The sequence below is a fragment of the Pseudoalteromonas maris genome (genome assembly GCF_049257235.1).
In the GTDB taxonomy this organism is placed as follows: domain Bacteria; phylum Pseudomonadota; class Gammaproteobacteria; order Enterobacterales; family Alteromonadaceae; genus Pseudoalteromonas.
The window spans coordinates 173,015-403,700 of record NZ_JBMMUF010000003.1 but is presented as its reverse complement, the minus strand read 5'-3'; the positions used below and the strand labels follow the sequence as shown (position 1 = coordinate 403,700).

Below are 230,686 nucleotides of genomic sequence, written 5' to 3'. Positions count from 1 at the left end.
ACTGCAATCCCATTTTTAATTCTCATTGGTATGGCGGTGCCTGCTACCAAAACCTTGATTGCGATGGAAGATACCTCCAAAGCGGATCTCACTATTAAGGTGACAGGGTCGCAATGGAAGTGGCATTACGAATACATGGGCCACGACGTAGGCTTTTATTCATTGCTCTCAACCACGCAAGACCAAATTCAAAACGCACAAGACAAGGGTGAAAACTACCTTCTTGAGGTAGACAAGCCTTTGGTGATCCCAACAGACAAAAAAGTGCGTTTCTTAATGACTTCAGACGATGTTATCCACTCATGGTGGGTTCCTGATTTTGCGGTGAAAAAGGACGCAAACCCAGGCTTTATCAATGAAGCATGGACACGCGTTAATGAGGAAGGCGTGTACCGCGGTCAATGTGCTGAGCTGTGTGGTAAAGATCATGGCTTTATGCCTGTTGTGGTAGAGGCTAAGTCACCAGAAGCATTTGATGTTTGGCTAGCCGAGCAAAAACAAGCAGTACAAGCACAAGCGCAAGCAGACGCAGCATTGCTTGACCAAACGCTTTCCCAAGAAGAGCTTATGACTACCGGTGAGCAAGTTTACATGGCTCGCTGTGCAGCATGTCACCAACCTACTGGCCTTGGTTTACCTGGGGTATTCCCAGCAATTAAAGGCAGCCCAATCGCCACTGGCGAAGTAAAAGACCATATCGACATTATCGTCAATGGTAAGCCAGGCACAGCGATGCAGGCATTCGTAAGCCAGCTCACGCTTAAAGAACTGGCAGCGGTTGTCACTTATCAACGTAACGCCTTTGGTAACGAGACTGGCGACGTTGTGCAACCAAGTGCGATTCAGGCCTTTATTGATGGGGAGGAAAAATGAGTACAGCAGCTGCAACACATGAACATCACGGGCCTGCTACGGGAATTAAACGCTGGCTCTTCACCACTAACCACAAAGACATAGGTACGCTATACCTGTTGTTCTCACTGCTTATGTTCTTAACCGGCGGTGCGATGGCGATGGTGATCCGTGCGGAATTATTTGAACCCGGCTTACAGCTGGTTGATCCGCATTTCTTTAACCAAATGACCACAGTTCACGGTTTAATCATGGTATTCGGTGCCGTTATGCCTGCCTTTACAGGCCTAGCAAACTGGATGATTCCGATGATGATTGGCGCGCCAGACATGGCTTTGCCACGCATGAATAACTGGAGCTTCTGGATCTTGCCATTTGCCTTTGCAATCTTGCTGCTTTCATTATTCATGGAAGGTGGTGGTCCGGCATTTGGTTGGACGTTCTACGCACCATTGTCAACGACTTACAGTAACGACAATACGGCACTGTTCGTTTTCGCTGTGCACATCATGGGTATTAGCTCGATTATGGGTGCGATAAACGTGATTGTAACCATAGTGAATTTACGTGCACCGGGTATGACGTGGATGAAGCTACCGTTATTTGTTTGGACATGGCTTATCACCGCGTTCTTACTGATTGCGGTAATGCCAGTACTGGCTGGTGCGGTCACCATGGTACTGACCGATAAATACTTTGGTACTGATTTCTTTAATGCCGCTGGGGGCGGTGATCCTGTCATGTTCCAGCATATCTTCTGGTTCTTTGGTCACCCAGAGGTATACATCATGATTCTACCTGCGTTTGGTATTATCTCGACGATAGTCCCGACCTTCTCGCGTAAGAAATTATTCGGTTATGCATCTATGGTGTACGCAACAGCATCCATTGCCCTGTTGTCATTTGTAGTGTGGGCGCACCACATGTTCACCACAGGCATGCCGCTGGCCGGGGAGTTGTTCTTTATGTACTCCACCATGCTGATATCTGTGCCCACAGGGGTGAAGGTGTTCAACTGGGTAGCGACCATGTGGCGAGGATCCATTAGTTTCGAAATACCCATGATGTTCTCCATTGCCTTTATTGTGCTGTTCACGCTGGGGGGCTTCTCAGGGTTGATGCTGGCAATTACGCCTGTGGATTTCCAATACCATGATACTTACTTCGTAGTAGCTCACTTCCACTACGTATTGGTAACTGGTGCGGTGTTCTCCATCATGGCAGCGGCTTATTACTGGTTACCTAAGTGGACAGGGCACATGTACAACACCACATTGGCAAAGTGGCACTTCTGGATGTCGCTTATCAGTGTAAATGTGTTGTTCTTCCCTATGCACTTTGTTGGTTTGGCGGGGATGCCACGCCGTATTCCAGATTATGCGCTGCAATTTGCCGACTTCAACGCCATTATCAGTATTGGTGGCTTTGCCTTTGGCTTATCGCAATTGTTGTTTGTTGCAGTGGTCTACAAGTGCATCAAAGCCGGCGAGAAAGCGCCTGCGAAAGTATGGGAAGGTGCCGAAGGACTTGAGTGGGAAGTTGCATCACCTGCACCGTACCACACCTTTGAAACACCGCCTAAGGTGCAGTAATGAATCACGCGCCGTTATTAAAAAAACTCGTACTCAGTGTGATAGCAATGTTCGCCTTTGCTTTCGCACTGGTACCGCTGTACGACGTGTTTTGTGATGTTACTGGCCTAAATGGCAAGCCATCAATGGAACAAGCACAGCAGAGCGAGGTGGTGGATGAAGCCCGTGAAGTAACGGTCAGCTTTACCACCCATGCCCAAAGCGGTGCGCCTTTCATTGTTGATGCACAAATACAAGAAGTTGTGGTTAAGCCAGGGGAAATGAGTGTTGTCACTTTCTCTGCGGCGAACACCGCAAACGAAGCGCGGGTGATGCAGGCTATTCCGTCTGTATCTCCGGGCCTTGCAGCGAAGTACTTACACAAGCTGGCTTGCTTTTGCTTTGATCAGCAAACAATGCAAGCCAATGAAAAACAAGAATATCAATTAAGGTTTTATGTCGATCCAGCGTTACCTCCTGAATATGAGGAGCTGACGTTGTCATACACGCTTTTTGATATCAGCGCTAAACACCCCGAAGCACTGGTGGCGTCGGCGCGATAACCCAAATGAGGCATAAATATGAGTGAACAGTATGAAAAATACTATGTGCCGGCCCAGAGTCCATGGCCAATAGTCGGTGCAGTGGCGATGTTCTTTATCGCCGCAGGAGCTGGGTTAACGGTAATGCAGCTCGAACAAGAAGGCAGTTCAGGAACCTATATGCTGTTAGCAGGTATAGCAGTGTTGCTATATATGCTGGTGGGTTGGTTTAAGAATGTGATCAGTGAATCTCATGATGGGCTTTATTCACCGCAAATGGATCGCTCTTTCAAACAGGGCATGAGTTGGTTCATCTTCTCAGAGGTCATGTTCTTCGCCGCCTTCTTTGGCGCACTCTTCTACGCTCGCATGTTGGCCGTGCCATGGTTAGGTGGTGACGGTAATAACGTGATGACAGGTGAAGTGCTGTGGCCTGAATTTACGTCAACGTGGCCGCTAGAAAGCACACCTGGAGGTACCACGACTCAAGCCATGGGCTGGCAAGGCTTACCACTGATTAACACCATTATTCTTCTGGTGTCGTCGGTGACGCTCCATTATGCCCATGTCGCGATGGAAAAAGATAATCGCGGACCGCTTAAGCTGTTTCTCTTTTTGACCATTGCCTTAGGTGCGGTGTTCTTGGTGTTACAAGGCTACGAATACGCACATGCTTATAATGACTTGGGCTTAAAGCTTGATTCGGGCATTTACGGCAATACCTTCTTCTTGCTCACCGGATTCCACGGTATGCACGTGACCCTAGGGGCCATCATGCTCACCGTGATGTTCATCCGTGTATTGAAGGGGCACTTTAGCAGTGAAAAGCACTTCGCATTTCAGGCGGCAGCGTGGTACTGGCACTTTGTTGATGTAGTGTGGCTGTGTCTGTTCGTGTTTGTGTATGTGTTGTAATAGGTGATGGGTTAAAGCGCAGCAGCCCAAATTGCTGCGCAACTAAAATAACAATAAGGACGAGCGCACACAGTGCGACTCGCTTCCCTAAAAAATGAGACATTGGCACTTTGTTATCGGATTTTACCATGGCTAATAGCGCCCTAAAGAGGGTGTAAATGACGTATAGCAACAGCGCGATAATTATAATTTTAATAAGCACAGTTTGGATGCTCCGAGGTTGGTGGTTGAGTGTTTACAGGTAAGCTTAGCGCAATTTTATGGTCAGGTCTGGTTATCCTTGCGGTAACCGTCTGTACTAGCTTGGGTTTTTGGCAGCTAGAACGTGCCGACCAAAAGCAACAGCGTCAACAAATGCTCGATGCATGGTCTGAGCGTGGGGTGTTATCGTTTGCCGACGCGATGCGTTTTGTGCAACAAGGTGATGCAACAGGCCTGCAAGTGAGACTAAGTGGCGAGGTGCATCCTCAATACTGGCTGCTTGATAATCAAGTGTACGAAGGCAAGGTGGGATATGATGTAATCGCGCTTATTTTACCTCAAGGCTCTAGCCATTGGTTAGTAACTAATCTTGGTTTTGTGCGTGCTCCCACACTGCGTACCGAGCTACCCAATGTAACACTTCCATCTACAATCACGTTACCGCAAGCACTTATAAAACAAGGCGAATTAGGCTCAATCACGCTTGATAATGACATTATCGACCCACTGGCAGCGTCCGGTTGGCCTAAACGTATTCAGCAAATCGATATTACCGCTATGGTTGAGCAAACCCGAAAGCCAATCCACGCGTTTATGGCCTATGCGCAAAAGCCCAATGACGTTGTAGCGGCTATTCCCCATTACCAACCTGTGACCATGACAGCACAAAAGCATCATGCCTATGCCTTGCAATGGTTTTTGATTGCCTTTGCCGCCGTGGTTATTGCATTGAGTGCTTATTGGCGTGCGAGGAGAACACATGAAGAATAATAAACCTCTCTATCTTTTCATTGGCTGCTTTTTAATTCCTCTGGTGGCTGCTGTACTGGTGTTAAAAAGTGGCTGGCTGCCCGATACCCAGAGCAACAATGGCCGCTTTTTGGGTGAACAAGTAGAAGTGCCAACGTGGCAAGATTACCCCTTATCACCATGGACCATTGCGATGGTGAATGCGCCACAATGTGATGCATGCGAGGCCCAGTGGCAAGATGTACAGTCGTTGTACGTTGCCTTGGGGAAAAACCAAGGCAAGGTGCGTTTAGCTGTATTGGGAGAAGAACCTGAAGCGGTGCAATCTGAGCACCCAACCTTGCACATATCGAGTGCACCACAGCAGTTAAAAGCAGGGAATTTATACCTTATAGATCACCATGGTTTGGTGGTTTTGGAGTATGACTATGCACCGGTAGAAGAAGAAAACCGTATGGTGCACAAAGGGTTATTAAAAGACCTTAAAAAACTATTAAATTATTCGCGCAGTAGCTAAAGAGGCCAGTATGACTAAAAATTATAAACGTCTGGTGATGGTAACGGCTTTATTAGCCGTGATGGTGGTCGCTTTGGGGGCATATACCCGTTTAAGCGATGCAGGGTTAGGTTGTCCAGATTGGCCGGGATGTTATGGCTTTTTGACCGTACCTGATCAAGCCCATGAAATTGCCAAGGCAGAGCAGAGCTTCCCAGGTTTGGAAGTGCACCAAGGCAAAGCAATGAAAGAGATGGTGCATCGCTATTTTGCGGGCACGTTGGGCGTACTGATTCTGTTTATCGCCATTTATGCGCTGCGCAATGCAAGACTGCCGCAAGTGCCACTGCGACTACCTATTGTGCTGCTCTTGCTGGTGGTCTTTCAAGCCATGCTGGGGATGTGGACTGTGACTATGAACTTGCAGCCACTGGTGGTGATGGGGCATCTGTTAGGAGGCTTTTCAATTGCTAGCTTGTTGTGGCTACTTTATTTGCGCGCCTATACCCAACCGGTATTCGGTGGCGATGCTGGAGCTAAAGCGCTCAGCGGTTGGACCATGACCGCCTTGGTGATGGTTGTGGTGCAAATAGGTCTCGGTGGGTGGTTGGCCGCTAATTACGCCGCCGCGCATTGTGTGGGTTTCCCTATGTGTGAGGGGAGCGAAGCATTCTCATTGTCTAAAGTGTTCCATTTACCAATGGAGCATGCAAATTATGAATATGGTGTGCTGTCTTACGATTCTCGTATGTCGATTCATTTGTTGCATCGCTTTGGCGCACTCATGACGTTACTTGTGGTGTGCACGGCAATGTGGCAGGTGTTTAAAGGTGCTTACTCTCGCACCATTAAAAGTGCAGTGTTGGCAGTCATTGCTGCTTTGTGTGCACAGCTGTGTTTAGGTGTGGTGTTGGTTTATATGCAAATTCCACTGTTCGTCGCACTGGCCCACAACCTTATGGCATTGGTGTTACTGCTGACCTTAGTGCGATTGTGTTATTTACAAAAAGCCAAGTGCTAGTTGGAAAAGGAGATTCATTATGAGTAAAGCAATATCTATGACGGCGGCATCGCCGCACACAACCAACTGGCGCGACTACCTCGCTATGTGTAAAGGCAAAGTGGTATTGATGCTGGTACTAACAGCATGGGTGGGAGTCGCACTTGCACCCGACATGGGGCGTTCTTGGGTGTTACAAGCAATCAGTTTGTTTGCCATCGGCCTGCTTTCTGCAGCAGCAGCGGTAATAAATCACATCGTCGACAGAGAAATCGATATTAAAATGGCACGAACTCGCCATCGTCCTGTGGCTCTAGGTAAGGTGAGTGAAGGAAAAGGGTTTGCATTCGCCGCTGTGATAGGGGCGGTGGGTTTTGTTGCCTTGGTTGCATCATCTAACTGGTTAGCGGCTGTGCTTACGTTGTTTGCCTTGGTGGGCTATGCCGTGATTTACACCATGTTTTTGAAACGCGCTACACCGCAGAACATTGTCATTGGCGGGCTTGCTGGCGCCATGCCTCCATTGCTTGGCTGGGTCAGCGAAACAGGCCAACTTGCTGCGGAACCTTGGTTATTAGTGATGATTATTTTCACGTGGACGCCACCGCACTTTTGGGCGTTGGCGATTGCGCGAGAAGCTGATTATCGTCGCGCTAATGTGCCTATGTTACCCGTTACCCATGGTATCGATTTTTGCAAAACATGCGTACTCGGTTATACCGTTATCCTCGCCTTGGTGTGTGTATTACCATATTTAATTGGCATGTCGGGACTGTTTTATCTATGCGCAAGCACCCTATTAAACGGGGTTTTTATTGCCTATGCATGGGCCCTAAAATTTGACCCTGAACACCGCAGCGCGATGACCGTTTTTAAGTTTTCTATCCTGCATTTAATGTTACTCTTTGTGGCATTATTCATTGATAAATGGGTCTTTTATGTTGCGTAAATGGGCATGGACGGCACTGTGTGCCGTATTGCTAGTTGGCTGCTCTAAAGAGGAATTGCAGGTTGATGCCTTAGTGTATGAGCCTGCAAAAGAAATAAAGCCATTTTTGTTGTATGACCAACACCAACAAGAGGTCGGGGTAAACGATCTCAACGGGCAATGGGACTTGGTGTTTTTGGGTTACACCAGTTGCCCTGATGTCTGCCCTATGACCCTTGCCAAGCTTCGTCAGGTCGAAAAGGCGATGCAAGGTAACGATGTGAATGTGTGGTTTGTCTCGGTGGATCCAAACAGAGACACTGCGCAACAGCGTCTACAGTACATCAATTATTTCAATCCTAAGTACAAAGCAGTGTCTGCGCCGCACAAACAACTTTATCCTTTTGTACAAAGTTTAGGGCTAATTTATGCAATTACTGAGGAGCAAACGGGTGATTATCTCGTTGATCACAGTGCCTCAGTCGTTTTGGTTGACCCCTTAGGAAGGATCCGGGCAATATTTAAACCAGAATATACAATAGGTTCCGTACCTACAATAAATACAAACTCGTTGATTAAAGATCTAAACGCAATCATTGACTACTACCCCAGCTAACTCAATAACCACGTGAGTTACACCTTTCCAATACGGGCTTAGATCAGCTAAGCCCCTCTTTAGTTGAAGAAAATTTAGATTATTCACTGGCATTCTAATTAACTAGGTCTAAGCTTTTTATTAGAAGAACGCAATTACAAAGCATAATTTATGTTAAAGCTGCCCAGTGAAATGACTATTTCTCAGGTCGATGCTTTGCACACTGAACTCCAGTCACAGGTACACAATGATGACAACGTATGTCTCGATATGAGCGACGTCATCAAGGCCGATAGTGCGTGTATCCAACTGCTGTGTGCACTGCAAAAGAGCCTGCAATTAGTGGACTACTCCATCGTTTGGGAAGGTTCTAGTGACGCCTTGACACAGGCGTGTAAAACGTTGGGCGTAGCAGAATATCTAGGGTTAAACGGAAATTGATAATTGTTAGAGGGTGTCTATGAAAAAGATTTTAGCTGTGGATGACTCTGCATCTATGCGCCAAATGGTCAGTTTTACACTGAAAAAGGCGGGATTTGATGTAACCGAAGCTAAGGACGGAAGCGAAGCTCTAGCTATAGCTAAACAGAACACGTTCGATGCGGTGATATCCGACGTTAATATGCCGATAATGGATGGCATAACGTTAATACGCGAGCTGCGTGGTTTAGCCGAGTATAAGTTTACTCCCCTTTTGATGCTGACCACCGAGTCAGGCCTGGATAAGAAAACAGAAGGTAAAGCCGCGGGAGCAACGGGATGGATAGTGAAACCATTCAACCCTGAGCAGCTACTTGCCGTCCTTAAAAAAGTTATTCGTTAAGAGTGTGAGCTTATGAGCATCGATCTCAGTCAGTTTTTTGAAGTGTTCTTCGAGGAAAGCTTTGAGGGTTTGGATGCTATGGAGACAGAGCTTCTTAACTTGACTCCAGGTGATACCGACAGTGAAACACTCAATACCATTTTTCGCGCTGCACACTCTATTAAAGGCGGCAGTGGTACATTTGGTTTTACTTCCGTATCTGATTTTACCCACGTATTAGAAACGCTTCTCGACCAAATTCGTCAGGGACAAAGAGAGTTAGCGGCAGATCACGTCAATCTGTTATTACAGTCTGTGGATTGTTTGCGAGAAATGCTAAGAGCACTACAAAGCGAGCAAGAACCAGATTTAACGGTAGCGTATGAATTAAAGCAAAAATTTGAAGTTATTCTGGGGCTTGAATCCAGCACCCCAGAGCCGCAAAACACCACTGATTCAACCGATCAGGGTAAAGAAACACAAACTTTTCAAATTAACTTCAAACCGCATCATCATCTATTCAAAACGGGTAATGAACCCCTATACATGATCAGCGATCTTGCTGATTTGGGACACTTAGAAGTGCATGTTGACCTCAATAGTGTTCCATCTATCGATGACATTCAAAGCGATGAATGCTTTATGTCGTGGCAGATGTTCTTACAAACCGACGCGAAAAAAGAACAGATCCACGAAGTGTTTGAATGGGTGGAAGATGACGCTGACATAGAAATTACTTTGTGTGGCGGCGTATTTTCCAAAGCCGACCAACAACAAGCACAAGAAAACATTGCTAGTGCCAATGAAGCCGTTTCTGCAGCTGCGGCCGCTGCTGCACCTGTTGCCGCTAAAGCTGTGAACAAGCCAGCGAAGAAAGCATCGAGCAGTGAATCAACGTCCATCCGAGTGGGAATCGATAAAATAGACTCCTTAATTAACATGGTCGGTGAATTGGTGATCACCCAATCAATGTTAAGCCAGTTGGGTGAGCAAGAAGTGACAGACAACACCCTTGCTGCATTGCAAGAAGGTTTAGCGCAACTTGCGCACAACACCCGAGATTTACAAGAAAATGTCATGCGTATTCGCATGTTGCCAATTAGCTTCGTATTTAGTCGTTTCCCACGTCTAGTGCGTGACATTTCGCAAAAACTGAACAAAGAAGTAGAGCTCAAAATTCTCGGTGAACATACGGAACTTGATAAAACCGTCATGGAGAAAATCTCCGATCCCATGGTGCACTTAGTGCGAAACTCACTTGATCACGGTTTGGAAACACCCGCAGAGCGAGAAGCCGCCGGCAAAGAGCCTATTGGTGTGGTCACACTCAATGCATTTCACCAAGGCGGCAATATTGTTATCGAGATTATGGATGATGGTAAGGGCCTCAATACTGAAAAAATTAAATCTAAAGCCATCGCCGCGGGTTTAGTGAACCCAGAAGATGAACTCAGTGAAGAGAAAATTCATGAGCTTATTTTTGAACCTGGCTTTTCTACTGCCGATGAAGTCAGTGATATCTCTGGCCGCGGTGTCGGCATGGATGTGGTGCGCCAGAACATTGCTGATTTGAATGGCTCAATTGAAGTTGCTTCCAGTGCGGGCGTAGGCTCTACCTTTACCATTCGTTTGCCGCTGACATTAGCAATTTTGGATGGTCAGTTAGTAAGAGTTGATAAACACACCTACATTGTGCCACTGATTTCTATTGTCGAATCATTGCAAATCGACACCTCCAAAGTGAGTACCGTGGGCAGCGGTTTGGAAGTGCTGCGCTTGCGTGATGAATACATTCCTATTTTGCGGCTATATAAAATTTTCAGCCACCCAGATGCCATTACCGAGCTCAGCAAAGCGCTGCTCGTGGTTGTCGAAAATGACAATCAAAAAGTGGGTTTGCTGGTAGATGACCTGTTGGCTCAGCAGCAAGTGGTTATCAAGAGCTTAGAGGCAAACTATCAGCGTGTTGATGGTATCTCTGGGGCCACTATTTTAGGTGACGGTCGCGTCTCGCTGATTATAGACATTGCAGGATTAATCAAACTGGTAGGTTTGAAAAAGCCAGGCTCTGCAGAGAGCGTGATTGATGCAGCGCTGCTACAAGAGGAGCAGGCATGATGGCGGAAGGAATCGATGAATATGTTGTACTGCAAAACCATCAGGGTGAGGTTCAGCAATACCTTACTTTCATGATGGCAGATGAAGAGTACGGCGTCGATATTCTTAAAGTACAAGAAATTAGAGGGTGGGAAGAAATTACAGAAATTCCCAACGCACCTGATTATATCAAGGGTGTGATTAATCTTCGCGGCACCATAGTGCCGATTATCGACTTGCGTTTACGGTTCGCGATTGAAGCGGTGGAGTATGGTCCGCTAACGGTTGTGATCATCGTCAAAGAGCACGTTGGTGATAAAGAAAAGGTCATCGGTTTAGTAGTCGATGCCGTGTCCGATGTGTACACCATAAATAATGATGAGGCACGCTCGGCACCTGAATTCCAGGACTCCAAGGATAATGAATTCATAGATAGGTTGGTAAACGTAGGAGAGAAGATGGTTATTCTGCTCGATTTACCGAAGATTTTAGACTGTTGATAAAGCATAAGCACGAATAGGGTGGGACTGAATATGGTCTGGTTTAGTAAGGAATCGAAAGATACAAGCGATGATGCAAGGGTGTTAGATGCATTGAAGCGCTCCCAAGCGGTGATTGAGTTCGAACCTTCGGGTACGATTATTACCGCCAATGATAATTTCCTTAATGTGATGGGTTATCGCCTCGATGAAATTCGCGGCCAGCACCACCGTATGTTTGTTGCCGCTAATGAAGCATCAAGCCCGGAATATGCACAGTTTTGGCAACGTTTAGGGCGAGGTGAATTCGCATCGGATGAATTCATGCGCATTACCAAAAGCGGCCAAGAAGTGTGGATTCAAGCATCTTACAACCCTGTGCTTGATGACCAAGGGCGCGTTGTCAAAGTTGTGAAGTTTGCCACTGACATAACGCAGAGCAAGCTGAGATCTGCCGACCTTGAAGGCCAAGCTAATGCCATTGGCCGCTCGCAAGCGGTTATAGAATTTGACCTTGATGGTAACATCCTCACTGCGAACGATAACTTCTTAGGTGCCATGGGCTACCAGCTTAATGAAATCAAAGGTCAGCATCACCGTATATTTGTGACTCCTGAATATGCCAACAGCAATGAATATCGCGAATTCTGGCAGCGTCTAGGACGAGGTGAATACGACAGTGGCCAATATCAGCGCGTGGGTAAAGGCGGTAAGGAAATTTGGATTCAGGCGTCTTACAACCCCATTGTAGATATGAATGGCAAGCCGTTTAAAGTGATTAAGTACGCGACCGACATTACGGAGCAAATTAACGAACAACGCAAAGCGCGTGAATCAGCGAAATTAGTCAGCGCACTTAAGGTTTGCCAAGCGAGCGTGATGATGGCCGACAACGATTTGAACATCGTTTATGTCAATGACCAAGTGGTTGAAATGTTGCGTAATCGCGAGTCGCAGATTCAAACGAAGCTACCTAATTTTAAAGTGAGCACGTTAATTGGCACATGTGTTGATGACTTCCACGCCAACCCAGCGCATCAGCGAGGTATGTTGGCTAACCTTCGCGAACCATATAAAACGCATTTGAAGCTAGCAGGGTTAACGTTCAGCTTGATTGCAACACCCTGGTTTGACATCGATGGCGAACGTCTCGGTACGATTGTAGAGTGGCAAGATATTACTGAAGAACTTGCTCGCTCTGAGAAAGAGAAACAGATTGCCAAAGAGAACCTGCGCATACGCCATGCACTCGATAACGTCGCAACCAATACTATGATGGCCGACGCTGAGCACAACATCATTTACCTTAACAAAGCGGTAATGAATATGTTGCGCACCGCAGAGCAAGACTTGCGTAAAGACTTACCTCACTTCGATAGCAATAATTTACTTGGGCAAAATATTGATATCTTCCACAAAAACCCAGCGCATCAGCGCGGCATGTTAGCAAAACTAACATCGACCTATCGCACGCAAATTGTTGTCGGTGGCCGTACCTTTGCTTTGATTGCTAACCCAATCATGACCGAAGAAGGTGAGCGTGCTGGCACGGTTGTAGAGTGGTCAGATAGAACCGCTGAGGTGGCAATTGAAGGTGAAATCAATACCTTGGTTAATGCCGCACGTGGTGGCGAACTCGATGCCCGTGTTGAAGTCACTGGGAAAGAGGGCTTCTTCTTACGCCTCACCGAAGGCCTTAATGAATTAGTCAGTGTGGTTGATGACGCCGTAGCAGAAACAGCGACCATGCTTGATGCGTTAGCTCACGGTGACTTGACCAAACGTATTGAACGTAACTTCCAAGGCGCCTTTGATAAACTCAAACGCGATGCTAACAGCACCGCAGACAAGCTTACCGAAGTGATTGACAAGGTGAGCGGTTCAGCCAACTTGGTAGCAACAGGTGCAGAAGAAATCTCCCAAGGTAATACCGACTTGAGTCAGCGTACTGAAGAGCAAGCATCATCGCTCGAAGAAACGGCATCAAGTATGGAAGAGATGACCAGTACGGTGCGTCAAAACGCCGATAATGCCAAAGTGGCCAGTGAGCTTGCATCACAAACGTGTGACAAAGCCAAACATGGTGGTGATGTGGTGAATCGCGCGGTCACAGGTATGGCTGAGATTAATGAATCGAGCAAGAAAATTGCAGACATCATTGGTGTTATTGACGAAATCGCCTTCCAGACTAACTTGTTAGCACTCAATGCTGCGGTAGAGGCTGCACGTGCGGGCGAACAAGGTCGCGGCTTTGCGGTTGTTGCCGGTGAGGTTCGTAATCTTGCGCAGCGCTCAGCAGGCGCCGCCAAAGAGATTAAAGAGCTGATCCGCGACAGTGTGAGTAAGGTGGAAGACGGCTCAACCTTGGTGAATGAGTCAGGTGCAACCTTACAAGACATCGTTGAGTCGGTGCAGAAGGTATCACAAATGATTGCCGACATTTCCGAGGCATCAGCAGAGCAAAGCTCAGGCATTGAGCAGGTGAATAAAGCGGTGGCACAGATGGATGAAATGACGCAGCAAAACGCGGCGCTTGTTGAGCAAGCATCTGCGGCCAGTGAATCTATGGCTGAGCAAGCAAATAGCATGCGTCAAATGCTGAGCTTCTTCTCTGTGAATATGTCGTCAGGGTTGCCTGATCATCGCCCCGCGGCACAGCCAGTGAAACGCTTAAGCAATAGTCCTTCTCCTTCAGGAGCAAAGCCACCATCAGGTAATAACTTTGTTGATGACGGCGATGAATGGGAAGATTTCTAACAAATAAGTTAGTCAATCAAATGTGCAGGCTTTGATACATTAGTAGAGATAGTTAAATGCCAGAATTTAGCTTTACGGATAAAGACTTTAAGAATATTTCTGAGCGTGTGTATCAAGCCTGTGGCATTGTTCTTGGCCCACATAAACGGGAAATGGTGTACTCCCGTTTAGCTAAGCGTTTACGTTTTTATGGCTTTACCCAATTCAACCAATATCTTGATTATCTTGATGGCAACAATGATGAGGAATTTAGCAATTTCATCAATGCCATCACGACCAACCTAACGGCATTTTATCGTGAGAAACACCATTTCGATTTTCTCGAAAAAGTGCTGCTACCAAAATTATTGAAAGACAATGCGTCGACACGAAAGATTCGTATTTGGTCGGCGGGTTGTTCTACCGGAGAGGAGCCTTATTCCATTGCTATGTCAGTGGCTAAAATATGTCCCCGCTCAGGATGGGATATAAAAATCCTTGCCACCGACTTAGACTCGAATGTGCTAGCAACAGCACAACAAGGCGTTTATAACCAGCGGCAGATTGACGGTATTCCAGACAACCTAGTACAGCAATGGTTTTTAAAAAGTAAGCATGGTGACCAACTTAAAGTGAAGCCAGGGCTACAAAAATACATCACTTTCAAACGTTTAAATTTGCTTGAACCTTGGCCTATGAAGGGCAAGTTTGATGTGATTTTTTGCCGCAATGTAGTGATCTACTTTGATAAAACCACCAAGGAATATTTATACGATCAGTTTGCAAATAGGCTTGCAAATCATGGGCATCTCTTTTTGGGTCACTCAGAGAGTATGGGCAAAGATCAGCACCAATTTCATAACCTCGGAAAGACCATGTATGCCAAGGCACATCATTCATGAACAAGTTTCAACCCACTTTGCGAGGGTTTGAGCACATCAAACGCTTTTGGGATAGCAGTCGTAACACGGTGATGGCTAAGGTATTACCCGGAGAGTTCTATGTGACAAAGCATGATGAGGTTATCTCTACAGTCTTGGGCTCATGCATCTCTGCATGTATTTACGACCCTGTGATGGGAATTGGTGGAATGAATCACTTTATGCTGCCGACATCACTTAAGTTAGATGATATAGACCCAGATAATACAGATTGCCGCTATGGTAACTGGGCGATGGAAATTTTACTTAATGAAATTATAAAAAATGGTGGAAACCGTCAGAACTTAAAAGTAAAACTGTTTGGCGGAGGGAAAATAATCCGCTCTATGACGGATGTCGGAATGGGGAATATTCGTTTTGCTAATGCCTATGTCCAAGAGGAAGGACTCAACTTGGTTGCACATGATGTCGGTGGACCGTGGCCAAGAAAAATTGTCTTTCATCCAGAAACAGGAAGTGTGAAGATGAAGAAGCTGCGCAACATGCACAATGACACGATACAAAAACGCGAGCTTAAATATCTGCACGACATTGAAACGCAAGATTCAGGCACTGATATTGAGTTGTTCTAGAGGTTTATAGCACATGATAAAGATACTGATAGTTGATGACTCACCGCTAATTCAATCCTTGCTTAAAGAGATTTTAAGCCAAGCGCCGGATATGCAAGTAGTCGGCTGCGCTAGCGATCCTTATCAAGCCCGCGAGATGATCAAACAACTGAATCCAGACGTGCTGACGTTAGATGTAGAAATGCCCAAAATGGACGGCATTAGTTTTTTGAAGAACCTAATGCGTTTGCGCCCCATGCCTGTGGTAATGATTTCCACACTCACCCAACAAGGTGCGCCTATTACTCTTGAAGCACTTGAAATAGGGGCGGTTGATTTTGTTGCTAAGCCCACCACCAATGTTGCTAACGAGCTGCATGCCTATACTGAACTGCTGCAGCAGAAAGTGCGCACAGCGGCGAGTGCAAATATTCGTCGTCGCCCTGTTGCAGCAAGTGCCCCCGCAAAACCACAGCAAGAAATCGAATTTCGGTTGAGTCATTTGGTAGCAATTGGCGCATCAACTGGCGGAACAGAGGCTATTAGAGAAGTGATCACGCGGTTACCGAAGAACTTTCCGCCGGTGGTGATCACACAACACATTCCTCCTGTGTTCAGTAACTCGTTTGCACAGCGTATGAATAGCCTATGTGCTATGCAGGTGCACGAGGCTGAAGATGGGCAAGTGATCAAAATAGGTAATATCTATATTGCCCCAGGCGGTGAGCATTTATTAATAAAGCGTGATGGCGGCAAGCTCGTGTGCAAGCTGTCACAAACACCCCCTGTAAACCGTCACCGCCCAGCAGTGGATGTGATGTTCGATTCAATTGTCGATCAAGGTTTAGCAAAGCGCACGTGTGCACTGTTACTTACCGGTATGGGAGCTGATGGAGCAAAAGGCCTGCTTAATCTCAGAGAAGCGGGCTCGGTCACAGCGGCACAAGACCAAGCTAGCTCTGTGGTATGGGGGATGCCTAAAGCTGCGATTGACTTAGGGGCAGCTCAGGCAACGTTGGCATTGAATGATTGTGCAGCGTGGCTCGTTAATCAGGCGAAGAAGTGATCACCCAGGGCTGAGAGAACCACAAATAGCGTCCAGGATTACGTTTATCTGGTGCAGTACAGTTGTAGCGTGAACGGCCCTTATTAAGCGCCTGCTTTGCACTCACAGTAACCTTATTTTTTCCTTCCCATGTCAGATTAGCCTGCCCTTGGCCTGATACATAGCAGGCAAATTGTCCTTGATTGAACGGGGTGTGGGCAAATTCAATGGTGATTTTTGGCTGCGTTTGCGACGTTACTGTGTCGCTGTAATCTAAAGAGGTAATGTCAAAAGGCAATGACTCTAACTTCGTACTAAGGGTCTGCAAATCAGCATAAAAGCCCGAGGCGGGGAAGCGAGGTAAGCGAGTGACATCATTGTGTGGGCCGAGCGCACCGGAGTGCTGGCCAATCCCCACATAACCTAACTCAGCAACAAGGTCTTGCAGTGCGCGGTTAAACTCGCCATAGGGATAGGCCAAGTATTTTAGGCTATAGCCTATCTCTTCTTCGATTCGTTTCTCAGCTGACACTATGTCTTGTTTGATGCGCTCACGCCATTGCGTTTGAGTCTCGCCATCTAATTTGTGATGTAAGTATTCATGGCGGCTACTGTGGTTTGCAATCAATGCCCCTTGTTTATCCAGTGTGCGCAATTGCTCCCACGTCATGACATAACCACGCTGTTCATCAATTAATGCTGGGTTTACAAAAATAGTGTAGGGGTAACCAAATTCAGCAAGAATAGGCGCTGCCTCTTCTATGTTGTTGTCGTAGCCATCATCGAACGTGATAGCGACGGTCTTATCAGGGAAGTCGGCATGCTCCCTTAGTCCTTCAAGTAAGGTGTCGAGCGCTATAACGTTATACTCATTTTGCTTTAAGTAAGTCAGGTGAGCGCGAAATGTATTGGCTTCTACGCTGGTAACCTTAGGTAAGCTTTCACTTACATGATGATACTGTAGAATAACCGCGGCATGCGCAGAAAAACCACACAGGGCTAGCACAGAGAAAAATACATGGGACCATTTTTTAAACATAAGAAAACTCACCATAAAAGCTTGTTGTTGCTTGCTGGGCCCATGATTCTATCGAACATTACCGTCCCTTTACTAGGTTTAGTCGATACAGCGGTTATTGGGCATCTTGGCAGTGCTCATTATTTGGCGGGGATTGCGCTTGGTGCAACAGTCATTTCGATGTTGTTTTGGTTAGCTGGATTTTTGCGCATGAGCACAACCGGGCTCATCGCCTCTGCATTTGGCGCACAAGATCATACCGAGCTGGTCACGGCGCTACAGAAAAGCGTGTTTTTAGCCTTGCTGGTGGCCTCGTTATTGATTGCTCTGCAAAGCCCTATCGCCATATTAATCGCCAAATTATCCAATGCGTCGCAGCAGACGTTAGAGCAGGCTTATGCCTATTTCCACATTCGTATTTACAGCGCCCCTGCGGCATTAACTAATCTTGTTCTGCTTGGGTGGATGCTCGGCGTGCAGTACGGACGAGGACCATTTCTGCTGGTGCTGTTGACCAATGTCGTTAACATCGTTCTTGATATCTTCTTTGTAGTTGGCCTCAACATGGAAGTAAAAGGTGCAGCGCTTGCCTCAGTCATAGCGGATTACACTGCCCTAGTTTTTGCTGTGTGGTTGGTATCGCGCTTGTTTGGCAAATTAAACTTAACGTGGCGCTGGTCGATGCCCGCACATTTACTGCAAATTGGTGCGTTGCTGCGTCTCAACGGTGATATCTTCCTACGCTCGCTCATGTTGCAGTTGTGTTTTAGTTTTATGACCTTTTATGGCGCGCGCATTGGTGATGTGGTGCTTGCTGCTAATGCTGTGCTGATGAACTTTCTATTATTAATTAGCTTTGCAATGGACGGCATTGCCTATGCGGCAGAAGCCAAAGTAGGCGGCGCCCGCGGCGCTAAAAAAGAAGCGGATGTGCGCATGTGGGTTGATATTAGTGTGCGCTGGGGAGTTATTTTTGCCTGTGTTTATGCCTTGGTGTTTATGCTGGGGGGAGCACAGGTTATTCGTCTACTCACAGATGTGCCTTCAGTGAATAATATGGCTGTGCAGTACTTGCCTTGGCTGATAGTCATGCCCCTGTTGGCAATGGCCTGTTTTATCTTTGATGGTGTGTTTGTTGGCTTAATGCGCGCGAAAGATATGCGCAATACCATGATTATATCTGCCTTGGGTGGTTTCTTTGGCGTATTTATATTGACCCAAAGTTGGGGGAATCATGGCCTATGGGCTGCGATGAGTACCTTTATGGCAATGCGTGGAATTACTTTGGTAGTTCGTTATCGTCAGCTGGTAAAGGCCCATCAGTTACTGAGATAACTTGGGCAAAGCGATTGGCAAAAATACCGATATAACCCCAAATAGCAAAAAACAGTGCGGGCGCGAGGACGACTAGACCAGGGATTTGCCACAAGGGCTCGTAGCGATAGCCAATATATATGAGTGCAACCGCGACTGCGAATAAGCCAATGCCTATAAAAAAGCGCTTTAGGCTCAGCTTGGGCTGGGAGCCCAAGCGATAAACCAAAGCTTTGAACTTAGTAGTATGAGTGTTCGCCACGGCTATGCTCAGTGATATCACGAACGCCGGTAATTTCCTCAAACTTGGCAATCATTTCTTTTTCAATGCCATCTTTGAGCGTCACATCAATCATTGAACACCCGTTACAACCACCACCAAATTGCAGCACAGCAATACCTTCAGCAGTAATTTCCACAAGTTGAACCTGACCGCCATGGTTGGCAAGCTGTGGGTTCACTTCGGTTACTAGCATGTGCTCAACGCGCTCTTCAAGTGACGCATTATCAGATAGCTTTCGAGCCTTAGCATTGGGTGCTTTAAGTGTTAACTGCGTGCCCATTTTGTCGGTAACAAAATCGATTTCTGCTTCTTCTAAGAAAGGCGCGCTTTCTTTGTCTACTACAGCGTCGAAACCGTTAAAGTTAAGGCGAATATCATCTTCCTCAACCGCATCAGCTGGGCAGTAAGACACGCCGCACTCAGCTTGAGATGTACCTGGGTTAACAACGAAAACGCGGATGTTTGTTCCATCTGCTTGTTCTGAAAGTAGTTTCGCAAAGTGACTTTGCGCAGTTTCTGAAATTGTGATCATAGTAACAACACTATACTTGACTATTTTACTCGGTTAATCGCTATGATACTCCGCTCGTCGCTTTGTCGCTAGTGTTGAACGTAAAAAGTTGGCTTAATTTTCAACCAATGGTAGCGTTGTCGCATGGTTTTTAAAGAGTAATTTATGCTAATGCGCTCAATATTTGTTTTTCTTTTTTTATCCCTATCTTCTTTCGTCAGTGCTAAGCCACTGAGTTATTATTTTGACGACACGATTACGTTTGACCCAAGTGTGCCAACACCGCAATCAGTATTGGGCTACAACGTGGGGGAGTGGCATGTACGTCACGACCAACTGGTGTACTACATGCGTGCATTGGCTGATAGCAGTGAACGTATCAATATCCAAACCATTGGTTATACCCATGAGCAACGCCCATTGGTAATGCTCACCATCGCTGCCCCTGAGCGACTTGCTAATATTGAACAGGTACGCAAAGCGCACTTGGCACAAGTGAATGGCGAGCAGCCAGTTGATACTAATGCACCAGCGATTATGTACATGGGTTACAGCGTGCATGGTAATGAACCTTCAGGTAGTAACGCTGCGTTGCTAGTTGCTTATTATCTGGCAGCAGCGCAAGATGAGCGAGTGCAAAAGTTATTGGCAGATACGGTAATACTGCTCGACCCTTCTTTGAATCCAGACGGTTTAGCGCGCTTTGCAAGCTGGGCTAACTCTAACCGAGCAATGGTGCCAAGCTCTGATCCCAGCACTCGAGAGCACAATGAGAATTGGCCAAGCAGCCGAACTAACCATTATTGGTTCGACTTAAATCGTGATTGGTTGTTGCTGCAACACCCCGAATCTCGTGCGCGCATCGCTCAATTTCAAGCGTGGCAACCGAATGTGTTGACTGACTTTCATGAGATGGGCCCAAATAGCACTTACTTTTTCCAGCCCGGCATTCCCTCGCGCAAAAACCCGCATACACCACAACAAAATGTGGATTTAACTAAGGCGATTGCACAGCATCATGCCCGCATTTTAGATAGCCACGAGCGCCTCTATTTTACCGAGGAAGCATTTGATGATTTTTATGTAGGCAAAGGGTCAACTTATCCTGACGTGAACGGCAGTGTGGGCATTCTATTTGAACAAGCAAGTAGCCGAGGTCATGTACAAGACACCATAAATGGCCGTTTGGAGTTTCCATTTACCATTAAAAATCAGTTATTAACTAACTTTTCTACTTTTGATGCGGTACTCGAAAATCGCCAAAAATTACTGGCTTATCAGCAAGACTTTTTCAAACAAGCCACTAAACTCGCTGAAAAAGACAAGATCAAAGGGTATCTGGTAAGCGCTCCAAAAGATGCAACTAGATTGAGATACTTTTTATCACTGCTTGAGCAGCATCAGGTGGATGCCTATGCCCTTACTGACAGTGTTACAGTAGACAAGCAGAAGTTTGCAGCGCAAAACACGTATTTTGTGCCGCTCGAGCAGCGTCAATATCGCTTAATTAAAGCGATGTTTAGTGAGCAGCAAAGCTTTATAGATAATACGTTTTATGACGTATCAGGCTGGACACTCGCGCACGCATTTAACCTCGAATTTAAACCGCTCGACAGTGTGTGGGGAGTGAGTGTTGCACAGCAAGCGTGGTCTTCAGAAGTGCAGCAACAGCAAGCCCAGCCATTGGCACGTCATTATGCTTATGCATTCGAATGGTTTGATTATGATGCCCCGAAATTACTCACCAAATTGTTACAAAACGGTATAGAAGCGCGTGTTGCTCTGGCTGAATTCACAGTAGATACAGCGGGCAAAAACAAAGCATTCGCAGCGGGTTCTATTGTCATTCCTGCGGGTGTACAAAAGCGAGATGACTGGTTAAAAGTGGTTGAGGACGTCAGTGCTCAGTTCCCTATCGCTATGCATGGCATTGAATCTGGCTTAACGAGACAGGGTATTGATTTGGGTTCTCGCCAGCTGGCTCCAGTGACCTTACCTAAAGTATTGTTGGTTGGCGGTCAGCCTGCGAGTCAGTACGAGGTGGGTGAGCTATGGTATTATCTCGACAGGCATGTTGGTTTAGCGCCGAGTATTATCGAAGCGGACAATCTCAACCGCGTGGATTTAGACAAGTACACACATATTGTATTTGCACATGGGCGTTACGCGGACTTGTCGAAAGGTTTCAAATCTAAGCTACAAAGCTGGGTAAATGAAGGCGGTGTTGTTTGGGGTCAAAAAGGGGGAGCGCAGTTTTTGGCTGATGAGCAAATCCTCAAGGCTACTTATCTTACACGCAAAGACATGGCTGCGTCGTTTTCCACTGAGGGCATGAATTACGGTGACAGAGATAAGTTGGCCGGTCAGCAACGTATCGCGGGAGCCATCTTTGCGAGCTCTGTCGACCTGACGCATCCGTTAAGCTACTCATTAACACGCGAACAGTTGCCTGTATTCAAAAACAGCACCTTCTTGCTCGAGCAGTCAGACTCGCCTTTTGTGAATGTGGCAACGTACACACAAAAGCCACTGCTTGCGGGCTTCACGCATGATAACAATGTCTCACAAATAGCCAATGGCGGTGCAGTGCTGGCGCACCGTGTTGGTCGCGGTGCGGTTGTAGCAATGAGCGATAACCCAGTATTTCGTGGCTTTTGGTATGGTACAAGTCGTATCTTCAGTAATGCCTTATTCTTTGGTGAACACATAGAAGCGGATGCGCCTTAGCATTCGCATATATGAGTGGATGTATTAAAAGCCGACCTTTAAAGTCGGCTTTTTCATGCATGCTACTCTTTGGGAGTGAGGCATACCACCCACACAGCAACGCTTGCGGCGTTAGCATCTTTGAGCAGTTTTGCTACCGTATTGGCGGTGGAGCCTGTTGTTAAAATGTCATCTACCAAAACAACGTGCTTATTCGAGACATCGCCATGTAGTTTAAAAACATGCTTCAGATTTTTGCGTCGCTGCGCTGCATTAAGTGAAGCTTGCGGATGAAATGAGTGCGAGCGAGATAGTAAGTTGGTCATGAATAACTCGTTGGGAAGCGCGTGCTGCCACAATGAGGCTACCTGATTAAAACCTCGCCAGAGTAGTTTTGCAGGAGCGCAAGGGACAGGACTGATGATATCTGGCCATTGCCAGTTAGGGGTTGTAGAGGCGTGTGCTAAGTGTTGGACAATTAGTTGGGTTATTGCCTTTTGATAATACATGCGCTGTTGATATTTGAGCCGTTTTAGCCAAATCGACAGCGGTGGCTTATACCAGTCTACTGCAAAGAGTTTATCAATATTGGGTAGTGTAAACTGACGCTGAATATCAGCTCGAGTCAGAAGATTGCATGAGTTGTTTGCATCAATGCCTGTGAAAGACATGCAGCAAGAGCTGCAGAGCTGTTGTCCATTATTTACTCCCTGATGGCAAAGCAGGCAGTATTGAGGAAAGAGCCATGCGGCGAATTTCCTGTATGCGTCCATTGCATAACCTCATATTCCCGTTAATAATGCCTGTGTTTAGTCACAGGTTAGTCATTCAAGCATAGTTGATTGGGATAGGTAAATGCAGAAACAGTTGGTATTACTCCATGGTTGGGGAATGAACCGCGAAGTGTGGGATCTTATTGAGCCAGAGTTGAGTTTCATTTTCGACGGGGAAGTGAAAGCCCTAGATTTGCCTGGATATGGATATCATCAGATCGATAAAGCCGCGAATTACACCTGCGATTTAGCTGGAATGGCGAAAAAGCTTGCTGAACAAATACAGGATGGCAGCGTTATTGCTGGCTGGTCACTTGGCGGCTTGGTGGCACTTTATCTAGCCCATTTTTATCCTAAAAAAGTAAGCAAAGTCATACTGATAGCATCTAGCCCGTTTTTTGCTCACAGTGATGACTGGCCAGGCATCAAGCTAGATGTATTGGAGTTGTTTAACAAACAGCTGACCGAGAACAGTGCTAAAACGATAGAACGCTTCCTAGCTATTCAAGCGATGGGCAGTCAGTCTGCACGACAAGACATCAAAGAGCTAAGAGCGCTCATAGGGCAAGCACCGGCTACAGATAGCGAGGTTTTAAAGCAAGGGTTAGACATACTTGAACATCATGACTTGCGCGGTGAATTTGCCAGCCTGAGTCAGCCAATTGGTGCTATTTTTGGCCGTTTAGATGCGTTGGTTCCTTACAAAGCGATTGGAAAAATGCAGCAGCTGCGCCCGCAACTAAATATCGCAGTGATTGATAAGGCCTCGCATGCGCCTTTTATTTCTCACAAAGAAGAATTTATAGCCGCTTTTAAATCAATGCTTTGAAGCCAGTCCCCTTTATAGAGAGCGCTTTCGCTTTATTTAGTATGATTTTTGCGCAATAATGATAAAAAGTGTATCAGTTTGAGTGTGAGGATAGCGTATGCCTATTGGATCTGTTTTCAATAATGGTGTTGAAGGCTTTAGCCGCGCTCAACAGGACGTTGAACGTGCAACGGTTAATATCAACCGTGCCACCACCGAGCAACAAGACCAGCAAGAATTGCAAAATGCTCGCCAGCTTCAAGGCGCAGGCAGTAATGAAGCCATCACAGCACCCGTTGCTCAAACCCCTCGTATTGAAGAAGAAGTGGTGAACCTCAAAGTGGCAGAGTTCAGTGCCAAAGCAAATGCGCGCAGCATTCAAACCGCCGATGAGGTGCTAGGCACCATCATTGATATTCGTGCTTAGTTACCATGAACATCGTCACGCCATACCCCGCTATCAATCTAAACACCGCGAATGTTTATACCGAAAGTGCGCGTCGCGATAATCAACTTCGTGAGGTGATTCCCGCGCCTCAAGCACTCAATAAAAGTGCGACTGAGAACAAATCTGCCAGTGATGCAGATAAAGCCAAAGCCCCCGGACAAACAAAAGAATCCCAAGACTCGTTAAAGCCGCAAAACGAAGAGCAGCGTGCTGTTGGAGAGCGTGACGACGAATCGTCACAGCAAGACTCATCTCGCCAAGACGAGCAGCAACAAAAAGAGCAACAGCAAATCGAGGAGCTCAGTTCGCGCGACTCTGAAGTGCGCTTACACGAGCAAGCACATGCAACCGTGGGTGGGCGCTATGCCGGATCACCCAGCTATGAATTCCAGCGTGGCCCTGATGGCAAAAACTATGCGGTGGGTGGTGAAGTGCAAATCGATGTTGCGGCGGTACCAGGCGATCCTCGTGCCACCATTGAGAAAATGCAGCAAGTACGGGCAGCCGCTTTAGCCCCTGCAGAGCCCTCAGCAGCCGATCGAGCGATTGCACGTGACGCCACACAAAAATTGGTGCAAGCGCAAACAGAGTTAGCGAGCCAAACCAAAGAAGAAGCGCAAAGTGGCGATGACGACAAACCGGCATACTCAGTGAGTGAGCCGCCAAAGCGTTTTACCCGTGAAGACGCGGTTGAATCACGAGCGCTGCGTATCGCAGACTTTTATCAGCAAGTGAGTAAGCCTTCGGAGTTGTCGGCGGTATCGACGCAGGTTTAGACCTTCAAAGCCAAAACAAAAAAACGCAGCCTAAGCTGCGTTTTTTAATATGTTTACAAGCCACTGCTTACTTCTTCAACTTTGCAAAGGCTTCAGCAAACGCATTGCCCATTGCCGCGTTGCCTTGATCTTGGCGGTTGCGACTTGGTCCTTTGGCTTTGGGCGTTGAGCCTTTTTTGGCAGCAGGTTTGTGCTCTGGTTTAGCTGAGCTGGCAGGCACTTCATCGTTTAATCGCATCGTGAAACTAATGCGTTTACGCCCAGTATCTACTTCTAGCACCTTCACTTTGACAATGTCTCCAGCTTTGACCACTTCGCGAGGGTCGCTGATGAATTTGTCAGTCAGCGCTGAGATATGTACTAGACCATCTTGGTGTACGCCTACATCTACAAAAGCGCCAAAGTTGGCTACGTTTGACACCACTCCTTCGAGTACCATACCCGGTTTGAGGTCGTTGATTGTTTCAACACCGGCTTTGAATTCTGCAGTTTTAAACTCAGGGCGTGGATCTCGACCTGGCTTATGGAGCTCACTGATGATGTCGGTAACCGTAGGTAAACCGAATTGCTCATCGGTATAATCTTGAGGGTTAAGAGATTTTAATACCTGACCATTGCCGATGAGTGCAGATATATCTTGATCATTTGCAGCACAAATATTCTTCACCACTGGATATGCTTCAGGGTGAACCGCAGACGCATCAAGTGGATCTGAGCCATTTACTATGCGCAAGAAACCGGCACTTTGCTCAAACGCCTTAGGGCCTAAGCGCTCTACTTTCTTCAGCTGGCTGCGATTGGCAAAGGCGCCATTGCTATCACGGTAATTGACAATGTTCTGCGCCAAAGTTTTATTCAAGCCTGAAACACGAGTAAGTAGCGGAACTGACGCTGTATTTACGTCAACACCGACTGCGTTTACACAGTCCTCAACAACTGAAGTCAGTGTTTGTCCTAGTTGGCTTTGCGATACGTCATGCTGGTATTGACCCACACCAATAGATTTAGGCTCAATTTTTACTAGCTCTGCAAGAGGGTCTTGTAAACGACGAGCGATCGATACAGCACCACGTAGCGATACGTCAAGATCTGGGAATTCTTGGGCCGCGAACTCAGAGGCAGAATACACAGACGCGCCTGCTTCGCTGACCATGATCTTATTCATTTTCAATTCCGGCACGCTTTTCACCAACTCGCCAACGAGTTTGTCACTTTCACGGCTAGCTGTACCGTTGCCGATGGCAATAAGCTCCACCTTATGCTGACGACATAGCTGCTCTAATGTGCGCAGTGATTTTTCCCACTGGTTTTGAGGAGCATGCGGGAAGATGGTGTTGGTCGCTAATAGCTTACCTGTTGCGTCTACAACGGCAATTTTACACCCAGTGCGCAGACCAGGGTCGAGCCCTAGTGTTACTTTGGCACCCGCAGGAGCAGCCATTAGTAAATCTTTTAAGTTCTTTGCAAACACATCAATTGCGCCGGTTTCAGCCAGCTCACGCATTGAGGCTAAAAACTCGTTTTCTAAGTGCAAAGATAACTTCACCTTCCACGTCCACTGTGCAACTTGGGCCAGCCACTTGCTTGCAGCTTTACCTTCAATCGATAAGTCAAAGTGTTGGGCAATCATGTTTATACACAAGGCGTGGCCGTCTTCACTTTGGGCATCAGGGTTGATGTTGAGGTTTAACACACCTTCATTGCGAGCGCGCAGCATTGCAAGCGCGCGGTGTGATGGGATTGAGCCAATCGCTTCACTGTGTTCGAAATAATCTTGGTACTTAACACCTGCTTTCTCTTGGCCCGCGATAACGGAGCTAGTGATATGCCCGTGTTGTTTAATTTGTTGGCGCAACTTCGCTAGTAACTTGGCATCTTCAGCAAATCGCTCCATCAAAATGTAGCGCGCACCATCTAGAGCTGCCTTGGTATCAGCAATGCCTTTATCGTTGTTAATGTATTGGGCTGCTTGGATTTCTGGGTCAAGATCCGGGTCTGCGAGTAAAGATTCAGCAAGAGGTTCAAGCCCCGCTTCTATCGCTATTTGCCCTTTGGTACGACGTTTGGGTTTATACGGAAGGTATAAATCTTCTAATTCTGTTTTTGTTGTCGCTGCATTGATCTCAGCCTGTAACTGAGGCGTGAGTTTCTCTTGGTCATCAATAGTTTTGATAATGAACTGGCGGCGTTCTTCTAGTTCGCGAAGGTAACCTAAGCGCTGCTCTAGAGTGCGTAATTGTGTGTCATCCAAACCACCTGTTACTTCTTTACGATAGCGCGCAATGAAGGGGACGGTGGCACCTTCATCGAGAAGCTTGGTTGCTGCTAGCACTTGTTGCTCTTGTGCCTGCAACTCTTGTGCAAGCATCATGGTGATATTACCCATTAAAAACCTTTTATTGTCATGCTCATCATCAGAGCGAGTAACCAGTAAATTAACAGGATAATATCACAGCTACTTATGAACAGAAGGGCAAATTTCGCCATCCTTGGCGACTCGTAATAGGAATGTAACTAACTCTTAATGAGGATGTTCAACACTTGCCACTACATCATGGAAAGATTGAGCGACAGGAGTGATATCTAAGGCGATCCCTAACTCTTTGGCAATCTTACGCGCGCAGAAAACGCCGCGAATATGGGCATTTTCACTGACTAGAAGGTAAAAACTGCCAGTATGCTCCATGGTTGTCAGTACCGTACCTAGATTGGTGTTAGCAACACTTTTCATCGCAACGCAAGGTAAGGTATGAACAGAACGCATTACATCATGAACCAGTAATTCACTGGGCTTTAAGCCCATCTGTAGTGCTTGAGTCGTGACGCGAACACTTTGCAGCTCGACACTCGATGTAACACCGATGAGCTTGTTTTGCTCATCAACAACAAGTAATGCATCGGTAGGCGTTGCGCTGGCGAGCTTTCTAGCTGCGAGAATCGGAGTATCAGCTTGAATGCACACCGGAGTCTGCATAGTGAAGTCTTGTAATAAAGTGTTTGCTGGACTGCTCAATTCAAGAGCGTGTTCATTTTCAGTCAATTGGGCGATTGGTGCGCCATCAACAACATGATGAGTGCGCAAAAATGTGTAATTAGTCATGATAATTCTCCAAAAAAATGTAATAAAAACAGATTTTAAGAGAAGTACGGTGGTGCTCTTTGATGGGCTACGCGGATGGCCTGAGCAACAGGCACATCTGATGGCTCAGTAGATGGTTGCTGATAACCATGACTTTGGCGTAATGTTGAGTTACTTATGGGGTGTTCAGGATCGTTATCATCATCCGCTTCTTGGTTTGCATATTGTGATGAGTCGACCTCAATAGTCAGTGTATACTGATCAGCAGCAACAGGTGCGTTTGCAAAAAGGTGAGTACTGGCAACTAAACCAGTGAACGCAAACAAACTGAATAAAAATAGTAGGGTGTATTTCATGTTGCACTTGCGCATATCAACACCTACCTCTTAGTTACTACCTGCTGTAACTATGGTCCTGTTAAAATGAACAAAAACTGAACCGAAGAATGAAAACAAAATTAATTACCCGCAAAGGTTACCAACAGCTGCAAAGTGAATTAGATCATTTATGGCGAACTGAGCGCCCTGAAGTGACCAAAAAAGTCGCGTGGGCTGCAAGTTTGGGCGATCGTTCTGAGAATGCCGACTATCAATATAATAAGAAAAGATTACGAGAAATTGACCGCCGTGTACGTTATCTGCAAAAGCGTTTAGATGAATTGCGAATCGTTGATTACAGCCCTGAGCAAGAGGGGAAGGTATTCTTTGGTGCATTTGTTGAAGTCGAAGATGAAAACGGTGAAACGCTGAACTTCCAAATAGTTGGCCCAGATGAAATATATGACAACAAAGGTGTTGTATCGATTGATGCCCCTATGGCACGCGCGTTGTTAAAAAAGGAAGTAGATGATGAAGCATGGGTCAGTACACCCAGCGGTCGTAAGGTCTGGTATATCAATCGGATAAGCTATAACGTTGGCGAATAACCAATTTGACAACAAATGTAACAATCTTATTGAGACTCAACATTTCCCAAGTCCATGAATTCGCTTATAGTTAAGGTCACAACAAGAAAAATTAAGCAATTATCATGGGACAAGAAACAACAAAAATTCTCGTAGTGGATGACGATATGCGTCTGCGCGCGTTGCTTGAGCGCTACTTGGTAGAGCAAGGCTTTATTGTGCGCAGTGCGGCAAATTCAGAGCAAATGGATAAACTGCTAGAGCGCGAAAACTTCCATTTAATGGTTCTTGATCTCATGTTGCCAGGTGAAGATGGTTTATCTATTTGCCGTCGTTTACGTCAAAAAGAGAATGAAATCCCGATTGTAATGCTCACCGCCAAAGGTGATGAAGTTGATCGTATCATTGGATTAGAGTTAGGTGCGGATGACTATATTCCCAAACCATTTAACCCACGAGAGCTTTTAGCGCGCGTTAAAGCAATTTTAAGACGCCGAGCCAAAGAAGTGCCCGGGGCACCTGCAGCTGAAGAAAACCAAGTCAAGTTTGGTGATTTTGCGTTGAACTTAGCGACGCGCGAAATGACCCGTGGCGATGAAGTGATTTCCCTCACAAGCGGTGAGTTCGCCGTACTAAAAGCATTGGTTTCACATCCTCGTGAACCGCTAAGTCGCGATAAGCTTATGAACCTTGCGCGAGGACGCGACTACAGTGCGCTAGAGCGTAGTATCGATGTTCAAGTATCGCGTTTACGTCGAATGATCGAAGCCGACGCTGCAAACCCTCGTTATATACAAACTGTGTGGGGGCTAGGCTACGTTTTCGTACCTGATGGCAATAACTAAATGGGTATATTTCCAAGGAGCGCATTCGGGCAAACCGTATTTTTGGTGGGTGCGCTCTTACTTATCAACCAAATCGTTTCATATGTCGCTGTAAGCTTCTATGTGGTCAAGCCCACCATAGAGCAAGTAAACATTATGCTTGCGAAGCAAGTGAAAACAGTCTTTATTGGCCGTGATGATGGCATTGAAGTTAGCGAAGAGGTGTCCAAGAAGTTTTTCGAAGTCACTGGTATAGAAATACTGACGCAGCGTGAAGCCTACATCAATGGTCTTGGTCAAGCACGTGAATATTCAATGTTGTCTAACATCATGTCAGAGCAGCTTAAAGGCTCTGCACGTGTGCGTATTAGCCAAACTAACCCACTGGTTTATTGGATTGAGCCACCACAAGCACCAGGCTATTGGGTTAAGGTGCCACTTTCTGGTTTTACAGAAGCAAACATAGAGTTCCTCACATTTTATCTCACCAGTATCGGCTTTTTGAGTGTGCTTGGCGGATGGCTGTTTGCACGGCATTTGAACCGTCCGCTTAAGGCGTTACAAGAAGCAGCAACGAAAGTGAGTAAAGGAGACTTTAGTACCGTCGTAAACGAAGAGGGGGCGACGGAGATGGTGGAGGTAACCAAAGCCTTTAACCAGATGTCGCGCAGTATTGCAGCTCTAGAGCAAGACCGGCGATTGCTTATGGCCGGTGTGTCTCACGATTTGCGTACACCTCTTACTCGTATTCGTCTGGCAACGGAAATGATGTCTGACGATGAAGACTACTTACGTGAAGGTATCATTCATGACATTGAGGACATGAATGCCATTATCGACCAATTTATCGAGTATCTGCGCCATCATGATAAAGGCGATTATCAACCTGAAGATCTCAATGCCTTGGTATCTGAAGTAGTGCATGCTGAGCAGCAGCATGGTCGCCAGCAAGAGGGAAGAGAAATTACCTGTGAACTTAATCCGAGTTTGCCAAATGTGCCTATGAGCAACGTTGCGATTAAGCGAGTGCTCACTAATATGATTGAGAATGCACTGCGTTACTCCGATGACGCCATTGCAGTATCAACTCATTATTGTCTTCGTAAAACGCATGTATGTGTGAGCGTGAAAGACCGCGGTCCTGGCATTCCAGAGTCTGAGCTGGAAAAAGTGTTTGCACCATTTACACAAGGCGATCAGGCGCGCGGAAGTGAGGGGAGCGGCTTAGGTTTGGCTATCATTAAACGCATTGTCACTATGCATAATGGTCGTGTAGAGCTTAAAAATCGCGAACACGGCGGCTTATGTGCCACCATCTTCTTGCCAATTAAGCACCCACAATAACACCCTTACCATGTGATATATGTGCGATGCCGTTTGTCTCTAAGTTCAGATACTTTTTGCTTCGCCATGAAAAACGCCAGCATATGCTGGCGTTGGTGTTGAATTCTCAGCGCAATGGCTAAGTTAAATAAGCTTTCCCTTAGCTTTTAGGGCCAGCTTGTTTAATTGCGTCAGACACATCGTACTTAGCAAAGTTTTCACTGAAATCAGATGCTAGTTTCTGTGCGTATTCTGCGTACTTTTCTTTGTCAGCCCATGTGTTGATTGGGTTAAGTACTTGGCTATCTACACCCGGTACTGCAACTGGAACATCAAGGTTTAACACGTCAATATGTTGTGTTTCAACATCTGCTAATGCGCCAGATACGATTGCATCAACAACAGCGCGAGTTGTAGGGATGTCAAAGCGTTTACCAACACCGTAAGGACCACCAGTCCAACCCGTGTTTACAAGGTACACTTTAGCGCCAAACTCACGTACACGTTTCATTAGTAGCTCAGCATAAACACCTGCTGGGCGAGGGAAGAAAGGTGCGCCGAAACAGGTAGAGAATGTTGACTCGATATCAGATGTTGAGCCGATTTCCGTTGAACCTACTTTTGCAGTGTAGCCACTTAGGAAGTGATAAGCCGCAGCTTCTTCGCTTAGCACTGATACTGGAGGTAGTACGCCACTTACGTCACAAGTAAGGAACACTACTGCTTTTGGCTCACCTGCACGGTTCTCAACTTTACGCTTGGCTACGTGCTCTAGCGGGTATGCTGCACGCGTGTTCTGCGTCAGTGATGAATCTGTGTAGTCTGGTGTACGAGTATCGTCTAGTACCACGTTTTCAAGGATTGTACCGAAACGAATTGCGTCCCAAATAACTGGCTCGTTTTTCTGAGATAGGTCGATACATTTTGCGTAACAACCGCCTTCGATGTTGAATACGCTGCCAGGTGCCCAACCGTGCTCGTCATCACCAATTAGGAAACGGCTCGGATCAGCTGAAAGTGTTGTTTTACCCGTGCCTGATAGGCCGAAGAATAATGCTGTATCACCTGCTTCACCCACGTTTGCAGAGCAGTGCATTGGCAATACACCTTTTGCAGGAAGTAGGAAGTTCTGAACAGAGAACATTGATTTTTTCATCTCACCTGCGTAGTGCATGCCTGCTAGCAATACTTTACGCTCAGCGAAGTTGATGATTACCGTTCCGTCACTGTTAGTGCCATCACGCTCAGGCTCACAAACGAATGATGGTACGTTCAAGATTTGCCATTGAGGCATGTTCGCATGATTGAAACGCTCTGGCTCGATGAACATGTTTTTTGCAAACACGTGGTGCCAAGCTGTTTCAGTGGTTACAACGATTGGTAAATAGTGCTCTGGATCTGCACCTACTTCTAAGTGAGATACAAAGTGGTCGTTTTGCTTAACGTGGTTTTCAACACGTTCCCAAAGAGCATTGAACTTGTCAGCGTCGAAAGGACGGTTAACGTTACCCCATTGGATGTCGTTTTCAGTGCTAGGCTCTTTTACGATAAAACGATCGTTAGGAGAGCGGCCAGTACGACGACCAGTCTTAGCTACGAAAGCTCCATTAGCAGCAAGTGAGCCTTCACCACGGCGAATTGCCTGCTCGATTAGTTCTGCAGTTGTAAGATCAACAAAACGAGTAGCGCTTGAAGTCATTTTTTTACCTAAAAGTTGTGAGAGATTGAACGGGTTAATCTAAAGCTGTGTGAGAGTGCTTTATGCGAATTATAGTAACAGATGGTTTATGCTTATACGAGCTTTGAAGTGCCTAAAAATGGCAGTTTTAGATGAAAAAACATGAATAATTTCAGTGATACCGGTGTCATGAAAAATACATGTTTCGTTGATACCGGTGTCATAAATTTGTACAAAAAAACTCGGGTTTTAAAGGCCCGAGTTTTTTATTAATACGAAAGGCGTAAATTGATCAGTTTACTGCCTATGCTTTACCTTTATTGGGTAAATGTATGAATGATTAATTAAAAATTGCTTTGACCTGCTCTTCGTCAAATCGGTAATCGGTCATGCAATAATGACAGCTAATCACAATCTCACCATTTTGCTGAACATCTGCAAGCAATTCGTCTTTGCCAATGTTCACAAGTGCATCAATTGTTTTATCGCGGCTGCAGGTACACTTAAATTGTACCGGCTGTGGTTCAAACAGTTGAGGATTGTCTTCATGGTACAAACGCGTGAGCACGGTCTGGGCATCTAGATTCAGCAATTCATCTTCTGTCACGGTATCGCTCAGGGCTTCAAGATGGCTAAAATCGGCTTCTGATTTCTCTTTATCAACTGGAAGAACTTGCAAGAACAGGCCTGTTGCCTTTTCCGCACCTTCAGTTACATCTGTTGCAAACCACATCCGAGTTTGCAGTTGCTCTGATTGCACGAAATATTGCTCTACGCATTTAGCTAAGGTGTCGTGTTCGAGCGGCACGATACCCTGATAGCGCTCACCTTTAACAGGTGTGATGGTAATGATCATGTGGCCTTTACCCATCAACTCTAGCAGGTTGTCGCTGTTTACTTCACCTTGAAGGCGCGCAACACCGCGCATGTTTTGTTCATGATCGCCATTAATAGCGGCAAACTTTACTGGGCCATCACCTTGGATTTGTACATTGATGTGGCCTTGGAATTTTAAGGTGGCGGTGAGTAATGAAGTGGTAACGAACAATTCACCTAATAGCTTTTTAACTGGGTCTGGGTAATTGCGACCTTCAACCATTTTGCTGAAGGCTTCACTCACTTGCACTAGCTCGCCACGGACGTCGAGCTTATCGAAAATATAGCGGTGTAATAAATCTTGCTGCATGTGTTTCTCTATTTAGCTTTTAACTTCATCAGTTCACGGCGCTGCTTTTTGTCAGGCTTGTGATCTGGATGCGGTGCAAAGAAGGCGTTATTTTTCCGAGCTAGCGCATTTTCTTCGCGTTTTTGCTTACTTTGCTCTGTTTCCTCATAGCAAGTCACAGCAATGGGGGCGGCGACCCGTTTTTCAAGCAATTTTAGCACAGTAATGTGTTTCTCATCGAAGCCTTGTGCGAGGCGAATTTGGGCGCCGACATCAACCTGCCTGCTAGGTTTGCAGCGTTGGCCGTTGTAATGCACTTTACCGCCTTGCACCATTTCTCTGGCAATAGAGCGAGTTTTGTATAGACGAACCGCCCATAGCCACTTGTCTAATCGTATACCTTGCGTTTGCGGAGCAGGATTCTTTGCCACGATATTTGCTCTAAACTTTACAAAAATGCGAGGGGCGAAATTTACCATAGATGCAGATGCAAAAAAAGTTGGCAACTTTGACATACACTTGTTGTAGATATGGTTTACGCATTGCTCCATAAATTACAGTTTGCTACAGAGCACGCTTGTTGAACGCAAATGATGAATGTACTATGTGGCGTTAGTTAACAAATTGATAATAGTGAATGGTTTTGGATTTAGCCCCAGTACAACAAAGGCTTAAACAGCTACCGCAACGGAAAATTGTGACGCTATTAGTGCTGGCCGCAACGGTTTATTGTGGCAACTTGGCGGCGTCTCTATTGTGGTTGTTGTGGCCACAAGAGCAAGCTGCGCCCGTTACTCCACCTGTAACGTCATCATCGTCAAAAGCGAATAAGGTCAATGTTGCCGCGATAGAAGCGGTGAACTTATTTGGTGATGCTGCGGCAGTGCCCAAAGAGCAGCCGAAGCAAGAGGTCATCAGTGATGCACCTGAAACACGATTGAGCATCAACCTTACGGGTGTTGTGGCAGCAACAGATGACAAAAATGCTGGCTTGGCGATTATAGAGTCACAAGGTAAGCAAGAGACTTATGGTATCGATGATGTTATCCAAGGTACGCGAGCTAAACTTGCCAAAGTCATGCCTGATAGAGCCATTCTTGATGTTAATGGTCGCTTTGAAACTCTGATGCTAGACGGCTTAACATTCACCAAAACAGTGAGTATGCCAGTACCTGCGAGCAAGCCTGTGCCAGCAAGCGGCCCAGCCCCAAGCTCAGGTCCAAGCGCTGCAATCGAGCCAACGAAAAACCCACAACTCAGAGCCGCACTTCAACAAAAGCGTAAAGAGTTATTGGCAGACCCAGGTAAGCTCTCGGACTACATACGTGTTAGTCCAGTGCGTAACCAAGGTAAGCTGCAAGGTTACAAATTAAGCCCAGGAAAAGATCCTATGTTGTTTAAGCAAATGGGCCTTGAGAATAATGATATCGCTGTTGCTATTAATGGTTATCAATTAACCGATATGAAACAAGCAATGGCTGCACTGCAGGAACTTCGTTCAAGTACCGATGCCGCGATTACCGTGAACCGTCAGGGCCAGTTGATCGATGTGCAATTTAGCCTGCAATAATTAAGAGCGTGGAGAGAAGAATAATGGGCGGAAAACTTCGCACAAAAATTACCAGCGGGCTGGCCAAATATGGCGCGCTCTTTTTAGCCGCTGGTATCAGCCTTAACCTGTATGCTGTTGAATATGCAGCAAACTTCAAAGGCACTGATATTAATGAGTTCATTAATATCGTGGGCAAAAATCTCAATAAGACAGTCATCATCGACCCGGATGTTCGCGGCAAAATCAATGTCCGCAGCTATGAGTTGATGGATGAAGAGCTGTACTATCAGTTTTTCTTGAACGTATTAGAAGTGCACGGATACGCTGCGGTTGAGATGCCAAATGGCGTGCTAAAAGTAGAGAAAAGCTCTGACGCCAAGAAATCAAACGTTCCTGTAATTGGTGAGGAAAGTGGTTACGGCGGCGATATGTTGGTTACTCGTATTGTTCGTGTAAAAAACGTGACAGTACAAGAGCTTGGTCCGCTTATTCGCCAATTTAGTGACCAAAAAGACGGTGGCCACGTAACCAACTTCAACCCATCAAACGTGATGATGCTGACCGGTCATGCCGAGTCAGTAAACCGTTTGGTTGAAATCATTCGCCTTGTGGACCAAGCGGGTGATAAGAGTGTTGATATTGTTCGCCTCAAGCATGCAACAGCGGCAGATGTCGTGTCGGTTGTTGATAATATCTTTAAAGACAACGGTAAAGGCAGTGTCCCTGACTTCCTTATTCCGCGTATCGTCGCCGATGAGCGTACGAACAGTGTGATTGTCAGTGGTGAAGGACAAGCGCGTACGCGCGCTATTGAATTGGTTAAGCGCCTTGATGATGAGCTAGAAACGACCGGCAACACTAAGGTTTTCTACCTTAATTATGCTAAAGCCGATGAGCTTGTTAAAGTACTTCAAGGTGTCAGTAAGTCGTTAACTGAAGAACAGCAGGGTAACACCGCCGGACAACGTTCTTCGCGTAGCAGTCGCGCAGACATCAGTATTGAGGCTCATGCTGACTCAAACTCACTGGTTATCACTGCACAACCCGATATGATGCGCTCGCTTGAGTCTGTTATTGAACGCCTCGATATTCGTCGTGCGCAAGTTCTGGTAGAGGCAATTATCGTCGAGGTATCAGAAGGTGATGGCATCAACTTTGGCCTGCAGTGGATCACTGAAGAAGGCGGGATGTTGCAATTCAACAACGGTACTACAGTACCTGTTGGTTCATTGGCGGTTGCCGCAGAGCGTGCTCGTGATAGAACGATCACTGACAACGTAGTTGGATCAGAAACAGGTAATGCAACTCAGTTAGAGCGTACGGTGGAAGGTGATTTAGGTCCTCTAGGCGCACTACTTGGTGGGATTAACGGTCTTGCCGCAGGTATTGTGAAGAATGACTGGGGGGCGATTGTCCAAGCTGTGGCCAATGACACCAATTCAAACATTCTTGCCACACCGTCGATTACGACAATGGATAATGAAGAAGCATCCATGATCGTTGGTCAGGAAGTGCCGATCATCACGGGTTCTTCTACAGGCAGCAACAACGATAACCCATTCCAAACGGTTGACCGTCAAGAAGTGGGTATCAAGCTCAAAGTAACACCACAAATCAATGATGGTAGCGCTGTTCAGCTGACTATTGAGCAAGAAGTGTCGAATGTTGCTGGCTCTACAGCGGTAGATATTTCAATCAACAAGCGTGCTATTACTACCACAGTGCTTGCCGATGATGGTGGCATGGTCGTGCTTGGTGGCTTAATTGATGAAGACGTACAAGAGAGTGTGTCTAAAGTACCTTTGTTAGGTGACATTCCAGTATTGGGTCATTTGTTCAAGTCAACGAGTACAGCGAAGCGTAAGCGTAACTTGATTGTATTCATTCGCCCTACGATTTTACGTGACAGCGAGAGTATGAACCGTCTAAGTCACAGCAAGTACAACTTCATCCGCGGTGAACAATTGAAGCAAGATGATGATGGTATCGACTTGATGCCTTTCGAAGATGTGCCAATGTTGCCAGAGTGGAACGATGCATTAGTGCTTCCGCCTACGTACGAAGAATACTTAAAAGAACAAAACAAGGCAGAGCGCAACAATGACTGAGCAAGTAGTCAATGATATGGCCAGCGACGTGCCTGTCAGCGACGAAGAGCTGATGGAAGTGTCGGAAGTGGTAGCGCAAGCGCCGCTGCGCTTGCCATTTGCATTTGCCCGACGTTTTAACGTGCTGTTGGTTGAAAATGATGAGCGTCTTGTGCTGTATCACGCTAACGCCCTCGTTGCAGAGGTGTTACTTGAAGTGCGTCGTTTTGCTGGACGTGGCTTTCACATCGAGCAACTTCCAGAAGATAAGTTTGAACTGCTACTTGAAGCTGCTTATCAACGCGATAGCTCAGAAACGCAGCAAATTATGGAAGATATAGGCAACGAAGCTGATTTATTCTCTCTTGCTGAAGAGCTGCCACAAACCGAAGATTTGTTAGCTGCCGATGATGATGCGCCTATCATCAAGTTAATCAATGCCATGTTAGGTGAAGCGATTAAAGAAGGTGCGTCGGACATCCACATTGAAACGTTCGAGCAAGCGCTCGTGATCCGTTTCCGTGTTGATGGCGTGCTAAAAGAGGTGTTAAAGCCAAATCGTAAGCTTTCATCCTTGCTCGTATCGCGTATCAAAGTTATGGCCAAACTCGATATCGCTGAAAAGCGCGTACCACAAGATGGTCGAATCAGTTTGCGTATTGCTGGTCGCGCTGTCGATGTGCGTGTATCAACCATGCCATCGAGTTTCGGCGAGCGTGTGGTGCTGCGTCTTCTCGATAAAAATAACGCGCGCTTGAACCTTCAAGATTTGGGCATGACCGCCCATAACCAAGAATTATTCGCAGAACTCATACGCAAACCTCATGGCATCATTTTGGTTACTGGACCAACAGGTTCGGGTAAAAGTACCACCTTGTATGCAGGTATGAGCGCTATCAACAGTAAAGATAGAAACATTCTTACTGTTGAAGACCCAATCGAATATGAGATCCCAGGCATTGGTCAGACGCAGGTTAACCCTAAAGTAGATATGACCTTTGCCCGAGGACTGCGAGCCATCTTACGACAAGACCCTGATGTGGTGATGGTCGGTGAGATCCGTGACTTAGAAACTGCGCAAATTGCCGTGCAAGCGTCATTGACGGGTCACTTGGTGATGTCAACGTTGCACACGAATACTGCCGCTGGTGCGATCACGCGAATGGAAGACATGGGCGTTGAGTCCTTCTTGCTTTCATCGTCGTTACTGGGTGTATTATCACAGCGTTTAGTGCGCACCTTATGTAACAGTTGTAAACAACCTCATCAAGCGGATGCCAGTGAATGCGAACTGCTCGGAGTGAGCGCTGAGCAAGCTCCAGTGATATACCGCGCAGTGGGTTGTGAAGAATGTAACTTTAACGGTTATAAAGGCCGTACAGGTATTCATGAACTACTCATTGTTGACGACCATATTCGTGAGCTTATTCACAATGGTAAAGGTGAACAGGCGGTAGAAAAGTATATTCGCCAACACAGCCCGAGTATTCGTGGTGATGGGTGTACTCGAGTTCTTGCAGGCAAAACCACGTTGGAAGAAGTGTTACGGGTTACCCGTGAGGAGCAATAGTGGCGGCGTTTGAATATCGAGCTTTGGATGGCAAAGGCAAAGAGAAAAAAGGGCTATTAGAAGCCGATACGGCAAAACAAGTGCGTCAACTTTTACGTGATAAAGGGATGATGCCACTTGCTGTTGAGCTTGCCGCGTCTCAAGAGAAAGCCAGTGCCGCCAAAACCGGCGTGTTTAGCGGTCTATTCAAGGCAAAAATTTCGACTTCTGACTTAGCCTTAATTACTCGCCAATTGGCTACGCTCATTCAGTCAGCCTTACCTGTTGAAGCTGCGGTGATGGCTGTTGCTGAGCAGTGCGAAAAGCCGCGTTTGAAAAAGATGCTCATGGCGGTGCGCTCAAAAGTAGTGGAAGGTTATACCCTTGCGGACGGTCTAGCTGAATTCCCGCATGTATTCGATAACTTGTATCGCTCTATGGTTGCGGCGGGTGAAAAGTCAGGCCATCTTGACCAAGTGTTGAATCGCTTGGCTGATTATACTGAGCAGCGTCAATACATGCGCTCTCAAATTACCCAAGCCATGGTATATCCAACCATACTGGTGATTTTTGCTATTGCTATCGTTTCGATTTTGCTTGGCACTGTAGTACCCAAAATTTTGGCCACCTTTGAAAAGTCAAAACAAGCGCTACCTTGGACTACAGAATGGGTCATGGCGGCAAGTAACTTTGTGCAAAATCATTGGTTGAGCAGTATTGCCGTGATTGTGCTTGTTACTTATGCCCTAAAGCAGGCGCTAAAAAGGCCGAATATCCGTTTTTGGTATCACACACGACTGTTGTCGCTACCAGGTCTTGGTAAAGTCAGTCGGGGTATTAACACCGCGCGTTTTGCTCGTACTCTCAGCATTTTGTCATCTAGCTCAGTCCCTTTACTTGAGGGGATGAAAATCTCTGGGCAAGTCTTGGAAAATGAGAAAATTAAGAAGGCAGTAGCAGAAGCTGCAACGCGAGTGAGTGAAGGTGCTAGCTTGCGCGCGGCGCTTGAGCAAACAAAGCTTTTTCCACCTATGATGCTGCACATGATAGCCAGCGGTGAGAAATCCGGTGAGCTTGAGCAAATGCTTGAGCGTGCAGCAGATAACCAAGATCGTGAATTTGAAAGCATGGTCAACGTATCGCTCAAACTTTTAGAGCCGGCAATGATAGCCACTATGGCCCTAATCGTGTTATTTATCGTGATGGCAATTTTGCAACCAATCATGGCAATGAACAAAGCAATAGGCTTATAACAAGCCACAGAACTAACAGATTTCAGTAAATTAGAGGTAAGAACAATGAGAAAGCAATCTGGTTTTTCATTACTAGAGGTAATGGTGGTGCTGGTAATTATTGGCATGATCATGGCTATCGTAGCGCCGAATATTATGGGACAACAAGAAGAAGCTGCGCTTGATAAAGCGCGCATCGATATTCAGCAAATTGAAGATGCGTTGAACATGTATAAGCTGCGCAATAAAACCTATCCGACAACGGAGCAGGGCCTAGAAGCGCTAGTGACAAAAACAAGCATTGAACCCATTCCAAAGCGTTTCCCTGATGGCGGTTTCATCTCAAAGTTACCAGACGATCCTTGGGGTAACCCTTACCAACTTATCTATCCAGGTGAAATTGGTAAAATCGATGTATTTTCAATGGGCCCAGATGGCGAAGTAGGTACCGAAGACGACATCGGTAACTGGGACGAAGAAGAGCAATAAAACCAATGTGTGTGAATCATCAGCGTGGCTTTACGATTATTGAGATCCTGTTCGTGATGGTGATTATTGCGCTGACGGCTAATCTCGTGGTTTACAGCATTGATGATTCACAAGAAGAAGAGTTGGAGCAAGCTGCGCTTGCTTTGCAAACGAGTATTAACTTCGCTTCTGAATACGCCATTTTGAATCAAAAACAACTCGGTTTATATGTCGACGATAACAAGTATGAGTTTTTGACGTATGCGGATCAAAAATGGCAGCCACTGGATGAAGCCGAAGGTATTTTAAAAGCAAAAGAATTCGCCCCACCATTTTTACTTACGTTAAATCAAGAAGACTTGCCATGGGCGCAAGATAGCTTGCTTAGTGAAGTAGACTGGAAGCAATTGCTGGGTGTTGACGATGATGACTTCTTGGAACTACAAAAGATGACCATTCCTCAGGTGATGATTCTATCTTCTGGCGAAGTCAGCCCATTCCAGCTGCGAATAGAAGTGCAGAGCGATGAAGAAGACCTATTGCCTTATATCGTTGAAGGTGAGTTTATGGCACCCGTTAGCTTGTATCGAGATGAGTTAAGATAATGGTGAGCTTTGCACGTCAATCAATGTCTAAAAAAGCAGGCTTTACTCTTATCGAAGTGCTTGTTGCCTTGGGTATTTGTGCCATGGCGGGCATTGCTATTATGCAAATCAGTGGCGAGCACATTAATCACCTCAGTGCTATTGAAGAGCAAACTTATGCCTCGTGGGTAGCAGAGAATCAGTTAGTAGAAATTCGCGCTCAAGGTGATAAGTGGCCTGCAAAAAATGGCCATAAGGGTAAAACAGATATGGCTGGGCGCACTTGGTATTGGCAAGAAGACGTAGTGCGCACTGCAGACAGCAGTTTCGTTAAAGTGGTGGTAAGCGTTTTTACTGACGAGCAGCGTGAACAATTTGCTTATGAGTTGGCGACCTACATTGATAAAGAGGCGAGCAAATAATGCTTTGTATCGCCCATAAACAATGTCAAAACCACAAAAGCCAAGGTTTCACTTTAATCGAAGTGCTGGTTGCCCTAGCCGTGATGGCCTTTATTGTCGGCGCTACGCACCAAATATTTGACTCAACAAATAGAACAAAAGAGTTGTCAGAGCAGACGCTAGGCGAACTATCGCGCATGCAAACCGTGTTTCGCATGTTTGAACAAGATTTTAGCCAAATCAGCAAACGTAAAGTACGCAATGAAGCGGGAGATACTCAAGAGCAATACCTGCTGCATGAACGATACTTATTTGGCAGCGAGCTTGATGGCATCGCCTTTATTCGCGATGGCTGGACCAATCCCGGATATTTGCTCCCACGCAGTGAATTGCAGGCTGTTGCCTATCGCGTTCAAGAGGGCCGCTTAGAGCGGCTGTATCGCTTGTATGTGGATCAACTCGATGGCAGTGAGCCTAGAGTGCAGGTGTTAGTCGAAGGCGTTGAAGAGTTCAGCTTTGAATTTTTCGATGGCGAATCACAAAAATGGCAACCGAACTGGGAAAAAGAAATGCTCCCTAAGGCGGTTGCAGTTAACCTCAGCTTAGAAAACGCCGAGCCAATTCGTCGTGCGTTTTTACTCTCTGGTCAGGGGGCAACTCCACAACCGCCTCAGACAGGCAATTCAGGTAATAACCAAGGCGGTAATAATCAAGGTGGTTCAGGTGGCCAAGGTGGTAATAACACTGGTCAGGGCTCAAATACCGGTGGTGGAACCGGCGGTGGCTCGCGCGGAGGTGCCTATGGCACCTAGAAACACACACCAAGGTGCGGCGCTTATTATTGTGCTCTTTATTGTGGCACTCGGGGCAACGATTGCTGCGCAAATGAGTATTAACCTCATGGTACAAGTCCAAAAGTCATCAAACTATGATGATTTTCGTCAGGCTAAATGGTACGCCTATGCCGCTGAAGCGTTGGCGCAAAAAGTATTGCGTGAAAGTATTGACGATGAACCAGATAAAACGCATTTAAAGCAAAGTTGGGCGTTGGCGGCGAATACGCCATTCCCGGTAGATAATGGCACTATAAGTGGTGAAATTATCGATTTACAGGCATGTTTGAATCTTAATGCCTTGCGCGCTGAAGCGAGCAGTAGTCAAGGCGGGTATGTGCGCACCAATCCTGCGCACAAGACATTGTTAGAATTACTTAAAGAAGTGGACGACTTGCCAACGCAAGAATCCGAAGAAGCGATGGCGGATAGTGTTTTCGACTGGCTTGATGAAGACAGTATTACCATGCGCTCTGGTGCAGAAGAAGACGAATATCTATCACGAGATGTGCCTTATCTTACGGCGAATAACTATTTTGCAGATGTGTCTGAACTGCGTTTAGTTAAAGGTTTTAATCCTTTAGCAATGCAAAAATTAGCACCTTTGGTGTGTGTGTTGCCTGAAAACGAACTCTTTGCAGTGAATGTAAATACCATCAAAGAAGAACAGGCGTTATTGCTGGCGGCGATGATTGATGGCCTCAGCGAGTCTGGCGCGCAATCGGTAATAAGTGCTCGCCCAGAAGAAGGTTTTGACTCTGTTGCAGACTTTGTCAATGAAGTGACGCAGCAAGGTGGCCGTGACGTGAAAGCGGATGACGGCCGATTTGTAGTGAAGAGCCAGTATTTTCAGCTCAACACCACTGCAAAATTTCTAGAATTTGAATTTACTATGACGTCGCTACTGTACGTTGATGACAAAAATATAACCGTAGTAGCGCGAAAATTTGGAGGCGTGCAGTGAGAGAATCCTTACTGATCCACGTGGGTGAAAGCCCAAACCAGCCAATAAATTGGTTGGTATACAACGCAGCTGAAGATGAGATTATTGGCAGCGGTCAAATTAAGGACGCTGAACATTTAAACGAGCTGTCTGAAAAAGCGCAAAGCCGCGAATGCACGCTAGTACTGCCTAGTGCTCAAGTGCAATTGCATACGGTAACCCTTCCTACCAAGTGGAACCGTAAATTGGCTCAGGCGTTACCCTTTATGATTGAAGAGCAAGTTGCCGTGGATATCGACAGCTTGTTCATTGCCCATGGCGATGCGTTCAGTGAAGAAGATAAGCACTTCATGAATATCGCCTTGGTGGATAAACAGTGGTTACAAGCATGGCTCGATGTGTGTGATCAAGTCGATATTATGCCAACACAGGTGCATGTGGATGCCTTGTTGTTGCCTGAGCCGCAAACGCAAAGTGCCAGTGCTATTGCACTCAGTGATGACAGCTTTTTAGTGCGATACGGAAATTGGCGAGCAGCTCAGCTTGAACCCAATTGGGCAGGACAGTTCTTACACGCTGCCAATATTGGCGCTCTGGACTTATACAGTCCACTTCCTGTGGACCTTGAGGATGTCGAGTTACGCAGCCATGAAGACAAATTTGAGTTACCTTTAGCGATGTTCGCCAAGGCTGCTTCAGCGTTGAATTTGCGCCAAGGACCTTTTGTCTACAAAAAGAAAAGCAGTGGTTGGATAAAAATATGGCGTCCCGCTATTACTGCAGCAGTGATCACCTTGGTATTCATGTTCTCAGTCAAAGGTGCGCAGTGGTACTACTACACGCAACAAGCACAGTCTTTGCAAACTCAGGTTGTCTCTACTTACGAACGAGCGTTTCCTGGCACCAAGGTAAGGCCGCATTTGTTGCGTAGCCAAATCAATAAAGCATTAGGCGACACTGGGCAAAGTGACAGTGTTAACTTTCTTGGGATGTTGCAAGATTTCTCGGATATCGTGCAACAAAGTGAGGAGTTCGTAACGCAAACGCTGCGTTTTGACCAGCGTCGTAACGAACTAAGAGTAGGAGCCAGAGCAAAAGACTTTCAAAGTTTCGCACAGGTGAAATCTCGCTTGGAGCAACGCGGTTTTGAAGTGGAACAAGGCTCACTGAATAACGATGGTGAAAGCGTTGTGGGTGAACTTAGAATTAAGGGGGCACAATGAACGCGTTGACGAACTATTGGCAATCTTTAAAACCCCAAGAGCAGCGCTTGCTTGCGATTGCTGGCGGTGTATTTGTGATCTTTTTCTTTGTTATGGTTGTCTACCGCCCGTTAAACGCGGCGGTCAATGATGCCAAACAACAAGTTATTAAACAGCAAGAACTATTACAGTTTGTGCAGCAAAGTATTGTGCAAATAAAGGCCAGTGGCGGCAATGTAAAAGCTGCGTCTTCAACGAATGTAACGCAGGTAGTAAACCGTACTCGCAGTCGTTATCAAATTGAAATTAGCCGCATGCAGCCAAGTGGCGATGGTTTGCGCTTGAATATCGACAGTGTAGCGTTTAACCAATTGCTGGCGTGGCTTGATGAGCTTGTACACAACCATGGCGTAAACATCACTAACATCGAGCTGTCTTTAGATCCTAAGCCGGGCCATGTCCGCGTTAGTCGTATTGTATTGGAGTAAGCATGTCAGTAAAAAAAGTAATATCAGTTGTTTTGGTATTTGTTGTGTGCTTTTTGATGTTTGCAATTGCCTTGCTTCCAGCTTCAGTTGCAGTGCAGCTAGGCAAAGACTACTTGCCTAAAGGGCTGCAAATGGGCCCTGTTAGCGGCAGTATTTGGCAAGGTCAGGTCAATGGCTTACGTTATCAAGGCCAATATGTGAGTAAGTTACAGTGGGATGTGCATGCTAATGCGCTGTTGAAAATGCAGCTCAAAGCAGACTTTGTTCTAGGTAACAAACGTAACAGTGAAGAGCTCTCTGCAAATGGACTGGTTACTTATGGCATAACTAACAAGCACGTTCAGCTCGATGACACGCGAGCTCGAATTTCTTTGCAGCAGGTGTTGCAAGAAGTTACCTTGCCAGTACCAACAGAGGCCAAAGGAAGAATCTTTGTTGAGCTCGATAATTATCAGTTAGGGCAGCCTCACTGCCAAGAACTTGCTGGTACTATTAGCTCTGCTGATATCAACGTGAAAGGGCGCAACGGCTGGTTTAGTATCGGCGAACTTGAGGGCGACTTGTCGTGTGTTAACGGCGGTGTCAATGTCAAAGTGAGTGAGGAGAATTTACTTGGGCTACAAGTAGATGCGGGCTTTGATGACCGCGGGCAGCTTGCGGTGAATGGTTTTATTAAGCCAGATGCTTCTTTGCCCAAAGATGTGCATGATGCGGTGCAGTTTATTGGTAACCAAACGGCAGATGGCCGCTATCGGATTAATTTCTAATGAGCACTCCGTTTGCGCAGTTTGATGCGCTTGCACAGTATTTGCAATCAACCAAGGGCGCTATGGAGCTTGGCAAAGTGAAAGGTTATCTGTTTGCCCTTGTCTGCGCGCCGGATCCCGTTGAACCTGAACAGTGGTTGCAAGATGTGCTCGGTGAAGCTGCTGCAGCAACTGACGAAAGCATTTTGTTTGCACTGATGAATGTGCATCACGTTATTGCTGAGCAGGTGTACGAAACGGGGTTCAATTTAGCGCAGAACATCCACTTTCACCGCCATTGGCATGAAAACCTAACGACGGGTAGTGATGCACAACTATGGGCCAGCGGTTTCAATCAGGGGGTGAGCTATTACCTTGAAGGATTGATGACCGCCCCTGCGATTGAAGAGCAAACCAAAGACATGCTCGCACATGCGGTATCTGTGCTGGGGATGTTTAGCGCACAAGAACAATTTATTCAGCAAGCACAAAATAACCAGCAATCACAGCAAGCGTTTCATGATGCCATCATTGATTTGATGGGCGATTTTAGCCTTGGTTTTGCAGAGCTAGTGGAACTTGCGGCAGTGCAAAGTGGCTTGTTTGATGAAGAGGGTGATTGGCAAGGCTAATACCATTGGTACAAGCTTTTTTATCACACAAAAAATGGCGGGTTTAATGCTCGCCATTTTTGTCTTTATCCCAGTTGCAGCAGCACGTCAGTACAGCCCTTTTGACATTGGGCGCGCGCATAACCAGGCTCACTCAGTACCAGCTTGATTTCCTTATTGCACGTAGGGCATACAACGGTTTTGCCCTTGGAAAGTTGCTGTAACAGGCGTTTTTGCTGTGCAAATGAATCTGCCTGTTTTTTATTTAACGCTGAAAAATCCATCGCTTATTTAGGCACCGCGGCAATGATTTGGCATATTTGCAGTAAGTCATCACCGTAGAAGAATTCGTTTAACTCTTTGTTGATACAATATTGTTTTTCCCAGCGAAACATGTTGGCGTTGGTACGCAAATTTTGCGTGATATGGATGTCTTGTTCTGAGTTAAGTGAAATCGCATCGCGGATGCTCGCCAACGCCTTTTTTGCTTTCACTTCGTGTTTAACCTGACTTGATTCACTTAAGTCGGTCATGACTGTACCAAGCAGCTTGTCTCTTGGTTCCTTGATCACAGGGTGGTCAATACTCATCAGTGCAAATAACACAATTACGAACAGTAATAGCTTTTTCATGGAAAAACCTTGATCTAGTTGGCCTTCTTGTCGCGCTTAGTTTAGTAAACTCTAGGTTTTAAAAGCAAGCAACATCATGCGCAGTGACTAAAATTAAAACGCGATGCGTACATCATTTTTAGGTGTGAGTTGGTATAATCGCCACAGCATGTGCGGCTTGCGTCACTTATGGCTGTACCTGAAATATTTTTTAAGGTTAGTGGGGAAGTAAGGATTTAAAATGGATAAAGAGCAGCAAATTAAGGTTAAAAACATTCCCAGCGATGTGAAAATTGAAAAACCAGCTGGGGCTCAATACGACAGATTTAATCCACGAAACCGAATTTACGTCCGAGCAGTTACCGGATTGCACCAAATCCTCAGACATCGCATTGGTCTAGTCGGCATGTTGGCGTTTATGTTGTTGCCTTGGATTAATTACAACGGTCAGCAGGCGGTGTTATTCGATCTGTTCAATCAGCAGTTCACTATCTTCGGCCTCACTTTTTGGCCTCAAGACCTTACCATTCTCGCGTTTATCTTCATGATCGCTGCTTTTGCTCTGTTTCTCGTGACGACGTTTTACGGGCGTGTATGGTGCGGATACACCTGTCCGCAAACGGTGTGGACCTTTATCTTTATTTGGTTTGAAGAAAAACTCGAAGGCACAGCAAATCAACGTAAAAAGCTCGACCAGCGGCCAATGGACTTTGATAAATTCTGGCGCAAATCAGCTAAACACGGTAGCTGGATTTTATTCTCTTTGTACACTTCCATTACTTTTGTTGGCTACTTCACGCCGATACGTGAACTGGTTGTCGACTTTGTTACTTTTTCGGTGGGTGGCTATGCGCTGTTGAGCATCATTGTATTCACTTTTTGTACGTATGGTAATGCGGGCTGGATGCGCGAAATAATGTGCTTACACATCTGCCCTTATTCGCGTTTCCAATCAGCGATGTTTGATAAAGATACGTTTACGGTCAGTTATGACGCTAAACGAGGCGAGAGTCGAGGTCCCCGTGGGCGCAAACAAGACCCTAAAGAGTTGGGTTTAGGTGATTGTATCGACTGTAATCTGTGTGTGCAGGTCTGCCCTACAGGAATCGATATCCGTAATGGCTTGCAGTATGAGTGTATTAACTGCGGTGCATGTATTGATGCCTGTGACGGGGTGATGGATAAAATGAATTACCCTCGAGGTCTTATTTCTTACACCACAGAGCGCAACTTAGAGGCATCGGCTGAAAAAACCAAGCCAGTACGCGGCAAGCTCATCGGTTACTCAATTATACTGTTGGTGTTAATTGGTGCACTGGGCACAAACATTGCCATGCGTGTTCCTATGGACTTAGACATTATTCGCGATAGAAATCAGTTGTACCGTACTAACTTCGACGGTCTGGTGGAAAACACCTACACCCTCAAGGTGTTGAACAAAGCACAAGTGGAGCAAAACTTCCGAGTGGCAATTAACGGTTTGGAAAACTATCAAGTAATCGGTCAACTTGAGTTTTCAGTGGCGCCAGGACGCTCTCATGATGTTCCGTTGTCGGTCATTATCGACCCCTATGATTTGAAAAAGCCAGTGACCGAGTTTGAGTTTGTGTTATCTACCCTTGGCGACCCTGATACGCAAATCAAGCAAAGCAGTAACTTCTTTAAGGCGCGCTAATGTGAGTGAGTTTAGTTTTGCCTCGTTAACGCCAGATACGATTCTAGATGCCCTCGACAGCGTGGGCATTTATGCCGAATCTGGGTTACTCGCTCTCAACAGTTATGAAAATCGAGTTTATCAATTTATGGCTGAGGATAAGCGCCGCTATGTAGTGAAGTTCTATCGCCCAGAGCGTTGGAGCAATGAGCAAATCCTTGAAGAGCATAACTTTAGTGCTGAATTGATGGCTGCTGAAGTGCCGGTTGTCGCGCCTCTTAAACTTAACGAAAGCACCTTGTTTGCACACCAAGGATACCGCTTCACCTTGTTTCCTAGCGTGGGTGGCCGTCAATTCGAGATGGATAACTTGGATCAGCTAGAACAGCTTGGACGTTTAATCGGACGTATGCACAGTGTTGCCAAAGCAAGGGCGTTTACAACCCGACCGACCTTCAGTTGCGACGAATACCTACATCAAGCGCGTGTTCATTTGCAGCAAAGTAACTTGGTGAGTGACGCGATGTCAGTGCCTTTTTACACTGTGCTCGATCAAGTTATCGACAAAGCTGGCAAATTATACGAAGGAGTTGATAGTATTCGACTCCATGGAGATTGCCATGCTGGCAACATTTTATGGTCAGCCGATGGTACGCTGACGTTTGTTGATTTAGATGACAGTCGCCAAGGACCTGCCATTCAAGACTTGTGGATGATGCTCAGTGGCGATAGACAGAATCAATTGCTACAGCTTGATACCCTAGTGTGTGGGTACGAAGAGTTTGCAGATTTTGACCATAGTCAATTACGCCTGATTGAACCGCTGCGGGCAATGCGCATGGTGCATTACATGGGCTGGATTGCTAAACGATGGAGCGATCCGGCATTTGAACGGAACTTTTCGTGGTTCGCACAAGACAAATACTGGGAGCAACAAACCTTGGCCTTAAAAGAGCAGCTTGCTGCACTCGATGAAGCGCCCTTAAAGTTATTGCCCTAGTTAAGATGTAATACTGGATTTGTATAGAGACGATTATGATAAAAACACTAACGCGTTCGTTGATTTTACTTTGTTTACCATTAGCCGCATTTGCTGCTGAATTTAAAGCGGGTGAACATTACCAAGTGCTAGAGAGCGAAGCATCAAAAACGGATAAAGTAACTGAGTTTTTCTCTTTTTACTGCCCTCACTGTTTTAAATTAGAACCCATTGTTGGTGCTCTTGAGTCATCTCTTCCTGAGGGAGTGCCGCTAGAGAAAAGTCACGTAAACTTTTTGCGCATTGATAAAGCCGCGCAAAACCGTTTGACCTCAGCGTACTTAATTGCACAACAAGAGGGCAAAGGCGAAGAGGTTGCGGCGGCTATCTTTAATAGCATTCACATGCAACGTGAACCACTGCAAACGCAAGAGTCAGTAGAGCAGTTGCTAGCCAATGTAGGGATCAGTGCTGAAAAATATGCGATGTTGTCATCAAGCATGCCTGTTATTTCAGGTGAGCAGGCAGCCATTGCCGCACAAGAAAAGTTTACCAAGCTAGGAGCGTTAACGGGTGTGCCGACCATTATCGTCAATGATAAGTACAAAGTGCAGGTGCATACCTTGCGCTCTCAGCAAGAACTGAACGAACTTGTTAAACATTTATTAGAAAAATAACCCGGAGAATAAGGTATGAAGAAGTTTATTGCCCTAGCCATGATGGCACTGGCACTACCTTTGACCGCAATGGCGGCACAGTTTGAAGAAGGCACACATTATGAAGTGGTGTCAGAGCGCGCAAGTCGCAAACCTGAAGTAAAAGAGTTCTTTTCATTTTACTGCCCGGCGTGTAATGCGTATGAAGGTCTGCTGTTAGATGTTAAGCCTAAACTCGACAGTGAGGTTAAATTTAAGCGTAGCCACGTAAACTTTATGGGCGGGCGTTCAGCAGAGAACCAAGATATGCTTTCACAAGCACTTGCGACCGCTGATGTGTTGCCACAAAAAGAGCAGCTTGTTGGTGCTATTTTTAGCCATATTCACACCAAGCGCGCTAAGTTTAATGAAGTTGCTGATGTAAAAGATATTTTCGTAGCAAATGGCGTAGACGCTGACAAGTTCGACAAGCTGTTCTCTGGTTTTGCTGTGCGCACTAAAGCCTCTAAGATGCAGCGCGATCAAGAGTACTTTAAGAGCAAAGGTGCGCTTTCAGCCGTACCAACGTTTATCGTCAACGGAAAGTACCGTTTGATTCTTGGTCGTGAATCAGGTGTGACTGAGCCAGACGATATTGCAGCGTTAATTAACTTCTTATCGAAAAAGTAATTGCCGTTGAGATTAAAAAAAACCGCATCACTGATGCGGTTTTTTTATGTTTATTTTCGCGTGAGATAAACACCCGATTCCACATGATGGGTATACGGGAATTGATCAAAAATAGCGAAACGAGCAATTGTGTGAGTTTGACTGAGTAGCTCTAAATCTCGCTCCAGAGTGTCTGGGTTACAAGAGATGTAGATAATGTTGTCGTACTCGCTGGTCAATTTGCACGTTAGCTCATCCATGCCAGCACGGGGCGGATCTACCAAAATTGTTTGACAGTTGTAACTGTGCAAATCAATGTCACCTAGACGCGAGAAGGTCCTCTCCTTGCGCATGGCTTGGGTGAATTCTTCAGAGCTCATGCGAATAATATCTAAATTATCCACCTTGTTAGCCGCGATGTTGTATTGCGCCGACTTTACCGATGATTTAGAAATTTCAGTGGCCAGCACTCTCTCAAACGACCCCGCAAGAGCAATAGAGAAGTTGCCATTGCCGCAATACAATTCGAGTAGGTCATTACTCAGTGGCGCGCAAATATCTTGTGCCCACGCCAACATCTTTTCGTTCACCTTGGCATTAGGTTGCGTAAAACTGTTTTCAACTTGCTGATAGGTATACTGCTGGCCGTTTACGTCGAGTTGTTCAATGACATAATCATTGCCCAGCACATGCTTTTGCTTTCGAGCACGGCCGATAAGCTCTACGTTAAACGTTTTTTGGAGACGGTTTTGCAGCGCATTTGCTTCTGCTAGCCATTGCTCGTCCAACTGCTTGTGATAGAGCAAGCTTACTAAAGCATTGCCACTTAGCGTGGTAAGGTAATCGATTTGAAACAGCTTGCGACGCAAGATTTCATTGTCTTTGAGTTGCTCAATCATAGCTGTCATTAACTCATTAATGAGCTCTGCGCCTGGATCAAACGTATCTACTCTTACTTTCTCTTTCGTTTGCTGATCAAACATGATGTGGAAAAGATCATCACCTTCATGCCAAACGCGAAACTCAGCCCGTTGACGATAGTGCTTCGGTGCAGAAGCATACACTTCCACTTGTGACACTCCAAAACGTGCAAACTGCCCTTGAATGCGTTGCTCTTTTTGGGCTAATTGCTGATCGTACTCGGACGTATTGATTGCGATAACTGGCATGAACACCTCTACTAAATTAACTGCGCCGCTATTGTAGGAGGCTAACGGTAATTGTCCAGCGTCAAACACGAATAATTTGTGTGTTTTTTCTACAGTTTTACTCAAAACAGCCGATATACTGATTATATAGTCCGTTACAGGAGCGTGCGTCAGTGCTTTGAAAGCACTGGCTTGGCGAAGACGTTATGAAAGTAAATGATATAAATCAACTGTTTAACCCTGCTGGCAAGGGGGTTAAACAAAGCACAGGCAAGATGAGCCCTGTGGCACTCGAGCAGTTGTCTCGTTTAGACAGTTATTCGGGTAATCGTCAGCAATTAGGTGCTAAGGTGCTTGAAGACAAGCTTGCGCAGGCCCTTGGTATGGAGCCAAAGCAGCAAAAAGAGCAAAAGCCACTTTTTGACTTTGAAGCGATTGTTAAAAACGTTCTTAAGTTTGTCACCAGTGCTGTGAATAAAGCGAAAGCTGAGGGTGCGTCAGATGAAAAACTTACGAGCATGTTGGAGCAGGCCCGCAAAGGGGTGCAAATGGGCGTGGATGACGCAACCTCGGAGTTGGATGAATCTGGGGTGCTCAATGACGAGATAAAAGAAGGCATTGCCAAATCGCAAAAAGGCATTAATGAGGGCATTGATGAATTTGAAAAGTCTCTCTTTGGTGAGCAAGAAAAGACTAAAGGCGTATTGGTAAGTCAGGCGCGCTATATGAGCATGATGAATAACGCCGAGTATCGTTTTACAACCGCTGAGGGTGACGAAGTGACTATTAGCTTGTCACAAGATTATGAAGCGGGTGCGGCTGCAGCTCAAGCTAATGGGAACAACGGGAAATCGGGCTATGCACAAGGTCAGTATGAGCAAAAGCAGCTGTCGTTTAATTTGTCGGTTAATGGCGAGTTGAACGAAGCGGAGCAGCAAGCTGTGAATGACATGATGAGTGAGCTCCAAGGAGTGAGCGAAGCGTTTTTCAGTGGCCAGTACGATAGTGCGTTCGCACAGGCGCAAGAGTTGAAGCTCAGTTCAGAGCAGTTGGTCGGATTTGCGATGGACCTGACCCAGACAAAGACCCGTGCGGCGATCCGCGAATATGAACGTGCGGCACCTGCAAAAGAAGTAGCAAAAGAACTGCAGCCATTTAATGACAAACTTAAAGATGCGTATGATCAAGCGGGTACGTTAGGGTTAGAGAATGAGCTGTCGGGCTTATTGCTGTGGTTAAACCAAGATAAAGAGCAAGAGCAAGTACAGGCGTTTATTGATTACACCCGAGCTATGTTTGATAAGCTGGGCTCATTACTTGAACAGTAAGCCTTTATAATTGTTTAAAAAAGCACTCTTTGGAGTGCTTTTTTGTTATTTGTCGCGTTCTTTTCCAAAAATCGTACTTTAATACTAAAATCAGCTTATATTCAGACAGATAATGTTTTACTATTTGTACCCAATTGAGTTAACGGTTTGTTTGCTCAATTAGACTACACTCTAGTGTACTAGCCTGTTAGACGGATTTAAGCCAGGTGGATAGCAGTCCGCTTAAGACAAAAGCAAAAAGAGCCGACTAATAGATATTAAGAACAGGATAACTTTAAGTAAGTGGCTATATTAACTTACTTCAGGTATCGCAACACCGTATTGGGTTGGTGAATACTTGATTGATAATCATAAAATGGGATGGAAACAATGAAAATCAAATCACTTTCTGCTGCTATCGTTGTCGCATTGGCTTCTCAAGTTGCCATTGCTGAAGAGCAAAAACACCCAGAGCAAGGCCTGCACATTGGTGTGTTTGGCGACTATTTCTTTGCTGATTGGGACAATATTCAAGGTGCGCCAGCTGCTGTTGAGCTAGGCGAGTCTCTTGGTTATGGTGCTGAAGTGGGCTATCGCTTTAACGAATACTGGACTGCACGTCTAGAATTCACAGCACTTGAGCTAGATAAAGAAAATACAGCAAACCACAAAACAGGTGAGCGTTGGGGTGGTGACTTCCTTTATCACTTTAATGACATGTTCTATGGTGTGATCGGTGCGAAAAAATTTGATGTATACGACGATTTCAACGCGGCTAACTTAGGCTTTGGTTTCCGTAACCACCTAAATTACAACTGGGCATTATTTGGTGAAGCAAACTATTACGAAGGCTTAAACCAGAATCACTCTGACTTTGGTTTGAAGCTAGGTCTGAGCTATCACTTCGGTGATGAGCCGGCAGAACCAGCACCTGCTCCAGCGCCTGTTCCAGTTCCAGTTGAGCCAGAGCCAACTCCAGAGCCTGTAGACTCAGACAAAGACGGGGTAATGGATGCAGACGATAAGTGTGCCGATACTCCAATGGCTGATGCGGTAGATGAGTCTGGTTGTACTCGCTACATGGAAAAAGGTGAAACAGTGAGCCTAATGGTACGTTTTGCTCACGATGGTTCATCTGTGAACCAACGTTATGCTGACGATATCCAAAAAGTTGCTGACTTCATGACTAAGTACCCTGAAACTGAAGTAAAACTAGAAGGTCACGCTTCAGCAGTGGGCGATGCGGGTTACAACAAAGTACTTTCTAAGAAGCGTGCAGACAAAGTAGCTGCTCAGCTTGTTAAAGATGGTATCTCTGAATCACGTATTGAAACAGTAGGTATGGGTGAAGAGCGTCTACTTAACCCAGCAAATACGGCTGAAGCACATGCTGAAAACCGCCGTGTAGAAGCACATATCTCAGTAACAGAGCGTGTTGCAATTAAACGTAACTAAGCGCTTTTAGTTTTCGTTACGTAATTTTAAAGCCCAGCTTATGCTGGGCTTTTTGCAAATAATTCTTAATCAATATTCATAACTCTATAGTTGATGAATAACCTACATTCATCAAATTTATAGTGACTATATGTTAGTTAGGCAAAAGGGCTAATTTTCTTCTACCTTTAAAGCCTTTATAATTGCTATCGTGTCAATTTTCTACAAGTAGGCTAATGCATAGTTTTGCAACCTACTTTCACGTCACCAAGAGGGCATAATTGTGCTTCAAGAATATCGTAAACATGTTGAAGAGCGTGCAGCCCAAGGTATTGTGCCTGCACCACTAGATGCTCAGCAAACTGCTGACCTTATCGAATTAATTAAAAATCCACCGGCAGGTGAAGAAGAGTTCATCATGGACCTTCTAGTAAACCGTGTACCGCCAGGTGTTGATGATGCTGCTTATGTTAAAGCAGGTTTCCTAGCTGCTGTTGCAAAAGGTGAAGCTCAGTCTCCACTAATCAATAAAGAAAAGGCGGCGGAACTACTTGGTACTATGCTAGGTGGTTACAACATCGAACCTATGATTGCACTACTTGACGACGAAGCACTTGCGCCTATCGTTGTTAAGGGTCTTTCACACACGTTACTTATGTTCGACGCTTTCTACGACGTAGAAGAAAAAGCAAAAGCGGGCAACAAGTTTGCTCAGCAAGTCATCGAATCATGGGCAAACGCTGAGTGGTTCCTTGAAAAGCCACAGGTTCCTGAGAAGATTTCAGTAACAGTATTCAAGGTTACCGGCGAAACGAATACAGATGACCTATCTCCAGCACCAGATGCTTGGTCACGTCCTGATATTCCACTACATGCTTTGGCAATGCTTAAAAATGAGCGCGATGGTATCAACCCAGATAAAGCAGGTGAAGTTGGTCCAATTTCACAGCTAGAAGAGCTTAAGACCAAAGGTCTTCCTCTTGCATACGTGGGTGATGTTGTTGGTACTGGTTCATCACGTAAGTCAGCGACAAACTCTGTGCTTTGGTTCATGGGTGATGACATTCCTCACGTACCAAACAAGCGCGTTGGCGGTGTATGTCTTGGCGGTAAAATTGCGCCAATTTTCTTCAACACGATGGAAGACTCTGGTGCACTACCTATCGAGCTGAATGTTGATGACATGAACATGGGCGACCAAATCGATATCTTCCCATACGAAGGTGTTGTGAAGCGTCACGGTACTGATGAAGTAATCTCTACATTCAAGCTTAAATCAGACGTAATTCTAGATGAAGTACGCGCTGGTGGTCGTATTCCACTGATTATTGGTCGTGGTCTTACAGACAAAGCTCGTACATCACTAGGTATGGAAGCAGAAGATATTTTCCGCAAACCTGCACTTATCACTGATTCTGGTAAAGGCTTTACCCTAGCGCAGAAGATGGTAGGTAAAGCATGTAACATGCCTGGCGTACGTCCTGGTCAATACTGTGAGCCGAAAATGACGACTGTTGGTTCGCAAGATACAACAGGTCCAATGACGCGTGACGAACTAAAAGATCTAGCATGTTTAGGCTTCTCAGCTGATTTAACAATGCAGTCTTTCTGTCACACTTCAGCATATCCGAAGCCGATTGACGTGAAAACACACCACACTCTTCCTGATTTCATCATGAACCGTGGCGGTGTATCGCTACGTCCAGGTGACGGTGTAATTCACTCTTGGCTAAACCGTATGCTTCTACCTGATACTGTAGGTACAGGTGGTGACTCGCATACACGTTTCCCTCTAGGTATTTCATTCCCTGCGGGCTCGGGTGCGGTTGCATTCGCAGCAGCTACAGGTGTAATGCCACTTGATATGCCTGAGTCGGTGTTGGTACGTTTCAAAGGCGAAATGCAGCCAGGTATCACACTACGTGACCTTGTACATGCAATCCCTTACTACGGCATCAAGCAAGGTCTTCTTACTGTTGAGAAAAAAGGTAAGATCAACGAATTCTCTGGTCGTATCCTAGAGATTGAAGGTGTTGAGCACCTTACAGTTGAGCAAGCGTTTGAGTTATCAGATGCATCAGCAGAGCGCAGCGCGGCAGGTTGTACTGTTAAGCTAAGCAAAGAGTCTATCTCTGAGTACCTTGAGTCAAACATCGTGATGCTTAAGTGGATGATCGCTGAAGGCTACGGCGATGTACGTACAATCGAACGTCGTATTAATGCAATGCAAGAGTGGTTGGCTAACCCTGAGCTAATGGAAGCGGACAAAGATGCAGAGTACGCGCACGTTATTGAAATTGACTTAGCGGATATCAAAGAGCCAATTCTATGTGCTCCGAATGACCCAGATGATGCGCGTCTACTTTCTGATGTTACAGGTGAGAAGATCGACGAAGTATTCATCGGTTCTTGTATGACCAACATCGGTCACTTCCGTGCAGCAGGTAAACTGCTAGATAACTTCGGTGGTCGTCTACCAACACAACTTTGGGTTGCACCACCCACGAAGATGGATAAAGACCAGCTTACTGACGAAGGTTACTACGGTATCTTTGGTCGTGTAGGTGCACGTATCGAAACTCCAGGATGTTCACTGTGTATGGGTAACCAAGCACGTGTTGCTGACAAAGCAACGGTTGTGTCTACCTCTACACGTAACTTCCCGAACCGTTTAGGTACTGGCGCAAACGTATTCCTAGCATCTGCTGAGCTTGCAGCGGTAGCAGCTATCCTAGGTAAACTACCTACGCCAGCGGAATATCAAGAATACGCTGAGAAGATCAACGCAACAGCGGCTGATACTTACCGTTACTTGAACTTCCACAAAATGCCTCAGTACACGCAAAAAGCGGATAACGTAATTATCCAGCAAGCTGTGTAACAGTCGCATTGCAGAAAAGCCCGCTTACTAGCGGGCTTTTTTATGCTCATAAATCAGCTTTAATAAATTTTGTACCCACCAAAAACATCAAGATTGGTTTTTATAGCTAAATTAATGCCATTAAAGAATTAATAATGCCAATAACCGTTCATTCTTCACATAAATGAAATCAAATCTGCTACAGAAATAGCTTAAAATCCCCGCCAATTCTATTATCAAGGCAGGATCTATATGACTTCGTTAAATAACCAGAATCTTCTGCAACTTCGTTTTATTAACCAGTCTCATATTGACGCAGTAAAGCCTTCATTTAACCACCTTCCAGAGAACCCTTATGCAGATGGTGCGTTTCGCAAGCGTCGCTATTCGGTCATTAAGGTGGAGCAGGGTGAGTTGAAGCTTCAGCCAACAAAAGCATTTGTTCAAGATGACTCTATCAATACTTTCCAAGGTAATGTTGAGCGTACCTATGAAAACCTTGATGCTGAGTTACTTGCCTCAGAAGGTATGCAGCGCATTGTTGCTGAATTTATCTCAATGACAGGCATTGATGCTGACCGCGATATCGAAATTCACCAATTCCGTATGCTTGCTATTGAAAATGATACTCCGCCAGCCCCAGAGGGTATTCATCAAGACGGTTTTGACCATGTATGTGTATGTGGTGTATCGCATGAAAATATTGCTGGTGGCGAGCTACTGGTTTATGAACATAAAGAAGCGAAGCCGTGTTTTAAGATGGAAATCAAAGACGGCATGTTCGCACTCATTGATGATCGCCAAGTGTGGCACAACGCAACACCGATGAATAAGCTGGACGCTTCTAAGCCGGGTTACCTTGATTGTTTCGTGCTTACCGCTTAAGGAATACTAATGAATTTATCGGCACTACGTAGCAATTTTCCTGCTTTAATGCAGGAAGTGAATGGTCACTCACCTATCTTCTTTGATGGTCCAGGTGGCGCACAAGTACCACAGTCGGTATTAGAGGCAATGTCAGCCTACCTTGGTTTTTACAACTCAAACCTTGGTGGTGCATTCTTCTCAAGCGATAAAACAGTGGCGGTGATGAATGAAGCGCGTCAGGCCATCGCCGATTTGCTAAATAGCCCAAGTGCGGAACAAATTGTTTTTGGCGCTAACATGACAAGCCTCACTTTCAGCTTCAGCCGTGCAATTTCTCGTCAGTGGCAAGCCAGTGATGAAATCATCGTTACTAACGCAGATCATTACTCGAATGTGTCTTCGTGGCGTCAAGCTGCACAAGATAAAGGCGCTACGGTGCATGCTTTACGTATTAATGAAGATGACTGTACGTTGGATATGGCGCACTTTGAGTCGTTACTGAACGCCAACACCAAGTTGGTGGCGGTGACGTATGCGTCAAATACCACAGGTTCAATTAATGATGTAAAACGTATTATCGAACTGGCACACCAATATGGTGCGTTAGTGTACGTGGATGCGGTGCACTATGCTCCTCATGAGTTGATTGACGTCCAAGCGCTTGATTGTGACTTCCTTGCGTGTTCTGCCTATAAGTTTTTCGGACCGCACGTGGGCATTGTTTATGGTAAGCGAGCGCATTTGGAAAACTTTACTCCGTATAAAGTTGAGCCTGCAAAGGACGTAATACCAGGTCGCTGGGAAACAGGCACGCAAAGCTTTGAAGGGTTAGCCGGCGTTGTTGCTGCGGTAGATTACATCGCCTCATTGAGTGGTCTCGATGTAAACGTGCCTCGTCGCCAACGCCTTGAAGCGGCGTTTGCTAACAGCAAAGAACATGAAATGGCTCTGAGCCAGCATTTTTTGCGTCGACTCAAAGAATTTGAGCAAATTAGCCTCTTTGGTATTGCAGATGAGCGTCGCTTAGCACAGCGTACACCAACATTTGCGCTGACATTTGCAGGGCTTGAGCCGCGTCAGGTTTCAGAGTTCTTAGGCAAGCATCATGTGTGTGTGTGGGATGGTAATTTCTACGCACAAGGGCTGTGTGAACAGCTAGGTGTAATGGATAAAGGCGGAGTAGTGCGTATTGGTTGTATGCACTACAACACGATTGAAGAAATTGATCGTCTGTTTGATCTCTTTGCACAGCTACTGAATTAATTCACTAATGTGATTTTATCCCAGAGCAAGGCTGCACATGTGCAGCCTTTTTTTGTGAGCATGGGATTACTTAGTCGGTTGTCCGTAAATTTGTTCAGCACGGTTAAACAGCACCCAAGACGTTAGAATATACTTATCATTTGAGAGCGGCTTGTTACCACGGTGGGTGTGAGTGAAATAGGCTGGTGCAATAACCATAGTGCCGCGTTTGGGCGCTATTTTCTTATTTTGATAAAAGAACTCAGTCTCGCCGCCCTCAGTCACATCATTCAAATAAAACATGAATAACAACACACGGTGCAACGCTTCATTATGACCATTTTGAGGATACACCTCGCTGTGCCAGTAAGGGTATCCTCCCTTATTAACTTCATACTTTTGCGCTTGGATACTGCCTAAACGATAAAGCTGCTGCATTAATGTGCCCAGTTGTGGCACTGCGACTTCTTTAAAGTTATCTTGAGTGAGCGCTACGGGTTTACCTGTTTGAGGATGGAATACCTGCAATCCGAAGGCCCCAATCATCATAAACAAATGCTCCTCAACGTAGCGCATAACATGCTGCGCCGTTACTTGCTGAATATGTTGTAGGTGTTGTTGGTATTCAGGGTGTGCGTTGAGGTAAAGGTCTTTACTGTCTTTTTTGCTCAGATCAATACCGCCAGAGGTGGTGCCTTGCTTTAAATGGGGGCTTTGTTCGAACATGTCGATAAACTGACTACAAAAAGTATCGCTAAGCGCGTTATCATAAACGCCAATAAAGTCTGTCATGACTTCAACCTTACCTATTGGAATTATTATGCTTGTTGAAAAAGTTCAGCCCCGATTTAGTGAAACCGATGTACTTGGGCACATCAACAATACCGTACTACCGGTGTGGTTTGAAGCCGCCCGCACGCCTATTTTTAAAATCTTTACGCCTGACTTGAACCCACACCAATGGCGCTTGATTGTTGCTAAGGTGGAAGTAACCTTTTTAGGTGAGCTTTTTTACGGTCAGGAAGTGGAAGTTAAAACCATGATAGAGCGTATTGGCTCGAGTTCATTTGTGATAAAGCAACAGGCGTGGCAGCACGGAGAGTGTTGCGCTCAGGGGAAAACGGTCATGGTGCGCTACAATTTTGAGAATAAAACATCACAGCCACTTAGCGATGATGAAAAGGCGCAGCTAGCGTTACACCTTGAAGCGCAAAGTTAGCGCTTCTAAGTGGTGTTAAAGTGCCTCTGTCGCAGCAGGAAAAGCAGGTGAAATACATTTTTTCACCTCAAAGCGAATGCCATAAGGGGCACTTTCATCTTCGAAGAGCTCAACAATTTCATAATCGTTGAGTTCTACCACTTTGCTTTCATCGCTTTTCGCGCAACGTGAATAGCTGTCAGCCTCTAGGTGATAAGCAAACAAGGCAACGAGGGTATTAATTAGCTTTTTTGAGCCTTCACTTTGCTCACCAATTCCCGAATCAAAGCGCATTCCTTTAGACTCTTCTTTTGGTGTACCTAATTTGGCCGTTTTGCCTTGCTGTACACCTTTTTCAAAGTTGGCACTGACCTGATCTATCGCGTCGCTGGCATTGTCAAAATCTCCCGACGTTACAAACATATTAACGGTAATGATGAAGCACAGCGTAAAGCGAGCAATAGCAGTAAGAATAGGGCGTTTGGTATTGTCCAGTAAGGTAAAACCAAAGCGTTGAAATGGCCTAATGAGCAACACAGTGAGGATATAAAAAGGGATAACTAGCTGCAACAGCAACAAGGCAATGATAGATAAAGCCAACATCCAACTGGGTAAATACAGCAAAATGGCAAAGTTATGCGTGTAATTGAAGTGGCTTGCGGCCACCGAGGTTACTTCATTGACGGTACTGGCAGCATTGGCCAGCACAAAATTGGTAATGGTACCGTAAAATAACAGTAGCAGCGCCTTGCCCGGCAATGAGTGAAATAAGGTTAAAAAGCGCGGCCAAAACTCCATGGTTAGCGCGACGATAGTGAGCACGGTAGTGACCCACACACTAATTGGAGCCAAGAGCAGCGCGATAACATATAAGCGCTGCACAGCATTGAGCGATTGCCAAAAACCATCGAAGCGCTGCTTAGCAGCGCCTGTGGTGTTACTGAATGTTGTTTTGATAAACACAGAGGGGGCTTTCATCGCAAGCCTTAATTTTTTATTTATTAAGACTTTACCCCCTAAATCGCGTTTACGCCAATAATGGTTTTAGGTAATGCCCTGTGTGTGAACGACTATGCTCTGCCACGTCTTCCGGTGTACCAGCAACGAGGATTTCACCGCCTCCACTACCACCTTCCGGACCTAAATCTACAATCCAGTCGGCCGTTTTTATGACATCCAGGTTGTGTTCTATCACCACGATGGTATTGCCGTGATCACGCAAGCGATGCAATACAGCCAACAATTGTTGAATATCGTGAAAGTGCAAACCGGTTGTGGGTTCATCTAAGATGTAGAGTGTTTTACCCGTATCACGCTTTGATAATTCGCGCGCTAGCTTCACACGCTGTGCTTCACCCCCAGAGAGCGTGGTCGCTGCTTGACCCAAGCGTATGTATGACAAGCCTACATCCATCAGAGTTTGCAACTTGCGATTAATCGCAGGGATAGCATCGAAGAAACCGCGCGCGTCTTCTACGGTCATTTCTAGCACTTCGTGAATGTTCTTACCCTTGTATAAAACTTCTAAGGTCTCACGGTTGTAGCGTTTGCCCTGACAGACATCACAGGGGACGTATACATCGGGTAAGAAATGCATTTCTACCTTGATCACGCCGTCGCCTTGGCATGCTTCACAACGCCCGCCTTTAACGTTAAAGCTAAAGCGCCCCACTTTGTAACCACGAGAGCGGGACTCTTGAGTACCCGCAAACAGCTCGCGGATCGCAGTAAAAATACCGGTATAGGTAGCAGGGTTTGAGCGTGGCGTGCGTCCAATCGGACTTTGGTCGATATCAATGACCTTATCAAAATGCTCTAATCCTTTGATTTCTTCATGTGGTGCAGGCTCAACCGCCGTTGCACCGTTTAATACCGTATGCGCCACTTTGAACAACGTGTCGTTAACCAGCGTCGATTTTCCTGAGCCTGATACGCCTGTGATACAGGTCATCAAACCGAACGGAATACGCAAATCGACGTTTTTAAGGTTGTTACCCGTAGCGCCGAATAACTCTAGCCATTTGTCATTTGTGGGGTGGCGCTGTTTTGGCACTTCAATCGCTTTTACGCCACTTAGGTATTGGCCTGTGAGTGACTCGGGGTTATTCATGATGTCGTCACGAGAGCCTTCAGCCACTACATAACCACCGTGCACGCCCGCACCTGGACCAATGTCGATGATATAGTCTGCTGCACGAATTGCGTCTTCGTCGTGCTCAACAACCAGTACGGTGTTACCTAAATCACGTAACCGTGTCAGTGTTTGCAGTAGTCGGTCGTTATCGCGTTGGTGCAAACCAATGGAGGGTTCATCAAGAACGTACATTACCCCCACAAGCCCTGCGCCAATTTGACTGGCTAAGCGAATACGCTGCGCTTCACCACCTGATAAGGTGTCGGCGCTGCGCTCTAACGATAGATAGTTTAAGCCCACATTGACCAAGAACGACAAACGGTCACGGATTTCTTTGAGGATTTTGTCGGCAATTTTGGCTTTTTGGCCACTAAACTCGAGACTATCAAAATAGTCAAAGGCTTGACCAATGCTCATCACCGTCACTGCGGGCAAATTGGTGTCGTCGATAAACACGTTACGCGCTTCTTGGCGTAAGCGAGAGCCGCTACAGCTTGGGCATGCTTGTGACGTTTGGTATTTGGCGAGCTCTTCGCGCACTGAATTAGACTCAGTCTCATGATAACGGCGCTGCATATTGTTAAGCACACCCTCAAATTCATGATTTCGCGTGATTAAATCACCACGGTCATTACGATAGCTAAACGCTAGCTTTTCGGTGCCAGAGCCCTCAAGGACCACGCGTTTAGCGTCATCACTTAGGTCTTGAAACGGCGTTTGCAAATCGAACTGATAATGCTCAGCCACTGATTGCAGCATTTGGAAATAATAAAAGCTGCGTTTATCCCAACCTTTAATCGCACCGCCAGCAAGGCTCAGCTCTGGATTCTGCACTACGCGATGCGGGTCGAAGTATTGGCGTACGCCCAAGCCATCACAGCTTTGACATGCACCTGCGGGGTTGTTGAATGAGAACAAACGTGGCTCTAACTCGCTCATCGCATAACCACAGCTTGGGCAGGCAAAGTTGGCAGAGAAGACCATTTCTTCGCTTAGAGAATCATCCATTGCTGCTACTTTGGCAACACCACCTGAGAGCTCTAGCGCGGTTTCAAACGATTCCGCAAGGCGTTGCTGCTGGCCTTCTTTTACTTTGAGGCGGTCGACAACAACTTCAATGGTGTGCTTCTTGTGTAGCTCTAGAGTTGGAGGATCGGATAAGTCACATACCTCGCCATCAATACGGGCACGGATGTAGCCCTGCGCAGCAAGTTGTTCGAGGAGTTTTACGTGCTCACCTTTACGGTTGTTAACCACAGGAGCAAGCAGCATGAGCTTACTGCCCTCTGGTAATGCCAGCACGTGGTCAACCATTTGACTGATGGTTTGTGCCGCCAAGGGTAAATTATGAGTTGGGCAACGCGGTTCCCCTACGCGAGCAAACAGTAAGCGCAGGTAATCGTATATTTCGGTGATGGTACCCACCGTTGAACGTGGGTTGTGTGACGTAGATTTCTGCTCAATTGAAATGGCCGGAGAAAGGCCTTCTATATGGTCAACGTCTGGCTTTTCCATCAAGGATAAGAATTGGCGAGCATAGGCTGACAGTGATTCAACGTAGCGGCGTTGCCCTTCTGCATACAAGGTATCAAATGCGAGTGATGACTTACCTGAGCCTGACAGACCTGTGATAACAATCAGTTTATCCCTAGGGATGGTTAGGTTGATGTCTTTGAGGTTATGGGTGCGCGCACCGCGAACTTCTATATTATCCATTCTCCGCCTATTACCCGAGCTGTTTAGTAACGCACAAGTATCGCATATTTGGGGGCTCTTTAGCGACAACCTTTGCATTGTTATTTGTAAGCTTACCTTGTATGTATTTGCGCTTTGTTCGGATCACCTTTGTGCAAATGGCAGTGCTATTTGCAATTCAGCCATGTCCCAATCTAGGGCGATTATGCTATCATCGCCGGCCAAGATAATTTTGTTCCAGCTGATTGTATTTTTGCTATGTCTGCATCCCAATTAAACAGTGTTGAAAAGCGCGCGGCGCTATCGCTTGCCAGCGTGTTTGCTTTTCGTATGCTTGGTCTTTTTATGCTTATGCCAGTGTTGGCTATTTATGGGCAAGATTTGAGCGGCTTTTCACCTCTGTGGATTGGTCTAGCCATAGGTGCTTATGGTTTAACGCAGGCGGTATTGCAAATTCCAATGGGTTGGTTGTCAGATCGATTCGGACGTAAACGAATTATTATCAGTGGCTTGATTGTGTTTGCCATCGGTTCCGTCATTGCCGCGCTAGCTGAGTCCATGTATATGCTAACCCTTGGGCGTGCGCTTCAGGGTATGGGAGCTATCGCCAGTGCATTGCTGGCATTAGCGGCAGATTTAAGCCGTGACGAGCAGCGTCCAAAGGTAATGGCAGTGATAGGCATGAGTATAGGTATGAGTTTTGCCATCGCTATGCTGCTAGGGCCTATGATTGCCGCCAGCTTTGGTGTTGCAGGAATTTTTTGGCTTACCGCAGCACTTGCTTTGGTGGGAATTGGTATCGTGCTTTGGTTTGTGCCAAGTGCTGTACGCAGAGCGCCCAAGGGAGAAACGAGTGTGACCTTGGCGGATGTTGGTAAGTTAATTCGTAATCCGGATTTAGCACGCCTTGATTTGGGGGTGCTGTTTTTACACCTCACTCTAACCACTATTTTTGTATCATTGCCAACGCAGCTAATCACTGATGGCTTGGAAGCGCAAAAGCATTGGCAATTGTATATTCCGGTATTTATTTTGTCTTTCGTACTCATGGTGCCGATGATGATTTTTGCCGTAGCCAAACAAAAAGAGAAGCCGCTGTTTTTAGTCGCGATTTTAATGCTGATTGTGAGTATGATCGGTTTGGTTGCAGGGGCAAGCTCGCTCTATTTTATCGCATTTTGCATGGTGCTTTATTTTGTTGCCTTTAACTTTTTAGAAGCAACCATGCCAGCATTGGTATCGCGTCAATCACCAGCAAATCAGAAGGGTTCAGCGATGGGGGTGTTCTCATCGTCGCAATTTATTGGCGCCTTTTTGGGTGGCATATTAGGTGGTTTTGTGGCGCAAAGAAGTACACCTGAGATGGTGTTTGCGGCAGCCGCCTTGGTTGGGGTAATATGGTTTGTCATTGCTGTAAAAATGCGAGTACCGCCGCGTAGTAAAATAATCAGTTTGCTTAGCGAAGTAAGCAGTGAACATGATGCACAACAATTAGCGGCGCAGTTAGTGGAATTACCAGGCGTACTGGAGGCCACTGTAGTGTGTGATGAAAATCGCAGCTACCTTAAGGTAGATGATAAGAAATTTGATTTAAAGACGGCGCAACAGCTTGTCGTCTCAGCGTAGAAAAGTAGGAGTATAAATCCATGGCGCGCGGTATTAATAAAGTGATCTTGGTGGGCAATTTGGGTCAGGACCCAGAAGTTCGCTACATGCCAAACGGCAATGGCGTTGCTAACATTAGCATCGCGACCAGTGATAGCTGGAAAGATAAAAACACAGGGCAAATGCAAGAGCGTACTGAATGGCACCGTGTTGTGTTATTCGGCAAACTTGCAGAAGTGGCAGGCGAATACCTACGCAAAGGTTCGCAAGTATATATCGAGGGTAAGCTACAAACACGTAAGTGGACGGATCAAGGCGGTCAAGAAAAATACACAACAGAGATCGTTGTTGATGGTTTTGATGGCAAGATGCAAATGCTAGGTGGCCGTGGTGAAGGTCAAAGTGCGCCGCAAAGTGGTGGTTATCAAGGCGGCCAACAGCAAGGCGGTTTTAGCGGCAACAACCAAGCGCAAAGTCAGCAGTCTGGTGGCTACAGCCAATCGCAACAAGGCGGTTATGCACAACAGGGTAACCAAGGCATGCAACAAGCTCCGCAGCAAGCGAGCCAAGGCGGTTATGGTAATCAGCAAGGTGTCCAGCAAGGTGCCCAGCAAGGTGCCCAGCAAGGTGCCCAGCAAGGTGGCGGCTTCGCTCCTAAGCCACAACAAGCACCGCAAGGTGGCGCTGCAAACCCAATGGAACCACCAATCGACTTTGATGACGACATTCCGTTTTAATCCAAGGCGTGATCTTACGTTTTGAAAAACATCCTAGGCCGCTTAAATGCGGCCTTTTTTATATTTATCGTTAAGACACAGAGGAAATAGGTTTGACGGTATGGTGGGTGAAGTTAAGTGCGTTGAACTATTTATCTTTATCGAGCTCTGCCGTGATGCTATCAACCCATGCTTTCCCACCCACTTTAAAATATAACTTGGGCCAAGTTGCCTGAGCTTTTGCCTGCCAATCATCGCGCTCATTATCCGCGTCAACAAAAGTCATACCGTGTTGTTTAGCAAGCTTCATTAATGCTTGCTCTTCTTGAGCTGTCTCTTGCCATGAATATTGAGCAGCCTCAAGTGCAGCCCGTTCTATAATTCTCTGACTATCAGAGCTTAAACTCTGATAGAAGGATTCTGAAATCAAATGCGGTGCGGTAAAGAGGAAGTAACGATTTTTGGTTACATATTTGAGCGTGTCCCACACTTCTTTTTTTCGGTTTATACCCGAAAAGATAATATTCAATGGATTCTCTTTTCCATCAATTAATCCGTTCTCTAGGGCTGGAAAGACTTCTGGCCAAGGTAGGGGGATTGGTTCCACTCCCCATGCTCGAAAGGCTTCTACCATTATTTGATTATCTGGCACGCGAATTTTTAGCCCTCTTAAATCTGTAGATTTAGTAACAGGGCGCACATTATTTGCGATAAGTCGGTAACCACCGATATAAAAACTTAATGGTCGTACGTTGGACTCTTGAGCGCTCCGTTCAGCTAAAATAAACATGGCATCGCTTAGCAGGAGTTTTTTTGCACCGCTAATGGAGTCAAACAGGTAAGGCAATGTTAGTGCACCTAGTGAAGGTGCGTAGGGAGCTACATTGTTAGTTGCGGCCATTCCCATTTGAACTGTGCCATCAGCAACATCCATCACCACATTATGCTCCGAGTCTTCAGTCGACCTAATATGCACTCTCAACTTTCCATGTGATCTACGCTCAACTAACTCTTTGAACTTAGATGCATATCTCCAGTATCCAGAGCCTTTTTCGACCGCATTAACGAATTGGAGGTCGGCATTGTCGATACCATTATTTCGCTGTGTTTTTGTAATGTTTGACTCAGTCTTTCGTGTGGGTGGCTCAAAAGTATTGAAATCTCTATACCAATTTTGCCAATCGCTCATACCATAATTATTCAATATTTCCTCGAGCTTGCCCGAGTTGTGTAGAGCAATCATCCCTTGAGATACTATTTGGGCGTAACCGGATGCTTCAGGATGGTTAAACGCCACATAAATATTATCTGGCGAGAGTGCGCCCACAGCATGGATAGATGGGCTTAGTTGATTAGCTTTTAGTATGTAGTCCACCTCATTTTTATCGGCGAAGAACAGGTTAGTGCGTCCAAGTTGCAACGACTTTATCCTTCTAGATAACGTATCCCCTCCGGTAAATTTCTGAATTCTTTTTGTGTTGTCTTGATTACGAGTAATATAGTGGTTTAGGACGCCATAAGGCTCACCAAGTTCCACACCAATCGTGCGATTATTTAAAGAGTTAAGCCCTGTGTAAGTCCATGAATCATCGCTATTCACGTACATGATTTTTTGATATTGGCCAATACTTTGCGTAGGAAACTCTAACGAAATGAGTTGTCCGCGTAAGATCCCTATAATGCCATCACTTTTGCCCTCTAGAGTGGAGGAGAGTGCTCTTTGTGTCGGCATCAACGTGATTGAAACGAGCATATTATTACGTCTAAATATTTCTTCAACTATGTCAATTAGGGCTCCTCGTTGTGGTCCTTCGGCACAAACATATGGACATGAATCAAAGGCAACCAACTCAAGCTTATCTTTATTTTGAACTATAGGTTCTGAGGCAGACAACATTGAAGAGAAAAAAGCCACACACAGACTTGTGCAAAAAATGTATTTAAAGGCAAGTTTAACTCTCTGATTATAATGCTGTTTATTCATATTTTTATGACCAAGCACGTCGCAATGACAAGACTACAATTCATTATAGGAGAGCATGATTATTTTATTACTTAATATATTGGATTGGGCTAACCAATATTGAGTGTGTTCTGTATTTAACTAACGTAATAATGAGCTTCTATCACACACGTCCAAAATCAGATTTTTTCAAGTTTGTTTTGTGAACAAATATAACTTTATAACATTATGTTGATTTGCAGTGGTTTTCTTCTGCAGGGCGCATAAATTGGGACTTTTTTGCAGTTGCGGCCTTGAGCAACGGGGTATCTTAGACAACACTTTACTCATGTTTGTTTTCACAATTGGTTCGTTGTTTGGCTAATTTCAGGAAGTATAAAAAGCTCCTTCTGACCTGTGCCTGTGGCATCGCCCTAGCGGTAATCGTTAATGTGATGATGGCGGTAGCACTTGTTCAGCAGCGTCAAGCACAACTGCATACGATAGGGCATCAGGTTGAGCAGCTCGGTAGTATGGATGAGCGCCTGATCATCGGTGTGCTCGCGCCTTATGGTTATTCCCTTGAGCCACAACAAAATAGTTTTATTGTTCCTACAAAACAGCAAATCTATACGCATTCCACAGCGATTGATATTTACAGTTCACCAGTATGGTTGAGTAAAAGCTATTGGTTTATCGCTATCAACAGTTTGTTGATAGCCTTCTTTTGGCGGTCTTTCACTGTGGCGCGTAGGCAGTTGAAAGAAGTGAAACGCAAACAGTTAGCGCGTGAAAAGCGCTCTGTTGTCAATGATGATATGTTTGGCGTGTCATTGCCTTACCAAAGTATCTTCGCCATTGTTTATTGCCAGCGCTTGTGCGGTGTTGCCAAGGGAGTCGTGAATCTTTTTGAGGCTCTGCTGCAAGAGCATTTAGAGCACCAGCATAGGCTGTCGGCGCGCGCGCTCAATTCCGGATGTTTGGCCATTACTGTTCACGAAATTCAATTAGAGGAACTCGATGCACAGTTAGAGAAACTCGAACACGTGGTGATGAGCTGTTGTCGTAGCTTGTTACCGGAAATTAAACACGGGGAGGTGAAAATTGGGGTGTGTAACTACCGCAATGGTGCGGACCAGGCTGTTGTCTATCAGCTAACGTGTTCTGCTTTGGCATTAGCTAAGCAAAGTCGCGACAAGCACTGTTATCGCATAGCGTTTAGCTATAATCATTCTTTGCTTTTAGCTGCTAAGTCCTGCTCATTGATTGATGCGATTGAGCGTCAGCAATTCGTTTGTTTCTTCCAACCTGTATTTGACTTACATAACGACGACATTTTACACCATGAAACTTTGCTGCGTGTTCGCCATCCGCAATTGGGACTGATATCACCGGAGTATCTGTTGCACAGTAGCCACCAAGAACCAGAAGTGGACGTGAAGAACATCGATTTAGCAGTATTAAAGCGCTTAGATAATCTATTGAGTGCCGATGAGCTACAAGCCGGAGTGACATTGAATATTCACCCCAATGTGTGGCGGGACGATGATTTTTGGGATGAACTGTGTGAGTTTTTGCTGACGCATCCGCGAGTGGTACTCGAGTGTCCTGCATCGTTAGTGGCGAAGCAGCCGCATTTGGTTGCGAAACGCTTGGCCAGTTCAGCCGCGTGTAAGCGCCGTGGGGTGATCATTGATCAATTAACCAAATGGCCAGCGGACGCCTTGAAAAAGGTGCCGGTCATGATTAGAGCTATCAAACTCAGTAGTGAGATGATTGCCCACATTGACACTGATAAGCAGCTACAGCGAAGAGTGCTTACCTATGTTGCCAATGCGCATGCCATCGGGGTGCCAGTGTATGCAGTTGGAGTAGAGCGTCACGCTCAGCTACAGGTGTTAAAACAGCTGGGGGTGCGCGGTGCTCAAGGTTACTACTTTACTGGTGCCATTAATCAAATCAGTGTGTTTAATACGCATTGATTAAACCGCGGTATTTTAGCCCCTGTAGCCCTTGTAACCCTCCGGTGTGAACAGCAATAATCTTACTACCACTGGGAAAGTACCCTTGCTCAATCAATTGCCACAGCGCATACATCATTTTGCCACTGTAGATGGGCTCTAAAGGCAGGTGATGGTCGCGCTTCATTTTTTGACAAAATTGCCACAGTTCTGGGCTGAAGCGGCCATAGCCACCATCATGATAGTCAGTCAGCAATTGCCACTTGGTGGCTGTGGGTCCGCTCAAAGCACGTATTTCATTGATAAGATAATGCGCGTTCTTCAATACTGCGACACCCAATACCTCCTTTTTTGTATGACCCTGCGCTAAGCCTGCTAAGGTTCCGCCGCTGCCTGTAGGACACAGTAAGTAGTCGTGCTCGGGAAGGCTATTCGCAAGCTCAGCTACGCCACGCAGCGCACCAGCATTGGTACCACCCTCTGGGAGGATATAGGCATTGGGATAGCGTTTGCTTAATTGTTCAAGATATTGAGACTGGTTGCGCTGTCGATACTCGATTCTTGAAACAGGGTGCAGTTGCATGCCACATGACTTTGCGAAGCGCAGAGTCGGATTGGATACATCGAGCTCTGGGCCGCGAATAATAGCACGCATGGGTAACTTGAAAATTTTGCTAGCAGCAGCACAGGCATAAATATGATTGGAGAATGGCCCTCCAAAGGTCAGTATTTCTTGTTTATCCGATTGATTAAAAAGAACTAAATTATATTTTAGCTTACGCCACTTATTACCATGGATAATAGGGTGAAGCAGGTCATCGCGTTGGATACTCAGCGAAACTTGGTGCTTTTGTAGTAGGTTATCCGCAACTTTTTGTAATGGAGATAATGTTATTTTATTAGGGACAATTGCCATATTCGAAAAACTTTAATATCTTTTCAATAACTTGCTTAATTGAGCAATTAATTGATACTTAGAACAATAACAAACGGCGGTAAATAACCTTATGGGGTTTTCTCGACTAGCTCGTATACCTTGGCTCAACAGTAATAAAAAGACTGAAACCATGATTGGTGTTTCGTTATGTACCGAAACACTGTTGATTATTGTGCTGAAAAAGAAAAACCAACAATGGTATGTCAGTGACTCAGCACAAGAACCCGTGACAGATTTAGCCAATGCCGCACAGCAAATAGCCAACCTTATTCAGTCTGTCACTTCCAGCCCTTCCCAAGTATATCTACTCTTACCACAATCCTACTACCAAATTGTCCAAGTTGATAAGCCTGCGCTTGAAGGTGAAGAGTTAATACAGTCATTACCATGGACGTTAAAAGACGTCGTTACCTTAAGCGCTGAGCGCATTGTCGCCGACTACATTGATTACCCAATACAAACAGCGAACCAGCAAGCTAAGGTCAATGTGTTCGTGGCCGATAAGCAAATGCTACAACCGCTTATTCAGACTTTCGATACGCCGACAATGCAGCTAAAGCAAATAACAGCGAAAGAAACGGCGATAGCGCAAATGACGGCTCAGGATAATTACGCACGTATGGTTATATTTCAAGAACCAGGACAAGAGCCTTGCGTACTTATCATTCGTGAACAGCAGTTACTGCTAAATCGGCGGTTACGAGGGTTCACCTTACTGGAAAATGACCCTGATGAGTTAACTGTGAATAATCTAAGTGATGCCATGGGCTTAGAAATTCAGCGTTCTATGGACTTTTACGAAAGCCAATTAAAGCTGCCGCCAATTAAAGAAGTGTTATTTTTGAGTCATTTCTCTAGCCAAGCGGTTATCGAGCGAATGAAGCAGTTACAGTCAGTTCCCATCAAAGAATTCAAACCGGTTATGGACTTAGCAGATACGGTGGCACCAAAGTTTTATGTGGCCTTGGCGGGGGTTTACTTTGCAATGTTGGAGACAGCATGAAAAGCACTATTAATTTCTACCAAGCCAGCCTCAGACCAAAGCATGATCCGCTCCCTCTTACACTCGTGGTGAAATTAGTTGCTGTGGTGACGGTGGTGGTTGCCGCTTTTATTGCTTTGGAGTTTTGGCAGTTAAAGCAGGTGGAGTCGCAGCTTGTGCAAAAGCAGCGAGAATTAAGCCTGCTTCAAGAGACGGTGAGCATACTAGATATGCAGCTAACGCTTCATCGCGATGTGAGTGAGCTAGAAAAAGAGTTGCACAAACAACAAAACAGAGTGCAAAGCCGCAATGAGCTAATTCATTATTTAAGTGGCAAAGATACCGATGATAGCTTGCTTTACAGCGATTTTATGGCTGATTTATCACGCTACCACAACAGTAATTTGTGGTTGACTGAAATACAGCTAAAAGCGCCTCAATTGCAACTTGTTGGGCAAACCCCGCGGCCAAGTGAACTAGCGGTTTGGCTCAATGGGTTGAAGCAATCTCCATATTTTCAAGGGCGTGCATTTTCGGTACTGGAGTTTGATACTGAAGATGACATAAAGCAATTTAGAGTGTCCACTGACGTGCAAGGAGGTGGGCAATGAGTGCGTGGCATGAAGCGCAGCAGCGTTTTGGTGAGCTGCAGCAAAGAGAAAAAGTACTCATTCTAGTGGTGAGTCTTTTCTGCGTTGTTTATCTCAGTGTGTGGTTTGTGATTTCTCCTGCTACCAAAAAGCTTGAGAACATGCAGATGCAAATAACGAGTTTAAATACCAAATTATCCACTGCGCAAGCTCAAGAGCAAGCAATTAAGCAAGCTATGACAATCGATTATAAAGCCAAAGTGCGACAGAAAATTGTTGAGCAAGAGGAATTGGTTATTGCTTTGGACCAAAAATTGCAACAGCTAAGTCATGGCTTTGTCAGTGCCAATAAAATGCCAATGGTTCTTAGTGAAGTGCTAGCACAGCAATCTGGTGTGCAACTTATTGAGTTTAAAGTCACGGGAGTGGAGCCCGTTGTCTCTGAATATCAAAAGAATTTGGTCGAGCAAAAGCAAGAAGGCTCCTATGAGTTAGAACAAGTGTTATTTAGGCACAATATGGAGCTAAAACTCAGTGGCGACTACTTCTCAGTGCAGCAATACATGCAGCGATTAGAGCAGTTGAGCTTAAAAATATTGATCACAGGATTTCATTATCAAGTGAAAGACTATCCTAGTGGCGAATTAACCTTGAATCTGGCAACGGTAAGCGGCAATGAAACCTTTATTATTCTGTAGTTTAGCTATGCTTATCAGTGTACCCAGCATGGCTGATGTGATGCGTGACCCTACCAAGCCTGCGCATCTTGGCACATTAGGGGCTGCAAAAGGTCCTCAGGCTAATGAGTGGGTGCTGGAGTCGGTTGTATATAAGAACGGCCAGTTTAAAGCGGTTATATCGGGTTCGTTGTATAGCAAAGGGCAAATGCTCGGCGAATACCTTATTACGCATGTTGATAAGCATTCAGTGTTATTAAATCAGGGCAATAAACAAATAAAGTTAGAACTATATGGCGATGAAAATGAACACTAAAAGGATAGTTAGTAGGTTGCTGTTTGGCGCATCTTTTGTGCTTGCTAGCGGCTGCCAAACTTTTGGAACGGGTGAACAAATCAAGCCGCATATACGTTCACAGCTAGAACCACAAAGCGAGCAGAGTAATGCCGATGCGTCAATGCCACCACCGCAATTAACAGATGAACTCCTCAGCTCAGTGACACCGCAAATGGTACAGCCTGCAGTTGTAAACACACCACGTTTTGATGTCGTTGCTAATGAGGTGTCGTTGCGACCATTTTTTAATGCTTTGGTTGATGACACGCCTTTTAGTTTGGCTATTCACCCAGATGTTCAGGGCACCATTAGCCTGAACTTGAAACAAGTGAGCATGGATGAAGTGCTTAAAGTGCTCACACGTATGTATCCGCTTGACGTTTTTCTCGAGGGGCAGGTAGTGCAGGTGTTACCTGCACGGATGCGTACTGAGTTAATCCCAGTCAACTACCTAATGATGAAGCGTTTCGGTGTGACTAATGTCAGTGTTATCGCTGGTGGAGTGAGTGACTATGATAATGGCAACTCTCAGTCAGGTGGGAATAATTTCAATCGCGGCAATCAGGCTAACAGTGCGATTAACAACAACAGTCTAGGGGGGGGTATAGGTGGCAATAACCAGCAACTCAATGGCTCTAATATTCAAACGTCAAGCGACACCGATTTTTGGAGCGACTTGAAAGAAGCACTGCAAGCCTTAGTAGGTAATAAAGACGGTCGTTATGTCATTGTCAGCCCGCAGGCAAGTTTAGTTACCGTGCATGCATTGCCAAGCGAAATAGCGGCAATGAAAGCATTCTTAAAACACAGTGAAGAGGCTTTGCAGCGCCAAGTGATCCTCGAAGCGCGCATTATCGAAGTCACATTAAAAGATGAATATCAGCAAGGCGTAAATTGGACGCAAATTTTGTCTAACGCGGCGCGTATGAGTAGCACAGAGCTCAGCTTCTCAACCAGCGCAGGGAATTTAGGGAATGCTATGTCTAGTGAGATAGGGGGGATCTCTACTCTTTCATTTGCGAATGCTGATTTTTCTGGGGTGATCAGCCTATTGCAAACCCAAGGCGATGTACAAATGCTCTCTAACCCAAGGGTCACGGCCACAAACAACCAAAAGGCGGTGATTAAAGTGGGGGAAGATGAGTACTTTGTTACCGATGTATCAAGCAGTGAAGACATTGGCAGCGTCACCCAGCAAAATAATAGTGACATTGAACTGACGCCCTTTTTCTCTGGGATTGCACTGGATGTAACCCCGCAAATCGACAAGTACGGCTCGGTCATTTTGCATGTGCACCCATCAGTAACGCAAACCGAAGAGCAAACTAAGTTTATCCGCTTGGGAGACGTAGACTTAGAGCTACCTTTGGCGCAGAGCAATATTCGTGAGTCTGATACGGTGATCCGCGCCGCAAGTGGAGAAATTGTAGTGATTGGCGGCTTAATGCAGACATTCACCAGTGATGAGGAATCCAAAACACCCTTATTAGGAGATATCCCCGTGCTTGGCAATCTCTTTAAAAGCGTGCGCAAAAAGCAAAATAAGAAAGAGTTGGTTATTTTGTTAAGACCAACAGTGGTTATGCCCGATTCATGGAAGAAACAGCAACAACGCACAAAGGAATTACTTGAAACTTGGTATCGCAACTAATGTATTTGAGTTTTTTTAATTTGCAGGAAATGCCGTTTTCATTGACTCCGAATACGCAGTTTTACTGTGCATTGGAGCCACACAATGAAGCATTGAAAGTGCTTTTAGGGGCGCTGAGCATGGCTGAAGGGTTTATCAAAGTGACTGGTGAAGTTGGCACGGGTAAAACGCTTATTTGCCGCAAATTAATTAACCATCTCGAAGATAATTATGTGGTGGTATACATCCCCAACTCTTACCTTACTCCCGATGAATTACGCTGGGCAGTGGCGTCTGAATTAGGGTTAACGACAGACGTTACGCTCAATCAGCAAACCTTGGCTCAAGCGATAGAAAAATGCCTACTGACGTTAAGCCAAGAAGGTAAAAAAGTCGTCATGGTTGTGGATGAGGCCCAATGTTTAAGTTGGGATGCGCTCGAAGCGCTTCGACTGCTAACAAACTTAGAAACCGAAAGTAAAAAGTTGTTGCAGGTTGTGTTATTTGGTCAACCCGAGTTGGATACTCGACTTGCAAATCCACAAGTACGGCAGCTGCGCCAACGTATTGGATTCTCCTACCAATTGCGGCCCATGAATGCCGTAGAGGTTGAATATTATATTGACCACAGGCTGCGCTGTGCTGGTGCTAAAGAAAAGCTTTTTACTACGCAACTGAGTGACCGTATTGCTCGGGCCTCGCGCGGAATTCCGCGCTTAGTTAACACACTGTGCCATAAAACCTTATTACAAGCTTATGGAGAGGGTGAGACCAAGCTGCTTACTCGTTATGTGTATGATGCGGTGGCTGATACGGAAGATTGTCATCCCTCATCGCGGCTCATGAGATGGTGGCCAATGTGGGTGTTTACCACTACAGCCATTGTCATTGCCAGCATATGGGTGTGGAGGCAAGCACTGTGAGTGTGTTAAACAAAACATTAAAAGCGATAGAGCAGCGTCAGAGTGACTCGCAACTGGGGTTGGAGCCGACCGTTGCGCTACCGCGTAAAAACGTGAACATGAGTCGTTTGCTCATTTTGCTCGGGTGCATCATTGGTTTGATTTTAATTGCTCTCGCTTATCGCTTTATTCCAACAAAAACGGTTGAGCATCCAGGTGAGTCCATCATCACTGAACAACCTCTTGTCACAGAATCTTCAACAGTCGCTACAAATGAGGCTAATGCGCAGCCAGATCCAAACGAGCCAGAGCGCGCGAAACAGCAAAAAATGGCAGCTATAACACCAATGGCCGCAAACGAAGTGGCACAGAACAATGGCTCTGAGATAGTGCGCACACATGGTACAGCAACAGAGCGTCCTCTTGCTGGGCTCAATGGTGATGCGAACGCCGCTGATTTAAGTGCTGAAATTCTTGTTATACCGGCATCGCGAAGTGCGCCTGTGCACGAATCAGATAGTGGCAAAAATATACAACAAAAACAGTCGGTTATATCGTCATTTTCAAGCGTTCCCAGCGAGCAAATAAGTGTGGCTAACGCTGCACCTGAACCAGAGCCCGCAAAAGTCGTTGTTAAAGCGCTCAGTCCCACGCAGCAAGCGATGCATTGGTTTGAAAAAGGACAGCAATCATTGAATTACGGCATGAGTAGCGAAGCAATTGCGCAATTTGAACAAGCGCTAAGTTTAGACCCTGAACATGAACAAGCGCGCACACTGTTAGGAGCTACATTATATGCCCAGCAACGAGTTGAAGAAGCTTATCAATGGTTCGCGCAGGGATTGCAGCGAAAACCCGAACAGATGCAATGGCGGGTATTGATTGCCAAAATGGCAACTCAAGAGCAGCGCTTCTCGCGCGTGCTTGCGGTACTGGGTGAACAATACGATGTGCTAGCTAAGCAGCTTGCAGACAATGATTATTGGATTTTAAAGGGCACAGCAGCCACGCAGTTGCAACAGCACGACGTGGCAAAAAATTGTTTTTATGAACTAGCTCAGCGCCAGCCTCATGTAGGGAAATGGTGGTTAGCCCTTGCCTCTGCAGAGGAAGCTATGGGTGAGCGCGCACAGGCATTTTCGCACTATCGCAAGGCGCTAGATGTGGGAGGATTATCACCACAATCTCAGCAGTTCGCGCAAGCGAGATATCAGAATTTACAGGGGGCGCAATGATACGACCTCGCCTCAAAATGCGCTTGGGTGATTTGCTGGTTCATGAGCAAATTATCACTGAGGGGCAATTAGAGCAGGCGCTCAGTGCGCAAAAAGTATCTGGGCGCAAACTTGGCTCTACTTTAGTGGATTTGGGCGTGATCACAGAAACACAGTTGCTGCGTTTTTTAGCACAGCAGCTGAATGTCCCGTTTCTTGATATATCACAGCGCCGTATCGCGCCTGAGACAGCAAAGCTCTTACCTGAAGCATATGCACGACGCTTTCGCGCCTTGGTCATTGAAGACAATGACACAAGTGTGTTGGTGGGTATGAGTGATCCTGCGGATCTCAGCGGTTTAGATCAAATAGGCCCCTTGCTTGAGCCAAAACGCATTGAACTCGCAGTGGTGCAAGAGTCTCAAATCATGGAAGCATTTGATGCAGTGTATCGCCGCACTCAAGACATTGCTAATTTCGCTGAGCAGCTTCATGAAGAATATCACGAGGGCGAAGAGTTTGAACTTAATGCGCTTGACGATACTACATCCGATGCAACTGTGGTCAAGTTACTGCAATCCATATTTGAAGATGCGATTCAAGTGCGCGCGTCTGATATTCACATCGAACCGGATGAGCACATTTTGCGCATTCGCCAGCGCGTTGATGGGGTGTTGCAAGAGAATATTCTTGATCAGGTGAGCATAGCTTCTGCCTTAGTACTGCGTTTGAAGTTAATGTCTGGGCTCGATATATCCGAGAAACGAATACCTCAAGACGGACGCTTTAATATCAAGGTTAAAGGCCACAGCATAGATGTGCGTTTATCGACTATGCCAGTGCAAAATGGCGAGTCAGTGGTAATGAGGCTATTGGACCAATCGGCTGGTTTGCTCACACTAGATCAAACAGGAATGCCTCCCAAGGTTTTGAAAAAGCTTAGGGAAACACTGAAAAGGCCTCACGGTATGATTTTGGTAACTGGGCCTACGGGGTCAGGTAAAACTACCACTTTATACGGTGCCCTGAGTGAACTGAACCAGCCAGATAACAAGATTATCACTGTTGAGGACCCTGTTGAGTATCGCATTAGCCGTATTAATCAGGTTCAGGTTAACTCAAAAATAGGCTTAAGTTTTGCCACTGTACTGCGTACCACACTTCGCCAGGACCCAGACATTATCATGGTGGGTGAGATGCGCGATAAAGAAACCGTTGAAATTGGCCTAAGAGGGGCGTTAACAGGTCACTTGGTGTTGAGCACATTACATACTAATGATGCTATCACCAGTGCCATGCGTTTGATTGATATGGGTGCGCCGCCTTATTTGGTCGCCAGTTCCTTGCGCGCCATCATCGCCCAGCGCTTGGTACGTCGTATTTGCCAAAACTGTAAAGAACCACAAGAAGTAGATGAGCAAGAGCGCGCTTGGGTGCGTTATTTACGCCCGCAGTTGGCAGATGCCCAGTTTTATCATGGTCGTGGTTGTAACAGTTGTAATCATACTGGATATCGGGGGCGCATCGGGGTCTTCGAATTACTGGAAATGAACGAGCCAATGATGGAGGCGTTGCGCTTAGCAGATACACAAGCCTTTGCGCAAGCGACTAAGGAAAACCCTGACTTTGAGCCATTATCTTATATGGCTTTGGACTATGCCCAGCAAGGTGTAACGACCCTGGATGAAGTGTTTAAAGTGGCAGAATACGTGCCCGAAGTGGTGAACCGCTAATGGCTTATTACCGTTTTGAAGCGAAAGATAGCAAAGGCAAAGCCATTAATGGTGTCGTTGAAGCGCCAAGTCCGCAAGCGGCTGCTGACCAGCTGCTTGCTAAGCGAGCAATCCCCCTTAACATCCATTTAACCGCCGCGCCATCACAGCAAGGGGTTGATTTATCAGGGCTGTTGAGAAAGCGCGTGGGGTTGGATGAGATGATTATTTTCTCTCGGCAAATGTACTCGTTACTCAAGGCCGGTATCCCAATCATCCGTGCCATTAATGGTCTTGCTGAAACCACCACAAACGACCGCTTTAGGAATGTACTGAAGGATGTCACTGAACAACTTGAGCAAGGGCGCAACCTATCCAATGCAATGTCACAACACAAGGCCATATTTAATCGTTTAATGGTATCTATCGTGGTGGTGGGGGAGAACACAGGTAAGTTGGAAGAGGCATTCTTGCAATTGGCCGAATATTTTGAACGTGAACAAGAGACGCGTAAACGTATTAAAGCTGCGCTGCGTTACCCTACGTTTGTGATCATCGCGCTGGTGGCTGCAATGTTCATTTTGAATTTGTATGTTATTCCGGTGTTTGCACAAATGTTTTCTAAATTTAATGCAGAACTCCCTGTTATGACACGGGTTTTAATAACTACATCTAACTTTTTTGTGAGTTTTTGGTGGCTAATATTAGCCGTGATGTTTGCTGCACTGATATCTGTACGCGCTTATTTGAACAGTGCTGAAGGGCGTTATAAGTGGGATCGTTTGAAACTGCGTTTGCCTATCGTCGGCAGTATTATTGAGCGCTCATTGCTGTCCCGTTACAGCCGCAGTTTTGCGATGGTCTTGCGCTCAGGTGTACCAATGACTGCTGGTTTATCTCTGACCGCAGAGGCAGTAGATAATGCCTATATGCATGATTCTATCATTGAGATGCGCCGGGGTATCGAAAAAGGTGAAAGCCTATTGCGCGTGTCTCGCAGTAGTCAGCTGTTCTCGCAACTGGTGTTACAAATGGTCGCGGTGGGTGAGGAGACTGGGCGGGTTGATGAGTTACTGCAAGAAAGTGCCGATTATTATGAGCGTGAAGTAGATTTTGACCTCAAAAGTTTAACTGCAAAGATTGAGCCTATCTTGATTGCAATAGTGGCAAGTATGGTCTTGGTTTTAGCACTCGGCATTTTTACACCAATGTGGAACATGATGTCGGCCATAAAAGGTGGTTAGCATGGAGCAATACGAGCAACCATCACAATTAGGTGGTGTGTATCAGATGCTCATCAGTATAGGAATTATCAGTATTTTGATTGGTGTTGCGCTGCACTATGGTGTGGGCTTGTCAGCATCGGTGAGTGAGCTTAAGCAAGAGAAAGCATTAACGGAGTTTCAATACACCGTAATGCAAGTTCGGGCTAAGTGGATGGCAAAAAAGCAAAGTGTGATTCGCTTAGCCATTGTTAATGAGGATATGGAAGCTGTGGGCGAAGCGGTATTTCATGTGAATGACTTTGGTTGGCCCGTAGATACACTCAAGCAAACAGAGCAAACACAGTGTAAGCGTTTGTTTTTAAATGTACAGAGCGAAAAAGAGTGGCCCCAACTGAGTGCTCGCGCAGATGGGCAGGGACTGACAATTACGCGCTGTTACTATTCGCTGGGCAAGACACCATGGTTTGCCTTTAATTTTAATAACGGTGCTATCAGTGTTGATTGAATTTAGGGCTGTTAATTGTATCCGTTATAGGTTAATAATTGACTGATTCGCAAAGAAAATAGGTACGTGACAAGCGGGGTTATTACCATGAACAAACAGCAAGGCTTCACATTGATAGAGCTCATTATTGTGATAGTCATACTCGGCTTTTTAGCCGTGACAGCACTGCCTAAATTTATTGAGGTTACTGATGATGCACGTCAGGCTTCAGTGGAAGGAGTCGCGGGTGGATTTGCCGCTGCTGTTGGTTTAGTGCGCTCACAATGGGAAGTGGATGGCAAAGTTAGCAATAATGCAGGCCCAAATATCACCACGCTTGAATATGACCGAGTAACGGTGGGTCTTGACGGAGATATTGGCTACCCAACAAACCGAGGAACTTCAAACTCACAAGTCACCGCTATGACTAGGCAAGACTGTAAAGATGTGTTTGATTTGATTTTACAATCAGCCCCGATAAACACGGTGAACTCCAATAATGCCAAAGACAGTCGCTATTACGTACAGATTAATGCTGCAGGAAGCAACTCGCCACAATGCATTTATTATTTAACTAACTCATTGGACACTGAAAATCTTGCCAACTTGCCCGGTAGTGAAGTTCCTAACGGCAGTATAACGGATGGATTTTCTTATTTTCCTGCAACTGGGCAAGTAACGGTGTTCTAACAACGATTTACATGAGGTGTGATATATGAAAACAGTAAAACAGCAGGGTTTCACCCTAATTGAATTGATTATCGTCATCGTGATATTGGGTATTCTTGCGGTCACAGCTGCGCCAAGGTTTTTAAATCTGCAGGGGGATGCTAATGCCTCTGTGATACAAGGCGTAGCGGGAGCAATGAACTCGGGTAAAGATATTGTGTACGGCAAGGCTATTATTGCAGGTGTACAGGCTACCGCATCCAGTGCAGTGGATGCTGATGGTGACGGTACCGATGATATTACCACGGCATTTGGTTACCCAACAGCAGATGCTGCGGGAATTGTTGAAGCCTTGGAAATCGATTTAACAAACTTCTCAGTAACCACATTGGCGGGCCCTCCTGCAGTGTACATTATTGGCGCTTCAGGCAGTGCGGCACCCGCTGCTGTCGTTGCAAGTAATGGCACTGGTGGTGAAACCAATGATGGTTGCTATGTCGCATATACGGCCGCTACCGATGCAAACACTCCAGCAACCGTCACAGTCAATACCGACGATTGTAACTAAGCTATGAATAGCCGTGGTTTCACGCTGGTTGAGCTGGTTATCACGATTATTATTATCGGTGTTTTGGCCGTCACGGCTGCCCCCGCTTTTTTCGGGGCAAACACTGAAGATGCATACTCGCTTCGAGATCGCACAATCGCCATGATGCGAATTGTGCAACTCGAAGCTATGCACAATATTAATTCCGTAAACTGTGTGAAGATCACATCAACATTAATCGCCCCGCCCCTAGGGCGCGATTGCGCTAATGCAATATCGAGTGATTTTGACGAATACCTCGTGGTTGATAGCGCGTCGTCTGGATTAACCTTTATCACCACTGATAATAATGGGGCAGGCTTTTCGTCGCTATCGTTTGATAGTTATGGGCGCCCTGACTCTGATTGCAGTAATGTATGTGAGATTCAAGTAGCTAACAGAGCTGTTTGCGTGAATGCCGAGGGGCTTATCTATGCGTGCCGTTAAGCGAGTACAGCGTGGCTTCACCCTGATTGAGTTGGTAGTTGGCATACTTGCATTTGTTGTTGCTTTGGCAATTGTGACTGATTTTGTTGCGCCGTTGGCAAAAAAAAGTACTGAGCAATTGGCGCAACTCAAAGCTGCAAAGCTTGGTAGCTCAGTGATGAATGAAATTCTCCTTCTCTCTTACGATGAAAATAGTGACCGCAGCCCGCCTTTTTTACGATGTGATGAAAAGGCGCAAGGCTGCAGTGCTGTACTTGGCCCCGAAGAAGCCGACCCCACTTTATACAATGATGTGGACGATTATAACGGCTATACCGTTAACGATGTGGGTGGCGATTATCCAGGTTATCAAATCGCAGTCACCGTTGTGCTTGATGGTGATTACTCGCAACCTACCGTAGACAATTTACAGCTGGCAAAGCGCATAGACCTAGCAGTGACGACACCAGAGCAAGAGGTGTATCGATTTCAAGCTTATCGAGGGAACTACTAATGAGTAGGAGGTCTGAGTCTGGGTTCACACTGGTTGAGTTGGTGAGTGTTATCGTCATTCTGGGTGTGCTTGTGATAGGCACGACGCGGTTCATCGGTACTTCGGTGCAAATATACACTGAAGGCAATCAGCGTACGGAATTGATTTCCCAAATGCGCTTTTTATTGCTCAGGCTGGAGCGTGAAATAGCCAATGCTGTGCCAAATAGTTTTGTTTTAGAAGATAGTTGCTTCAGCTTTTACCCTATTAAAAATGCAGGAATTTACCTCGGAAATATATCTGGTAACGCACTTAACGTGGTTGATTTTGATGGCACGGTAAGCGCTGGGGTGGACTCTGTCGTTATTTACCCAACCTCAGTGAGTAGTATTGAGGTTAATGCCATAGGTATCGATGCGATAGACGATCAAGGGACGGCGAACAGCTTATATACTTGGCAACTGGCAACTACCCCTTCAACCAGCTCACCGGGAAAGCGTTATTACGTGCTTGATGATAAAACCGAGTTTTGCCTTGAGACCCTCAGTGGACAACCTGCATTGGTGCGCAAGCAAAATGGCCAACAAGCCGCCCTTGCTATTGGGGTAAGTAATTGGGTAGTGGCATATCAAGGTTCTACCTTGTCTCGCAATGCGTTGGTCAGATTTGATGTCACCTTAAGTTCACCGCGCAATGAACGACTGGCTATGTCTCATGAGGTTCATATTGCCAATGTGCCTTAGTCCTTGTTCGCACGCCTGTGATAGTCAACGAGGCTCGACGTTAGTGGTGGTCTTGGTTTTATCAGTGTTATTGCTCACTTTAGGAGCGGCGTTATACAAGGTACTTACCAGCTCGCAAACGCAGGCGGTTATTGACTATTATGGTGCGCGTGCCTATTTGGCGGCGCAAAGTGGTATTGAACGAGCAATGCAGGAAATCACCTTTCAAGCGACCCCTAATTGCAGCACTCTTAATGGGGTAAGCTACACTTTTGACAGCACTCAATTACAAGCATGTACCGTGAATTTGAGCTGTATTAGTGAAAATAATGTGCCGGAACCTACAGTAGCGAGTGGCTCTATCAGTATTTTTAGAATAGAAGCGACTGCAAGTTGTAGTGTTGAAAATATCACTACGGTGCGATCACTTATCGTTGGTTTGAGGCTGGAAGATTAATGGTAAATCTCAAGGTCATAACATGCCCTGCATTGCGCCTATTTAGTGTATCGACAACACTATGTTTGCTGATGTTTGCTCACTCGGTAAGTTTTGCTGCGCCAGTGGCAATATGGCCCATGAATGAGGTGCAATGGACAGGCTCTGCAAATGAAGTCATAGACATTTCAGGCAATGAGTTACTGGGTACCCCAAGCTCTGGTATATCGACCATTAACTCAATCTCTTGTCGAGGTGGTAATTTTAACGCTCAAGGGTATGTTCGTGTACCTGACTCCCCGTTGCTTTCTCCGCTGCTTTTGACGGGCGCTGCTGAAATGAGTATTGCAGGTTGGATGAAGGTCGATGACACAAGCGCCAATGGTGTGGTGTTTTATAAAGGTGATGGAGCGAACAATCACGAATATAGTATGCGCACACAAGATGGAATCGTGTATCTGACGGTGTGGGATGGTTCTAATACAGCGTATCAATTGGTGTCGAATGTCATCGTGCTGCAAGGCCAGTGGTATTATTTTGTAGTGCAAAATTATCTGAGAAATAACGGCAATACAACGCTGTCGCTGCAATTTTATAATCAGGGGGGCAGTCAGATTACCTCAATAAGTGGCACCGTTCGCACAGATTATGCAGGCGCTACAACTCCTGGTGATTTCTACATCGGGGCTCAAAACAACAATGGTGTAGTGGGTGATTTTTTTGCTGGAGCACTAGATAACCTGCACTTTTACAACAGTTTGTTCACAAGCGCAGAGATAAGCGCCATTTATAATGATACCGGTGCGTGTGCTCCAGAAGTATTGCTCGCTCATTACCCCCTAGATCTTTGCCAAAATGTCGACTCGGGGGTCATTGAAGACGTAACCCGCAATTACCCTGCACAGGCAATTAACATTGGTGCCAGTACCGGTGTGGTAGGGCAAGCGGGGGATTTTCGCAGCGCAAGTCTCGATTATGTTGATGTTCCCGCTGATTTATTCAACGGCCTCACTGATTTTACTGTGTCATTGTGGGCACGAGCAGAAGCGAGTACTAACTTCAATGATTTCATATCTGCCAGTAACAACACGACTAGCTCAGAATTAGAAATTTACGTTCGTCCAGATGATACGGTTCGAGTGGCTTTAAAAGGCGTGTTTTATAAATTTGTAAACCCGACACCTTTGTATTTGCGCCAGCAATGGACGCACTTCGCGTTGACACGACAAGGGAAGCGATTGTGCTTATTTGTTGATACGGTCCGTTCACAGTGTATTAGTGTGAGTGATTCTGCGTTGGTTGTGCAGCGCGCAGCCTTGGGCATTTGGTGGTTGAGTGACGGTACATTCACAGATGAACTCATAGGTGATTTGGACGAAGTTCAAGTATTTAGTTATGCGTTTTCAAATTCTGGCATTAATGACATTTATCAAAGTCACATTCAGGGGTTGAATTGGGATGGTGACATCCGTCTTGACGAATGCAGTCAATGTTTTGGCGATGACTTTGAAAGTTCGGTGTTAGAAGAACAATGGGTTACCTATCGCAGCAATGGGGATTTTATCCCGCAAATTGTTAATAACCGCTTGCGCTTAACTGAAGCGGTAACAAGTCAAGCTACATCGGTTAATTTTAAACGGTTATTTCCTGCCAGAGATAATCTGGTGCGCATTGAGTTTGACTATTATGCCTACGGTGGTGATGGCGCCGATGGTGTAGCCGTGGTACTTTCTGATGCCAGTGTGACTCCCCAGCCCGGAGCGCCTGGTGGGCCCTTGGGTTATGGTTATAGTGTGCGTCCAGAAAATAACTCACCAGGGTTCAATGGTGGATGGCTAGGTATTGGTTTGGATGAATATGGTAATTACTCCTATGAAGGAGGGGATAACTCAAAACCGTCTGGGCGACCTCAGTCTGTTGTGCTCAGAGGCTCTGGTAATGGCTACAGTGGTTATCGTTATCTTAAAGGAACGTGCAATGATGGCCAATCAAGCGGTGCATTTCCATGTTTATCCCCCGCTGTTGATGGGACCGGCTCCACTGTGGCGCACCGCTATCGCATTGAACTAGACTCGCGAGTCGCTAACCAAACCATTGTGTCAATATCGCGAGATAGTGGGAGTGGTTATGAGACGCTAATTGCGCCGTTTAATGTATTAGAGAGTCAGTACCAACAGGCACCCACACCTGAGAACTTATTGTTATCGTTTACTGGTTCAACAGGTGGGCTCACTAACTTCCATGAGGTGGACAATGTCAAAGTGTGCGCGTTGCTGTCTTATCCTTTAGAGGAGCGAGTTGATCATTTTCGCCTTTATCATCAAGCGCAAACAGTACGCTGTTTAAGCTCGGATATTCAAATTCAAGCGTGTGCCGATGCCCAGTGCGCAACCTTGTTCACCGACCCTGTTGATGTGCAATTAGGAACGACGTTAGGCAGTTTCATTGGTGGAAATGTTGTGTCGTTGAACAATGGTATCGGCAACGCGAACCTACAAGCGACGCAATCGGGCATAGCGCAAATAGGAGTCATTGAGTCTTCACCTCCGGCGACGGCATTTAGCCAAACTCAGTGTTTTATTGGGGCAACGCCTTCTGCTAGCTGTGAAATTGAGTTCATTGATGCGGGTCTTGCCTTTGTCGCCGCTGATGGGGGGACGTCCTTAGCTAATATGCGCGCAGGTGAGGAGCAGAATATGCTTCTTCGGGCTATTCGTACCGATGATGCAACAGGTGCGTGTGAGGCGCGTGTCCAAGGGGAGCAAACACTCTCTTTTGCCATGTCGTGTGAGAACCCAGGCGCCTGCCAAGCAAGTTCAGCGTCGACTATCAATGACATTAGTATAGGTAAAAACGCCCAAGGGCAAAGTAGCAATCGCGTGAATATGGCGGTGCAATTTGATGCTCAAGGCCAGGCTGAACTTCGCTTTAATTACAATGACGTGGGGTTGATTCAAACATATGCAACGCTAGACTTACCCCAGACTACGGACCAGCCAGCGATAACTCTCAATGTAACAAGTAATGCATTTGTGAGTCAGCCGTACAGTCTTGAGGTGACGCGTGTTTTTGATTCGCTGGGTGGTGCAAACCCCGCAACTCAAGGCGTTGGTTCGGGTTTTCTTGCCGCTGCTGAACCATTTACTGTGCAGGTCTCGAGCTTCAATGCGCAACAGCAATTGACACCTAATTTTGGGCTAGAAACGCCGAGTCAAAAAGCCAGCGTACAGCTAGATAGCCTGATATATCCATCACCTAATTTAGCTAGTACCGCTGATTTGAATGCTGGCTCCTTTAGTCTAACCGCCACCTTAGGGCTGCAACAGAGCGATACGGTCAGCTGGCATGAAGCGGGATCCATTACTATAAAGGCAGTGCCACAAGGTAATACCTATCTCGGTTATCCTTACATTGGACTAAGCCCGCACAGCGAAGTGATAGGGCGTTTTTATCCTGATCACTTCTTCTTGGCCAATAGCGCGTTAGTCAATGCCTGCCCGGCATTATCGTACATGGGGCAAGATAGTATCAATGTTGATTGGTTGGCGCAGGCTCGCGGTGCTGATGGTGATGTATTGCTCAATTATGGTGCCAATTATGTCGGCGCTGCCACATTGGGTTATGTGGCGCGTAATCTAGCGCCAGAGCAACCACAAACTAATCTTGAAAACAGACTGAGCATTGCCTTGGGGAGTTGGCTGCAAGGCGAGTACCAAGTAAATGATGTTAATGCACAATTTAGCCGCCTTGGTGGCGCGCAAACAGACGGCCCTTATGCGCTATTGCAGGTCGGTTTGCAAGTGCTCAGCGAAGCGGACAACCGCGACTGGCTAGATAAAGATATGGTGACTGACAGCGTCGCGGCCTGCACAGATTGCACGGCGAAATCTTTGGCTGGAACGTTGGATGTGCGATACGGGCGTTTAGCGTTAGAAAACAGCTATGGTAATGAATTCGAACCTCTGCAAGTGCCAATGCAAAGTGAATATTGGCAAGGTAGTACGTGGGCTTTGAGTAATACTGACAATTGCACTGTGTATGACGCAAATTTGCTTGAAGAAGCAAGTGGCGACCTGTTGCTCAGTGGCTCAGGGGTATTCAGTGGTGGCTCCTATGGCAGCAGCAGTGGCATGAATGCGGACTCACAAGACATCGTTGGTGATTATCCCGTGAGCTATCCCGCACCCAGTTGGTTACTCTGGGATTGGGATCAAGACGGTAACGCTGACAATAACCCTGAAGCGGTGCTTCGCTTTGGGAGCTTTAGGGGGAATGATAGTGTGATTAACAAACGTGAAAGAAATAATTAAAATGCGTAGCCGTAATGGGCACTCACGAACGTCAATAGTCAGCAAAAGTTAAGACATACTTTGCATAATGGCGTTGGTTTGTAACTTCCTTTAATGCTAGACAGGCCCAACGTGTTGTTTTTTCATGCTGATGTAAGCTTTATGTTGCCGCGAAGGGCGTGCATTGGTAAAGTGTTTAAAGCATTCAGATAATAAGAATTTTCAAAGGTCAACCAGTCCCATGTTTAAAAAACTCCGTGGTCTATTCTCCAACGATCTATCGATCGACTTGGGTACAGCCAACACCCTAATCTATGTGAAAGAAGAAGGCATTGTCCTTAACGAACCTTCAGTGGTAGCAATTCGACAAGAGCGTGCTGGTGGGCCAAAGAGTGTGGCATCAGTCGGTACTGAAGCGAAGCAAATGTTAGGTCGTACGCCGGGCAACATTAAAGCGATTCGCCCGATGAAAGACGGTGTGATTGCAGACTTCTATGTGACTGAAAAAATGTTACAGCACTTCATAAAACAAGTGCATAACAACAACTTCTTACGTCCAAGCCCGCGCGTTTTGATCTGTGTGCCATGTGGTGCGACGCAAGTTGAAAAACGTGCTATTCGTGAGTCAGCAATGGGTGCGGGGGCACGTGAAGTGTACCTTATTGAAGAGCCGATGGCTGCTGCGATTGGTGCAGGCTTGCCTGTTTCCGAAGCAACGGGCTCAATGGTTGTTGATATCGGTGGTGGTACTACCGAAGTTGCCATCATCTCACTCAATGGTGTTGTGTATTCTTCTTCAGTACGCATCGGCGGTGATAAGTTTGATGAAGCTATCATCAACTATGTACGTCGTAATTTTGGTAGCTTAATCGGTGAAGCGACTGCTGAGCAGATTAAACATGAAATTGGGTCAGCGTTTAAGACAGATGATGTGAAAGAAATGGAAGTGCGCGGTCGTAACCTTGCCGAAGGTGTGCCACGTTCATTTACACTGAATTCACATGAAATTCTAGAAGCATTGCAAGAGCCGCTGATGGGCATCGTCAGTGCTGTTATGGTGGCGCTAGAGCAATCACCACCAGAGCTTGCATCCGACATCTCAGCACACGGTATGGTATTAACCGGCGGTGGTGCGTTACTTAAAGACCTTGACCGTCTATTGATGGAAGAGACAGGCATTCCAGTGGTTGTTGCAGATGATCCGCTTACTTGTGTTGCCCGTGGTGGCGGTAAGGCACTCGAAATGATCGACATGCACGGTGGTGATGTATTTAGCTACGACTAATGAATCTATTATTTGGTCGCACTATCTCAATGCAACTGCGATTAACCATCGCAGTTGTGCTTAGTGTTATTCTTATCCTCGGGGATCGCTACACAAGTGGCGGTACCGCTGTTCGTACTTCATTGAACACCCTCGTTAGCCCGCTGTTGTATTTGGCTAATCTGCCTTATGAATTTATCTCCGCAGGGGCGAAAAACCTGACTTCACGTGAGCAATTGCTGAGTGAAAATGACATGCTGAAGAACAAGCAATTGCTACAAAGTGAGCAACTGCAACAGCTATCGTTTTTACAAAAAGAGAATGAAAAGTTGCGCGCTTTGTTAGGGGCCAATCCTCGCGAGCAAAGAAATAAACTCGTTGCCCAAGTTTTGTCTGTTCACTCCAACCCTTATAGTCACCAAGTGGTGATCAACAAAGGCACAACGGATGGCCTGCGTGAAGGCTTGGCGGTGATTGATGAGCTAGGTGTTGTTGGTCAGGTAATTCAAGTGGGAGCCAACACCAGTCGGGTGCTGCTCATCACAGATACCACCCATGCCACTCCTGTGCGGGTGCTACGTAATGATGTACGCACTGTGGTTGAGGGTATTGGTAAGATCTCACGTGTTAAATTGTCTCATGTTCCCCATAGTCTTGATATCCGCATCGGCGACGTGTTGATGAGCTCAGGTCTCGGAGAGCGCTTTCCTGAGGGGTATCCTGTGGCTGTTGTGACCGAGATCACCCGAGATGAAGGGCGACCATTTGCGCAAGTGTATGCTCAACCTGTTGCCCAGTTAGACAGGGTTCGCTTGTTAGTGGTGTTAACTGAGCAGGTAACGCCAACAGAGGTAAAAATCGATGAGTAGGCGTTTCTTCCTGATCATATTGAGCATCTTCTGTGCACTTGTTATGGCATTAATGCCGTTGCCAATTTCGATGGAATCTTTTCGACCTGACTGGGTATTATTGGTACTCATGTATTGGTCATTAGCTTTGCCTCATAGAGTGAATATTGGGGCTGCTTGGGTAACGGGGCTAGTGATTGACTTAGCCACGGGTTCACCACTGGGTGTGCACTCGCTCACCTATGCCATCACCATCTACATTACGGCGAGTAACTATCAGAAGCTCAGAAACTTTTCTATTTGGCAGCAAGCCATGCTGGCGGCTGTGTTTTTAGCACTGCATCATTTGCTGCAATTTTGGTTACATCACTTTTTATTGGACGTGTACTTTTCGCCACAATATTTATGGCCCGTTCTTACCGGTGCAATTTGTTGGCCTTGGCTATTTTTATTACTGCGCAAGTACCGCCGTCACTTCCGGATCCGTTAAGTCATGTCTGCAATTTATTTGGCGTCGCAATCACCTAGGCGTCGTGAGCTATTGTCTCAACTTGGCATCGAGTTTGTGCAATTTAGTGTCGATGCCGATGAAACACCCTTCGAAAATGAATCAGCGCGACAACTCGTTGAGCGCCTTGCGCGTTTAAAAGCGGAAACTGGTGTGGCGATGGGATATGAGGATCGTCCCGTGTTAGGCAGTGACACTGTCGTTGTGTATGACAATCACATCATGGGTAAACCGACTGATTTTGAAGACTTTCAACGTATGATGAAACAGTTAAGTGGGCGCACTCATCAAGTGTTAACAGCCATAGCTTTATCATCAACACACAAGACCATGAGTAAAGTGGTGACCACCGACGTTACCTTTAAGCCGCTCAGTGACGATGAAATTACCGCCTACTGGCATACTCAAGAGCCACTCGATAAAGCCGGAGGCTATGGAATACAAGGGCGTGCAGGTGCTTTTGTAACTCACCTCAGCGGTAGCTATTTTGCGGTGATGGGGTTACCTTTATATGAGACACAAGAATTAATAGCTGAATTTAATAATGAGCTCTGAACTACTTATCAATGTGACTCCCAGTGAGAGTCGTGTGGCACTGATTGAAAACGGTGTGCTGCAAGAAGTACAAGTCGAGCGTATCGGCAATTTGGGTATCGTGGGTAATATCTACCTCGGTAAAGTAAGCCGAGTGCTACCTGGTATGCAGGCTGCTTTTGTTGACATAGGGCTTGAAAAAGCCGCATTTTTACATGCCTCAGATATCGTCAATAGCGCCTCAATCGTCGAGGGTGTAGATGAGCAGCCTATTAAAAAGGTGCAAGATATTCGAGAGTTAGTGCGCCAAGGCCAATATATTATGGTGCAGGTGGTTAAAGACCCCATTGGCACCAAAGGTGCGCGCCTGACCACGGATATTACCATTCCCTCTCGATACCTCGTTTTTATGCCTGATGCCTCGCATGTGGGCGTGAGTCAACGCATTGAAAGCGAAGATGAGCGTCAGCGTCTCAAAGATGCAGTAGCGCAATATAACGATGAAAACGGTGGTTTTATTGTGCGTACTGCCGCTGAAGGTGCGAGCGAGCATGAACTGAAACATGACGCTGAGTTCTTAAAAAAGCTATGGTTGAAAATTGTTGAACGTCGCAAGAAATCGAGTAAAGAAACAATTTTGCATGAAGATTTAAAACTCGCATTTCGTACTTTACGTGACTACGTCGGTGAAGACATGGAGCGCATTCGCGTTGACTCCAAGCTGACATATCACGAGTTGGCGGCTTTCACTGAAGAGTTTGTGCCACACCTGAATAAAGTCCTAGAGTACTATCCTGGTGAGCGCCCTATTTTTGACTTGTTTGATGTTGAAAGCGAGATTCAAAAAGCATTGCACAGAAAAGTGGAGCTCAAATCAGGTGGCTATCTGATCATTGACCAAACTGAAGCAATGACCACCGTGGATGTGAATACAGGCGCGTTTGTAGGTCATCGTAACTTAGAAGAAACCATATTCAATACCAACATTGAAGCAACCAGTGCCATTGCCAGACAGCTACGGTTACGTAACTTAGGCGGTATTATTATCATCGATTTTATCGACATGATGTCCGATGAGCACAAACGACGCGTATTGCACTCTTTAGAGCAGGCGCTGTCTAAAGACAGAGCAAAAGCCAACATCAATGGCTTATCAGCACTGGGTTTAGTGGAAATGACCCGTAAGCGAACCCGTGAAAGCTTGGAGCATATTCTTTGTGGAGTATGTCCATCATGCGCCGGTCGTGGTTCATTAAAAACTGTAGAAACAGTGTGTTATGAAATTTTACGTGAGATTGTGAGAGTCAACCGTGCATATGATGCTGACAAATTTATGGTTTATGCCTCAGCCGCGGTGAGCGAAGCGCTTATTAACGACGAATACCACAATCTTGCAGAGCTGGAACTGTTTATAGGTAAGCAAGTGATCATCCAGACTGAAAACCTTTACAGCCAAGAGCAGTTCGATGTGGTGATGATGTAGTGAATATCAAATCGGTATGCTTCTTTTGCATGAGAAAAGTATGGCAAATCAGCGCTATTACCCTAGTGCTGTTAGCAATACTTGTCTCTTTGCTGAAGTACAGCCTACCGTATGCAAATGATCACCGCCTCGAATTAGAACAGTTTTTAGCAGAGCAATTTAATGTTGATATCTCCATCGGCTCGCTCAGCGCCAATTGGCAGGGGAATGGCCCTGCCTTAGTCATTAACGATATTAGCTTTGCTGATAACGAAAATGCACCTATCAGCGTCACCATAAAGCAAACTCGTCTGCATGTTAATTTGTGGCAGTCACTGCTCAGCCGCCAGCTCAGCTCCAACTATTTTGTCCTCGAGGGGTTCGATGCCCAAGTCGATGCCCGACAGCTCTTCGCCAATGACACACAAGACGGTGGCTCACAGCAACAAGCCTTAATTGAAAATTTGTTCCTTGGTAACTCAGGACATTTCGCAATAGAAGATAGCCGCCTGCGAATCATCAGTGTTGATGATCGCGAACATCGCATTTTGCTAGAAAACTTAGTGTGGGAGAACCGCGTTGAAGGGCACTTCGCGCAAGGACAGGTAAGCTTGCCTGGTATTGAAAAAAACACCCTTGAAGCTCGCTTGAAACTCAGCGGTGAGACCTTGCCTACGGTATACGGTGATTTGTATTTACAGGCGCAAGGGTTGGATATCTCCGGTTGGCTACAGGAGTACATGCGCGATGAGTTGAGTCAGTTACAATCGGATCTTAACCTTGAGTCATGGTTGCACATTGCCGGCGGACGCCTTACTGATATCCAAGTCGCGATGCAACCTAGCCAGCTTTCTTGGCGTAACAATGACCAGCCAGAATATCTTGAATTGCAGCAAGGCATGGTGCGCATGCACCCCCAAGCGAAAGGTTGGCGAGTACGAACGTCTGGCTTGCAGCTCAGTGATGAGCAATACCAGTGGTCGCCTATTATTTTTGATGCATTGTTTAGTAATGAACAACGTATTTGGGTGCAAGATCTTGATATCTCAGTCGTATCGACGTTTGCGCGTTTAGCCAAATCTGACATGCTGCACAATATTGTCTCTATTGAGCCACAAGGTTTTATTAATGAAGGGTATTTTCATTGGCAAAGTGGTGAACAATGGCGCGTGTGGTTTGAAGCTGAACACCTTGGTTGGTCTGGTTTTCATGGTATTCCTGGAGCGCAAGAGCTAAGTGCCAAAGCAAATATAACCAGCCAAAAAGGGGTGTTACAGATATCCGGAGTGGATAACCACTTGCTCACGGGGGACACGTTCTCGACACCACTGGCCTATCAAAATTTTATCGCCGACATCGATTTTTATAACCGTGGCGATTATTGGTCAATAGAAAGTGAAAACGTGCAACTGACTAACCAAGATCTTGATTTGGTCAGTGAGTTTGCGCTGCACCTTGATGCTCAGCCTAAATTTGATCTGTACGCAGAAATTACCGGTGGCAGCGCGAAAAGTGCCGGTGATTATTTCCCCAAGCCGTATATGCATGACAACCTCATTAATTATCTCAATGGCGCAATCAAACAAGGGGATATGCGGTTTGCTCAAGTGCTGTTGCAAGGTCCAATTAGCGAGTTTCCGTTTGCTCAGCAACAAGGTCGATTTTTGGTTCAAGCACAGGTTGATGACGTTGAATTTGCATTTGCCCCCGACTGGCCGGCGCTACAAGAAGCAGGCGTAACCCTGAGCTTTGATAATCAGCGCATGGACATTTATAGCCGCAAAGGCAAGCTGCTAAATCTGGAGCTTGGCAACAAAGTTCATGTCTATTTACAAGATCTGCAAAATGCTGATGTGTTGTATGTGGATATCAATGAACAAGTGGACGCCACAGTATTGCAGCCCTTTTTTGCAGGTACGCCGTTAGCCCAGCCATTAGCCACTGTCTTTGATGTGATCCAAGCAAAAGGCCAGCTCGATGGTCAAATTCAACTGCAAATTGGCCTCAAAGATACAGAGGTCGTAGCCAAAGGGTATGTGACCTTCTCTGGCACGCCGGTTTACATTGCTCAGCCGGGCATCGATATTACCGAGTTAACGGGTAAATTAAGTTTTGAAAATGACCGTATTGAACTTACAGGTGCTCGTGCACTTTGGCTAGGTATGCCTGTGAGTGTTGACGTATTAGGCCAGCAGCAAGATGGGGTGTATAACACCGCAATCGATGTTGCCCTTGAGCTCGACTCTGAAGTATTAACGAAGCATTTAGGTGGGCTGCTTGAGGCGCAGTTAACGGGTAAAACCGCGCTCGATGCCAATATTGCTTTGAAATTCTCAGAGCAAGGATTCAATTATGAAGCAACAGTTCAAGGTGATCTTGTTGGTATCAACAGCACGTTGCCTGAGCCGTACAATAAGCATGCAGAAGATACCCGCACTCTAAAAGCCATTGTGCAAGGCGATGATATTTCGAACTTAATTATGGCTGAGCTCGAAAGTGGGCTGTTCTTTAATGGTATTTTTGATAACCAAAGCAAAAGAATGAGTAACGCCCATTTGATTGTTGGCCAAAAAAACTTAGGACTTAATCAGCGTGATTTTGATGTCACGGTGCAGCTTCAAAATGCCGACATTATTGCATGGCAACCAGTCATTGATGACATCATCGCATTGGCAAGTCAGCCTTCAACGCAAGCGCCGATACTGCCACCGCTCAACAAGGTTTCTGGTAGTGTGCAACAAGCCAATGTCGGCCCTGTTCCCTTTACTGATGTTGAATTCACACTGACACCCGTACCTGGAGCGATGGATCTTAAGCTTAATGCCAAAGAGCTCAGAGCACGCGTAGATATTCCAGTGGGTGAGTCTGCTGTAGGGCGAGAGATCCTTGTTAAAGCAGACTATTTACGTGCTGTAGTAGCCAATGACGAAGCCAATATTGAAACCGATATTGAAACCGATATCGAAACCAAGGAACCACAAAACAACAAAACTGTGACAGTCAAAGAGCAACAAGCTGAAGATTTAAGCTGGCTTGCTCGTCTGCCCAGTGTGCGTTTTGACTGCCAAGATTGCCGACTGAACGAATACCAATTAGACAAGGTGCTCATCCGCTTTGCAGGTGATAACACACAGCTCAATATTAGCGAGTTACTGGTTGATAAAGACGAGCATGTGTTGCGAGCCAATGGCATATGGCGAGATGGTGCCACGCTGCTATCAGGGCAGTTCAATAGTAAAGACATCGGCCAATTATTCGATGAATTTGATCTCACCTCTACGGTACAAGATTCAAAAGCAAAGATGGACTTTGATTTGACTTGGCAAGGCGCTCCCTATGACTTTAACGTCGCGTCACTCGGTGGTGAGGTTAAATGGGAACTGGGTGAAGGCCACTTACGCGATATTAGTGATGGCGGCGCGCGGGTATTCTCGTTATTGAGCTTGGATTCACTGGTACGTAAGTTAAAACTGGACTTTCGCGATGTTTTCGCCAAAGGCTTTTTCTATAATTCCATGGAAGGCTCAATACAGCTCGAGCAAGGAATTGCATACACCCAAGATACAAAAATGGATGGCGTGCCTGCTGATTTAACAATTAAAGGTTATGCTGATTTGAATACCCAGACTATCAACTATGACTTGGCTGTTGCACCTCAAGTCACTTCAAGCTTGCCCGTAATTGTGGCGTGGATGGTGAATCCCGTCACCGGTTTGGCAGCGCTAGCACTTGATAAAGTAATACATTCAGCACGGGTGATCTCTGAAATTAATTTCAAAGTAACGGGGTCTATGAGCGATCCACAAGTGATAGAACTCGATAGAAAGAGCCGCGAAGTGACATTACCGCAGGCTGCCCAAAGTCAGCCCTCGTCTGAGCCCGCGCCTTCACAACCACAACAGCAGCAGGAGCAGCCGCAATCGTGATGATTCATGCTTTGCAATTTTGTGCAACCAGTAATGCCAAACATAACTTTGAGCGCGTTGCTGAGTTCATCAATACGTTGCCAGCGCACAGGCCCTGTTTGGTGAGTCTGCCAGAAAGCTGGTTATGTTTTGCAAAAAGCTCAGAGCAGGTTCTGGAAGTGGCTCGTCAGCATCAATATTGGCGGCAACAATTGTCACTGCTTTGTCAAAAAGAGCAAGTCTGGCTCGCAGCAGGGACGATTCCTGTTATGAGTGACACCGGTAGATACTACGCTGCCTCTATTTTGTTTGATGCTCAAGGGCGCGAGTGTGCTCAGTACAACAAGATCCACCTTTTTGATGTCACCGTATCTGACAACACGGGCAATTATCATGAGTCAAAGCACACTCAACCAGGCGAACACATAGTGGTCGCGGATGTGCTTGGTACTAAGGTAGGGCTGAGTGTGTGTTATGATATGCGCTTTAGTGAGTTGTACCGAGCTCAAGTAGAACTCGGTGCCAACGTATTGCTTGTGCCCAGCGCATTTACTGTACCAACGGGACGAGCACATTGGCACACCTTGCTTAGAGCCCGAGCAATTGAAAGCCAAGCCTTTGTGGTTGCTGCAGGTTTATATGGTCGTAATGACACTGATATTGCCCATGACAATGGTAGGCAAACTTATGGTCATAGCCTGATTATTTCTCCGTGGGGCGAGATCATCAGCGAATGTCATTCTGGCGAAGGCTGGATCAGCGCCACTGTCGACATGAACGAATTAAATCAATGCCGTGAGCGCATGCCTATGCACGCTCACCGCCAAGCGAGAAAAGTAAAATTATGAGCCAAGTTGAGCAGAATTTATTAACCCAAAGCCAGTTGGATAGAGACGATCTAGCCAAGGCGTTGAGTTACATGCATCAGCACAAAGTCGATTATGCAGACTTGTATTTCCAGTCAAGTTATAACGAATCGTGGGTGCTTGAAGATGGCTTAGTCAAAGAAGGTAGCTACAACATCGAACGTGGTGTGGGTGTGCGCGCTATCAGTGGCGAAAAAACCGGTTTCTCATACTCGGATGCAATTAACCTCGAAGCCATTAACAATGCAGCAATGGCGGCACGAAGCATTGCCGATGCGGGGCAAGATGGCAAGATTCAGGTGTTCAGTGAAGCTGATGTAAAACGTCAATTCGAGCCGATGCAGCCAATACAGAGCATGAAAGACGCGGATAAAGTCGCCTTACTGCGTGAAGTAGAAGAGTATATTCGTCAACTCGCACCAGAGGCTGAACAGGTAGTGAGCTCAATGTCAGCGGTGTATGAGGAAGTGTTAGTGGCTGCCAGCGACGGTACGTTTGCGACCGATATTCGTCCATTGGTGCGACTCAATTGTTCAGTGTTACTTGTTAAAGGGGAGCGCCGTGAACGCGGGGGAGCTGGCGGTGGTTCGCGTACTGATTTCAACTACTTCAAAGAAATGGTTGAAGGTAAGCCGCGTTGGATGCATTTTGCAGAAGATGCAGTGCGCATGGCAAAAGTAAACCTTGAAGCAGTTGATGCTCCCGCAGGTACTATGCCAGTAGTACTGGGCGCTGGTTGGCCGGGGGTGTTGCTCCATGAAGCTGTTGGTCATGGTCTAGAAGGTGATTTTAACCGCAAAGGAGCCTCTGCCTTTAGCGGTAAAGTGGGTCAGCAAGTGGCATCAGAACTATGCACCGTAGTGGATGATGGCACCATGGCAAATCGCCGAGGGTCGTTAAACATTGATGATGAAGGCACACCAGCTGGGTATAACGTGCTTATAGAAAATGGCATTCTTAAAGGGTACATGCAAGATAAGCACAACGCTAAGCTAATGGGTGTTGCGCCAACAGGTAATGGTCGTCGCGAGTCTTATGCGCATCTCCCTATGCCCCGGATGACCAATACCTATATGCTTGCAGGTGAGCACTCGCAGCAAGATATTATTGCCTCTGTAGACAAGGGGATTTACGCGCCTAACTTTGGCGGCGGTCAGGTGGATATTACCTCTGGTAAATTTGTGTTCTCTGCTTCAGAAGCCTATTTGATTGAAAATGGTAAAATCACCACACCGATTAAAGGTGCGACCTTAATTGGTAATGGCCCAGAGGTCATGAAGCAAATATCTATGGTTGGTAATGATCTAGAGCTTGATAAAGGTGTTGGCGTGTGTGGTAAAGATGGTCAAAGTGTCCCTGTAGGGGTCGGCCAACCATCATTAAAAATTGACCAGCTCACCGTTGGTGGGACAGCATAACACAGCAAAAAGGCAGCCTAGGCTGCCTTTTTTGATTGTGCTTGGTCGCTTATAACATGAGGTCTTTGAGCACTTGGAACAGCTCTTTAAAAGACTTTCCAGGTTTCTCTTGTTTAACTTCTTTCGCGGCTTGGCGGATCAGTTGACGCATGCGTTGGCGTTCTAAATTTGGATATTCTTCCAGCAACGGGTTAAGACGGCTATCGCCTTGGGCAATTAACTCATCGCGAATGAGCTCAATTTTGTTAACGAGTACGTCTTTTTGATTGTTCTTATTAGTGATAATCGCCATCGCATCATGAATTTCATCGACATTCGCAGTGCCACGCAGTGTTTTAGCGATGTAGTTTAGGTGACGACGATAAGCATCTTTTTTGTCTTTAAGGCGATCGGCAAGCTCCATAGCTGCAACCAAATCTGGACTAAGAGGAAGTTTCTCACGTTGCTTTTTAGAAAGGTTCGCCATTTCTACGCCAAGATCATGGAATTCCATGGCATCGCGTTTGAGCTCACTTTTAGATACGTAAATAATTTCTTCTTCAGGTTGTGGTTTTTTAGCCATGTTGGTCTCGAATAATGCACTTTGACACTATTATACCAATTAGTATGCGTAAGTGTTTATATAATCTCGTTCATGTGTGTTCATGGATGGATTAAAGACGTGTTATCACTAAATTACTGAGATGCTTTGTGTTAGGCTTAGAGCATACGATTTAAGAGCGAAAAGAATTATGCAAGACAAAGACTCCGCTGCGATTTATACACAAATTGATGAAGTAAAAGAAGCAGTGAGTGAAGTGCTAGAGCAAGCCAAAAAGCTCGGCGCTACGGCTGCCGAAGCAGCCATGTCGAGTACCTCAGGACTGTCGGTAAGCACCCGTTTGGGCGAAGTTGAAACCATTGAATTCAACCAAGATGGTGGCCTCGGTGTGAGTATTTATGTCGGCAACAAAAAAGGCTCGGCTTCTACTGCTGATTTAAGCCCGCAGGCGCTGCGCTCAGTCGTTGAAAAAGCGATTGAGATTGCTAAATATACCTCAGAAGACCCCTGCAATGGTTTGGCCGATGCTGAGCTACTTGAGATGACACCACCGGATCTCGATTTGTATCACCCATGGCAAGTCAGTCCTGAAGATGGGATTGCGATATGCCAAGAGGCCGAGCACGCAGCACTTAATTTTGACGAGCGCATCGTTAACTCAGATGGCGCAAGCTTTAGCAGTCATGAAGGTTTGCGCGTATACGGCAATAGTCATGGTATGTTGGCTGGCTTCCCGCGCACTCGTCACAGCATCAGTACTATGGTTATTGGTCAAGATGGCGAGCAAATGCAGCGTGATTCAGCGTATACAATCTCTCGTGACAAAGAGGGGTTAAAGGCGGCTAAAGAAGTGGGCCTAGAAGCTGCGAGCGAGACTATTGCGCGACTTAATAGTCAAAAACTGGGAACCATGAAAGTCCCTGTCGTGTTTCGTGCTGACATCGCCAGCTCTTTATTTGGGCACCTTGTTTCGGCCATCGGTGGTGGGGCTTTGTATCGCAAATCTAGCTTCTTACTGGATAGCCTTAATACTCAAGTGTTCAGTGATATCGTTAACATTAGTGAGCGACCGCATTTACTCAAAGGCTTTGCCTCGTCACCTTTTGATTCGGAAGGGGTGAAAACTATTGACCGTGAAATTATTCACGGTGGTGAGCTGAAAACCTATCTACTTGCGAGCTATGCCGCCCGCAAAATGGGTATGACAGCGACAGGCCATGCCGGTGGTATTCATAATTGGTTAGTGCAGCAAACACATGACAACTTAAGTGCGTTATTAAAGCAAATGGGCACAGGATTGTTAGTGACCGAGCTAATGGGTCAGGGGGTGAATACGGTAACAGGTGATTACTCTCGCGGTGCAGCTGGCTTCTGGGTAGAAAATGGTGAGATTCAATACCCTGTCAGTGAGATCACCATTGCCGGTAACCTGAAGGATATGTTTAAAGGCATCGCTGGGATTGGTGGTGATGTGGACCACCGTGGCGGTGTGCTCACAGGTTCGGTTTTAATTGAGCAAATGCAAATTGCCGGTCAGTAAGACTAAAAGCTTGCGATAACAATGATGTTAAAACGTCCTTTATTGGGCGTTTTTATTTAGAAAAGTCTTTACCTCAACTTAGGTTGAGGTTTTAAGGTCTCTCTAAGTTGATAATCAATCATTGAATTTGGAGAGATATATGTATCTAGAGCATGTGAACTTAGTTGTTACGGATATTGAAAAGACTCTGTCGTTTTACCGCGCGGTTTTTCCTCATTGGTACGTACGTAGTAAAGGCCACAGTGAGTGGTCGGGTAAACCTAGAAACTGGCTTCACTTTGGTGATGACTATCATTACATCGCGCTGAGCGATAATGGTGAAGGTGATAACCGTGATCTGGCCGGACATCAGCCTGGTTTGGCGCACTTTGCTTACGTAACAGAAAATTTAGATGCGGTGATTGAGCGGCTTCAAGATGCAGGCTTTGAAATTGCTAAACAAGGTGCCGATAATCCATATCGTCGTAACGTATACTTTTTAGACCCTGCAGGGTTTGAAGTGGAGTTTGTGCAGTATCTTAGCGATATACCCGAGCTAAGAAATAATGAGCTTTAGTAGAGTATAAAGAGCTCGATAGTGACCGAGCTCATTTTAATTCTGAGCTCAAATTAAGAACCAAGTCGCGGTGCCGAGGAAAGCAAAAATACCCACAATATCCGTCACTGTGGTCAGCACTACGTTACCTGCTAGTGCAGGGTCGATGTTCATGCGTTTGAGGATCAGAGGTATTACTGCACCAGCAATACCCGCAGCGAGTAAGTTCATGAACATGGCGAAGGCGATCACCAAACCAATGGTTAAGTCCCATTTCCACAAGGCGATGGCACTGCCTATCAGAACAGCCCACAGCACCCCGTTAAGCGCACCGATAGCGAGCTCTTTGGTAAGAATGAACTTCTGGTTGGTATCGTTAATATGCCCCAAAGCAAGACCACGGATAACAAGGGTCAGTGTTTGCGAACCCGCAACACCACCCATTGAGGGCACAATACCATTCAATACGGCAAGAAAAGGGAGAATACCCAAGGTGCTCTCAAAGAAGCTGGCAACAAACGCAGCGAGCATGGCAGTAAGCAGGTTTACACCTAACCAAACAGAGCGACGCTTGGTACTTTTCACTACAGGAGCAAAGGTATCCTCTTCATCATCTAGACCTGCCAAACTCAACATGCTGTGCTCGGCGCCTTCACGAATAACGTCAACGATGTCATCGATGGTGATACGCCCAAGTAGGTGGGCTTGTTCGTCCACTACCGGTGCTGAAATCCAGTTATGACGCTCGAACAGTTGTGCAACTTCAGACTCGTCCATGGTGATGGGAATAGACTCACACTCATCATCCATCACATCACGGACGATTGCATCGGGCATGGTCGTCAGTAGCGCCGATAGCGGCATAGAACCTAAAAAGCAGTTGTCCTTATCAACAACATAAAGCTCATCGGTACCCTCTGGCAGCTCGCCTCGTAAACGCAGATATCGCAATACCACATCAATTGACACGTCAGGACGAATGGTCACCGTATCGGTGTTCATCAATGCACCCGCTGAGCGCTCTTGATATGACAAGGCCGTCGTTGCACGATCCCTGTCTTGAATGTCCATGGCCTCGATTACATCTTTATAAACGGGCTCAGGCAGGCTCCGAAGTACTTCACCGAGGTCATCGTCATCCATGTCTTCGGTAGCAGCAGCAATGTGCTCAGGCTCCATTCGAGCAATAATGCTTAAACGTACGTCTTCTGAGAGCTCTTCAAGTACATCACCCTGAACATCAGGGTCTACAAGTGACCAAACCTTAAAACGGGTTTTGTGTGGCGAAGATTCTAAAAGTAATGCGGTATCACTGGGAGCTGTTTTCGCGAGAAGCCGGCGAACATGAACAAATTGACCGCTGCTTAAGGCTTCAGTGATTTCCTGAAGTGGTTGGAGCGGATTTTCTTGTTCATAGGCTTCTGGCATAGGCTTCCCTTAATGATAAAACTGGAAGAAACGCGCTGATAAGCGCTTGAATATTGTATCTTAACTAGCGCTAAGATACCAAACGTAAATAGGTACTATTCTTGTTCGTGGAACTTTTCGGCAATTAACATACCTACAGCGGTAAGTGCAGCGTCTTCATCTTCTCCTTCACATACTACATGCACTTCTTTGCCTTGACCGCTTTCTAGGAGCAACAAGGCTAACACACTGTCTGCTTCAGCACTTTTATCACCTTGATAAAGAGTTATTTTAGCATCAAAACTCATGGCTAGCTGCGCAAGTTGTGATGCCGCTCTTGCATGTAAGCCGAGTTTGTTTTGAATAACGAAAGTACCTTCTTTCACCGTTACTTTTCCTGTTCGCGATGACGTATTTTGACATTAGGGTAGGTATCCATGAAGCGCTCACCGAGCGTTTGAGCTAGGTATACTGAACGATGCTGACCTCCCGTACAGCCAATGGCTATGGTCAAATAACTACGATTGTTGCGCTCGAGATGAGGCAGCCACGTTTGTACAAATGTTTGAATCTGCCAGGTAAATTTTTGCACTATGCTGTCGCTAGAAAGGTAATCTTTCACGGGTTGGTCAAGGCCAGTTAGCGGTTTTAAATCAGGCTCCCAGTGCGGGTTAGGGAGGAAACGCGCATCGAATACATAGTCAGCATTTTTTGGAATACCGTGTTTAAAGCCAAATGATTCAAAGGTAATAAGCAAGGGTTTGTCCTTTTTGCCCATAACCTTTTCGCGGATCATCTCTGCTAATTGATGCACACTCAGCTCACTGGTATCAATGATGAAGTTTGCGTGTGAGATAAGCACATCGAGCAACTTTTTCTCTTCCTTGATGGCGATATCCAGTGGCAAATTTTGCATTGATAGAGGGTGTAAACGGCGAGTTTCAGAGAACCGCTTTATGAGTGTTTGCTCATCGCTATCGAGGTAAAATAATGATGGCTTTGAGAACTCAGGTAGGTATCCAAGGATATCGCTAAACTCTTGTTCTTCTTTGGGTAAGTTACGTACGTCAATGCTGACCGCTATTTTGTCGTAACTATCAGAGACGCTGCGCACCAGAGAGGGGAGTAAGTTAACAGGGATATTATCAACACAGTAGTAGCCCAAGTCTTCCAAAACTCGTAACGCTACGGATTTGCCTGATCCCGAACGGCCACTGACGATTATCAAGTCCATTTCTAACCCCTCACTAAGCATATATGCGTAATAATCATCACACTTATACGCAGTAGAATTAGGTGATGATCAGCTCAAACAACTCTTGATCGCTTGTGACGGCTCTAAGTTGTTTACACAGTTGTTTATCTTTGAGTTTATCAGCTATTTTCGCTAAGGTCTTGAGATGTTGGTCACATTGGTTATCTGGTACGAGCAGTGCGACAAAAATATCTACAGGGCGGTTATCAATCGCATCAAAATTGATGGCTTCTTTGCTGGTAACGACTAAAGCGATGATTTCATCAAGGCCTTCCAAACGGCCATGAGGGATAGCAATGCCGCGGCCTATGCCGGTGCTACCTAATTTTTCACGCGTTAAAAACGCATCGAGCAGTGTTTGCTCGCTCAAGTGAGGCGCATGTTGATGAGCAACCTGAGCAAGGTACTCCAGCATTCTTTTTTTGCTATTAAAAAGGACCGCAGCTTTGCTGCAGTCCTTTGAGAAAATATGTTCTAGGCTCATATTAGTGTCGAGACAATTTCTCTTTATGTTTGATTACTTGACGATCCAATTTGTCGATAAGGCCATCGATCGCCGCATACATATCTTGATGCTCCGCGGTTGCGAACAGTTCGCCACCATTTACGTGAAGAGTTGCTTCTGCTTTTTGTGTGAGTTTCTCAATATCAAGGATGACATGCACATTATTGATATGGTCAAAATGACGCTCAAGTTTTGCAAATTTGCTATTTACATAGTTACGAAGAGAGTCTGTGATTTCAACATGACGACCGGTAAGATTTAATTGCATAAGCATTTTCCTTCTTGTCTTGCGTCTATATCAAGCTTTTACGCTGATTTGACGGTGGAATGGCTAACGATTCACGATATTTTGCAATCGTTCTTCGAGCCACTTTAATTCCTTGCTCTGCAAGTATGTCCGCAATTTTGCTATCGCTCAATGGCTTAGCTGGGTTTTCAGCGGCTACTAGCTTCTTGATCAATGCTCTTATCGCTGTGGATGAGCATTCACCTCCGTTTTCAGTATTCACATGGCTGGAGAAGAAGTACTTAAGCTCAAATATTCCCCGAGGTGTGTGCATGTATTTCTGAGTGGTAACGCGCGAGATTGTTGACTCGTGCATTTCAACCATTTCTGCCACATCGTTGAGGACCATTGGTTTCATCGCTTCTTCGCCATGTTCAAAGAATGCCTGCTGTTGTTGAACAATGCAATTAGTTACTTTGAGTAGCGTATCATTGCGTTGTTCCAGGCTCTTTATAAACCATTTTGCCTCTTGTAAGTGAGAGCGAATAAATTGGCTGTCACTTTGTGATTTACAGTTACGCCCTAGTGAAGCGTAGTGATCGTTAACGCGTATTTTAGGCATGCTGTCTGGGTTCAATTCAACCACCCAGCGGCCCTTTACTTTTTTCACTGACACATCAGGTATCACGTATTCCGACTCTTCGCGAACGATGGTCGCGGCGGGTTTTGGATTCAGACTATGTATCAGTGTCATCACCTCTTTTAACTGCGCTTCTTTAAGCTTAGTCTTTTTCATCAAGGTGCGATAGTCGCGATTTCCTAGCAAATCAATGTAATTACAAATTACCTCTTTCGTTTCTCTAAGCCAAGGGGTTTGAGGTGAAAATTGATTGAGCTGGATCAACAAGCATTCTTGTAATGAGCGCGCGCCTATTCCCACGGGATCAAATAACTGAATACGTTTGAGTACCGCCTCAATTTCGTCTAATTCAATCTCTTCTTCTTGCTCTTCGTGATTAAGGCTTTCAAGTAAGTCTTCGGTTGTTACCGTCAGTAAGCCGTTATCGTCGATGGCCTCAATGATAGCCGTTGCAATGGCTTCATCAATTGGACTAAACGGTGTGAGTTGGAGTTGCCACATCAAGTAATCGTGCAAGGTTTCAGTTGTTTCACCTTGATACACAGATTCGTCATCAGGCATGGGGCCTGCAGAGGCCACGGGGGCCGCGCTAATGTATTCATCCCACGACACATCCATGGGCAAGTCATCGCCCATAGACTCGCTGCTCATGGCATCAGAACTCTCCATTTGGTCTGAAGTTTGAGTTTCTACCTCATTTTTGTCTTCGCCATTGCTGTGAGAGTCTTGGTCATTATCAGACTTGTCATTGTTATCTGAATAACTTTCCTCTTCGACTTCAAGCAGAGGGTTTGCGTCTAGCGCTTCTTGAATTTCTTGCTGGAGATCCAAAGTACTGAGTTGCAACAGGCGAATGGCCTGCTGCAGTTGTGGAGTCATTGTTAATTGCTGGCCTAAGCGCAGCTGTAATGATTGCCTCATGTACTCTAACAATCCTTTTTATTGTTATAACCTAAATTGTTCACCTAAATACACATCACGAACGGTTTGGTCTGCCAGAACCTCCTCAGGACTCCCTGAGGCGATCAATTCACCATGAGAAACGATGTAAGCTGTTTCACACACGTCTAATGTTTCACGCACATTGTGGTCAGTGATAAGTACGCCAATGCCACGATTACGGAGGTGTTCAATAATTTTCTTTATATCTAACACCGAAATAGGGTCGACACCAGCAAAAGGTTCATCTAACAGGATAAATTTCGGATTTGCGGCTAATGCGCGAGCAATTTCGACGCGACGGCGTTCACCGCCTGATAAAGCCATCCCCTGTGATTCTCGAATGTGCTGAATGTTGAACTCATCAAGCAAACTCTCAAGCTCCTCTTCACGACCCGCTTTATCCAAATCTTTTCGGGTTTCCAAAATCGCCATGAGATTTTGATATACGCTAAGCTTTCTGAAAATTGAGGACTCTTGCGGTAAGTAACCTATCCCCAAGCGAGCACGAGAGTGCATTGGTAAAAGCGTGATATCTTGCTCATCAATACTGATCATACCTTTATCGCTCGGCACCAAGCCAACAATCATATAGAAGGTTGTGGTTTTACCCGCACCATTAGGGCCAAGCAAACCGACAATGCTGCCTGCTTTTACCTCTAAACCCACATCTTTTACTACTTCACGGCCCTTGTAGCTTTTTGCTAACTTTTGCGCCTTCAGTGTGGTCATGGTTGTTCCTTCTCTTGTGGCTGCTGCTCACCTTGCGGTGTAAGCGTTGTGCGTACACGTGTGCTTGAGTCTTTGTCCTTTTCTGCGCTGATAGTCTGCTTATCTATATCATAGCTGATAGTTTCAGCGACGATCTGTTGATCCGCCATTTGAATTTTTGCATCGCCTTTGATTTGCAGCATTTGTGTGGCTACGTCATAGCGGATCTCTTTTGCTGATGCAGTAATTTGCTTACCGTCTGCCATAGTTTCGATATACATCGCAGGGTCGCCTGTGGCGATCAGTAATTGTTTGTTGTCGCCAAGCTCAGGGCGGCGGTGGGCTTCTAATCGATCCGCTTTTATTTCACGGTTACCATGGACTATATGCACATTCTTATCAAATATGGTGGTGTTTTCTTTGATTAGAGCTTGTTGTCTGTCTGCGTCAATAAACACCTTAGAGATGGCATCTACTTGCTCTGCGTGTAACTGGAAAGCACTTAAACCAAGCGCAAAACCAAGAATTAATACATTGAATTTATTGGTCATAATATACTGTTCGCGTATGTTTTATCAGTTCTACTATCTCTGCATTGATATCGGCTTTCAAGCCTTGGCCAATGATCACTAAATCTGGCCCCCGTAATTCTACGGCTTGTTCTGATTCCATTTTCTGTGCATCGATATCGATTTCAATAGCAGTCGCTTTAACTTGTTCGATCATCGCCCCTACAACTAAGTTGGTGGCGATAACATTATTTTCCAAGATTAAAATATTATTGTTGTACAGGGTTGCTTCATCAGCGGTCAGACGCCAACGCTCGCCATTGTTGTACAAGGTGAACTCGGGCTTGGTGAAATGAGTAAACCCTAGCTCATCAAACATTTCCATTCGTTCAGCGTAAACGCTGTGGCTTAACGTACCCTTATCGTTATAGTTTCGCTGACGCAGGCCATTGGCAATATAATCCGGCATGGCAATGTCTTCTTGTGCGTCGACGACTGGCTGCTCTTCTTTTATAAAATAGGGCGCCCATAACCACGCCATGATAGCCAAGAATATAATGGATATGAGCAGCCGAGCATTATTCATGAACTGGTTCCTTGGGTGCCAAGTGAGTGGCCTTGGGCCAGCATTAACAAGTCTGTCAGCTCTCGCACCGCACCAAAACCGCCGGGCATGAGTGTAGTGTAGTGACTAATGCGTTTAATAAGTGGGTGTGCGTCGTTCACTGCAACCGCAAAGCCAACTTGTTGCATTACCGGCAGGTCAGGACCATCATCACCGATATAGGCTACTTGGTCGTTGGTCAGACTGAGTGCTTGTTTTAATTCTGCGTAGGCTTCTAGCTTGTTTTCCTTGCCCTGATAAATATGCTTTACACCCAAGCTGGTCATTCGGGTCTCAACAATGTGTGATTGGCGGCCAGTGATGACCGCGACGTGAACACCTGTTGCCATCAGAGCTTTAATGCCAAAGCCATCTTTGGTGTTGAACGCTTTAAGCTCTTCCCCTTGGTTACCGAGGTAAATACGGCCATCAGAGAACACACCATCAATGTCACAGATAAGCAGCTTAATTGCTTTAGCCTTTTGCCAAGCTGCATCTTCAATTGGTTGATATAACTCAGTAAATAACATTACAGCACTCCTGCGCGCAGTAGGTCTTGCATATTAAGGGCCCCAATCGGACGCTGCTGCTCGTCAATGACAATAAGTCCATTGATGCGCTTTTTCTCCATAATGTTTAACGCTTGCGCTGCCAACATATGTTCATCAGCTGTAGTGCAATTAGGCGTCATGACATCAACTAATGCTGTGTTATGGATATCGATACGATGCTCAAGCACACGACGTAAATCGCCATCAGTGAATAAGCCCACGAGTTTACCATCGTCATCGATGACAGCTGTCATACCCAAACCTTTGGTTGAGATCTCAAGGAGGGCATCTTTTATACTTTGAGACTGATGAGAGCGCGGCACATTATCACCAGCATGCATCACATCTTTGAGTGTGAGTAACAGACGTTTACCTAAGCTGCCACCTGGATGTGATAAGGCAAAATCGTCGGCGGTGAAGCCTTTGGCCTCCAGTAGGGCTACGGCAATGGCATCGCCCATTGCAAGTGTAGCTGTGGTGCTAGCTGTGGGCGCTAAGCCTAAAGGGCAGGCCTCTTGTGATACGCCGATACAGATATGTAAATCTGCGAGTGTGGCCATGCTCGAACTCGGGCTACCTGTCATCGCAACCAATGCTGCACCTATACGTTTAATCACTGGAATGATGCTAACAATCTCATGGGTTTCACCAGAGTTGGATATTAATAACACCACATCTTGTGAGGTGATCATTCCTAAATCACCATGGCTGGCTTCGCCTGGATGCACAAAAAAGGAAGGCGTGCCTGTACTGGCCAACGTTGCTGCGATCTTATTGCCGATATGGCCTGATTTACCAATACCTACAACAATGATGCGCCCCACACATTCTTTCATCAGCTCACACGCTTGGCTGAACTGCTCATCCAAATGAGCAAATTGTTCTTCAAGAGCTTTTGCTTCTGTTTCAATTACGCGTTTGGCTGTTGCTATATAGCTTTGTGTCATGTGCAATTCTCTATGCTATCTGACTAAAAATATATCCTTGGTAAGCAAAAAATGCGATCACCAACATGCCACCTTCCACTCTGTTGATGCGTCTTGCACCGCGAAAGTTCAAACTCATTGCCATTAACACTATGGTGGCAGCAATCATAACCAGAGCATCCCGATTGGCTGCTGATGCATCTATGATTGATGGGTTAAGGATGCCCGCTATGGAAAGTACAGCAAGGATATTGAAGAGGTTGGAGCCAACAATGTTACCTAGCGCCAAATCATCTTCTTTTTTCAGTACCCCTGCGACGCACGCAGCGAGTTCCGGTAAGCTGGTTCCTACAGCAATAATTGTTAACCCAATTACCAAGTCACTTAAGCCAAAATATTGGGCGATTTCTACAGCTGATGAAACGATAAAATGAGAGCTTAGCGGCAGCAGAATAAGACCGATAGCTAACCAAAAAAGCGCGACTTTCGTGGTCACGTCGTTGGGGATTTCATCGCATGCCTCGCTGATGAACGGATCATCTTCGGCATTTTTTTGATTGCGAGATATAACGATTAAAAAGCTAATAAAAGCGACAAATCCAGCCAGCAGCAGCCAACCTTCTGTTTGTGAGAAGTAATTATCAGTAAACATATACCATGCAATCACGGAAACCACTAAAACGAGTGGCATTTCTCGCTTTAAGGTAATCGAAGACACAGATAAAGGTCTTAAAAGCGCGGTAATACCTAATACTAACAAGATATTGGTAATGTTAGAGCCAATGGCATTGCCAACTGCTGTGTCGGTTTTATCAGCCAATGCAGCTTGTGCAGAGACCATCATTTCAGGTGCTGAAGAGCCCATCGCAACAACGGTTAAACCAATGATTAAAGCTGGTACACCTAAGTTGCGCGCCAAAGCCGCAGCGCCGAAAACAAACCTATCCGCACTCCATACGAGTGCAACAAAGCCGGCGACGAGAATGGCAAAAGAAGTAAGCATGATTGCAAAGCCGAAAAGTAATAATGAACACTGGCGCAAATAGTAACAAAAGCCGCTGTAATTGTGTAAAAAAACGCATCGAAATTGTGCGTCAATGAAAGAATTTCTCTGATCTTACAAATTTTTACAGATTCTTTTTTCCCTTATTGTAAAAAAACTTTAAAATGCGAGGTCTATCGATAGAAGATTTGTGGGAGAGCGACTTGTCGCAACCAATCGTAGAGATCAAGGACGTTACCTTTAAACGCGCTGAGCGTGTGATCTATCAAAATATGGATTTCACCATTCCCAAAGGGAAAATTACCGCGATTATGGGCCCTAGCGGCATAGGTAAGACGACCCTGTTACGTCTCATTGGTGGTCAACTCAAGCCTGATAACGGTGATATTCTTTTCCAAGGCCAAAGCATTCCAAGCATGACCCGTGCCGAGCTTTACCGTGCGCGCACTAAAATGAGCATGCTGTTTCAAAGTGGCGCGTTATTTACCGATATGTCGGTGTTTGACAATATCGCATTTCCGCTGCGCGAACATACCCAGCTTAGTGAAGAGTTGATTCGCCTGATTGTGCTTATGAAGTTACAGGCCGTGGGTCTGCGTGGTGCAAAAGATCTTATGCCTGCTGAGTTATCGGGTGGTATGGCAAGACGAGCAGCGCTTGCGCGTGCTATTGCACTAGACCCTGAGTTTATCATGTATGACGAACCATTTGCTGGCCAAGACCCTATATCAATGGGGGTATTGGTGAAATTAATCAAATCATTAAACGAAGTATTAGGTTTGTCGTCTTTGATTGTGACCCATGATGTTCCTGAGGTAATGAGTATCGCTGATCATGCCATTATCATTGCTGAAAAAGGGGTGATTGGTGCAGGCAGCCCTGAGCAATTGCGTAAGCATGAATCACCGCTGGTACAACAGTTCTTACAGGGCTTGTCGGATGGGCCCGTACCTTTTCATTTTGACGCTCAGCCCTATGAGCAGGAGTTGTTGTCATAATGTCTGCATTAATTGAATTTTGGCAGCGTCTTGGCCATAAAACGCTGAGCCGATTCGCGTCAATGGGCCGTGCAACCCAGATGTTGTTAGGTGCACTGCTTAGTATGCCCAACTTCCGTAAAGGCGCGCCCTTACTTATTCGCCAGCTCTATATGGTTGGCTTTTTGTCACTTATTATTATCGTGGTTTCAGGATTATTTATCGGTATGGTGCTGGCCTTGCAAGGTTACACGGTATTGGTGGATTACGGAGCTGAAGATAGTCTAGGTCCATTGGTCGCGTTAAGTTTACTTCGAGAGTTGGGACCGGTGGTCACGGCTTTGTTGTTTGCTGGGCGTGCTGGCAGTGCGCTGACAGCAGAAATTGGCCTTATGAAAGCAACTGAGCAGCTAACAAGTCTAGAAATGATGGCCGTTGACCCTCTTAAAAGAGTCATTGCTCCACGCTTTTGGGCGGGTATGATCAGCATGCCTGCATTAGCACTTATTTTTTCAGCAGTTGCGATTATTGGCGCGCACCTTGTTGGCGTTGATTGGTTGGGAGTGGATAGAGGAAGCTTCTGGTCAATTATGCAATCGCAAGTGTCTTTTGAGAAAGATATCCTCAACGGCATCATCAAAAGCTTTGTATTCGCCCTGCTCGTTACTTGGATTGCACTATACAAAGGCTATGACTGTGTACCAACGTCAGAAGGTATCAGTCGCGCGACCACAGAAACTGTTGTGCACTCTTCACTAGCCGTACTTGGCTTCGATTTTATTTTGACCGCCGTGATGTTTGGCGGCTAAAGGATTAACACCATGAATTCGAGAAAAATTGAAATTTTGGTTGGCTTGTTCGTCTCTATGGGCGTTGCGGCATTGGTTATGCTGGCGCTAAAAGTTGCCAATGCTGGTATTGATGGCGGTAATGGAACCTATTCATTGCACGCTAAGTTTGAAAACATAGGATCGTTAAAAGTACGCGCACCTATTAAGGTCGGCGGAGTAGTGATCGGTAGGGTCGACGAGATTATGGTTCACCCCACTGAGTTTGTGCCTGTTGTTTATATGGCGATTGATACTAACTACGAATGTAAATTCTCAGATGCGACGTCAGTTTCTATTTTGACATCGGGTATCCTGGGTGAGCAGTACCTAGGGATCAATCCTGTTATTGCCAGTGATACAGCCCAGCAAACATGTTTGGGTAATGAGGTTGCAAAGCGTGATGAAGCTGACGAACTGTCTATTGACGCCATCTTTGGTGTGCAGTCTACGGCTTTAAAGGACGGCGATATGATCACCGATACCAAGTCAGCCTTGGTATTAGAAGAGCTTATTGGCCAATTTTTATTTAATCAAAGTAGCGAGTAGTTTTCATGGGTAAGTTTGTAAATCTATTAATTGGCGCTTTGTTGGTATTGGCGCCAGTGACACAAGCAGCGCAAATCGAGCTTGATGACCCATTTGCTATGGTTCAGCAAGTAGCCGATAAAACATTCAAACGCATTGAGAAAGATCAAGAGCAAATTATTGCGGATAAAGAACACCTCAAAGTGATTGTTGAGCAAGAGTTGCTACCATACATTGACTACAAATATGCGTCATATCGTGTACTTGCTAGCTATATTCAAAAAGCGCGCTCAATTGAAGACCCACAAGAGAAAAAGCAAGCGATTGAGAATATCAAACGCTTCATGGATGTGTTTAAAAATTACCTAGTGACAACCTATGCGGGTGTGTTCACACAATACACTGATCAAACTGTTATTTTTGAGCAAGCACATGAAGTTGGCGATGCAAATGTCGTCGTAGTAAAAACAACAATCAAGGATCCAGGTAAACCGGATATTGATATTGGCTTCAAAGTGCGTAAGGATAACAACAACAACTGGCGCGCTTATGACATGATAGCTGAAGGTATTAGCCTACTAGATGCCAAACAAAGTGAATTACATGGTATCTTGCGCCAAGAAGGCATTGAATATGTGATTGATTTACTGGATAAGAAAAGTAAGTTGCCAGTTCAGTTTCGTGGCGAAGGTGGTAATGAGTAACCTTATATTATCGCGAAACAGTGAGAGTCAATTCACCCTCGAAGGTGAATTGACCCGTGTCAGTGTTGCCGACAAGACCCTAGTTCAGCAGTTATTAACCGCGAGTGCGGATACTGTGCAACTAAACCTAGAAAAAGTAGGGCGTGTTGATACAGCCGGATTAGCTTGGTTGTTAGATTGTTTATCGCAATTGCGTAAACAAGGTAAACAACTACAGTTAGAGCATATTCCTGAACAGTTGCACAAGTTGATGCAACTAGGTCAGGTAGACAATATTTTTGAGTGAGAGTAATGCAAAGCAGTCAAGTTGAAGCTTTATTGAAAGAAGAGCTAGAGCTCGAGGAAGTCATCGTTAAAGTTGAAGGTACCCATTATCAGGTAATCGCTGTGGGTGACTGCTTCGACGGGGTAACCCCGGTAAAAAAACAACAGCTCGTTTATAAGCCGCTGATGGATCAAATTTCAGACGGCACGATTCACGCAGTCACCATTCGTGCATTCACGCCACAGCAGTGGCAACGCGAACGTAAATTTATCCTCCCGCAATAACAGGTTATTTCATAATGGACCATTTTATTATTCAAGGTGGCACCCCTTTAAGCGGTGAAGTCACAATTTCAGGTGCGAAAAATGCTGCACTACCTATTTTATTTGCCGCGTTACTCGCTGACTCAACAAGTTGTTTCAGCAACGTGCCAAAGCTTCGCGATATCACTACCACAGAAGCGTTGTTAAAAGAGCTGGGCGCTGAGGTTTATTGGCGTGATGGCAATCTTTACGTTGATGGTGGGACTGTTAACAATATCCTCGCGCCATACGAATTAGTAAAGCAGATGCGTGCTTCAGTGTTGGCATTAGGCCCTTTACTGGCGCGTTTTGGTAAAGCACAAGTGTCTTTGCCGGGGGGCTGTGCTATTGGCGCTCGCCCTGTTGATATCCATATTCAAGGTATGCGCCGCATGGGCGCGGAAATTGAAGTTGAAAACGGCTACATCCATGCGCGTGTTGACGGTCGTTTGAAAGGCGCTGAAATCTTCATGGACACAGTGAGTGTAGGTGCGACTGAAAACCTTCTTATGGCTGCAACGTTAGCCGAAGGCAACACAGTACTTGAGAACGCAGCTCGCGAGCCAGAAATCAGCGATTTAGCGAAATACCTTAATAACATGGGCGCGAAAATCACAGGTGCTGGTACAAGCCGTATCGAGATTGAAGGTGTTGAGCGTTTAGGTGGTTGCGAGCACGCAATTTTGCCTGACCGTATCGAAACCGGCACTTTCTTAGTGGCAGCAGCGATGGCTAAAGGTGATATTCTGTGTAAGAACACTGACTATCACAGCTTAGAGCCGGTGATTGAGAAGCTGCGTGAAGCCAATGCCCATATCGAAGTGACTGATAACACCATTTATCTCGACATGCGTGGCCGCGAGCTAAAAGCAGTCAATATCAAAACTGCGCCGCATCCGGGTTTCCCAACAGACATGCAAGCACAATTCACGGCATTAAATGTTGTTGCAAATGGCAGTGCGACTATCACTGAAACCATCTTTGAGAATCGTTTTATGCATGTGCCTGAGTTACAGCGCATGGGGGCAAACATCCGCCTAGAGGGCAATACCGCAATTTGTGGTGAGTCGACCAAGCTTAGTGGTGCTCAAGTGATGGCAACCGACTTACGCGCCTCTGCGAGTCTAATCTTGACTGGGATTATCTCCGAAGGAGAGACGCGCGTAGACCGTATTTATCACGTGGATAGGGGCTATGAGCACATTGAAGATAAACTCAGTGCGCTTGGTGCAAATATTAAGCGAGTAAGCGCTTAATTGCCTGATATAAAAGAAAAAAGCTGCATAATGCAGCTTTTTTGTTCGTTTACTTATAAAGTATACTGTGTACGAGGGCCATTACATTTGCGTTTCAAGCTCGGCAACCGTAACCACTAAACTCATCAGCTTACCACCGCGCTGTAACTGCACTTCTAATTTGGTACCCGGTAAAGTGTTAGCGATTCGCTCTAAACTCTGCTGAATATCACTAACAGAGTAACCATCCATACTCACCACGATATCTCCTTCTTGAATACCCGCTTGCCATGCAGGCCCGAGAGGATCAAGGTTATCAATACGCATACCGGCAATCGCCATTTGGTTGTTGGTTACGTCACGGCCTTCTTTATCCACCGCGGTGACATCCATGCCCATGTAACCACGTACAACGCGTCCATACTTTATGAGTTTGTCCATGACATCTTTGGCAAGAGAATAGGGCACTGCAAAGAAAATACCCTGAATATCAAGGTTTCGGCGCGTTTTAAATTGTGCCGAAGTAATACCGACTAAATCACCATGAGAGTTAACGAGCGCTCCCCCTGAGTTTCCGACGTTTATAGCTGCATCCATTTGCAACAAGCTTGAGTGAGAGCTGTCGGTAAGGCGTTGCTTACCTGTTGCGCTGACAATACCTTGCGTAATCGTTTGCCCTAAGTTGAGAGGGTTACCTATAGCCAGTACAACATCGCCGACTTGAGGAGAAAATGACGGGTTAATCGGAATTTTAGGCAGATCTTGCGCCTCTATTTTTAGGAGAGCTAAGTCAGTGACGGGATCAAAACCCACCAAACGCGCATCACTGTAGTGACGACCATCACTGAGCATGACCATGATCACATCGGCGCTGTTAATCACATGGTAATTAGTCAGAATATAACCATCACTGGACATCAGCACCCCAGAGCCAATCTCGGATACGGTGTTTTGCTGTTGCAGGTATCGAGGTTGTGTCGAAATTCGTTCTGAATACACAGTCACAACCGCAGGGGCTGCGCGTTTTACCGCTTTGGCATAGCTCATGTGCGAGCCATTAAATGCATCACCGGCTAACAAGGGCAGAAGCGACTCACGTAAGGACGGTATCGCCAGCATGATGACAAAAGCTAGCCCTAATCCACTCAATAGTGGCACAAGTATAAATTTGAATTGTTTTAGCACGGAGTCATTATTATTAGTGTATTGAATTGATATGATGGCATACAAATAGCAACAGCGGCAAGGGTGCCGCTGTTGAATCTTAGGCGCAAACCTAGAGAGTTACTGGATTGGCGCGAAGAAGGTGCTATTACCGCGACGCACAACGAGGACGATGTTGCCGTCAATATCGGCGATAGTGCTGCTGAGCTCGCGCACAGTTTCTACGCGCTGACGGTTAACCTGAGTGATCACGTCTCCTTCTTCAAGTCCGAGGCGCGCTGCAACCGAGCGAGGGTCGACCGAGTTGACAATCACACCCTTGATACCGTTGCGTTTACCCGATTCTAGCTCAGCGCCGGCAAGTGCCGGGTGAACTTCAGCTGCTTCTTTGGCAATGTCACCTGCGGCAGCAAGTGTGACGTCCACCTCAATTTCATCACCATCGCGATATAAGCCAATTTCTACTTCTTTACCTTCACCTAAAGTGGCTATTTTACCTTGTAGCTCTTGGAAGCTGCGAATGTCGTTGCCATTAACACTAATAATAACGTCGCCTGCTTTAATTCCTGCTTTTTCGGCTGCCGAGTCTTCAACGACTCGCTCAACCATGGCGCCTTGTTTAACCTCTAATCCCAGCGCTTTGGCATAACCTGCATCGAGTGTACGTCCAGATATACCCAGAGAACCACGGCGTACTTGCCCATATTCGATGATTTGGTCAACAAGGTTCTTCATCATGTTCGATGGTATGGCGAAACCGATGCCAACATTCCCGCCGGAAGCACCGAGAATGGCCGTATTAATACCGATGAGTTCACCTTTTAAGTTAACAAGCGCACCGCCTGAATTACCTTGGTTAATAGCCGCATCGGTTTGAATAAAGTCTTCGTAGCCTTCAATATTTAGACCGCTGCGCCCAAGCGCACTAACAATCCCCGATGTTACTGTGTGGCTGAGGCCAAATGGGTTACCGATGGCAACTGAAAAGTCGCCCACACGTAACTTATCGGAGTCAGCGATGCTAATTTCGGTGAGATCGTCGCCATCGATTTGCAGTAAAGCGATATCTGATTCTTTATCCGCGCCGATCAGCTTCGCCTCGAACTCGCGACCATCTTCTAAAGTAACAAGCATTTCTTGTGCACCGTCAATCACATGGTTGTTGGTGACAATATAGCCGTCGTCTGCATCAATAATGACGCCAGAACCCAAGCCACTGAAGGGGCGCTTTTGCGAGCGAGGTTGTGGTCGACCGAAGAAAAAATCAAACGGGTCGACACGTGTTCTTACTTCTTTTGAGCCTGAAACGCGGATACTGACAACCCCTGGGGTAACGCGCTCAAGCATAGGAGCTAGAGTTGGGAGTTGTTGTCCATCCACGGCCACGGGAAGTTTTGCGTGGCTGATGCTAGGTTGAATAAATAGGGTTGCCGATAAAATCGCGGCACTGAGAACTGATAACTTCATTTTCATAGTACAGAAACACTCCAAAAGAGAGGGCCGCATTGCAGCCCGTTACCTATAAAGCTATTTTCTATACTGACTATGGGGTCACTAATTTAGTTCCTCAAGAGCTAAACGATTGCTTATTTATCAAGCAGGTTGCTGCTCGGTTTCCTTTTTCTGGCCGCTAAATAAACCTGATTCACCCGCGGCATAGTCGGCCGGTTGACTGTCGTGCACTGTATTGATGCCATGACGCTCTGGGCGCTGACTTAATGAGGCATGAAGTTGCTCAGTGGTCTCTTTAGAAAAGAACGGTTGGCTCATATCGATGTTTTTCTTAGCAAGCAATAAATGGTCGCTTTGCTGTACATGGTTTGCCAGTTGTTCGTAATTATCTTTGAGTTTACTTATCAGTTTATTGGTGTTGTCGAGGTGGTCAGCGACGTCCTGACGATACTGCTCTAACTCACGTTGTGCAGTTTGCGCTTGCTCCTCAAGCTCTTCTTGTTTAAACCTTTTCTTGGTGAACCATCCGCCGAGAAAGAAACTGGACGCGGCGATGATGATAACTACTCCTAACCAAGTGATTGTCGACATAGACTTCCCCTTATGAAAACTTACCAGCCAAATATACGCTTTGTGATGAGCCGTGTTAAGATAGCGCAAAAATTTACACCTAACTACGCCGTAAATACCATGACACCTTGGCAAAAATATCAACAAGACTTACAACGAGATGACTTCCTTTTCGATGCAGCACAAGAAAATGCGGTAAAGCATTTGCAACGACTGTTCGATGACATTGTTGCTCAGCCTAAGAAGCCTTCAGGTTTTTTTGCGAAGCTCTTTTCCAAGGATAGCACGAAGCCAATTAAAGGGCTCTATTTTTGGGGTGGTGTTGGACGTGGTAAGACCTACCTAGTTGATACATTTTTCGAGGCACTCCCTACTGAGCGAAAGATGCGTGTGCACTTTCACCGCTTTATGCACCGTGTGCATCAAGAATTAAAGCAACTCAAAGATGTAAAAAATCCACTTTTAACGGTGGCTGACAAGCTAAAAAGCGAAACTGACATCATCTGCTTTGATGAATTTTTTGTCCAGGATATTACGGATGCAATGTTGCTAGGCGGCTTGATGGAAGCCTTGTTTGAGCGTGGCATTATTTTGGTTGCAACGTCGAATATCGTACCGGATGAACTATATAAAAATGGCTTACAGCGTGCGCGTTTCTTACCGGCCATTGCACTTGTTAATGCCAATACCGAAGTAGTGAATGTGGACTCAGGAGTCGATTACCGTTTGCGTACGCTAGAACAAGCAGAGATTTTTCACAGCCCACTTGATGAGCAAGCAGATAAAAACCTGTTTGCCTATTTTGAGCAGCTGTCGCCTGAACCTGGCCGTGCGAACGAGGCCATCGAAATTGAAGGGCGTATGATCAAAACACGCATGGTGTGCGATTGTATCGTAATGTTCGACTTTCGTGAGTTATGCGAAACAGCGCGTTCGCAAGTTGATTACATGGAAATCTCACGCTTATACAACACCGTGTTGTTATCCAACGTGAAGCAAATGGGGCAACACAATGACGATGCTGCCCGTCGTTTCATCGCGCTTGTTGATGAGTTCTATGAGCGTAATGTGACTTTGATCATCTCCGCAGAAGCGGACATCGAGCAACTTTATACTCAAGGTACCCTGAATTTTGAGTTCAAGCGATGCATTAGTCGCTTACAAGAAATGCAATCTCGCGAATACCTTGAACGCCCGCATTTAGCCTAGCTCGAGGGGCGCAAAAAGAGTCGCTTAAAAGGTGAACAAAAAAACACCTAAGCGGTAGCAATCTCTATTTCGAGCTGGTATACTCCCGCGCCTACCACTAGCCGTTCTACCTCGGTTGTTTAGCCACTACTGAGGGTTAAGTCTTAAACTCGAAGGGGTTGAAGCAAATTTAATAGAGCAGCAGAAATACTTTCTGCTTGTGGTTTTATAATTGTAAACATTGGATTTTTATAAATGAAAACGTTTGTTGCTAAACCAGAATCAGTAAAACGTGACTGGTACGTAGTTGACGCTGAAGGTAAAACTTTAGGTCGTATCGCTACTGAAATCGCTCGTCGTCTTCGCGGTAAGCATAAAGCTGAGTACACTCCACACGTTGATACTGGTGACTACATCATCGTAATCAATGCTGAGAAAGTTACTGTAACTGGTAACAAAACTCAGAACAAAATGTACCACGCACACACTGGTTACCCAGGTGGCCTGAAATCTATCAACTTTGAGAAGCTTCAAGCTAAAGCACCTGAGATGATCATTGAGAAAGCGGTTAAAGGTATGTTGCCACGTGGTCCTCTAGGCCGTGCAATGTTCCGTAAACTTAAAGTTTACGCAGGTACTGAGCACAACCACGCTGCACAGCAGCCTCAGGTTCTAGACATTTAAGGAGCACATCATGGCAAATCAATACTACGGTACAGGTCGTCGTAAAAGTTCAAGTGCTCGCGTATTCTTACGCCCAGGCACTGGCAACATCGTAATCAATCAACGTTCTATCGAAGAATACTTCGGTCGTGAAACTGCTCGCATGGTTGTTCGTCAGCCTCTAGAGCTTGTTGAAATGACTGAAAAGTTTGACCTATACATCACTGTTGAAGGTGGTGGTACTACTGGTCAAGCGGGTGCTATTCGTCACGGTATTACTCGTGCGCTGATGGAGTTTGACGAGTCTCTTCGTTCTCCACTACGTAAAGCTGGCTTTGTTACTCGCGACGCTCGTAAAGTTGAGCGTAAGAAAGTGGGTCTTAAGAAAGCACGTAAGAAAACACAGTTCTCGAAGCGTTAATTTATTACGTATCCAGAATTTCAAAACCCGGCTTTGCTTTTGGCAAACCGGGTTTTTTATTGCCTGTTGCAAAAATTTCTCTTGGTCTTTGCTTTTTCAACACGAATATTTCTTAATTTCACTGATTTAATGCAAATCAGACCGATAATCCTAGAAAATTTTTGCTACAATTGCGGGGCAAATAGACTATTGGTTTTTAAATTACTTAGCTGCTTGGATATTGATCTTTATCACCACCGGCGGCGAGTAAGTGCGGTACTATTAAACACTGCTTAATAATCGAATAAGCGTTTTGGTTGCGTACAACGTACAAGACGGGTGTTTATTCGACTGCGAAACAGTGAATAACCTTGTTTTAATCAAGGCTTTTATTTATGATCGCTTCTATTTTGTAACTTCAAAAAATTAACCTGCTGTAACTGATGTTCTCAATATAGCAAGTGTTGAGAATCATAGTGGAGATAAGTGGATGAGCAATGCGCCTGTAGACAACAGCCGACGCCGCTTTTTGACCATTGCTACCTCTGTTGTAGGTGGCGTGGGTGCGGTTGGAGCTGCTGTTCCTTTTATTGCGTCTTGGAACCCTAGTGAAAGAGCTAAATCTGCGGGTGCACCCGTAGAAGTAGATATTTCAAAGCTAGAACCAGGACAACTGATCCGTGTTGAATGGCGAGGCAAACCTGTATGGGTTATTTCGCGCACACCGGAAATGCTAAAACAACTTAAAGCACACGAAGATAAACTCCGTGACCCTCAGTCTGAAGAACCGCAACAGCCTGAGTTCGCGCAGAACGAGTTCCGTTCTATTAAAGAAAGTATCTTTGTTGCTGTGGGTATTTGTACTCACCTAGGTTGTTCACCAAGCTTCTTACAAGGTGGCTTTGGTGAAAAAGTGGAAGGTACAGATGATGGTTTCTTCTGTCCATGTCACGGTTCTAAGTTTGACATGGCTGGTCGAGTATTCCAGTCGGTTCCAGCGCCTCTAAACCTAGAGGTCCCTCCTTATTATTTCATTGACGACACAACTATCTTAGTTGGTTTAGAAGAAGGCGAAGGGGCAGCATAATGTTTGGTAAAATTATCAGTTGGATTGATGATCGTATTCCAATGACTCGCGTCTGGAATATGCACATCGCACAATATCCCGCACCGAAAAACTTTAACTTCTGGTACTTCTTTGGCTCACTAGCCATGCTAGTACTCGTAAACCAAATCGTAACCGGTATCTGGTTAACGATGAACTTCGTACCTTCTGCTGAAGGCGCGTTTGCTTCTGTAGAATACATCATGCGTGATGTTGAATACGGTTGGTTGCTACGTTATCTGCATTCTACGGGTGCCTCGGCGTTCTTCGTAGTTGTTTACTTGCACATGTTCCGTGGCATGATCTACGGTTCTTACCAAAAGCCACGTGAGCTACTGTGGTTGTTCGGTATGTTCATCTTCTTAGCACTAATGGCTGAAGCGTTCATGGGATACTTACTACCATGGGGTCAAATGTCATTCTGGGGTGCACAGGTAATCATTTCACTGTTTGGTGCGATTCCTGTTATTGGTGACGACTTAACACTTTGGATCCGTGGTGACTACGTAATTTCAGGTGCAACGCTTAACCGCTTCTTCGCCCTGCACGTAATTGCACTGCCACTTGTGCTAGTTATTTTAGTATTCCTTCATATTGTTGCGCTTCACGAAGTGGGTTCAAACAACCCAGACGGTATCGATATCAAGCGTAAGAAGGGTACAGTTGCTGAAGAAGACAAAGCAAAATTCGAATTCCACGAATACTATACAAATAAGAAAGACATCGTTGATGCGATCCCTTTCCACCCTTACTACACAGTAAAAGATATTGTGGGTGTTGTGGGCTTCTTGATTTTCTTCTGTTACGTGGTGTTCTTCGCACCAGAGATGGGTGGTTTCTTCCTTGAAGCGCCTAACTTTGAAGCTGCCAACCCACTGAAAACACCTGAGCACATCTTCCCTGTTTGGTACTTCACGCCGTTCTATGCGATTCTGCGTGCAATCCCAGACAAGCTGCTGGGTGTAATTGCAATGGGTGCTTCAATTGTAGTGCTAGCGCTACTACCTTGGATTGACCGTGGTAAAGTTCGCTCGATTCGCTACCGTTGTGGTTTACACAAGCTAAACATCGCACAATTTGTAGTAACTTTCGTAATCCTAGGTTGGGTTGGTGCTACTCCGCAAACGGACTTTAAGACGATATTGTCGCAAATCACGACGGTGACGTACTTCATGTTCTTCGTGTTATTGTTCTTCTATTCGAAGAATGAGAAAACTAAGCCATTGCCAGAGAGGTTGACGAAATGATGAAAAAGCTAGTTATTGGTTTATTCGCATTGCTGCCAACACTATCTATGGCAGCTGGCCCATCGATGCCATTGCAAGATGCAAACATCGATTTGACTGACCAAGCTTCATTGCAGCGCGGTGCCAAGTTATTTATGAACTACTGTCTTGGTTGTCACCAAATGCAGTATCAGCGTTATGAGCGTACATTCCGTGATATCGGAATCCCAACTGAGATTGGTGAAGAGACGCTTATTTTCGATGGTTCAAAAGTAGGTAGCCACATTACTAATGCAATGGACGAAGATGATGCGGCGAAATGGTTTGGTGCTGCGCCACCAGATTTAACGCTTATTGCTCGTGTTAAATCACCTGACTACATCTACACGTACTTAAAGTCGTTCTATAAAGATGAGTCACGTCCATTTGGCGTTAACAACATCGTGTTCCCTTCAGTAGGTATGCCACACGTTCTGCAAGAACTTCAAGGTTTACCAACTCCTGTATATGAGGAAGTTGAAGAGAACGGTAAAACAGTTAAGAAAGTGGTTGCAGTGGAAACTGACGGCACAGGTGAAATGAGTGATGTTGAATACGACCAAGCTGCTCGTGACATTACTAACTTCCTTGAGTACGTAGGTGAGCCATCGCGTTTAGAGTCAGAATCATTGGGTATCAAAGTACTTGGTTTCCTATTTATTCTGTTCATTCTTGCTTTCTTACTGAAGAAAGAATACTGGCGTGATGTTCATTAATTAGAATAATCAACCAGTTAACTGAATAGGGGCGTATGCCCCTATTGCTGTTTATAATGATTGCTTAGAATTTGACCAAATTCTTGAGCGCTGATCTAAAAAGTATTAAGTACTTTGTGATTTTTTAATGGAGGTAGGCATGGCCGTTGCTGCCAATAAACGCCCTGTAATGACGTTGTTTTCCGGTGCTAACTGTATGTACAGCCATCAAGTTCGAATTGTGTTGGCTGAAAAAGGCGTTAGCGTGGATATTCATTTGGCGGAGAAGGATAACTTGCCAGAGGCTTTGCACGAAATTAACCCGTACGGCACAGTTCCTACTTTGATTGATCGTGAGCTGGGTTTGTACCAAGCAAACATCATTATGGAATATTTGGATGAGCGCTTCCCGCATCCTCCGTTAATGCCTGTATACCCAGTAATGCGTGGACGCAGTCGTTTGATGATGCACCGTATCGATACTGATTGGTATTCTCTGGCTGCAAAAATTTATGCCGGTGGAAGTGATGCAGAGCAAGCTCGCAAAGAACTAACTGAAGCTTTGCTTTCTGTAGCACCTATCTTCAATGAAGCACCTTACTTCATGAGTGAAGAGTTTAGCCTAGTTGACTGTTACTTAGCGCCACTATTATGGCGTTTACCTGAGCTAGGTATTGAGCTAAGCGGTGCTGGCAGTAAAGAGCTTAAAGAATACATGATCCGCTTATTCGAGCGTGAGTCATTCCAAGCATCTCTAACTGAAGCAGAACGTGAGATCCGTCTATAATGACGCCGAATAGACCTTATCTACTTCGTGCTTTCTATGATTGGATAGTTGACAACCAGTGCACTCCGCACCTGGTTGTTGACGCCGATTTTGCGAACGTACAAGTGCCATTGCAATTTGTTCAAGATGGGCAAATTGTACTGAATATTAGCCCAACTGCTGTTACAGCATTCTCTATGGATAACGCCGCATTGTCTTTTAATGCGCGTTTTGGCGGACAGCCTATGCAGGTGTTCGTGCCAATGGGAGCAATCTTGGCTATTTATGCACGTGAAAATGGTGAAGGCACCGTATTTACTCATGATGAGACTTACGAAGAGCAACAGAGTGAAGGCGCAGTACCGCAAAGCACTGAGTCAGCAGAACACTCTAATGCTGGATTTGAGGCGATAGAAAACCCTAATCCGCACACGAGTCGTGAACAAAGTCAGGACGACAAAAAAGGTAAGAAAAGCAGTCACTTAAAAGTGATCAAATAAGCCTAAGACTGTTAGTCTTTGCGGTTTGTTTTATGCGCTAAATTGCATGCACCGTCATTGCCGTTTACTCGTTAAACGTGACGCGCCTGAAAGTTCAGTGAAGTATTATTTTAGGCACATAAACAGCAAAGGTTAATAGGCTTTAATCCACGACTAATCATAGAAAGCCAACGTATTACAGAATCGTTTTCACGACTTGATTGGATTTCTATCACCGACCATCCGTCTACTGTAATTATTTGCAGTATTATGCTTGAAAACAGGCATAAATTACTGAGATAATCTCACCCTTGAATTTTGGGGCCAGTCGCGAGGCGGGGTTTTATTTCAAATTTTAGAGTTCGTTTGTACTAAAAGATATGGCTGAGAAACGTAATATATTTCTAGTAGGTCCTATGGGGGCCGGAAAGAGCACAATTGGTCGCCACATTGCAGACCAACTACACCTTGAGTTTTATGACTCAGATAACGAAATCGAGCGCCGCACAGGTGCGGATATCGCTTGGGTATTTGATATTGAAGGCGAGGATGGTTTCCGTCGTCGTGAAGAAGCAGTGATCACTGATCTTACTGAACTTCAAGGTATCGTACTTGCAACAGGTGGTGGTTCAGTAGTCAGTAAAGAAGTACGCAACAAACTGTCTGCTCGCGGTATCGTTGTATACCTAGAAACCCCAATCGAAAAGCAAGTTGCTCGTACACAGCGTGACAAGCGTCGTCCTCTGTTACAAACAGAAGAAGCACCTAAAAACGTATTAGAACGTCTTGCCGAGGAGCGTAATCCTTTGTATCAAGAAGTTGCTGATATCGTGGTGCGTACTGACGAGCAAAGCGCTAAAGTCGTTGCGAATCAAATTATCGAGAAACTCAATTTCTAAATATTAAAAGGAGACTGCGCATGCTGGAACTTAATGTTGAACTCGGTGAGCGCAGTTATCCTATATTCATTGGTAGCAATCTGCTGCAAAAAAACCAAATGCTAAGCCAATTTATTGGTAAAAGTAGGCCGGTAATTGTTACCAATGAAACAATCTCTCCTCTATACCTCAGTACGTTACACAACACGCTAGCCCATCTAGAACCATTAACATTCGTTATGCCTGATGGTGAGCAATATAAATCCTTAGAATGGTTTGAGCGTCTCAATGCGTTTCTACTTGAGCATAATTGTGGTCGCGATACCTGTTTGATTGCGTTAGGTGGCGGTGTAATTGGTGATTTAACAGGGTTTGTTGCTGCGTGTTATCAGCGTGGCGTGCCATTTATTCAAATACCAACGACGTTATTATCGCAAGTAGACTCTTCAGTTGGTGGTAAAACAGCGGTCAATCACCCACAGGGTAAGAATATGATTGGTGCGTTTTATCAGCCTCAGGCGGTATTTATTGATACTGAAGTCCTAAAAACTCTGCCTGCGAAAGAGTTTGCAGCGGGTATGGCTGAAGTCATCAAGTATGGTTTAATTTATGACACAGAGTTGTTTACGCTGCTAGAGAATAGCCGTGAGCAAATTCAGGCGCTTGATGCTGATATCTTGCCGCGTGTAATACATCGTTGTTGTGCTATCAAAGCTGAAATAGTCGCCCAAGATGAAAAAGAAGCAGGGCTGCGTGCATTACTCAATTTGGGCCATACATTTGGGCATGCCATTGAGGCGCAAATGGGTTATGGAGTATGGCTGCACGGAGAGGCTGTCGCTACCGGCATGGTATTGGCCGCAACGTTGGCACACAGCAGAGGTGATTTAACCGATGCTGAGCTGGCGCGCACAGTGAGTCTTATCAAAGCATACGACTTGCCAACCGATGTACCAGCACAGATGACCTTCGATGATTTTATGAATCACATGCGCAAGGACAAAAAGAATAAGGCAGGGCGAATTCGCTTTATCTTGCCTGTTCAATTTGGTCGATGTGAGTTGGTTGATGACGTCACCGAAGGCGAACTTCAGGTATTGCTCGCACACTAATGCAGTCGCAAATTCTTCCCTCTCGTGAAGCGTTAGCTCATCGCATCGCTTTACAATTTAGTTATGGTCAGAATCTCATCCATGTAGTGGGTGGCGCAGGTTACGGTAAAAGCTATCTACTAGAACATTTCATAACTGATCACTACGAAGAATATAATAAAGCCTATGTATTGGTCAGTACGTCGACGTCAGATGCCGACGTGCAAACACAGTTGTTGGAGCACAGCTTTTCTTACCCATTGATCGATGTATCACAGTCATTGCGTGAAAACTTTCTTCGCTTGCACGACGAGCAAGGTGAAAGAGAAATCTTGTGGGTCATCGATAATGCCAAACACTTATCACAAGAGCTTATCGCAGAGCTTGAATGGTTAGCTATCAATGCACCTTGCACTCTTTATATCCTTTGTGCGTCGTCTCAGGGAGGGTTATTCGATGGTGCTATCGATATTCACCTTGAGCCGTTAACACCCCAAGAAAGCCTGCGACTGATGGGCTTTTTCTATGAAACTTTGCCACCCAGAGAAGATTTAATATTTTCTGAGTTTTTAGATGCATGTAACGGTAATCCAGCACTGCTATTACAATGGCAACGCAGTGAGCAGCAAATGCCAAAAGTACAGGCTAATCGATTCAACACAAATTGGATAATTGCCTTTGCGTTGCTGTGCGTGATCACCCTGATCGGGGCCGTAGTTCAGTTTAATCCTGATGCTCAAGATGCGTTGCCTGATAGTGACCAGCAGCCTGCCTTAGTCATTGTGGATTTGCCGCGCCTAAGCGAGGGGAATCAAGTTGTTGAAGAGCCAGATAATGGCAGTGACATCAGTATTAAGAATGAAGAGCCTGCATCAGAGTCAGCGAGCAATAACACCGTTGAGCATGAGAACGAGTCAATTTTGACGACGCCTCCACAGGAGCTGGTCGAATCACAAGCGCAGGTAGAAACACCTTCTGAACCATCAGAAAAGGACGCTGATGAAGTCGCACAGCCGCCCAAGCAGCAGATACTAACTCAGACTAACACCGAGTTGAATCAAAGTAATACGAATACCGATGTTGTTGCGTACACACAGGGAGAGGCGTTTGATCACCCTTGGTATCAGCAACAAAACGATGACTTATGGGTATGGCAATTAACCATTATTTCTAGCCAATCGCAACTTAATGCGTACCTTCAGCGTTATCAGCTTCAAGGGAGTGCAAAGCATTATTTCCGAGCTGATAAAGGGTGGTATGTGGTTACATGGTCCCCCGCAGCGACTAAGTCAGAACTTGATGCTCAGCGTGGTGAAATCGCAAATAAAATTTCCGGCATAAAGCCTTATGCAAAGCAGATCCGCCAGATAAAAGTTGAGATAAACTCGCAACCTACACCATAATTGCGGTAGAATTTGGCGCCAGCTGAGGCCGTTTTCATTAGCCTTAGATGCCATAAATAACGATATAAATAGACGAGTTAGAAGAATAGATGCAAAAGAAAACCCGTGCTTTCCTGAAATGGGCGGGCGGCAAATATAGTTTGGTTGAAGATATTGCCAAACGTTTAGACCAAGCCCAAGAGCTAACAGGTAGCACTGCATCTACCCTCGTAGAGCCTTTTGTTGGTGCGGGTTCTGTTTTTCTAAACACCAACTTTGAGCACTATGTACTCAATGATATTAACGCCGATTTAATTAATCTGTATAAAGAGCTAAGTCACGCGCCTGATGAGTTCATCAATGATGCACGCACGCTTTTTAGTGATATAAATAATGACTCAGACGTTTACTATGGCTTGCGTGAGCGCTTCAATAAAAGTAATGACGCGTACGAGCGTGCGATCTTGTTTTTGTATATGAACCGCCATGGATACAATGGCTTATGTCGTTATAACTTAAAAGGTATTTTTAATGTACCTTTTGGTAAATATAAGAAACCATACTTTCCCGAGAAAGAAATGTACTTTTTTGCTGAAAAGGCACAAAAGGCGACTTTCACTTGCTTGAGTTATAAAGACGTATTCGCTGCATTACCCAAAAATTCAGTAGTGTATTGCGATCCCCCCTATGTGCCATTGAGCAAAACGGCTTCATTCACCAGTTATGCCAAAGGTGGCTTTAATCTTGATGACCAAGCTAACTTAGCTAACCTAGCTGAGCAGGCTGCGTGTGAACAGCACACATCAGTGTTGATCTCTAATCACGACACCGTATGGACTCGCAAAATATACGAGCAAGCAGACATAGACGTGCTTAATGTGAAAAGAACGATCAGCCCTAAAGGTAATGGCCGAAATAAAGTCAGTGAGTTAATGGCGATGTATTTATCCGGTGGCAAGTACAAGCTTAACCAAGCCAATCACGGCTAATACAAAAACAATAAAAAATGAGATGGCGATGGCAATAATGACTTTAGGGTCATGATGTTCAAAGTCATGCTTTCTTTTTGCATCACTTTGCACCCCAAAAAAGGCGGCAATAACCGCCTGGAACTGTGACCACATTGGTGGTTAGTATGTGTTGCTTGAGAAGTGACGTGCGTTCTTGCTGTCGTCGCGACTAAGAAGCTCTAGCAAATCTAGGTAATGGAATTGCGCGCTGCGGCTATCGCCTGTGAACCATGCGAACCAAGACTGCTCTTCTTGTTGTGTTGCGCATTTTTTTGCGTATTCTGGTGAGTTGTTAGATTTCGCATAGCTGCATTGGCATTGTGTGCTCGCGTTGGCAATTGAGTCAGGACTGCTTTGTAAACTGTAGGCACCAAAAAGCAGAGCACATGCCGTCGTGCCTGCAAGCAATCCTTGTGTCTTCATTCCTATTAACATATAACTCTCCACTCCTGAAGCTATCACCTAAGCATACGCAAAGCTGGTTAAAAAAACAACTGTCGTTTTACGCATATTCAGCAATTTTTCTTTAAAAATAATGGGTTTATGTTTCATTTGTGTTAATTTTTATTGCCTAAGTGTATGATTAATCTGTTTTACTCTTTGGCACAGCATTTCGATCATTGTTAACAAAAGAATTAAAATGTATCGCTGGTATGTGCGGTTCACTGTATTTGTTATCGCCATTTTTCTCTATATCAGCGCTAGGGTAAGTGAAAAACTCGCTTTCACTGCTAACAACCACTGGTAATTTTCGATAAAGTATAGGCCCGTTCAAAGGAGCAGTGTAATGAAAGATTTCCTTATTGCGCCATCGATCCTCTCGGCAGATTTTGCTCGATTAGGAGAGGATGTTGAGCGCGTAATTAGTGCTGGTGCAGATGTTGTGCACTTTGATGTGATGGACAATCATTATGTGCCTAACCTCACGTTTGGCCCGATGGTGTGTAAGGCGCTACGAGACTACGGAATTACAGCACCGATTGACGTGCATTTGATGGTCAAGCCTGTGGATGCATTAGTGCCCGAATTCGCTAATGCTGGGGCGAGCATCATTACTTTTCACCCAGAAGCCAGTGAACACGTTGACAGAACCCTGAGTTTAATCAAAGAGCATGGCTGTAAAGCTGGTTTGGTATTTAACCCAGCTACACCTTTGCATGTGATTGAGCATGTGATTGATAAGCTTGATGTTATTTTGCTCATGTCGGTTAATCCTGGGTTTGGTGGACAAAGTTTTATTCCACACACTCTGGATAAAATTAAGCAGGTGCGCGACATCATAGATGCTAGCGGTCGCGATATCCGTTTGGAAGTCGATGGCGGTGTTAAAGTTGATAATATCGCTGATATTGCCGCTGCAGGAGCAGACATGTTTGTCGCCGGTTCAGCTATCTTCAGTCAAAGTGACTACCAAGTTGTGATTGAGCAAATGCGTGCCGAATTAGCAAAGGTAGCGTCGTGAAGTACGACGCCTTATTGTTCGATTTAGATGGCACCTTGGTTGATAGTGTGCCAGACATGTACCTCGCTACTAACTTGATGCTTACAGACTTAGCTCGTCCAGTCATCTCTCACGCTATGGTGAGCGAGTTTGTTGGTAATGGCATTGAGCAACTTGTCATCAGGGCGTTAAGTGGTGACATGAATGCAAACCCGCTACTTAGTGAGGCTGAGATAGAGCGCGCTACGACATTATTTTGCGAACACTACCTTGAAGTAATCGGCCAACACAGTGCCCTGTATCCTCATGTGCAAACTGTGCTTGCGGCGTTTAGTGCTCTACCCAAAGCTGTCGTTACCAATAAAGCGCGTCGCTTTACCACCGAGCTACTGCACAAACATGGCATTGATAGCCATTTTAACGTGCTCGTCTGTGGTGATGATGGCGATAAAAAGCCTTCGCCTCAGCCGCTTCTTAGCGCCTGCAAAGCGCTGGGCGTTGAGCCGAGCAAGTGCTTGATGATTGGCGACTCAAAGTCTGATTTGTTAGCAGCACAAGCAGCCGGTATGGATTGCCTGGCGCTCAGCGGTGGGTACCATCAAGGTGAAGACTTATCGCAGTACAATCCACAGTACCTCTGCAGCCAATTCTTAGATATAATCACGGCCATTAACTGATTTAGCAATAAAGGAACATCATGAGTAGACCAGTAGTGTTAAGCGGCATTCAGCCAACAGGTGGTATGACAATCGGCAATTATGTTGGCGCCATTAACCAGTGGCTAAGTTTGCAAGAACATCATGAAAGTTACTTTATGTTGGTTGACTTGCATGCCATCACGGTACGCCAAGAGCCAGAGTTACTGCGCTCTCGTGTACTGGATGGCATCGCTTTGTATGCAGCATGTGGTATTGACCCAGAAAAAGCCGCTTTATTTGTGCAGTCACAAGTGCCAGAGCACGCGCAACTAGCGTGGGTATTGAACTGTTATGCGCAAATGGGTGAGCTTAATCGCATGACCCAGTTCAAAGATAAGTCATCAAAACATGCCAATAATGTAAACGTGGGCTTGTTCTCTTATCCCGTACTTCAAGCGGCTGATATCTTATTGTATCAGGCAGATCAGGTACCAGTGGGTGAAGATCAGAAACAACACTTAGAGCTGACCCGCGATATCGCTACCCGTTTTAATAACCTGTACGGTGACGTGTTTAAGATCCCAGAGCCGTATATTCCTGAGCTCGGTGCGCGCGTAATGAGCTTGCAAGACCCGTTGAAGAAAATGTCTAAGTCAGACGACAATCCAAATGCCTACATCATGTTGCTCGATGAACCGAAGAAGATTGAGAAGAAACTCAAAAAAGCAGTGACCGATTCGGACGAGCAAGCACGTATTTATTTTGATAGAGACGAAAAGCCAGGTGTGTCGAACTTGTTGACCTTACTTTCGGTTGCCACTAAGCGCTCGATTGAAGACTTAGTGCCTCAATACGAAGATAAAATGTATGGTCACTTGAAAAAAGATACAGCAGACGCTGTGGTCGCTATGATTGAGCCAATTCAGCAGCGCTTCAAAGAGATTCGTGCAGACCAAGCTTTATTAGATAGCATTATGGCAAGCGGTGCGCAAAAGGCGCGCGCCAAGGCAGAGCCAACATTGAAAGCCGTGTACGATGCGCTAGGCTTTATCCCTCGTCCGTAAGCATCTGCGCGCTTTTAAATATCTAAAGCCAAGCTTTGCTTGGCTTTTTAGTGGAAGATTCCATGTTATTGATGATCGACAATTACGACTCATTCACCTTTAACTTGGTGCAGTATTTCCAACGCCTAGACCAAGATGTGTTGGTTAAACGCAATGATGAGCTCAGTGTTGCTGATATTGCTCAACTTAAACCACAACATATCGTTTTGTCTCCGGGGCCGTGTAGCCCGAACGAAGCAGGTATATGTTTGGATGTAGTGCGTCGTTATCAAGGTGACATACCCATACTCGGTGTGTGCTTGGGGCATCAAACGATTGCTCAAGCTTTAGGTGCAGAGGTTATTCGTGCGAAACACGTGATGCATGGCAAAACATCTCGTATTCGTACCACGGAACAGGGAGTTTTTTCAGGGCTTCCTGAGTACATTGAGGTCTGTCGCTATCATTCTTTGGTTGTTGCCCCTCAAAGCGTACCAAATGACTTACAAGTGACTGCTTGGACTGAGAATATTGCTTCAGAGATGGATGAAATTATGGGATTGGTTCATACTTCTAAAGCGTTAGAGGGGATCCAGTTCCACCCAGAAGCAATTCTGACCGAGCACGGACTTGATATGTTGCAACATTTTATAAATAGATACTAACGACCCAGGTATGGTTCCAAAAACAGAGCTTACTCGACAGCGTGTTACTGCACTTGAACAACGTTTCAATGATCTTCTATTGGGACACAGTTTCGCACAGCAGCAGCTTGGCTTTATTCAGACCTTCAGCGGTGGTGATGATAAACCACTTAAGCAGCGGACTCTGCTATCTGTAGAACAAGCAGCTCAGTCCAAACGCGAACAAGCCACCTCCAAACAAATGCAGTATAGAGCAAGAGTAAGCGCTAACTTGCATTCTGTTATTGATAATGCCATTAACCAACAGTTAGACGACCTCGATAACATTTATTACGACCTCATTGGCATTCAAGATGCAGTCCCTTTGATGATCGACAAACTAGCCACTAAAGCTGCCAGTCTTAATAATATTGAAGTGCTTATGAAAGACTTAGGTTGGTTAGGTAAAGAGCTCGTTGCCTTAGTTAATTTGCCCCAGTACCGCCAAGAGCGGAACATGCGCGCAGTAAAAATAGATACACCAGCGTTAGCTCTTCGTTATCTTGGCATTGAAAATCTGAGGCTGACAATTCCCACCTTCGCCATGCGTCATTGGCTTCCTTATAGCACCGAACCTTTTCCACTGCTCAAGCGTAAATTGAGGCAATCGGCAATGACGCGAGCTATTGCGGCTTATGAGATTGCGAGCTTACATCAACAGCCAGCCTTTCCAGCCTACATTGGTGGATTATTCATGGAATTGGGTAAGATAGCCCTGACGCGCTTGTATTTGAAAATCTTCCAACAAATCTCGCAGCGCAAACTGACGTTAGCACGTGAAGATGGTAACAAGGATTTGTACGATGCGCTGTTTGCAATTGAGCCAGATCCGCTATTTTTGCGTAATTTGTTTGTCGAGCGCTCAATTGAAGTCACTCGTCGTTTGGTAGAAAAAATGGAGTTAAAGTACTTGCCCCTTAACACCATTTTAGATGATATCGCCTTAGTCGAATCTTATGAGCAATCAGGAGTGGCTAAATCAATTGCATTAGCGGATTGTTACAACCAATGCATGATGCTTAAAGAACATCAGCTTATTGAACCAGATGAAATAGCCTTGTGGTATGACTATGTGGGCCTAGAAAAGGCGCACGTGAGTTTGCTAGAAAATACCAATCTTAATAGCCTTGCCTTGCAAATTGAGACGATTTAAGTCGTCGCTGAAAAAAAATTGTAAATTTTTTTACGTATATTCATTCAACTCCCTCCTGTCACGCTGCACTGAAGTGATACTAAGCGCGCGATGGGTTTATTGCACTTAACAGGAAAATAGTTATTCACTGAAGGTGCAAATATATCCTCAATCTCAATAATGACGCGGTCTACATGAAAGCTTTGCATGAGACTTCGTCATTTTTTTCTGAAATAATACCCAGCATTAACAGGTGTCTGAGCACCAACATTAGGCCACCTTGGGTGGTTTTCAAAGTGTTAACCTAGGCAAGCAAACAAGATGGTTTGTATTCCCACTCTCACACAGCGACCTAGTGTTAAATAGACTCTATGAGGAAATAAAATGACAGTTAATCGCGCATTATTCGACGAAGTAATGGTACCTAACTACAACCCGTCAGAGGTTATCCCTGTTCATGGTGAAGGGGCTCGCGTGTGGGATCAGCAAGGTAATGAGTTTATCGACTTTGCTGGAGGCATTGCTGTTAACTGTCTAGGTCATTGTCACCCTAAACTTGTTGCTGCGCTAAAAGAGCAGGGCGAGAAGATTTGGCACTTATCAAACATCTGGACGAACGAGCCTGCGTTGCGTTTGGCCAAGAAAATGACCGATGCAACGTTTGCTGAGCAAGTGTACTTTGCCAACTCAGGTGCTGAGGCGAACGAAGCTGCGTTGAAATTAGCGCGTCGCTGGGCACTTGATAACTATGGTGCGCAAAAGTCTAAAATCATTTCATTTAACAAAGGCTTCCACGGGCGCACATTCTTCACTGTGACTGTGGGTGGACAAGTGGCCTATTCAGATGGCTTTGGTCCTAAGCCAGGTGACATCGTGCATTGTGATTACAACGATCTGGACGCATTTAAAGCGCTGATTGATGAAGATACCTGCGCGGTAATGATGGAGCCGCTACAAGGGGAAGGCGGGATCATTTGTGCAGAACTAGACTTTGTTAAAGGTGTTCGTGAACTGTGTGACAAGCACAATGCATTGTTAATTTTTGATGAAGTGCAAACAGGCGTAGGCCGTACAGGTGAATTGTACGCCTATCAAGGTCTGGGTGTAACTCCAGATATTCTTAGCTCAGCAAAAGCCTTAGGCGGTGGTTTCCCTATTGGCGCGATGTTGACGACCAAAGAAATTGCGAAGCACTTAAAGCCGGGCACTCATGGTTCTACATATGGCGGTAATCCATTGGCATGTGCGGTTGCTGAGGCTGCGTTTGATACCATTAATGATCAAGCTGTACTTGATGGCGTTAAAGAAAGAGAAGTGTTGTTTAAGCAATTACTTAACGATATCAACGACAAATATGACGTTTTCTCACAAGTGCGTGGTAAAGGTTTATTGATTGGAGCCGTGGTGAACGACAAGTTCAAAGGGCGTGCACGTGACTTCTTAGTTGCGAGCATGGCACATGGATTGATGTCACTGGTAGCAGGCGCCGAAGTAGTTCGTTTCACGCCTTCATTGGTGATCACTGAAGAAGAGATCCGTGAAGGTATGTCACGTTTCGAAAAGGCAGTTGCAAGCCTAGTTTAAGATTTACTGCGTCTATCACAGGCGCACATTATGAAGGGCTGGCTCATATGCCAGCCCGTTGCGGATTTAATTTTAGGGAGTAAGCGGATCAATGATGGTTCTTCGCCCAATCCAACAAGAAGACTTCCAAGAACTGCTGGTTATCGCAGAAGAGTCGGGTCATGGATTCACCTCGTTACCACTTAACGAGGAATTGTTACGTAACAAGATCAATCGTTCAGTGGAGTCATTTTCTAAACCGACAGATAAAGCCGGTGATGAAGGATATTTGTTTGTTCTAGAAGATTCTGAAACAGGCGAAATCGCAGGAACTTGTGGTATTGAAGCTGCGGTAGGTCTTGATGATGCGTTTTATCATTATCACCTTTCGAAAGTGATTCACTCGTCACGCACGTTAGGGGTATATAAGGCAGTTGATATTTTAACTCTGTGTAATGATTACACCGGAGCAACTGAGCTGTGCACCCTATTCCTCAAAGAAAAATTCCGCCAAAAATACAATGGAAAGTTGTTGTCAAAGTCACGTTTTCTGTTTATTGACCAGCATCGTGAGCGCTTTGCACCTACTGTTATTGCTGAAATGCGCGGCGTATCAGATGAAAATGGTAATAGCCCATTTTGGCAATGGTTGGAAGAGCACTTTTTCTCAATGGACTTTCCAACTGCGGATTATTTAACAGGTATTGGCCAAAAGGTATTTATTGCAGAGCTGATGCCCAAGTATCCGATTTATGTCAATTTGCTAAGTCAAGATGCCCAGAAAGTTGTGGGCGAAGTGCATCCAAACACGCGTCCTGCCATTGAAATGCTCAAAAGCGAGGGTTTCACTTTCAATGGTTACGTCGACATTTTTGATGCGGGCCCAACGGTGGAAGCGAAAGTCGAAAATATTCGCACAGTGATGAACAGCAGCACACGTAAAGTGATCATCGGCGAGAATGCTGGCGACACAGCGGTGATGGTAGCCAATCAAGCGATTGACCAATTCAGAGCTGTCGTGGTTGAAATTGATTTTGACAACAGCGACGACACACACATTATTCTTAGTCAGCAAACAGCGCAGGCCCTCAAAGTGTCAGAGGGTGATAGCGTTTGTGTAGCAGCACTGTAAGGAGTCAGAGTTATGTCTCATCAAGCGCAATTTATTAATGGCCAGTGGCTTGCAGGCGAAGGTCATGCATTTCATTCAGTGAATCCAGCAAATAATGACGTCATTTGGCAAGCGAACACCGCAACAGCTGAGCAAGTGAACGATGCGGTGCACGCTGCACGTAATGCGTTTATTCCATGGTCAGACACATCATTTGCTGAGCGTCTTGAGGTAGTTAAGGCCTTCGCTGAGCAACTAAAAGATAATACAGAAGAGCTTGCGGTTATTATCGCTAAAGAAACTGGTAAGCCGCTGTGGGAAACACGCACTGAAGTAGCTGCGATGGTGGGCAAGGTTGCTATCTCAGAAAAGGCATATTTAGAGCGTACAGGTACGGTTGAAAATGCCATGCCACAGGGACGCGCTGTAATTCGCCATCGCGCGCACGGTGTTGTTGCCGTGTTTGGTCCATACAATTTCCCGGGGCACTTGCCAAATGGTCATATTGTTCCTGCACTTCTTGCTGGTAACACGGTGGTATTTAAGCCCTCTGAGCTGACACCTGCGGTTGCTGAGTTCACATTAAAGCTGTGGCAGCAAGCAGGCTTACCAGCAGGAGTCCTCAACCTTGTACAAGGCGAAGTTGATACGGGTAAGGCACTGGCGGCGCACCGCGATATCGACGGGTTATTTTTTACTGGCTCGTCACGTACCGGGCATATCTTGCATGAGCAATACGCAGGTCAACCAGGGAAAATCCTTGCTCTTGAGATGGGGGGAAACAACCCACTTATAGTGAAAGGTGTCAGTGATATTAAAGCCACTGTGCATGACATCATCCAATCAGCGTTTATTTCAAGCGGTCAACGTTGTACATGTGCGCGTAAACTGTTTTTGCCTGTAGGTGAGCAAGGCGATGAGATACTGGCGCAACTAATTAGTGCGACGAACAATATCAAGGTTGATGTGTATGATGCACCAGAGCAGCCGTTTATGGGGTCGATGATTTCAGAAGCAGCAGCTAAAGGTATGGTGGCTGCACAACAGCAACTACTTGATTTAGGTGCTAAATCTTTAGTTGAGCTTACCCATACCCCTGGTACAGGCTTTGTTACTCCGGGAATAATTGATTGTACAGATGTCAGTGATTTTCCAGATGACGAGCATTTTGGACCATTGTTAAAAGTGTTCCGTTATGCTGATTTCGATGAGGCTATTAGACTGGGTAATGACACAGCTTATGGCTTGTCAGCCGGTTTATTGAGTGATAGCGAAGAAGACTACGACTACTTCCTACGCCGTATTCGTGCTGGTATTGTGAACTGGAACCGTCCAATCACAGGTGCATCAAGTGCAGCACCATTTGGTGGCATTGGCGCATCAGGTAATCATCGCGCAAGTGCATATTATGCAGCTGACTATTGTGCCTACCCAGTAGCATCTGTTGAACTAGAGCAGGTTACATTACCTGAAAAGTTAAGCCCAGGTTTGAGTTTAGACTAAGCGCCTGAGCTTAATGCACTAAGAAAAAGCAGCCTTGGCTGCTTTTTTTGTATTTGCTATCGGCTAGCTTTTGGGTCGCCTTTCTGCTTAAATCTAGTAAGTATTCTAAGTAGTTAAGACGCATTAAGGTAACTCATGGTAGTTGATAAGCAAGGGTATGATGATCTCATCATGTATCTAACACAGAACTTGGCTTTGTTTGAAAAACAAGGTGAAGTTGACCCTAATGCTCCTACAGTAATGTCTCTTATTGAGGATGTAATTGCTGAGCAAATCATTCGTTTTTGCCAACAGCACACAGAACTCGATACCGAGCAGCGCAGTATGATAGTGCGCGAAACAGACGGTATCGTATACGACCTTCAAGAAGTACTTAGTTCAGTGGTAAACCAACCAGTCACAAAAGAGCAGCGTGAATTCATTGATGAATTTGCAGGCTTGATCAAAAACCTCTTCGACAATGCTATCGCAAGTGCGTGATGACCTTTGAAATACAAATCAAAGGCTTTCAATGCTAGCAGTGGTGATGGCGCACAGTGAACTATGCTAATAGCCCATGACAACGCAGTGCACACCTTTGGTTGAACCCTCAGGCAGCGCCTGTGGGTGATTTTGTCTGTGTTATCACCCGACTTACATAGAATGACTAGGGATGCTAATAATTTTAATTCGTTGTTTGCTTCACTTCGTGGCTGTTTTACAATCGCCATGCAAGAAATTAAAACAACGAGGTTTACATGCAAGCGAAAGTAAAATGGGTTGAAGGGGATACCTTCATTGGTACATCTCACTCAGGTCACAATGTCGTATTCGATACAGGTAGTGATAGCAAAGCGCCTTCGCCAATGGAAATGGTGCTTATGTCTGCGGGTGCATGTTCATCAGTTGATGTTGTTAGCATTCTAAAGAAAGCACGCCAGCAAGTGACTGACGTTCAAGTAGAGCTCAGTGGCGAGCGTGCAGAGTCTGCACCGCGTGTATTTACAAAGATTAATCTGCACTTTATTGTTACCGGTTCAGGTGTGAGTGAGAAGCACGTTGAGCGCGCAGTATCGCTGTCTGCAGAAAAGTATTGTTCGGTTGCGTTGATGCTGGAAAAGTCTGTACAAATCACTCATAGTTTTGAAGTGCGAGAAATTGCTTAAAAAGTGCTTTTTCGAGGGACTAAATTAGGCTAAAATCCGCGCTCTTTTTTAAGTCCCTTGATGACTTTCGTGACTAAGTTGAGGTTGGTTTATAGTGAACAAGCCCTTTGACAAAATTAAGCTTCATGGTTTCAATAACTTAACCAAAAGCTTAAGTTTTAGTATTTACGATATTTGCTATGCAAAGACAGAGCAACAGCGTAAAGAATACATTGAATATATCGATGAGCAGTACAGCGCAGATCGTCTAACCGATATCCTAGGTGAAGTGGTAGACATTATTGGTGCGAACATTCTGAATGTTGCTCGTCAAGATTATGACCCGCAAGGCGCGAGTGTAACTATTCTGATCTCAGAAGAGCCAGTGGATGAACAGCGTTTTGACAGTGAAGAAACGCCGGGACCATTGCCTGATTCAGTGGTTGCACACTTAGATAAAAGCCATATTTGTGTGCATACGTATCCTGAATCGCATCCTCACGATGGTATTTGTACATTCCGTGCAGATATTGAAGTGTCGACGTGTGGCATTATCTCGCCATTGAAAGCGCTAAACTTCTTGATTCACTCTTTAGAGTCTGACGTTGTGACGATCGACTACCGAGTTCGTGGTTTCACTCGTGACGTTAATGGTGTGAAGCATTACATCGACCATGCGATCAATTCTATCCAGAATTACATGACAGACGATACCAAAGAGCTGTATCAAATGATGGATGTAAACGTATATCAGGAAAACCTGTTCCACACTAAGATGATGCTTAAGGAAACAGACCTAAATACGTATTTGTTCGGTGTTACAACGGATGAGCTTGGTGAAGCTGAGCAAGAAGAGATCCGTGAGCGTCTAAATCGTGAGATTCAAGAGATCTTCTACGGACGCAACTTGCCAGAAGCCTAATATCACTAGGCTTCTCATATTTGGCGCTGGCTAGATGGGTAAATCGGCTGGCGCTAAGTGTTCTAAAGCGCGCTTTTTCACCAACAGCTCTTTGATAAGAGGTGTAAGCAGTAACTCCATCGCTAATCCCATCTTGCCACCGGGCACCACTAAGGTGTTCATGCGCGACATAAAGCTGCCGTCGATCATTTGTAAAAAGTAAGGGAAGTCGACGTTGTCTATGCCGCGAAAGCGTATCACTACAAAGCTTTCATCCAGTGACGGAATATCTTTAGCACTAAACGGGTTTGACGTATCAACCGTTGGCACACGCTGAAAGTTGATGTGAGTGCGTGAAAACTGTGGCGTAATGTGATTGATGTAATCATCCATACTACGAACAATGGAGCTCATTACCGCTTCGCGAGAATGGCCGCGTTCAGAGGTGTCTCGGATCAGCTTTTGTATCCACTCAAGGTTAATGATAGGAACCATGCCGATGAGCAAATCTACATGCTTAGCGACATCATGTTCTTCGTCGACAACGCCACCATGAAGCCCTTCATAGAACATTAAATCGGTGCCGCTATCTAATTCTTGCCATGGTGTGAATGTGCCGGGAAGTTGGTTGTAGGGTACTGCCTCGTCAAAGGTGTGTAGATAACGACGTACCTTGCCTGTGCCGGTTTCCCCATAGTTGCTGAATAACTCTTCTAATGCCCCAAAGTCGTTTGCTTCACGGCCAAAGTAACTGATGTGTCGGCCTTGTTGCTCTGCTTCACGGATCTTTTTATCCATCTCCGGGCGGGTGTAACGATGAAAGCTGTCTCCCTCAATGAAGGCGGCATTAAGGTCAAGGCTGCGAAAAATATGCTTAATCGCATTCGTGGTTGTAGTGGTACCTGCGCCTGAAGAACCTGTAATCGCTACAATGGGGTGTTTTGCCGACATAAGTTTAATCGTTTGTTAACTCAAATACCCTTTATAAAGGTCGTGCACGGTTAAATCAAGTGGGGTTATTTGCGCTAACCTTAAATCAGGTTAGTATGTAGGCAGTGAAATTAAGAATAAAAATCATGAAATTATCAAAAACATTAGGGGCACTATGGGCACTTGTATTGAGTCCCATGGTGAGTGCGCAAAGCCAGATATTTCTTCTTCATAGTAGCAATACCGCTGAGATTAACGTGGAGCCTATCGGTGAATTAGGTCACTACAGCAATCAGCCACAAGTAACCACTAAAGGAGTGTACTTTAGCTTTGAGCTTGGTGCAGGCGAAGGCGCGCAAAAAGACATCCTGTTTTATGACTTTGCGAGCAAAGCTATCACTAACATCACTAACACTCCTTTGCACAGTGAATATTCGCCGACACTGATCCCAAACGATGATGCTATCTCCAGTGTTGTAGTTGAGCCAAATGGAGCCCAAAAGCTGTGGCGTTACTCTTTAGATTATAATGAGCCTGCCCAGCGATTGTTGGATAACGGTGTAACCGTTGGTTATCACGCATGGGGGGCGAGTGACGATTTAATTATATTCGCCTTAGGTGAGCCCCATACAGCGCAGTACTTTAGCACTGCACAGCCGGAAAAGTTATCGTTTGTTGCCGCTAATCCTGGACGTACGTTTAGTTATAGCGCGCAATTGCAAGGTTTTACCTTCATTGCTTTGGAGCAAAATTGGTTGAGCTTATACAATCCAAAAACAAAGGAAGTGACAAAGTTATTTCGTTTACCTAATAAGGTTGAAGATTACACTTGGGTCGATGCTGATACCATCGCTTACGCTTCACAAAACCGCATTTACACCAAACATATCGGCAATGCTCAACCGGCATCGCTATGGCACGATGTCAGTACATATTGTGATGGCCGCGTGACGCGTTTGAGCTACCTCTTTGAGGGGCAGAAGTTGGCATTCGTCTGTGAGCACAATGATTAAGCAGGGCGCGTTACAGGCGCTTAATGGCGGGTAATAAAACGCTGCCAATGCGCTTGAGGATTAACAACCCGCACACCTTTGACTATTTTTTGCAGCAGACGTAAGTCTTCATAACAATCGTGCGGGTAATCTTTTAGTCCAAGCAAATAATAGAACCCGGGTTTGGCGTTCAATTGCATAGCACTTATGCGAATAGACTGCTCAAAATTAAGGCGCAGACTGCTCAGAGCTGTCTTGTGACCGTGTTGGTCGACGGTGGGCAGCTGGCACTTTTGCATATACCCCGCGCGCTCACCTTCTCCAGAGAACCAAATGCGTGCCTTCTCGCTGTACCTACCTGATTTAGAAGGTAAGTCAAACAGCAGGCGAGAGTGTGAATGTGCTTGTAGATACGCAAGGTAATCATTTAGGCCGACATTGAACAAATGCGGATGGATGGGAATTTTTCGGGCTTTAATTTTGCCGTGCGTATGAAGGTGAAAATAAGATACCGTAGAGCTTATATCGATATCACCTAGCTCTATGGAGGCCAATTCATCACTAAATCCACCTGTGTAGTATGCCAGCATTGGTAACCAAAAGTGCCAATGCTTGGGCTGTTCACGAGGTAGCTTTTCATCGCCATAAATATACCCAGAAAATAGAGTATGTAGTTCCATTGCAGAAAATGGGCGACGGCCTAAATGAGATTTCACAGGAACTAGTCAGTAAATGCACTAATCAATGATTTTGCACAGAGCTCAGTACATACTTGCTGATCCCAATTAATGCCAACCATGACATCATCCTCTATCAGCTGTGGCGCGAAGTCTTCAATGACATCGATTAATGGCATGCTGATAGGCTCAAAGTCTTGCCAATCACCTACGCATTGTTGTTGAGCTAATTCTTGGCTATGCCAAAGCAGCAACACATCTTGCTGGTCATCATAGGCAGAACTCACCGATGCGAGGCCGCCATCATCAGAGGCGAGAAGCCACACTTGTTTGCTCTTTTCTACATTCTCGCAAAAAAGGTCCCATTGTGATTCGATTTCAATGTCGTGTTGGTTCATGGTGTTATCCTTGTCGAGGGTCAGTGTGTTGTGCCCATGGTGTTTGCTGGTAGTGCTGGTGGAATACCGCCAGAGCTGGGTAAGGCGTTAAATCTTCTAACTCTCTAAATAATAGCCAATCCACCAAACAGAATAAGCTGATGAGTACATATTCGTTCTGCATGCTCTCAACTTGCTGATTTAAAGCACTGAGGCATTGAGCGATGCGTTGCTTTTGTAAATCGAAGAATAAGCGTTGTTCTGACGTATCAAAACCTGAACGTGCACAAATCAGCAGCTCGACTGCTGAGTCGTTAGCAGCATTGATGGTGGTGAGTTGATTACGCTCATCCCAACCCAAAGGTGCAATGTTATGCTTTTGGCACAGATAGTCAAAGACGACATTTGAGTCCAGTACCACTTGTTCACCATCCACTAAAAAAGGGATTTTGGCGACAGGGCTCAAAGACAATAGTTTTTTGCGACCTTCTGCAGAGAAAATATCGATGTGTTCGTAGGTAACATTTAGATTTTGTTGCATACACATCATGCGAAGACGACGTGCAAAAGGAGAAGTGTCAGAACCATACAGTTGCATTGCTAAACCCGCCAATGATTGAAGCTTGATTAGAGTGCTTCAAAATAACAGGGTTTGCTGGCAATGCAACTGAAATTTAAAGGAATTAATCTGTTCGGCTTGTGACTTCCAAAAGGTGGTAGCCGAATTGAGTTTGCACAGGGCCTTGGACAACGTTTAAAGGCGCAGAGAAGACGACTTTATCAAACTCTGGAACCATCATTCCCGGGCCAAATTCACCCAACGCGCCGCCGTCTTGTGAGCTGGGGCACATTGAATGGCGTTGCGCCAATTCGGCGAAGTCAGCGCCTTGTTCTATTTGTTCTTTGAGGTCGAGGCACAGGGCCTCGTTGTCTACCAGTATGTGTCTAGCACTCGCTAATGACATGCCGTTACTCCATTTTGTAGTTGATTTAATTGGGGTTTTATCAACCCCAAGGTAATAGTTAAGTGTAGCCAACTATTCGTCGATGTCATTGCAGAGACTTTTCAATTGCCGCAATCATCTCATCTGATAGAGGCTTAGTGCGGCTGTTAAAGCGCGTTACCTGTGTTCTGTCTTTCGAAACCAGATATTTATAAAAATTCCAGTTCGGTGAGCTGGTTTGATCATTTAAGAATTGAAACACGGGGTGAGCGTCGTCGCCACGCACACTGGTGGGCGCGAGCATGGTAAAGGTTACGCCGTAGTTGATATAGCAGACTTTGGCGGTGTCTTGTTCTTCATCTTCTTCTTGAAAAAAATCATCCGATGGAAAGCCTAATACGACCAAGCCTTGGTCTTTGTATTTTTGATGTAACTCTTCTAGCTCTTTGAACTGCGGAGTGAAGCCACAATTACTTGCTGTGTTGACAATTAACAGCGGAGAGTCTTTGAAAGCGCACAAGTTAACAGTGTCATTCGAGCGCAATTTTCTGACATCGACATTAGTAAAGTCGTCACATTGTTGTGTCGCCGAGGCACTCCCCACGTAGAGGCCACTCAGTAGAGTCAGGGTAGGGATAATTGCTTTAATCATAGTTACTCTCAATTTAATTGTGTTGTGTGATCATTACGTTATTATCACCTCAAGTGATCAACGTGTATTTTAGCCAGATATGTTCGAAAAAGCCTGCTTAGATGATTTACCCAGCATTGTTGCCATTTACAACCAAACTATTGCTGGGCGTATGGTAACAGCAGACACTGATCCGGTGAGTGTTGAGTCTCGTCGCGAATGGTTTTTAAGTCATTCACCTGCGCGTCCAATTTATGTTTACAAAGAACAAGGAAAGATTGTTGGCTGGCTTAGTTTTAAGTCTTTCTATGGTCGTCCTGCTTATGATCAGACGGTAGAAATAGCGATTTACTTGTGTGAGTCGGTACGCGGCAGAGGGCTGGGTAAGTTATGTTTGCAGTTTGCTCAGGAGCAAGCACAAGCACTCAATATATCTACTTTATTAGCGTTTATCTTTAGTCACAACACTCCGAGTATGAAATTGTTTGAGCGAGGTGGGTTTGTGCGCTGGGGAGAATTGCCGAACGTGGCGATAATGGATGGCAAGCATTATAGCTTAACCATCCTCGGTAAATCTTTGGGCTGAGCCTATTTCGTTTTTTTAGCGAATGGTGTGCCCATACGTGTTACTTTTTCTGGCACTTGTGTTTCAAGGAAGTCAGCCTGATCAGCGCCCCATGCAAGCACCACCGTTGATCCAAGTTTAAAGCGACCCATTTCTTCACCTTTTTTGAGGTGGATTGCTTTATCGCCAGAGTCAGGGTAGTTCCAACTAAATACATCTTTACCAGCAGGTGGTGTCACGGTACCGGCCCAAATGGTTTCAATGCTGGCGACAATCGTTGCCCCTACCAGAACCATAGCTAATGGGCCCATTTGTGTGTCAAAAATAGCGACCACGCGCTCATTGCGGGCGAACAGGTTGGGGACATTTTGTGCTGTCAGCGGGTTCACTGAAAATAAGTCACCGGGCACGTAAATCATGCGTTTGAGCGTACCATCTACAGGCATGTGAATACGGTGATAATCTTTTGGCGCTAAATAAATTGTGGCGAATTTACCACCGAGGAAAGGTTCTGCGTCCTCGGCTTTACCACCAAGCAATGCCTCCAAGCTGTAATAGTGACCTTTTGCTTGCACAAGCTGGCCATCAACGATGTCGCCTAATTGGCTAATTGCGCCATCAACGGGATGAGCAACAATATTTTCATCTTCAGCCAGTGGGCGAATTCCTGGTTTTAGAGGACGAGTGAAAAACTCATTGAACGTTTGATAATGCTCTGGCGCTTCGTGCAGCGCTTCGCTCATATCAATCTTATATTGCTTAATAAATAGCTTTATAAGCGCAGTTGTGAGCTTGCCTGCTTTTGCTGCAGCAAGTTTGCCTACTAGGCGAGAAATACCGTGTTTTGGCAACGCATATTGAAACGCAATCTTTACTTTATCTAAGTTCACTGTGTCATTCTCAAAATATTTTTACTAATTTTATCAGGAGGTAAGATCGATAGCTACGCTGTTGAGCGAGGCATTACACTCTTGGATTACGAGCACCTGCACGGCCATCGGCCATGGACTCGATGATGCGGTGATAATTATCGAATCGAAACTCTGCAATATCACCGTTCTCTACTGCTTCACGCAGTAAACAGCCTGGATCATCAAGGTGTTTGCAGTCTCTAAATTTGCAGCCACCTAAAAATTGGCGGAACTCTTTAAAGCACCATGCAACGCGCTCTGGTTCAAGATGCCATAATCCAAACTCTCTAATACCCGGAGAGTCAATTAAGTTACCGCCACTTGGTAAGTGATGAAGCCGTGATACGGTGGTGGTATGTTGTCCTAGCCCGCTGTTTGACGAGACCTCTTGAGTTAAGATTTCTGCATTCGGTAGCAGTGTATTGACTAGGCTCGATTTGCCTACGCCGCTTTGACCAACGAAGATACTGTTTTTAGCAACCAGCTTTTGTTTTAGGTTATCCATGCCTTCACCAGAGTGGCTGCTGACTAAATGAATGTCATATCCCAGCGCATGGTATTCACCAAGGACCTCTATGAAAATATCGCGGTCTTCGTCATCAAGCATGTCGACTTTGTTCAAGATCAGCACCGGAGCAATGCCCATGTCTTCGCAGGCGACAATGTAGCGATCGATAATTTGTGTGCTGAATTCAGGCACCACCGCTGAAACCATTAATATTTGGTCGATATTCGCGGCGACTACTTTAACGCCATCATAAAAATCAGGGCGTGTAAGTTGTGAGCGACGCTCTTCAACCAACTCAACGACTCCTGCAATGTCCCCTTCACTGACATTGGCTCGGCGAAAAAGTACCTCATCACCACATACCAAACTACCTACTGTACGGCGGATATTGCAGCGCAATACCTCGCCATCCGGCGTTTCTATATCGGCATGTTGACCAAACCTGCTGACGACTATTCCGGGTTCTTGATTACCTAAATTATCGGAATCAAATTCGACTTGGGTCGTGTCGGCAGTATTTTCTTTAGCACGTTGCAAGCGCTTTTGATGATTAGCTCGAATGCGTCGAGCTTGGCCTTTGGAAAGTTTTGTCTTCTTTGCCACGCGGTCTCTATATTTAGCTGGGTTAAAGCTCTCTAAAAAAGGCTTTAGGTCTATGAGTTAAGCTAATATGATATAACTTATTGCATTAAACCGAAAGTAAAGCAGGGTTGGGGTTGATATGGCGGTGAATGATAAAAATTTAGTGTGGTTAGATTTAGAAATGACTGGCTTGGAGCCTGAACATGATCGGATTTTGGAAATAGCCACAATTGTGACCGACAGCGACTTGAACATCCTAGCACAGGGACCTGTTATCGCGATTCACCAAAGTGATGAATTACTTGATGGTATGGATGAGTGGTGCACTAATCAACACGGTAAATCTGGGCTGACTGATCGTGTTAAGGCAAGTCAAGTCAGTGAGCAGCAGGCAATGGAAGAAACGTTAGCATTTCTAGAACAGTGGGTGCCTAAAGGTGTGTCACCTTTGTGTGGCAATTCAATTGGCCAAGATCGCCGCTTTTTGGTTCGTTATATGCCTGAGCTTGATAACTACTTCCATTATCGCAGCATCGATGTCAGTACGATTAAAGAGCTTGCACGTCGCTGGCAGCCAGAAGTTTTAGCTAAAGTAAAAAAGCAAGGCTCACACCTAGCATTGGATGATATTAAGGATTCGATTATGGAATTGCAGGTTTATCGTACAGAAATCTTTAAAATTTAAAAAAATCCACAAAAAGGGCTTGCAAAGAAGGGGCAATATTGTAGAATCCTGCCCCGCTTAAGACGAACGCATAACGCGTGAATTCTAAGCAGTATATGAAGCGGCACTAGCTCAGCTGCTAAATTGCGAAGCCGCAACCTCAAGGTTGCGACCAGCGATAAAACAAAGAGCAATCTATGAAGCAGCACTAGCTCAGCTGCTAAATTGCGAAGCCGCAACCTCAAGGTTGCGACCCGCGATAAAACAAAGAGCATCTATGAAGCGGCACTAGCTCAGCTGGTAGAGCGCAACCTTGCCAAGGTTGAGGTCACGAGTTCGAACCTCGTGTGCCGCTCCAAACTTTCAAACACCATGCTCGCGTTTGAATTTTATTCAGAGCAATCTATGAAGCGGCACTAGCTCAGCTGCTAAATTGCAAAGCCGCAACCCAAAGGTTGCGACCAGCGATAAAACAAAGAGCAATCTATGAAGCGGCACTAGCTCAGCTGGTAGAGCGCAACCTTGCCAAGGTTGAGGTCACGAGTTCGAACCTCGTGTGCCGCTCCAAACTCTCTTGTTCACCTTCTCATCTTTACCCGAAATCATCGAACTTTTTTCATTCAATCCACTGATTTGGTTATTTTTCTACCTATTTCGTACCGCTAAGCTAAGCTTTATCTAAATATTCATTTTCAAGGTTTGGGGAAATGCGCGATCAGGCATTAGCGAAAAAGTTACTTGCGGCAAGTTTTGGCGCAATGGTTCTTGTGGTGACTTTACTCATTGGAATTTTGTGGTGGCAGTTACAAGCAAGTAATGAGGAGGCGATTGATCAGGCAAATGCCCTAATCACTACAGAAGTTGAGCAGAAGCTTCTTGCTAAAGCAGGATTGGATGGTGAAAAAATTCTAGGCCTTATCAATGAGGCATATCGCATTCCGTACAGTATGTCTGGCATCTTAGGGCAAACAAAAAGTAACCCGCTCGCACGAGATGATATAGAAGCAATAAATCGTGCCGTATTGAGCAAAAATACCATTGTTTCGTCTATCTATTCTCAATTTGAAGACAACGCCTACGATGGCGCGGATCAAGAGTTTCTGAGTGGTTATAAACACTCAGTGCCAGGGCATGGATCGCTGGAAATCTATATGGTTCGTAATGCTGATGGCAGTGTTGAGCAACAAATTGTGGAAGATGCACAAGAGAAGTACGCAGACACAAAAAATGAGATGGGAATACGTGAGGCAGAGTGGTACTTGTGTGCCAAAGACACACGCACTCCGTGTTTGATGGAGCCCTATCTTTACGAGATATCGCCGGGCAACTCAGAAATGATGACTTCTTTGACTGCACCTATATTGTCGCAAGGACAGTTTATCGGTGTAGCAGGTATTGATCTTAACCTTCCTATTTTTCAAAAAGTGACTGAGGAACTTTCGGCTGGCTTGTATCAAGGCAATGCAAAAGTATCGCTAATAAGTACCCGCGGCTTAATTGTTGGTAGTAGTCATTATAAGGAGCAATTGGGCAAGCCTATTGCTGACGTTGTGGATTCAGATGTATTGGAGGCTATCAACAACGCGCAACAAGCAAGTGTGAGTCAATCAAATGGCCACTTTATTGTGAGTTACCCATTGAACGTGAAGCTTGCGTCTTCCACTTGGAAGTTGGTGATGGAGGTGCCTGCAGGTTTGGCTATGGCCGGAGCCACTCAGCTGAATAATGATCTGGTTGATAACGCCAATGCTCTGAAAGTTGTTCTCATTACAGTAGCAGCGGTTGTGCTTGTTGGAGCAATGGCAATGATGTACTTGCTAACTCGTACCATAGTTAAACCCATTGACCAAATTAGGCTGAGAATGGAAAACCTAGCCAGTGCTGAGGGGGATTTGACACAAACCCTTCATGTTGACACGCACGCGGAGCTCATTGCTCTGGGCAATGGCTTTAATGCCTTTATCAATAAGTTACGAGCGTTAATTGCGCAGCTAAAAGCGTTGTCGGCACAAACTATGGAGCAAGCTAACAGTGCTTCTGAAGTAGCTGTGCACACTCAAGAAAATGTTGAACGTCAGTTCAGTGAAATCGAAAGTGTGGTCACGGCAATGAATGAAATGAGCTCAACTGCGCTCGAGGTAGCTAGAGCGTCTGAACAATCTGCTGTGCAAGCCGAAGAAATTAATGAACTGGTGAAACACAGTGAGCAGAGTTTGTCGCAAGCGGTGGACCAAGTGCAAACCATGTCCACTGAAATTAACGATGCGAATGAAGCCGTTGAAAAGGTTGCTTCACGTAGTAATGACATTAATCAGATTCTGGATGTGATACGAACTATCGCGGAACAAACCAATTTACTCGCTCTTAATGCTGCCATTGAGGCAGCACGCGCGGGAGAGCAAGGTCGAGGCTTTGCTGTGGTTGCTGACGAAGTACGCGCTCTTGCTTCCAAAACCCGAGCATCTACGGATGATATCAGTGCTTTGATCACGCGATTGCAACAAGAAGTTGCAAGTGCCTCGGGGATCATCGAACAGGGGGTGTCTCGCGCTGGTGAAGCAGTAGCACAAACTTCAAGTGCTTTTGAAGCACTGCATGAAGTGGTTGGTAAGGTGAATGAAATAACCAATCAAGTAACGCACATCGCAACGGCGGCAGAGGAGCAAAGCTCTGTGACCGAAGAAATTAATCGCAACCTGACAATGATCTCAGATGCAGCGTCGCACCTTGCTGATTTGGCGCAGCAGACTGGTTCAGGTTCGAGGGAGTTGATCGAATTGGTTCAAGAGCAAGATGCGCAATTAAGTAAGCTTAAAACGTAATAATAACAATAGCGTAAGAAGTTTATCAGGAACGACTAGGTTATTATGAACAAACGACAAGTAATCATTATTGACGCTAATAGCATTCTAGCTATGCGCGTCAAGGTACTGCTAGAGCTGCTTGAATGTGATGTGAAGTTGACGCATTTCTCACAATTGCCTGAGCCTATTGAGCTGGGGTTTGCGGATATGTATATCCTTGCCCATGGTATCCCTTTACAAATAGCGCAGCAGTTAAAGGTTGAATTAGATGGTGCGAATTTAGCTTTGCTTGCACCAAAAGCCGATCAAGGTGATGTATTTAAGAACTTTTCTGAGCTAAATAAGCTATTCTTCAATGCTCAAGTTATTTACCCATTCTTTGAAAATAAAGAAATAAGCTCGCTTTTTGAGAGTGCTCTAGAAATTGATGGGCCTCAGTCGATTTCGTTACCCACTGTGGTGCTTGCAGGTGATGTGGATGCCAGTGATAGCATAAAAGATTGGTTAGAGGGGGCGCATATCAAAGTGATTCGTGCCCACTCAATGGTTGAAGTGTTATCCATCGACCCTAAGCAGCAAGTCGATATTTTAATTACGTATTATTGTGTCAACGAAGACAGTGGTAGCGATATTTTCCAGCAGTTACGTCGTCTTCGCCCTCACTGTCGGTGTATTTTGTTAGCCAAAGACAGCCAAAAATCAGAGTTGTTAGAGGCGATACGCATCGGTATAGAAAGCGTTATAGAGCTGCCTGCTGATCATAATATGTTACTTCAAGCCGTGCACAAATTATGGCAAACAGAGCTGCTAAAGCGGCACAATGCGCAGCTTGTTGAGCGCCTGCAAGACACTGTGGACGCGCTGATAGAAAAAGACAGTTTGCTGCGCGTGATATTTCGAAATACGCCCGATGCGGTCATTATTTTTGGTCGCAATGGGTCTATTATCGACGCCAATGATGCAGCTTTGCAGTTACTGAATATCGAGGCGAAAGACGTCAACGGCATTTCGATATTCAACTTTTTAAGCCCGCAATCCAAAGATGAGTTAACGAATACGATTGCCACTCGAGCAAGTTTGAATTATCACAGTTGTGAGCTTGAAGTGCACACGGCGCAACAGGGCCAAATTGCTATGGTGGCGTCTTTCAGTGAAGTTGATTATCACGGTTCTGTGGCGTATGCCGTTATTTTGAAAAACATTACCGTGCTTAAAGAAAAGCAGGCAGTGCTAGAAGAAGCGCGCTCAGAATTAGAGGAGCGGGTGAAAGAGCGCACAAAAGAGCTTGAACAAGCAAAAGATGCTGCTGAGGCTGCAAATAAGAGTAAGTCCGAATTTTTGGCTAATATGTCCCATGAATTGCGCACTCCCATGCACTCCATTCTCAGCTTTTCTCGATTCGGGCTGGACAAGCTTGAACAGGGCGAAGCACCCATTGATAAGCTCAGCAAATACCTAAGTCGTATTCAATCGAGTGGCACTCGATTGCTATCCTTACTTAATAACCTATTAGATTTATCCAAGTTGGATGTCGGTAAATTTCCTTTTTCGCCACATAAAACCAATGTCCTACAGCTGGTGGAGTCTAGTATTAATGATGTTTCCGGCACGGCCATTGAAAAAGACATAAAATTAGAAGTGAGTTGTGCCGAAGTGGTTCCTGAGATTGAGTGTGATGTTGCCCAAGTCACGCAAATCATGACAAACCTATTGGGTAACGCGCTTAAGTTCAGTCCCCCAGGGAGTGCAATTACCGTTGCGTTAGAGCTCAGTGATGAACACCTTAAGGTGCAAGTTATTGATAATGGAGTTGGCATTCCAGAGGGGGAATTAGAGCATGTGTTTGATAAGTTTTCGCAAAGTAGTCATACCGACCGAGGTGCCGGAGGAACGGGTTTAGGCCTTGCTCTGTGTAGGGAGTTTGTTGCGTTGCATGGCGGTCACATTAGTGCAAAGCAAAACCCACAAGGCGGCACCATAATAGAGATGCAGTTACCTCAAAAACAGTGTGTTGATGATGCTAAAAATCAATGACATGGACGAAAATTGACTATAGTTAAATTAATAAATAAGTATGAAGGGTGTGCACATGACGGTACAAAGAGTACTGGCTGTTGATGATGAAGAATACAACTTAGAAATCATTGAGGAAATCCTTGATGGCGAAGAGTTTGAATTGAAGATGGTTGACAGTGGTCCTGCATGTTTGTCGGTGGTAGGTGAGTTTAAACCAGACGTCATTTTGCTGGATGTAAGTATGCCAGATATGAATGGTTACGACGTCTGCCGACAGCTTAAAGCGAATCCCGAAACCAGCGAGATAGTGGTTATGTTTGTCTCTGCTCGCGGAACCGTAGAAGAGCGCATGGAAGGGTATGCGGTTGGCGCTGAAGACTACATAGTAAAGCCGTTCAGTCACGATGAATTAAAAGCAAAATTGTTGCATTTAAAAAGCTTTATGGAAGAGAGAGAAAACCTGCAACAACAAGTAGATGATGCCACGTCAACTGCCTTTAATGCGATGGCCAATAGCAGTGAAATGGGCGAAATTGTTAATTTTGTCGAGCGTATTGGTGAGATTTGGGATATTGATGAACTCGGTAAGGAGTTAATTCATTGTCTGCAGCGGTTTGCTCTGCAAAGCAACGTTGAGTTGCGAATTGGCAGCGAATGCCGCCATTATGCGCCTTCGGGGACGTGCTCGCCAATTGTGGTTGAGCTATTCGATATGCTCAAGAGTCGCGGGCGTCTGCATGAGTTTTCACAACGTTTGTTGGTGAATTATGAGACCGTTAGTTTATTGATTTTGAATATGCCTGAGGATGAGCCAGAGAAGCATGGGCGCATTCGTGATCACGTATGTTTTTTGGTGAGTGTGACCGAGCAGCAGCTGGGAGCGATTAATACCCGCTTGGCGTTGGAGCAACGGCAACAGCAATTATCAGCAGCCGTAATGAGTATTGAGGAGCGATTTCGATCTTTGATGGCATTAATGGACAATACCCGCTCAGAGAATGAGCAAGTATTTAGGGCGCTGCAAGAAGAGCTTGAAGCGCGCATTCCGATGATGGGTCTTGATGATGACCAAGAAGCCTTTATTTATAAAAAAGTCGATGACACCATTCAAAAATCGGTGGCCAGAGCTGATGCGGTGGAACAAGTTCGCGCTGCGTTTGAACACATTGAGCAAGAATTAGCGAAACTGCTGAAATAAAGACACGCGTTTAGGCGTCCCGTGGTAACCCTTTATGCACAGCGCGAATTAAGCGCTGTGTTTTTTTATCTGGACTGATGGTTTCGCAGGCAATGACTAATTTTTTTTGTTGTTGCTGCGCCAACGCCCACTCAAGGTGCTCTTTGAGCATATCACTGGCACCTTGGAGCTTATCTTCTAGGGCGGTGACAGTATTTTCGCTAAAAGGCGCATTCCCCAGCGCAATAGCAATATTACGCAGCCAACGCTCATGACCAATACGGCGAATTGGGCTGCCCTCAGTGTGCTTGAGGAAAGTGTTCTCATCCCAGCTAAATAAGGTTAATAAGTCTTGGTCCTTTAATTGCTCACGGGCGTGAAAATCTTGCTCTTGAGTGATTTCACCATAGCGGTTCCAAGGGCAAATTAATTGGCAGTCATCACAGCCATAAATTCTATTACCGATTGCCTTGCGAAATTGCTCAGGGATGCTGCCTTTTAGCTCTATAGTGAGATAAGAAATGCATTTTCTAGCATCGACAACAAAAGGCTCAACGATTGCACCCGTAGGGCACATGGTTAGGCAAGCGACACATTTTGCGCAGTCACCATTACTTGCAGAATCCGGCGTGGGCGCATCAACAGGTAAAGGTAAATCGATAAATAACTCACCTAAGAAAAACCAAGAACCTGCTTGCTTATCAATTAGTAAGCTATGCTTACCAATGAAGCCTAGGCCTGCTTTCGCTGCAATTTGTCGTTCTAAAACTGGTGCGGAGTCAACAAAAGGACGATAGCCGAGGCTTTGTTCGAATTGGCTTAGGTAGTGTTCAATGTATTGCCCGAGCTTTTTGATGCGATTACGCATCAGCTTGTGGTAATCACGGCCCAAGGCGTAACGACTTATATAGGCTTTGGTGGTGTCTTTAAGGGTTCTTGCAAACCCCGCATCTGGCGGCAGATAATGCATTTTAAGAGAAATAACGCGTTGCGTGCCGGGCACTAATTCTTCAGGACGTGAGCGCTTGGTCCCATGCTCAGCCATAAAGCTCATCTCGCCATGATAACCAAGCTCAAGCCAACGATTTAATTGAGCTTCATGCTCGCGTAAGTCGATATCGCAAATTGCGGCATCGGCAAAACCGAGCTCTTTGGCCCATTGCTTAATTTTTAAAGCTAGGTCAGGATAATTCAGAGAGTGTTGAGACAAAATAAACAAGCCATGGAACCAAAATACAGCACTAATTTACCACAGCAAGCCTTTACACCCCAACAGTTGAAGGAGAATGAACCGCTTGCAGCTAAACATTGTGGGCTCAGCATGACTGAGCTCATGAGTATCGCTGGCAATACCGTTGCTGATTGGCTTATTGGCCATTATTCGCCGCAGCATCCCGTGTTGATTATCAGCGGGTGTGGTAATAATGCCGGTGATGGTTTCGTGGTGGCTAGCCAGCTAATGGCCGCAGGTTTTGATGTTGAGGTGTGGCCATTGATGAGTGTGTCGCGATTGTCTGGGGATGCGAAGCATATGATGCAAACGTATCAAGACAATAACGGCAAAATGGTTTCTAAGCCGAGCCTCAATCGTTACGACATTATTGTCGATGCGCTGTTTGGCATTGGTTTAGATCGCCCTTTGAGCGACGAACTTAGAGCGGATATAGCGCGCATCAATAACGCCAAAGCAATGCGCATCGCTATTGATGTGCCCAGCGGTGTCAATGCTTTAACGGGGCAGGTGTATGATGATGCATTTGCTGCGCACCACACCATAACCTTTATTGGTTTGAAGCAAGGTTTACTCACAGGGAAAGCAAAGCAGCAATGTGGGCACCTGTGGTTCGCAGGGTTGGGGGTGGATAAAGCATTTGCCCACATCTGCCATACACATACTAAACGCCTAACCTATGACGACATGATGGCGAAGCGAGTGCGACGTACGCCGAGCAGCCACAAAGGCAGTGCGGGACATGTTCTGGTGGTTGCTGGTGGTTTAGGCATGGCGGGCGCAGCGCGCCTGTGTGCTGAAGCAGCTCTGCGCTGTGGAGCCGGGCTTGTGAGTGTGGCAACGCACCCCGATAATGTTAATGCTGTGCTTCAAGGGCGCTATGAGTTGATGGTCCATGGTGTTGTTGATGGCGAGCAACTACAGCCATTGGTAGATAAAGCTGATGTGATTGTTATTGGTCCCGGTTTGGGACAAAGTGATTGGGCGAGAACGCTACTCAAATCAGTGCTTAATCAAGGGCAGCAAAAGCACAAAGTGCTCGATGCAGATGCGCTTAACCTAGTCGCTAAGCAGCAGATGGCACTAACGCGCACGGTGATCACGCCCCACCCAAAAGAAGCCGCGCGACTGCTTAGTTGCACTGTGCAAAATATTGAAAGCAACCGATATGAAGCCGTTAAAACGCTCGCAAAACAGCTTAAAGTGACTGCGTTGTTAAAAGGGCCTGGCACTATTGTTTATCATGAACAAAACACATTTATAAATAGTAGTGGCTCAGAGGTACTAGCGAGTGCGGGTATGGGTGATGTATTATCTGGTATTATTGCATCGTTTTTGGCACAGGGCTTAGATTTGCGAGACGCAACATGTCTTGGTGCCTTTATTCATGGACTAGCTGCTGAACAAGCCGCCAAAGAGGGTGGCAAAGGCTTGCTGGCCAGTGATTTATTTCCAATTTTAAGATCTTTAGTAGGGTAAACATCGATGAGTGACCACTTTGTCCAATTTTTGGCTGACGAATCAGCAACGGTTGCATTTGGCAATCAGCTTGCAAGTCTAGTTGCTCAGGGCGTGGTGATTTACTTATACGGTGATCTTGGTGCAGGAAAAACCACCTTAACGCGTGGTATCGTGCAGGGTTTTGGTCATCAAGGCAAAGTTAAAAGTCCAACATACACCTTGGTTGAACCTTATGAATTACCTGAGGTCAATATATATCATTTTGATTTATATCGATTAGCTGATCCTGAAGAACTTGAATTCATGGGGATCAGAGATTATTTTGATGATAGTGCCGTGTGTATTTTAGAGTGGCCTAGCAAGGGTGAGGGAGTGATCCCTCCTGCAGATTTAGATATTACTCTCAAGTACATAGGGGAAGCGCGAGAAGTCACTGTCGCTGCACGAACGCAGCGCGGCATTGACATAGTATTGAAGTTACAGGGCAATGCTTAAAACAATTACAATCGCAAGCAAGATAACTTTTAGTTGCATACTTTTTTTATGGGCCTGTATCGCCAGTGCTCAAAATAAAATAGAAAGTGTGCGGGTATGGCCGTCACCTGATAGCACTCGGGTTGTATTTGATATGACCGAGAAACCGGATTACAGCTTTTTTATGCTCAGTAATCCGCGCCGTCTCGTTGTAGATATCAACGATACAGAGCATCGCACCAACTATCCAAATATTGATAAAAACCATCAACTGATCAACGTCATTCGTTCGAGCACACCTAAGAAAAAAGGCTCAACGCGCATCGTGTTTGAGTTGCTCAAAGCCAGTAAGCCTGTGGTATTTTCACTTGCACCAACTGGGCCATATAAAGACCGCCTCGTTATAGATTTATATGACAAAAGTGACGGCCAACAAGTCCAAAAAGCACCCAAAAACCGCACCTTAGAAAAAGACCGTGACATTGTCATCGCCATCGATGCCGGCCATGGTGGTGAAGACCCTGGTTCGATTGGCCCCAGTGGCACCTATGAAAAAGACATCACCTTACAAATTGCAAAGCGTTTGCAGAGTCTAATTAATGCCGAACGCGGTATGAAGGCGCATATGGTGCGCAGTGGTGATTACTTCATCAAGGTGAATTCACGCAGTGCTAAAGCACGTGAGAAAAAAGCGGATTTCCTCGTATCTATTCATGCTGATGCATTCACCAGCCCACAACCACGAGGTGCGTCTGTATGGGTATTGTCGCTTCGTCGCGCCAATTCTGAAATTGGTAAATGGATTGAGGATAGGGAAAAACACTCAGAACTACTCGGTGGTGCTGCGGATGTGATTCGCGATACCGCCAGCGAAAAGTACCTCGCGCAAACGTTGCTTGATATGTCTATGGACCACTCCATGAAGACAGGCTTTAAAGTTGCAGAAGAAACCGTTAAAGAGCTGCGCAAAGTGGCGAAAATGCACAAACGTTATCCACAGGCGGCAAGTCTAGGTGTGCTTAAATCACCAGACATACCGTCTATTTTGGTAGAAACAGGGTTTATCTCAAACCCACAAGAAGAAAAGCTATTAAAATCTGCGTCACACCAACAAAAATTGGCGCAAGCGGTGTTTAAGTCTATCCGTGGCTATTTCCAGCAAAATCCGCCGGATGATTCGCTTTTTGCATCAATTAAAGCGCAAAACCCAACACGTCATAAAATTTCTCGTGGTGAGTCATTGAGTTTGGTGGCAAGCCGATATGGCGTTTCTATCAGTGCCATTAAACGCGCCAATAAGTTAAAGTCAGACACTGTATATATCGGTCAGGTGCTGACCATTCCCCGTACTTAAGAGAGTCTATGAGCATTGAAATATTGCCTGCGCGATTGGCCAACCAAATTGCAGCAGGCGAGGTAGTTGAGCGCCCTGCTTCTGTCGTCAAAGAGTTAGTGGAAAACAGTTTAGATGCTGGCGCCACACGGATCCGGGTAGACATTGAACGCGGTGGTCATAAACTTATTCGCATCACAGATAACGGCAGTGGCATTGCTAAAGACGAGCTCACGCTAGCGTTGTCACGCCATGCTACCAGTAAACTTAAGTCGCTCGATGATTTAGAAAACATTTGCTCATTGGGCTTTCGTGGCGAAGCGCTTGCCTCTATCAGCTCGGTGTCGCGTCTGACCTTAAAGTCTAAACCCGCAGACCAATCTGAGGCATGGCAGGCATTTGCTGAAGGGCGAGATATGGCGGTGCAGGTGCAACCTACTGCCCATCCGGATGGCACGAGTATCGAAGTCAAAGATCTCTTCTTTAATACACCAGCACGACGCAAATTTTTGCGCACTGAGAAAACCGAGTTCAGTCATATCGATGAGCTGCTCAAGCGCATTGCGCTGAGTCGTTTTGACATTGCATTGACGTTGACTCATAACGGCAAAGTTGTGCGCCAATATCGTCCAGTATCGCAAGAGCAAGCTGTAAAGCGTATCGCACAAGTTGCCGGTAAGGGGTTTGCTGAACAAGGCATGCACTTACAAAGTGGTGAGCAAGGTTTGTATTTGCATGGCTGGATAATGCCGCAAGAAGCGCAAACAGAGCCACAATACACCTACGTTAATGGTCGTATGATGCGTGACAAGTTAATACTGCACGCTATTCGTCAAGCGTTTGAGGAGCATGTCGGGGCCACCCATGTTCCGGCCTTTGTGCTCTATGTAGAAATAGATCCGCGCCAAGTGGATGTGAACGTTCATCCTGCCAAGCATGAGGTACGTTTTCACCAAGCACGCCTAGTGCACGACTTTATTTTGCAAGCGGTTAAGCAGTTGATCGCAACTGAGCGTTCGCTGTTTGAGCAGGAGCGCGCGCCCCAAGTTACCGAGCAGCCAAACTTAGGTGGCGATTATCCAAAATCGACTTTGCAACCATTAAGCTTTGGTAATGCCGCTGCATATGATTCGCATACGTCGTATTCACACAGCACAAGCCCACGTGGTGGAGCTGCCTCGAGCACAAGACACAACACTGCGCCTAGCACCAAGCCCAGTACTCAAAACATTGAGCAGGTAAATCGTTTTTACCAAGGTATTAGTGAGGTGCAGGCTCATCAGTTCACAGGTGTGGCGCAAACACGCGATGACGTTGAACAACAGGCTCGTACAGTTGAACTGCTGGCCTTGAACACGGGGCACTGTGCGTTCAGTGATAACGGCGAGTTGTATTTGAGTCATTGGCGCCATGCACTCATACCAGCATGGCAAATGCTATTGCATGATGAGGCGCAGCTACCTGGGCGAGCACTGCTATTGCCAGTGCGAGTTGCAGTCAATAAAGCAGAGAGTGAGCAGCTTTGTGCGTGGCAGTCATGGTTATCCGTGATTGGCTTCGAGCTCGATATTAATACTCAGCATGTGATGATCAAACGCCTGCCCAGCGCCTTGTATTCACTTGATGCTAAGACCCTCATAGATCAGTTACTAAAAGCATCGGCACAGAACACCGATGAGGAGCGCTTTTGGCTCAAGTGGTTAGCGCAACATGTGCCACAGAGCTACTTTGAAAGTAACGACTTCTTGAACTGGCAATTGCAGTTACAAAATTCCTCAGAGATTGTGCAGCACTTACAGAAAAAAGCCGTTAAAATAGACGTATCTGATTACCTCAAGCAAATAAGCGTTTAAATTCTGTGAGTTCACTGCCAGTTGTATTTTTAATGGGGCCGACTGCCTCGGGAAAAACCGATCTTGCAATCGACCTGTGCGAGCATTTTGACACTGAGGTGATCAGTGTTGACTCGGCATTAGTGTACAAAGACATGGATATTGGCACCGCAAAACCTAACGCCCAAGAGCTTGCTCGCGCCCCCCACCGACTCATCGATATTATAGATCCGGCCGAGAGTTACTCAATGGCGGACTTTCGTGCTGATGCGCTTAAACACATTAAAGAGCTGCATCAGCAGGGTAAAGTGCCCTTGTTGGTAGGTGGAACGATGATGTATTTCAAAGGGTTACTTGAAGGCTTATCACCATTGCCAGAAGCTGATGAGGCGGTACGTGCACAGCTAGAGCTCGAAGCTAACGAGTTGGGGTGGCCAGCGTTGCACAAGCAACTAAAGGAAATAGACCCTGACGCGGCTGCGAAAATTAATGAAAATGACTCACAACGAATTAATCGCGCACTAGAAGTGTATCGTATTTCTGGTAAGCCAATGACTCAATTGCAGCAAACTAAGGCGCCAGCGCTCGATTTTCCAGTCTTTCAATTTGCTATCGCACCGAGCGATCGTGCTGTTTTGCACCAGCGTATAGAAAAAAGATTTAAAATAATGCTGCAGCAGGGGTTTGAAAAAGAAGTTTTGTCCTTATATCAGAGAAATGATTTACATCCAGATTTGCCTTCGATACGTTGTGTCGGATATAGGCAAATGTGGGATTACATCGCCGGTGAAATTGGCTATGATGAGATGGTCTTTCGGGGCGTTGCTGCAACCCGTCAGTTAGCAAAAAGACAGCTAACGTGGTTACGCGGGTGGGATAACCTCACTTGGTTGGAAAGTGGGGATAAGCAAAACTTGCAACGTATTGTAAGTTCGCTAAGCTAATATTATTGGGACGTTTTTTTCTTTTTGATTGTGTTCCATATATAGTTAAATAATAACACCTAAAAACTAAGGAAAATAACAATGGCAAAAGGCCAATCGTTACAAGATCCATTTTTGAATGCGTTACGTCGTGAGCGTGTTCCAGTTTCTATCTTTTTAGTAAACGGCATCAAACTACAAGGTAAAATTCAGTCATTTGACCAATTCGTTATCTTGCTAGAGAACACAGTTAACCAAATGGTTTACAAGCACGCGATTTCAACCGTTGTGCCTGCTCGAACCATTAATTTCCATGGTGTGCAAGGGACAGATGCACCGGAGTCGGAAGAAGGGAATTATTAATTATTAGGAGCAGCTTGCTTGTTTGACCGTTATGAAGCCGGCGAACAGGCAGTCTTAGTTCACATCGAATTTCCTCATGAAGGTGATAGAGAAGACCTTCACGAGTTGGAAATGCTTGTGTCTTCTGCAGGTGTTAGTAGTTTGGCGATTGTGCAAGGCAGTCGTCAAGCGCCGCACCCGAAACTTTTCGTCGGTACGGGGAAGGCAGAAGAAATAGCTGAGATTGTCCAAATCCACAACGCAGATGTCATTATATTCAACCACGAATTAAGCCCATCACAAGAGCGCAATCTAGAACGAGTGTGCAAATGTCGCGTGCTCGACAGAACGGCGTTAATACTCGATATATTCGCTCAGCGTGCCCGCACGCACGAAGGTAAGTTACAAGTTGAACTTGCACAGTTGCGTCATATTTCTACACGCTTAATCCGAGGTTGGACTCACTTAGAGCGCCAAAAAGGTGGTATAGGCTTGCGAGGCCCGGGTGAAACGCAGTTAGAGACTGACCGTCGCTTGCTTCGTGCACGCATTAAAAACATTCTTAAACGCTTAGAAAAAGTAGCCAAGCAACGGGAGCAAGGTCGCCGCGCGCGCAACCGAAATGAAATACCGGGCGTGTCACTGGTGGGTTATACCAATGCGGGCAAATCAACTTTGTTCAACCGCATTACACAGTCGGATGTTTATGCAGCAGACCAATTGTTTGCCACACTCGATCCAACGTTACGCAAGTTAGAGGTGCCCGACATCGGGAGTGTCATTCTCGCTGACACGGTGGGGTTTATACGTCACCTCCCGCATGACTTAGTTGCTGCATTTAAAGCAACACTTACAGAGACGCGTGAAGCTGATTTACAGCTGCACGTGATCGATGCTGCAGATCCAAGGCGTAAAGAGAACATCGAGCAAGTACAAGAAGTGCTTGAAGAAATCGAGGCGAACGAAATTCCACAGTTGTTGGTGTACAACAAGATTGACCAACTTGAAGATGTTGAACCTCGTATCGATAGAGATGATGAAGGTCGTCCGCGTCGCGTGTGGTTGTCAGCCCAAAAAGGGCAGGGTGTCGAGCTACTGTCGCAAGCAATCAGTGAGTTGCTTGCTAAGCAAATGCTCAGAAATACCTTGTGCGTCCCACCGAGTCAGGGGCGTCTTCGAGGGGCGTTGTATAACCTTAACAGCATTAGCCAAGAAGCCTACGACGAACAGGGGAATTGGTTGCTCGATGTTAATGTGCCAATGAGCGAGTGGAATAAATTAAGAAAAGAAATCGGCGAACAAATCGACGGTTATCTTACTTAGGCATTGAAAATACGCTAAAGTAGCACCAGAAAACGATTTATTAGTCTGTTAGTCGTGCCGTTTGCCGACTAACTATGACAAACAAGGTAATGCTGATATACCATTACCCAGAATAACCAAATTTTAATAAATATGGAGTAGAGCTATGGCCTGGAACGAGCCGGGTAACAATGGCAATGATAAAGACCCTTGGGACAATAAAGGTGGTCGCGATCAAGGCCCACCAGATTTAGACGAGGTACTGAAAAAGTACAGTGATAAATTCGGTGGATTGTTTGGCGGCAACAAGGGTGGCAATAAAAGCGGTGGCCTAGGTGGGCCGGGTGCATTTTTTATCGTTATTGTTGCATTGATTATTTGGGGCCTCAGTGGCTTTTACACAGTAAAAGAAGCAGAGCGTGGCGTGGTATTGCAGTTCGGAAAGTTTGACCGAATTGCTGAGCCAGGTCTACGTTGGAAAGCAACTTTTATTGAAAACGTAATCCCTGTTGATATCGAAGCAGTACGCTCATTATCTGCATCTGGCTTCATGCTTACTGAAGATGAAAACGTTGTAAGTGTTGAGTTCGAAGTGCAGTACCGCGTAGTTGACCCATATCTATACAAGTACAGTGTTACTGATGCAGATCACAGCTTACAGCAAGCGCTAGACAGTGCGCTGCGCTATGTTGTCGGCCATGCAAAAATGGACCAAGTACTGACCACAGGTCGTGAAGACGTTCGTCAACGCACGCGTGAAGAACTGAACGAAATTATTGGGCCATATAACCTAGGCTTGATTGTTACTGACGTTAACTTCAAAGACTCTCGTCCTCCGGCGCAAGTAAAAGATGCGTTTGATGACGCGATTGCAGCGCAAGAAGATGAAGAGCGTTTCATTCGTGAAGCAGAAGCCTACGCCCGTGAGATTGAACCGCGCGCACGTGGTCAAGTAACACGTATGACGCAAGAGGCTGAAGGTTACCGTGAACGAGTAACACTAGAAGCACAGGGTGAGGTAGCGCGCTTTGAAAAGCTCCTTCCAGAATATGAAAGTGCCAAGCAAGTAACGCGTCAGCGTCTTTATATCGATGCTATGGAGCAGGTGCTAGGTAACAGCTCGAAAGTGTTGGTTGATGTTGAAGGTGGTAACAACATGATGTATCTACCGCTTGATAAAATCATGGAGCACAGCAATTCAGGTAAGAAAATGACCTTGCCAAACGCTAACTCAATCCAAGATTTACGTAACAAGCTAGGTGATAGTGCTTCAAGCAACAGCCAAGTCAATTCAAGCAATGACCGTTTTGCTAAAGACCGTTTTAATGGGGGACGATAATCATGAGAGTATTTAGTGTAATCCTCGTTGCTGCGGCAGTGTTGTTATCGTTCTCATCAGTATTTGTGGTACCAGAAGGCCAGCGCGCTATTGTGTTGCTGTTCTCTAAAGTACAAAAGGACAATGCTGATAATGCAGTTGTATATGAGCCAGGTTTGCATTTCAAAATGCCATTCGTAGCTCAGGTGCGTCGTCTTGACGCGCGTATTCAAACACTTGACGGTACGCCGGATCGCTTCGTAACAAGCGAGAAAAAAGACTTAATCGTGGATTCTTACGTTAAGTGGCGTGTCGATGACTTTAGTGACTTTTATCTACGTACTCGTGGCGACAAAGTGTATGCTGAAACGCTACTAGAGCAAAAAGTAAACAACGGCCTTCGTACTAACTTCGGTGCACGTACAATTCGTGAAATTGTATCTGGTGAGCGTAGTGAGCTAATGGCAGATGCCTTGGTTCAAGCGTCAGAGAGTGCAAAAGAGCTTGGCATTGAAGTGCTTGACGTGCGTGTAAAGCAAATTAACTTGCCTGATGAAGTAAGTAGCTCAATCTACCGTCGTATGCGTGCAGAGCGTACTGCAGTAGCGAAAGAGCACCGTTCAGAAGGTCAGGAGAAAGCTGAAAAAATCAGAGCAGATGTCGATCGTCGTGTTACCGTTATGTTGGCTGATGCTGAGCGTAATGCTCGTTCAGTACGCGGTGAAGGTGATGCCCAAGCTGCTAAAATTTATGCGGATGCGTACAACAAAGATCCTGAATTCTTTAGCTTCTTACGTAGCCTTGATGCGTATAAGAATACCTTCAAGGATAAACAAGACGTCATGATTATTGAGCCTGATAGTGACTTCTTCAAGTACATGAAGAACGCATCTGCGCAATAACATATAAATGTAGAAAAGCCCTGAGTCGAAAGTCTCGGGGCTTTTTTTTGTCAACATTGGAGAAAATCAATGACGTGGCAAACAGTTCTCAGTGCATTTGCACTGATGTTGATATTTGAAGGGCTTGGGCCAGCACTGTTTCCAAATAAATGGCGAGCAACCATGTTACAACTTGCAGCAACGCCAAAAGGGATGTTGAAAAAAATAGGAGTTGTACTGATCGTACTCGGAGCGCTGTTATTTCACGTAATTCAGTCGCTGTAGAGCACTGAGCAGAAAGTAAAAAATTCAATAGCAGAAAAAATAGCCAAAACGGGGTGATCTGGGGTGTGCTTTTCTGATAAAATCTGCGCCTAATTTTTTCTAAGTGAATTTGCAATGGGTAAAAACGTCGTTGTATTAGGCACCCAGTGGGGTGACGAAGGGAAGGGGAAGGTAGTAGACCTTCTTACAGATAAAGCATCATTAGTAGTACGCTACCAAGGTGGTCACAATGCTGGTCACACGCTAGTGATCAATGGTGAGAAAACCGTACTGCACTTGATCCCATCGGGTGTACTGCGTGACAACGTTAAATGTATCATTGGTAACGGTGTAGTACTTGCACCTGACGCATTGATGAAAGAGATCGGCATGCTTGAAGAACGTGGCGTACCAGTGCGTGAGCGTCTGCTTATCTCTGAAGCGTGTCCTCTAATTCTGCCTTACCACGTAGCACTTGATGTTGCGCGTGAGAAAGCACGTGGTTCTAAAGCAATTGGTACGACTGGTCGTGGTATCGGTCCTGCGTATGAAGACAAGGTTGCACGTCGTGGTTTACGTGTAGGTGATTTGTTCAACCCAGAGCAATTTGCTAACAAGCTACGTGAAATTCTTGAGTACCATAACTTCACATTAGAAAATTACTACAAAGTAGAGCCAGTTGACTTCCAGAAGACATTCGATGATGCAATGGCAGTGGCTGAAATCCTTAAAGCGATGGTTGTTGATGTTACCGAAATGCTTGATCAAGCACGTGTTAACGGCGAAAACATCCTATTTGAAGGTGCTCAAGGTACACTTCTAGATATCGACCACGGTACATACCCATATGTAACGTCTTCAAACACGACCGCTGGTGGTGTAGCGACAGGTGCTGGTTTTGGTCCACTTAACCTAGATTACGTGTTAGGTATCGTTAAAGCATACACAACACGCGTAGGTTCAGGCCCATTCCCAACTGAGCTGTACGATGGTCTTGATAAGCAAGATCCAGTGGGTAAGCACTTAGGTGAGAAAGGTCATGAGTTCGGTGCGACCACAGGTCGTCTGCGCCGTACAGGTTGGTTTGATGCGGTAGCAATGCGTCGTGCAGTGCAAATCAACAGTATTTCTGGTTTCTGTATGACTAAACTAGACGTACTTGATGGTATCGAAACGATTAAGATCTGTACTGGTTATCAGCTTGAAGACGGCACTGTAACTAATGTGACTCCGCTTGCAGCTGAAGGCTACGAGAAAGTAACACCAGTGTACGAAGAAATGCCAGGTTGGAGCGAGAACACATTTGGTGTAACACGCGTTGAAGACCTACCAAAGGCAGCAATCGACTACATCAAGCGTATCGAAGAGATCACAGGTGTTCCTGTTGATATCATCTCTACCGGTCCTGACCGTGTTGAGACAATGATTGTACGCAACCCATTTGGTGAATAATCATCAAGTGTGTTAGAAAAAAAGCTGCTTCGGCAGCTTTTTTTGTGCCCCAAAACTCAAATTGTGGCACTGCATTTGCTATAACATCATAAGCTAGATCGAAAGTGTCAAAGGAGCGTCATGCGTTTATTACTTACCAGTTGTGTACTTTTAGCCAGCATGATAGGTGCAGCCAAAGCGGCTGAGCCCATTGAGGCTGTGCAACTTTACACCCAAGATGAACTGGTGAAATTAATACGTAAAAATGCGCACCTACAACGCATCAAAGACGATGATTGCCAGCTCGTGCAAGATATTGCCGCTCGTGCCAGCAAAATGGAGCTACCCGCATATCAATTTTTATATGGCGATATGTTGGCTTATAACGTGTGTGTTGAGCGCGACGTAGAGCTTGGGGTGTACTATATGCGCCAAGCCGCAGAGCAAGGTTTGGCAGAAGCACTTGAACAACTGGGCCGCTATTACGACACCGGGCGCTTGGTACAAGCAGATAAAGCCATGGCGATTGTTTACCTCAGAGAAGCATCTGCACAAGGTAACCTACGGGCGCAAATGCGTTTAGTGAAACTTTACAATCAAGGCTATGGCAGCCCGCAAGATTATGAAGATGCGTATCGTTGGCTGTTTCATTCAACCGTTGTTGATAAAGCCACGCACAAGCAAATCAGCCAACAGCTGGCTGCATTGGGTAAGAAAATGCCAGATTCAGTGGTTGCCAGAGCACGATTGCCGCTAGATAATTAAACTTTAACAGTAATTTGCTGTTGCCTTTGGGCTATATGGGTTAAAATAACAGCATAAATCATAGTTTAAGATAGTGAATGACCAAACAGGATCCAAACCTCGAAAGAGAACAGGAAAAATACGAAAACCCCGTCCCCAGCCGAGAATACATTCTCGACCACATAAAGAAACGCTCTAAACCCGCCACTTTTAGCCAACTTTGCAGTGAGCTTGATGTGTATGAAAGCGACCGTCAAATTGCTTTCAAACGTCGTCTTCGTGCCATGGAGCGCGAAGGGCAGGTGCACTTTAACAAGCAAAAATGTTATGTCATCCCCGATGATGACGGCTTAGTGAAAGGTAAAGTGATCGGCCATCGAGATGGTTTTGGTTTCTTACAAGTAGAGGGTGAGCCAAAAGATTGGTTTATCGCTCGTCATCAAATGAATGCAGTACTGCATGGTGATGTGGTGTTAGCTAAAGCAGCATCACGTGGGCAAGGCGGAAAAGTTGAAGCGCGTATCGTCAAAGTACTAGAAGGTGAACGCGCGCCGATTATTGGTCGTTATTTTGTTGAACATGGCATGGCTGTTGTGGTGCCTGAAGACCCGCGCATTACCCAAGATATCATTATTTTACCGGGTGCTGAGAAAGGCGCACGGCACAACCAAATGGTGCAAGTGCAGATCACTCAGAGTCCGACTCGTCACATGAATGCGGTGGGTAAGATAACGGAAGTACTCGGCGAGCATTTAGCCCCGGGGATGGAAATTGAGGTCGCACTTCGTAATCACGAAATTCCCCATCAATGGCCTGAAGAAGTAGAGCGCCAAGTAGCCCCGTTGGGTGAATTTGTTGAAGAAAAAGACAAGCAAGGACGTGTAGATTTACGTCATTTACCCCTTGTGACCATTGACGGAGAAGATGCCCGCGACTTTGATGACGCAGTGTTTTGTGAGCGCAAAACCTCTGGTGGTTGGCGCTTGTGGGTGGCGATTGCTGATGTTTCTCATTACGTACAAAAGAATTCACCACTTGATAAAGAAGCGATTAATCGCGGTAACTCGGTGTACTTTCCAGAGCAAGTGATCCCGATGCTGCCCAAGGTGCTCTCTAACGGCTTATGCTCGTTAAACCCAAGGGTTGACCGCTTATGTATGGTTGCAGAAATGACCGTGTCAGATTCGGGCAAGTTGTCTGGCTATCGTTTCTACGAAGCGGTAATGAATTCACATGCACGTCTTACATACACCAAAGTGCACGCTATTTTAGAGGGTGACGAGCGCCTGCGCGAAGAATACGCACCATTAGTGGGTCACTTACAAGACTTACAGCAAATGTACATGACGCTTAAGTCTGCTCGCCAGCAGCGCGGAGCGATTGAGTTTGAAACGCTTGAGACACGCTTTGTGTTTGATGCGCACCGCAAGATTGAATCTATTGTTCCTGTGGTACGTAACGATGCTCACAAGCTCATTGAAGAGTGTATGATCCTCGCCAATGTGGCAGCAGCACGTTTACTGGAAAAACATGAAGCGAGTGCGCTGTATCGTGTGCACGATGAGCCTGACGCAGAAAAAATGTCTCACTTTAGGCAATTCCTCGGTGAGCTAGGGGTTGAAAATCCATTTGGTGAATCTCCTGAGCCAGGTGAGATTACCTCTGCAATTGATAAATTGGCTGATCGTCCAGAGATTGAACTCATCCAAACCATGTTACTGCGAGCTATGAAGCAGGCAGTGTATCAAGCGGATAACATTGGTCACTTTGGTTTGGCATTGCCAGCCTATGCGCACTTTACCTCGCCTATTCGTCGATACCCTGATTTGGTGGTACACCGTGCTATTAAGGCGATTTTAAAGTCACAAGGTCAGCAAACCAGTGGTGAGTATGAATACACAGCTGATGAAGCCGATCAGCTTGGTGAACAATGTTCAATGACCGAGCGCCGCGCTGATGATGCTACTCGTGAAGTGGCCGATTGGCTCAAATGCGAATACATGCAAGACCATGTGGGTATGCAATTTGGTGGTGTGATTTCGTCGGTCACCAACTTTGGCGTATTTGTACGCTTAGATGACCTGCAAATTGATGGTCTTGTGCATATTGCGAGTTTAGGCGATGAGTACTATCACTATGATGGTGCAAAACATTGTTTGGTTGGTGAGCACACCAACAAGGTATATCGCATGGGTGATAAAATCCGTGTGCAGGTTGCTTCCGTATCATTAGAAGAACGCCGCATAAACCTTGTCCTTGCAAGCGATAGTGAAGACCGTTATAGCCGTCGCCGTGCTGCTCCTTCCGTACGTGAGCAATTAAAAGCAGGCAATATTCCAGGGCGTGATAAAAAGCCGAGATCAGGTGCTAAGACAGCAAGCGGTTCAGCCGATGACAAGCCGCGTGGCAAGTCAGGCAAAGGCAAGTTTAAGAAGAGCGCCGACAAGAACAAAAAGGGGGCCGTGGCAAAAAAAGCCAAGGCCAAGAGCACAAAGAAAAAGTCTCGTGCAGGTAAAAATGCACGTAAGAAAGCAAAATAGTAGAGAGTGTTTGTGAGTAACGAACTGATTTTTGGCTTCCACAGTGTAGAGGCCATTCTAAGTAACGAGCCAGAGCGCTTTTTAGAGATATACGCACTAAAAGGTCGTGAGGATAAACGTCTAAATGGCGTTATCAACCAGGCTCGTAAATTTGGTATTTCCATCCAGTTTATGCAGCGCAAAGCGCTAGATGACAAAGCTAAAGGTGAGCAACACCAAGGTATCATCGCTCGTGTGCGCCCAGGTAAGCAATATACAGAAAAAGACTTGGATGACATCATCAAGCGTGAAGACACCCCATTTTTATTGGTACTTGATGGGGTGACTGATCCGCACAATCTCGGTGCGTGTTTGCGCAGCGCCGATGCGGCGGGTGTACATGCCGTGGTCGTGCCAAAAGATAAATCAGCCAAGCTTAATGCAACCGCTCGCAAAGTTGCCTGTGGCGCAGCTGAAACAGTGCCACTGGTGCAAGTAACAAACCTTGCACGTACTTTGCGTGAGATAAAAGATGCTGGCGTATGGGTAGTGGGCACAGCAGGTGAAACAGACACGACGTTATTTGAAGCAAACCTCACAGGCCCAATTGCGGTAGTAATGGGAGCAGAAGGTGACGGTATGCGCCGCCTTACTCGCGAACACTGCGATGTATTAGTAAAAATCCCGATGGTTGGTACGGTTTCAAGCTTAAATGTGTCGGTGGCCACGGGTATTAGTTTGTTTGAAGTGCTCAGGCAGCGCTCATAAGTACAGAAAATTGTATCTAGCCCGCATTCTCGCGGGCTTTTTTGTGCTTGCGACGCACAAATTAAGTTGATTAATTCATCAACAATACGTAGAATACGCGCTCATTTCGACCTTTTAACTTTAATTCCTTGCCTTAAACCGAGTGGTCGAAACGGTGGAAGGCTATATTAACCGTAAGGAATACCCATGCGTCATTACGAAATCGTATTCATGGTTCATCCAGATCAAAGTGAACAAGTAGCTGGTATGATCGAGCGTTATACTGGTTCTATCACTGAAGCTGGCGGTAAAATTCACCGTCTAGAAGACTGGGGTCGTCGTCAACTGGCTTACCCAATCGAAAAGCTTCACAAAGCACACTATGTTCTAATGAACGTTGAAGCACCAACTGAAGTAATCAACGAGCTTGAAACTTCTTTCCGCTACAACGATGCAGTGCTACGTAACCTAGTTATGCGCACTAAAGATGCAGTAACTGAAGCTTCTCCTCTTGCAAAAGAAGAGAAAAAAGAAGCTGCTGAAGCTTAATCGTTCTGCGTGGTTGTAATGGCTGATTCGCCAAGTGAGCTTGCGCTCAACTTAGTCGAAATTGGTGGCATTATTTGTAAAGCCCCTAAGTTCAGTCAAAGCCCAGCTGGTGTACCACATTGTATCTTCGTGCTAGAGCACAGATCGATACAATTAGAAGCGCAGCTTAACCGACAAAGTTATGTTCGCATCCAAGTGGTCGCAAGTGGTAAAGAGCATCAACCTGCAACAGAATATTTGCAAGTTGAGCAACAAGTACGAGTACGGGGATTTTTAAATCGCCACCAAGGCCGAAATGGCTTGAGTCAACTGGTACTGCACGCTCAGCAAATTGAAAGAATTAATTGAGGAAAAACTCATGGCACGTTACTTCAGACGTCGTAAGTTCTGCCGCTTTAAAGCGGAAGGCGTACAACAAATCGATTATAAAGATCTAGCTACTCTTAAAAACTACGTTACAGAAAGTGGCAAAATCGTACCTAGCCGTATCACAGGTACTAGCGCTAAGTATCAGCGTCAGCTAGCAACAGCTATCAAGCGTGCTCGCTACCTAGCCCTTCTTCCATACACTGACTTACACAAGTAAGCAGCGGATTAACAGTTTTTAAAAGGTGTAGAGACATGCAAGTTATTCTACTAGACAAGATCGCAAACCTAGGTGGCCTAGGTGACCAGGTTTCAGTTAAATCTGGTTTCGCACGTAACTTCCTTTTCCCTAAAGGTAAGGCAGTTCCTGCAACTAAAGCTAACATCGAAACTTTCGAAGCACGTCGTGCTGAGCTTGAAGCTAAAATCGCTGAAGAGCTAGCAGCTTCACAAGCACGCGCTGAAAAACTTGAAGCACTTGCAGAAGTGACTCTTGTTTCTAAAGCAGGTGACGAAGGTAAGCTATTTGGTTCAATCGGTACTCGTGACATCGCTGACGCGATCTCTGCAACTGGTATCGAAGTATCTAAATCAGAAGTTCGCTTACCTACCGGTACTATCCGTGAAACAGGTGAGTTCGACGTAGCAATCCAGGTTCACGCAGAAGTTACTGCAACTATCAAAGTGATCGTTATTGCTGAAGCTTAATCGCTGATTAGCTTTATGTGAAAAACCGCGCCAAGGCGCGGTTTTTTTATGCCTGTTTGTAGGTCAATGCTGTGGGCAAGGGCGATACCTGCAGGTCAGGTTTCAACCTGACGATGTTGTAGGGCACCCGAGAATGCGGTTGTAGGTCGGTGCTTTGCGCCCACAAGGGTGCTCTTGGCAAGATTTTTGTCGGGCCGCCGACAGCGGTGATTACTGATAGATTTTGTCGCGGTGGCGACGACACCCAAAGGGGGAGTGATTCGACTCCCCCTCTGGAAACCCCGCGAACCCGTGATTCGCCCATGCTTACGAACTCAGGTTTTTGTTAAACGCTGCGTTTAGTCATCGAGACGATTTAACAGCACATCCCTGTACTGGTAAATCTAGCTCGGCGTCGTGCCTCGCTCTCGATGACACACTCCACAACAAAAGCCGATTTCTCCAGCGCGAATCAAAACGGGAGAGGGTGATACCTGTGGGTTTGGTTGTCTATCTGTTGGTAATGCTCATTTAGGTCGGTGCTTTGCGCCGACAAAGGTACTTTTTTTGGATAGTTCTTGTCGCGTTGGCGACTGCAACCAAAGGGGGAGTGATTCGACTCCCCCTTTGGAAACCCCGCGAACCCGTGATTCGCCAATGCTTACGAACTCAGGTTTTTGTTAAACGCTGCGTTTAGTCATCGAGACGATTTAACAGCACATCCCTGTACTGGTAAATCTAGCTCGGCGTCGTGCCTCGCTCTCAATGACACACTCCACAACAAAAGCCGATTTCTACAGCGCGAATCAAAACGGGAGAGGGTGATACCTGTGGTTTTTGATAGTCTGGTTTGTGCCATTAGCGGACGATGTAAGCCGCAATTTGCGGCAAATTTTTTTAGAGTGAAGCGCGTTAATTTGCCCAGTCAATTTGCTGGCGTTGCAATGTTGTCTTATTAGATGTTTCCTAAGAGGCACATCCCAAAGTTTTCTTCTAGCATCCTTTGGCATTGCCCGATATACATTTTAGACTGATGCTCTGGTGACAAGTACACGTATTGGTCATTCTCGCCGTTAATATGTTTTATGGCGTTCTTAGGGCTATTAAATCTCTTCAGAGCATCTTTTGGTTTTGAGAAAAATGAAGGGTTCGAATCGTGGAAATCCTTCATCATTTCTTTGAGGTTTCGATGCGCCCCTTTAAAACCATTTATTTCGCTTAGACCAGACAATAGTTCAGATGCGGCTGCCGCTAGATGAAAACTCGAAATATAGTGACCACCTAAATGCATTCTTATTGTATCTTCTAGCATTTCAATTGCTATATCGCCTTTATGAATTTTCATGCAAATACCTATGCTGCGCCTCTCTTAACTGGCGCAAAAGAGCAGGTTAAAATTAGTGACGAAGGAGCATAAGCCTGCTGTATTGCATCCTTGGTTCAAGTGTTTGTTAACTAGCCGCAAACACGTATTTGCGGCCTAAATAAATAAAATGAACAGCAACAACTATAGGTATAAGAAGCCAAGTGAATTCGATATCTATACCTGTTATAAATGCAAACCCAAAAATAGAACAAAAGCCGCACATTATAAATAGGCGTAATTTTTTAACAGAGAAAAAATACCTATTAGGCTCAAGAATATGCATTAAGATGGAGATAATCGCGAGCATACCTAAGAAGCCTCCTAGCTCTATAACTAGCATAACCAATGCCCCATAATAACCATCTAATATACCCATAATTGCGATGGGAACAGTGATCAAGCCTAGCCCTAGCAATATGACTAAGGGACCAAATCCAATTATGGCTTCAACAATGATTAAGAATTTATATATTGGTCTCATTTGTTAGCTTACATGTTTGCAGAGAGCACATTGCGCATTCTTCTACCACAATACTGCTCGCTTTGTCCTTTATTCATTGATAACAAATTCTTGTAGGGCTTACTAGTGTGGATAATGCAACAGGTTGCTTAAAGTCGTGACCCGTCAAAAAGGAGCGGTTGAGTCTTTTTCATGAGTAAGCAGGTTACGTCGAAAAGGTTATTATTCAAAAACACTTGAAAGACAGCTCTTCGCAGACACTAAGCTGATATAAAAGCCAGTCGATTCAAGCTAACACCCTATCCCCATGGCTAGGGGGTGTTGAGGTGACGATAAAGCACAGGTGTTCATCATGTTTATTTTTAAGTTGGTGCGGTGTGTTGGCAGGGATGTGCATGCCTTGTTGTGGGTGTAGTTCATGTTCTTCGCCATCCACTTCGATGGTGGCGATGCCGCAAAGTATAAAGAAGAACTGTTCAGCGTGTTCGTGATAATGAAGAACTTCTTCACAACCCGGTGGCATACGTTCTTGGATAACGCTGAGGTTGGCCGATTTCACTAAATGCCAACCATCGCAGTTGTCACCCCAGATGTAGTGCTCTGAGTTTTCTATACCGACAATTTTTACCATTGTTGAGTCAGGCCTCGTTGTTTATTGTCTACCTGACTCTGTTTCGGCACATACATAAGCCCACGCCTTTTTACCTGATTGAAATTTACCGAGTACGCGCATGTATTCATCCACTTCATATTCATCGGCTTGGGCGAGTTCAGCAGCGGTGATCGCAAATACGGTGCCCTCAACGGCATCGCTGTGTTTACCTGTGTATTTGAGTATTGGGTGAAACGCTTTGCCACTGGTTTTCACCACTGCTTGGTCTTTGATCTTTACTTCGCTCAGTGTGTAGCCAATAAGCACATCTTTTTCGCCTGTAAGCAGGCGGCCAAATGTTTCTTTTTGCACGTGTTCTAGTTGCAATGTGCCGTAGGAGAACAACTTTTCCATTAGTGACCTTTATGTTTAATCGTCTTCTTGATATCGCTCTGAAATAGCGACAGCTCTTTGATATGAGGCTAAATTATCAAATAGTGTGTAATTTTTGACTTGTTCCCATGCTACAGCACCTAATTGGTTTGCATCCCAACTTGATTCTGATGCTCCCTCAGGGATGATGCCAACGATAAAAAGTCGACCTGCTTGAACTTCAAATTTAGGATTGACTAAATCGTGACTGCAATCAGAATCAACCAATCGCATTGAGATACATTTGCCGCTGAAATCTGGCATATATTCCTTATCCACTTACTCGGTCCTCTGAGTTATTAAGAACTTTGAGCTTTAGATTACCTGCGATTAACGTAAATTCCAATTGGCGTATTTTCTAAAACTCAGATCTCTATTTGAGCTCGATGTGTCAGTGATTGCCCCTTGCGTTTGCTTTGAGCCGGATGGTGTTGGTAGCAAAACGAGGCACTCCGTTGTTTCAAGCACACTGCACAACAAAACCTGATTTCTGCAGCGCGAATCAAAATGGGGTAGAGCGATACCTATGGGTTTGGTTGTCTACCTGTTGGTAATTCTAATGTAGGTTGGTGCTTTGTGCCGACAAAGATGTTTTTGGATAGTTCTTGTCGCGTTGGCGACGGCAACCAAAGGGGGAGTGATTCGACTCCCTCTTTGGAAACTCCGCGAACCCGTGATTCGCTAATGCTTACGAACTCAGGTTTTTGTTAAACGTTCCGCTTAGCTTTCAACACGGTTTAACTCGTCGTCCTGACTCGGTAAACCTAGCTCGATATCCCTATCTCGCTGTCTCAAGCACGCTCCACAACAAAAGCCGATTTCTACAGCGCGAATCAAACCGGGGGAGGATGATACCTGTTAGAGTTGAATATCTGAATAAGCCAACGCCAAGCTAAGCGGCGCGCGTTAGCGCGTCCTTGCTTGAGCTTTTTGTTATACGTTTTTTCCACTGGATATGACCTTTAATGATCCTCAGGGTTATTTTCTTTTCTAGAATTGCGAAAAATTGTAGGAAGTACATCGGAACAAATAGCATCAGCGGGACTAATTGATGCTTGATCCCTGCGACCTCTTGCTTCGGATATACCAAAAACATAATCATGGCAAAAAACATATAAAGTATGGCAACCGTTGCTATGCTCCAATATCTGGCGATTGCCCAATTAACTCTAACTTCATGCTGTCTATTCCGTTTAACTGCTTTCAGCATTCGCAACTTTAATCTGCGAGAAAGCAAATTTCCATAAGCTGGAATTTTACTTGAAATACTTCGAAATACATTTGGGAGCCAGTTAAACAGCAACTTTGTTAGCAAGATACCTACAAGAACAAAAAATACTCCTGTAAACCACCATGATGGATCATTCAAATTTTTTAATATTTGGTCCATGATATTCCTTTACGTATAACAACTTATTAGTGAGACCTTGTAAGGTAGGCTACCTTGCAAGCTTAGTGAATACAACAGGTTAGTGAGTGTCTGCTACTTGCACTCTAAAACTAATCCATCAACATTAGAAGACGCATGAAATTAACTCGGTGTATCAGCTAAATCCCCTTACATTGCATCCGAAACGCGATACGAGAAGAGTAATCGCCCTTTGGACTAAGGGCGAAAACATGCCTAGGGCATGGACGCCCTATGCATGTTGGTTACGTTCACTTCTCGTGGCGCGTTGAGGAAATTATGCAATGTTGGGGCGCCTCGGGGTTCTTAGGGGCGGTTGGCGTAAACCGCCCCTAAGGTGCCGTCGCCACCGCGACAATAACTCACTTCAAAGTGCCATCGTCACTAAGATCAGCCAACTTCAAAAACAGCCAAAAATCCCCACTCCTTGCCATTGAAAAATAAATTAAAAATTTTTTTAAAACCATTTAAACCCTTTGTACTTTGGTGCGCGTCTAATACAGTAACAAAGCAAATAAACAACAACAGGATGACGCAGATGTTGGTTAATGCCGAGCAGGCATTCTCACAAACACAAACAGCGCAACAGGAGCAAAGTACCATCGAGCGAGCCCAGCAGGGCGACCAAGATGCCTTTTATACCCTGTATCAGAGCCACGTTAGACGTGTATATGCGTTGTGTCTTCGTCTGGTAGCCGACCCCGCGCAGGCTGAAGACGTAACACAGGAAGTGTTTGTGCAGTTGTGGCAAAAAATACAGAGCTTTGATGGTCGGTCGCAATTCAGTACATGGTTGCACCGAGTAGCGAGCAACATTGCGATTAGTTATCTACGTAAGCAGAAAAACTGGATACAGCGAGTTGTAAGCAGTGAAGACACGGGCATGGAGCATGAACAAGTTGCTCAGTGCCAAGAATTGAACGGCCTCGATAAGCTCATCGTGCGCTTACCAGAGCGAGCAAGGCAGGTATTTGTGCTGTATGCGGTAGAGGGTTATCGCCATGAAGAGATTGCACAAATGATGGATATGGCAGTGGGTTCTTCCAAATCCCAGTATCACCGAGCACGTGAGTTATTAAAGGAGTGGTATGAAAATGAGTAAACCAGATTTCGACCAGTTTTTAGATGAGCAGTTGCACACGCAGCAAAAAGAGCTTAGCCCAAGTCGTGATTTATGGCCCGGTATTGAGCATGCCATTAATTTACAAAGCAATGCGCAGCAACATAAAGCCAAGCGCAACTGGGTGATGCCTGCATTTGGCACAGCTGCCGCTGCAGTGTTGGTCGCTTTGGTTGGTTTAAATATGCCAATGCAAGGTGCACAAGAGAACAGCCAGTTTGCACTTATCAGTGATGTGTATGAACAGCAAAAGCAAAGCTTGTTGGTGCAGTATCAATCGCAACCAGCGCTAACAGATAATTGGCAAGCACAGCTTAGCGAATTAGAGCAGGCAGAAAAGGCGATTAAAGACGCTCTAGAAGATGACCCAAATAACCGCGCACTGCTTGGCATGCTTGCGCAAGTGTATCAGCAACAACTTGATTTAATTAATAAAGTGCATTCACCAAAACAAAGCACTGTATTACAGCATATTTAGGAGAACGACATGAAAGCATTAGCATATACCCTAGCATTGGTGCCTTGTTTAGCACTGGCAGGCGAGAAAATTGACGAACAAATTACTGTTCCTGCCGATGGCCGTATTTTTATCGATAACCAGCGTGGTGATATCACCATTAAAGGTTGGGATAAAGACAGCCTACAAATTAAAGGTGAACTTGATGATTTGGCCGAAGGCTATACATTAGAAACCCGCGGTCAACGCACCGACTTCATAGTAAAAATGCCAAAAAGCTACAACAGCGGTTGGAGTTGGGGCAAAAAGAATGATGGTGGCGAGGGCTCAAAACTGACTATCTATATGCCAATGCAAAGCGCATTGACCCTAGAGGGTGTTAATGTTGATGTGGATGTCAGCGAACTTAACAGTGAAAGCCGCATCGAAACGGTCAATGGTGACATTGATGCCAAAGACCTTTCAGGCACGCTAGTTTTTGAAACCGTTAATGGCGACGTTAATGGTACGAACTTGAAAGGTGATATTCGCTATCAAACGGTAAACGGTGATATCAACGATGTCGACTCGCAAGGTCAACTGCGCATGACGCTGGTGAATGGCGATGTGAACAGCACAACTGGGTCTGAGGATATCCGCTTTGAGAACGTCAATGGTGATTTGACATTGCGTGCACAGACTCTGGGTAGCCTTAAGATCAACACCGTAAATGGTGAACTTGAAGTGTATGTAAATGAACTCAAAGCGGACGCGCAAATTCGCGCTGAAAGTGTCAGTGGCGATTTTGACCTTTATCTGCCAAGCACAGTCTCAGCGCGCTTTGATTTAGAAGCACATGCGGGTGGCGATATTCGTAACGACCTGAGCAAAGACAAAGCAAAAGAAGCCAAGTATGGTCCTGGTGAAAGCCTTAGTTTCACGCTTGGCCAAGGCGAAGCTGAAGTAGAGGTAACAACCATTAGTGGTAACACACATCTGCGCAAAAAAGACTAAGCAGCCAAAACACGGATACAGCAACTCCCAACTTAAGCGGGCTCTTAGCCCGCTTCTTTTTTAAAAATGTAACACAGCAGTTGCATAGCCCCACTAAGCCGATAGAATAAAGTCATTGAACTCGCCAACTGAGTAACTATGGCCAAGATAGATAAACAGGTTGATAGCCTAAAAGTACCCCCGCATTCCATTGAAGCTGAACAGTCAGTACTAGGTGGCTTGATGCTCGACAACGAGGCATTTGACCGCGTGGCTGAGCTGGTGGTGGCACAAGACTTTTATACGCGTACCCACAGACTTATTTTTGAAGCAATGGAGCGCTTGGTCGAAGCAGGGCAACCTATTGACCTTATTACCATTTCCGAGTCGTTAGAGAAAAACAATCAACTTGATAGTGTCGGCGGCTTCGCTTACCTAGGTGAAATCGCTAAAAATACGCCAAGTGCTGCAAACATTTCAGCATATGCACACATTGTCCGTGAACGTGCGGTAGTACGTGAGATGATTGGTGTTGCTAACGAAATTGCTGAGGCAGGTTTTAATCCTGAAGGGCGAGATAGTCACGAGTTACTCGATCTTGCCGAGAGTAAAGTATTTAAAATCGCTGAACAGCGCACTAAAAGCACCGATGGTCCGCAAAACATCCATACTATTTTGGAAAAAACCGTCGATAAAATCGAAGAGCTATATCAGTCGCCACAAGATGGTGTGACCGGTGTGAGTACTGGATACTCAGACTTAGATAAAATGACCGCAGGTTTGCAACCTTCTGATTTGATCATTGTAGCAGCGCGTCCATCAATGGGTAAAACCACCTTTGCGATGAACTTGGCAGAGCATGCGGCGATGACGCAAGACAAGCCTGTGCTTATTTACTCTCTGGAGATGCCCTCAGAGCAAATCATGATGCGTATGCTCGCATCTTTGGGTCGTATCAACCAAACCAAGGTACGTACAGGTCAGCTCGATGACGATGATTGGGCGCGTTTATCATCAACAATGGGGCTACTCATTGAAAAAGGTAAGATGTACATCGATGATGCATCGGGCCTAACCCCTACAGATGTGCGCTCGCGTGCAAGACGTATTGCCCGTGACCATGGTGGCATTAGTATGATCATGGTCGACTACCTGCAGCTAATGCGTGTTCCCAGTCTTTCGGACAACCGTACTTTAGAAATTGCCGAAATATCACGATCTCTCAAAGCCTTAGCGAAAGAGTTGCAGTGTCCTGTTATTGCACTGTCTCAGCTTAACCGTACGCTAGAGCAACGTGCTGATAAGCGCCCAGTTAACTCTGACTTACGTGAATCAGGCTCAATCGAGCAGGACGCCGACTTAATCATGTTCATTTACCGTGATGAAGTATACAACGAAGACAGTATGGATAAAGGTACCGCCGAAATCATCATAGGTAAGCAGCGTAATGGTCCAATCGGTAAGGTCAGGTTAACCTTCCAAGGGCAATACTCACGCTTTGATAATTATGCCGGTCCGGCAATGGATGATGAGTATTAATTACTATGGCGCTAGCCACTGCAACCATTGATTTTTCAGCACTACAAAGCAATTTAGCGCGAGTAAAAGAACTCGCGCCAAACAGCCAAGTAATGGCGGTACTCAAGGCCAATGCGTATGGCCACGGGTTGGTAAAAATAGCGCAGCGCCTTGCTGATGCTGATGCCTTCGCTGTAGCTCGCATAGAAGAAGCCTTAGCGCTTCGTACCGGCGGCATCACCAAGCCGATTGTATTGCTTGAAGGGTTCTTTAAAGCCAGTGATATTGAGATTATGCTGGCGAATAACTTCCAAACGATTGTTCATGATGAGTATCAGCTCGCAGCACTTGAGCAAGCAAACTTAAGTGGCTGTATAAAGGTATGGCTGAAGGTTGATACCGGAATGCATCGCTTAGGTATTGAACCTCGTCAATTTGACGCTTTTTATAGCCGCTTAAAACACTGCCCAAACGTCTGCGACGATGTGCAACTTATGACGCACTTTGCCTGTGCAGATGATCTCAGCAATTCATATACCGACAAGCAGCTGACGACTTTTTTTGCGCTCGTAAACAACAAGCCAGAAGCATTATGCCTAGCCAATTCCGCAGCCATTATTAATTACCCACAAAGTCATGGCCAATGGGTGCGCCCAGGGCTGATGATGTATGGTGTATCGCCAGTACAAGGTAGGGTCTCTCAAGATCTTGGCTTGGAGCCGGTGATGAGCCTCAAAAGTGAAGTCATTGCAGTGCGTCATGTCCGCCAAGGTGAACTGGTAGGGTATGGTGGTCATTGGCAGGCCGACAAAGACACGCAATTGGCGGTAGTGGCAATTGGTTATGGTGATGGTTACCCACGCCATGCAGACAATGGCACTCCAGTACTTATTAATGGTCAACGCTATCCACTGGTTGGGCGGGTATCAATGGATATGATCACCGTTGATATCGGTGCGGATAACCGCAGTGTTGCAGTAGGCGATGAAGCATTGATGTGGGGACGTGAACTCGCTATCGAGGAGATAGCTGAGCGCGCGAACACCATTGCTTATGAGCTACTGTGCAACATTACCCCTCGAGTGAGTTACGAATACCTAGGTTAATTCAGCAAGTTAGATAGATTGCTAAGGTTTATGTGTCGCTGGCGCACAGTCGATTCATTGAGTGCGTCAGTTATTTATTTTTTGTTAAAAAAAGAAGAGAATGGTTAATTTAGCTTCTACAATTAAAAGAAATGGGTACAGGCGCGTGGGGTATTTATGGCTTACCTAATAGAATTAGACACGGATAAAGTAATTTATTTACACGCCCATCATAGCATCGGACGCTTTCAGTATAGTGTCGATACCTTGGTGGCCGATCCCAGTATATCGAAAATCCACGCTATCGTTGAATGGCAAGGAAACCATTGGCAGGTTAGGGATTTAAGTCGCAATGGTACCTGGCTCAATGGCATGCGTTTAGAAAAAGACAGCAGTGAAATTCTCAAATGCGATGACGTTATCAGCTTTGGCGGTAGCCATACTCGTGGTTTCCGTGTCGCCAATCTTGATAAGCCAAGTGATCTGTTGATTGTTCTCAATGAGCAAGGCCAGCCCACAGAAAACGCCATCGCGCTCTCAAGTTATAATTTAATCCCTGAAGAAAACCCTGAAGTCGCTGTATTTACCCAACGCGAAACAGGGCTATGGTGCTTTGAGCGCCTTGATGGGTCTATGTTCGAGCACACCATTATTATTGAGCACGATAGGGTGACTGATAGTAAACACACTTACCAGTTGCATTTAAGTCGTTTGGAAGCGGCGACGGCACTCAAAGAAGTGGCCACTGTAAAACTCGAAGACCTGCATTTTATTTTCTTCCTTACCTTGGATGAAGAGTCGGCAGAGTTGGTGATCAAAGGGCCCAAAGAAGAGCTTGATTTGGGCGAGCGGTGTCACCATTACCTCACGCTTAATCTCGCGCGTTACAAAGCGCAAGATGCAAAAAGTGGTGTTCATGAGTTGAGCCAAGGTTGGGTTGATACGGAAGTGATTGCCAAAGATCTTGGTATCGATTTACGCTACCTTAATATTCAAATCCACCGCGCTCGTAAGCAATTTAGTGACGCTTTAACAAGCATCCAAGGTGCCGATAACGTGATCGAGCGAAAACTGCGAAAAGTGCGTTTTAATGCCAGTAATTTCGAAATTTACAAAGGGCATCAACTCGAAGGTGCACTAAAACGAGCGTCTAATTAAGGTAAAGAAATTGATGTATTCACTGGCGCATTATGAGCTAAAAAAGCAAGTCTATCAGGGCGCCATGGGAACCGTGTATGAAGCGTTCGACACTAAGCTTGAGCGAACGGTCGCAATTAAAATCCTACATAATGAGAACCTTGACGGTGAAATGAGTGCTGAAGCACTTAATGAAGCCCGCTTTTTAGCTCGTTTAAATCATCCCAATATTATCCAAGTGTTTGATTGTGCAGAATATAAAGGTCAACACTACTTGGTCATGGAGTTTTGTCGAGGTAAGAACCTGCTGCAGTATCAAAAGCAGCACCTGTTAGGCCTTGAACAAAAACTTTCGGTACTGATCGATATTGCTAAAGGGTTAGAGCACGCTCACCGAAATGACATTATTCATCGCGATTTAAAGCCAAGTAACATACTGATCAGCGACTCGGGTGAAGTGAAAGTCGCAGATTTCGGTATTGCTGAGTTTATAGGCTCAGTTGATACCACATTAGCCAGTGCGGGCACGAGAGGATATATGTCACCGGAGCAAATTAAAGGCGAAGCTCTTGGACACAACAGTGATTGGTTCTCGTTTTGTGTGTTGGCCATTGAGTTTTTGACTAATCAGCATCCTTTTTCCCACCACAAGCCAAGTAACATCACCAAGGCCATATGCTCTGGGGATTACGCCGAGTTCGACAAGCTGCACACCGACATGCCCGTAGCGTTGACCAATATTTTGAAGCAAGGCCTATCTTTAAATGCCAATGAGCGCGTTAATGTGCGCCGTGGAGGTATGGCTAAACAGCTTATTCAAGTGCTGCAATTATTGGTACAACAGGCCATTATGGAGCAGCAAACTCAGCCTATTGACCCACCAACGCATGACCAAACTCAGAGCAACGCACAACCACAGGATGTAAAACAAGCATCCACTAAGAAAATGCCTTGGCTGCGATACGCTGTAACGGCATGTGTGTTTATCGGCGCTGTTGCGGCGGGAAGTTATTATTTAAAAAAGTATGTTTTTAAAGCACCAGTAGTGGCGATTCTACCCACCCACATTGATGAGCTTTCAGCTGAATTTTCGTATCACAAAAGTACCTTACAAGGAGCGGTTCAAAGCGCCTTGTGGCAGCAGCTTACAGCACAACACACTCAGCTTGTCAGCCATGCAGAAATGCGCATGGTGACACAAGGAATTGATGATTTAAAAACACACAATCCCAAAGCATATTTTGATCGCCTCGCGCAATACACGGGGGCTGAAGTGCTGGTATCAAGTCAGGTTTCGTGTCAGCAAATTCATTGTGCCGTAGAGGTTGCACGCTTAGCAGGGCCAGACTGGCATGTGGTTGACGCCAAGCAATGGCAAGCGAGTTTGTCAGATACTCATGGCATACATGAATCAGTGCGATTTTATGTGTCAGCTCTGTTTGATGGGCTGTCGACACTTGATGAAGAGCAGCAGCATCAGTTACATGCACAACTATTTAGTTACTATGGGCGTTACTATGAGCAAGGTGAAATAAGCGAAAACACCTTCTATGACGTTGTCGCATTAGTCAAACAAGAACCTAATTTTGGTGCAGGCTATACTCTGGTGCGTGAACTTGCGTTGCAATTACACAGTATTAAAGGAAACCGCGAGTTGGTTTATGTGGTTAACGACCTGCTCGATAAAGCGCCAAGGCACTATCAGCAGAGCACAGGGTTCGCAACAAACAAAGCGCTTATACTTCTGGCGTTGGGTGAGGCTGATGAGGCACTCCATTACATTGAAAAAATACGAGCTCAGGGTGGTGCTGAGGGCGAATATCAAAACCTAAAAGCGGCATATTACATTGAAGCAGGAGATCTTGAACACGGGCGGGAGCTATTGGAGCAATCGTTAATTACACGCCCTAATATTAACGTGCAAATGAAGCTAGCTTCTTTACTCTACAGCATGGGAGATGTGTCATCATCGCGTGCATTGCTCAATGATATTGTCACTAAATTGCCAAACCATGGTGATGCGCATCAATTGTTGACCGTTATAGCGCTGACGAATGGCGACTTCGATGACGTTATCACTCGCTATGAATCCAAACTCGCTGAGTCTAGTGACTCGCAGGGGGTGGCCAATGCCAGTACAGCGACTAATTTGGCTCTTGCGTACATGTATTCTCACAAGTATAACCAAGCGCAAAAGCTGGCTGCGAAGGCGTTGGCATTAGCACCGAATAACTCAGCGATGACCCTAAATTATGCCGATGCGTTAACGCTCTCGGGTATGGTGTATCAAGCCAAAGAACATTATCAGCGTGTTGTGGATATCAATAATGGCCAAGATTCAGCGTATTCATGGTCAGACAGAGCGCAAGCGTTTGCTCATTTAGGCGATTACCAGCAAGCGACTGTCGCCATTAAGGAAGCCTTAGATGCTGGGCCGGAACTGGCGGATATCTACTATGGTGCAGCGATTGTTTATAGTGAAATCGGTGATCAATATTCGGCACTGTATTACGCGAAAAAATCCATTGAAGCGGGTTATCAGTCGAGTTGGTTTTATGTGCCGTGGTTCAAGCCACTGTGTGCTCATCAGCAATTCACTTCTTTGCTAGAAGAGCCACAGCGACTGTGCTCAGTTGAACATTAGTTTTCTTTTGGGCGGTCCACAACGATGCGTGGGTCTTGCGACATATAAAACTTACCTGTGCTGGTATTTTTCGCAGTATAACGGAAGTTAACAGCAAGCGGTTGCGCACTGGCTGAAGGTTGCACCTCAATCACTCTATCCGGCGGCGGGTTGTTACCTAGCGCATAGCCAATAGTTACTGCAACATTACGCACCGTGATGGTCAATGTTTTACGGTCTTCACTCAGTTGTGAGTCGACATTGTAATTGCAGTTACTCTCGCTGCTCACGTATTCCACACCGTTACCAAAAAACTCCCAATCAGGATCAGTAATAGCTATTTCTAATATTGCTTCTTGGCGTTTTGCGATGCTGGGATTTGTTGGGTTGTTAGTGAAAGTAATGTTGAAGTCGTCAGGGCTATTTGGCATCCCATCACTGTTTTGCGTCACCCAGCGCTCTGTCGCGCTTGGGATCAGTGTGAAGTTTTGCGACGTGGTGTGATTGTTCGGTTCGCTAGGCACAATGATGGTGCTTGATTGCTGTGCAGTCATAATTAATCCTTATTAAGTGAAGCTCGTACGGCAGGTTAACTATAGCTTCTTGCTATTCAATATGGATGAAAATGTAATTGCTTGTAATAAATGAATTTATTGGTTAATAAAGTTTTGAAAATGCGCAAATTTATGTGGCTATCAAACGTAAAGTTGACCTTGCAAAGTGGCAATAATACGGCGTTCTCCACCGAAGTCTCGGTGTTCACCTAGGTAAATTCCTTGCCATGTGCCCAAAGCAAGTTGGCCATTACGAATAGGCAAAGTGAGTTCACATCCTAGCGTGCTCGATTTAATGTGAGCAGGCATATCGTCATCCCCTTCATAGGTGTGACGATAAAATGATTGGCGCTCTGGTACTGACCAATTGAAGTGTGATTCCATATCTTTACGAACGGTGGGGTCGGCATTTTCATTGATACTTAGACTTGCTGAAGTGTGCAATAGCATGAGGTGCACTAAACCCACTTGGTATTGGCTTATTTGTGGCAGCTGGGCTAATAGCTCTTGGTCAATTAAATGAAACCCGCGAGCTTTGGCGCTAAGTGTAATGTGTTGCTGTTGCCAACTCATTGCAGTGCTTACTATGACTGACAGTTTTGGCAGATGCCATGTGCTTCGATGGTTTGTGAGCTCACGCTAAAACCATGCTCAGCAGCAAGGGCGCTCAGCTCTGCTGAAATAACGCCGGAATGCAATTCGTCAACATGACCGCATTGGTCACAAATCAGCAATTGTACGGGATGAATTGACTCAAAGTGATGGCACAACATAAAGGAGTTAGTGCTTTCAATTTTATGAATAAACCCCTGTTCTGACAGAAAATCTAGAGCACGATAGATGGTTGCAGGCTTGGCGCTGTTTTCCGTGACCTTTAATTGCTCTAACAAATCATAGGCACCAACACCGCTTTTAGTACTCGCTAACAAGCGAAAGACCTTTTCTCTTATCGGAGTGAAGCGTGCGCCTTTACTCTCGCACATCCTTCTTGCTTTGTTTACTAGCGCATCTATGTTCATTCTCAACCTTACTACCGTCACTATTGCACGTATACTAGCATACTACGCCATAGAAAAATTACTACTGCTGTAACGGGTTAGCATTGAGGCTATTGATGCATTTTACGACTGCCATATCGCTGCGTAGTTGAACAGGTGAAATCTGTGGCTGTTTTGCATATAATGCGCGCCCAATCGCCAATGCGTTAATACAGGTAACCGCAATGACTCAAAATACAATGCCTTCTTGGCACACTGATACGTTTCGACGCTTTAGCGTAGCGCCAATGCTGGATTGGACGGATCGTCATTGTCGTACTTTTCATCGCATCATGAGTAAAGAAGCTGTGCTGTATACAGAGATGATCACTACTGGCGCGATTATTCATGGTAAGGGGGATTATCTGCATTTTAATCAGCATGAACAGCCAGTTGCTCTGCAGCTGGGTGGCTCTAATCCTGATGAGCTGGCACATTGTGCAAAGTTGGCAGCAGAGCGCGGTTACGCTGAGATTAACCTAAACGTAGGTTGCCCGTCGGATCGAGTGCAAAATGGCCGCTTTGGAGCCTGTTTAATGGCGCAGCCGCAGCTGGTGGCTGAGGGAATCGCAGCGATGAAGGCGCAAACTGATATTCCGGTTACGGTAAAAACGCGCATTGGCATAGATGAGCAAGATAGTTATGAATTTTTGCTTGAGCTAATTGACGCAAACCATGCGGTTGGTTGTGATGACTTCATTATTCATGCGCGCAAGGCGTGGTTACAGGGGCTGAGTCCCAAAGAGAATCGCGAGATCCCACCGCTTGATTATCCGCGCGTGTATCAGTTGAAAAAAGACTACCCACACCTGCATATCAGTATTAACGGCGGCATCAAGACGCTTGAAGAGTGTCAACATCACTTGCAGCATGTTGACGGTGTGATGATCGGTCGAGAGGCATACAGTAACCCATATTTACTCGCCCAAGTTGACGAAACCCTTTACGGGCAGTCGCCATTTACACTCACCCGTCACCAAGTCGCAGAGCATATGCTAGATTATATCGATAATGAGATGCGCCAAGGCGCACGTTTTTGGCATGTTGCTCGCCATATGTTGGGGTTATTCCAAGGTATGCCAGGTGCGAGAGGGTATCGTCGTCACTTATCTGAAAATGGTCATAAAAATGAAGCTACCGCGCAAACCTTAGTGAAAGCGCTAGAATTTGTCAGCTAGTAGCTTTTTTTACTAAGTGTTAGCTTAATTCGCCACCGCCCCAAAATGGTGAATTAATTTATTTCATATAAATCAGATCTTTAGCCATTGGCATGTAATTTGATTAGTTAGTATCAAGCTAACTATTTGGAGTACATACAATGGCTCGTTCAACATCATCACGTTTTTATCGTGACTCACTAGATAAAAAATTATCTGGTCTGTGTGCCGGTTTTGCTAAACGCCATGCGTTGCCGATTTGGTTAACCCGCTTAGCCGTGATCATTCTATTTATTAATGCCCCTATTTTAGTCAGTGCTGCATATTTGCTTGGTCACTTTATCTTTGACGAAGCAATTGTGGTTTAGGTCACTGATTTTACTAAAGACACTCAGGCATCATTAAGCTATATTAGGGTACAGTTACGTAACACAGTTAAAGGGTCGCGATAGTGCGTATTACCTCTCAAGTCTTGTTATTCACTGCCACTTTTATTATTTGTATTTTTAATATTGCTCACGCCCAGATCATGGTGAGTGATGCCAAAATTCGTCAATTTTTACCCGCCACAAAGAGTACCGTCGGTTACCTCACAATTATGAATCACAGTGACCAAGAACGCGTATTGACAGGTGTAGAGAGTAGTTCATTTGGGCGCGTGGAAATTCATACTCATGATATGCACCAAGGGCTCATGAAAATGCGAAAGCTGGAGCAATTAACGCTTGTGGCACATGACACTAAGGTCTTTGAGCCCGGTGGACTACACTTAATGGTGTTTGAGCCTAGCCAACCTCTTAAAGTCGGCACAGATATCACCATAACGCTTGTTTTTGCCAATGGAGAGCGGGTAACTACACATGCTCAGGTCTACAGTTTGTTAGACGAGAAGCCAAGCAATGAGGATGTGCATCAGCATCATCATAATTAGGAGTATTTATGTCTCAATACAAAGGAATTATCGCAGGCGCAGTTGCGGCTATTTTACTACTTTTTTATTTCATAGCGGTGTATTGGAGCATCGAACCGGAGCCGTTTGATGTTGTTGCCAACGCACAGGAACAGGCGCAGCAGCGCAACGAGCAGGTGGTTACAGGCTATGTGACGACCTCTACTTTGATTTCGGTAAGTGAGGCGTTGTTAAATAAGCCTGGTGGTTATCTAAGTAATGACATGATGCCGCCAAGCGTGATGATGGATAATATGCCCGCGTGGGAATTTGGTGCTTTAGAGATGGTACGCGACCTAGCACTTTCTATGCGTAAAGACTTTAGTCGTTCTCAGTCTCAATCTACAGAGCATCCATCTTTGAAAAAGGCGCAACCGCAATTCAATATCAGTAGTACTGCGTGGTTATGGCCAAGCGCTGAAGGTGAATATCAGCAAGGTATTGATTATTTAGTGGAATATCGCTCGCAAATCGCAGACAGTGGCGACCGTCAAAGTCAGTTTTACGCCCGCGCCGATAATTTACGAGCCTATGTTAAAGAAGCAGAAAAGCGTTTGGGCAGTTTGAGTCAACGACTCAGTGCTAGTGTAGGGCAGGATAAAGTAAATACTGATTTGGCTGGAGATAAAGAAGCGCATCAGGCGACATACGCTCCGCTAGAGCAGCAAGTTAAAACATCATGGTGGCAGATTGACGATGTGTTTTATGAAGCGCGAGGTGCCACATGGGCGCTATTGCACTTTTTACATGCCGTAGAGCATGATTTTGCTGATGTTTTAGAAAAGAAAAATGCTAAAGTGAGCGTGCAACAAATTATTCGTGAGCTCGAAGCAACCCAAGAGCCAGTTTGGAGCCCAATGGTACTAAATGGTAGCGGTTTTGGGTTTGTTGCTAATCACTCATTAGTGATGGCGAATTATATTTCACGTGCAAATGCCGCACTGATTGAATTAAGCGAATTACTCGCGCAAGGATAAAAAGGGGAAACAATGAAAAAGTATTTACTTGCCGCAGCAGTGTCGTTGTCGACGATGGCACCAGTAGCACAGGCAGATACCATACTCGGTTTGTACATTGGTGCTGAAGGGTGGCAGGCTGATTCACAGGGGAGCTTCTCTAACTCAGGTAGTATGCAAGAGTTTAACTTTGAGGACGAAACGTTCACAAGTTATTACGCAGCGCTTGAGCACCCTGTGCCGTTAGTACCGAATATTAAGCTTAAGTACACCGAACTAGAGCTTAATGGCTCTGCGCTATTGAGCGATGGTTTTACTTTTGGTGATGAAACCTTCAAGGTAGATACCACGGCGATGACCGCCGCTGATCTCACGCACATAGACTATGTGCTGTATTACGAAATATTTGATAATGATCTAGTATCGATTGACTTGGGTCTGAGTGCAAAGCAGTTCGACGGTGAAATCACCGTAGCGGGCGATGCTCAAAGCTCAGATGCAATGGAAACGGTCACCGTAGAATACTCAGGCTTTGTGCCACTTGCTTATGCGCGTGGTGAAGTAGGCTTGCCGTTCACTGGATTAAGCGTATTTGCCGAAGGCAGTATGTTGGCGCTTGATGACAGCTCAGTTCACGACTATCAAGTGGGCGTACAGTGGGAATTTATCGACAACATGGCAGTTGATGTTGCAGTACGTGCAGGTTACCGCTCAATGTTGATTGAGCTTGATGATATTGATGATATTAGCACTGACCTAGACGTGTCGGGTCCGTTTGCGGGTATCCAAGTGCATTTTTAATGTATGCATGTATTAAGAAGCGGCGTAAGCCGCTTTTTTTATGTGTAGGTTATTCAATCTCTAGGGTGGGTAGTTCAGCGTTAGTTTTAAGGTTGTTGAGACTGTGAATCAGTGTGTTTTGCAGTTGATGTTCAGCCAAAAGCGCTAAATAAGGGCCCAACACAGGAATCGATATATCGCCAGTTTGCTCCCAGGTAATCGTACAGCCAGAGCCTGTGGAGGTGATTGTTATGATGCCGTCAGACAGAAATTCGTTATTAATGAGCAGTTGAAACTGTACCTTGTCAGTGGTCTGCTGCGTGATAGAAAGCTCACCATACGTATAGTGTGCCGACCAAAATAAATTAGCGCCCACGCCCTGTCCCTGTGCACTTAAAGAAAGCTGTTTATCTGAATCAAATTGTGAAATCGCTAACCATTGTGGCCATTTACTCAAATCGCTGAGCCACTCAGTCACCTGCGGCGCGGGGCGACTAATGGAAATACTGTGCTTTGCGTGATAGTTCGGCGACATAATCAGGCCACACATAACCCAAATTAGAACCAAAAGGATTAACACTTTTAATATATTTATTAGTGGGTTAAGCACAATAACTAAAGCCTCTCTATGGAATCTTTTAAATTATAGTCTGAAGATTAGACTATACTGATAAAACCGAATTTTCTATCACTTACTTGATGAATAAAATTGTATTTAAACAAGCCGCTTACAGAAAAACCTATGTCTATAAGGTAGAGCATGTCATCTCCGAGTAGTGATTACATTTTTCTCCATGAAGAATTTGAAGAACAGCAAAAGTTGCTCAGTGGCTTTTGGGATGTGTTGATCGTTGACGACGACACTGAAATACACGCCGTAACCGAGCTGGCTTTGTCAAACTTTGAGCTTGAGGGCAAAGGGCTGCGTTTTCATCATGCCTATGATGGTGAAGAAGCAATTAAGGTGTTGCGTAACAATCCCAGTATTTCAGTGGTGCTGTTAGATGTAGTGATGGAAACGGACGATGCAGGCTTAGTCGTCGCCAAGCGCATTCGTGAAGAGTTAGATAATGCTTTGGTGCGCATTGTGTTGCGAACAGGGCAACCAGGTTCAGCACCAGAAGAAACAGTGATCAGAGAGTACGATATCAATGATTATCGTACCAAGACTGAGCTCACTCGGGCCAAATTAGCTGCAACATTAGTGACCGCACTGCGCTCGTATAGCCAAGTTACGCAACTGTCACTACAGAGCCATCTACTTAGTGTGATACTCAGTGCCAGCGAGGCGATTTTGAGCTGTACAGACATAGAACCATTTTGTGAACTAGTCATTGAGCGAGTCGGTTTATTCAGTGAAATACATGATAGCAAAGGGTTTATTTTTGGCTTGTCTGATGACAGCAGTATTGTCATTCATGGAGATGTAAATACTGGGAGCAATCTTGCAGGGAAAATGCTTGCCAGTGACCAACTCCCTAGTGCTTTAAGTGAGCAGGTAATTACGTGCTTTCATTCGCAAAGCCATCAGTTTTCAGAGCACGGTGTAACCCTTTTTTGTAAGGCACACCAAAACCATTACGCTATTCACCTGCTCAGTCACACGCAAATAGATGATCACTTCTTAGCATTTCTGGACTTATTTTTATCTAATGTAGGTATGGGGCTGGACAACGTACTGTTGGTAAAAACACTGCGTGAAATTGCCTTTAAAGATGGGCTCACGGGCTTAAATAGTCGCAATGGTTGTCTTGCAGAAGTGCAAAAGAGTATCAACCATCCAAATCCAGATGACTACCTCGTACTTATCGATATAAAACGTTTTTCCGATATTAATGAAGGGTTGAGTCAGGATGTCGGTAATGATGTGCTTAAAGCGGTTGCTCGGCGTCTCGAAGATACTTTCGTAAATGCCTCTATGCTGGCGCGGCTGGGCGCTGACGTATTTGCAATGTTGGTTAACAGCAAGAAAGTGCCATTTGAAAGTTTGCAACACTTTTTAACCGCCCCATATCAAGTGGGCGAGAACCTCATTTACTTGAACTTCAGTTTTGGTCTGTGCCCAAGTAGCTTATTTGGCAAAGCAGCAACCAATGCAATTAAACGTGCCGCCATTGCCCTGAGTATGAGCAAAAAAGCTGCGGGCGAGAAATGTGCTACTTTCGATCTATCAATGGAAGAGCGGGCCGCATGGCGTCTCAATATGATTTCACAGTTGCGTAAAGATTTCGCCGATAGGAAGTTAGAAGTGTGGTACCAACCGCAATTACAACTCGATACTGGTGAGGTTTATGGTTGTGAGGCGCTACTTCGTTGGCGTAACGATAATGGCGAATATATTTCGCCCTCGGTATTTGTGCCTTTATGTGAGGATGCTGGCTTAATTATTGAGATTGGACAATGGGTGTTAGAGCAAGCATGTGAAACACAAAAAATGCTGGCTAAGCAAGGAATAGACTTGCGAATGGCTGTTAACGTGTCGGTTCCTCAATTTAAAGTTGCAGGGTACGTGCAAAGTGTTAAGAGCGCCCTTGAAAAATATGAAATGGATGCCAACAGGCTGGAGCTTGAGGTCACAGAAAGCATTGTAATGGATGATGTAGAAAACCTGGTTGACACACTAAAACAGCTGAAAAAGCTGGGGTTAGATATCGCCATTGACGACTTTGGCACTGGGTTTTCGTCACTAAGCTATTTACAGAAACTGCCATTTGATCGCTTAAAGATAGATAGGGATTTTATTAAGGGTATTCCAGACTCAGATAGCGGTGAAATCGCCGAGCTAGTGGTGTCACTGGCGAAGCGGCTTAATGTGAAAGTGCTTGCTGAAGGGGTGGAAACACCACAACAAGAAGCCTATTTAAAATCAATTGGCTGTGATGAGGTGCAGGGCTTTTTCTACGCCAAACCACTCAACATCAAGGATTTAAGTCAGTATTTGAGCAAAAAATAGCGGCGCTACTAAGTAGCACCGCAAATAACGTCATTGCATATGAACAGCTTTAAAACTGGCAAGCGGACTTCCTTGCTCATTTTTGAGCGTAAGCGTATCCCCATTGATATGATAAGAGAACGTATCGATGAGCGCTTGGTTTAGCTTTCCCTCTTGCTCCATAAATTCAAAACACATTTTTTTAGTCATTGCTAAGGTGCCAAAACGCAAACCAAAGTGTTGACCTTTTACGTAGTCCCCGCTGATTTGATTACATCCTAAAAAACCGGTGACGCGGCCGTCATTGTGCAAGGTAATTTGTGGCTCACGTTGTTTCACTTCAATATTTTCATCACCCACGGACTTGGCCTTCCAATAGGTATTAACAAGTGCCTCATTGGGCTTTGCTACGCGCTGCATCATTACTTTCACAAGTTCGGCATTTTGTTCAACACCAAACGGGTCATTGTTTTGCGTTGTGGTATAACGCAGTTCACCATTTTGAGTAATTTGCGCCCTGACACTGTAGCGCATATTGCCCTGTATTGAGTCGGCGGGGTAGGTCAACTCAACGCTATAAGGAGGGGCACTGTTTAGCGCCATCGTTTTACTGGTAATAACCGTTGCCGGTGCATCCATTCTTGACACATCAATCAATGACACTGTCAGCTCTGAACCAGGCGGTTGCATGCTACGATCTTTATACAAGACTTCTACGGTCATTGACTTAGTTTGCTTTACCACCGTGGCGTCAGGGGGGCTTTGGGTTTGGCTACATGCACCGAGCAATGCTGTGCCCAACACGAGGGCCGCAATACGAACCTGCTTATTCATAATCTTAACTCCTTTGTGACTTGTCCCTAATCTAAGTGAATAAGGATTAATTGCTCCTTAATGATAGACGCTAAAGTGCTTAAACAAAGCAAGCTCAGTGTTCGCTATTGAAGTGTTGTAAGTATTTGTGCTCAAGGCGAGTGAGTGTTTTTCCTGATTTGAGGGTGCTAATCGCCGTATTTATTTTTGGTAGTAAGTGTGCGTGTTCGGCTCTTAGTCGCAGGTGTAATTGTCCATCTGAATGCTCAGCTGCGAAGACAACTGGAACCCCCAGCTTCTTTGACCAGTATTTGGCAGGAAGATCGCCGATAATGGCAACATTTATGCGCTTTTTCCCCAACGCCATAATAAGCTCGCGTTCTGACTCAAAGTCAACTCGTTCAAACTTTTCGTCATCATGGTAAAAGTACCCTCTAACGGTGCCGACTTTGTTACCAAAAATTGAATCGATATCGAGATAGTATTGTTCTTTAGCTGAGGTTGTAACTAAATACTCACGTACGGGGAATAATGCGTCTGAAAATACGAATTGCGGGTCGTTTTTCTCCTCTTCGCTCAGCCAGCTTGGGCTAATTACCTCAAAGTCCAGTTGCTTGTTTTGCATAAATTGGTTAATGCGCTTGGCGGGAAGTGGCACATATTGAATATCAACATTGGCTTGCTGCATAACTTCAATAACAAACTCTTTGATAAGGCCAGGGGCGTTTTCAGAGCTAGTTGTATAAGGATACCAACTGCCGCTGGCATCGACATTGTATTTTAATGGAGCGGCTAATGCATTTGCACTACAAAGAAAACTGAGTACTAAAGCAAAGATGTACTGCAAAACTATTACCTTTGTCTTTTAAGTCAATTGTTTAAGTATAGACGAAAGTACAGAACGAGGTGCTAAGTTTATGTTGTTATTGTATAAATAATGACATCTCGTGATTTTTTATTAATATAAAAGTATCGCTAACTTAAAATCCGAGTCCATCTATGCATGAGCAACGCCGTTTGGCAACACAAAGCTATGAAGCTCAATACGTTGCGCGGCAGGCAATATTTTCAGTTGATCGGGAAGTTGTAGCTTATGAATTACTTTATCGGGACTCGCCTATCAATGCGTTTCCATTCCAATTAGAAGACTCGATTGCCACGGGAAGAATGTTTTTCGATGTCATCTTGTTGCAAGGTTTAGAAAAAGTCAGTGATGGTCAAATTGCATTTATCAATCTTGCAACAGATGCATTGCTAGAAAGCCTGCCAGAGCTTATTCCCCCTGATAATGTGGTGATTGAAATAGTGGAGCGAAGTCGCTCTATTGAAAGTCTTGAAAGAATAATTAAATCGCTAAAAAGTAAAGGTTATTGCTTTGCCTTAGATGACTATGACAGTGCGCCGAAGTGGGAGCCATTACTTAAGCTGGTGGATTACATTAAAATTGAAGTGGAGCCATCGTTAGCGGATACCGTAACCTTGGTGAAGCATCTCAAATCGCGTTTTCCTGATACGCAATTGATTGTCGAACGTGTTGAAACACATGAACAAGCCGATGCAATCATTAATGCTGGGGCGGATTTACTGCAAGGTTTCTTCTTTTCTTTGCCGCTTATGCTGGAGTATAAAAACATCAGCCCATGTAAGCGTACCATCATGAACTTACTGTCTGAAACACTGAACCCGGAGCTCGACTTTAAAAACATCACAAAACTGCTCAGTGTTGATGTATCTCTTACCGCAAGAATTCTCAAAATGGCCAACAACTTTGGCGGTGCTCATGCTGCAATAAGCTCTCTGCAACAGGCTGTTACCTATATTGGGGAAGATCACTTACGGCGATTTATTCGCGTGCTTGCTCTTGGGGAGTTGGGCACAGATAAACCAACAGAGCTGACAAAGTTGGGGTTAATGCGCGCTCATTTCATTGCATCGGTGGTTTCCCCTGCTGGAAAAAGTTTTATAGAGCAAGGGTACTTACTCGGTTTGTTGTCGGTATTGGATGCGGTTCTGGATGTGCCTATTGATGCTCTAGCGAAAGAGTTCTCACTCAGTGGGGAGCTTAGTAGTGCGCTTTTGGATGCCAATGGCATGCTTGGTCATGCGTTGGGTGCAGCGTACGCCTGCGAATTATGCCAATGGCCGCTGGCTGAGGAAATTTTGCAGACAATTCGCCCTGCCAGTGACAAAAAAGTATTGTACGATGCGCTCACCGAGGCGCGCACCTACTGCGACGAGACAATGCATTTGCTCAGTAAGGAATGACGCAGTAAGCTCTTGGTATAGGTACAGTGGAGAGCTTACATGTCGAAAGTACTGATTTTCTTATTATTACTCACTTCTCTTGTGTTACTTGGCTTCGCGGTGACGCAGCCAGCACTGACAATTGAGGCGAAAATTGCCAAGTCAGAACTCGCTAATACTGCAGTGCAAGCGATCACTGAAGATACACACAGTCAAAGTCGACAACTACTTTACATGCTCTCAGAAATGTTGGGCTTGGATAAACTCGAAGGGCATATTGATGCCTATGGTAAAACCCGCAGTATTTGGGGGACTGTAATCGAGTTGTATGAACATGATAACCGCCTCGTGGCAATACTGGTCGGTGCCTTCTCTGTTATCGTGCCAGTTAGTAAATCACTGATGCAGTTCACGTATTTATTGCTCCCTCACACTCATGTAGGTAAACAACTTAGTAAAAGTGCTGGAGTGCTCAGTAAATGGAGTATGGCCGATGTCTTTGTGCTGGCATTGATTATCACCTTCTTAGGAGGTAATGCCGATGGTCACTTTGGTCAGTTAGTGATTATGAATGCTCACCTACACCAGGGCTTTTGGCTATTTTTAGCGTACTGTATGCTTTCAATTGTCATTGCCATGTTGGTTCAGTCTATTAACCCTCAGGATGAGCATTCTTTGACCCAAAAATAGTTATTCCCTGACAATAAAAAACGGCCCCACAAGGAGGCCGTTTGAATCTAGATTCAAATCGTTACTCTTCAACATCCACGATAACATCGGGCGTAATTGACTCCAGCGCTTCGATCACTGCATCTTTGCTCATACCAACAGGTAAAGACACCGTTGCCATAGCACTGAAAAGTGGTACTCCCCAATTTGGTGCGCTTTGTTGTTTGGAGGTTAAATGAGTGATATTCGCGCCTTTGTGACGTATCACTGATGCTAATTCCTGCACTATACCTGGGCGATCATTGCCCGTGATCACTAAATTAATTTGCTCAGGTGTATCAGCTTGAGAAATTTCACCTGTTTCTACACGGATTTCTAGGTGGTTAATGCTATCTAGCGCCTTTTGAAGCTCGCTAAGGTGCTCTTCGGCTACTTCAACTTGAACGATACCCGCAAATTTACCAGCGAGGTGTGAAAGATTACTGGCTAACCAGTTGCCGTGATGCTCGAGAATGACTGAGGAAAGATCTTCAACGAGACCGGTGCGGTCTTTACCGAGGATGGTTAAAACTAACTGCTGCATATGAGAATTCTCTTTATTATTGTCAAATAAAAGCCCTAATAAACAGGGGGTAACCAAGCATTGAGAGTTAATTAACATAATGTTAATAAAGGCTTTTTTTAGGCTTGGGAAGCTTCTAGCGCTTTTCAGAGTCAAGTATTGACCCCTTTTTAGTGTTTGTCCAATTCTACTGAAAAGATCATGGAAGAAATGTACTCCTTTACGTTCATTTACGTAAAACAAACCCCTTTTGCTTCGTTTTGCGCAGGTGTAACAAAACTGTCATTTTGATGCAATATAATGCGCGCATCGTGAAGATGTAAGGGTAAGTTGATGACTTCCACTGGGCAAAATATGTCTTTAAGCACGGATAGAAGCCGATTGGTTAAAGACAAAATAGCGCAATTTAGTATTACCTCAGGCGGGGTAATGGTACTGGTAGCGCTGTTGTTGATATTTTTCTATCTCCTGTATGTAGTTCAACCGATTTTTGAATCAGCACACATCCAACAGCGCGACGCTTTTAGCGTCGAGCAACAGCATGTTGTCGGCCTTGGCCTTGAGGAGCAAACTGAAATCGCTTACCTATTAAAGCGCGATGGTCAGGTTGATTTCTTTAACATTCAAGAACAAGGTTTTGGTGAGCAAATTACCCAGTTAAACGCACAACTATCTGGCGCTGTAACTAGTTTCGCTAAAAGTGCACCACATCAAGGGTTGTATGCCTATGGTCTGGATAACGGTGAAGTGGTTATCGTCAAACCTAGTTTTCGCGTTAGCTTCCCGAACAACCAACGTAAACTGACGCCAGTTCTTAACTACCCGCTGGGTGAAGCGCCCTTGGTTGTTGATGACCAAGGTCAGCCAATTAAGCGCTTTGCGTTCGCACAAAGCGAAGAAAAGGTAGCGATTGTTGCTCTCACAGCGGATAAGCGCATTGTATTTAGCGCTTATGTGGGTGAAGAAAACTTCATGACGGGTGAAGTTGAATGGGTCGCCGAGCAATCAGAACTAGAAATCGATGGTCGCATCGATGAGTTACTCATTTCACCTGATGCGAGTCGCGTATTTGTGCGCTCTGCAAACCAAATTTACATCTTTAATAGCCGCTATGCTGATGACGTAGAGCTTACGCAAATACTTGCTGCTAACGAAGAGAACGCCAATATCATTTCAACCCAACTTCTTGCTGGTGCAAACTCATTAATGCTTGCTAATGATAACGGTGAAGTGTCGCAGTGGTTTGAAGTGAATACCGACGATGGCAAAGCATTCAAGAAAATCCGTGCTTTTGAAACCTCAAAGCAGAAAGCGGTAAACATCTATTCTGAATTTTATCGCCGCACCTTCTTTACCACGGGTGACAATGGTGAGTTAGGTGTTTATTACACCACTAGTGAGGCAAAGTTATGGCAAGGAAAGGTGGCCGATAGTGCTATCAAAAACTTTGCTATTGCGCCACGCGCCAATGCTGCCCTTATCCTTGCTGATAACAAAGTCAGTGTGCTGGAAATTGAAAACGAGCACCCAGAAGTGACATGGTCAGGTATTTGGCAAGAGGTGTGGTACGAAGGCTACCCTGAACCTGATTATATTTGGCAGTCAACATCAGCCAGTGATGACTTCGAGTCAAAGTTCTCATTAGTACCAATTTCATTCGGTACGTTAAAAGCAGCGCTATATGCGATGTTATTTGCTGTGCCAATCGCACTTTCTGCGGCAATATACACAGCTTACTTTATGTCCAGTGAACTGCGCAAAGTGGTTAAACCAACCGTTGAAATCATGGAAGCGTTACCAACTGTAATCCTTGGTTTCTTAGCTGGATTGTGGCTTGCCCCTTTGATTGAAGAGAACTTGCCAGCCATTGTCGCGCTGTTGGTTTTATTGCCGATAGCTATTTTAATAACAGCGCTAGCTTGGACTAAATTACCGGAGCAAATTCGCCACCGCATTCCTGAAGGCGCGCACTCTGTGATTCTAATTCCAGTGGTGTTATTCATTGGTTGGTTATCATTTGCTATGAGTGGCTCAATCGAGAATTGGTTGTTTGATGGCAATGTGCGCAAGTTTATTACCAACGATTTGGGTATGACTTTTGACCAGCGTAATTCATTGGTTGTAGGTATTGCGATGGGCTTTGCGGTTATTCCAACCATTTTCTCTATTGCAGAAGACGCGGTGTTCAGCGTACCAAAACACTTGTCTCAAGGCTCATTGGCATTAGGCGCTACACAATGGCAAACCTTAGTTCGCGTTGTATTGCTAACTGCCAGCCCAGGCATTTTCTCTGCTGTGATGATGGGATTGGGTCGTGCTGTTGGTGAGACCATGATTGTACTAATGGCAACCGGTAACACACCAATAATGGACTGGAGCATCTTCCAGGGCATGCGTACCTTAGCGGCGAATATCGCGGTAGAAATGCCTGAATCAGAAGTTGGCAGTTCGCACTACCGAATTCTGTTCCTTGCCGCATTCGTACTGTTTATTTTTACCTTTGTCTTTAACACGCTTGCTGAGTTTGTTCGTCAGCGCCTGCGTGAAAAGTACAGTTCACTGTAATTTAAAGGAGAGACGACATGTTAAAGCAGTGGTTTAAGTCTGGTTCTCCTTGGATTTGGATGACCGGCGGTGCGGTAAGCATCAGTTTGATTTCAGTAATTGGTTTGCTCGCGCTTATCGCAGGCCGTGGCCTTGGATTTTTCTGGCCATCACAGGTTCATGAATTTCAAGTTGAAGGCTCGGTACCAAAGCAGGTAGTGATCGGTGAAATTTATGACCGTGAAGTTGTGCCTGCCAGCCGTATCCGCCAATCGGGTGTCGATTTAGGTGACTTTGACGGTGAAGAAGTGACCCGTTACCTAGTAAAAACAGGTAACCGTGAGTATGTAGAATTGGATTTCCGTTGGTTGTTGGAAACGGATATTAAAAGTGACGCAACACCGGCTAACTTGGCTGTATTCGAGCGCTCTAAAAACGGTAACTTTTACGGTTATATTGAGCAAGTATTTGAAAATGGTAAAGAAGTAACCGGCGATAAAGTTGCTAAACTTGAAGAGCTCGTTGCACGTGCTGTGGAATTGAATGACCAAGCGCTGGATCTGCAAAATGGCGATATTGGTCACATTAACTACACCCTTGAGCGTTTGCGCTTACAAGAGCGTGCGTATGAACTTGACGGTGAACTCACGCATCAACGTGTTGCTGAACTCGAAGCAGAACGTAAGCTATTGCGTGAACAGTACAAAGAGTTAGAAAAATCGTTGTTTCAGTTACGCGATGACGCCAAACGTGATCATGTGGTTGTGCGTGACATGCGCGGTGAGCTAGTGACTTTGCCGCTGTACCAAGTGTTGGACTTTTGGTTACCAAATGACATGGGCTTTTTCGCTAAAGTTGGGCATTACTTTGGTCAGCTGGGCAAGTTCGTTTCAGACGACCCACGTGAAGCAAATACTGAAGGCGGTGTATTTCCAGCAATATTCGGCACCGTGTTTATGGTGATGTTGATGGCCGTTATTGTTACGCCATTTGGTGTGGTAGCGGCTATTTACCTGCACGAATATGCAGCGAAAAACGCAGTAACTAAAATGATCCGCATCGCCGTCATCAATTTAGCGGGTGTACCGTCAATTGTTTATGGTGTATTTGGCCTTGGTTTCTTTGTTTACATGCTCGGCGGCAGTATTGACCAATTGTTCTATCCTGAAGCATCGCCAAGCCCAGTGTTTGGTACACCAGGTGTGATTTGGTCGGCGCTAACCTTGGCAATTTTGACTCTGCCTGTGGTGATTGTATCAACCGAGGAAGGTTTATCGCGTATCCCAAGTGCAGTGCGTCAAGGTTCACTTGCATTGGGTGCGACCAAAGCTGAAACGCTGTGGCGTATTGTTGTTCCAATGGCGAGCCCAGCAATTATGACCGGTTTGATTTTAGCGGTGGCTCGAGCGGCAGGTGAAGTGGCGCCATTAATGCTGGTTGGGGTGGTTAAAATGGCACCGACCTTACCATTAGACGGTAACTTCCCGTATGTGCATTTAGACCGTAAATTTATGCACCTAGGTTTTCATATTTATGATGTTGGCTTCCAAAGCCCGAATGTTGAAGCTGCGCGTCCACTGGTTTACGCAACAGCATTTTTGTTAGTAACCGTAATTATCGCCCTGAACATTACTGCAATTGGTATTCGTAACCACTTGCGTGAAAAGTTCCGCGCGCTAGATAACTAATGTAAAGAATTGAGATAGGTATAGACGTTATGATTTCAGTTGCACCCGAAGTGAATGCAAACTCTGCACAAAAGTTGGATTTAGAGAATCTAACCCCTGAGCAAACTGCATTACAAATTAAAAACCTCGATCTTTACTACGGTGAGAAGCAGGCACTGAGCAATGTCAGTATGACCATTCCTAAAGGGCAAGTAACAGCCTTCATTGGTCCATCTGGTTGCGGCAAATCGACGCTATTGCGTTGTATTAACCGTATGAATGACTTGGTTGATACGTGTCGTATTGAAGGTGAAATATTACTGCACGGTGAAAACATCTACGACAAACGTGTCGATGTGGCAGCGCTGCGTCGTAATGTTGGTATGGTGTTCCAGCGTCCAAACCCATTCCCTAAATCTATCTACGAAAACGTTGTTTATGGCCTACGCTTACAAGGCATTAAAGACAAACGTAAACTAGATGAAGTAGTTGAAAAGTCATTGCGCGGTGCAGCGTTATGGGATGAAGTAAAAGATCGCTTGCATGACAGCGCCTTTGGTTTGTCAGGTGGTCAGCAACAGCGCTTGGTAATCGCCCGCTCTATTGCAATTGAGCCAGAAGTATTGCTTTTGGATGAACCAACATCTGCACTTGACCCAATTTCGACTCTAGTTATCGAAGAGCTGATCAGTGAACTAAAAAATAAATTCACTGTTGTGATTGTTACGCACAACATGCAGCAAGCTGCGCGTGTATCAGACCAAACCGCGTTTATGTACATGGGCGAATTGATTGAATACGCCGACACAAACACATTATTTACAACACCTAACAAGAAAAAGACCGAAGATTACATCACCGGTCGTTATGGTTAAGTGAGCAGCGCGTACTGTCATTAATGGGTAAGAATTAAGAAGGGCATTATGGAACACAATATCAACAAGCATATTTCCGGTAAGTTCAACGAAGAGCTAGAAAATGTGCGTAATCATGTGCTGAGTATGGGTGGCTTGGTAGAGCAGCAGCTTAATAGTGCACTTGATGCGGTGAGCAAAGGCGATACTGAATTGGCAAAAAAGGTAAAAGAGAATGATTACCGTGTTAATGCCATGGAAGTGAATATTGATGAAGAGTGTACTCGCATCATCGCTAAACGCCAGCCAGCGGCGAGTGATTTGCGCTTGGTCGTAGCTATCGCAAAAACGATTGCAGATCTTGAGCGCATTGGTGACGAAGCTGAGCGTATCGCGAAAGTTGCATTGGACTCATTTACCAAGGATCAGCAAGGGTTGTTGGTCAACATGGAAAATATGGGGCGTTTAGTATCGCGCATGCTTCATGATGTCCTCGATGCATTTGCACGTATGGATGCGCAAAAGGCATTTGAAGTACACAAAGCCGATGAAAAAGTTGACCGAGAGTATGAAGCGCTGACACGTCAAATAATGACCTACATGATGGAAGACCCTCGTTCAATCCCGCGGGTAATGGAACTTATTTGGTCGGTACGTTCGTTAGAGCGTATAGGCGACCGTTGTCAGAATATTTCTGAATATGTGATTTATTTTGTTAAAGGCAAAGATATTCGTCATGTATCGCAAGATGCCATCGAAAAAGCCCTGTAATAAATGAGAAGAACGCAGGGTAAAAGGACTTTTGCCCTCATTTGTGCTGAGAATTCACACTGTTTTTGAGTTGGCAAAACAATGATGAATTAAGCATGAAAAACCATGCTTTTGGGGTGTTAATAGGGTAAAATTACGCCTGAAGCATACACGATACAAATCGACATAAAATTGAAAATATTAGTTGCGATTATAGGGTTAATCATAATTCGCTAATATGACTAATTTATGATGATTTTATTGCAAACTAAGATTCAAAGGGTCAGTTATGCCTAGTAATGCGTTTTTAGGGGTTTTTGCAAAATCTCCTATTAAGCCAATCGAAGATCATATTAAAAAGGTGCACAAAGCCAGCGCCATGCTTATTCCATTTTTTGAACATGTGTTTGAAAAACAATGGCCTGAAGCTGAGGAACTACGCCTAAAAATCCGCTCACTTGAACGTGAAGCTGATGAACTTAAGCGTGAAATCCGCCTTAACTTGCCACGTGGGCTTTTCTTACCTGTTGAGCGTACAGATCTATTAGAGCTGATCACTCACCAAGATAAGATTGCTAACAAGGCGAAAGATATTGCAGGTCGTGTTGTCGGTCGTGAAATGGCTATTCCAGAGTCAATTCAAAAAGACTTTTTGCAATATCTATCGCGTTGTGTGGATGCGACTAAACAAGCATCAAAAGCTATCAACGAGTTAGATGAGCTACTAGAAACAGGCTTCCGTGGTCGTGAGGTAACGCTGGTAGAAAAAATGCTAGCTGAACTAGATGCAATTGAGCAAGATACGGATGACATGCAAATTAAGTTGCGTCAGGAATTACGTCGCATCGAAGACACAATGAACCCCGTTGACGTGATGTTCTTGTACAAGATCATTGAATGGGTGGGTGACTTAGCAGATCACGCTGAACGAGTAGGTTCTCGTTTAGAAGTGTTGCTAGCCCGTTAACATTGCCAGGATTTAACACCGTGATTTGCAGTGTGTTAAGTCAAACAAAGTTAAAAACAAAAAGGTTTTTCTGATGGATATTATTTCGTCCTACGGTACCCTGCTAGTACTAGTTGCCGCAGCGGTAGGTTTCTTTATGGCTTATGGTATCGGTGCAAACGATGTAGCCAATGCCATGGGTACTTCTGTGGGTTCAAAAGCACTCACAATCAAGCAAGCAATCATCATTGCGATGATTTTTGAATTTGCAGGTGCTTATCTTGCCGGTGGTGAGGTAACTTCAACGATCCGTAAGGGGATCATTGATGCTGCTCCTTTTGTTGATGTTCCTGAACTAATGGTTCTTGGTATGATCGCTGCCTTGTTTGCTGCAGGTAGTTGGTTATTGATTGCATCGCTACTGGGATGGCCAGTTTCGACTACTCACTCAATCATTGGTGCAATCATTGGTTTCGCACTTGTTGCTGTAGGTAGCGAAGCGATCCAGTGGACTAAGGTTGCAGGTATTGTTGGTAGCTGGATTGTAACCCCTGCTATTTCTGGCTTTATTGCTTACCTTATCTTCATGAGTGCGCAAAAGCTGATCTTTGATACTGATAAGCCGCTAGAAAACGCGAAGCGTTTTGTTCCTCTATACATGGGTCTAGCTGGTTTTGTTATGTCACTTGTGACAATCAAAAAGGGCTTGAAGCACATTGGTATTAACATGGGTACATTTGAAGGCTATGCACTTTCAATTGGTATCGCCGTGTTAATCGCGATTATTGGTGCTGTTATTATCAAGCGCATGAAAATGGACCCTAAAGCCGACAAGAAAATGCAATTCAACAACGTTGAAAAAGTATTTGCTGTGCTTATGGTACTTACCGCTTGTTGTATGGCGTTCGCACACGGTTCGAACGACGTGGCAAATGCGATTGGTCCACTAGCTGCGGTAGTGAACATCGTTGAAGCGAATGGTGAAATTGCTAAGAAAGCGGCACTAGCATGGTGGATTCTACCTCTTGGTGGTATCGGTATCGTTGTTGGTCTTGCAGTTCTTGGTAAGAAAGTAATCAAAACAATCGGTGAAGGTATTACTCACCTAACACCAAGCCGCGGTTTCGCTGCTGAGCTAGCTGCTGCATCAACGGTTGTTATTGCTTCTGGTACTGGTCTACCTATCTCGACAACGCAGACCCTTGTTGGTGCTGTATTAGGTGTAGGTATGGCGCGTGGTATTGCCGCACTGAACATGGGTGTAATTAGAAATATTGTTGTTTCTTGGGTAATTACATTGCCTGTTGGTGCTGCGCTTGCTATTGTAATCTTCTACATATTACGAACAGCATTTGGCGTATAAAGCGTAGGCGCACATTGCCTACCACGACTAAACAGTCTTTTAGCTTGAAAAGATCTCAACGCCCTTGGTGTTGGGGTCTTTTTATTTATGGGCATGACTATGACAAACCTACCCAGTATTAAGCAGCTTCAATATCTTCTTGCGGTGCACCAGCACCAACACTTTGGCCGTGCGGCCTCAGCCTGTTATATAGGTCAATCAACGCTCAGTAGCGCTATTCAAAACTTGGAAGAAAATCTTGGCGTGCAACTCATTGAGCGTGAAAATCGTAGCTTGATGTTTACCGCTATTGGTGAAGAAGTCGTGGCGCGGGCAAAAAAAATTATTGATGACACCATGAGTGTAAAAGAGCTTACTCGCAGCCATCTGCATCCATTAAGTGGCACCCTTACATTAGGTGTGATCCCGACGATTGCGAGTTTTGTTGCGGCTCCGCTTCACTGTTACAGTAAATCAACTTTCCAGGAATTGGATTTGGTGCTTGTGGAGGATACCAGTGACAACTTGCTAGATAAGCTTGAACACGGGCATATCGACATCGCGTTATTGGCACTGCCTTACGAGACTAGCCGCTTTCACACGCAAATCCTAGCCAAGGATAAGTTTTATCTTGTGCATCACAAAGACTATGAGATTGCTGAACATATTGATTACAACGAGTTGCCTGAAAACAGCGTATTCTTATTGGAGCGTGAGCACTGTATGACAGGTCATGCGCTCAGTGCATGTAATTTAGAGCGCTCCAGTTGCATCAATTCATTCGAAGCGGCTAACTTACACACCTTATTATCTATGGTTGAATACAAGTTGGGCGTGACATTTTTGCCGCAAATGGCCATAAATGCCGGGATCTTAGATAGCAAGCCACTGGTTGCCAAGAGCTCAGATACCGACGCTCATCGCGATGTTGGCTTGGTGTGGCGCAAGACGACGGGACGAATTGGAGATTTCCGATTATTTAGCGACAAAGTCGGTGAATTTCTACGTACCTGCTGTACTGTGGGTAGTGAATAGCTAACTATCTGATTTAATTATAAAAGCGACGAAAGTCGCTTTTTTTGTAAATAAACTACACTTCTTGCAAACTTTTTTAGAAATACTCACAACTAACTTAATAACACAGTAAATGATTACCTAATAACGTGATATTTAATAGCGAAGAAAGGCTCATAAAAAGCGCCCAAAAAGGCAGTGATAAAGCGTGGCTAGCATTAGTGAAGCGCCATGAAAAACGCCTATATAACCAGTGTTTGCGCTTATTACGCCATCCTGATGACGCGCTTGATGTGATGCAGGAAACCTTTATAAGTGCTTATCAAGGCTTGGCGCGCTTTGATGGCCGAAGCCAGCTTCATACTTGGCTGTTCCGCATTGCGTATAACAAATCGGCAGAGCATTTTAGGCGGCATCGTGAGCATACAAGTTTGGATGAAGCGACCGAGCCTCGCAGCAATGTGTTGCATTTGGAGAGGCCCTTGATGCAGGCGCAGCGTAACGACGAGATCATCGCAGCCCTAGCAACATTGCCTTTTGAGCAGCGGGTGGTCGTTGAAATGAAGTTTTTTCAACACTGTACGTTTGATGATATTGCCAAGCAACTGGATATCTCACCCAATACAGTGAAAACACGTTTATACACCGCTTTAGGGCGAATAAAACCGCAGTTGGAGGTGAATGATGGCTAAACCAACACACATAGAACAGCTTTTTGAACGGGCGCTCAGTGGCGAGTCACTGAGCGCAGAGCAGATGGACGAATTGCACCAAGACACTACATTTGGACCGATGCTTGAGCAAGCACAGTTTTGGCAACAAAGCGCACAGAATTACCAAGAGCAAGACGTGCCCAGTACCTTCAATGCCAGTGAGCATATTAACTCGGTATCGTCTCAGCGAAGCTATCTGCCTTGGTTGGCAGCCAGTGTGATGGCCGTAAGTATGTTTGTTGGTGGTTATCAGGTTTATGGCACTAACCAACAATTACAGATGCAATTGGCGCAGCAACAGCGTGTATTGGATGCGCAAAAGGAGAAAATGCAGCGTCTTGGTGAAGCGCTTCTAGCGCAACAACAATTGCAACAAGAAACCTTAGCGCAAATGACAACACAGACAATTGATCTGACCCGTAGTGAGCGCAAAGATGCAATGACAACCTTGGTTGATTACATCAATGCTCAACGGGCAGAAGATAATGCTTACCTTCGCTTGCAACTTAATGATATTGCAGAGCAAATTGAACAACAGCCGCTATATAGCACGGCCTATAATACAGAGAGTAAATGATGAAAAAGTATATTTTAGCCAGCGCTATAGCGCTTGGAGCAACGACCATGAATGCCCACGTTCAGGCAAATGAGTTTGATGATGTGCAACGTCAGATAAATATTGTTGAAAACATTTTAACTACAGCCTTAAAGCAAGACTTGCAGCAGCGCTCGGTCAATGTATCGAGCACCTATCTGGCTGATCAAGGCGTACTGTATAGTGTGCGTTTTAACAGTAAATTTGCCTTTATCACTGAGTTTGCCGGCGGTCCTATGGCGCCGTTAGCGCCAGAAGTGGTGATCGACTCAAATAGGATCACCATCAATGATCAACATGTTGAATTTGTAGAACATGATGGCGTAGCCACAGAACACAAAGAAATCATTATTTCATTGGATGATATTCGCGAACAATCGGAGCAAATGCGCGCATCTGCTGAACGTCAGCGTGAACTGGCATTTCGATTACGTGAACTTAACCGCGAGCAACGTGAGTTAGAAATCCAAGCGAAATTGCAAGAAGATAACAAGGAAGTTCAGCAACAAATTACTGAGATAGAAACCGAAATTGTAAAAGTACGCGAGCGTAAAGACGAGCTAGACGCCAAGAATGAGGTGTTTGTAAAACAAGTCAAAGAAAAGCGTGAAAAGCAAAAAGTGAAACAGCAAAAGCAGCAGCAGGAACAGTTGCAGCAGGCACTATCAAGTGTCGCGCGCAGCCTATGTGATTATGGCGTTGGTTTACGAGTTTTGAGCGATGACAACTACGTTAACATTCAATTTCACCAAGCAGATAGCAATCACATGGCGATTTTCAAAAAGTCAGACATCAATCGCTGCGTGGCAGGTAAGTTAGATCATCAAGATTTACTTAAAAAAGCCACGCAGTACTCGCTTTAATTAGCGCTCACTTCATAACACCTCTGTAGAGTCTCTACAGGGGTGTTTTTGATCCGATTTGATGTTTCTCTAACGACGGAAGAAACAGCAAATACATCCATACAACAAGGTTGAAATAGGGGACGCAGCCTAAACCCAAGAATAACTTTTCAGGGTAGCCTTTGCGTTTTGCATGTAAAAAACATTGGTAAGTAATAAATACATTGACGATTAGAAGCAGAGTTACTAAAAAAATCATCTCGATATCCTTTTTACTGCTTTTTTGTGTTTAATTAACTATTAAATAAGCAGTTTTACTGTTGCCTTTCCCCGCCACGCCGCAGCTGTAGCGATTCGAAGTTTGTTGTCAGAGAGCCTGACATGCCACATTCCATTGTTGTGTAGTTATTTGATGTGTTACTGAAATTTATCCAGCAGTTAATAGCGCATTAACAAGTAATGAGTATAGACAAGGATGATTAGAGTGTTAGGACAAATGTCTTAAAAATAGATGCCTTTTTGTTAGCTTAATGTTTTTGCTGCAATTATTTTTTGGTTGCTTTGTAAGGCATGTAACGGCGCGGGTTTGGCAATGAAGTAGCCTTGAGCATAGTCAACACCTATCTCTTTAAGTAGCTGAAATATATCTTTATTTTCAACATATTCTGCGACTGAACCTTTAGATAGTGACGTGGCGATATCATTGATGGCTTTTACTAGTGCGTAATCTATGGGATCGCGTTGCATATCGCGTACAAACGAGCCGTCTATTTTCACATGCTGGGCAGGGAGACGTTTGAGGTAGTCAAAAGTACTGAACCCTGTACCAAAGTCATCGATTGAAAAATCGCAGCCAATCTCATTTAGAGCGAGGATCATCTCCCTCGTGGCTTCAAGGTTACCAACACTGGCGCTTTCGGTTATTTCGAAAATGACACGTCGAGGGTCTACATCAAAGTTGTTGAGCATCTCTTTGATGTGCACAAGCAGGCGGTCATCTAACAGTGATTGCGCTGATAAGTTTATTGCAACACGCTGTACTTCTGGATGCTTACTCAAGTCTTCAATAGCGGCTCTGATAACGCATTGGTCCATTAGGTAACTGTCATTGAGCATCTCTAAGGCAGGAATAAAGTGATTAGGATAGACGAGCTCATCATTTATTTTTAAGCGCAATAACGCTTCGTAATATGCGATGCACGAACGTTTAATATCCCACACAGCTTGATAGTGCAGCTCAATGTGGTTTTGTTGCAAAGCAGAGCGCACACTGTGGCCCCACTCCAAGCCAGATTGCATGGTGTTGCTTTGCGAGTCTCGAGGGTCATAGCAATGCACCAAATTTCGCCCCTGACTCTTGGCAATGTAAAGTGCAATATCTGCTTGTTTGAGGCATTCACTGGCATCATTATTGTGACTGCAGATGCGCGTCACGCCTAATGAGCAACTGATTGAATAGGTCTGTTCTTGGCAGTGGAAAAGGTGTTTATCAATCGCCATGCAAATGGACTCAGCCGCCATATGCGCATCGAGTAAGCTGGTGTTGTGCAATAAAATGGCGAACTCATCACCACCGATACGAAAAATCATATGCTGATCATCGATGTGCTTAACAAACAACTCCGCGACTTCTTTTAATACCGTGTCACCTTCTTGGTGGCCCTTGCTGTCATTGATTATTTTGAAATGATCGAGGTCGATATAGATAAGGGCGTGTTCATCGTCATCTTGAGTGGCATGACACAAAGCGGTGAGTTGGGTGTCGAAATAGTAGCGATTGTACAGGCCAGTTAAGGTGTCGTGTAAAGCAAGGTGTTGTAGCTTTAGTTCTGCCTGTTTGCGCTCTTCTATGTTATCGATTGACACCGTGATGATGTTCTCAGCGCTGGCATCACTGGCATGCTGGAAGCGACACTCAAACCATGTCGGTTGACCACTGTTGGTCCATAACTGTAACTCTAATTTACTTTGTTTTGACCTTCCTGTGGTGACTCGCTCAAGGGCCAGAGCTAAAGGCTGCTTATGCTCGTCTAAGCAGAACTCACACAGAGGCTTACCCAAGCTTAGTTTAAGTCCAAAGCCGGTATTGGTTTCCCAAGCAGGGTTTAAGAAGCGGATTAAACCTTGGCTATCTAACTCCATCACGACCGTATTCAAATGCATGAGAATGCGTTGGTGAGCACTGTAGAGTTCTTTGTATTTTTGCTGGCTTTGACTTAATTGCGCTACTTTCTTCTCAAATTCGCCGTAACTGGCAATAAAGTCTTCTCTACGCGCGGCATGGTCACACACCTTCATGAGTAATGCATCGTTGTAGGGGCGGCGAATAAAGTCTGTCACACCACTTAACAACAGCTGTTCGGCATAGTTAGCATCATGGCTGTCGATAATGGTCACAATTGCTTGGCTAGCGTTATGCGAAAGAATGTTTTGCACCAAGGTATTGGCGCTATCGGCATTGGCGACGCTGGCATCGAGCAGCACAATGGCAAAGTTGCCCTGCAAATAGGTAGCGAGTGCTTCATTAGCACTACTGCACACATGGACGTGAAAATTCAGTGCTAACGCATTGCTAACTTGCTGCGCTTTTTCAATATTACTTTCTAGTAGCAATAACCTTAAACGACTGGTTTTTTCTAGCTGGGTAGAGAGCACATTAGCGAGAATTTGCGGCAATAAATCTTGGCGCTCGATAGGAACAACCGCATCTATACCGTAGCTGCGTGCGGTAGTTTCAGCAATGCGTTCACAATAAAAAGGCGGCGTAAGTACAATGGGCGTGTGCTTTGGGGTTTTTAGTAGCCCTGAACGAACCATACGGGAAAACCGCCAGCCGTCTATTTGCCCAATATCGAGACCTGTAATAATAAGGTTTACTGAGCGCTCTTTGAGAATGCGCAGAGCTTCTTGTGAGTCACTGAGTTCTATCAGGTCAAAAACATCCAAACGACCTAGTGTGCGTTTAATTAAACCACGCTCAACAGCACTGGCGTTGACGACCATTAAACTCAGCGGCATTGCCATGTTGTCTACCTGATATTACGAACTTGAACTTCAAACCGTTAGATTATAGTGAATTTACAGCGCAGACAAGCGTCTGTAACATTCGTATTATCCGTGACTTAGGCGTCATCAGCCCCTTTTGAGGGCAGTGCTAGCGCTACATCGCTTGATTTCACCTTGGCAAGTCACTAGACTTGGCGCGATTTTAAGCACCTTGGAGAGCCTAACATGCGCGTGGCTGATTTTAGTTTTGATTTGCCCGAAGAGTTAATTGCCCGCTTCCCACAAAAAGAGCGTAGCGAAAGCCGCTTGCTCAAAGTGGATGGTAATAGCGGCGAGACATCGCATCATATCTTTAAAGACATCATTGAGTTCATCGAACCTGGAGACTTACTGGTGTTCAATAATACCAAGGTGATCCCAGCGCGTATGCATGGACAAAAAGCCTCAGGCGGTAAAGTTGAGGTGTTAGTAGAGCGCGTCCTTGATAACAAACGTGTACTTGCCCATGTGCGTTCAAGTAAATCGCCAAAGCCTGGAACCATACTGATCCTTGAAGGCCAAGCTGAAATGGAAATGCTAGCCCGTCATGGTGAGTTATTTGAGTTGGCCCTACAAGGTGACTCATCGGTTTTAGAGACACTTGAGCAAATTGGTCATATGCCGTTGCCGCCTTACATTGACCGTCCAGATAACGAAGAAGACAAGCAGCGCTATCAAACTGTGTACGGCGAAAAGCCGGGTGCTGTCGCGGCGCCAACCGCAGGTCTGCATTTTGATGAAGCTTTGATGCAGCGCTTAAAAGATAAAAATATCGAGATGGCTTTTGTGACTTTGCACGTGGGTGCAGGTACGTTTCAACCTGTGCGTGTAGACAGTGTTGAAGACCACCATATGCATTCTGAATACATTGAAGTGCCAGACGATGTGGTGGCAGCAGTGCGAGCCACTAAAGCGCGTGGTGGCCGTGTGATTGCGGTGGGCACAACGTCGGTGCGCTCGTTAGAGTCAGCTGCAAAGATTGGCGGTGGCACCTTGCAAAGCTACTTTGGCGACACCGATATCTTTATTTATCCGGGTTACACGTTCAACGTTGTTGATGCCATGATCACCAACTTCCATCTGCCTGAATCAACCTTGATCATGTTGGTCAGCGCATTTAGTGGCCAACAGCACATTATGGACGCCTACAACGAGGCGATTGAAAAGCGCTATCGTTTCTTTAGTTATGGTGATGCGATGTTCCTTACCAAACAAAGTGCGAAGTAAGTTCGATTAAGAAAAACCGCTCAACTAGGGCGGTTTTTTTATAGCAATATGACGGGGTTTCCAGTGCGGTGGAGGGCTTATTTTAGCTGTCACAGTCTGTTTACCCTTTAATTTATGAGATTTGCCCCAATTCATAGTATTGCTAACGCAAAAAAGGTAGAATCGGGCGGTTAAATTGCGTACTCAAGCGCACCAGTTTTGAAGAGTTGGACTGTTTTTCCGACCGATTGAGGATCACATGAAGTTTGAATTAGATACCACTGACGGCAAAGCGCGCCGCGGTAGATTAGTTTTTGAGCGCGGTGTTGTGGAAACACCAGCATTTATGCCTGTAGGTACATACGGTACTGTAAAAGGTATGACCCCAGAAGAGCTAAAAGGCACTGGAGCGCACATTTGTCTGGGTAATACCTTCCATTTGATGCTTCGCCCAGGTACAGAAATCATCAAACAGCATGGTGATTTACATGACTTCATGGGGTGGGACAGGCCAATTCTAACTGATTCAGGCGGTTTCCAAGTATTCAGTCTGGGCGCAATGCGCAAGATCACTGAAGAAGGCGTGTTGTTTAGCTCACCTGTAAACGGTGAAAAGATTATGCTAAGCCCAGAAAAAGCGATGGAAGTACAACGCGATTTGGGTTCAGATATCGTGATGATCTTCGATGAATGTACGCCTTATCCGGCAACGGAAAAAGAAGCAAAAGACTCAATGGAGTTGTCGCTGCGTTGGGCGAAACGTTCAAAAGAAGGCCATGGTGATAATCCATCTGCGCTGTTCGGTATTATTCAAGGTGGTATGTATCCTGAGCTGCGAGCACAGTCGCAGGCGGGTCTAGAAGAAATTGGTTTTGATGGTTATGCACTTGGCGGTTTGTCTGTAGGTGAACCCAAAGAAGACATGATCAATATCCTTGACCATTGCGCCTACAAAATGCCTGAGCAAAAGCCTCGTTATCTAATGGGCGTAGGTAAGCCAGAAGACATCGTTGAAGCAGTTCGCCGTGGTATTGATATGTTTGACTGTGTAATGCCAACGCGAAATGCCCGAAATGGCCACCTTTTTGTGACTGACGGGGTTGTAAAAATCCGCAATGCCGTGCACAAGACAGACACCTCAGCACTTGATAGTGAGTGTGACTGCCATACCTGTACTAACTTCTCGCGCGCTTACTTACATCATTTAGATAAGTGTAATGAGATCCTTGGTGCGCGTTTGAATACCATCCATAACTTGCGTTATTACCAACGTTTAATGGAAGGACTTCGCGATGCTATCGCAGCGGGTGAACTTGACGCATTTGTGGCGGACTTTTATGCTCGCCGTAATATGCCAGTTCCAGAACTCGCAAAAACAGAATAACTGTGAGCCCGCCTTTGTGCGGGCTTGCGTGTAAATTAAGACATTAAAATTAATAGTTACTTAGTTAAGGGGAAAACCTGATGAGTTTATTTATTGCAAACGCTCATGCGAGCACAGCAGGTGCAGCACCAGCTGGTGGTGGTTACGAAATGCTAATCATGTTAGCGATTTTCGGCCTTGTTTTTTACTTCCTAATCTACCGTCCACAGGCAAAGCGTGTAAAAGAACACCGTGAGCTAATGGGTGCACTTGCCAAAGGTGACGAAGTGCTTACACAAGGTGGTTTAATCGGCAAAATCACGAAAGTTGCTGAAGACAAAGACTTCGTAATGGTCGCGTTGAACGACCAAGCTGAAGTTACTGTGCAAAAAGCATCTATTTCAGCCGTGCTACCTAAAGGCACAATGAAGTCACTATAAAAAGGAAAGCTACGTGTTAAATAAGTATCCTTTATGGAAGTATTTACTCGTGCTTTTAGTGCTTGCTGTAGGGGTGCTGTACGCTACCCCTAACATCTACGGCCGAGACCCTGCTATTCAAGTAACAGGGGCTAAAGGTGCTGACGCAACACTAAGCGCATTGGATTCAGTAAATACAATCCTGTCAGAAAATAATATCGAGACCAAATCGAGTAAGTTCGAAGATGGTCAAATCCTGGTACGCTTCAAAAATGTAGAACAACAATTAAAAGCTCAGGATGTTTTGCGCGACAACTTAAGTGAAGACTACATCTCTGCGATTAACATGGCGCCTGCTCAACCACAGTGGTTAAAGGCTATTGGTGGTAATCCGATGAAGCTGGGTCTTGACTTAAGTGGTGGTGTGCATTTCACCATGGAAGTAGACATGGTGACCGCGATGGACAATGCACTGAACCAAATGGAGCAAGATTTCCGCTCTGATTTGCGTGAAGAGAAACTACGTTATCGCACAATTCGCCGTGTTGCAGGTAGCGACTCAGTGCAAGTTGTAATGCGCAGCGAAGAAGACAAAGATGCCGCTGAGAAGTTTTTGCAGGGTCGTTACCCTAATTACTTGTTCAGCGATGACAGCAACAACGACAGCGGTTTTGTTGTGGCTATGAGTGAGTTGCGTATCAAAGAGTTACGCGATTACGCGATTAAGCAAAACGAAACCATTATTCGTAACCGTATTAACCAAATCGGTGTGGCAGAGCCAAATGTGCAGCGCCAAGGTGCTGAACGCATTATCGTTCAACTTCCGGGTGTACAAGATACCGCGCGCGCAAAGGAAATCCTCGGTGCGACGGCAACACTTGAGTTTCGTGAAGTGGACCAAGATGCAGATCCTGGTTTGGCAATGCAAGGTCGCGTACCTCCTGGTACTGAAGTGATCATGGACCGCACCGGTCGTCCAGTCGTGCTTAAAAAGCGCGTGATCCTTGAAGGTAGCCATATCACTGGTGCGCAATCGAGTATGGATGAATATCAGCGTCCTCAGGTAAACATCTCTCTTGATGCCAAAGGCGGCGCGAAGATGGATGCCTTTACTAAGCGAGCTATTGGTAAGCCAATGGCGACCGTATTCATCGAATATAAGCCTTCAGGCAAGGTCGATGAAAACGGTAAAGCATTACCACCTATCAAGGTGGAAGAAGTGATTAACGTTGCGACTATTCAGGCTCGTTTGAACCGTAGTTTCCGTATTACAGGTCTTGATAGCCCAGCAGAAGCGCATAACCTAAGCTTGCTGTTGCGCGCTGGTGCGCTTGTAGCGCCGATTCAAATTGTTGAAGAGCGCACCGTGGGGCCAAGTCTTGGTCAAGAGAATATCGAAGCGGGTATGACAGCTGTTGTACTTGGTTTTGCTTTTGTACTTGCGTTTATGTTGATGTATTACAAGGGCTTTGGTCTAGTTGCGAATCTTGCACTGGCTGGAAACCTTGTAATGATCGTAGGTGTCATGTCGATGATCCCAGGGGCAGCACTGACCCTTCCAGGTATTGCTGGTATCGTATTGACAGTAGGTATGGCGGTTGACGCGAACGTGCTGATCTTTGAGCGTATTCGTGAAGAGCTAGCTGACGGACGCAGTCCGCAACAGGCTATTCACTTTGGCTATGACAGTGCATTTAGCACCATCTTCGATGCTAACATCACCACCTTAATTGCAGCGGTTATCCTGTTTGCGGTAGGTACAGGACCAATTGCTGGCTTCGCAGTAACACTTGCGATTGGTATTTTGACATCAATGTTTACAGCCATCATCGGCACACGCGCAGTAATTAACTTATTCGTCGGTGGTAGACGCATTGATAAGTTGTCTATCTAGGAGCAAACAAGCATGCAATTATTACAAGTAAAAGGCACATTGCCATTTATGAAAGCACGCAAGTTAGCGATGGGTTTTTCCATTTTGCTGATCCTTGCTTCTGTTGCGTCGTTTTTCGTTAAAGGCCTAAACTTTGGTCTTGATTTCACAGGTGGTACAGCGGTAGAAGTTGGTTTTTCGCAACCAGCTGATCTGAGTAATGTACGTAAAGTGCTAGCTGAAAATGGTTTTGCTGAAGCCTCGGTGCAATTGTTTGGTTCGAGTAAAGACGTACTTGTGCGTTTACCTCCTCAAGGTGAAGGGGTTAAAGCGGAAGTTATCGGTAACCAAGTAATGAGCGCACTGAAACAGGCCGATGCAGATGCACAGATGCGCCGCATCGAGTTTGTGGGTCCAAGCGTGGGTGAAGATTTAAAAGAGCAGGGTGGCCTTGCCATGTTGACGGCTCTTATCTGTATCTTGCTGTACGTTGCAATGCGTTTTGAATGGCGCTTTGCATTGGGTGCAGTGTTCGCACTTTTCCACGATGTGGTGCTGACGATGGGATTATTCTCATTGCTTGGCCTCGAGTTCGACTTAACCATTTTGGCTGCAATACTGGCGGTAATAGGTTACTCACTCAACGATACTATCGTAGTGTCTGACCGTATTCGTGAGAACTTCCGTAAAGTACGTATCGACGATACCTTAGAGATTATTGATATTTCACTGACACAAACATTGAACCGTACATTGGTTACATCAATTACCACTATTTTGGTGTTGATTGCGCTGTTCGTATGGGGTGGTCAAACAATTCATGGCTTTGCAACTGCATTGCTATTCGGTGTATTCATCGGTACTTATTCATCAGTGTATGTTGCAAGCTCTGTTGCAGTGGCACTGGGTGTAAGCAAAGAAGATTTGATCCCTGTTGAAGTGGAAAAAGAAGGCGCTGAGTTAGACGCAATGCCCTAACCTGTTGTAGCGCTTCGCGCACATGTTGGTATCTCCGATTTAGGAGATAGGCAAGGTTTGCAGCGACTGGTATACTACCACTTTACTAACAAATGCCGCTTTTTAGCGGCATTTTTGTGACTAATACCAATCCACTATTTACGTTGATTGGTAGGCTATCTCAATATCAACATAGGGTATTCGTATGAAGTTTGTTGTCATGGTCATTATTTTGATAGTGATCAGCGGTTGCGGTGGCAATGCCGACGGACTTAATACTCGCCATGATGCACGCAGCGTCATTTTGGCTTATCAACAGCAAGTAGATGAACTACTCACTGCGAGTAAGCTCGGTATACACAGCTCCCTTTCAGCGCAACAATTAGACCAGTTATATAACCTGGGGCAGGTATTGGTCGGGCAGGTCCTTGAGGAGCGAAACTTATGTGACAGCTATTTATCGACCATCGCTAAAAGTGCACCCATGCTTCGTGAGGCGTCAACAAGCCAACTGCAAACAGGCTATCTTGAAGAGCAAGCACTGCCTGATTTTGATGCCCCGATTTGCTTTCACATTAAAGAGTTGGTGTTCCATCCATTACATATCCACAGTAACTTACAGACTAACCCTGCATTGGCGCAAAAAGAGTTAAACGAAGTGCGTGCTCATGCAGCGGTAGTGTATGAGTACTTACAGCGTGCCATCTAACGGTAATTATTTGCATCTGGGTGGCCTTTTGATAATCTGTGCCGCAGTTAAATTGAGGTGAATTATGAAATTGCATCGTTGGATTGTCTCTCTTGGGGTCTGTACGCTTTTGAGCGTGCCAGTAAGTGCTGAGGTGTCGGAGCAAGGCCATTGCGATGTGGAGCTTACTCACGGGCTTATTATTACCTCAGATACCATACGTATCGTTGATAACAACCAAACTAGAGTACAAATAAATCAGGGCAACCAGCTGCTGGTGCGTGGTCAGTGGATTGAACTTAATGCGCAAGAGATGGAAGTGCTTGGGCAATATGAGCAAATGATCCGAAGCACGGTGCCAGAGCTTGTTGAACTTGCCACTGATGGCGTGAACCTGGGTTTAAGTGCGATAGAGGATGTAGTGACAGGGCTTTCTGATAAAGAACCTGAAGTGCTCAGAGAGCAGTTACAGTATGTAGAAAGAGCGTTGCGTGATAAGTTCAAGCGCGGTGATGATTTTTTCTATATAGCGCCTCAGTCTTTATCCAAGTTAGACGACTTTTTCACCCAAGAAGTATCGAAAAAGATGCATACAGCCATACAAGGGTCGCTCGGTGCCATGCTCGTTACCCTAGGCGATGCGCTGGAATCCCGTGAGGGCAATATTGAAGAGCGCATTAGTGACATGGGAGAGCGGATGCAAATTATCACCGCTGAAATTGATAAGTCGCTGCAAAAGAAAGCACAACAGCTCACGCAAAAATCACAAGAGTACTGCAACTGCCTTAATTCATTGGACAGCACAGAGTCTAGGTTGCAAAAAATCGTGCCAGAATTGGCAGACTTCGACTTAGTTAAGATTAAGCAAAACTAAGCACTAAAAAAGGCGTAAACCACTTACGCCTTTTTGCTATTCCTTAAAGAAACTATCATCATTTTTTGCAAGCATTGCTTCAATGTCTTCTATTAAGGCTTGTGCATCACCGTGTTTTTGTTCTGTGCTGATAGGCGAGGAAATGGTATTGGATTCATCAGACCATTCTCCTAAATCAATAAGTTGGCAACGCTTGGAACAAAAAGGTCTATGTGGACTTTGCTCACCCCAGAGCACCGGTTTTTCACATGTGGGGCAGTTCACCGTTGTTGGCATTGTTACTGTCTCTATATGGCGAAAACGAGGGTGTCAGTTTAACGAACCCCCTCGCTAAATTAAAGCTAGCTTTGTGTGACACGATTCACTTCAGTTAGTGAGGTGACACCTTCGGCGACTTTATGTAGACCGGACTCACGAATAGTCTGGTAACCATCTTTTTTCGCCAATGCTGCTAATTCGAGTGAGTTAGCGCCATCCATAATGGCTTGCGATAGAGTTGGGGTGATTTCCATCACTTCATATAAGCCGGTACGCCCTTTAAAGCCATCTGTACACTCATCACAGCCTACCGCTTTGAAGAGCTTGATGTTATTGACCTGCTCTTCGGTAAAACCTTGATTCAACAACTCGTCTTTTGGTAGTTCATCAGGGGTTTTACAGTGCTTACACAGTTTACGGGCTAGGCGCTGAGCAATAATCAAGGATACAGAGCTGGCCACGTTGTACGATGGTACACCCATATTGAGAAGACGAGTTAACGTTTCAGGGGCTGAATTCGTGTGCAGGGTAGACATGACTAGGTGACCCGTTTGCGCTGCTTTAATAGCAATTTCAGCGGTTTCTAAGTCACGAATCTCACCTACCATAACGACATCGGGATCTTGGCGCAGGAATGCCCTGAGCGCGTTTGCAAATGTCAGATCCGCTTTAGGGTTAATTTGTACTTGGTTAATCCCTTTAACGTTGATTTCGACTGGGTCTTCTGCAGTAGAAATGTTACGTTCGGCGGTATTCAGTATGCTTAAACCTGTGTACAAAGAAACGGTTTTACCCGAGCCCGTTGGCCCTGTGACTAAGATCATGCCATGAGGCTGAGCTAGAGCATGCAGGTATTTTTTCTTTTGATCTTCTTCATAGCCCAGCGCGTCGATACCCAGTTTGACATCTGAGGAGTCGAGAATACGCATTACGATTTTCTCGCCCCACAAGGTGGGTAGGGTACTCACACGAAAGTCAACTTGGTGCCTTTGCGACAAAGAAAGTTTGATGCGACCATCTTGCGGCTTGCGCTTTTCTGAGATATCTAGTTTGGCCATTACCTTGATACGCGCCGCAAGTCGACTTGCGAGGGCCCAAGGCGGATGCGCCATTTCATGAAGCACTCCGTCAACCCTAAAGCGGATACGGTATTCACCATCGTAGGGTTCGAAGTGTAAGTCTGAGGCATGCCGGTTTATTGCATCACGCAATATTTTATTGATGTAGACGATGATGGGGGCGTCATCATCAGAATATTGCGAGTCGTCCTCAGGGACTTTTGCATCATCTTTGTGTAAATCGGCTAGTTCTTCTGTGTCTTTTTGTGATAGCTCAAGAGCGTGTGTAGCATCAAACAGGCGATCAATTAATTTATCGATATATTGGTAGTCGGCAAGCACGACGTCGCACTGTAACCCAGTACTGAATTCATAGTTCTCCAACGCGCCATAGTCAGTAGGGTCTGACACCGCAAGCACCAGTTTACTGCCTTTTTGGACAAGTGGAATAACGTGATGGCGGCGCATTAAGCGCTCTTTGAGTAAGCTTCTTTCTATACGTGTTTCATCGAACTGACTGAGATCAAAATGTGGAACGCGAAACAGTTCAACACACTGAGTGAGCAACTCATTGTGGCTCATGTTACTGCAACGCACTATCAACTCTGCAGCACTGCGGCATCTATCTTGTTCGAGTTTAACCTTATCGTTGTCTAAACGACCTAAGGTTATAAATTTCCTTATAAGCGGCGAGTTGATGTTCATACTGTATCGTTATATTACAAATAAAAATGTAAGCATAATAAGCTTTAAAAAACTAAGTTATTACAGGGTATAACGTTATTGTTGTCCATCTTAACCAGAATGCAACTTAGCTAAGCGTAAATAACAGTTATGATAATGTGATAACTTGGCGTTAAGGTCGGCTTTAGTGCCGATATTGCAAATCATATCATCTGTTTGTGTTATCTTCTCGGTACGGCTTAACTGAGACTGAATAATTGCTCTAGCTTGCTCTGGTGTGGTTTTATCTCGGGAGCAAGTTCGCGTGATTTGCACACTTTCTGGGATATCTATAAGCAGGGTGCGATTACAATATTGTGTGAGATTGTTTTCGAACAGCAGTGGCGCTTCAAGTATAACGTAAGGGCCTGTCGCCTGAGCGAGTTGCGCGAGCATAGACTGTCTAATCAACGGGTGAAGCAGGGCATTGAGCCATGCTTTTTCGTGTTCATCATTAAAAATAATGTCACGCAGTTTTGCGCGTTCCAAAGAGCCATCAGTGTTTAGAATTGTAGCGCCGTGACGCGCTACAATGGCATTCAAGCCCACAGAGTTTGGCTCAACGACTTGGCGAGCCACTTTGTCGGCGTCGACGACAACAATCCCCTGTTTGGCAAGGTAAGCGCTGGCTGTCGACTTACCTGAGCCGATACCACCCGTTAATCCAAGGATCCATGGAGTGTGCTTAGCCAAAAACCGCACTCATATATGCAGATTGAATTTGCTCCCCCCACAGCATCGCTATCCAGCCAGCAATAGCGATATACGGTCCAAATGGAATAGGGGTAGCTTTGTCTCGGCCTTGAATGGTCAAAAGAGTAATCCCCAACACGGCGCCAACAACACTTGAGAGAAGGATTATCATGGGTAAAGCTTGCCAGCCAAGTAACGCCCCAAAGACTGCCATGAGTTTAAAATCGCCATAGCCCATACCCTCTTTACCAGTCACCAGCTTAAATAGCCAATAGACACTCCATAAACTCAAATAACCTACTGCGGCACCGATAAGTGCTTCGCTCGGTTCAATGGTAATACCAAACACACTTACCATTAACACTAGCCACAATAATGGCAGTGTTATTTGGTCTGGGAGCAACATGTGGTCAATGTCGATAAATGTCAGTGCCACTAATGCCCAAGTGACGGCGATATAAAGTAAGGTCAGTTCGCTGACACCAAGTTGCCAAGCAACCACTAAACTCATCAGTGCAGTGAGCGCTTCAATAGCCGGATAGCGCACTGAAATAGGTGCCTTGCACGACGCGCATTTGCCGCCTAAAAACACCCACCCAAGTATAGGTATGTTGTGCCAAGGCTTAATCTTGGTATTGCATTTTGGGCATGTTGAACTTGGGGTGATGAGGTTGAAAGGTGCACTTTGTTGCGGCTGCGATGAATCAGCTAGTTCATCAGCTAGTAGTAATCGACACTCGCTTTGCCACTGATTTTGCATTATTTTCGGAATGCGATAAATCACCACATTTAAAAAGCTGCCGATAGCGAGCGATACTAAAAAAACCGTGGTTATAAAAAACCACGGTTGAGATTGCATTAGATTGAGTACTTCAGAATACATTTAAACAACTGAGCCTAATTGGAAAATAGGTAAGTACATGGCAATGATTAAACCACCGATTAACACTCCGAGTACTGCCATAATCAATGGTTCTAGTAAGCTGGATAGCCCATCGACTGCATCATCAACTTCTTGTTCGTAAATAGTTGCTACTTTCGCAAGCATATCATCCAGCGAACCTGATTCTTCTCCGATAGCCACCATTTGTATTACCATGTCAGGGAATATATTAGAGTTACGCATTGCCCAATTCATAGGGTTACCCGAGCTTACTTCCACTTTTATCTCGAGTATCGCATCCCTGTATACAGCGTTGCCCGAGGCTCCTGCTGCAGAATCAAGCGCATCCACCAATGGGACGCCAGCGGCAAAAGTAGTCGATAGGGTTCGTGCGTAACGAGCTACGGCAGCCTTATTTAAAATCATCCCTATGATCGGTAGCTTTAGGATTGCAGCATCCACTTTATCGCTAAAGTCCTTGCTACGCCTGCGCGCTTGAACAAAAGCATAGCCACCAACTCCGGCTACTAACATCGCAACCCACCAATATGCTTGCATAAACTCAGATATGCCAATAACCATTAAGGTAAATGCGGGCAGCTCAGCTCCAAAGCCATCGAAAATAGATTTGAATTGAGGGACTACGAAAATTAACAAAATCGATGTCACAATGACGGCTACAACAATAACCGCTATCGGATAAAACATGGCTTTTTTGATTTTTGATTTGAGTGCTTCTGCTTTCTCTTTATAAAGAGCTATTCTGTCAAAAATTCTGTCGAGAGCCCCTGATTGCTCACCTGACGCTACTAGGTCACAGTACAAATCGTCAAAGTACTTCGGGTGTTTTCGTAGAGCCGTACTTAATGGATGACCAGCCTTGACTTCTTCACCGATAGAATGCAGCAGATTTTTTACGGCTGGGTTTTCTGAACCATCAGCAATCATATCAATTGCTTGAACGAGCGAAACACCTGCCAATAGCATTGTAGCTATCTGCCTTGTTAAAACAGAAATGTCCTTGGCGGTGATACGCTTTTGGCCTCCCCCGAATAGAGGTTTGGGTTTTTTCTTTACCTTTGAGGGGGTTATACCTTGTTTGCGTAACTGCGCTTTGACAAGCGCTATACTTGCCCCGTTCATTTCGCCCTCTAACTTTTTACCCCGGGAGCTAACACCAATCCATTGAAAGGTATCAAATTGGTTTGCCTTCTGCTTTGCCATGATATTTCCCAAATCCTGTTTATGACACTAGTTCAAATATTTATTTTTATGTTTCTAAGTGTAGGTGAAGTTTGCTTTTGCTACACATTTGTAACACGATTAACTTCAACTAAGCTGGTAACCCCTTGAGCTACTTTCTTTAGTCCCGATGCTCTTAAATTGTTCACACCCTCTTGTTTAGCTGTGACGGCTATTTCTAACGAGTTTCCGCCGCGCATAATAATTTCAGCTATTTTGGGAGTAATTGGCATTACTTCATATATCCCTACTCGGCCTTTATACCCTTCGGTACATTCATCACACCCTTTTGGCTTATAAATTGTTAGGCTTGTAATTTGTTCAGGTGTAAACCCCTGTTTTTGCAACTCTTCTTGAGGAAGCATTTCAGGCTCTTTGCAGTGAGGGCACAGACGTCTCGCTAATCGTTGCGCAATGATCAAACTTACGGAGCTGGCTATGTTATACGATGGTACACCCATATTCATCAAGCGAGTAAGAGTTTCTGGTGCTGAGTTTGTATGCAGCGTTGATAGCACTAGGTGTCCCGTTTGTGCTGCTTTAATTGCTATCTCAGCAGTTTCTAAATCACGTATCTCACCCACCATCACCACATCAGGGTCTTGGCGCAGGAAAGCGCGTAGGGCATTAGCAAAGGTCATATCAGCGCGAGCGGAAATTTGAACTTGGTTGATGCCTTCAAGGTTGATTTCAACAGGGTCCTCAGCAGTACTGATATTGCGCTCTGTGGTGTTGAGTATATTCAAACCTGTATAGAGTGATACGGTTTTACCTGAACCTGTGGGGCCCGTTACAAGAATCATCCCTTGTGGCTGTGCAAGCGCATCCAAATATAGTTTTTTTTGTTCAGGTTCATAACCCAAAACATCGATACCCAGCATGGCGCTGGAGCTATCAAGAATACGCATTACGATTTTTTCGCCCCACAGAGTCGGAAGTGTACTCACACGAAAATCGATACTTTTCTTGGCGTTAATTTTTAACTTTATGCGTCCGTCTTGCGGCTTACGCTTTTCTGCCAAGTCCATATGCGACATGACTTTGATACGTGCTGCTATACGGCTCTCAAGATTGACCGGGGGGGAGGCTATTTCGTGCAAAACACCGTCGACACGAAAGCGAATACGATAACGTTTTTCATAGGGCTCAAAATGTAAATCCGAGGCACCACGCTTAATAGCATCCATCAAAATTTTGTTGATATATACAATGATAGGGGCATCGTCTTCCTTAGAGTTGACGTCAGTCGCGAGATTCTTTTTATTTTGACTGTCATCCGCTTCAACTCCCTCCAATTCCTCCATATCGCCTTCAGTTAGTCCCAAACCTGAAGAGCTATCAAATAATAAATCAATTGCTTTATCAAGGTGGTCAAAACTAACTACAACTGCTTCCGTTTGCATTCCAGTATTGAATTCATAATCTTCAAATGCGTTAAAGTCGGTAGGATCAGCAGTCGCTATATACAGTGTTTTGCCTCTTACTGAAACTGGTAAGATGCGATGCTTCTTAATTAAGCTTTCATTTATAAATTTGGTTGGTACAGACTCGATATCAAAAGAAGACAAATCCATCATAGATACATGGAAAACTTGTGATGCTCGTGCCTGCAACTGCACGGGTTTAATTTTCGCTACATTACATATTGCTTCAGCTAAGCTAGAGTTGCTTTCCGATTTTTGTTTCGCTAAGTCGTTTAAGTCAAATGCACCTAAGTTAGCAAGACGGCGAGCGAGAGGAGAGTTCAAATTCATATACTTTACTCGTGAATATTAAGGTCGAGCCACAAACCAGGTCGAATTATACCAGTTGCATTTTTTTGCATCATATCAAAACTGAGCCAGCAAGTTATAACTAAAACAAGGGCAAACAACAACTTGATAAAGCTTACTCTTATTTCAAGTATGTTTACAGTATCTTTGGAGCATACTTTTGAGTACAAAGCTCCCCATGTTACCGCTAGGAAAAGCTGAGCCAACGGGTTAATAAATACGCCACTTACCAAAGAAAGCACTCCCGCAGAAACTAAAATATTTACAAGTACGTTACATTTAATGTCGTTTTTAATTTCTTTAATTGAGAGTTTAATAGGGTATAAATAGGTAAATATTGCAATTGCAGCAAAAATAAACCCATAGCCATATGTAAGTTGTAACACTGCATTATGGGGGTGATTTAAGGCTGTGTTAGCAATACGTGAATCGAACAACCCAGGTGAAGTACCTATAAATAGATGTTTAAGTTCAAAGTGTTGCAGCGTACTTAGCCAGAGCGTTAGTCTCCCTGAGGAAGTTGTACGGGCTATTGTCCTCAGCGATTCATCGGTCGCAACAATACTAAATAAAACGGTTGAGATAAGTAAAACCAAGCACCTCATGCTTACTTTTTTGTCGTGAACATAAAATATAAGGAGGCTAACAAAAAATGCAAGCATCGCCCCTCTTGCTCCACTATATGCTACTACAGCAAAATTCAGGAATATTAAGAGCCAAACTAATTTCACTATTTTCTGCGGTGTCGTAATTAAATAGCTAAGTAGTAAAGGAAAGCAAAGAACCTGCATATGGTTGAGATATCTAACATTGTCAAAATAACTATAGGGGTCGATGATAAATTTCCCCTCCAGTGTAAGAGCCGTTAACCCTACAATTACTACTACTGATACGACTAATTGGCTATAGAGAAGTGTTGGATATACGACGATGTTACTTAACCATTTATGACTATCGGAAGACAGCATTGCTAATAAGTATAGACCTAGAGTCAAGGTTGTAGCGAAAGCACAATGCAGTCGATATTCATGAGGAGAAAAAATTAAACTTAAAATTGAAAAAAAGCAGAGAGCAAAAAAAAGGTTCTGGACTTTGTGTTTAGATGGAAGCTTAAAAAATATAAGAGCTAGCGCGATCACCAAGACTTCTAGCCACCTATATGTGTCGTATACTGTTTCTACCCCCACTTAATTAGGTTCCATTATTAAGCAAAACGAAGAGCCAATGTGGCTCTTCGTTAAGTATTTATTAGCTTGCTTTACGACACTCAGCAGGTACGTATTTGTACTGTGCAGCTGTAGGCGTAGAACAACTCCAATCAGTTCCAGCTGTTGAGAAAGTTGGTGTTAAATTCATGATAATAGGACCAACATTAGGCTCAGCTACAGAAGCTTGGATTACGCCTGTGCCAGAGGTACACGAGATAGTTGTATCACCAACGGTTCCAACGCTTACACCTGCGCATCTGTCTGCCACATTGCTTGCATAGTTTTCAGACACTGTTGCTTTCGCTCCAGACGCCTGTACCACACCTTCTGAAACTTTTGCACGGATTGTATAGTCTTGATACGCCGGCAACGCGATAGCTGCAAGAATACCGATGATCGCTACAACGATCATTAATTCAATAAGGGTAAAACCTTGTTGTTTGTTGTGGGTCATTTTTTCCATTTTCCTCTCCTAAAGGATTGTTGGGCAAAGTTAAGGTAACCTGAGATCTAATACTAAACTACAGTATCAATCACTCTTAAGTACGGGCCGTTTTGTGTTTATTGGGCATAAAACAACTCGCACAAGAAGAC

At 45.4% G+C, this 230,686-nt stretch carries 232 protein-coding genes and 2 tRNA genes (1 of these 234 only partly in view); 166 read left to right on the top strand and 68 right to left on the bottom strand.

Annotated features, from left to right (window positions below; all coding sequences use genetic code 11):
- The 4 genes in view from coxB to AAEU32_RS06860 are tightly spaced (at most 18 nt apart) and all read left to right on the top strand, a layout consistent with a single transcriptional unit that may run on beyond the window.
- Window positions 1–873, top strand: the 3' portion of a protein-coding gene (gene coxB, locus AAEU32_RS06875) for a cytochrome c oxidase subunit II (protein WP_421969785.1). Its footprint begins 261 nt before the window's first position; only the last 873 of its 1,134 coding nucleotides appear in the window; the start codon falls outside the window, past its left edge; it ends in the stop codon at window positions 871–873.
- Window positions 870–2,444, top strand: a complete 1,575-nt coding sequence (gene ctaD / locus AAEU32_RS06870; RefSeq protein WP_421969784.1) for a cytochrome c oxidase subunit I — start codon at window positions 870–872, stop codon at window positions 2,442–2,444. The genes coxB and ctaD overlap by 4 nt, the downstream gene beginning before the upstream one ends.
- On the top strand, window positions 2,444–2,986 hold the full coding sequence (locus AAEU32_RS06865; RefSeq protein ID WP_421969783.1) for a cytochrome c oxidase assembly protein: 543 nt from the start codon (window positions 2,444–2,446) through the stop codon (window positions 2,984–2,986). The genes ctaD and AAEU32_RS06865 overlap by 1 nt, the downstream gene beginning before the upstream one ends.
- Before the next feature lie 18 nt (window positions 2,987–3,004).
- Window positions 3,005–3,880, top strand: coding sequence for a cytochrome c oxidase subunit 3 (locus AAEU32_RS06860; protein WP_421969782.1), 876 nt, complete (start codon window positions 3,005–3,007; stop codon window positions 3,878–3,880).
- Here AAEU32_RS06860 and AAEU32_RS06855 read toward each other — a convergent pair.
- Window positions 3,780–4,082: a DUF2909 domain-containing protein gene (locus tag AAEU32_RS06855; protein WP_421969781.1), complete on the bottom strand. Its 303-nt coding sequence runs from the start codon at window positions 4,080–4,082 to the stop codon at window positions 3,780–3,782. The genes AAEU32_RS06860 and AAEU32_RS06855 overlap by 101 nt on opposite strands.
- A 29-nt stretch (window positions 4,083–4,111) precedes the next feature.
- On the opposite strand from AAEU32_RS06855, the gene AAEU32_RS06850 reads away from it, so the two are divergent.
- From AAEU32_RS06850 to AAEU32_RS06790, 13 genes are all read left to right on the top strand, one after another.
- Window positions 4,112–4,852, top strand: a complete 741-nt coding sequence (locus tag AAEU32_RS06850; protein WP_421969780.1) for an SURF1 family protein — start codon at window positions 4,112–4,114, stop codon at window positions 4,850–4,852.
- Window positions 4,842–5,348 (top strand): redox-active disulfide-containing membrane protein, encoded by a 507-nt coding sequence (locus tag AAEU32_RS06845; RefSeq protein WP_421969779.1) that lies wholly within the window; start codon window positions 4,842–4,844, stop codon window positions 5,346–5,348. Before AAEU32_RS06850 ends, AAEU32_RS06845 begins: the two co-directional genes overlap by 11 nt.
- Before the next feature lie 10 nt (window positions 5,349–5,358).
- Window positions 5,359–6,348 (top strand): COX15/CtaA family protein, encoded by a 990-nt coding sequence (locus AAEU32_RS06840; RefSeq protein WP_421969778.1) that lies wholly within the window; start codon window positions 5,359–5,361, stop codon window positions 6,346–6,348.
- Window positions 6,349–6,367: 19 nt separating this feature from the next.
- Complete coding sequence (gene cyoE, locus AAEU32_RS06835) at window positions 6,368–7,276, top strand: heme o synthase (RefSeq protein ID WP_421969777.1); 909 nt, start codon at window positions 6,368–6,370, stop codon at window positions 7,274–7,276.
- Complete coding sequence (locus AAEU32_RS06830; RefSeq protein ID WP_421969776.1) at window positions 7,266–7,871, top strand: SCO family protein; 606 nt, start codon at window positions 7,266–7,268, stop codon at window positions 7,869–7,871. Before cyoE ends, AAEU32_RS06830 begins: the two co-directional genes overlap by 11 nt.
- Before the next feature lie 150 nt (window positions 7,872–8,021).
- Window positions 8,022–8,291, top strand: coding sequence for an STAS domain-containing protein (locus AAEU32_RS06825; RefSeq protein ID WP_421969775.1), 270 nt, complete (start codon window positions 8,022–8,024; stop codon window positions 8,289–8,291).
- A gap of 19 nt (window positions 8,292–8,310) precedes the next feature.
- On the top strand, window positions 8,311–8,673 hold the full coding sequence (locus AAEU32_RS06820; protein WP_421969774.1) for a response regulator: 363 nt from the start codon (window positions 8,311–8,313) through the stop codon (window positions 8,671–8,673).
- Window positions 8,674–8,685: 12 nt separating this feature from the next.
- Window positions 8,686–10,770: a chemotaxis protein CheA gene (locus AAEU32_RS06815; RefSeq protein ID WP_421969773.1), complete on the top strand. Its 2,085-nt coding sequence runs from the start codon at window positions 8,686–8,688 to the stop codon at window positions 10,768–10,770.
- Entirely contained in the window at window positions 10,767–11,249 is a 483-nt protein-coding gene (locus AAEU32_RS06810; protein WP_421969772.1) for a chemotaxis protein CheW, read from the top strand. Before AAEU32_RS06815 ends, AAEU32_RS06810 begins: the two co-directional genes overlap by 4 nt.
- 33 nt (window positions 11,250–11,282) lie before the next feature.
- Window positions 11,283–13,985, top strand: coding sequence for a methyl-accepting chemotaxis protein (locus AAEU32_RS06805; RefSeq protein WP_421969771.1), 2,703 nt, complete (start codon window positions 11,283–11,285; stop codon window positions 13,983–13,985).
- 56 nt (window positions 13,986–14,041) lie between these two features.
- The gene (locus tag AAEU32_RS06800; protein WP_421969770.1) at window positions 14,042–14,866 is read left to right on the top strand and encodes a CheR family methyltransferase; all 825 of its coding nucleotides are present in this window, start codon (window positions 14,042–14,044) and stop codon (window positions 14,864–14,866) included.
- Window positions 14,863–15,477: a chemoreceptor glutamine deamidase CheD gene (gene cheD / locus AAEU32_RS06795; protein ID WP_421969769.1), complete on the top strand. Its 615-nt coding sequence runs from the start codon at window positions 14,863–14,865 to the stop codon at window positions 15,475–15,477. The genes AAEU32_RS06800 and cheD overlap by 4 nt, the downstream gene beginning before the upstream one ends.
- Before the next feature lie 13 nt (window positions 15,478–15,490).
- A complete protein-coding gene (locus AAEU32_RS06790; RefSeq protein WP_421969768.1) occupies window positions 15,491–16,522 on the top strand; it encodes a protein-glutamate methylesterase/protein-glutamine glutaminase in 1,032 nt (343 codons plus the stop codon).
- Here the strand turns inward: AAEU32_RS06790 and AAEU32_RS06785 are convergent.
- Window positions 16,503–17,540, bottom strand: coding sequence for a polysaccharide deacetylase family protein (locus tag AAEU32_RS06785; protein ID WP_421969767.1), 1,038 nt, complete (start codon window positions 17,538–17,540; stop codon window positions 16,503–16,505). The two genes, AAEU32_RS06790 and AAEU32_RS06785, sit on opposite strands and share 20 nt — an antisense overlap.
- Before the next feature lie 42 nt (window positions 17,541–17,582).
- Here AAEU32_RS06785 and dinF point away from each other — a divergent pair, with 42 nt between their 5' ends.
- Window positions 17,583–18,854, top strand: a complete 1,272-nt coding sequence (gene dinF, locus AAEU32_RS06780) for an MATE family efflux transporter DinF (protein WP_421969766.1) — start codon at window positions 17,583–17,585, stop codon at window positions 18,852–18,854.
- On the opposite strand, the gene AAEU32_RS06775 is transcribed toward dinF, so the two are convergent.
- Window positions 18,799–19,095 (bottom strand): hypothetical protein, encoded by a 297-nt coding sequence (locus AAEU32_RS06775; protein ID WP_421969765.1) that lies wholly within the window; start codon window positions 19,093–19,095, stop codon window positions 18,799–18,801. The genes dinF and AAEU32_RS06775 overlap by 56 nt on opposite strands.
- Window positions 19,073–19,648 carry a Fe-S biogenesis protein NfuA gene (gene nfuA, locus AAEU32_RS06770; protein ID WP_421969764.1) on the bottom strand — a complete coding sequence of 192 codons (576 nt, stop codon included), beginning with the start codon at window positions 19,646–19,648 and terminating at the stop codon, window positions 19,073–19,075. Before nfuA ends, AAEU32_RS06775 begins: the two co-directional genes overlap by 23 nt.
- Window positions 19,649–19,798: 150 nt before the next feature.
- Here nfuA and AAEU32_RS06765 point away from each other — a divergent pair, with 150 nt between their 5' ends.
- Window positions 19,799–22,354 carry a M14 metallopeptidase family protein gene (locus tag AAEU32_RS06765; protein ID WP_421969763.1) on the top strand — a complete coding sequence of 852 codons (2,556 nt, stop codon included), beginning with the start codon at window positions 19,799–19,801 and terminating at the stop codon, window positions 22,352–22,354.
- A gap of 62 nt (window positions 22,355–22,416) precedes the next feature.
- Here AAEU32_RS06765 and AAEU32_RS06760 read toward each other — a convergent pair whose 3' ends face one another.
- Window positions 22,417–23,106: a ComF family protein gene (locus tag AAEU32_RS06760; RefSeq protein ID WP_498049594.1), complete on the bottom strand. Its 690-nt coding sequence runs from the start codon at window positions 23,104–23,106 to the stop codon at window positions 22,417–22,419.
- 82 nt (window positions 23,107–23,188) lie between these two features.
- Here AAEU32_RS06760 and bioH point away from each other — a divergent pair, with 82 nt between their 5' ends.
- From bioH to AAEU32_RS06745, 3 genes are all read left to right on the top strand, one after another.
- Window positions 23,189–23,935, top strand: coding sequence for a pimeloyl-ACP methyl ester esterase BioH (gene bioH, locus AAEU32_RS06755; protein ID WP_421969761.1), 747 nt, complete (start codon window positions 23,189–23,191; stop codon window positions 23,933–23,935).
- A 97-nt stretch (window positions 23,936–24,032) separates the two neighbouring features.
- Window positions 24,033–24,341 (top strand): hypothetical protein, encoded by a 309-nt coding sequence (locus AAEU32_RS06750; protein ID WP_421969760.1) that lies wholly within the window; start codon window positions 24,033–24,035, stop codon window positions 24,339–24,341.
- A 5-nt stretch (window positions 24,342–24,346) separates the two neighbouring features.
- Window positions 24,347–25,138, top strand: coding sequence for a putative metalloprotease CJM1_0395 family protein (locus tag AAEU32_RS06745; protein ID WP_421969759.1), 792 nt, complete (start codon window positions 24,347–24,349; stop codon window positions 25,136–25,138).
- Between the two features lie 67 nt (window positions 25,139–25,205).
- On the opposite strand, the gene AAEU32_RS06740 is transcribed toward AAEU32_RS06745, so the two are convergent.
- The 3 genes from AAEU32_RS06740 to AAEU32_RS06730 all read right to left on the bottom strand — a co-directional run bounded on the left by AAEU32_RS06740 (window position 25,206) and on the right by AAEU32_RS06730 (window position 28,588).
- Entirely contained in the window at window positions 25,206–27,524 is a 2,319-nt protein-coding gene (locus AAEU32_RS06740) for a Tex family protein (RefSeq protein ID WP_421969758.1), read from the bottom strand.
- A gap of 135 nt (window positions 27,525–27,659) precedes the next feature.
- Window positions 27,660–28,238: a CBS domain-containing protein gene (locus AAEU32_RS06735; RefSeq protein ID WP_421969757.1), complete on the bottom strand. Its 579-nt coding sequence runs from the start codon at window positions 28,236–28,238 to the stop codon at window positions 27,660–27,662.
- 35 nt (window positions 28,239–28,273) lie between these two features.
- The gene (locus tag AAEU32_RS06730; protein WP_421969756.1) at window positions 28,274–28,588 is read right to left on the bottom strand and encodes a hypothetical protein; all 315 of its coding nucleotides are present in this window, start codon (window positions 28,586–28,588) and stop codon (window positions 28,274–28,276) included.
- A gap of 74 nt (window positions 28,589–28,662) precedes the next feature.
- Here AAEU32_RS06730 and greB point away from each other — a divergent pair, with 74 nt between their 5' ends.
- The 3 genes from greB (at window position 28,663) to envZ (ending at window position 31,289) form a co-directional block, all read left to right on the top strand.
- Window positions 28,663–29,142 carry a transcription elongation factor GreB gene (greB, locus tag AAEU32_RS06725; RefSeq protein WP_421969755.1) on the top strand — a complete coding sequence of 160 codons (480 nt, stop codon included), beginning with the start codon at window positions 28,663–28,665 and terminating at the stop codon, window positions 29,140–29,142.
- Between the two features lie 104 nt (window positions 29,143–29,246).
- Window positions 29,247–29,966 (top strand): osmolarity response regulator transcription factor OmpR, encoded by a 720-nt coding sequence (gene ompR, locus AAEU32_RS06720; protein ID WP_421969754.1) that lies wholly within the window; start codon window positions 29,247–29,249, stop codon window positions 29,964–29,966.
- The gene (gene envZ / locus AAEU32_RS06715; protein ID WP_421969753.1) at window positions 29,967–31,289 is read left to right on the top strand and encodes a two-component system sensor histidine kinase EnvZ; all 1,323 of its coding nucleotides are present in this window, start codon (window positions 29,967–29,969) and stop codon (window positions 31,287–31,289) included.
- A gap of 139 nt (window positions 31,290–31,428) precedes the next feature.
- Here envZ and AAEU32_RS06710 read toward each other — a convergent pair whose 3' ends face one another.
- The 3 genes from AAEU32_RS06710 to hslR all read right to left on the bottom strand — a co-directional run bounded on the left by AAEU32_RS06710 (window position 31,429) and on the right by hslR (window position 34,542).
- Entirely contained in the window at window positions 31,429–32,967 is a 1,539-nt protein-coding gene (locus tag AAEU32_RS06710) for a phosphoenolpyruvate carboxykinase (RefSeq protein WP_421969752.1), read from the bottom strand.
- 319 nt (window positions 32,968–33,286) lie between these two features.
- Window positions 33,287–34,132 (bottom strand): Hsp33 family molecular chaperone HslO, encoded by an 846-nt coding sequence (gene hslO / locus AAEU32_RS06705; RefSeq protein WP_421969751.1) that lies wholly within the window; start codon window positions 34,130–34,132, stop codon window positions 33,287–33,289.
- Window positions 34,133–34,140: 8 nt separating this feature from the next.
- Window positions 34,141–34,542, bottom strand: coding sequence for a ribosome-associated heat shock protein Hsp15 (gene hslR, locus AAEU32_RS06700; RefSeq protein WP_421969750.1), 402 nt, complete (start codon window positions 34,540–34,542; stop codon window positions 34,141–34,143).
- Window positions 34,543–34,748: 206 nt separating this feature from the next.
- Here hslR and gspC point away from each other — a divergent pair, with 206 nt between their 5' ends.
- Genes gspC through AAEU32_RS06635 form a run of 13 tightly spaced genes read left to right on the top strand, consistent with a single transcriptional unit; the run spans window position 34,749 to window position 46,828 of the window.
- Window positions 34,749–35,681 carry a type II secretion system protein GspC gene (gene gspC / locus AAEU32_RS06695; protein WP_421969749.1) on the top strand — a complete coding sequence of 311 codons (933 nt, stop codon included), beginning with the start codon at window positions 34,749–34,751 and terminating at the stop codon, window positions 35,679–35,681.
- A 23-nt stretch (window positions 35,682–35,704) separates the two neighbouring features.
- Entirely contained in the window at window positions 35,705–37,771 is a 2,067-nt protein-coding gene (gene gspD / locus AAEU32_RS06690; RefSeq protein ID WP_421969748.1) for a type II secretion system secretin GspD, read from the top strand.
- Window positions 37,772–37,823: 52 nt separating this feature from the next.
- The gene (gspE, locus tag AAEU32_RS06685; protein WP_421969803.1) at window positions 37,824–39,320 is read left to right on the top strand and encodes a type II secretion system ATPase GspE; all 1,497 of its coding nucleotides are present in this window, start codon (window positions 37,824–37,826) and stop codon (window positions 39,318–39,320) included.
- Window positions 39,320–40,552 (top strand): type II secretion system inner membrane protein GspF, encoded by a 1,233-nt coding sequence (gene gspF / locus AAEU32_RS06680; RefSeq protein ID WP_421969747.1) that lies wholly within the window; start codon window positions 39,320–39,322, stop codon window positions 40,550–40,552. Before gspE ends, gspF begins: the two co-directional genes overlap by 1 nt.
- Before the next feature lie 45 nt (window positions 40,553–40,597).
- On the top strand, window positions 40,598–41,020 hold the full coding sequence (gene gspG, locus AAEU32_RS06675) for a type II secretion system major pseudopilin GspG (RefSeq protein ID WP_421969746.1): 423 nt from the start codon (window positions 40,598–40,600) through the stop codon (window positions 41,018–41,020).
- Between the two features lie 11 nt (window positions 41,021–41,031).
- Window positions 41,032–41,604, top strand: coding sequence for a type II secretion system minor pseudopilin GspH (gene gspH, locus AAEU32_RS06670; RefSeq protein WP_421969745.1), 573 nt, complete (start codon window positions 41,032–41,034; stop codon window positions 41,602–41,604).
- A gap of 23 nt (window positions 41,605–41,627) precedes the next feature.
- The gene (gene gspI / locus AAEU32_RS06665) at window positions 41,628–42,005 is read left to right on the top strand and encodes a type II secretion system minor pseudopilin GspI (RefSeq protein WP_421969744.1); all 378 of its coding nucleotides are present in this window, start codon (window positions 41,628–41,630) and stop codon (window positions 42,003–42,005) included.
- Window positions 42,005–42,796 (top strand): type II secretion system minor pseudopilin GspJ, encoded by a 792-nt coding sequence (gene gspJ, locus AAEU32_RS06660; protein WP_421969743.1) that lies wholly within the window; start codon window positions 42,005–42,007, stop codon window positions 42,794–42,796. The genes gspI and gspJ overlap by 1 nt, the downstream gene beginning before the upstream one ends.
- Window positions 42,786–43,781, top strand: coding sequence for a type II secretion system minor pseudopilin GspK (gspK, locus tag AAEU32_RS06655; RefSeq protein WP_421969742.1), 996 nt, complete (start codon window positions 42,786–42,788; stop codon window positions 43,779–43,781). Before gspJ ends, gspK begins: the two co-directional genes overlap by 11 nt.
- The gene (gene gspL / locus AAEU32_RS06650; RefSeq protein WP_421969741.1) at window positions 43,778–44,983 is read left to right on the top strand and encodes a type II secretion system protein GspL; all 1,206 of its coding nucleotides are present in this window, start codon (window positions 43,778–43,780) and stop codon (window positions 44,981–44,983) included. Before gspK ends, gspL begins: the two co-directional genes overlap by 4 nt.
- The gene (locus AAEU32_RS06645) at window positions 44,980–45,450 is read left to right on the top strand and encodes a type II secretion system protein M (protein ID WP_421969740.1); all 471 of its coding nucleotides are present in this window, start codon (window positions 44,980–44,982) and stop codon (window positions 45,448–45,450) included. Before gspL ends, AAEU32_RS06645 begins: the two co-directional genes overlap by 4 nt.
- 2 nt (window positions 45,451–45,452) lie before the next feature.
- Window positions 45,453–46,217: a type II secretion system protein N gene (locus AAEU32_RS06640; RefSeq protein WP_421969739.1), complete on the top strand. Its 765-nt coding sequence runs from the start codon at window positions 45,453–45,455 to the stop codon at window positions 46,215–46,217.
- The gene (locus AAEU32_RS06635) at window positions 46,217–46,828 is read left to right on the top strand and encodes a UPF0149 family protein (RefSeq protein WP_421969738.1); all 612 of its coding nucleotides are present in this window, start codon (window positions 46,217–46,219) and stop codon (window positions 46,826–46,828) included. Before AAEU32_RS06640 ends, AAEU32_RS06635 begins: the two co-directional genes overlap by 1 nt.
- A 65-nt stretch (window positions 46,829–46,893) precedes the next feature.
- Here AAEU32_RS06635 and AAEU32_RS06630 read toward each other — a convergent pair whose 3' ends face one another.
- Both AAEU32_RS06630 and AAEU32_RS06625 read right to left on the bottom strand, forming a co-directional pair.
- Window positions 46,894–47,091: a hypothetical protein gene (locus AAEU32_RS06630; protein ID WP_421969737.1), complete on the bottom strand. Its 198-nt coding sequence runs from the start codon at window positions 47,089–47,091 to the stop codon at window positions 46,894–46,896.
- A 3-nt stretch (window positions 47,092–47,094) separates the two neighbouring features.
- On the bottom strand, window positions 47,095–47,439 hold the full coding sequence (locus AAEU32_RS06625) for a hypothetical protein (protein ID WP_421969736.1): 345 nt from the start codon (window positions 47,437–47,439) through the stop codon (window positions 47,095–47,097).
- A 220-nt stretch (window positions 47,440–47,659) separates the two neighbouring features.
- Between AAEU32_RS06625 and ccoG the strand changes: the two genes are divergently transcribed.
- Genes ccoG through AAEU32_RS06605 form a run of 4 tightly spaced genes read left to right on the top strand, consistent with a single transcriptional unit; the run spans window position 47,660 to window position 51,376 of the window.
- Window positions 47,660–49,093, top strand: a complete 1,434-nt coding sequence (gene ccoG, locus AAEU32_RS06620) for a cytochrome c oxidase accessory protein CcoG (RefSeq protein ID WP_421969735.1) — start codon at window positions 47,660–47,662, stop codon at window positions 49,091–49,093.
- 1 nt (window position 49,094) lies between these two features.
- Window positions 49,095–50,072: a serine/threonine protein kinase gene (locus tag AAEU32_RS06615; RefSeq protein WP_421969734.1), complete on the top strand. Its 978-nt coding sequence runs from the start codon at window positions 49,095–49,097 to the stop codon at window positions 50,070–50,072.
- Window positions 50,073–50,107: 35 nt separating this feature from the next.
- Window positions 50,108–50,728, top strand: a complete 621-nt coding sequence (locus tag AAEU32_RS06610) for a thiol:disulfide interchange protein DsbA/DsbL (protein ID WP_421969733.1) — start codon at window positions 50,108–50,110, stop codon at window positions 50,726–50,728.
- A 15-nt stretch (window positions 50,729–50,743) separates the two neighbouring features.
- A complete protein-coding gene (locus AAEU32_RS06605; RefSeq protein ID WP_421969732.1) occupies window positions 50,744–51,376 on the top strand; it encodes a thiol:disulfide interchange protein DsbA/DsbL in 633 nt (210 codons plus the stop codon).
- A gap of 50 nt (window positions 51,377–51,426) precedes the next feature.
- Here the strand turns inward: AAEU32_RS06605 and trmA are convergent, their stop codons facing one another.
- The gene (gene trmA, locus AAEU32_RS06600) at window positions 51,427–52,524 is read right to left on the bottom strand and encodes a tRNA (uridine(54)-C5)-methyltransferase TrmA (protein ID WP_421969731.1); all 1,098 of its coding nucleotides are present in this window, start codon (window positions 52,522–52,524) and stop codon (window positions 51,427–51,429) included.
- Window positions 52,525–52,709: 185 nt separating this feature from the next.
- Here trmA and AAEU32_RS06595 point away from each other — a divergent pair, with 185 nt between their 5' ends.
- The 5 genes from AAEU32_RS06595 (at window position 52,710) to AAEU32_RS06575 (ending at window position 60,234) form a co-directional block, all read left to right on the top strand.
- Complete coding sequence (locus tag AAEU32_RS06595; RefSeq protein ID WP_421969730.1) at window positions 52,710–53,831, top strand: DUF5610 domain-containing protein; 1,122 nt, start codon at window positions 52,710–52,712, stop codon at window positions 53,829–53,831.
- 369 nt (window positions 53,832–54,200) lie between these two features.
- Entirely contained in the window at window positions 54,201–55,265 is a 1,065-nt protein-coding gene (locus AAEU32_RS06590) for an OmpA family protein (protein ID WP_421969729.1), read from the top strand.
- A gap of 262 nt (window positions 55,266–55,527) precedes the next feature.
- Complete coding sequence (gene acnB, locus AAEU32_RS06585) at window positions 55,528–58,125, top strand: bifunctional aconitate hydratase 2/2-methylisocitrate dehydratase (RefSeq protein WP_421969728.1); 2,598 nt, start codon at window positions 55,528–55,530, stop codon at window positions 58,123–58,125.
- Between the two features lie 231 nt (window positions 58,126–58,356).
- Window positions 58,357–58,989, top strand: coding sequence for a 2OG-Fe dioxygenase family protein (locus AAEU32_RS06580; protein WP_421969727.1), 633 nt, complete (start codon window positions 58,357–58,359; stop codon window positions 58,987–58,989).
- A gap of 9 nt (window positions 58,990–58,998) precedes the next feature.
- Entirely contained in the window at window positions 58,999–60,234 is a 1,236-nt protein-coding gene (locus AAEU32_RS06575) for a cysteine desulfurase-like protein (RefSeq protein ID WP_421969726.1), read from the top strand.
- A gap of 66 nt (window positions 60,235–60,300) precedes the next feature.
- Here the strand turns inward: AAEU32_RS06575 and AAEU32_RS06570 are convergent, their stop codons facing one another.
- Window positions 60,301–61,005: a 2OG-Fe(II) oxygenase gene (locus tag AAEU32_RS06570; protein ID WP_421969725.1), complete on the bottom strand. Its 705-nt coding sequence runs from the start codon at window positions 61,003–61,005 to the stop codon at window positions 60,301–60,303.
- A 28-nt stretch (window positions 61,006–61,033) separates the two neighbouring features.
- Here AAEU32_RS06570 and AAEU32_RS06565 point away from each other — a divergent pair, with 28 nt between their 5' ends.
- A complete protein-coding gene (locus AAEU32_RS06565) occupies window positions 61,034–61,432 on the top strand; it encodes an acyl-CoA thioesterase (RefSeq protein ID WP_421969724.1) in 399 nt (132 codons plus the stop codon).
- Window positions 61,433–61,447: 15 nt separating this feature from the next.
- Here the strand turns inward: AAEU32_RS06565 and AAEU32_RS06560 are convergent, their stop codons facing one another.
- A complete protein-coding gene (locus AAEU32_RS06560) occupies window positions 61,448–62,389 on the bottom strand; it encodes a hypothetical protein (protein WP_421969723.1) in 942 nt (313 codons plus the stop codon).
- 49 nt (window positions 62,390–62,438) lie between these two features.
- Complete coding sequence (gene uvrA, locus AAEU32_RS06555; RefSeq protein WP_421969722.1) at window positions 62,439–65,261, bottom strand: excinuclease ABC subunit UvrA; 2,823 nt, start codon at window positions 65,259–65,261, stop codon at window positions 62,439–62,441.
- Between the two features lie 237 nt (window positions 65,262–65,498).
- Between uvrA and AAEU32_RS06550 the strand changes: the two genes are divergently transcribed.
- Both AAEU32_RS06550 and ssb read left to right on the top strand, forming a co-directional pair.
- Window positions 65,499–66,866, top strand: coding sequence for an MFS transporter (locus tag AAEU32_RS06550; protein ID WP_421969721.1), 1,368 nt, complete (start codon window positions 65,499–65,501; stop codon window positions 66,864–66,866).
- Window positions 66,867–66,886: 20 nt separating this feature from the next.
- A complete protein-coding gene (gene ssb, locus AAEU32_RS06545; RefSeq protein ID WP_421969720.1) occupies window positions 66,887–67,582 on the top strand; it encodes a single-stranded DNA-binding protein in 696 nt (231 codons plus the stop codon).
- Window positions 67,583–67,709: 127 nt separating this feature from the next.
- On the opposite strand, the gene dctP is transcribed toward ssb, so the two are convergent.
- Window positions 67,710–69,545 (bottom strand): TRAP transporter substrate-binding protein DctP, encoded by a 1,836-nt coding sequence (gene dctP, locus AAEU32_RS06540; protein WP_421969719.1) that lies wholly within the window; start codon window positions 69,543–69,545, stop codon window positions 67,710–67,712.
- A gap of 335 nt (window positions 69,546–69,880) precedes the next feature.
- Between dctP and AAEU32_RS06535 the strand changes: the two genes are divergently transcribed.
- Window positions 69,881–71,485, top strand: a complete 1,605-nt coding sequence (locus tag AAEU32_RS06535; protein ID WP_421969718.1) for an EAL domain-containing protein — start codon at window positions 69,881–69,883, stop codon at window positions 71,483–71,485.
- Here AAEU32_RS06535 and AAEU32_RS06530 read toward each other — a convergent pair.
- Window positions 71,472–72,380, bottom strand: coding sequence for a 1-aminocyclopropane-1-carboxylate deaminase/D-cysteine desulfhydrase (locus tag AAEU32_RS06530; RefSeq protein ID WP_421969717.1), 909 nt, complete (start codon window positions 72,378–72,380; stop codon window positions 71,472–71,474). The genes AAEU32_RS06535 and AAEU32_RS06530 overlap by 14 nt on opposite strands.
- A 91-nt stretch (window positions 72,381–72,471) precedes the next feature.
- Between AAEU32_RS06530 and AAEU32_RS06525 the strand changes: the two genes are divergently transcribed.
- The 25 genes from AAEU32_RS06525 to tldD all read left to right on the top strand — a co-directional run bounded on the left by AAEU32_RS06525 (window position 72,472) and on the right by tldD (window position 100,581).
- Window positions 72,472–73,404 (top strand): MSHA biogenesis protein MshI, encoded by a 933-nt coding sequence (locus AAEU32_RS06525; protein ID WP_421969716.1) that lies wholly within the window; start codon window positions 72,472–72,474, stop codon window positions 73,402–73,404.
- Window positions 73,401–73,994 (top strand): PilN domain-containing protein, encoded by a 594-nt coding sequence (locus tag AAEU32_RS06520; protein WP_421969715.1) that lies wholly within the window; start codon window positions 73,401–73,403, stop codon window positions 73,992–73,994. The genes AAEU32_RS06525 and AAEU32_RS06520 overlap by 4 nt, the downstream gene beginning before the upstream one ends.
- On the top strand, window positions 73,991–74,671 hold the full coding sequence (locus tag AAEU32_RS06515) for a type II secretion system protein GspM (RefSeq protein WP_421969714.1): 681 nt from the start codon (window positions 73,991–73,993) through the stop codon (window positions 74,669–74,671). Before AAEU32_RS06520 ends, AAEU32_RS06515 begins: the two co-directional genes overlap by 4 nt.
- On the top strand, window positions 74,649–74,966 hold the full coding sequence (locus tag AAEU32_RS06510) for an agglutinin biogenesis protein MshK (protein ID WP_421969713.1): 318 nt from the start codon (window positions 74,649–74,651) through the stop codon (window positions 74,964–74,966). Before AAEU32_RS06515 ends, AAEU32_RS06510 begins: the two co-directional genes overlap by 23 nt.
- On the top strand, window positions 74,950–76,638 hold the full coding sequence (mshL, locus tag AAEU32_RS06505) for a pilus (MSHA type) biogenesis protein MshL (protein WP_421969802.1): 1,689 nt from the start codon (window positions 74,950–74,952) through the stop codon (window positions 76,636–76,638). The genes AAEU32_RS06510 and mshL overlap by 17 nt, the downstream gene beginning before the upstream one ends.
- Window positions 76,638–77,540: an ExeA family protein gene (locus AAEU32_RS06500; RefSeq protein WP_421969712.1), complete on the top strand. Its 903-nt coding sequence runs from the start codon at window positions 76,638–76,640 to the stop codon at window positions 77,538–77,540. The genes mshL and AAEU32_RS06500 overlap by 1 nt, the downstream gene beginning before the upstream one ends.
- A complete protein-coding gene (locus tag AAEU32_RS06495; protein ID WP_421969711.1) occupies window positions 77,537–78,754 on the top strand; it encodes a tetratricopeptide repeat protein in 1,218 nt (405 codons plus the stop codon). Before AAEU32_RS06500 ends, AAEU32_RS06495 begins: the two co-directional genes overlap by 4 nt.
- Window positions 78,754–80,466, top strand: coding sequence for a GspE/PulE family protein (locus AAEU32_RS06490; protein WP_421969801.1), 1,713 nt, complete (start codon window positions 78,754–78,756; stop codon window positions 80,464–80,466). Before AAEU32_RS06495 ends, AAEU32_RS06490 begins: the two co-directional genes overlap by 1 nt.
- On the top strand, window positions 80,466–81,689 hold the full coding sequence (locus AAEU32_RS06485) for a type II secretion system F family protein (protein ID WP_421969710.1): 1,224 nt from the start codon (window positions 80,466–80,468) through the stop codon (window positions 81,687–81,689). The genes AAEU32_RS06490 and AAEU32_RS06485 overlap by 1 nt, the downstream gene beginning before the upstream one ends.
- 1 nt (window position 81,690) lies before the next feature.
- Window positions 81,691–82,176 (top strand): hypothetical protein, encoded by a 486-nt coding sequence (locus AAEU32_RS06480; protein ID WP_421969709.1) that lies wholly within the window; start codon window positions 81,691–81,693, stop codon window positions 82,174–82,176.
- 87 nt (window positions 82,177–82,263) lie between these two features.
- Window positions 82,264–82,845 carry a prepilin-type N-terminal cleavage/methylation domain-containing protein gene (locus AAEU32_RS06475; protein ID WP_421969708.1) on the top strand — a complete coding sequence of 194 codons (582 nt, stop codon included), beginning with the start codon at window positions 82,264–82,266 and terminating at the stop codon, window positions 82,843–82,845.
- 25 nt (window positions 82,846–82,870) lie between these two features.
- Window positions 82,871–83,392, top strand: coding sequence for a prepilin-type N-terminal cleavage/methylation domain-containing protein (locus AAEU32_RS06470; RefSeq protein ID WP_421969707.1), 522 nt, complete (start codon window positions 82,871–82,873; stop codon window positions 83,390–83,392).
- Window positions 83,393–83,395: 3 nt separating this feature from the next.
- Entirely contained in the window at window positions 83,396–83,857 is a 462-nt protein-coding gene (locus AAEU32_RS06465; protein WP_421969706.1) for a type II secretion system protein, read from the top strand.
- Entirely contained in the window at window positions 83,844–84,350 is a 507-nt protein-coding gene (locus AAEU32_RS06460) for a type IV pilus modification PilV family protein (protein ID WP_421969705.1), read from the top strand. Before AAEU32_RS06465 ends, AAEU32_RS06460 begins: the two co-directional genes overlap by 14 nt.
- Complete coding sequence (locus tag AAEU32_RS06455) at window positions 84,350–85,072, top strand: prepilin-type N-terminal cleavage/methylation domain-containing protein (RefSeq protein WP_421969704.1); 723 nt, start codon at window positions 84,350–84,352, stop codon at window positions 85,070–85,072. Before AAEU32_RS06460 ends, AAEU32_RS06455 begins: the two co-directional genes overlap by 1 nt.
- A gap of 64 nt (window positions 85,073–85,136) precedes the next feature.
- Window positions 85,137–85,508 (top strand): hypothetical protein, encoded by a 372-nt coding sequence (locus AAEU32_RS06450; protein ID WP_421969703.1) that lies wholly within the window; start codon window positions 85,137–85,139, stop codon window positions 85,506–85,508.
- Entirely contained in the window at window positions 85,508–89,797 is a 4,290-nt protein-coding gene (locus AAEU32_RS06445) for a LamG-like jellyroll fold domain-containing protein (RefSeq protein ID WP_421969702.1), read from the top strand. Before AAEU32_RS06450 ends, AAEU32_RS06445 begins: the two co-directional genes overlap by 1 nt.
- 220 nt (window positions 89,798–90,017) lie before the next feature.
- Window positions 90,018–91,061, top strand: coding sequence for a rod shape-determining protein (locus AAEU32_RS06440; protein WP_421969701.1), 1,044 nt, complete (start codon window positions 90,018–90,020; stop codon window positions 91,059–91,061).
- Window positions 91,061–91,909 (top strand): rod shape-determining protein MreC, encoded by an 849-nt coding sequence (gene mreC / locus AAEU32_RS06435; RefSeq protein ID WP_421969700.1) that lies wholly within the window; start codon window positions 91,061–91,063, stop codon window positions 91,907–91,909. The genes AAEU32_RS06440 and mreC overlap by 1 nt, the downstream gene beginning before the upstream one ends.
- Window positions 91,902–92,378 (top strand): rod shape-determining protein MreD, encoded by a 477-nt coding sequence (gene mreD, locus AAEU32_RS06430; protein WP_421969699.1) that lies wholly within the window; start codon window positions 91,902–91,904, stop codon window positions 92,376–92,378. The genes mreC and mreD overlap by 8 nt, the downstream gene beginning before the upstream one ends.
- 3 nt (window positions 92,379–92,381) lie before the next feature.
- Window positions 92,382–92,951, top strand: a complete 570-nt coding sequence (locus tag AAEU32_RS06425) for a Maf family protein (protein ID WP_421969698.1) — start codon at window positions 92,382–92,384, stop codon at window positions 92,949–92,951.
- Entirely contained in the window at window positions 92,941–94,413 is a 1,473-nt protein-coding gene (gene rng / locus AAEU32_RS06420; RefSeq protein ID WP_421969697.1) for a ribonuclease G, read from the top strand. Before AAEU32_RS06425 ends, rng begins: the two co-directional genes overlap by 11 nt.
- 29 nt (window positions 94,414–94,442) lie before the next feature.
- Entirely contained in the window at window positions 94,443–98,318 is a 3,876-nt protein-coding gene (locus AAEU32_RS06415) for a YhdP family protein (protein WP_421969696.1), read from the top strand.
- Window positions 98,318–99,145 (top strand): carbon-nitrogen hydrolase family protein, encoded by an 828-nt coding sequence (locus AAEU32_RS06410; RefSeq protein WP_421969800.1) that lies wholly within the window; start codon window positions 98,318–98,320, stop codon window positions 99,143–99,145. The genes AAEU32_RS06415 and AAEU32_RS06410 overlap by 1 nt, the downstream gene beginning before the upstream one ends.
- Window positions 99,142–100,581, top strand: coding sequence for a metalloprotease TldD (tldD, locus tag AAEU32_RS06405; protein ID WP_421969695.1), 1,440 nt, complete (start codon window positions 99,142–99,144; stop codon window positions 100,579–100,581). The genes AAEU32_RS06410 and tldD overlap by 4 nt, the downstream gene beginning before the upstream one ends.
- Before the next feature lie 49 nt (window positions 100,582–100,630).
- Here the strand turns inward: tldD and yjgA are convergent, their stop codons facing one another.
- The gene (gene yjgA / locus AAEU32_RS06400; RefSeq protein ID WP_421969694.1) at window positions 100,631–101,143 is read right to left on the bottom strand and encodes a ribosome biogenesis factor YjgA; all 513 of its coding nucleotides are present in this window, start codon (window positions 101,141–101,143) and stop codon (window positions 100,631–100,633) included.
- A 169-nt stretch (window positions 101,144–101,312) separates the two neighbouring features.
- Here yjgA and pmbA point away from each other — a divergent pair, with 169 nt between their 5' ends.
- Together pmbA and AAEU32_RS06390 are read left to right on the top strand one after the other, a co-directional pair.
- The gene (pmbA, locus tag AAEU32_RS06395) at window positions 101,313–102,662 is read left to right on the top strand and encodes a metalloprotease PmbA (RefSeq protein WP_421969693.1); all 1,350 of its coding nucleotides are present in this window, start codon (window positions 101,313–101,315) and stop codon (window positions 102,660–102,662) included.
- Between the two features lie 139 nt (window positions 102,663–102,801).
- Window positions 102,802–103,218 carry a VOC family protein gene (locus AAEU32_RS06390; RefSeq protein ID WP_421969692.1) on the top strand — a complete coding sequence of 139 codons (417 nt, stop codon included), beginning with the start codon at window positions 102,802–102,804 and terminating at the stop codon, window positions 103,216–103,218.
- A gap of 48 nt (window positions 103,219–103,266) precedes the next feature.
- Here AAEU32_RS06390 and mgtE read toward each other — a convergent pair whose 3' ends face one another.
- The 12 genes from mgtE to AAEU32_RS06330 form a co-directional block, all read right to left on the bottom strand.
- Window positions 103,267–104,625, bottom strand: a complete 1,359-nt coding sequence (gene mgtE, locus AAEU32_RS06385) for a magnesium transporter (RefSeq protein ID WP_421969691.1) — start codon at window positions 104,623–104,625, stop codon at window positions 103,267–103,269.
- A 95-nt stretch (window positions 104,626–104,720) separates the two neighbouring features.
- Entirely contained in the window at window positions 104,721–104,990 is a 270-nt protein-coding gene (locus AAEU32_RS06380) for an HPr family phosphocarrier protein (RefSeq protein WP_421969690.1), read from the bottom strand.
- Between the two features lie 2 nt (window positions 104,991–104,992).
- A complete protein-coding gene (rapZ, locus tag AAEU32_RS06375) occupies window positions 104,993–105,838 on the bottom strand; it encodes an RNase adapter RapZ (protein WP_421969689.1) in 846 nt (281 codons plus the stop codon).
- Window positions 105,839–105,896: 58 nt separating this feature from the next.
- Window positions 105,897–106,343 carry a PTS IIA-like nitrogen regulatory protein PtsN gene (gene ptsN, locus AAEU32_RS06370; RefSeq protein ID WP_421969688.1) on the bottom strand — a complete coding sequence of 149 codons (447 nt, stop codon included), beginning with the start codon at window positions 106,341–106,343 and terminating at the stop codon, window positions 105,897–105,899.
- Between the two features lies 1 nt (window position 106,344).
- The gene (hpf, locus tag AAEU32_RS06365; RefSeq protein WP_022945550.1) at window positions 106,345–106,632 is read right to left on the bottom strand and encodes a ribosome hibernation promoting factor; all 288 of its coding nucleotides are present in this window, start codon (window positions 106,630–106,632) and stop codon (window positions 106,345–106,347) included.
- Between the two features lie 25 nt (window positions 106,633–106,657).
- Window positions 106,658–108,151 carry an RNA polymerase factor sigma-54 gene (locus tag AAEU32_RS06360; protein WP_421969687.1) on the bottom strand — a complete coding sequence of 498 codons (1,494 nt, stop codon included), beginning with the start codon at window positions 108,149–108,151 and terminating at the stop codon, window positions 106,658–106,660.
- Window positions 108,152–108,175: 24 nt separating this feature from the next.
- Complete coding sequence (gene lptB, locus AAEU32_RS06355) at window positions 108,176–108,901, bottom strand: LPS export ABC transporter ATP-binding protein (protein WP_421969686.1); 726 nt, start codon at window positions 108,899–108,901, stop codon at window positions 108,176–108,178.
- Entirely contained in the window at window positions 108,898–109,431 is a 534-nt protein-coding gene (gene lptA / locus AAEU32_RS06350; RefSeq protein WP_421969685.1) for a lipopolysaccharide transport periplasmic protein LptA, read from the bottom strand. The genes lptB and lptA overlap by 4 nt, the downstream gene beginning before the upstream one ends.
- On the bottom strand, window positions 109,421–109,975 hold the full coding sequence (gene lptC, locus AAEU32_RS06345; RefSeq protein ID WP_421969684.1) for an LPS export ABC transporter periplasmic protein LptC: 555 nt from the start codon (window positions 109,973–109,975) through the stop codon (window positions 109,421–109,423). Before lptC ends, lptA begins: the two co-directional genes overlap by 11 nt.
- Window positions 109,972–110,523, bottom strand: a complete 552-nt coding sequence (gene kdsC, locus AAEU32_RS06340) for a 3-deoxy-manno-octulosonate-8-phosphatase KdsC (protein WP_421969683.1) — start codon at window positions 110,521–110,523, stop codon at window positions 109,972–109,974. The genes lptC and kdsC overlap by 4 nt, the downstream gene beginning before the upstream one ends.
- Window positions 110,523–111,491 (bottom strand): KpsF/GutQ family sugar-phosphate isomerase, encoded by a 969-nt coding sequence (locus AAEU32_RS06335; RefSeq protein ID WP_421969682.1) that lies wholly within the window; start codon window positions 111,489–111,491, stop codon window positions 110,523–110,525. Before AAEU32_RS06335 ends, kdsC begins: the two co-directional genes overlap by 1 nt.
- A gap of 10 nt (window positions 111,492–111,501) precedes the next feature.
- Entirely contained in the window at window positions 111,502–112,473 is a 972-nt protein-coding gene (locus tag AAEU32_RS06330) for a calcium/sodium antiporter (protein WP_421969681.1), read from the bottom strand.
- A gap of 203 nt (window positions 112,474–112,676) precedes the next feature.
- Here AAEU32_RS06330 and AAEU32_RS06325 point away from each other — a divergent pair, with 203 nt between their 5' ends.
- The 7 genes from AAEU32_RS06325 to murA are packed head-to-tail and all read left to right on the top strand — an operon-like array spanning window position 112,677 to window position 117,332.
- On the top strand, window positions 112,677–113,471 hold the full coding sequence (locus AAEU32_RS06325) for an ATP-binding cassette domain-containing protein (RefSeq protein ID WP_421969680.1): 795 nt from the start codon (window positions 112,677–112,679) through the stop codon (window positions 113,469–113,471).
- Complete coding sequence (gene mlaE, locus AAEU32_RS06320) at window positions 113,471–114,259, top strand: lipid asymmetry maintenance ABC transporter permease subunit MlaE (RefSeq protein WP_421969679.1); 789 nt, start codon at window positions 113,471–113,473, stop codon at window positions 114,257–114,259. Before AAEU32_RS06325 ends, mlaE begins: the two co-directional genes overlap by 1 nt.
- 12 nt (window positions 114,260–114,271) lie before the next feature.
- On the top strand, window positions 114,272–114,826 hold the full coding sequence (gene mlaD / locus AAEU32_RS06315; protein ID WP_421969678.1) for an outer membrane lipid asymmetry maintenance protein MlaD: 555 nt from the start codon (window positions 114,272–114,274) through the stop codon (window positions 114,824–114,826).
- A 5-nt stretch (window positions 114,827–114,831) separates the two neighbouring features.
- Window positions 114,832–115,509 carry an MlaC/ttg2D family ABC transporter substrate-binding protein gene (locus AAEU32_RS06310; RefSeq protein ID WP_421969677.1) on the top strand — a complete coding sequence of 226 codons (678 nt, stop codon included), beginning with the start codon at window positions 114,832–114,834 and terminating at the stop codon, window positions 115,507–115,509.
- Entirely contained in the window at window positions 115,502–115,795 is a 294-nt protein-coding gene (locus AAEU32_RS06305; protein ID WP_421969676.1) for an STAS domain-containing protein, read from the top strand. Before AAEU32_RS06310 ends, AAEU32_RS06305 begins: the two co-directional genes overlap by 8 nt.
- A gap of 5 nt (window positions 115,796–115,800) precedes the next feature.
- Entirely contained in the window at window positions 115,801–116,058 is a 258-nt protein-coding gene (locus AAEU32_RS06300) for a BolA family protein (RefSeq protein WP_421969675.1), read from the top strand.
- A gap of 14 nt (window positions 116,059–116,072) precedes the next feature.
- A complete protein-coding gene (gene murA / locus AAEU32_RS06295) occupies window positions 116,073–117,332 on the top strand; it encodes a UDP-N-acetylglucosamine 1-carboxyvinyltransferase (RefSeq protein ID WP_421969674.1) in 1,260 nt (419 codons plus the stop codon).
- Between the two features lie 81 nt (window positions 117,333–117,413).
- Here the strand turns inward: murA and AAEU32_RS06290 are convergent, their stop codons facing one another.
- From AAEU32_RS06290 to AAEU32_RS06280, 3 genes are all read right to left on the bottom strand, one after another.
- The gene (locus AAEU32_RS06290; protein WP_421969673.1) at window positions 117,414–118,496 is read right to left on the bottom strand and encodes a trypsin-like peptidase domain-containing protein; all 1,083 of its coding nucleotides are present in this window, start codon (window positions 118,494–118,496) and stop codon (window positions 117,414–117,416) included.
- 99 nt (window positions 118,497–118,595) lie between these two features.
- Window positions 118,596–119,948 (bottom strand): DegQ family serine endoprotease, encoded by a 1,353-nt coding sequence (locus tag AAEU32_RS06285; RefSeq protein ID WP_421969672.1) that lies wholly within the window; start codon window positions 119,946–119,948, stop codon window positions 118,596–118,598.
- Between the two features lie 120 nt (window positions 119,949–120,068).
- Complete coding sequence (locus tag AAEU32_RS06280; protein ID WP_421969671.1) at window positions 120,069–120,518, bottom strand: ZapG family protein; 450 nt, start codon at window positions 120,516–120,518, stop codon at window positions 120,069–120,071.
- A 99-nt stretch (window positions 120,519–120,617) separates the two neighbouring features.
- Between AAEU32_RS06280 and zapE the strand changes: the two genes are divergently transcribed.
- From zapE to AAEU32_RS06220, 12 genes are all read left to right on the top strand, one after another.
- On the top strand, window positions 120,618–121,706 hold the full coding sequence (zapE, locus tag AAEU32_RS06275; RefSeq protein WP_421969799.1) for a cell division protein ZapE: 1,089 nt from the start codon (window positions 120,618–120,620) through the stop codon (window positions 121,704–121,706).
- Window positions 121,707–121,940: 234 nt separating this feature from the next.
- Window positions 121,941–122,369, top strand: a complete 429-nt coding sequence (gene rplM, locus AAEU32_RS06270; protein WP_421969670.1) for a 50S ribosomal protein L13 — start codon at window positions 121,941–121,943, stop codon at window positions 122,367–122,369.
- A gap of 7 nt (window positions 122,370–122,376) precedes the next feature.
- Window positions 122,377–122,769, top strand: coding sequence for a 30S ribosomal protein S9 (gene rpsI, locus AAEU32_RS06265; protein WP_347391384.1), 393 nt, complete (start codon window positions 122,377–122,379; stop codon window positions 122,767–122,769).
- A gap of 469 nt (window positions 122,770–123,238) precedes the next feature.
- Window positions 123,239–123,835, top strand: a complete 597-nt coding sequence (gene petA / locus AAEU32_RS06260; RefSeq protein ID WP_421969669.1) for a ubiquinol-cytochrome c reductase iron-sulfur subunit — start codon at window positions 123,239–123,241, stop codon at window positions 123,833–123,835.
- The gene (locus AAEU32_RS06255; RefSeq protein ID WP_421969668.1) at window positions 123,835–125,100 is read left to right on the top strand and encodes a cytochrome b; all 1,266 of its coding nucleotides are present in this window, start codon (window positions 123,835–123,837) and stop codon (window positions 125,098–125,100) included. The genes petA and AAEU32_RS06255 overlap by 1 nt, the downstream gene beginning before the upstream one ends.
- A complete protein-coding gene (locus tag AAEU32_RS06250; protein WP_421969667.1) occupies window positions 125,097–125,834 on the top strand; it encodes a cytochrome c1 in 738 nt (245 codons plus the stop codon). Before AAEU32_RS06255 ends, AAEU32_RS06250 begins: the two co-directional genes overlap by 4 nt.
- 139 nt (window positions 125,835–125,973) lie before the next feature.
- Window positions 125,974–126,600, top strand: coding sequence for a stringent starvation protein SspA (gene sspA / locus AAEU32_RS06245; RefSeq protein WP_421969666.1), 627 nt, complete (start codon window positions 125,974–125,976; stop codon window positions 126,598–126,600).
- Window positions 126,600–127,079, top strand: coding sequence for a ClpXP protease specificity-enhancing factor (locus AAEU32_RS06240; RefSeq protein ID WP_421969665.1), 480 nt, complete (start codon window positions 126,600–126,602; stop codon window positions 127,077–127,079). The genes sspA and AAEU32_RS06240 overlap by 1 nt, the downstream gene beginning before the upstream one ends.
- Window positions 127,080–127,438: 359 nt before the next feature.
- A complete protein-coding gene (aroK, locus tag AAEU32_RS06235; protein ID WP_421969664.1) occupies window positions 127,439–127,957 on the top strand; it encodes a shikimate kinase AroK in 519 nt (172 codons plus the stop codon).
- A gap of 20 nt (window positions 127,958–127,977) precedes the next feature.
- Complete coding sequence (aroB, locus tag AAEU32_RS06230) at window positions 127,978–129,048, top strand: 3-dehydroquinate synthase (RefSeq protein WP_421969663.1); 1,071 nt, start codon at window positions 127,978–127,980, stop codon at window positions 129,046–129,048.
- Window positions 129,048–130,430, top strand: coding sequence for an AAA family ATPase (locus tag AAEU32_RS06225; RefSeq protein WP_421969662.1), 1,383 nt, complete (start codon window positions 129,048–129,050; stop codon window positions 130,428–130,430). Before aroB ends, AAEU32_RS06225 begins: the two co-directional genes overlap by 1 nt.
- An 89-nt stretch (window positions 130,431–130,519) precedes the next feature.
- The gene (locus AAEU32_RS06220) at window positions 130,520–131,398 is read left to right on the top strand and encodes a Dam family site-specific DNA-(adenine-N6)-methyltransferase (RefSeq protein WP_421969661.1); all 879 of its coding nucleotides are present in this window, start codon (window positions 130,520–130,522) and stop codon (window positions 131,396–131,398) included.
- Here the strand turns inward: AAEU32_RS06220 and AAEU32_RS06215 are convergent.
- Together AAEU32_RS06215 and AAEU32_RS06210 are read right to left on the bottom strand one after the other, a co-directional pair.
- The gene (locus tag AAEU32_RS06215; RefSeq protein WP_421969660.1) at window positions 131,354–131,533 is read right to left on the bottom strand and encodes a DUF2970 domain-containing protein; all 180 of its coding nucleotides are present in this window, start codon (window positions 131,531–131,533) and stop codon (window positions 131,354–131,356) included. The two genes, AAEU32_RS06220 and AAEU32_RS06215, sit on opposite strands and share 45 nt — an antisense overlap.
- Window positions 131,534–131,539: 6 nt before the next feature.
- Window positions 131,540–131,854: a hypothetical protein gene (locus AAEU32_RS06210; RefSeq protein ID WP_421969659.1), complete on the bottom strand. Its 315-nt coding sequence runs from the start codon at window positions 131,852–131,854 to the stop codon at window positions 131,540–131,542.
- Window positions 131,855–132,206: 352 nt separating this feature from the next.
- Between AAEU32_RS06210 and rpe the strand changes: the two genes are divergently transcribed.
- The 11 genes from rpe to speD all read left to right on the top strand — a co-directional run bounded on the left by rpe (window position 132,207) and on the right by speD (window position 142,579).
- Window positions 132,207–132,881, top strand: coding sequence for a ribulose-phosphate 3-epimerase (gene rpe / locus AAEU32_RS06205; RefSeq protein ID WP_421969658.1), 675 nt, complete (start codon window positions 132,207–132,209; stop codon window positions 132,879–132,881).
- Window positions 132,878–133,537, top strand: a complete 660-nt coding sequence (locus AAEU32_RS06200; protein WP_421969657.1) for an HAD-IA family hydrolase — start codon at window positions 132,878–132,880, stop codon at window positions 133,535–133,537. Before rpe ends, AAEU32_RS06200 begins: the two co-directional genes overlap by 4 nt.
- Window positions 133,538–133,557: 20 nt before the next feature.
- A complete protein-coding gene (gene trpS / locus AAEU32_RS06195; RefSeq protein ID WP_421969656.1) occupies window positions 133,558–134,562 on the top strand; it encodes a tryptophan--tRNA ligase in 1,005 nt (334 codons plus the stop codon).
- Between the two features lie 62 nt (window positions 134,563–134,624).
- Window positions 134,625–135,206, top strand: coding sequence for an anthranilate synthase component II (locus tag AAEU32_RS06190; RefSeq protein ID WP_421969655.1), 582 nt, complete (start codon window positions 134,625–134,627; stop codon window positions 135,204–135,206).
- Between the two features lie 10 nt (window positions 135,207–135,216).
- A complete protein-coding gene (locus AAEU32_RS06185; RefSeq protein WP_421969654.1) occupies window positions 135,217–136,377 on the top strand; it encodes an HDOD domain-containing protein in 1,161 nt (386 codons plus the stop codon).
- Window positions 136,378–136,740: 363 nt separating this feature from the next.
- Window positions 136,741–137,940, top strand: coding sequence for an aspartate aminotransferase family protein (locus AAEU32_RS06180; RefSeq protein WP_421969653.1), 1,200 nt, complete (start codon window positions 136,741–136,743; stop codon window positions 137,938–137,940).
- Window positions 137,941–138,031: 91 nt separating this feature from the next.
- Entirely contained in the window at window positions 138,032–139,051 is a 1,020-nt protein-coding gene (gene astA / locus AAEU32_RS06175) for an arginine N-succinyltransferase (protein WP_421969652.1), read from the top strand.
- Window positions 139,052–139,063: 12 nt separating this feature from the next.
- Window positions 139,064–140,533 carry a succinylglutamate-semialdehyde dehydrogenase gene (gene astD / locus AAEU32_RS06170; protein WP_421969651.1) on the top strand — a complete coding sequence of 490 codons (1,470 nt, stop codon included), beginning with the start codon at window positions 139,064–139,066 and terminating at the stop codon, window positions 140,531–140,533.
- Window positions 140,534–140,668: 135 nt separating this feature from the next.
- Complete coding sequence (locus tag AAEU32_RS06165) at window positions 140,669–141,013, top strand: DUF3802 family protein (RefSeq protein ID WP_421969650.1); 345 nt, start codon at window positions 140,669–140,671, stop codon at window positions 141,011–141,013.
- Between the two features lie 257 nt (window positions 141,014–141,270).
- A complete protein-coding gene (locus AAEU32_RS06160; RefSeq protein WP_421969649.1) occupies window positions 141,271–141,678 on the top strand; it encodes an OsmC family protein in 408 nt (135 codons plus the stop codon).
- Window positions 141,679–141,772: 94 nt separating this feature from the next.
- Complete coding sequence (gene speD / locus AAEU32_RS06155; RefSeq protein ID WP_421969648.1) at window positions 141,773–142,579, top strand: adenosylmethionine decarboxylase; 807 nt, start codon at window positions 141,773–141,775, stop codon at window positions 142,577–142,579.
- Window positions 142,580–142,609: 30 nt separating this feature from the next.
- Here speD and AAEU32_RS06150 read toward each other — a convergent pair whose 3' ends face one another.
- Window positions 142,610–143,509: a phosphoribulokinase gene (locus tag AAEU32_RS06150; protein ID WP_421969647.1), complete on the bottom strand. Its 900-nt coding sequence runs from the start codon at window positions 143,507–143,509 to the stop codon at window positions 142,610–142,612.
- A 125-nt stretch (window positions 143,510–143,634) separates the two neighbouring features.
- On the opposite strand from AAEU32_RS06150, the gene AAEU32_RS06145 reads away from it, so the two are divergent.
- Window positions 143,635–144,501: a hypothetical protein gene (locus tag AAEU32_RS06145; RefSeq protein ID WP_421969646.1), complete on the top strand. Its 867-nt coding sequence runs from the start codon at window positions 143,635–143,637 to the stop codon at window positions 144,499–144,501.
- Between the two features lie 20 nt (window positions 144,502–144,521).
- On the opposite strand, the gene AAEU32_RS06140 is transcribed toward AAEU32_RS06145, so the two are convergent.
- From AAEU32_RS06140 to AAEU32_RS06120, 5 genes are all read right to left on the bottom strand, one after another.
- A complete protein-coding gene (locus tag AAEU32_RS06140) occupies window positions 144,522–145,196 on the bottom strand; it encodes a site-specific integrase (RefSeq protein ID WP_421969645.1) in 675 nt (224 codons plus the stop codon).
- Between the two features lie 5 nt (window positions 145,197–145,201).
- Window positions 145,202–145,555, bottom strand: a complete 354-nt coding sequence (locus AAEU32_RS06135) for a DUF2750 domain-containing protein (protein ID WP_421969644.1) — start codon at window positions 145,553–145,555, stop codon at window positions 145,202–145,204.
- Window positions 145,556–145,559: 4 nt separating this feature from the next.
- Window positions 145,560–146,132 carry a glutathione S-transferase family protein gene (locus tag AAEU32_RS06130; protein ID WP_421969643.1) on the bottom strand — a complete coding sequence of 191 codons (573 nt, stop codon included), beginning with the start codon at window positions 146,130–146,132 and terminating at the stop codon, window positions 145,560–145,562.
- Between the two features lie 85 nt (window positions 146,133–146,217).
- Window positions 146,218–146,499 (bottom strand): peptidylprolyl isomerase, encoded by a 282-nt coding sequence (locus AAEU32_RS06125; protein WP_421969642.1) that lies wholly within the window; start codon window positions 146,497–146,499, stop codon window positions 146,218–146,220.
- 85 nt (window positions 146,500–146,584) lie between these two features.
- On the bottom strand, window positions 146,585–147,130 hold the full coding sequence (locus tag AAEU32_RS06120; protein WP_421969641.1) for a glutathione peroxidase: 546 nt from the start codon (window positions 147,128–147,130) through the stop codon (window positions 146,585–146,587).
- Window positions 147,131–147,209: 79 nt separating this feature from the next.
- On the opposite strand from AAEU32_RS06120, the gene AAEU32_RS06115 reads away from it, so the two are divergent.
- Complete coding sequence (locus tag AAEU32_RS06115; protein ID WP_421969640.1) at window positions 147,210–147,695, top strand: GNAT family N-acetyltransferase; 486 nt, start codon at window positions 147,210–147,212, stop codon at window positions 147,693–147,695.
- Window positions 147,696–147,697: 2 nt separating this feature from the next.
- On the opposite strand, the gene asd is transcribed toward AAEU32_RS06115, so the two are convergent.
- A complete protein-coding gene (gene asd, locus AAEU32_RS06110; protein ID WP_421969639.1) occupies window positions 147,698–148,564 on the bottom strand; it encodes an archaetidylserine decarboxylase in 867 nt (288 codons plus the stop codon).
- 73 nt (window positions 148,565–148,637) lie between these two features.
- Complete coding sequence (gene rsgA, locus AAEU32_RS06105; RefSeq protein WP_421969638.1) at window positions 148,638–149,696, bottom strand: small ribosomal subunit biogenesis GTPase RsgA; 1,059 nt, start codon at window positions 149,694–149,696, stop codon at window positions 148,638–148,640.
- Window positions 149,697–149,814: 118 nt separating this feature from the next.
- Between rsgA and orn the strand changes: the two genes are divergently transcribed.
- The 6 genes from orn (at window position 149,815) to AAEU32_RS06075 (ending at window position 156,357) form a co-directional block, all read left to right on the top strand.
- Window positions 149,815–150,360, top strand: coding sequence for an oligoribonuclease (gene orn, locus AAEU32_RS06100; RefSeq protein WP_421969637.1), 546 nt, complete (start codon window positions 149,815–149,817; stop codon window positions 150,358–150,360).
- A gap of 261 nt (window positions 150,361–150,621) precedes the next feature.
- Window positions 150,622–150,697, top strand: a tRNA-Gly gene (locus AAEU32_RS06095).
- 133 nt (window positions 150,698–150,830) lie between these two features.
- Window positions 150,831–150,906: transfer RNA gene (locus AAEU32_RS06090), tRNA-Gly, on the top strand.
- A 140-nt stretch (window positions 150,907–151,046) separates the two neighbouring features.
- Window positions 151,047–153,161 (top strand): methyl-accepting chemotaxis protein, encoded by a 2,115-nt coding sequence (locus AAEU32_RS06085; RefSeq protein ID WP_421969636.1) that lies wholly within the window; start codon window positions 151,047–151,049, stop codon window positions 153,159–153,161.
- Window positions 153,162–153,206: 45 nt separating this feature from the next.
- Entirely contained in the window at window positions 153,207–155,177 is a 1,971-nt protein-coding gene (locus AAEU32_RS06080; RefSeq protein WP_421969635.1) for an ATP-binding protein, read from the top strand.
- Between the two features lie 55 nt (window positions 155,178–155,232).
- Complete coding sequence (locus AAEU32_RS06075) at window positions 155,233–156,357, top strand: response regulator (protein ID WP_421969634.1); 1,125 nt, start codon at window positions 155,233–155,235, stop codon at window positions 156,355–156,357.
- 10 nt (window positions 156,358–156,367) lie between these two features.
- On the opposite strand, the gene queG is transcribed toward AAEU32_RS06075, so the two are convergent.
- Window positions 156,368–157,546, bottom strand: a complete 1,179-nt coding sequence (gene queG, locus AAEU32_RS06070) for a tRNA epoxyqueuosine(34) reductase QueG (protein WP_421969633.1) — start codon at window positions 157,544–157,546, stop codon at window positions 156,368–156,370.
- A gap of 12 nt (window positions 157,547–157,558) precedes the next feature.
- Here queG and AAEU32_RS06065 point away from each other — a divergent pair, with 12 nt between their 5' ends.
- From AAEU32_RS06065 to rplI, 18 genes are all read left to right on the top strand, one after another.
- Window positions 157,559–159,046 (top strand): NAD(P)H-hydrate dehydratase, encoded by a 1,488-nt coding sequence (locus tag AAEU32_RS06065; protein ID WP_421969632.1) that lies wholly within the window; start codon window positions 157,559–157,561, stop codon window positions 159,044–159,046.
- Between the two features lie 6 nt (window positions 159,047–159,052).
- Complete coding sequence (tsaE, locus tag AAEU32_RS06060) at window positions 159,053–159,523, top strand: tRNA (adenosine(37)-N6)-threonylcarbamoyltransferase complex ATPase subunit type 1 TsaE (RefSeq protein WP_421969631.1); 471 nt, start codon at window positions 159,053–159,055, stop codon at window positions 159,521–159,523.
- On the top strand, window positions 159,516–160,856 hold the full coding sequence (locus AAEU32_RS06055; protein ID WP_421969630.1) for an N-acetylmuramoyl-L-alanine amidase: 1,341 nt from the start codon (window positions 159,516–159,518) through the stop codon (window positions 160,854–160,856). Before tsaE ends, AAEU32_RS06055 begins: the two co-directional genes overlap by 8 nt.
- An 8-nt stretch (window positions 160,857–160,864) precedes the next feature.
- Window positions 160,865–162,688 (top strand): DNA mismatch repair endonuclease MutL, encoded by a 1,824-nt coding sequence (mutL, locus tag AAEU32_RS06050; RefSeq protein ID WP_421969629.1) that lies wholly within the window; start codon window positions 160,865–160,867, stop codon window positions 162,686–162,688.
- 5 nt (window positions 162,689–162,693) lie between these two features.
- Complete coding sequence (gene miaA / locus AAEU32_RS06045) at window positions 162,694–163,611, top strand: tRNA (adenosine(37)-N6)-dimethylallyltransferase MiaA (protein WP_421969628.1); 918 nt, start codon at window positions 162,694–162,696, stop codon at window positions 163,609–163,611.
- 81 nt (window positions 163,612–163,692) lie between these two features.
- Window positions 163,693–163,953: an RNA chaperone Hfq gene (gene hfq, locus AAEU32_RS06040; protein WP_421969627.1), complete on the top strand. Its 261-nt coding sequence runs from the start codon at window positions 163,693–163,695 to the stop codon at window positions 163,951–163,953.
- Window positions 163,954–163,971: 18 nt separating this feature from the next.
- Complete coding sequence (hflX, locus tag AAEU32_RS06035; RefSeq protein ID WP_421969626.1) at window positions 163,972–165,255, top strand: ribosome rescue GTPase HflX; 1,284 nt, start codon at window positions 163,972–163,974, stop codon at window positions 165,253–165,255.
- A 145-nt stretch (window positions 165,256–165,400) separates the two neighbouring features.
- Entirely contained in the window at window positions 165,401–166,573 is a 1,173-nt protein-coding gene (hflK, locus tag AAEU32_RS06030; RefSeq protein ID WP_421969625.1) for an FtsH protease activity modulator HflK, read from the top strand.
- Window positions 166,574–166,575: 2 nt separating this feature from the next.
- Window positions 166,576–167,454, top strand: a complete 879-nt coding sequence (gene hflC, locus AAEU32_RS06025; protein WP_421969624.1) for a protease modulator HflC — start codon at window positions 166,576–166,578, stop codon at window positions 167,452–167,454.
- A 69-nt stretch (window positions 167,455–167,523) separates the two neighbouring features.
- Entirely contained in the window at window positions 167,524–167,718 is a 195-nt protein-coding gene (locus AAEU32_RS06020) for a DUF2065 domain-containing protein (protein WP_421969623.1), read from the top strand.
- Window positions 167,719–167,832: 114 nt separating this feature from the next.
- Window positions 167,833–169,149 (top strand): adenylosuccinate synthase, encoded by a 1,317-nt coding sequence (locus AAEU32_RS06015; protein ID WP_421969622.1) that lies wholly within the window; start codon window positions 167,833–167,835, stop codon window positions 169,147–169,149.
- A gap of 120 nt (window positions 169,150–169,269) precedes the next feature.
- Window positions 169,270–169,893, top strand: a complete 624-nt coding sequence (locus AAEU32_RS06010; RefSeq protein WP_421969621.1) for a tetratricopeptide repeat protein — start codon at window positions 169,270–169,272, stop codon at window positions 169,891–169,893.
- A 77-nt stretch (window positions 169,894–169,970) separates the two neighbouring features.
- A complete protein-coding gene (gene rnr, locus AAEU32_RS06005; protein ID WP_421969620.1) occupies window positions 169,971–172,412 on the top strand; it encodes a ribonuclease R in 2,442 nt (813 codons plus the stop codon).
- A gap of 12 nt (window positions 172,413–172,424) precedes the next feature.
- Complete coding sequence (gene rlmB / locus AAEU32_RS06000) at window positions 172,425–173,159, top strand: 23S rRNA (guanosine(2251)-2'-O)-methyltransferase RlmB (RefSeq protein WP_421969619.1); 735 nt, start codon at window positions 172,425–172,427, stop codon at window positions 173,157–173,159.
- 186 nt (window positions 173,160–173,345) lie between these two features.
- Window positions 173,346–173,687, top strand: coding sequence for a 30S ribosomal protein S6 (rpsF, locus tag AAEU32_RS05995; protein ID WP_105187948.1), 342 nt, complete (start codon window positions 173,346–173,348; stop codon window positions 173,685–173,687).
- Window positions 173,688–173,705: 18 nt separating this feature from the next.
- Entirely contained in the window at window positions 173,706–174,035 is a 330-nt protein-coding gene (priB, locus tag AAEU32_RS05990) for a primosomal replication protein N (protein WP_421969618.1), read from the top strand.
- A 10-nt stretch (window positions 174,036–174,045) separates the two neighbouring features.
- On the top strand, window positions 174,046–174,273 hold the full coding sequence (gene rpsR, locus AAEU32_RS05985; RefSeq protein ID WP_010386263.1) for a 30S ribosomal protein S18: 228 nt from the start codon (window positions 174,046–174,048) through the stop codon (window positions 174,271–174,273).
- Window positions 174,274–174,308: 35 nt separating this feature from the next.
- Window positions 174,309–174,761: a 50S ribosomal protein L9 gene (rplI, locus tag AAEU32_RS05980; RefSeq protein ID WP_421969617.1), complete on the top strand. Its 453-nt coding sequence runs from the start codon at window positions 174,309–174,311 to the stop codon at window positions 174,759–174,761.
- A 934-nt stretch (window positions 174,762–175,695) separates the two neighbouring features.
- On the opposite strand, the gene AAEU32_RS05975 is transcribed toward rplI, so the two are convergent.
- The 5 genes from AAEU32_RS05975 to AAEU32_RS05955 form a co-directional block, all read right to left on the bottom strand.
- On the bottom strand, window positions 175,696–176,085 hold the full coding sequence (locus tag AAEU32_RS05975) for a hypothetical protein (protein WP_421969616.1): 390 nt from the start codon (window positions 176,083–176,085) through the stop codon (window positions 175,696–175,698).
- A gap of 767 nt (window positions 176,086–176,852) precedes the next feature.
- Window positions 176,853–177,197, bottom strand: coding sequence for a cupin domain-containing protein (locus AAEU32_RS05970; RefSeq protein WP_421969615.1), 345 nt, complete (start codon window positions 177,195–177,197; stop codon window positions 176,853–176,855).
- A gap of 21 nt (window positions 177,198–177,218) precedes the next feature.
- Window positions 177,219–177,572, bottom strand: a complete 354-nt coding sequence (locus tag AAEU32_RS05965) for a gamma-glutamylcyclotransferase family protein (protein ID WP_421969614.1) — start codon at window positions 177,570–177,572, stop codon at window positions 177,219–177,221.
- A gap of 15 nt (window positions 177,573–177,587) precedes the next feature.
- The gene (locus AAEU32_RS05960) at window positions 177,588–177,869 is read right to left on the bottom strand and encodes a hypothetical protein (RefSeq protein ID WP_421969613.1); all 282 of its coding nucleotides are present in this window, start codon (window positions 177,867–177,869) and stop codon (window positions 177,588–177,590) included.
- A gap of 613 nt (window positions 177,870–178,482) precedes the next feature.
- Window positions 178,483–178,980, bottom strand: a complete 498-nt coding sequence (locus AAEU32_RS05955) for a hypothetical protein (RefSeq protein WP_421969612.1) — start codon at window positions 178,978–178,980, stop codon at window positions 178,483–178,485.
- A 556-nt stretch (window positions 178,981–179,536) separates the two neighbouring features.
- On the opposite strand from AAEU32_RS05955, the gene AAEU32_RS05950 reads away from it, so the two are divergent.
- From AAEU32_RS05950 to AAEU32_RS05920, 7 genes are all read left to right on the top strand, one after another.
- On the top strand, window positions 179,537–180,100 hold the full coding sequence (locus AAEU32_RS05950) for an RNA polymerase sigma factor (RefSeq protein WP_421969798.1): 564 nt from the start codon (window positions 179,537–179,539) through the stop codon (window positions 180,098–180,100).
- Window positions 180,087–180,596, top strand: a complete 510-nt coding sequence (locus AAEU32_RS05945) for a hypothetical protein (protein ID WP_421969611.1) — start codon at window positions 180,087–180,089, stop codon at window positions 180,594–180,596. Before AAEU32_RS05950 ends, AAEU32_RS05945 begins: the two co-directional genes overlap by 14 nt.
- Window positions 180,597–180,605: 9 nt before the next feature.
- On the top strand, window positions 180,606–181,568 hold the full coding sequence (locus AAEU32_RS05940; RefSeq protein ID WP_421969610.1) for a DUF4097 family beta strand repeat-containing protein: 963 nt from the start codon (window positions 180,606–180,608) through the stop codon (window positions 181,566–181,568).
- 138 nt (window positions 181,569–181,706) lie between these two features.
- Window positions 181,707–183,086, top strand: coding sequence for a replicative DNA helicase (dnaB, locus tag AAEU32_RS05935; protein ID WP_421969609.1), 1,380 nt, complete (start codon window positions 181,707–181,709; stop codon window positions 183,084–183,086).
- 5 nt (window positions 183,087–183,091) lie between these two features.
- Window positions 183,092–184,171 (top strand): alanine racemase, encoded by a 1,080-nt coding sequence (gene alr, locus AAEU32_RS05930; RefSeq protein ID WP_421969608.1) that lies wholly within the window; start codon window positions 183,092–183,094, stop codon window positions 184,169–184,171.
- A 156-nt stretch (window positions 184,172–184,327) separates the two neighbouring features.
- The gene (locus AAEU32_RS05925; protein WP_421969607.1) at window positions 184,328–185,308 is read left to right on the top strand and encodes an FHA domain-containing protein; all 981 of its coding nucleotides are present in this window, start codon (window positions 184,328–184,330) and stop codon (window positions 185,306–185,308) included.
- 13 nt (window positions 185,309–185,321) lie between these two features.
- Window positions 185,322–187,931 (top strand): protein kinase domain-containing protein, encoded by a 2,610-nt coding sequence (locus AAEU32_RS05920; protein WP_421969797.1) that lies wholly within the window; start codon window positions 185,322–185,324, stop codon window positions 187,929–187,931.
- On the opposite strand, the gene AAEU32_RS05915 is transcribed toward AAEU32_RS05920, so the two are convergent.
- From AAEU32_RS05915 to AAEU32_RS05905, 3 genes are all read right to left on the bottom strand, one after another.
- A complete protein-coding gene (locus AAEU32_RS05915) occupies window positions 187,928–188,464 on the bottom strand; it encodes a DP-EP family protein (RefSeq protein WP_421969606.1) in 537 nt (178 codons plus the stop codon). The two genes, AAEU32_RS05920 and AAEU32_RS05915, sit on opposite strands and share 4 nt — an antisense overlap.
- Before the next feature lie 141 nt (window positions 188,465–188,605).
- A complete protein-coding gene (locus AAEU32_RS05910) occupies window positions 188,606–189,037 on the bottom strand; it encodes a secondary thiamine-phosphate synthase enzyme YjbQ (protein WP_421969605.1) in 432 nt (143 codons plus the stop codon).
- A gap of 11 nt (window positions 189,038–189,048) precedes the next feature.
- Window positions 189,049–189,483: a transcriptional repressor gene (locus tag AAEU32_RS05905; protein ID WP_421969604.1), complete on the bottom strand. Its 435-nt coding sequence runs from the start codon at window positions 189,481–189,483 to the stop codon at window positions 189,049–189,051.
- A gap of 203 nt (window positions 189,484–189,686) precedes the next feature.
- On the opposite strand from AAEU32_RS05905, the gene dusA reads away from it, so the two are divergent.
- From dusA to AAEU32_RS05880, 5 genes are all read left to right on the top strand, one after another.
- The gene (gene dusA / locus AAEU32_RS05900; RefSeq protein WP_421969603.1) at window positions 189,687–190,679 is read left to right on the top strand and encodes a tRNA dihydrouridine(20/20a) synthase DusA; all 993 of its coding nucleotides are present in this window, start codon (window positions 189,687–189,689) and stop codon (window positions 190,677–190,679) included.
- Between the two features lie 140 nt (window positions 190,680–190,819).
- Complete coding sequence (locus AAEU32_RS05895) at window positions 190,820–191,026, top strand: PspC domain-containing protein (protein ID WP_421969602.1); 207 nt, start codon at window positions 190,820–190,822, stop codon at window positions 191,024–191,026.
- Window positions 191,027–191,109: 83 nt separating this feature from the next.
- Entirely contained in the window at window positions 191,110–191,589 is a 480-nt protein-coding gene (locus tag AAEU32_RS05890) for a copper chaperone PCu(A)C (protein WP_421969601.1), read from the top strand.
- Between the two features lie 8 nt (window positions 191,590–191,597).
- Window positions 191,598–192,584, top strand: a complete 987-nt coding sequence (locus tag AAEU32_RS05885) for a DUF2333 family protein (protein WP_421969600.1) — start codon at window positions 191,598–191,600, stop codon at window positions 192,582–192,584.
- 12 nt (window positions 192,585–192,596) lie between these two features.
- The gene (locus tag AAEU32_RS05880; RefSeq protein WP_421969599.1) at window positions 192,597–193,364 is read left to right on the top strand and encodes a TIGR04219 family outer membrane beta-barrel protein; all 768 of its coding nucleotides are present in this window, start codon (window positions 192,597–192,599) and stop codon (window positions 193,362–193,364) included.
- Window positions 193,365–193,413: 49 nt separating this feature from the next.
- Here the strand turns inward: AAEU32_RS05880 and AAEU32_RS05875 are convergent, their stop codons facing one another.
- Entirely contained in the window at window positions 193,414–193,878 is a 465-nt protein-coding gene (locus AAEU32_RS05875; RefSeq protein ID WP_421969598.1) for an SRPBCC family protein, read from the bottom strand.
- Window positions 193,879–194,103: 225 nt separating this feature from the next.
- On the opposite strand from AAEU32_RS05875, the gene AAEU32_RS05870 reads away from it, so the two are divergent.
- Window positions 194,104–196,296 carry a bifunctional diguanylate cyclase/phosphodiesterase gene (locus AAEU32_RS05870; protein WP_421969597.1) on the top strand — a complete coding sequence of 731 codons (2,193 nt, stop codon included), beginning with the start codon at window positions 194,104–194,106 and terminating at the stop codon, window positions 196,294–196,296.
- Between the two features lie 30 nt (window positions 196,297–196,326).
- Here the strand turns inward: AAEU32_RS05870 and AAEU32_RS05865 are convergent, their stop codons facing one another.
- Both AAEU32_RS05865 and AAEU32_RS05860 read right to left on the bottom strand, forming a co-directional pair.
- Complete coding sequence (locus tag AAEU32_RS05865; RefSeq protein WP_421969596.1) at window positions 196,327–197,109, bottom strand: META domain-containing protein; 783 nt, start codon at window positions 197,107–197,109, stop codon at window positions 196,327–196,329.
- 94 nt (window positions 197,110–197,203) lie between these two features.
- Complete coding sequence (locus tag AAEU32_RS05860; protein ID WP_421969595.1) at window positions 197,204–197,935, bottom strand: substrate-binding periplasmic protein; 732 nt, start codon at window positions 197,933–197,935, stop codon at window positions 197,204–197,206.
- Window positions 197,936–198,087: 152 nt separating this feature from the next.
- On the opposite strand from AAEU32_RS05860, the gene AAEU32_RS05855 reads away from it, so the two are divergent.
- Both AAEU32_RS05855 and AAEU32_RS05850 read left to right on the top strand, forming a co-directional pair.
- Window positions 198,088–199,353, top strand: a complete 1,266-nt coding sequence (locus tag AAEU32_RS05855; protein WP_421969594.1) for an EAL and HDOD domain-containing protein — start codon at window positions 198,088–198,090, stop codon at window positions 199,351–199,353.
- A gap of 39 nt (window positions 199,354–199,392) precedes the next feature.
- Window positions 199,393–200,022 (top strand): paraquat-inducible protein A, encoded by a 630-nt coding sequence (locus tag AAEU32_RS05850; protein ID WP_421969593.1) that lies wholly within the window; start codon window positions 199,393–199,395, stop codon window positions 200,020–200,022.
- Between the two features lie 61 nt (window positions 200,023–200,083).
- On the opposite strand, the gene AAEU32_RS05845 is transcribed toward AAEU32_RS05850, so the two are convergent.
- A complete protein-coding gene (locus tag AAEU32_RS05845) occupies window positions 200,084–200,584 on the bottom strand; it encodes a glycine cleavage system transcriptional repressor (protein ID WP_421969592.1) in 501 nt (166 codons plus the stop codon).
- 312 nt (window positions 200,585–200,896) lie between these two features.
- Between AAEU32_RS05845 and AAEU32_RS05840 the strand changes: the two genes are divergently transcribed.
- From AAEU32_RS05840 to AAEU32_RS05795, 10 genes are all read left to right on the top strand, one after another.
- Complete coding sequence (locus tag AAEU32_RS05840; RefSeq protein ID WP_421969591.1) at window positions 200,897–203,128, top strand: ABC transporter permease subunit; 2,232 nt, start codon at window positions 200,897–200,899, stop codon at window positions 203,126–203,128.
- A gap of 17 nt (window positions 203,129–203,145) precedes the next feature.
- Window positions 203,146–204,795: a phosphate ABC transporter permease PstA gene (pstA, locus tag AAEU32_RS05835; protein ID WP_421969590.1), complete on the top strand. Its 1,650-nt coding sequence runs from the start codon at window positions 203,146–203,148 to the stop codon at window positions 204,793–204,795.
- Window positions 204,796–204,824: 29 nt separating this feature from the next.
- Complete coding sequence (pstB, locus tag AAEU32_RS05830) at window positions 204,825–205,649, top strand: phosphate ABC transporter ATP-binding protein PstB (protein ID WP_421969589.1); 825 nt, start codon at window positions 204,825–204,827, stop codon at window positions 205,647–205,649.
- Between the two features lie 48 nt (window positions 205,650–205,697).
- Entirely contained in the window at window positions 205,698–206,399 is a 702-nt protein-coding gene (gene phoU / locus AAEU32_RS05825) for a phosphate signaling complex protein PhoU (RefSeq protein WP_421969588.1), read from the top strand.
- A gap of 268 nt (window positions 206,400–206,667) precedes the next feature.
- The gene (locus AAEU32_RS05820) at window positions 206,668–207,345 is read left to right on the top strand and encodes a TIGR00153 family protein (protein WP_421969587.1); all 678 of its coding nucleotides are present in this window, start codon (window positions 206,668–206,670) and stop codon (window positions 207,343–207,345) included.
- A gap of 73 nt (window positions 207,346–207,418) precedes the next feature.
- Window positions 207,419–208,687 carry an inorganic phosphate transporter gene (locus AAEU32_RS05815; RefSeq protein WP_421969586.1) on the top strand — a complete coding sequence of 423 codons (1,269 nt, stop codon included), beginning with the start codon at window positions 207,419–207,421 and terminating at the stop codon, window positions 208,685–208,687.
- A gap of 99 nt (window positions 208,688–208,786) precedes the next feature.
- The gene (locus AAEU32_RS05810; protein WP_421969585.1) at window positions 208,787–209,701 is read left to right on the top strand and encodes a hydrogen peroxide-inducible genes activator; all 915 of its coding nucleotides are present in this window, start codon (window positions 208,787–208,789) and stop codon (window positions 209,699–209,701) included.
- 128 nt (window positions 209,702–209,829) lie between these two features.
- Complete coding sequence (locus AAEU32_RS05805) at window positions 209,830–210,372, top strand: RNA polymerase sigma factor (protein WP_421969584.1); 543 nt, start codon at window positions 209,830–209,832, stop codon at window positions 210,370–210,372.
- On the top strand, window positions 210,362–210,970 hold the full coding sequence (locus AAEU32_RS05800) for a hypothetical protein (RefSeq protein WP_421969583.1): 609 nt from the start codon (window positions 210,362–210,364) through the stop codon (window positions 210,968–210,970). Before AAEU32_RS05805 ends, AAEU32_RS05800 begins: the two co-directional genes overlap by 11 nt.
- Entirely contained in the window at window positions 210,970–211,851 is an 882-nt protein-coding gene (locus AAEU32_RS05795) for a transcription initiation factor TFIID subunit 7 family protein (protein WP_421969582.1), read from the top strand. The genes AAEU32_RS05800 and AAEU32_RS05795 overlap by 1 nt, the downstream gene beginning before the upstream one ends.
- A 34-nt stretch (window positions 211,852–211,885) precedes the next feature.
- On the opposite strand, the gene AAEU32_RS05790 is transcribed toward AAEU32_RS05795, so the two are convergent.
- Complete coding sequence (locus AAEU32_RS05790) at window positions 211,886–212,089, bottom strand: hypothetical protein (protein WP_421969581.1); 204 nt, start codon at window positions 212,087–212,089, stop codon at window positions 211,886–211,888.
- A gap of 263 nt (window positions 212,090–212,352) precedes the next feature.
- Window positions 212,353–214,854 carry a two-component system response regulator gene (locus tag AAEU32_RS05785; protein ID WP_421969580.1) on the bottom strand — a complete coding sequence of 834 codons (2,502 nt, stop codon included), beginning with the start codon at window positions 214,852–214,854 and terminating at the stop codon, window positions 212,353–212,355.
- Between the two features lie 207 nt (window positions 214,855–215,061).
- Between AAEU32_RS05785 and queA the strand changes: the two genes are divergently transcribed.
- From queA to AAEU32_RS05750, 7 genes are all read left to right on the top strand, one after another.
- Window positions 215,062–216,102, top strand: coding sequence for a tRNA preQ1(34) S-adenosylmethionine ribosyltransferase-isomerase QueA (gene queA, locus AAEU32_RS05780; RefSeq protein WP_421969579.1), 1,041 nt, complete (start codon window positions 215,062–215,064; stop codon window positions 216,100–216,102).
- A 238-nt stretch (window positions 216,103–216,340) separates the two neighbouring features.
- A complete protein-coding gene (gene tgt, locus AAEU32_RS05775) occupies window positions 216,341–217,465 on the top strand; it encodes a tRNA guanosine(34) transglycosylase Tgt (RefSeq protein ID WP_421969578.1) in 1,125 nt (374 codons plus the stop codon).
- Window positions 217,466–217,545: 80 nt separating this feature from the next.
- Window positions 217,546–217,884, top strand: a complete 339-nt coding sequence (gene yajC / locus AAEU32_RS05770; protein WP_421969577.1) for a preprotein translocase subunit YajC — start codon at window positions 217,546–217,548, stop codon at window positions 217,882–217,884.
- 13 nt (window positions 217,885–217,897) lie between these two features.
- On the top strand, window positions 217,898–219,757 hold the full coding sequence (secD, locus tag AAEU32_RS05765) for a protein translocase subunit SecD (protein WP_421969576.1): 1,860 nt from the start codon (window positions 217,898–217,900) through the stop codon (window positions 219,755–219,757).
- A gap of 12 nt (window positions 219,758–219,769) precedes the next feature.
- Entirely contained in the window at window positions 219,770–220,714 is a 945-nt protein-coding gene (gene secF, locus AAEU32_RS05760) for a protein translocase subunit SecF (protein WP_421969575.1), read from the top strand.
- A 184-nt stretch (window positions 220,715–220,898) separates the two neighbouring features.
- A complete protein-coding gene (locus AAEU32_RS05755; protein WP_421969574.1) occupies window positions 220,899–221,402 on the top strand; it encodes a hypothetical protein in 504 nt (167 codons plus the stop codon).
- 64 nt (window positions 221,403–221,466) lie between these two features.
- Window positions 221,467–222,255, top strand: a complete 789-nt coding sequence (locus tag AAEU32_RS05750) for a YggN family protein (RefSeq protein WP_421969573.1) — start codon at window positions 221,467–221,469, stop codon at window positions 222,253–222,255.
- Between the two features lie 36 nt (window positions 222,256–222,291).
- Here AAEU32_RS05750 and yacG read toward each other — a convergent pair whose 3' ends face one another.
- From yacG to AAEU32_RS05710, 8 genes are all read right to left on the bottom strand, one after another.
- Window positions 222,292–222,531, bottom strand: a complete 240-nt coding sequence (gene yacG, locus AAEU32_RS05745) for a DNA gyrase inhibitor YacG (RefSeq protein WP_421969572.1) — start codon at window positions 222,529–222,531, stop codon at window positions 222,292–222,294.
- Between the two features lie 65 nt (window positions 222,532–222,596).
- On the bottom strand, window positions 222,597–224,276 hold the full coding sequence (gene pilB, locus AAEU32_RS05740; RefSeq protein ID WP_421969571.1) for a type IV-A pilus assembly ATPase PilB: 1,680 nt from the start codon (window positions 224,274–224,276) through the stop codon (window positions 222,597–222,599).
- Between the two features lie 90 nt (window positions 224,277–224,366).
- Entirely contained in the window at window positions 224,367–224,987 is a 621-nt protein-coding gene (gene coaE / locus AAEU32_RS05735; RefSeq protein ID WP_421969570.1) for a dephospho-CoA kinase, read from the bottom strand.
- A complete protein-coding gene (locus tag AAEU32_RS05730; RefSeq protein ID WP_421969569.1) occupies window positions 224,980–225,870 on the bottom strand; it encodes a prepilin peptidase in 891 nt (296 codons plus the stop codon). Before AAEU32_RS05730 ends, coaE begins: the two co-directional genes overlap by 8 nt.
- A complete protein-coding gene (locus AAEU32_RS05725; RefSeq protein ID WP_421969568.1) occupies window positions 225,871–227,094 on the bottom strand; it encodes a type II secretion system F family protein in 1,224 nt (407 codons plus the stop codon).
- A gap of 80 nt (window positions 227,095–227,174) precedes the next feature.
- Window positions 227,175–228,866: a type IV-A pilus assembly ATPase PilB gene (gene pilB / locus AAEU32_RS05720; protein WP_421969567.1), complete on the bottom strand. Its 1,692-nt coding sequence runs from the start codon at window positions 228,864–228,866 to the stop codon at window positions 227,175–227,177.
- Between the two features lie 5 nt (window positions 228,867–228,871).
- Complete coding sequence (locus tag AAEU32_RS05715) at window positions 228,872–230,071, bottom strand: O-antigen ligase family protein (protein ID WP_421969566.1); 1,200 nt, start codon at window positions 230,069–230,071, stop codon at window positions 228,872–228,874.
- A gap of 61 nt (window positions 230,072–230,132) precedes the next feature.
- A complete protein-coding gene (locus AAEU32_RS05710) occupies window positions 230,133–230,555 on the bottom strand; it encodes a pilin (RefSeq protein WP_421969565.1) in 423 nt (140 codons plus the stop codon).
- Window positions 230,556–230,686: the final 131 nt, after the last annotated feature.

Bases quoted from the DNA above. Each gene is read 5' to 3' on its own strand.
- pmbA (WP_421969693.1), top strand. From the start codon at position 101,313: ATGCAAGACAAAGACTCCGCTGCGATTTATACACAAATTGATGAAGTA.
- ptsN (WP_421969688.1), bottom strand. From the start codon at position 106,343: ATGAGCCTAGAACATATTTTCTCAAAGGACTGCAGCAAAGCTGCGGTC.
- AAEU32_RS06330 (WP_421969681.1), bottom strand. From the start codon at position 112,473: ATGCTTACTTCTTTTGCCATTCTCGTCGCCGGCTTTGTTGCACTCGTA.
- gspC (WP_421969749.1), top strand. From the start codon at position 34,749: ATGGTTTTGGATTTAGCCCCAGTACAACAAAGGCTTAAACAGCTACCG.
- AAEU32_RS06285 (WP_421969672.1), bottom strand. From the start codon at position 119,948: ATGAAAATGAAGTTATCAGTTCTCAGTGCCGCGATTTTATCGGCAACC.
- AAEU32_RS06830 (WP_421969776.1), top strand. From the start codon at position 7,266: ATGTTGCGTAAATGGGCATGGACGGCACTGTGTGCCGTATTGCTAGTT.
- AAEU32_RS06190 (WP_421969655.1), top strand. From the start codon at position 134,625: ATGTTATTGATGATCGACAATTACGACTCATTCACCTTTAACTTGGTG.
- aroK (WP_421969664.1), top strand. From the start codon at position 127,439: ATGGCTGAGAAACGTAATATATTTCTAGTAGGTCCTATGGGGGCCGGA.
- AAEU32_RS05855 (WP_421969594.1), top strand. From the start codon at position 198,088: ATGCATGAGCAACGCCGTTTGGCAACACAAAGCTATGAAGCTCAATAC.
- greB (WP_421969755.1), top strand. From the start codon at position 28,663: ATGAAAACAAAATTAATTACCCGCAAAGGTTACCAACAGCTGCAAAGT.
- mlaE (WP_421969679.1), top strand. From the start codon at position 113,471: ATGTCTGCATTAATTGAATTTTGGCAGCGTCTTGGCCATAAAACGCTG.
- secF (WP_421969575.1), top strand. From the start codon at position 219,770: ATGCAATTATTACAAGTAAAAGGCACATTGCCATTTATGAAAGCACGC.
- AAEU32_RS06475 (WP_421969708.1), top strand. From the start codon at position 82,264: ATGAACAAACAGCAAGGCTTCACATTGATAGAGCTCATTATTGTGATA.
- pilB (WP_421969567.1), bottom strand. From the start codon at position 228,866: ATGAATTTGAACTCTCCTCTCGCTCGCCGTCTTGCTAACTTAGGTGCA.
- AAEU32_RS06310 (WP_421969677.1), top strand. From the start codon at position 114,832: ATGGGTAAGTTTGTAAATCTATTAATTGGCGCTTTGTTGGTATTGGCG.
- ctaD (WP_421969784.1), top strand. From the start codon at position 870: ATGAGTACAGCAGCTGCAACACATGAACATCACGGGCCTGCTACGGGA.
- rpsF (WP_105187948.1), top strand. From the start codon at position 173,346: ATGCGTCATTACGAAATCGTATTCATGGTTCATCCAGATCAAAGTGAA.
- AAEU32_RS06460 (WP_421969705.1), top strand. From the start codon at position 83,844: ATGCGTGCCGTTAAGCGAGTACAGCGTGGCTTCACCCTGATTGAGTTG.
- astA (WP_421969652.1), top strand. From the start codon at position 138,032: ATGATGGTTCTTCGCCCAATCCAACAAGAAGACTTCCAAGAACTGCTG.
- AAEU32_RS05795 (WP_421969582.1), top strand. From the start codon at position 210,970: ATGAAAAAGTATATTTTAGCCAGCGCTATAGCGCTTGGAGCAACGACC.
- AAEU32_RS06645 (WP_421969740.1), top strand. From the start codon at position 44,980: ATGAACGCGTTGACGAACTATTGGCAATCTTTAAAACCCCAAGAGCAG.
- AAEU32_RS06465 (WP_421969706.1), top strand. From the start codon at position 83,396: ATGAATAGCCGTGGTTTCACGCTGGTTGAGCTGGTTATCACGATTATT.
- AAEU32_RS06735 (WP_421969757.1), bottom strand. From the start codon at position 28,238: ATGACTAATTACACATTTTTGCGCACTCATCATGTTGTTGATGGCGCA.
- AAEU32_RS06865 (WP_421969783.1), top strand. From the start codon at position 2,444: ATGAATCACGCGCCGTTATTAAAAAAACTCGTACTCAGTGTGATAGCA.
- AAEU32_RS06730 (WP_421969756.1), bottom strand. From the start codon at position 28,588: ATGCGCAAGTGCAACATGAAATACACCCTACTATTTTTATTCAGTTTG.
- AAEU32_RS06470 (WP_421969707.1), top strand. From the start codon at position 82,871: ATGAAAACAGTAAAACAGCAGGGTTTCACCCTAATTGAATTGATTATC.
- rplI (WP_421969617.1), top strand. From the start codon at position 174,309: ATGCAAGTTATTCTACTAGACAAGATCGCAAACCTAGGTGGCCTAGGT.
- AAEU32_RS06225 (WP_421969662.1), top strand. From the start codon at position 129,048: ATGCAGTCGCAAATTCTTCCCTCTCGTGAAGCGTTAGCTCATCGCATC.
- AAEU32_RS06480 (WP_421969709.1), top strand. From the start codon at position 81,691: ATGGAGCAATACGAGCAACCATCACAATTAGGTGGTGTGTATCAGATG.
- pilB (WP_421969571.1), bottom strand. From the start codon at position 224,276: ATGAACATCAACTCGCCGCTTATAAGGAAATTTATAACCTTAGGTCGT.
- AAEU32_RS05875 (WP_421969598.1), bottom strand. From the start codon at position 193,878: ATGTCGCCGAACTATCACGCAAAGCACAGTATTTCCATTAGTCGCCCC.
- AAEU32_RS06130 (WP_421969643.1), bottom strand. From the start codon at position 146,132: ATGCAACTGTATGGTTCTGACACTTCTCCTTTTGCACGTCGTCTTCGC.
- AAEU32_RS05880 (WP_421969599.1), top strand. From the start codon at position 192,597: ATGAAAAAGTATTTACTTGCCGCAGCAGTGTCGTTGTCGACGATGGCA.
- AAEU32_RS05845 (WP_421969592.1), bottom strand. From the start codon at position 200,584: ATGCAGCAGTTAGTTTTAACCATCCTCGGTAAAGACCGCACCGGTCTC.
- envZ (WP_421969753.1), top strand. From the start codon at position 29,967: ATGGGTATATTTCCAAGGAGCGCATTCGGGCAAACCGTATTTTTGGTG.
- AAEU32_RS06530 (WP_421969717.1), bottom strand. From the start codon at position 72,380: ATGGCAATTGTCCCTAATAAAATAACATTATCTCCATTACAAAAAGTT.
- AAEU32_RS06635 (WP_421969738.1), top strand. From the start codon at position 46,217: ATGAGCACTCCGTTTGCGCAGTTTGATGCGCTTGCACAGTATTTGCAA.
- sspA (WP_421969666.1), top strand. From the start codon at position 125,974: ATGGCCGTTGCTGCCAATAAACGCCCTGTAATGACGTTGTTTTCCGGT.
- petA (WP_421969669.1), top strand. From the start codon at position 123,239: ATGAGCAATGCGCCTGTAGACAACAGCCGACGCCGCTTTTTGACCATT.
- mreC (WP_421969700.1), top strand. From the start codon at position 91,061: ATGAATCTATTATTTGGTCGCACTATCTCAATGCAACTGCGATTAACC.
- AAEU32_RS06790 (WP_421969768.1), top strand. From the start codon at position 15,491: ATGATAAAGATACTGATAGTTGATGACTCACCGCTAATTCAATCCTTG.
- AAEU32_RS06565 (WP_421969724.1), top strand. From the start codon at position 61,034: ATGCTTGTTGAAAAAGTTCAGCCCCGATTTAGTGAAACCGATGTACTT.
- AAEU32_RS05840 (WP_421969591.1), top strand. From the start codon at position 200,897: ATGACTTCCACTGGGCAAAATATGTCTTTAAGCACGGATAGAAGCCGA.
- hflC (WP_421969624.1), top strand. From the start codon at position 166,576: ATGAGAGTATTTAGTGTAATCCTCGTTGCTGCGGCAGTGTTGTTATCG.
- AAEU32_RS06800 (WP_421969770.1), top strand. From the start codon at position 14,042: ATGCCAGAATTTAGCTTTACGGATAAAGACTTTAAGAATATTTCTGAG.
- AAEU32_RS05785 (WP_421969580.1), bottom strand. From the start codon at position 214,854: ATGGCAATGCCGCTGAGTTTAATGGTCGTCAACGCCAGTGCTGTTGAG.
- AAEU32_RS06410 (WP_421969800.1), top strand. From the start codon at position 98,318: ATGATTCATGCTTTGCAATTTTGTGCAACCAGTAATGCCAAACATAAC.
- cyoE (WP_421969777.1), top strand. From the start codon at position 6,368: ATGAGTAAAGCAATATCTATGACGGCGGCATCGCCGCACACAACCAAC.
- AAEU32_RS06785 (WP_421969767.1), bottom strand. From the start codon at position 17,540: ATGTTTAAAAAATGGTCCCATGTATTTTTCTCTGTGCTAGCCCTGTGT.
- AAEU32_RS06425 (WP_421969698.1), top strand. From the start codon at position 92,382: ATGTCTGCAATTTATTTGGCGTCGCAATCACCTAGGCGTCGTGAGCTA.
- AAEU32_RS06115 (WP_421969640.1), top strand. From the start codon at position 147,210: ATGTTCGAAAAAGCCTGCTTAGATGATTTACCCAGCATTGTTGCCATT.
- aroB (WP_421969663.1), top strand. From the start codon at position 127,978: ATGCTGGAACTTAATGTTGAACTCGGTGAGCGCAGTTATCCTATATTC.
- gspE (WP_421969803.1), top strand. From the start codon at position 37,824: ATGGAAGTGTCGGAAGTGGTAGCGCAAGCGCCGCTGCGCTTGCCATTT.
- AAEU32_RS06020 (WP_421969623.1), top strand. From the start codon at position 167,524: ATGACGTGGCAAACAGTTCTCAGTGCATTTGCACTGATGTTGATATTT.
- AAEU32_RS05790 (WP_421969581.1), bottom strand. From the start codon at position 212,089: ATGATTTTTTTAGTAACTCTGCTTCTAATCGTCAATGTATTTATTACT.
- rpsR (WP_010386263.1), top strand. From the start codon at position 174,046: ATGGCACGTTACTTCAGACGTCGTAAGTTCTGCCGCTTTAAAGCGGAA.
- AAEU32_RS05905 (WP_421969604.1), bottom strand. From the start codon at position 189,483: ATGAACATAGATGCGCTAGTAAACAAAGCAAGAAGGATGTGCGAGAGT.
- AAEU32_RS05955 (WP_421969612.1), bottom strand. From the start codon at position 178,980: ATGGACCAAATATTAAAAAATTTGAATGATCCATCATGGTGGTTTACA.
- AAEU32_RS05710 (WP_421969565.1), bottom strand. From the start codon at position 230,555: ATGGAAAAAATGACCCACAACAAACAACAAGGTTTTACCCTTATTGAA.
- AAEU32_RS05910 (WP_421969605.1), bottom strand. From the start codon at position 189,037: ATGAGTTGGCAACAGCAACACATTACACTTAGCGCCAAAGCTCGCGGG.
- ccoG (WP_421969735.1), top strand. From the start codon at position 47,660: ATGGATAAAGAGCAGCAAATTAAGGTTAAAAACATTCCCAGCGATGTG.
- AAEU32_RS06860 (WP_421969782.1), top strand. From the start codon at position 3,005: ATGAGTGAACAGTATGAAAAATACTATGTGCCGGCCCAGAGTCCATGG.
- pstA (WP_421969590.1), top strand. From the start codon at position 203,146: ATGTTAAAGCAGTGGTTTAAGTCTGGTTCTCCTTGGATTTGGATGACC.
- AAEU32_RS05970 (WP_421969615.1), bottom strand. From the start codon at position 177,197: ATGGTAAAAATTGTCGGTATAGAAAACTCAGAGCACTACATCTGGGGT.
- ompR (WP_421969754.1), top strand. From the start codon at position 29,247: ATGGGACAAGAAACAACAAAAATTCTCGTAGTGGATGACGATATGCGT.
- AAEU32_RS05800 (WP_421969583.1), top strand. From the start codon at position 210,362: ATGATGGCTAAACCAACACACATAGAACAGCTTTTTGAACGGGCGCTC.
- AAEU32_RS06015 (WP_421969622.1), top strand. From the start codon at position 167,833: ATGGGTAAAAACGTCGTTGTATTAGGCACCCAGTGGGGTGACGAAGGG.
- AAEU32_RS06570 (WP_421969725.1), bottom strand. From the start codon at position 61,005: ATGACAGACTTTATTGGCGTTTATGATAACGCGCTTAGCGATACTTTT.
- AAEU32_RS06760 (WP_498049594.1), bottom strand. From the start codon at position 23,106: ATGGACGCATACAGGAAATTCGCCGCATGGCTCTTTCCTCAATACTGC.
- AAEU32_RS06415 (WP_421969696.1), top strand. From the start codon at position 94,443: ATGAGAAAAGTATGGCAAATCAGCGCTATTACCCTAGTGCTGTTAGCA.
- AAEU32_RS06010 (WP_421969621.1), top strand. From the start codon at position 169,270: ATGCGTTTATTACTTACCAGTTGTGTACTTTTAGCCAGCATGATAGGT.
- AAEU32_RS06085 (WP_421969636.1), top strand. From the start codon at position 151,047: ATGCGCGATCAGGCATTAGCGAAAAAGTTACTTGCGGCAAGTTTTGGC.
- AAEU32_RS05815 (WP_421969586.1), top strand. From the start codon at position 207,419: ATGGATATTATTTCGTCCTACGGTACCCTGCTAGTACTAGTTGCCGCA.
- AAEU32_RS06300 (WP_421969675.1), top strand. From the start codon at position 115,801: ATGCAAAGCAGTCAAGTTGAAGCTTTATTGAAAGAAGAGCTAGAGCTC.
- mutL (WP_421969629.1), top strand. From the start codon at position 160,865: ATGAGCATTGAAATATTGCCTGCGCGATTGGCCAACCAAATTGCAGCA.
- AAEU32_RS06525 (WP_421969716.1), top strand. From the start codon at position 72,472: ATGGGGTTTTCTCGACTAGCTCGTATACCTTGGCTCAACAGTAATAAA.
- AAEU32_RS05950 (WP_421969798.1), top strand. From the start codon at position 179,537: ATGTTGGTTAATGCCGAGCAGGCATTCTCACAAACACAAACAGCGCAA.
- AAEU32_RS06750 (WP_421969760.1), top strand. From the start codon at position 24,033: ATGCCTATTGGATCTGTTTTCAATAATGGTGTTGAAGGCTTTAGCCGC.
- AAEU32_RS06845 (WP_421969779.1), top strand. From the start codon at position 4,842: ATGAAGAATAATAAACCTCTCTATCTTTTCATTGGCTGCTTTTTAATT.
- hflK (WP_421969625.1), top strand. From the start codon at position 165,401: ATGGCCTGGAACGAGCCGGGTAACAATGGCAATGATAAAGACCCTTGG.
- tsaE (WP_421969631.1), top strand. From the start codon at position 159,053: ATGAGTGACCACTTTGTCCAATTTTTGGCTGACGAATCAGCAACGGTT.
- mshL (WP_421969802.1), top strand. From the start codon at position 74,950: ATGAAAATGAACACTAAAAGGATAGTTAGTAGGTTGCTGTTTGGCGCA.
- AAEU32_RS06510 (WP_421969713.1), top strand. From the start codon at position 74,649: ATGAAACCTTTATTATTCTGTAGTTTAGCTATGCTTATCAGTGTACCC.
- hslO (WP_421969751.1), bottom strand. From the start codon at position 34,132: ATGCAGCAAGATTTATTACACCGCTATATTTTCGATAAGCTCGACGTC.
- mlaD (WP_421969678.1), top strand. From the start codon at position 114,272: ATGAATTCGAGAAAAATTGAAATTTTGGTTGGCTTGTTCGTCTCTATG.
- AAEU32_RS06815 (WP_421969773.1), top strand. From the start codon at position 8,686: ATGAGCATCGATCTCAGTCAGTTTTTTGAAGTGTTCTTCGAGGAAAGC.
- zapE (WP_421969799.1), top strand. From the start codon at position 120,618: ATGACACCTTGGCAAAAATATCAACAAGACTTACAACGAGATGACTTC.
- AAEU32_RS06810 (WP_421969772.1), top strand. From the start codon at position 10,767: ATGATGGCGGAAGGAATCGATGAATATGTTGTACTGCAAAACCATCAG.
- AAEU32_RS06150 (WP_421969647.1), bottom strand. From the start codon at position 143,509: ATGTCGGCAAAACACCCCATTGTAGCGATTACAGGTTCTTCAGGCGCA.
- dusA (WP_421969603.1), top strand. From the start codon at position 189,687: ATGACTCAAAATACAATGCCTTCTTGGCACACTGATACGTTTCGACGC.
- AAEU32_RS06820 (WP_421969774.1), top strand. From the start codon at position 8,311: ATGAAAAAGATTTTAGCTGTGGATGACTCTGCATCTATGCGCCAAATG.
- AAEU32_RS06560 (WP_421969723.1), bottom strand. From the start codon at position 62,389: ATGAAAGCCCCCTCTGTGTTTATCAAAACAACATTCAGTAACACCACA.
- AAEU32_RS06640 (WP_421969739.1), top strand. From the start codon at position 45,453: ATGTCAGTAAAAAAAGTAATATCAGTTGTTTTGGTATTTGTTGTGTGC.
- dnaB (WP_421969609.1), top strand. From the start codon at position 181,707: ATGGCCAAGATAGATAAACAGGTTGATAGCCTAAAAGTACCCCCGCAT.
- AAEU32_RS05945 (WP_421969611.1), top strand. From the start codon at position 180,087: ATGAAAATGAGTAAACCAGATTTCGACCAGTTTTTAGATGAGCAGTTG.
- kdsC (WP_421969683.1), bottom strand. From the start codon at position 110,523: ATGTTATTTACTGAGTTATATCAACCAATTGAAGATGCAGCTTGGCAA.
- orn (WP_421969637.1), top strand. From the start codon at position 149,815: ATGGCGGTGAATGATAAAAATTTAGTGTGGTTAGATTTAGAAATGACT.
- AAEU32_RS06390 (WP_421969692.1), top strand. From the start codon at position 102,802: ATGTATCTAGAGCATGTGAACTTAGTTGTTACGGATATTGAAAAGACT.
- nfuA (WP_421969764.1), bottom strand. From the start codon at position 19,648: ATGATCACAATTTCAGAAACTGCGCAAAGTCACTTTGCGAAACTACTT.
- AAEU32_RS05895 (WP_421969602.1), top strand. From the start codon at position 190,820: ATGGCTCGTTCAACATCATCACGTTTTTATCGTGACTCACTAGATAAA.
- gspJ (WP_421969743.1), top strand. From the start codon at position 42,005: ATGCTTTGTATCGCCCATAAACAATGTCAAAACCACAAAAGCCAAGGT.
- rng (WP_421969697.1), top strand. From the start codon at position 92,941: ATGAGCTCTGAACTACTTATCAATGTGACTCCCAGTGAGAGTCGTGTG.
- lptB (WP_421969686.1), bottom strand. From the start codon at position 108,901: ATGACCACACTGAAGGCGCAAAAGTTAGCAAAAAGCTACAAGGGCCGT.
- rplM (WP_421969670.1), top strand. From the start codon at position 121,941: ATGAAAACGTTTGTTGCTAAACCAGAATCAGTAAAACGTGACTGGTAC.
- AAEU32_RS06280 (WP_421969671.1), bottom strand. From the start codon at position 120,518: ATGTCGACAATCACTTGGTTAGGAGTAGTTATCATCATCGCCGCGTCC.
- pstB (WP_421969589.1), top strand. From the start codon at position 204,825: ATGATTTCAGTTGCACCCGAAGTGAATGCAAACTCTGCACAAAAGTTG.
- AAEU32_RS05725 (WP_421969568.1), bottom strand. From the start codon at position 227,094: ATGGCAAAGCAGAAGGCAAACCAATTTGATACCTTTCAATGGATTGGT.
- AAEU32_RS06740 (WP_421969758.1), bottom strand. From the start codon at position 27,524: ATGGGTAATATCACCATGATGCTTGCACAAGAGTTGCAGGCACAAGAG.
- AAEU32_RS06445 (WP_421969702.1), top strand. From the start codon at position 85,508: ATGGTAAATCTCAAGGTCATAACATGCCCTGCATTGCGCCTATTTAGT.
- yacG (WP_421969572.1), bottom strand. From the start codon at position 222,531: ATGCCAACAACGGTGAACTGCCCCACATGTGAAAAACCGGTGCTCTGG.
- AAEU32_RS06125 (WP_421969642.1), bottom strand. From the start codon at position 146,499: ATGTCATTAGCGAGTGCTAGACACATACTGGTAGACAACGAGGCCCTG.
- AAEU32_RS06255 (WP_421969668.1), top strand. From the start codon at position 123,835: ATGTTTGGTAAAATTATCAGTTGGATTGATGATCGTATTCCAATGACT.
- lptC (WP_421969684.1), bottom strand. From the start codon at position 109,975: ATGAATAATGCTCGGCTGCTCATATCCATTATATTCTTGGCTATCATG.
- gspI (WP_421969744.1), top strand. From the start codon at position 41,628: ATGTCTAAAAAAGCAGGCTTTACTCTTATCGAAGTGCTTGTTGCCTTG.
- AAEU32_RS06805 (WP_421969771.1), top strand. From the start codon at position 11,283: ATGGTCTGGTTTAGTAAGGAATCGAAAGATACAAGCGATGATGCAAGG.
- AAEU32_RS06240 (WP_421969665.1), top strand. From the start codon at position 126,600: ATGACGCCGAATAGACCTTATCTACTTCGTGCTTTCTATGATTGGATA.
- AAEU32_RS05755 (WP_421969574.1), top strand. From the start codon at position 220,899: ATGAAGTTTGTTGTCATGGTCATTATTTTGATAGTGATCAGCGGTTGC.
- AAEU32_RS06550 (WP_421969721.1), top strand. From the start codon at position 65,499: ATGTCTGCATCCCAATTAAACAGTGTTGAAAAGCGCGCGGCGCTATCG.
- AAEU32_RS06485 (WP_421969710.1), top strand. From the start codon at position 80,466: ATGGCTTATTACCGTTTTGAAGCGAAAGATAGCAAAGGCAAAGCCATT.
- AAEU32_RS05850 (WP_421969593.1), top strand. From the start codon at position 199,393: ATGTCGAAAGTACTGATTTTCTTATTATTACTCACTTCTCTTGTGTTA.
- AAEU32_RS06215 (WP_421969660.1), bottom strand. From the start codon at position 131,533: ATGTGGTCACAGTTCCAGGCGGTTATTGCCGCCTTTTTTGGGGTGCAA.
- AAEU32_RS06250 (WP_421969667.1), top strand. From the start codon at position 125,097: ATGATGAAAAAGCTAGTTATTGGTTTATTCGCATTGCTGCCAACACTA.
- uvrA (WP_421969722.1), bottom strand. From the start codon at position 65,261: ATGGATAATATAGAAGTTCGCGGTGCGCGCACCCATAACCTCAAAGAC.
- AAEU32_RS06515 (WP_421969714.1), top strand. From the start codon at position 73,991: ATGAGTGCGTGGCATGAAGCGCAGCAGCGTTTTGGTGAGCTGCAGCAA.
- AAEU32_RS05810 (WP_421969585.1), top strand. From the start codon at position 208,787: ATGACAAACCTACCCAGTATTAAGCAGCTTCAATATCTTCTTGCGGTG.
- tgt (WP_421969578.1), top strand. From the start codon at position 216,341: ATGAAGTTTGAATTAGATACCACTGACGGCAAAGCGCGCCGCGGTAGA.
- AAEU32_RS06180 (WP_421969653.1), top strand. From the start codon at position 136,741: ATGACAGTTAATCGCGCATTATTCGACGAAGTAATGGTACCTAACTAC.
- AAEU32_RS05750 (WP_421969573.1), top strand. From the start codon at position 221,467: ATGAAATTGCATCGTTGGATTGTCTCTCTTGGGGTCTGTACGCTTTTG.
- gspG (WP_421969746.1), top strand. From the start codon at position 40,598: ATGAGAAAGCAATCTGGTTTTTCATTACTAGAGGTAATGGTGGTGCTG.
- AAEU32_RS06840 (WP_421969778.1), top strand. From the start codon at position 5,359: ATGACTAAAAATTATAAACGTCTGGTGATGGTAACGGCTTTATTAGCC.
- AAEU32_RS06630 (WP_421969737.1), bottom strand. From the start codon at position 47,091: ATGGATTTTTCAGCGTTAAATAAAAAACAGGCAGATTCATTTGCACAG.
- AAEU32_RS06605 (WP_421969732.1), top strand. From the start codon at position 50,744: ATGAAGAAGTTTATTGCCCTAGCCATGATGGCACTGGCACTACCTTTG.
- trmA (WP_421969731.1), bottom strand. From the start codon at position 52,524: ATGCCAGTTATCGCAATCAATACGTCCGAGTACGATCAGCAATTAGCC.
- mgtE (WP_421969691.1), bottom strand. From the start codon at position 104,625: ATGCCAGAAGCCTATGAACAAGAAAATCCGCTCCAACCACTTCAGGAA.
- AAEU32_RS06360 (WP_421969687.1), bottom strand. From the start codon at position 108,151: ATGAGGCAATCATTACAGCTGCGCTTAGGCCAGCAATTAACAATGACT.
- AAEU32_RS06595 (WP_421969730.1), top strand. From the start codon at position 52,710: ATGAAAGTAAATGATATAAATCAACTGTTTAACCCTGCTGGCAAGGGG.
- rapZ (WP_421969689.1), bottom strand. From the start codon at position 105,838: ATGGACTTGATAATCGTCAGTGGCCGTTCGGGATCAGGCAAATCCGTA.
- dinF (WP_421969766.1), top strand. From the start codon at position 17,583: ATGATTCTATCGAACATTACCGTCCCTTTACTAGGTTTAGTCGATACA.
- gspD (WP_421969748.1), top strand. From the start codon at position 35,705: ATGGGCGGAAAACTTCGCACAAAAATTACCAGCGGGCTGGCCAAATAT.
- AAEU32_RS05920 (WP_421969797.1), top strand. From the start codon at position 185,322: ATGTATTCACTGGCGCATTATGAGCTAAAAAAGCAAGTCTATCAGGGC.
- AAEU32_RS06145 (WP_421969646.1), top strand. From the start codon at position 143,635: ATGAAATTATCAAAAACATTAGGGGCACTATGGGCACTTGTATTGAGT.
- rpe (WP_421969658.1), top strand. From the start codon at position 132,207: ATGAAAGATTTCCTTATTGCGCCATCGATCCTCTCGGCAGATTTTGCT.
- AAEU32_RS06220 (WP_421969661.1), top strand. From the start codon at position 130,520: ATGCAAAAGAAAACCCGTGCTTTCCTGAAATGGGCGGGCGGCAAATAT.
- AAEU32_RS05975 (WP_421969616.1), bottom strand. From the start codon at position 176,085: ATGAAAATTCATAAAGGCGATATAGCAATTGAAATGCTAGAAGATACA.
- AAEU32_RS05940 (WP_421969610.1), top strand. From the start codon at position 180,606: ATGAAAGCATTAGCATATACCCTAGCATTGGTGCCTTGTTTAGCACTG.
- AAEU32_RS06765 (WP_421969763.1), top strand. From the start codon at position 19,799: ATGCGCTCAATATTTGTTTTTCTTTTTTTATCCCTATCTTCTTTCGTC.
- AAEU32_RS06185 (WP_421969654.1), top strand. From the start codon at position 135,217: ATGGTTCCAAAAACAGAGCTTACTCGACAGCGTGTTACTGCACTTGAA.
- priB (WP_421969618.1), top strand. From the start codon at position 173,706: ATGGCTGATTCGCCAAGTGAGCTTGCGCTCAACTTAGTCGAAATTGGT.
- AAEU32_RS06165 (WP_421969650.1), top strand. From the start codon at position 140,669: ATGGTAGTTGATAAGCAAGGGTATGATGATCTCATCATGTATCTAACA.
- alr (WP_421969608.1), top strand. From the start codon at position 183,092: ATGGCGCTAGCCACTGCAACCATTGATTTTTCAGCACTACAAAGCAAT.
- cheD (WP_421969769.1), top strand. From the start codon at position 14,863: ATGAACAAGTTTCAACCCACTTTGCGAGGGTTTGAGCACATCAAACGC.
- AAEU32_RS05870 (WP_421969597.1), top strand. From the start codon at position 194,104: ATGTCATCTCCGAGTAGTGATTACATTTTTCTCCATGAAGAATTTGAA.
- queA (WP_421969579.1), top strand. From the start codon at position 215,062: ATGCGCGTGGCTGATTTTAGTTTTGATTTGCCCGAAGAGTTAATTGCC.
- yjgA (WP_421969694.1), bottom strand. From the start codon at position 101,143: ATGGCTAAAAAACCACAACCTGAAGAAGAAATTATTTACGTATCTAAA.
- AAEU32_RS06590 (WP_421969729.1), top strand. From the start codon at position 54,201: ATGAAAATCAAATCACTTTCTGCTGCTATCGTTGTCGCATTGGCTTCT.
- AAEU32_RS06210 (WP_421969659.1), bottom strand. From the start codon at position 131,854: ATGTTAATAGGAATGAAGACACAAGGATTGCTTGCAGGCACGACGGCA.
- AAEU32_RS06580 (WP_421969727.1), top strand. From the start codon at position 58,357: ATGACTTCGTTAAATAACCAGAATCTTCTGCAACTTCGTTTTATTAAC.
- hpf (WP_022945550.1), bottom strand. From the start codon at position 106,632: ATGCAATTAAATCTTACCGGTCGTCATGTTGAAATCACAGACTCTCTT.
- AAEU32_RS05915 (WP_421969606.1), bottom strand. From the start codon at position 188,464: ATGACTGCACAGCAATCAAGCACCATCATTGTGCCTAGCGAACCGAAC.
- AAEU32_RS06305 (WP_421969676.1), top strand. From the start codon at position 115,502: ATGAGTAACCTTATATTATCGCGAAACAGTGAGAGTCAATTCACCCTC.
- AAEU32_RS05925 (WP_421969607.1), top strand. From the start codon at position 184,328: ATGGCTTACCTAATAGAATTAGACACGGATAAAGTAATTTATTTACAC.
- AAEU32_RS06160 (WP_421969649.1), top strand. From the start codon at position 141,271: ATGCAAGCGAAAGTAAAATGGGTTGAAGGGGATACCTTCATTGGTACA.
- ssb (WP_421969720.1), top strand. From the start codon at position 66,887: ATGGCGCGCGGTATTAATAAAGTGATCTTGGTGGGCAATTTGGGTCAG.
- astD (WP_421969651.1), top strand. From the start codon at position 139,064: ATGTCTCATCAAGCGCAATTTATTAATGGCCAGTGGCTTGCAGGCGAA.
- yajC (WP_421969577.1), top strand. From the start codon at position 217,546: ATGAGTTTATTTATTGCAAACGCTCATGCGAGCACAGCAGGTGCAGCA.
- AAEU32_RS05730 (WP_421969569.1), bottom strand. From the start codon at position 225,870: ATGTATTCTGAAGTACTCAATCTAATGCAATCTCAACCGTGGTTTTTT.
- AAEU32_RS06080 (WP_421969635.1), top strand. From the start codon at position 153,207: ATGAACAAACGACAAGTAATCATTATTGACGCTAATAGCATTCTAGCT.
- AAEU32_RS06440 (WP_421969701.1), top strand. From the start codon at position 90,018: ATGTTTAAAAAACTCCGTGGTCTATTCTCCAACGATCTATCGATCGAC.
- AAEU32_RS05820 (WP_421969587.1), top strand. From the start codon at position 206,668: ATGCCTAGTAATGCGTTTTTAGGGGTTTTTGCAAAATCTCCTATTAAG.
- AAEU32_RS06075 (WP_421969634.1), top strand. From the start codon at position 155,233: ATGACGGTACAAAGAGTACTGGCTGTTGATGATGAAGAATACAACTTA.
- AAEU32_RS06710 (WP_421969752.1), bottom strand. From the start codon at position 32,967: ATGACTTCAAGCGCTACTCGTTTTGTTGATCTTACAACTGCAGAACTA.
- AAEU32_RS06825 (WP_421969775.1), top strand. From the start codon at position 8,022: ATGTTAAAGCTGCCCAGTGAAATGACTATTTCTCAGGTCGATGCTTTG.
- AAEU32_RS06625 (WP_421969736.1), bottom strand. From the start codon at position 47,439: ATGAAAAAGCTATTACTGTTCGTAATTGTGTTATTTGCACTGATGAGT.
- hfq (WP_421969627.1), top strand. From the start codon at position 163,693: ATGGCAAAAGGCCAATCGTTACAAGATCCATTTTTGAATGCGTTACGT.
- bioH (WP_421969761.1), top strand. From the start codon at position 23,189: ATGCAGAAACAGTTGGTATTACTCCATGGTTGGGGAATGAACCGCGAA.
- phoU (WP_421969588.1), top strand. From the start codon at position 205,698: ATGGAACACAATATCAACAAGCATATTTCCGGTAAGTTCAACGAAGAG.
- gspK (WP_421969742.1), top strand. From the start codon at position 42,786: ATGGCACCTAGAAACACACACCAAGGTGCGGCGCTTATTATTGTGCTC.
- AAEU32_RS06610 (WP_421969733.1), top strand. From the start codon at position 50,108: ATGATAAAAACACTAACGCGTTCGTTGATTTTACTTTGTTTACCATTA.
- AAEU32_RS06500 (WP_421969712.1), top strand. From the start codon at position 76,638: ATGTATTTGAGTTTTTTTAATTTGCAGGAAATGCCGTTTTCATTGACT.
- dctP (WP_421969719.1), bottom strand. From the start codon at position 69,545: ATGAATAAACAGCATTATAATCAGAGAGTTAAACTTGCCTTTAAATAC.
- mreD (WP_421969699.1), top strand. From the start codon at position 91,902: ATGAGTAGGCGTTTCTTCCTGATCATATTGAGCATCTTCTGTGCACTT.
- AAEU32_RS06135 (WP_421969644.1), bottom strand. From the start codon at position 145,555: ATGAACCAACACGACATTGAAATCGAATCACAATGGGACCTTTTTTGC.
- trpS (WP_421969656.1), top strand. From the start codon at position 133,558: ATGAGTAGACCAGTAGTGTTAAGCGGCATTCAGCCAACAGGTGGTATG.
- AAEU32_RS06745 (WP_421969759.1), top strand. From the start codon at position 24,347: ATGAACATCGTCACGCCATACCCCGCTATCAATCTAAACACCGCGAAT.
- AAEU32_RS06575 (WP_421969726.1), top strand. From the start codon at position 58,999: ATGAATTTATCGGCACTACGTAGCAATTTTCCTGCTTTAATGCAGGAA.
- AAEU32_RS06520 (WP_421969715.1), top strand. From the start codon at position 73,401: ATGAAAAGCACTATTAATTTCTACCAAGCCAGCCTCAGACCAAAGCAT.
- AAEU32_RS06335 (WP_421969682.1), bottom strand. From the start codon at position 111,491: ATGACACAAAGCTATATAGCAACAGCCAAACGCGTAATTGAAACAGAA.
- AAEU32_RS06455 (WP_421969704.1), top strand. From the start codon at position 84,350: ATGAGTAGGAGGTCTGAGTCTGGGTTCACACTGGTTGAGTTGGTGAGT.
- rnr (WP_421969620.1), top strand. From the start codon at position 169,971: ATGACCAAACAGGATCCAAACCTCGAAAGAGAACAGGAAAAATACGAA.
- AAEU32_RS05965 (WP_421969614.1), bottom strand. From the start codon at position 177,572: ATGGAAAAGTTGTTCTCCTACGGCACATTGCAACTAGAACACGTGCAA.
- AAEU32_RS06065 (WP_421969632.1), top strand. From the start codon at position 157,559: ATGGAACCAAAATACAGCACTAATTTACCACAGCAAGCCTTTACACCC.
- AAEU32_RS05865 (WP_421969596.1), bottom strand. From the start codon at position 197,109: ATGAATAAGCAGGTTCGTATTGCGGCCCTCGTGTTGGGCACAGCATTG.
- lptA (WP_421969685.1), bottom strand. From the start codon at position 109,431: ATGACCAATAAATTCAATGTATTAATTCTTGGTTTTGCGCTTGGTTTA.
- AAEU32_RS06120 (WP_421969641.1), bottom strand. From the start codon at position 147,130: ATGATTAAAGCAATTATCCCTACCCTGACTCTACTGAGTGGCCTCTAC.
- AAEU32_RS06055 (WP_421969630.1), top strand. From the start codon at position 159,516: ATGCTTAAAACAATTACAATCGCAAGCAAGATAACTTTTAGTTGCATA.
- AAEU32_RS05885 (WP_421969600.1), top strand. From the start codon at position 191,598: ATGTCTCAATACAAAGGAATTATCGCAGGCGCAGTTGCGGCTATTTTA.
- murA (WP_421969674.1), top strand. From the start codon at position 116,073: ATGGACCATTTTATTATTCAAGGTGGCACCCCTTTAAGCGGTGAAGTC.
- tldD (WP_421969695.1), top strand. From the start codon at position 99,142: ATGAGCCAAGTTGAGCAGAATTTATTAACCCAAAGCCAGTTGGATAGA.